Here is a 230,686-nt window from a genome sequence, read left to right as displayed (position 1 = left end):
TCTAGAACCATGGAAACAACGCTAAACTTGTTACAAGACAATCCATCAAAAAAAACATATTTGTATTGGTTAATAGCTTTGGCTATAGGAACTATATTGATTATTTCTTTTTTTACAGACCAAATGTTAACCTTAATTAAAGTAGCTACCGTTATTGGTTTTTTAACCACTCCCTTTTTTGCTGTTTTAAACTACACACTAATCACTAGCAAACATACACCTAAGACACATCAACCTAGTTTAGGCTTAAAAATTCTTTCATGGATTGGAATTGCATTTTTAACAGGTTTTAGTATCTGGTATGTATCTACACTTTTTATGTAATAATTAAATAGTCCGTCATTCAATCCCAAATGCGTTTTGTATCTTTGCTAGCCTAAATAGAAAGCATATGAGTACGGAAACATCTACATTTAAATCTGTATTACCAAGCAAAGAAAATACAACTACAAACCCTGGTACTATTCCTGTTGGAAAGAAAAAACCAGATTGGTTACGTGTAAAATTACCCGTGGGTAAAAAATACACAGAATTAAGAGGTTTGGTAGACAAATACAAGTTAAACACCATTTGTGCTAGTGGAAGTTGTCCTAACATGGGAGAATGTTGGGGAGACGGTACTGCAACCTTTATGATTTTAGGAAACATTTGTACTCGTTCTTGTGGTTTTTGTGGTGTAAAAACCGGAAAGCCAGAAACGGTTGAATGGGATGAACCTGAAAAAGTAGCTCGTTCTATTAAAATTATGAAAATTGAACACGCAGTTTTAACATCTGTAGATAGAGATGATTTAAAAGATGGAGGTTCTATTATTTGGGCAGAAACTATTGCTGCTGTACGTAGAGCAAATCCTAACACAACTATGGAAACTTTAATTCCAGATTTTCAAGGAAACACAACCAATATTGATCGATTGATTAAAGCAGGTCCAGAAGTTATTTCTCACAACTTAGAAACCGTTAGACGTTTAACTCGTGAAGTGCGTATACAAGCTCAATACGATAGAAGTTTAGAAGTATTAAGATATATTAAAGCACAAGGACAACGTAGAACCAAATCTGGTATTATGCTTGGTTTAGGAGAAACTAAAGAAGAAGTCTTTGAAAGCTTAAGAGACTTAGCCAATGCAAATGTAGATGTTGTTACTTTAGGGCAATACTTACAGCCTAGTAAAAAACACTTACCTGTAAAAGAATTTATAACTCCTGAATTATTTAAAGAGTACGAGGTATATGCAAAATCATTAGGTTTTATTCATGTAGAAAGCTCTGCTTTGGTAAGATCATCTTATCATGCAAAAAAACACGTAAATTAAATCTTTTGGCATAGAACTTGTAATTACTATTATAAGTTAGAAAATAAAATTTTTCGATTTAGTATAGTTTAGTTTAGTTAGTTTGAAAAAACACTTTAGGAGTAGTTACCTAAAGTGTTTTTTTATGCAGTTTGTTTCACATTTTAAAAGTGATGATAAACCCGAAAAAATATCTAATTTATGCGTTTGGCACAGTACTTGTAATTACTATTATAAGTTAGAAAATAAATTTTTCGATTTAGTATAGTTTAGTTTAGTTAGTTTGAAAAAACACTTTAGGAGTAGTTACCTAAAGTGTTTTTTTATGCAATTTGTTTCACATTTTAAAAGTGATGATAACTAGAAAAATATTATTTCTTTTTTCTCAATAAAAAACATCTATTTTATATGTTTGGCACAGAACTTGTAATTACTATTATAAGTTAGAAAATAAAATTTTTCGATTTAGTATAGTTTAGTTTAGTTAGTTTGAAAAAACACTTTAGGAGTAGTTACCTAAAGTGTTTTTTTATGCAGTTTGTTTCCACATCTTAAAAGTGATCATAACAAGAAAAATATTATTTCTTTTTTCTCAATAAAAAACATCTAATTTATACGTTTGGCACAGTACTTGTACTTAATACTATAAGTTAGAAATAAAATTTTTCGATTTAGTATAGTTTAGTTAGTTAAAAAAACGCTTCAGGAGTAGTTACCTGAAGCGTTTTTTTTTATGAAAATTTTACTGATTTTGATGGATTTATTTTTGTGATAATAATGGATGGAATCAACATCATTAACAAACAGAGCAACAACGTACCTACATTTAGCAATACTATTTGATAAACCGTAATATAAACAGGTGCTACATGTACATAATAGTTTTGAGGGTCTAGTGTAATCCATTCAAACTGATATTGTAAAAACAATAACAACAAACCAATTACGTTTCCTATTAACAAGCCCCTACCTATAATGTAAGAAGCATTGTATAAAAATATTTTTCTTACAGACCAACTGTTAGCTCCTAGTGTTTTTAAGACCCCTATTAGCTGTGTTCTTTCTAAAATTAAGACCAACAAGGCAGTTATCATATTAATTCCCGCAACCACAACCATAATAATAATAATGATGGCTATATTTCCGTCAAACAGCTGTAACCATTCAAAGATTTGAGGATACTGTTCAAATAAATTTCTACTATCTAGCGTAGCATCAATGGTTTGATATATTTCTTTAGAAGTAGTATCAATTTGATTAAAATCATCAATAAAAACTTCAAAACCACCTACCTGATTGGCATTCCATTTATTTAATCGTTGTACTTGTTTAATATCTCCTATTAATAAGCTTTTGTCAAATTCTTCAAAACCAGAATCGTAAACACCTACCACATTAAAAACTCTTCTACTAGGTAGTGTATTGGAATTTTCTTTCACAAAAAAAGTATCAAAAGTATCTCCTACCTTTAATTGCATTCTGTCAGATATTAACTGAGAAATTAAAACATCACTAGAGGTTTTATCATTATAAACAGGAACCGTACCCGATACCAAATATTCTTTAAAAAAAGACCAATCGTAATCTGTTCCTACTCCTTTTAATACAATTCCCTCAAAATCAGATTCTGTTCTAATAATTCCAGGTCGTGTTGCAAATACCTGAATGTGTTTTACTCCATTAACTGCTGTAAATTCTGGATAAAAATCTTGAACACTAGAAATAGGTTGCTGGGTAGTTTTAGATTGATTGTTGTCAAAATTACTAATCACCACATGACCGTTGAATCCAGCTACCTTTTCTCTAATTTTTCTTTGCAAACCAATACCTGTAGCAATAGATACCAACATCATTACCAAACCTAACGCAATTGCTGATATGGCAATTTTTATGATTGGAGAGGATATACTATTTTTATATTCTTTAGATTTGGTTAATCTTGTAGCTATAAATAATTCGAAATTCAATGCTTATGCCCTTTAAATTGGTAGTCAAAAATACATTTTTAATTCTTGTATTTTTCTCATTTACACTTTTATCCTCTTGTAGTGCTCAAAATAAAACTAGCATTGCCCCTATTGTTGAAGCTGCGAACCATACAGAAAGTTACTTGCCAAGTTTAAAAGGGAAAAAAATTGGAATTGTTGCCAATCAAACTTCGGTTATTTTTCATAAAAATGGACACACCCATTTGGTAGATTCTTTGTTAAAAAGAAATATTAATATTCAGAAAGTATTTTCTCCAGAACATGGATTTAGAGGAAAAGCAGATGCTGCAGAGCATGTTGCTAACGGAATAGACACCAAAACAAACTTGCCTATTATTTCTTTGTACGGAAATCATAAAAAACCAACAGCTGCAGATTTAAAAAATATTGATATCGTAATTTTTGATATTCAAGATGTAGGAGTTCGTTTTTACACCTATATATCAACACTACATTACGTATTAGAAGCTTGTGCAGAAAATAACATTCCTGTATTCGTTTTAGACAGACCGAATCCTAATGCCCATTATATTGATGGTCCTATGTTAAATCCAAAACACAGTTCTTTTGTAGGAAAACACCCTGTTCCTTTGGTCTACGGAATGACCATTGGAGAGTATGCAAAAATGATTAATGGAGAACAATGGTTAAAAAATGGAATTCAATGTGATTTAACCGTAATTCCGTTAAAAAACTATACACATCAAAGCAAGTATCATTTAGCGATTAGACCCTCTCCTAACTTACCTAATGACCAAGCCATTAATTTATATCCTAGTTTAGGTTTTTTTGAGGGAACTCCTATTAATGCTGGTAGAGGAACCGAATTTCAATTTCAGAGATATGGGAGTTCTCTATTTCCAAAAGCTGATTTTACTTATATTCCTAAAGCCAATTTTGGAAGTAAATATCCTAAAGATCAAAATAAAACTTGTTATGGTGTAGATTTAAGTTTAGAATTCCATCAAAACAAAGTAAATATAAAGTGGTTGGTAGATGCATATAACAAATACCCTAAAAAAGAAGATTTTTTTGGTAAAACATTCACCATTCACGCAGGAGATACTCTTTTAGAGCAACAGTTAAAAAACGGACTAACTGCTAAAGAAATAGAAAACAGTTGGAAAAAAGATCTTGAAGCTTTTAAGCTAATTAGACAAAAATATTTAATGTATAACTAAACCAACTTAATAACAAAACCTTTATGCGTTAGCTTTAAGTGTTTAATCACCTGAAGTTTACCTTCTACTTTAAGGTTTAGTTTTTTTATCTGAGGAAAATCTGTTAAAAAAGAAATGATTTTATTTTTTAGATAAACATCTTCTATTTCAAAAAAAGTAATGTCTTTTAAATTTGACTTTATCAGTTCTATGTCTAAACCTCTCATCAAATCAAAAGAAAACTCGGCAACTGTATCTTTACAACTCACACTAAAATTCTTGGCAAAAAATTCTTTTTCTGCCACTTCATCAGCATAACAAAAGCCAAAAAACTTAGAAGCTCTAAGGATTCGTTTTTTATCTGTATTTTCTGAACTTTTCACTAGTAGACTCATTATTCATAGGAACAGCTAACTTTAAAGCATCAATAATATTAGAAGCTGCAGGACATATTTCTGCATTCTTCATTGTTAAATCTGTAAGCTGTGTAAACTTTTTTCTATTGGTATGAGGATATTCTGCGCAAGCTTTAGGTCTAGCTTCATAAATCATACATGTATTATCATTCTCATCTAAAAAAGTACAAGGAGCAGATTTTAATACGTAGCAATCGTCTTCGTCACGCTCTAAATACGTGTCCATAAACTTTTGCTCTTTTATTCTTAAAAACTTTGCTGCTCTTTCTATGTCTTTATGAAAAAACATAGGACTTGTAGTTTTACAACAATTAGCACATGTTAAACAATCTGTTTTTTCAAATTCTTTGTCGTGCAAATCTTGAACAATGTAATCTATATTCTTAGGAGCTCTTTTTTTTAAGCGCTTAAAATAAGCCGTGTTTTCCTTTTTAGCTTTAAAAGCCTTATTTGCTAAGCCCTTAATTATTTCTTCCATCTTATTACTCATAGCGCAAAAATACATTTTTGAAAAACACAAACTAGCTTAAAACCCAAATATTAGTAGCTACCTATAAAAAAATCATTTGTTACATGCTATTAAACATATGTGTCTTTAGCAAGAACGCTCTTAAGCTAGTTTTGACAGTAACTAAATTAATATATTATGATAAAAAGAATACTTTTAGCAGCTACACTTGTTACAAACATATGTGCTGCACAAATTTTTGATTTTAACACTGATGGTGACTTTGAAGGATTTACAGGAACTGTAAATTGTACTGCTGTTGTAGCTAATGGTTACTTATCTATTACTCCTACAGGAGATGGAACTAGTATAGCTAAAGTTACTAACCCTACTCTTGGTGTTGATGCAAACACAAAAAAATACATTCATTTTTTCTACAAAAACTTATCAACCACCTCTGGTGCAGGAGACAATAGTATTGATGATGGAAATGACCAGTTAAGATTTGAAGCTAGTAATGATAGTGGTGTTGAGGGTCAGACTTTTGGTGGAAACAACAATGCTATCAATCTAAACTCTAGTGACTTTGAAATTAAAACGGTGAATCTTACTACTTCTAATTGGTGGCAAGGTACCATTGGTGCTTTTCATTTATATCCAAGAAGAAGCAATTCAGGTTCAGATTTAGATGAAATTCAAATCACTAGAATAGAGTTTAGTGATAGCGCTACTCCTACTCCTTTACCTGGTCCTGCATTTGCAGAAGATTTTGAATCTGGAACTCCCTCTGGACTAGCTGCTCAAAACAATGCAAATGATGCTAATTTATTGGTTGAAGTTGTTGCAATACCAGGAGGTACAACTGGAAATTCAACTAGTAATGTGTTAAAAGTAACAGAAAGTGGAACTACAGAAAACTACCATTACCCTATCTTATCTTTAGGAACAGCTTTAAACCCTTCTAACGGTAATTATATTTCCTTATTATTTTTACCTGGAGAAACAGGAGCAGGAACATTTACACTTAGACTTAGAGCAGGAAGCACTGTTGTTGCAAATATAGATTATAACTACGAAACTACAGATACCACAACCTGGGTTGCAGCAGAATGGGATTTATCTAGTTACATTAGTACAAATAACATAAACCGTATTGATTTTTGGTACGATAACGGAGGAAGAAGTAAGGCTAGCCCATTAGTAAGATATATTGATGAAATAAAGCAAACAGTTGCTCCAACATTACTTACTTTAAATAGTTCATCTCCATCTTTTAAAAACGTAGGAGTGTATCCAAACCCTACAACTGGAATTATTAATATTTCTGATATTAGTAACATTCAAGGAAATATTTATATAGTAAATGTTTTAGGACAAATTGTAAAAACAGTAAAAGCAGCTAACACCATTACTATTTCTGACTTACCACAAGGAATTTATTTCTTACAAACAGGAAATCAATTAATTAAAAAAATAATTAAAAAATAAGTACTCTTTTTTAACTTATTTACAACAGCCGTTAAATTCATTTTTAACGGCTGTTTTTATATGTATTAACGATTTGTTACTAATGTTTCGCGATTTACCCCCCTAAATCATACATCAACATTATAATTTTACAGAATTAACTAATTATAAAAACATACAGTATGATTAAAAATTTACTTTTAGCCGTAACCCTTGTTTCTACAGTATTTACATATGGACAATACTCACAGGACTTTGAAACAACCACATTAACTCCTACTACAAGAACTGGGGATGCTGCACAAGCAACAGGTGTAAAAACAGCAAATCCAGTAAAAGCAGGATTAAACACAAGTGATAACTCATTTGAAATTACACTAACAGATACAGCACCATCATGGAGATGGCTTGCTGCAAATAATCCAGGAGGAACTTATGGGTCTGCTGCTGGAACTTTTATCAAATTTAAATTTTTATCCGTAAATGAGACTTCTGTAACTATACAATTAGAACCTTGGTTAGGAGGTACTAACTACCTTACTGAAGAACAAACGTTTACTGGATTAACTTTAAACACTTGGTATGAAGTAGAGTTTGACTTATCAAATGCAGTAGCAAAATCGGATGGAACAACCCTAGCAGGAGCTGAACCAGGTTATATGGGAAGACTTGACTTTAAATTTAACGCAACAGGTACTTATGATGGTGATGTTTATTACATTGATGATATTGAACAAGGTGTTGCAGAAACATTATCTAGCGCTTCTCCATCTTTTAAAAATGTAGGAGTTTACCCAAACCCTACAACAGGAATTATTAATATTTCTGATATCAGTAATATACCAGGAGATATTTCTATTTCTAATGTTTTAGGACAAGTTGTTAAAACAGTAAAAGCAGCTAACACCATTACTATTTCTGACTTACCACAAGGAATTTATTTCTTACAAACAGGAAATCAATTAATCAAAAAAGTAATTAAAAAATAAGTGCTCTTTTTTAACTTATTTACAACAGCCGTTAAATTCATTTTTAACGGCTGTTTTGTTTTCATACCCAAATGACAATTATCATTTTTAGCTACTTGGATTGCTTCTACATTTGTAAGATAACATCCAATTTTTTAAATAATGGAAAAGCACACCTTTCACATCCCTGTAATGGGAATAGGTTATACAGTAGACAGTCCTTTAAAAGTTGCTGCTTACGGAATAAACTCAGTAATTTCTTTAGTAGATGATATTTTATTAGAGAAACTTAGAAAATACTATTCAGACTTAAATAATATTAAATACATAGAAATTAGTGACAAAACTATTGATTATAGAGCTTTAAGAGTTACGGCTTATTTAAATATGATGAATAGTTTAATTCAAGAAAAAATACATAAGCTTAAAAGCACTAGTACCTTAAAATGTCATTCTCTAAGAGATTATATTAAACACTTACCTTATAATTCAGAACTTAAATTTAGATTACAAAACAGTACAGATCTTAACGAAGTAAGAGAACTAATTCAACAAAATTTAGTTCAAGGAACCATCGATGTAAATATTATGACGAAGGTTGACAAAACAAATTACTACAACAAAGAAGCATTACCTGTTGAGTATAACGATGCACACGCTGCTTTAAGAGGTTACGCAAAATCAGACTTAGCATCTTCTATAGTATTTTCTGCAGGTATGAATCCTAGATTGTACAATTATCTAGAATCTTTTGATGATTTTTATCCAAATGAAAATGGAATCATTAAAAAGAAAATTATTTTAAAAGTAAGTGATTATCGTTCTGCCATTATTCAAGGAAAATACTTAGCTAAAAAAGGCTTATGGGTTTCAGAATACAGAATAGAATCTGGTTTAAACTGTGGAGGGCATGCGTTTGCTACCGATGGTTTTTTAATGGGACCTGTGTTAGAAGAGTTTAAAACTAACAAAGAAGACCTTTACAACACTACTTACGAATTATTCTCTAAAGCTATTATTGCTAAAGAAAGAATTGTAGCCAATACAAAACCAAAACTTAAAATTACGGCACAAGGTGGTGTAGGTACTTCAGAAGAACATCAATTTTTATTAGAACATTATCAATTAGACTCTGTAGGTTGGGGAACTCCATTTTTATTAGTTCCAGAAGCTACTACTGTTGATGAACATACGCTATCGCAACTAGCAAATGCTAAAGAAAAAGATTTATACCTAAGTAATATTTCTCCTTTGGGAATTCGTTTTAACAACTTAAGAGGAAATACTAAGGACGATAAAAAAATAGAAAATATTCAAAAAAAGAGGCCTGGTAGTGCATGTCCTAAAAGACATGTAGCACTAAATACCGAGTTTAAAAAAGAAGGATTGTGTATTGCTTCTAGAGAATATCAATATTTAAAAATTCAGCAATTAGAAGAAAACGAATCCTTAACAGATACCCAACGTTCTAAAGAAATAAACAAGGTTACAGAAAAATCGTGTATTTGTGTAGGATTAGGAACTACCGCTCTTTTAAAATACAACATCAACACCAAAACAGAAGGTACAGGAGTATCTGTTTGCCCTGGTCCTAACCTAGCTTATTTTGATGAAAAAGTTAGTTTATCTAGCATGATGGATCATATTTATGGTAAAATAAACATTCTAAAAAACAATCACAGACCTCACATGTTTGTGAAAGAGTTAGGTATGTATGTAGACTATTTAAAAGAACAAATAACCGATATATCAGAAACTATCACCAAGCAACAAGAAAAATCATTAAACCGATTCTCTAACAATTTATTACAAGGAATTACTTATTACCAAAATCTATTTAAAACTAAGTGGAATATTGTTGTAGAACAAAATCAAGCCATTTTAGATGAATTGACGTTAAAACATCATCAAGTTTTACAATTACAAACAAAACTACAAGAAAAAAATAAAGAACTATGGACATTAACCTTATAAACAAATACAACGTTCCTGGACCTAGATATACTAGTTATCCTACCGTTCCGCATTGGAATGTAGAAGATTTTAGATTAAGCACTTGGAAAAGTAAACTTGTGGAGACTTTTAATAAAACAAACAAAACAGAAGGAATCAGTTTATACATTCACCTTCCGTTTTGCGAAAGTATGTGTACTTTTTGTGGTTGCAACAAGCGTATTACCAAAAGACACGATGTAGAATCTCCATACATAAAAGCAGTACTTAAAGAATGGTCTTTGTACTTAAATTTGTTTGATGAAAAACCAATCATCAAACAACTACATATTGGTGGAGGAACACCAACTTTTTTTAGTCCAGAAAATTTAGATTACTTGTTAACTTGTATCATCAATACTTCTCATTTAGCAGAAGACTACGAATTTAGTTTTGAAGGACATCCTAACAACACCACTAAAGAACATTTACAAACATTGTATAATTTAGGTTTTAGAAGAGTTTCTTTTGGAGTGCAAGATTATAATGAAACCATCCAGAAAGCCATTCACAGAATTCAGCCTTTTGAAAAAGTTAAAAAGGTAACTGAGTTGGCTAGAGAAATTGGATATACATCTATTGGTCATGATATTATTTACGGATTGCCTTTTCAAACTATAGATAATGTGGAGTATACCATTGAAAAAACAAAAGAATTAGCTCCTGATAGAATTGCATTTTACAGCTATGCACATGTGCCATGGTTAAAAGGAAATGGTCAAAGAGGATATTCTGAAGAAAACTTACCCGATGGTAAAGACAAACTAATGATGTATGAAATTGGAAAATCTAGATTGTTAGATTTTGGATACAACAACATTGGAATGGATCATTTTTCTTTGGCAGGTGACACATTGTATCAAGCACTAGAAAACAAAACTCTACATAGAAACTTTATGGGTTATACCCATGCTAAAACCGATGTAATGATTGGTTTAGGAACCTCCTCTATTGGAGATAGTTGGAATGCATTTTATCAGAATGTAAAAAACATAGAAGAATATCAATCTTTGGTAAACAACCAAATATTTCCAATATCTAAAGGTCATATTTTAACCAATGAAGATTTAATTATTAGACAGCATATTTTAAATTTAATGTGCCATTACGAAACCAAATGGGATGATGAAACTTTACACAGTAAGGCCTTAGAAAAAGCTCCTTTAAAAATGTTTCCGTTAGTAAAAGACGGCTTAGTTACCGTTTCCGAGTCACAAATAAAAGTAACTGCCAAAGGAAAACCTTTTATAAGAAATATATGCATGGCTATAGATCAATATCTAAATCCTAACGCACAAATGCAGTTTTCTAAAACGGTATAATCAAATTCACAAAAAAGCCTTTCTAATTTCTTAGAAAGGCTTTTTTATGATAAGTTAAGTAGTTTTATGTAAAAGGAGTAACGGATCTAGAGCTTAACTCTTTTTACTATTGAAATAGAATCTAGCTTTTTTTAACCAATACCTATTTAATGACACCCGACAGGTACTAAATGTATATGCAAGCTTAAATCTGATGGAGATACAAATGCTATTCCCAAACCTAAACCTCTTAAAATAAACAATCCTCCTACCACTAGTAACATAACCGGAACTGCTTTTCTAAAAACAGTTCTAAACTTAGCCGTGCTTAATATTTTTGCTCCCATTAAAACCATCATTAACGGGACCGTTCCCAACCCAAACACAAGCATATAAATGCTTCCAGACCATAAATTTTGAGTAGCAATAGCACCTATTAAGGCTATATACACCGTACCACAAGGTAACAATCCGTTTAAAGCTCCTAAACTAAAAAAATTAGCTACACTGCTAGATTTTGCTATTTTTTGATACCCTTCTCTAATCAGCCCAACAACTTTTGAAGATGTTTTTTGTTCTAATGCATTTAAAATTCTTTTCTGAAATAAAGCTATTATAATTAATACAGCACCTGCTAACACAGATAAAAACTGCTGTAAACCTGCTAGAACAAAAGCTCTACCAAACAAACCAAAAATAGCTCCTATAACAGCATACGTAACTAGCCTACCTAAGTGATACGCTAGTATTTTTTGCCATTTCTGACTAGTACTCCCTTTATGTACAGGTAATGCAAACGCAATAGGTCCGCACATACCAACACAGTGCAGACTACTTAACAAACCAAATATAAAGGCAGATATAAACATTAATAATAAATAGATTCTTTTTTATAAAATACTTCTGATGGATTTTGAGCATAAGACCAAGTCATCATTACATTCCATCTTCCTTTTACCAACTCTTTAGCTGTAAACACAATACGATTATCTTTAGAGTCAATCGTTTTACTAAAGTCTAATTTTTCATTAGAAGGTCTGTAAAACTGAATTTTTCCATATATTACATCCTTATTCTGATTGGGAATAGTAATCACAAATTCATCTTCAATTTTATCAAACTGAACTTTTCCCTCCAGTTCATCTGCATTTTTAGAATTATCAATCGTTTTCTGGAACTCTAACTCGTCTTGATAATATGCATCAGACACCAAATCAAAACCGTAAGCGGGTTCTGTAAAAGTCTTCACCACAAAAAACAATATAAAGACTATAAAAGCTACAAAAGCTAGTACAATACTTGTTCCCCAATTTATTTTCATTTTTAAATTCTTTAGTTATTTGTAATACGTTGGTTTTACTTTACCAACCATTTTTAGGACTTAAAAAATGTGTTTTGGTAGAGGTAATTTCTTCACCATTTTTATAAATACCAATTTTAATCGTCTCGTTACTATCTTCTAAATCAGCTTTAGGAATTTCTACAAACACAGTCCCTTCAAAAATAGCTTGTGTTTTTAATAGAATATGATCGGTACCTACCAATTCTATTTTCCCTTTAGGATGTGATAGTAATTTAAAGGATAATGAATCTACATCTAAACTAGTTTTATTAACCAATTTATAGGTATAAACATTACTAATTGATTTGTTTTCTTTAACCTGATACAATTCCCCAGGAACTCTAAAAAAGTTAGCCTGCACACTACTTCTTACAGTTAACAAACTAATTAACACAATTACTAAAATGGTTAAAATAGCCGTATAGGCTTTCATTCTTAAATTAAAAACAAAAGGTTCGTTTTTTTCTATATTTTCCTCAGAAGCATAACGAATTAATCCTTTAGGCTGATTGGTTTTTACCATCATAAAATCACAGGCATCCATACAAGCAGTACAGTTTACACATTCTAACTGTGTACCATTTCTAATATCTATACCTGTAGGACAAACCTCAACACATTGATCGCAATCTATACAATCTCCTTTTCCTTCTTCAGCTCTGTTTTCATTTTTTCTAAATTTAGCTCTTCCTTTTGTTGCCTCTCCTCTAATATAATCATAAGCAACAATAATAGATTTGTTATCTAACAATACCCCTTGTAATCTTCCGTAAGGACAAGCTATAATACAAACCTGCTCTCTAAACCAAGAAAATATAAAGTAGAAAACACCTGTAAAAATCCAAATACTTATAAATCCTCCTATGTGTTCTGATATAGGTTCTGTTATAATTTTTAATAATTTATCACTGCTTATAACATAGGCTAAAAACACATTTGAAATAATAAAAGAAATTAGTAAGTACAAAATGTGTTTACTAACTCTTTTTCTAATTTTATCAGCATTCCATTCTTGTTTTGCCAATCGTTTTTGAGCTCCCTTATCTCCTTCTATCCAATAATCTATTTTTCTAAAAACCATTTCTAAAAAAATGGTTTGCGGACAAACCCATCCACAAAACACCCGTCCATAGATTACGGTAAAAAGAGTAATAAATACCACTCCTATTAACATAGAAATTACCAACAGATAAAAATCTTGTGGCCAGAAAGGAAAACCTAAAATATTGAATTTTCTTTCTATTACATTAAACAGAAATAATTGATTTCCATTAATTTTTATAAAGGGAGCCGATAACAAAATAGTCAACAGAAATACACTAAGCCAAGTTCTATAATTATAAAACTTCCCCTTTGGCTTCTTCGGATAGATCCATGAACGTTTTCCTTGTTCATCAATCGTAGAAATGGAATCTCTAAAAACTTCTTTGTTATCTACTCCCATACTAAAACAACTATTATTTTTCTTTATATAAATCTCCTTGTGCCTCTTTTGGAGCCTCTGGAGTAGTACCTTGTAAGTTAATTACATAAGCTGCCAACTGTTGTAATTTTTGTGGACTAAAACTATTTTTCCACGCAATCATACCTTTCCCCGGTCTACCACCTTCTGCAATTGTATTGTATACATTTTCTATACCTCCACCTAAAATCCAATATTCATCTGTTAAGTTCGGTCCAATTTTACCACCACCATCTACAGCGTGACAAACAGCACAGTTCTTTTTAAACAACTTTTTACCTTCTGCATTGTCTCCTCCAGTGGCTAGTGCAGATAAATCTACTTTTTCTTGAGTAGCTTCATAAGCAGCAATTTGTTTTTTTGCCATGGCAACTTCTTGTAAATACTCATCTGTTTGAGTATCTCCATCTAACACATGGTAATAAGTTAAATACCCAATAGCAAATACAATACTCATGTAAAAACCATACAGCCACCATGGTGGTAAATTGTTATCTAATTCTTTAATACCATCATAATCATGATCTAACACAATAGTACTTTCTTCTTCAATTGGTTTAGCACCTCCTAAGTTTTTTACAATACTTTTCCAGCTTGTCCAATCTATTTTATTAGCTTCCTGTGCTTCAAAAAACTGTTTTTTCTCTTCTTCTGATGATAAAGACAAATACAGATTGTTCATTTTAGTGATTACATATTTTACACTAAATAACACTCCTACAAAAAGTAAGTATAAGGTTATTTTTAGTGCTAATAACGAGTAATAACCGTTTCCTGAGGGCATCATCCATTCTAATCCTAGTAGTACAATAAGACTCAGGATGACAAAGCCTATTATTTGTTTATTTTTGTTCATAGTGCTGTCTTTTATTCAAATGGTAAGTTGCTAACTTTTTTTAAATACTCTTTTTTGGCTTTAAATACCCAGAAAAACAAAAGGGTAAAGAATACAAAAAAGATAGATAATGAAATCATTGGATATATTTCTATACCATCAATGGTTACCATGTGATTTTTGATAAATTTTAACATCTTATTTTGTTTTTATATCAGTTCCTAATCTTTGTAAGTATGCAATTAACGCTACTATTTCTCTTTCCTGAATTGGCACAAATTCTTTTCCTGCCGCTTTTGCATCAGCTTTAGCGCTTTCGTAACTATCTACAAAAGATGGATCTTGTGTTAAGTTCTCTGCAATTATATCTGCTTGTGCATCCATACTTTTTTGCGCATTGGCAATTTCGTATTCAGAATAAGGCACTCCTAGTGTTACCATTACTTTTAACTTTTTCTCAGTATCACTCTTATCTAACTTGTTTTTTAACAACCAAGCATAAGGTGGCATTATAGAACCTGGCGAAGTACTTTGAGGATCTAACATATGGTTAAAGTGCCAACTGTCAGAATATTTCATACCTACTCTATGTAAATCTGGACCTGTTCTTTTAGATCCCCATAAGAATGGATGATCATAAACAAATTCTCCTGCTTTAGAATATTCACCATAACGTTCTACTTCTGAACGGAACGGACGAACCATTTGTGAGTGACATCCTACACAACCTTCACGTATATATAAATCTCTACCTTCTAATTCTAAAGGAGTATAAGGTTTTACACTACTAATGGTTGGAATGTTAGACTCTACCATTAATGTTGGTATAATTTGTACAATACCTCCAATTAAAATAGCTACAGTGGCTAAAATGGTTAACTGTACAGGTTTTCTTTCTAATTTTTGGTGCCAAGTTTCTCCTAGCAATCTTCCTTTGGTAATTCTTTGTAATGGAGCAGCCTCTGTAAAGTCATCTTCTACTTCAGATCCTTTTTTGATAGTTGCAATTAAGTTAAATAACATTACTATAGCTCCAACAATATACATGGTACCTCCAATAGCACGCATCCAATACATTGGAATAATTTGAGTAACTGTTTCTAAAAAGTTACCATATAATAAAGTTCCATCAGGATTAAATTGTTTCCACATAGATGCTTGTACAAATCCTGCAACATACATAGGGAAAGCATATAATATAATTCCTAAAGTACCCAACCAAAAGTGTAGGTTGGCCATTTTAATAGAATGTAATTTTGTTTTAAATAATACGGGAACTAACCAGTAAATCATCCCAAAAGTTAAGAACCCGTTCCAAGCTAAAGCTCCAACGTGTACGTGAGCAATAATCCAGTCAGAAAAGTGAGCTATGGCATTAATACTTTTTAAAGATAGCATAGGCCCTTCAAAGGTTGCCATACCATATCCAGTAATAGCAACTACCATAAATTTTAAAACAGGATCTGTTCTTACTTTATCCCAAGCACCTCTTAAGGTTAACAATCCGTTGATCATACCTCCCCAAGATGGAGCTAATAACATTACAGAAAAAGCAACTCCTAAATTCTGAGCCCAATCTGGTAAGGCTGTATATAATAAGTGGTGAGGTCCTGCCCAGATGTAAATAAATATTAAAGACCAAAAGTGAACAATAGACAATCTGTATGAGTATACAGGTCTGTTAGCTGCTTTAGGTACAAAATAATACATTAACCCTAAAAATGGAGTTGTTAAGAAAAAGGCAACCGCATTGTGACCATACCACCATTGTACTAATGCATCTTGTACACCAGCGTATACAGAATAACTTTTAGTAAAAGTAACAGGCAATGCCAAACTATTAAAAATATGTAATACTGCTACAGTAACAAACGTTCCTAAATAGAACCAAATTGCTACATATAAGTGACGTTCTCTTCTTTTTAAAATGGTACCAATCATGTTAATACCAAATACTACCCAAATTAATGCAATAGCAATATCTATTGGCCACTCTAGTTCTGCATACTCTTTACTTGTAGATAAACCTAAAGGTAAAGTAATAGCTGCTGCTACAATAATAGCTTGCCATCCCCAAAAGTTAATCTTACTTAGTAAATCGCTATACATTCTAGCTTTTAACAAACGTTGTAACGAGTAATACACCCCTGCAAAAATGGCATTTCCTACAAAGGCAAAAATTACAGCATTTGTGTGTAAGGGTCTTAATCTACCAAAACTTAACCAAGAGATTCCTTGTGTAAGCTCTGGAAAAATAAACATAAAAGCTAATAAAAGTCCCACAGACATTCCTATGAGCCCCCAAAACATTGTTGCGTAAATAAATTTCTTTACGACTTTGTTGTCATAATAAAATTGCTCTTTTTCCATAAATTAGTTATTCAATTATTGTTTTAGTTGGAATTCTACTCTTTCTTACGAGCAACAACGTCATTAAACAAAATTCTCATTGCAGGTGTTTCGCTATCTTCAAACTGTCCGTTTTTAACAGCCAAGAAAAAAACTCCTAAAAAAACAATGGCAACAAAAAGACTAACAATGATTAAAATGTATATGACTCCCATAATACTTAAGTTTAGAGCAAAAGTATCGCGATAGGTTTCAGCAAAAAATGACTATTATCATGGTTTAAGAATTTTTAACAGAGTGTTTAACTTTATTTCTTTATCTAAAACAGTAGTCTTTAACACCTAAAAACACAACAATTATGAGTATCTAACAAAAGAAAACTAGCTACTATAAATATTCATTAAATTATTCCTAAGAAAAATATTAAATACATATATTTAGGCTAATTTTAACATTTTTAAAATAAAAAATAAGCTGCATGATGATCATTCATAAAATAAAAAGAGTTGCTAGTATTCTGTTGATTTTTTTAATTGTTTTAAGTACAAATCTTGTTGATAAAGAAAACTTTAACAAACTTAAAAAATCAGTAACCACAATTTATGAAGATAGAATTGTTGCTAGTGATTTACTTTTTGAAATAGCAATGTTAATTCATGAAAAAGAAGTAGCATTGGTTGCTGCTGATTCTCTTTTTTTTGATACTAGAAATCAAGAAGTAAATCTTAAAATAAAAGAGTACATTTTAAACTACGAGTTAACCAAACTAACAGATAAAGAACATACTATATTTAATAATTTTAAGGATGAATATCTGCATCTGCAAAAATTAGAAGAACAACAGGCTTCTTCTCAAGTTTCTAAAAAAGACGAGTTACTAAAGAGTGTTAAAGTTATTACGCTAAAATTGCAGCATTTATCTAAAATTCAACTTAACGAAGGAAAGCAGCAAGTTTTTATGAGTAATGCTACTATGAAATCTATTAATTTGTTTACACAAGTTGAAATTATATTCTTAATTGTAATGGCTATTTTAATCCAAATAATTATTTTTTCTGATCCTAAAAAAAAGAAAAAGCAGTAATTTAAGATACCTTTCTACCCATTACATTGGTAGCAACCGTAACAAAAACTACAATTGTTATAGAACTTAAAGGCATTAATATGGCTGCTATTAACGGTGTTAACACTCCAGAAATGGCAAAATACAAACCAACAACATTGTAAAGTATTGATAATAAAAAACTAACTCTTACAACTTGTAAACTTTGCTTACACAGTTTCATAAAATTAGGTAGTTGAGAGAGTTTTTTAGCATCAATAATAGCATCACTAGCAGGAGAAAATACATTTACATCTTCTGCTACTGCAATACCTACTTGCGCTTGTAGTAAGGCTCCTGCATCGTTTAACCCATCACCCACCATTAATACTGATTCTCCTTGTTGTTGACATTGTTTTACATGTGCTAACTTATCATGTGGAGATTGATGAAAATAATATTGAGTTTCTGTAGGTAATTGTTCTTTTAAATAAGGCAAAGCAGCATCATTATCTCCAGATAATATATTTATTTGATACTTTTTAGAAAGTATGGTTAACATGTCTAAAATATTCGTACGGTACTGGTTACCAAACTTAAAATATCCTTTTACATTATTGTTTATAGACACATATACCCTGCTTTCGGTTTCATGATCTGCCAAGGTAGATCCAATATAATTGGCAGATCCTATTTTTACAAGCAGCTCATCAAAAGTAGCTTGTAGTCCATTTCCTTCTAGTTCTTTAAAATTATGTAGCGGTACAATTTCTGCTTTTAATTTTTTGAATAAGGTCCTACTTAGCGGATGGTTTGAATTTCTAACCAACGATTTAACCATAGACAATTCAGCACAAGATAACTCCTCTCCACTATAGGTGAAATCTTGTTTATTTCTTGTAGTTAATGTTCCTGTTTTATCAAAAAACAAGGTTTGTACATGCGCTATGCTTTCTATAACCGAAGCATCTTTTAAATAGAAGCCTTGCTTTCCTAGAATACGTAAAATATTTCCCATTGCAAAGGGTGCCGACAAAGCCAAGGCACACGGACAAGCTACAATTAATATAGACGAAACTACATTGATGATTTGTGAAGCATCTACAAAAAACCAAAAAAGTGCAGAAGCAAAAGTAACCAACAGCAAACCCCATGTAAAATACTGACTTACTTTGTCTGTTATATTGGTTAAGGTAGAAGAGGAATGATAAGAATTTTGACTCCACAACTTGGTTAAATAACTCTGGTCTACTGTTTTGGTTACTTCTAACGTAATGGATTCCCCTTGTTGCTTACCTCCTGCAAATACTTTATCTCCTGATTGTTTTGAAATTAAATTAGACTCCCCAGTTACAAAACTATAATCCAACAAAGGTTTCCCCTTTAAAATAATCCCATCGGTAGGAATAATTTCTTCGTTTCTAATTAATAAAATATCATTTACTTTAATTTCGTTTACAGGAACTACTATCTCATCACCATTTACTAAAGTGGTAATGGCAATTGGGAAATACGATTTAAAATCTCTTTCAAAAGATAAAAAATCGTAGGTCTTTTTCTGAAATAACTTTCCTAATAACAAAAAGAAAATCAATCCTGCCAAGCTATCAAAATACCCCTGCCCTGTTTGGGTAAAATATTCATAACAGCTTCTACCAAACAACACCACAATTCCTATACTAATAGGTACATCAATATTTAATATTTTTTTTCGCAATCCTTTGTAGGCCGATATAAAATAATCGTTTCCTGCATAAAAAACTACAGGCAAAGAAAATAACAACATTAAAAAAGAAAACAAAGGTTGGTAATGTGTTAACCAAGCATCGGGTTTTCCAAAATAATCTGGAAACGATAAAAACATAGTATTTCCAAAGGCAAAACCTGCTACAGCTAATTTATAAGTACTTGTTTTACTGCTTTGTTTATTTTTTTCTCCATCTTCTAAACTTATATAAGGATCGTAACCAATAGTAGCTAACAACTCTACCAATTGCTGTAAGTTGAGTTGATTATTATAAGTTACCTGCACTGTTTTTTTAGAAAAGTGTACTCTAGAATTTACAATTCCACCATGTAGTTTCTGTAAATTTTCTAAAACCCAAACACAAGAACTACAATGTATTTGTGGAATGTACAAGGTAACTATTTCTATACCCTCTTCTTTAAAATCTAAAAGCTTATCTACAATAGTTGGATTGCTTAAAAAACTATACTTGCCTTTAATAGCATCCGGAGAAATTCCTGGAGATGTTTCTAAATGGTAATAATCAGAAAGGTCGTGATCACTAAAAATTTGATACACCGTTTTACAACCATTACAACAAAAGGTTTTATCATCAAACAAAACAATAGCTTCTATGGCTTCATCACCACAGTGATAACATGTATTTTCTTCCTTCAATTCTTTGTTTTTTAATCTTTGCAAACTTCTACAAATATCCTGTTTTTTTAAATGATTAATATCATATTAAACAAATCTAACACCTTCGTTTATTATCTTAATTTTAGTACATTTGTTAGTATTAATTCCCCTTTGTTATGATGAGTAGATGTGAACAATGCCTTATTAAAGAATTTAACAACTTAAACGCTTTATCTAAAGAAGAACTAAAAAAAATATCTGACTCAAAAGATATACACACTTTTAAAAAAGGAGAAGTAATCTTTAGCGAAGGTAAATTTGTTACAGGTGTTTACTGTATTAAAGAAGGAGTTTGTAAATCTTCTCAACTAAACGCAAACGGTAAAGAGCAAATTGTAAAGTTTACCAAAAAGGGAGATTTAATAGGATACCATTCTGCTATTACCAACGAAGCAAACACTATTACAGTTACAGCTTTAAACGATGTTTCTGCTTGTTTTATTCCTCAAGAATTAATTAAAAAACCGTTGGACGAAAACGCTAAGTTTTCTACAGCTATGTTTAAAACCGTTTGTAGCGATTTAAAAGAAGCCAACAATGCAATTACCAACATATCTACCAATACTGTACACCAACGTATGGCAGACTTAATTATTTTCTTAAAAGATACTTATGGAAGTACCGAAGCTGGAGTTATTAAAATTCAGTTAAGTAGAAAAGAAATTGCAAGTGCTGTAGGAACTGCTACAGAATCTGCTATTCGAATTCTATCAGGATTTAAAAAAGATGGATTGATTGATTTAACAGGAAAATCTATTACCATTCTTAACGAAATTGAACTTAAAAGATTGGCAGAAGGTCTATAAAAACGGCTTCTATTTTTATTGTTTTTCTTGTATTGATTTTAATCAATATCCCTTGTCGATTGGCTCAACCCAATTACCTTATTGAAGTCTTAATTTTGAGTAATTATTAATCGTAAAAACTCATAAAAGATGAACTCAATAGACAAAACAAAACCATTTGCAAAGTTAGGATACACACATTTAGAAACAGCTGAAATTGTTTCTAGTCTTAACAAATTACTAGCCTCTTATCACGTACATTATCAAAAATTAAGAAACTTCCACTGGAGTGTTGTAGGTCCAGATTTTTTTGACATTCACGAAAAATTTGAAGAACAATACAATGTGGTAAAATTAAATATTGATGAAGTTGCAGAACGTATTAGAGTGTTTGGAAAAAAACCAACAGGTACATTAAAAGAATATTTAGAAGAATCTGAAATTAAAGAAGTTTTAGTTCCACAAACTGGCACTGAAATGGTTAGAGAAATTTTAAATGATTTTGAAATTTTATTAAACCAAATGAACCAAGTAATTGATGCTGCCGAAAACATTAATGACAGAGGTACAGATGATATGATTAGTGGATTTATTTTTAACATGGAAAAAACACACTGGATGTTAACTTCTTTTCTTAAAGATGAAAAAAGTGTTTTATCGTAAACACTTTTATGTACTAATCTAAAAACCAATCAGCATGGCAATTCTCGGAAGCATTATAAAAACAACTATTGATACCTTAGACACTTTAAGTTTTGACACTAAGAATGCCTATGAACATCAAGAAGAACAACTTAGAAAGTTATTAACCAACGCACAAGACACTTCTTTTGGAAAGTATTACAACTTTTTAAAAATTTTGGATAGTGACAATATTATAGAAACCTACCAACAAACCGTTCCTATTTTTGATTACAAAACCATCAATCAACAATGGTGGAAACAACAACAAATAAACCCAAGTATTACTTGGCCAGGAAAACCTAATTTTTTTGCAAAAAGTAGCGGTACAACAGGTAAAAAAAGTAAACGTATACCGGTTACTAATGACTATATAGCTTCTGTAAGAAGTGTAGGAACTTCTATGATTAAAGATTTGGCTAATTTTGATTTACCTACAGATGTTTTTGAAAAAGAAATTTTTATGTTGAGTAGTTCTGCCAAACTAAAAACTCATAAAAACGGATTTAAAGAGGGAGAAATTAGCGGTATTAACGTTAGTAACTTTCCTGAATGGTATGATGTTTTTTACAGACCGGGAAAAGAAATTGCTACCATTGATGATTGGGAAATGCGTAAAGAGAGAATTGCTATAGAAGCACCCAATTGGGATATTGGTGCCATTGCTGGAATTCCCTCTTGGATATTAGAAGTATTAAAGGCTATTATAGAAAAAAACAATCTAAATACCATTCACGATATTTGGCCAAACTTTAGTGTGTATTCTACCGGTGGAGTTGCCTTTGAAACCTACAGAGCTTCTTTTGAAAAAATTTGTGGAAAAGAAATTTTTGTACTAGATACCTATTTAGCTTCCGAAGGTTTTTTTGCCTACACCGCCAGACCCAATACCATGAGTATGAAATTGGCATTGCATCATGATTTGTTTTTTGAATTTATCCCTTTTGATAAGGACGGATTTGATGAAACCGGAAATTTGTTAAAAAAACCAAAAGTTGTACATATTGGACAGATAGAAAAAGGGAAGGAATATGCTTTACTAGTTAGTACTTGTGCAGGTACATGGAGATATATGGTAGGTGATACCATTGAATTTACAGACCTTGAGCATCAGGAAATAAAAATTACAGGAAGAACCAAGTTCTTTTTAAATGTAGTAGGTTCTCAATTAAGCGAAGAAAAATTAGACAAAGCTATTTTAGAAGCTTCTAAAAACTTTGATGTGGAAATAAATGAATATACTGTTGGAGCTCTTAAAAAAGAAGAAGACTATTACCATCAATGGATTTTAGTTACCAATCAGCAATTAGATGCTACAGCTTGTAAAGACTTTTTAGATGATGCTTTACAACAAGCCAATAAAAACTACAAAGTAGCCAGAAGTAAAGCCTTAAAAGGAATTGAGGTACGAGTAATTACCAAAGAAAAATACCACGACTATTTAAAGGCTCAAAAGAAAAATGGAGGACAAATAAAAACTCCAAAAGTTATGAAAGAGGAAAAAATAGTGACTTATTTAGAATTTCTAGATCAATAAAACAACACCCTCTAAAATAAAAAAGAGCAAAGCTGTACAACTACAACTTTGCTCTTTTTCTATGTTTGTAAATTTACTCTACAATTACTTTTTTCACCTTTCTATCTCCATTAGCAATTATTTCAACTAAATAAATTCCCTTAGCAAAGGTACTTGTATTAATTACCGTTGATGTTTTATTAGTTTCCTCTGTAAAAACAGCATTTCCTTGAGATGTATACAATGTAACTAATGTTGCTCCATTTTCTGATGCCGGTACCTCTAAATGTAAATATCCGGCCTGTAAAGGACTTTGTAACACATCAAAATTAATTGATGGATCTAATGTTTTTAAATCCGTTGATACAGCCTGAGCTAAACTAGAACCTACATTAACAAACCTCCATTGAGTGTAGTGCCAAGTTAAACTAGTCTCAACTTGTTGCAGTCCAAAATCATTTCCTGTGCTTGCATCTAAATCATCGTCTCCTATAGGTCTAATATATCTAGCCGTCCATCTATTTTGTAAATAAAAATAACCATCAGAAGCTGTTACTTTTTTCCACTGTGTTTGCCATTGTGCATTTATTCCTGTGGTAGATTGAATAACACTTGCATTTAAATCTGTAGTAGCAGGTCTTAAAAATTTTCCTGTTTGTTTATTTTTTAAATGAAAGTAAGTTCCATCTACATCAATAGCTTCCCATTGAGTCCAATTTCCAGTCCAACTTGTAGGAGCTTGTGCAACAATTCCATTAGCTACATCTGTTTGTGGTCTAATAATTTTTCCTGATCCTCTGTTCTGAATGTGAAATGTTGTGCTAGGAGCATCTACCAATTTCCAAGTACGTACCCAATCATATTGTGTAGTTCTTTCTGCCCAAGTACCACTTGCTACTTTACCTCCTCCTGCTGGCACAGGATTCCAATCGTACGTTTCCATAGCCATGGTAATAAACATATCTAAATCATAAGGTCTTGGTGGTGTAATAGAATATTGATATACCCCATCTAAGTAAAAATGTACTTTGGTTGGAGATTCTACATAACATCCATAAATAAAATAACGGCTGTGGTTTTTTTCTGCCGTAATTACAGATCCTTGTATCTGCACTGTTTCATCAGGCCCACAATCTGTTTTAAAATTAAACATATTACTATGCATAATACTATCCCAACCTTGAGCATAAGACTGAGTTAAAGGCCCTGTTTGTCCAATACATTCTTGTATATCTAATTCTAAGTTTTTACCACAAGTTATTCTAGGCTTTAACCAAAATGTTGATGACATTTCTGTAGCGTTGGCTTTCATTTTGGCTTCAAAATAATGCCCTGCTCCTGCAGAATTTAAAGAACGGATAATACCTCCACGATACAACCATGTTTTCCCATTTACTACTTTAGGAGTATTGTACTTAAGAACGGTACATCTTAAATTTCCTCCAGACACAACAACAGCATCTTCTTCAAACAATCCTGGTTCTCTTCCTATCCAAGACCATCCATTACCTGTTGGGTTTTTATGCCATTTGTTCGTATCAAACACAGTTCCATTGTTAAATTCATCGGACATGTTTTCTACCTTTTGCCAAGCTTTACCAACTGGCTTAGGGTCATTATTAAATGTAGGGGCATTTTGAGCATTTACTACAAACGAACAAAATAAAATTAGCAACAACAGAACGTTGTTTGCCTTAAACGTAAAATTTTTCATTTAAAATTGTTTTTGATTAGTATTAAGTTACCTCTCAAAATTGCAACTAAAAGCTACTTAAATTATTATGTTACAACCTAATCAATACCATATATGTTTAACAAACGATATGTAGTAGTAATACAATTATTTAACTACTAGTCTAAAACTATACTAAAGGCTATAATCCCTAAAAACCTACCTTGTCTACTTAACAAAAGTTAGTCTTATAAAAATACAGAACAATAACTATCTACTCAATACCAATCAACTTAAAAAAGGATTTTTGCATTTTAACCATATGTAATACTTGTTACCAAATGTGTTTTTAAATTAATTCTAAAACAAATTGATATTTTTTGACTAAAATGATTGTGAACAGCCTTTGATTGCCCAAAAAACATAAAATAAACATGCGTATTCTTAGGTGATATGTTAATTAACAGCTGTTTAATCACAAGCGTATCTTTTGTTAGGTTTGTGATTAATTTTAGTATTTTTATAACTTCAGATTTATAATCTTCAATCCTCCTTTAGAGGTTTACTTTATAATAAATAGTATTAGTAACTAATCAACAAGAATGAACTTAGCCAAATGGTTTCAACTTATTAAGCCTAACCTTAAACTTTACCAAGGTGGTTTTTTTGAGTTTCCTTTTTTAGCAAATACCCCCGAACTTATGATAGAGAGTACCATAAATACTCCGGGAAGTAGACATATAAAAAAGGATCAAGCTGTTTTTAGAAACAACCCATTTACAAAAGGAGAGTTTTTTTATAGAAAGATTGAAGAAGGTTTATGGCTAACAATTACCAATGTAAAATTTAAGCATAACACGGTTATAAAATCTGTTTACGATAAAAATATACCTAGTAATCATTACACAATTACTTTTACTCTTTTTGAAAGTGAAGTAAAACTACAGAACACATTTATAGATAAAGCACCTTTTCAAAATAAATTTTGGGGGTTTAAAAAACCTGGTACAGATGTAGGTGCTTGTTTTTACAAAGGAACTAAATCTAAATTTTTTATTTACTACATAAGCCCAGAGTGGATTAAAAAAAACGTGCCTTTAGATAAGTTAGATGATAGTATTCCTTTTAAAAAATTTCTAGATTCTAATAAAGGTTTTATTTCTTATCAAGATATTGTTCCTAATGCAGAAGGATTATCTTACGAAATTTTGCACACCGTTAAAACTTTTAATGAAGATGTTTTTAACGAAACACTTTTAAAATCCCAGGCTTTTAGTTTGATTTCTTCATTTTTAAAAAATGTTTTTAGAGATGTACGAAAAGAAAATTATCAAGAAAAAGGAAAAGCAGATTATAAGAAAATTTCTGAATGTGAGCGTATCATTTCAACCAACTTAAGCGCTCCTTTTGTAGGTATAGAAACCATTGCCAAAAAATTAAACTTATCACCTTCTAAATTAAAAACCGATTTTAAATCCGTTTACGGAACTTCTATATTGCAATACCATATCCAAAAAAAAATGGAATTGGCCATGCAATTAATACTTAATACTGATTTACAAATTAAATACATAGCTCAAGAAGTAGGTTACGAAAGCCAAAGTAAATTTAGTATTGCTTTTAAAAACAAACACGGAAAACTTCCGTCTGAAATACGTGTTAACAGCTCTATAGATTAACTGAATACTTCTAGTTTTTACTCCAAAAGAAAAACTAAAAAATACCCGATTGGGCTATTGATTTGTCTTAACAGGCTACTCAAATACTTTTCTGTATAATAAATTTGTTAAGAACAAATGGTTATAGATAAGTAGTTGAGTTAACATACATTAAACATTCTAGTCTTTATATAATTGATTCTGAAAATAAAAAAGAATCATTTATTCTTCCCCTAAAAGACAAAATAATAAACTCAATGTAACTTATCTAATTAGACTATTTATAAAACAACTTTTTAAATAGACAAATTATTTTATGAATACAGCTACAACTTCTTCCGTAACCTATGTACATCTTACAATTTTTAATAGTGATGGAATTACATATTTAGTAACTTCAGCATCAACCGTAAAAATAATTCCAAACAAAAACAGATTCTATACTGGTGCTGTAATAATTCCTACAACTGTTACATATAAAGGCATTGATTATATTGTTACCAAAATTGGAGTCTCTGCTTTTGCAAATAACTACGATCTTAACAGCATTACCATTCCAAGCACCATAACGTCTATAGAAGAAAATGCATTTGCTAATAACTTTAATTTAGTTGAGGTTATTTGTAATAGTACAACACCATTACTTATTACAAAAACTGTTTTTGAGAACATTTCAAAAAACTGCAAATTAATAGTGCCTACAGCAAGTTTATCTGTTTATAAAACTGCTGATATTTGGAATAGTTTTCAATACATTACGAATGTTCTACCGTTTACAGTAGCGGGTATTAGCTATGAAAAAACATCAGAAACAACAGTAAAGGTTATTAAAAATTTACAAAGTAATTATACTGGATCTATAACAATTCCAGCAACTGTACATTACAACAACACAAACTATAATGTTACCGAAGTTAGTGCAACAGCCTTTCTACGTAATAAAGAGATAACAGCAATTTATATTGGCAGTAACATTACTGCTATTGAAGCATTTACTTTTAGTGAAAACAAAAGTTTAACATCAGTAAGCATAGCTAATTCTGTAACAACCATTGGTGATTATGCTTTTCAAAACTGTACTAGCTTAACCACAGTAACATTACCAAAATCTATAATTTCCATAGGAAACTCTGCATTTGAAAATTGCACAAATTTATCATCTATAATAATACCTAATTCTGTAACCTCTATTGGTGATTATGCTTTTAGCAAATCTGGATTAACTAGTTTTAGATTTCCTAGTTCTATGACTACCATCAATATTGCTTTGCTAAATACATGTGAAAAATTAGCCACTGTAACCATACCAAGCACTATTACTACTATAAAAGATTATTCTTTAGCATGGTGCCCAAATTTAACCTCAGTAATTTGTAATATTAAATCTCCATTAGTTCTAGATACCAATGTGTTTTCTGGAACAGATACTAACTCTTGTGCTTTAAAAGTACCTAAAACAAGTTTAAACCACTATAAAACAGCAAAAGTTTGGAACAAATTTGGTATTGTAACCAATGTTTTACCGTTTACAGTAGCAGGTATAACTTATGAACCTATTTCTGATACAGCTGTAAAAGTGGTTAAAAACCTAACTAATAATTATGTGGGTTTTGTTAGCATTCCTAAAACAGTTATTTATAATAACATAACATATAGTGTTACCGTAATAGGAACCTCTGCTTTTGCCAATAACAATGGTTTGGAAAAAATTACAATTCCAGAGTCTATTACTTTTATTGAAGAACATGCTTTTTCTAACAACAGTAATTTATCTCAACTTATTTGTAACATCAAAACACCCTTGGTTCTTGATACTTCTATTTTTAATGGTACTATTTTATCATCTTGCAAATTAGTGGTTCCTAGTACAAGTTTAGCTTTATATAATACAGTAAGCATTTGGAAAAACTTTAACACAATAACTGATTTATTTCCTTTTACTATAGCAAACATAGCTTATGAACCAACCTCTGCTACAACTGTACAGGTTATTAAAAACACAGAAAATTACTATAAAGGTTCTATAACTATTCCTGAAACCGTTACATATAACAATACAATTTATAGTGTTACAGAAATTAGTGAAACTGCTTTTAAAAACAATAAAAATATTACAGCAATTAGTCTTGGTGACAATATTACAAGTATTAAAGCATTTACATTTTATAACTGTAAAAACTTGTCATTTATAACCATGTCTAATTCGGTTACTACCATTGGTAAATCGGCTTTTAGTGCTTCTGGTTTAACAAGTTTTACATTCCCTAGTGCTGTTACTACAATTGAAACTTATTTATTTATTAGTTGTGAGAAATTATGCAGGGTTACTATTCCTAGTAATATTACTGCAATAAAAGAGTATTCTTTTGGTTGGTGTCCAAAGTTAACAACTCTATTTTGTGATGTTGAAGTGCCTTTACCCCTTAATTCTAACGTGTTCTCTGGGACAAATACAGATTCTTGTGCCTTAAAAGTACCTGCTGAGAGCTTAGATAAATATAAAAAAGCTGATGTATGGAAAAATTTTAGTCACATAGCACCTAGTACACAAGTTTATACACCCAAATTTGTAACTAAAAACAACATGTCTGTCTATCCAGATTTTATACAAGACAATTTATTTATAGACTTTAACGACTCTAATGAAGCTACTGTAGAAATCTTTAATGCCAACGGGCAAGTATTGTTTCAAAAAACCAAGACTTGTTCAGAGAATAGTATCAATACGAGTAATTTACCAATAGGAATGTATTGGGTTAAACTTACATCTAACAAAGGAATAATTACTAAGAAAATTATAAAAAAGTAATCACCATTCATTCAAAAGGTTTTACATATAAATAACGCTAAAAAAAGAGAAACTATGATTAAAAATTCATTCTTGAAATTCATTTTTATGAATATAAACACAGCATCTTCCAAGAGACATGTAAAATCTAACTCTTTTTATATTGAAGGTATCACTTATCAAAAAACCTCATCATCTGCTGTAAAAGTAATTGCAAATAAAAAAGGGGCTTACGCTGGTGCAATAGCAATCCCATCAACAGTAACCTATAAAGGAACCAACTATATTGTCAATAAAATTGGAGCTTTTGCTTTTGCAAATAATTACAATTTAAATAGTGTGACCATTCCTAATTCTGTATGTGCTATAGAAGAAAAAGCTTTTGCCAACAATTATAGTTTGGTTCAGGTAGTTTCTAACACTACAACACCACTAGCTATTAATAAAACTGTTTTTGGTTATGCTACAGAAAACTGTAAATTAATTGTACCTACAGCAAATTTAGCTGCTTATAAAACTGCACATATATGGAAAACTTTTAGTTCTATAACCGATACATTTCCTTTTACTGTAGCAGGTATTACTTATGAAATAACATCAGAAACAACAGTAAAGGTTATTTTAAACATAACAAATGGTTATTCTGGAACAGTTACTATTCCGGCAACCGTGGCTTACAATAATGTAAGTTATAGGGTTACAGAAATTAGTGACAGAGCATTTTCTTACAACGAAAAATTAACATCTATTCTTATTGGTAGTAATATTACAACTCTTGTAAGTTCCGTTTTTGATAGTTGTTCTAACCTAGCTTCTGTAATTATTCCTAGTTCTGTTACCACTATTGGAGAATCTGCTTTTGAAGACTGTAGTAGTTTAACTTATATATCTATTCCTAATTCTGTTACCGCTATTGGAGAGTCTGCTTTTGCAGGTTCTGGGTTAACCTATTTTAGATTTCCAAAAGCAATAACAACCATTAAATATGCTTTATTTTATAGATGCGAAGATTTAATCTTTTTTACAATTCCTAGTTCTATTACACATATAGAAGATTTTTCTTTTGCTCAGTGTCCAAAACTAAAAACCATAATTTGCCATATTAAAACTCCATTAACACTACCCACAAATGTGTTTTGCGGAGAAACAAATACCGCATCATGTGTATTAGAGGTTCCAGAACATAGTTTAGAGGTTTATAAAACTTCTGATGTATGGAATACTTTTGGATCTATTATAGCTAGTTAATAGCTATAAATTTAATCATGATACATTTTAGACAGGGCTTCATCATCTTTCTCCACTTTTTCATCCAAATAATTTTTAACAGAATCTAAAGGCAAGTAATATTTATTCATGTTGATTAAGTATTTGCTAGAAAACACATCACTTAAAAGAATATAACGTTTGGTTTTAAGCAGGGAGTTTTTAAACCCCTTTTTTAAGGCTATATAATCTGCCTTATGCTCTACTTTCTTTTTAAAAGAACCACTTGTTACATATCGTAAACCATACCAAAGCATTCCAAAATTAGAATGTTGCTCATAATCTACTACATGTCCCAATTCATGTGCAAACCATCCTTTTAATACATCTTTAGGCACCTCACTTAACTTAATATCTGTATCCTTTAAAAATTCTCCTATTACAATTCTGTATTCTTTTGTTCCTTTACATAAATTCTTAAAAGTAATAATAGGTTGTGCTTTCATGGTGGTAGCTCCTATTCTTTTCTGAATGACCGTTATTTTGTAAGCATGTAAATCATCGTACTTTTTATAAACTTCTAAAAAGCTATTCTTAACATGATCTTCTGTGATATTGATAAATTGTACATTCATTTTATTTTCCTTTTCGTTTTGACTATATGCAGTAGTTGTTAGCAAACAAACCGTAAAAACAATTAGCATTAATACCATTGCTAGTAAGGCTCTTTTGTAATGCATTGCTATTCTCATATACGTAAAACTTACTCTTTGGGTTGTAAAAAGGTTTCTTTTTTAAGGTTTTTAACTGCAATAGATATAATAGCGGCAATAGGCAACACCACAATCATTCCTGTAATTCCCCATAATCGTTCTCCAATAATCAATACAATAATAGCTAACAAAGGATTTAAATTTATTTTATTCCCTATAATCTTTGGAGTGATAAAATTTCCTTCTACAAACTGAATAACTCCAAATAAAATGGATATGGATATTAATTGTGGAACCGATTGATTGATAACGAAAGAAACAAACATTACTAAAACAGCTCCAATGGTAATTCCTATGTAGGGAATAATGGTTAAAAAAGCAACTAAGAATCCTAACGCAATAGCATATGGCACTTTAATAAAAAATAACCCTACCGAATTGGCTACTCCCAAAATAAGCATTACTAAAAACAAACCTTTTAAATAGTTCTGAATTAAAATGGTGGTTTCTTTAAACAAAGGTTTTGGTTTTATTTGCATAGGTTTTAAAAAACCTCTTACAGAATCTTTAATGGTATCTTTATACAGTAAGATTAAAAAAATATACAGAGGAATAAAGGTTACATAAGCAATTAAGGTTCCTAAATTTCCAAAAACCGATGCTACTAGAGACGAAGCTGAAGAGATTAGTTGTTCTTTATGATCTTCCGTTGCTTCTATAAAATCTATATTTCCTACTCCTAGTACTTTTTCTAAGAATTTTTCTAATTTAGAAATTAGCAATACAATTTTATCGCCTATATCTGGATAGCTATTATAAAAATCTGATACCTGAGAAGTAATTAAATAAATAATAAGATAAACAAGTGTAAAAAGCACTCCTGTAACAATAGTAACCGCAGCAAAGTTAGATTTTACAACTCTTTTAACTCTGGTTAATACAGAGCATAAGGCCAAGCTAATTAAAATAGCTATAGACAGCGGGGCTAAAATAAACTTACACTTTACAACTGCAAATACTAATAAGGTAATAGCTAGTAACGAATAAGTAACGTATTGCAGATATGTAAGTTTTAAGATTTTCATTACCTTATTTTTTGAATTATTTTTTGGACTTCTTTAAAAATGGATGCAAAACTTTTTAGTTTGTGTAAGGAACTGTGTAACTGATTAAATTTTTGACTAAGTATAGCTACAAAAGGTTTGGTAAAACCTAGTCTATTTAAAACTCCTTCGGACAAAACAACTTCTGCTATGTTAAAAGGTTTTTGTAAATGATGAGCTACTATTTTTTCTTGCAGTTCAATCTCTCTTAAGAGTAACTGCTTGTGTAGGTAAAAGTTTGAATTCTTCATACTATTTTGGTTTTTAAGATGGAACATGATTGTTGATATAGTTTTTAAACATCCAGTTTTTAATAGCTGTTTTAAACGTATAGGCCAAAATTAAAATGATCAAAAACAAAGAAGAAACAATGGTAAAACCTAAATAAATACTATTAAAAAGATGATTTAAGTACAACGACGTACCTATACCCATAAACATTAAGAATGTAAAAAGAAAAAGGGTTGCAAAAATTCTAAATAATATTTTAGCTCTTATTTCTCCTATTTTTTCAATAGCTTCAAAATGGTATAACTTTTTTTGTAACTCTAGGTATTTTATTAAATCATCTTTCATAGTTGTATTTTTTTTAGTGGTTTAACAAGGCATTGCCTTTTTTAAATCTTTTTCTAAGCTTGTAATTTTGGCTTTAATTTCTTTAATTTTTTCAGAAGCAATATCTTCTCCTTTTTCTATTAAATCCATTACTTCGCCTTTAAGCTCTAAAATTTTATTTTTAATATCTTCTCTAGTTTCTTCTCCTTTTTTGGGAGCAAATAAAACTCCTGCGGCTGCACCTACTACGGCTCCAGCAAATAATGATAATACTACTTTTCCTGTTGTGTTCATGTTTTTAATTTTTATTGATTAATATTTGTGATTATTTCTTTTATTTTTTGGGCATCAAAATCCAAAGTTCTAATTGGGAATGGAATTCCAATATCGTTTTTATCAAAAGCTTGTTTTAAAGCAATAATTGCATCGTTTCTAGCTTTTAAAAATCCTGGCTGATCGTTAGCATCTATCCAGAAATACAACGTAAAGTTGATAGAACTTCCTCCGTATTCATTAAAAAATACGTTTACCTCTTTAGACTTACTTACAAAGCTTAGTGTGCTAATGGCTTCTTCTCCTATTTTTTTTACAAACTCTAGGTCCGAACCATAGCCTACACCACAATTAATTTCTACCCTTCTTTTAGGTAAAGATGTATAGTTTCTAATTTTGTTTTGAAACACATCTTTATTAGGAATAATTACTTCCTGACCATTAAAGGAATGCATAACAATGTTTCTTAAATTAATATGTTGTACTACTCCCATTTCATCAGCTGTTTCTATAACATCACCTATTCTAAAAGGTTTTCTAACCGCCATAAAAACTCCCGATATAAAATTGGTTGCAGAATCTTGAAAGGCAAAACTTAATGCCAAACCAATTACCCCAGCACCTGCTAATAAAGAGGTTACAGCTTTGTCTAATTTTAACACACTAAGGGCTACAAAAAAACCTAAAGACATTACAATTAAAAAAGAGATGGTTCCCAACAGCTTGGTTAATGCTTGATTGTTGGTAAACTTTTTAGTTCCTTTTTCTGCCAACATCCTAACCAATCTAGATAGAAAATAAAATCCTATCACAAGTACTATACACAGTACAATATTGGGTAACATTGCTATAAGTGCTTCTGCCCAGCCAATTAATTTTTCTTTGACTATTTCGTACGATTTGTTAATGTTAAAATATTCCATGTTGATTATTTTATTTTAATATTGCTTGTATAGTGGTTCCTTTGGTAGGCATATGCATTGGATCTACTAAAAAGACCTGACCTCCGTACACATAAGTAATAATGGCCGCTAAATTGATTAAAGACATATTCTGATTGTTTTTTTCACTATCAATCATAGTGGTTTTGTTTACTGTATCGTACACTCCGTACACTCCATTTTTAGAAGAAACATACAATCTTGAAATTTTACTTTCAAAAGCCAAAGGAATAATTTGCTCTAACCTATTGGTCGTTAAATCCTCATCAAAAACAACTTGTTTAATCTTAAGAGAATCTTCTATTAACTGAGCGTTGGTTGCTTTGTTAAAAAGCGGTAACAAATAATAATTAGAAGTAATGTGCACACAAGCATCTAAACCTGTTTGAATTAAAAAGATTTCTAAATTATTGTCATTAGAAAAAATAATTAAGGTTTTAGGATTCTCAAATTCATCAAAATCCCACAAACAATCATCATTTAATATTTGTTCTAATCTTCCTATTACATTCTGAGCTTCGGAATGATTTATTCCCTTTGCTATTAATTTTTGCTCTACCCTAGTAATTAAAAGATTTAAATTATTTTTTGAAACGTTTACCCCTGTATGAATAGGACAGTAAATAGAAACACAATTAAAGTCTGTGGTGTTAGCCAAAGCTTTAAAGTCTTCTTTAGATAAGTGCGTTTTAAATTTAATCATTGCCTTTAATAGTATCTTTAATTTTGTTATTACAAATCTCGACACATATTACCTTTATTCTATTGATTGGCATTGATTAGGCTAGTTGATTTTAATCAACTTTTAAAAATACACAAAACAACAAAGCCCGCTAATTAGCGGGCTTTGTTGTTTATAATAAGCTATTTAAGCTACCATATTAAATCCATTTTCTGAAGTTTTTTTCTATCTATTAGAATAATCTTTTTTCCTTCGGTTTTAATAATCTTACTATTTTTAAATTCGGTTAACGTTCTTGTTAAACTTTCTTTAGTTGTTCCGGTTAATTTGGCTAAGTCGGTTCTTAACAAAGTAATTTCATCTTCTTCTGCCAACAACTCTTGTAATTTTTTAGAAACTCTTTTTCTAACAGAACTATAAGCCATTAACATTAGGTCTTGTTCTTTAGAGCTTAAGGTTTCAGAAATCATTTTCATAAATTGTTGAGCCACTTCTCTGTTTTCGTACACCAGTGTTAAAAAATCTTCCTTAGAAATTTTAGTCAACTCTGTAGCTTCTAAAGATTCTGCAATTTCATCGTAGGTTCTTTCTTCAAAAATGGGTTGAAAACCAAAAAACTGACCTTCGTTATATACAGAGGTAATGTATTCTTTACCATCATCACTATATCGGTAGGTTTTTACGCTCCCTTTTTCTATATAATAAACAAAGTGCACATGTTCTCCTTCTTTATAAATATATTCTTTAGGTGAAAAACTAAACACGTACGATTTTTCTTTTACATCTTTTAAAGAAACTACTTTTTTAGCTTCTTCTAAAAATTCGTGAACTCCATCGCTACCTGCACTGTATTGCTTTTTTAATAAATCGTTCTTTTTTAAACGACTTTCTATAGCAGTAATTAATTCGGTACTTTCAAAAGGTTTAAACAAATAATCATCTGCCCCTAAGTTCATTCCTTTACGCAAATCTTCTTTTTCAGATTTTGCCGTTAAAAAAATAAAAGGAATGGTAGCTGTTTCTGGGTTCTGACTTAAAATGTATAAAACTCCGTAACCATCCAATTCCGGCATCATTACATCACAAATAATAAGGTCTGGAGCAAACGTTTTTGTTTTTTCTACTCCTACCATTCCATTTTCTGCAACCTCAACCTCATAACCTGTCAATTCTATTAATTCTGAGATATTTTCTCTCATAATTAAATCATCCTCTATCAATAGTATTTTTTTCATAACCTTATTTTATACCAAATTTTTAATATCTCTACGCTCTTGATTATTTTTCTTTCTAGGAAATAAAATTTTAAATACAGTACCTACATTTTCTTTACTTTCAAAATCTATAGTCCCGTTCATTAACAACACATATTTCTTAACAATATTTAGGCCTAAACCTGTTCCTTGTAAATTGGTTACGTTTTTGGCTCTAAAAAAACGTCTAAAAAGGTTGTCTTGATCTTCATCTGGAATTCCCATTCCCTCATCTCTTACAGATATGTGAATATTTTCATCATCTAAAAAAGCAATAATGTATATATTTTTCCCAGGTGGGGTATATTTTACAGCATTGGAAAGTAGGTTGGTAATAATATGTCTTAAAATATTTTTATCTAAATAAGCCTCTTCTTCTTCCGATTTAAATGCAAAATGAATGGTTTGATTTTCTTTTTTTAAAGAACTAAATTCTTCTTTAAACTTTAACAACGTCTTTTTTAAATTAAAACGCTCTTCGTGATATTCAATTTTTCCTTCTTCTAATTGTCCAAGTGATAAAAACTGATTTAAAGTAGAGGTTAATGTTTTTATAGAAGTCTTAATTTTAGAAACATGTGACTCTACTTTTGTTTGATGAATAAACTGACTCCATAATTTTTCATCTGTTTTTAAATAGCGTTCTACTAAATCTACAGACGATAAAATTCCCGCCAAAGGAGTTCTAAATTCGTGAGAAGCTATAGATATAAATCTAGATTTCATATCGTTTAATTCTTGTTCACGCTCTAGTTTTTCTAAAATAACCTCTTTGGTTTTTTTCTGATGTTCTAATTCTTTTTCTAGTTTTTTACGTTTGGTTACATCATTTATAAGACATATAGTATACACACTGTTGTCTTCATCAGATATAAAATTCTGATTGCAATCTATTTCTAAAGTTACTAGCTGATTGTCTTCTAAAAAAAAGACCATCTCAAATTTTCCGTAGTTTTTTGTTTGCTGATTTAAGCAGTTCTTAAAATATATTTCAAAATCATCTTTATTGTTTTTAGGAAGTAAATCACTTAACAAAACTCCTTCTAGTTCCTTAGGCTCTTTTTGCAAAAGATTTAAACTGGCTTTATTAAACTCTAGCACCTCTCCTTCTTGAGTCATTAATATAACCCCATGAAAAAGGTTGTTTAGTATAGAGGTAAACTTTTCACTGTAAATATGATTCTCACTCATATAATAGGTTTATTAATCTTGTTTATCCAAATATAGCTAATAAACACTAAGGTTTATCTACTAAAAAATTAAAATTGATGAAGATCAATTTAGACATCAACCTTCATCAATTTAAACAAGACACTTCTGCTCTAACTTTGCAGTATACAAACGTAAAAACAAAATATCATGAAAAAATTAATCCCCAACAAAAAACAATTCTTAACACTTGTATGTGTATTAGGATTAGGAGTTTTTAGCGCAAACGCACAAATTATAGCCAACAATGCCATTGGTATTAGAGCTGGTGATAATGACGGATTTGGTTCAGAAATTTCTTATCAAAGAGCATTAGGAAACGCTACACGTTTAGAATTGGATTTAGGATGGAGAGACACTAATAATTTTGATGCCATGAAAGTATCTGCTTTACACCAATGGGTATATCCTATAGAAAACAGATTTAATTGGTATGTAGGTGCCGGTGGGGGTATTGGATTTTTTGACAATAACAATAGCAACAACGATGATGAGGTTTTTGTAGTAGCAAGTGGTGATATTGGTATTGAATACAACTTTAAAATTCCATTGTTAATATCATTAGACTTAAGACCAGAGGTAAGTTTTAACAACAACTATTCTGACGGATTAGACTTAGATGCTGCCTTAGGATTAAGATACCAATTTTAGAAAAAACCTTATTTATAAACCCAAAACTGAATAGAAATGAAAAAGTCAATTTTAATACTATCTCTACTTACTACTACACTAATGTTAGGACAAGAAAGCTTGTATAAAAAATCTAGTGTGGGTATTAAAGGGGGATACAATTTAGCAAGTGCACAAATTAATGGAGACAACAGTGTAGATCAAAGGCATGGTTTTCATGTAGGATTTTACAACGAGGTCTTTTTACATCAACATTTTGCCATACAAACGGAGCTATTGTACTCTCAGCAAGGATACGAGATTAACAACGATAGCGGAACCTTTACTCAAAAATTAGATTATATAAATCTGCCAATTTTGTTTAAAGGATACTTAACAGACAATTTTTACGTGGAAGCTGGACCCCAGTTTGGAGTATCTGTAAACCACACCGAAGAATTAGATGCCAACTTTGATGTTTTTGACACAACTAACGAAGTAACTCCCAACGATTTTGATTATGGAGCCAACGTAGGTACAGGTTTTAAAACAGATTCTGGTTTAAACCTAGGAGTTAGATATTACTTTGGACTGAACAAAGTGTATGATGAAGAAAATCAAAAAAATAGAGTCTTACAAGTATCTTTAGGATTCGACTTTTAAAATAAACACACATTAAAAAAGAATAGTAACCATAAAAATAAATCAAAATGAAAAAGTTATTTACAATAAGTACCATAGTATTAGCAGTAGTTGCCTTAACAGTAAGCTGTAAAAAATCGCCAAAAGAAAAAGTAGAAGATGGATTTGAAGAAGTTGGAGACGGAATTAAAGACGGAGCTAACGAAGCTGGAGATCACATTAAAGAAGGATATGAAGAAGTGAAGGATGAAGTAGACGATGCTACAGATGCAAAGTAACCCCAGCTTTGTCCACATATGGAGCTATCATTAATTTGATAGCTCTTTTTTTGTTTATTTATTTTTTAGTTTTGAGACACAAAAACTGTATAGAGAATGTGTTTATTTTATCGATAAACAATACTGTCATTTATCAATAAAATTTAGGTTTTATATAAAATCTTACATTTATCTACGTAGATTTATGTAAAAATTGACTTCAAGAATTATCTATTAAAAAAAAGCTACTCTAAGAAGTAAAAATAATGTGAAAATGAAAATTTATATTACAATTATAGCTTTAGTTCTATTTAGCTGTTCTAAAAACGATGACTTCAATCAAAATGGAGGATGTAGATTAATTTTTAGTGATGGAGTTTTTGTAAACGGATCTGTTTCTATAAAACCAACAACTTCTCTAGGTCTTACTCCTGCAAACACTAAACAAGATACAATTGTATATAAAAGTCATTATTTTTATAACAAACACAATCAGCTAGAAAAAAGAGTTAACTATACACTAACTACAAATTATGGAGTTACAATTCTAGACTACGACTCAACTGATAGTTTGAGTTACGATCATCAAGGTAGAATTGACAAATTATATTCAAAAAACACTCACTATTATTCTTATGAATATTTAAACTCTAGTAATAAACCTAATAAAATTTACCATTACTATGGATTGGATAAAAAACTTTCTAGCACAGAGAATATTACTTATGATGATCTAAACCGTATTAAGACAGTAAAAATTAACTATACTCCTACTAAAAACAGCAGTTACTTTATATCTAAAACAGAAACTGAATATAAATACCAAAATCATAATTTGGTTGAAATTGAAACAATTCAATCTGTAATAGATACAGAAGAAAACCCTACAACTAAAATTCATAAGATTCAAAAATTTAAAAATTACGACACTTATAAAAATCCCTTAAAAAACTTACCTTTTATTAATGTAAGAGGAATTTCAGAATCTGAAAATAATTATACAAAATACACTACAGAAACTATTACATCTCGTGAAAACTTACCCGATACAAATAGTAGTTCTGGCGACCAATTTACTGATGAAAATTTAAAATACCTTGAAACATCTAAGTTTGAGTGTGATTAAACGTTCCATTTTAGGATCCAAACAAACCATCAATAATTTTAAATTTAACAAGTAGTCCAAAATTAATTATTTCCGTACTTTCGCAGTTCAATAGAAATAAACAAAAATGAGTATCCAAAACCATTTAGAAATAGCTGTTAAAAAAGCATTTGTAGAAATTTTTAAAACCGAAATTCCAACAGTAGAATTCCAAGCAACCCGCAAAGAGTTTGATGGAGATATTACCATTGTGGTTTTTGCTTTTTTAAGATTTGTAAAAGGAAATCCGGTTCAAATTGGAACTCAAATAGGAGAATACCTAAAGACTAATGTTGATTTGGTAACCGATTTTAATGTGGTCAAAGGATTCTTAAATGTTTCTATCAATCCTAGTTTTTTCTTAGATAGTTTTTACACTATTTATAAAACCGAAAACTATGGAACTCTTACTCCTGCTCCATCAGACAAAGCAGTTATGGTAGAATATTCTTCTCCTAACACCAACAAACCTTTGCATTTAGGGCATGTACGTAACAACTTGTTAGGTTTTTCTGTAGCAGAAATTATTGCAGCAAGTGGTAAAAAAGTATACAAAACTCAAATTATAAACGACCGTGGTATTCATATTTGTAAAAGTATGTTGGCATGGCAAAAATTTGGGAATGGAGAAACTCCAGAAAACACAGGTTTAAAAGGTGACAAATTAGTAGGTAACTACTATGTTGCTTTTGACAAAGCTTATAAAGAAGAAATCAGCGCTTTAATGGCTGAAGGAAAAACCGAAGAAGAAGCTAAAAAACAAGCTCCTATTTTGGTAGAAGCACAACAGATGCTATTGAAATGGGAAGCTGGAGATAAAGAAGTGGTAGACCTTTGGAAAACCATGAACCAATGGGTATATGATGGTTTTGCAGTTTCTTACAAAAATTTAGGAGTTACTTTTGATAAAAATTATTACGAAAGTGAAACCTATCTTTTAGGTAAAGATTGTGTGCAAGATGGTTTAGACAAAGGAGTTTTCTACAAAAAAGAAGACGGTTCTGTTTGGATAGATTTAACAGATGAAGGTTTAGACGAAAAACTAGTGTTACGTGGAGATGGAACTTCGGTTTACATTACACAAGATTTAGGAACTGCTATTCAGCGTTTTCAAGAATTTGACATCAACGCATTAACTTATACAGTAGGTAATGAACAAGATTATCACTTTAAAGTATTGTTCTTAATCTTAAAAAAATTAGGATTTTCTTGGGCAGAAAACATGTATCATCTTTCTTATGGAATGGTAGATTTACCTACAGGTAAAATGAAATCTAGAGAAGGAACTGTAGTAGATGCCGATGATTTAATGGAAGAAATGGTGAATACTGCTCGTGAAATTTCTCAAGAATTAGGAAAACTAGAAGGTTATTCTGATGAGAAAAAAGAGGAATTGTACAAAACCATAGGAATGGGAGCTTTAAAATACTACATTTTAAAAGTAGATCCTAAAAAGCGTATTTTGTTTGACCCTAAAGAATCTATAGATTTTAACGGAAACACAGGACCTTTTATTCAGTACACCTACGCACGTATTCAGTCTATTCTTAGAAAAGCAGATTTTGACTACACAGCCAAACAAAACGTAGAAATTTCTGACAAAGAATTAGCCGTTATTAAAACACTACAACAATATGTAGAAACAGTTCAACAAGCAGCTAACAATCACAGCCCAGCTTTAATTGCTAACTACACCTATGATTTGGTAAAGGAATACAACTCATTTTACCAAAGCTCTTACATTTTAGGTTGCGAAGATGAAGCTGTAAAAATATTTAGAACTCAATTATCTGCTAAGGTAGGAGATACAATAAAATCGGCCTTTAACTTATTAGGAATTGATGTTCCTGAAAGAATGTAATTCTGAATGACAATTCCTCAAAAGAACATAACTATATCACTCCTCAAAGCAACTTTAAAAATTTGCATTGCTGGAGTGTTTATAGGTTTATTACACAAATACGATGGAATTGTAGCCATTATTCTAGTTTTAAAGGTAATACATTCTATGTATAGCTTAGGATTTAAAAACAAACAGAAATTCTGGATGGTTCCTATAGGAATGATTTTAACCGGAGTTTTAGGGATCGCTGCAGAATCTTGGGGTATTTACAATGGATACTGGGAATATCACAATGTTTCTACGCAAATGCCTTTGTGGCTACCTTTTGCATGGATGCTAGCTTTTAGTTATGTATACAAGCTAGAAAAAGAATTGTTTAGCCAGTTAAACAAGCCATCACTACAAACCAAAGCTTTAATTACTTTTTTATTGGCTTTAATTTTTCCTGCTTTTGGAGAAATCATCACTATTAATTTAGGTGTTTGGACCTACTCTTGGCCTTATCAGTTTTTAGGGGTTCCTTTATACGCACTTATCTGTTTGGTAATTTTTCATATGTGTGTAAACACTTTAATTTATGTATTAACCAACAAGCTACAGATAAAAGATCCTGTTTTTAGTAAATAAACAAGGACTCTTTTTCTTCTATTTTTTCCCTTCATCTATATTTTGTAATAAAAATTTAAATTTTTATTACAAACAAAAACTACAATAAAACACTATAAATCAGAAGCAATATGTTTACAAATTAATTCGTAAACATTGTAATAACATACTCATAACACTGTATTTCTAGGGTATTGCATTTTAGCAATGTCTTAGGTATATAAAAGAAAAAGTATGATTCCATCTGAAATAGAAAACAGTATTCTACACTACCTAACAGGCAATGCTACTAAACAAGAATTGGCTTTGTTAGAACGTTGGATAAAAATAGACAACCATAATAAAGAACTTTTTAACGACTACCTAAAGGTCTATTACCTTACAAATACTTTACTTACTAAAACCACTCCTAAAAATTTTAAAGCTAAAGAACTAGCTAGAATTCAAAAAGCAAAAAACAATAAACAAAGGTCAATTGTTTACCTCTCTTTAAAATACGCAGCTATATTAATTCTTTTTGTAGGTTCTAGTTATTTTCTTTACAACAGAAACATTGTAAAAGACACGTTTAGTGCAAGTTCAAATCAAATTACACTGCAATTAGCAAATGGACAAGTTGAAATCATCAACGAAAAAAGCTCAAAAGAAATAGTAGATATCCACGGAAACAAAATAGGAATTCAAGAAGAAAACAGAATTGTTTACCATACAAAGTCTACTTCTAAAACTCCAGTCTATAATCAACTAAGTGTGCCTTACGGTAAACAGTTTGAATTAGTCTTATCTGACGGAACTACTATTACAATTAACGCTGGTACAACCATAGAATATCCTACCCAGTTTGCCTCTAATCAAAAAAGAGAAGTTAGTATACAAGGAGAAGCTTTTTTTAAGGTAGCAAAAGATTCTCTAAGGCCTTTTATTGTAAAAGCAAATGATTTAAAAGTCCGTGTTTTAGGAACTCAATTTAATGTATCGGCATATCCTGAGGAGCCTAATATAGCAACAGTATTGGTAGAAGGACTGGTGGGACTATATAACAATAACTATTACAACAGTACCACTGCTACTCTACTAACACCAGGTTTTAAAGGTCTTTACAACGAAAAAGAAGGTTCTATTTCTAAAGAAAAAGTAGATACTAGAATTTATACGGGTTGGAGAACAGGACAACTTATATTTAGAAACATCCCTTTTAAAAATATTATAAAAAGATTAGAACGCAGCTACAATATTCAAATAATCAACCACAACAAACAACTAAATCATGAATACTTTAATGCTGCTTTTAACAGTAAAAAAGAAGATATCTACAAGGTATTAAACACCTTTCAAAAAAGTTACAACTTTGAATATACTACAAACAAAAATCAAATTATTATCCACTAAAAACAAAAAATAACATGACATAATAGAACAAAAAAAAACGGGAGATGCGCTAACATCTCCCATTAAGGAAAGTGATATAAAAATTACCACTAAAAATCTCAATCAAAAATATGAAAATTTTCACACAAATCAAGAGTATGGCTTTGTGCGCTCTAAAATTTAATTTAAAAATTAAATTAACCACCTTTTTTTTAGTTGTTAGCCTATTTACACTACACGCTAACAACATCAATCAAAACATTAAAATCACCTTAAATTTAAATAAGGTAACTATTGAAAAAGTTTTAGATGAAATAGAATCTAAAACAGAATACCAATTTCTATACAACACCAAAGATGTAGATATAGATAAAATTGTTAGCATCAACGTAATCAATGAAAAAGTAGAAACCGTACTAAATCAATTGTTTAAAAACACAAACAAAATTTACGAAATTGTTGACACCCACATTGTTCTTAAAACAGCTCCTATAAAACCGCTTAACTCCAAAACGGTACAACAACAAGCCATAGAAATTACTGGAGTGGTGCAAGATTCTCAGGGAATGTTATTACCTGGAGCAAATGTGTTAATAAAAGGAACAAACAAAGGAGTGCTTACTAATTTTGATGGTATTTTTAAAATTACCGTGCCTAACAAACAAACTATTTTGGTGATTTCTTATGTTGGAATGCTTCCTCAAGAAATAACAATTAACAACCAAACAGATTTAGATATTATTTTAGAACGCTCTGTAGAAAACATGAACGAAGTAGTAATTACTGCTTTGGGTATGAAGAGAGAAAAAAAGGCTCTAGGATATTCGGTAGGTGAATTAAATACAGAAAAATTAAACCTTGTTCCTCAAGAAAACGTATTGGGAGGTATGTCTGCTAAAATTTCTGGTTTAGACATCCGTAGAGGAGGAAACGATTTAAATAGCGAAACATATGTATACATTAGAGGAAAAACTTCTTTAACTGGAAACGATCAACCTTTAGTAGTTATTGATGGTTCTCCAATTGGAGACACTAATGTTTTGGGAGATATTAGCGCTATGGATATTGAAAACATATCTGTATTAAAAGGAGCTAGTGCAGCAGCATTATATGGTTCTAGAGCTGGTAACGGGGTTATTCTTGTTACTACAAAATCTGGAAAACACGTTAAAAAAGGAATTGGAGTTTCTTTTAACACCACCACAACTTTTAACACTCCTTACAAATATATTGACTTGCAAAATAGATTTACAAATGGACAAAAAGGACAATTTGACGAAGCTACTTGGCAACATTGGTATGGAGCCGAAGAAGGAACTCCTGCTGTGCAATGGAATAGCAATGGGCAAGAAACTCCTTTAGAATTTTATGACAATAGCTTAGAAGATTATTTTAAAACAGGAATAACCACTATTAATGATGTTAGTGTTTCTGGTGCTTCTGAAAAAGGAGAAATTCGTCTATCTCTTTCTCATTTAAAAGGAGAGGGTTTTTCCCCAGGTACAGAACTAAACAAAATAGGGGTTAACCTTGCCACTAGTTATCATATAACAGACAAAGTTAAAGTGTCTACTAACATCAATTTATCAAATCCAAAATCAAACAACTTTCCTGTAAAGTCTATTGGTAATAACGATCAGTATTTTGACATTTACAACATTGCTCCTCACATTAATATTAACGATTTAAATGGAGATTACTGGACCGTTAAAAACTCGCAACAAAATAAAATTACAGAAGGATACAACAATCCTTGGTTTTCTGCTAACGAAAGAAAAAACACTTTTGATAAAACCAGAGGTTTTGGAAACGTAAAATTAGACTGGGAAATTACTCCTGATTTTAATGCAATGGCTAGAGTTTCTCATAGTAGCACAACAAACAAAACAGAAATTATAAAACCTTGGTCTTACGATGGATTTGGAAGTAGCAAACCTTTTGGTTCTTATAATGTTAGTAATACTATTTCTAGAGAATCTAATATTGATGCCCTTTTTTCATACAAAAAAGATGTTGGAGATTTTAACATAGCTCCTTCTGTAGGTGCCAACATTATGCATCAAAACGGTTACTCTATAAACAGTGGCGGAGACAATTTGGTGCTTCCTGGTTTGTATACATTGTCAAACGTATCTAGAGGTGGTTTAAACTATGCTAGTGCTAGCTATAAAAAAGCGATTTACAGTGTATATGGTATGGTATCTCTTAGTTTTAAAGACTATGCTTTTGTAGATATTACTGCTCGTAACGATTGGTCTAGTACTCTGCCTAAAGAAAACCGTTCTTATTTTTACCCTTCTGTTTCTACTAGTGTATTAGTTTCAGAATTTGTAAACATGCCAAATTGGGTATCTCTTTTTAAATTAAGATCTAGTTGGGCACAAGTAGGTAAAGACACTTCTCCTTACATGATTAGCCCTACCCTATCTCAAGGTTATTGGGGAGATGATTTTACTTATTCATTACCTAGTAGTATGCCTAATACAAACCTAAAACCTGAAATTGCTACTTCTTATGAAATTGGTACAGACGTAAAACTTTTTCACGGTCGTTTAGGCTTTGATGCTACTTACTACAAAACTCAAAACAAAAACCAAATTTTAAATGTATCTGTATCTCCTCTTACAGGTTATACAAGTACTACAATTAATGCAGGTAATGTCGAAAATTATGGTATAGAATTAGGAATGAATGTAATTCCTGTAAAATTCAAAGATTTTGAATGGAACATGAATCTTAACTTTACCAAACAACAAAGTAAACTGGTAGAATTGGTAGATGGTATTGATAGAGTTTCTTTTGGAGGAGGTACGGATATGGGTGCATTTACAAGAGTAGGTGGTACTATTGGAGATCTGTACTCTCCTTACATTAAAAAAGTAGAAGAAGGAGAATACAAAGGTTGGAATATTTTAGATGCTAACGGTAGATGGGAGGTAGATAGAAGCAAAGAAAATCAAATTAAAGTAGGAAACTTTAATAACGATTTTGCTATGGGACTTAACACCTCTGTTAGTTATAAAAATTTCACAATCTCTGCTAGTTTTGACTGGAGACAAGGAGGTAATTTCTTTTCTGAATCTATGAAAAGAATGGCTAGATCTGGAAAAATAGAAAATTGGAAAAATGGAATCAGTTCTAGTACATTTTCTGGTGTATTAAACGCTAATTCTTATAATGGTGATAGAGAAGCACTTGCCGAAGCCATTAAATCAAACCCTGCTTATAGAGATAACGATGTATGGGTTGGGGGTAGAAATCAAGAACTAGGTGGTTTTGAGTACAACGGAAATTACAATGGTGCCTTTTTTCCTGGAGTTATAGACAACGGAGATGGTACATATACCGAAAACTTTGGAGGTGCTGGTACTAAATTCTTTGATGCATACAGAGTGGTAGAATCTAGTGGGAGTTTTTGGAGAACCGGATATGCTTTTATGTATGATGCTTCTTTTGTAAAAATGAGAGACATTACTCTTACTTATAAATTCCCGAGAAATATTACCGAATATATCTCAGCTCAAAATATATCTTTCTCTGTATACGCTAAAAACATCATGTTATGGACAAAGGCAGGAATTGGAATAGATCCTGAATTGGCTTACGATGGTGGTAATCAAGGTTTCGAAAAATGGAATCTTGCTCCTTGGACATTACCAATGGGATTCAGACTTAATGTTACTTTTTAAATAAAAAACAAGATGACACAAATAAAAAATAAAATAATCACACTATATGTAGCTTTAGCAACACTTTTGTTTTCTGCTTGTAGTGAATCTTTAGACGAAATAAACACGAGTCCTAATACACTTAGTGACACAGAGGTTGATATTAAATTTGTACTAACAGGTGTGCTAACAAAATCGGCACAAATAAGGAGTAGAATTGCCTTTGAAGGAGGAGAATTATCTGCTGCTACTCAATACTTACAAAGAGATTTTACCAGTTACGAAGAAAACAATTATCAATGGGGAGCTAGTGATTTTAGTATTTATTACGAACCTTTAAAAGACAGTCAATACATTTTTGAACGTGCTGAAAAAGAAAAAAAGGACGAAACAAAAAACTATTATCAAGCTGTGGCTTTGATTATGAAATCTTATGAATTTGGTTTTCTTACCTCTGCTTTTGGAGACATTCCTTTTAGCAAAGCTTTACAAGGTGAAAAAGGAGGAAATGAATTTTTTAAACCAGTGTACGATTCTCAAAAAGATGTTTTTATAGGTATTCTAAACGATCTAAAAACAGCCAACACTTTGTTAAAAAACACTGGAGTTATTACAGAAGCAATAGATGCTGATGTTGTATATAATGGTGATGGTCAAAAATGGAGAAAACTAGCCAACTCATTACGTCTTAGATTTTACATGAGGTTGTCTGAAAAGAACAATTCTAATATTGATGTATCTGCAGAAATAGCTACAATTGTAAACAATGCTAGTGAATTTCCTATTTTACAAAACAATAATGACAATGCCATGATTGCGTATATTGGAACAGATAGCGATAACAGTTGGTCTGGTGGGGCTTTAAATTACAGTAATCGTTCTGAATTTTACAGAAGAAAACCGTCGGCAACTATTGTAAAAGATCTTACAGAATTAAAAGATCCTCGTTTAACCAAATGGATAAAACCTGTAGATGTACAACTAGCACAAGGAGCTACCAATCAAGTAGTAGAAGAAGCTGGTAAAATAATACGCTATGTAAATATAGACATCAATGCTATTAACACAGATGCAGATAAAGAAAATGATATCAATACCGATTTATTTGTAGGGCTTCCTGTTGCTTTAAGTGCACCAAACGACTTTAATTTAGGAGGTACTATTAGTGATTATAAAAATGATATTTCCAACCTTGATACCACTATTTACCTAAATGCAGCTGCAAATCCTCATGCTTCTTATTTAACAGATATGTATGCAGAAAACAACCATCCTTTGGTTAAAGCTACTTTAATGAATGTTGCTGAAGTTCAATTTATTTTAGCAGAAGCAAGTGCTCGTGGATGGATTACAAACAATGCTTATGATTATTACAAAAATGGAATTAAAATGTCTTTTGAACAGTATGAAATTACCAATGGTGATGACAATTCCATATACGATAAAGCAAACAATACTTTAATTTCTTTTGATGAAAATGAATACATAGCCAATGTTAAAAATATTTTTGACAATGCAAGTAATAAGCTAGAACCTATTATACATCAAAAATGGATTGCTTTGTGGCTTACTAGTGAATCTTGGTTTGATTGGAGAAGAACGGGTTTCCCTGATTTAAATAGCAATATTATATCAGGAAGTAACGGAAACAATACTCCTGTAAGATTCTGGTACACGGATCCTTATAACGAAGATAATATGCTTAAAGCAATTGAAAAATTACAACCTGCCACCAATAATCAATGGTCTAAAATGTGGCTATTACAATAAATTACAAACTAAAAACAGGAGTACATTACTCCTGTTTTTTTAACTTTTATCCAAAAAAAATGAAGAAATTAATACTTTTTTGCAGCTGCATTATTGTGTTCTCTGCCTGTAATCAAACTTCTCAAGAACAGCAGCACAAAGAACATGCACACAATCACAGTCACTACCAAGCAGATGTACCTGCTCATAAATTAATTTTTCCATCAACCACACCAGATAGAATTATTGTTAATTTAACAGAAGATTCAGCACATAGTTTTGCTGTAAATTGGAGAACAAATCAAGAAATAGATACGGCTTATATAGAAATAGCAAAAGAAACACATGGTCCAGATTTTTTACTAAACAACCATGTAAAACGCATTAGAGCAACAACTCAATTTATAAAAACTGAAAATACTAGAGATCAAGAACCTTTGGTACACGCAGCTTATCATTCGGTAATTGCAACTAATTTAGAACCAGAAACCACTTATGTGTATCGTGTTGGGAGTGGTGCTAAAAATAGTGATACTTGGAGCGAATGGTTTCAAATAAACACACCTGCCAAAGACACAAACAAAGCTTTTAGTTTTATTTATTTTGGAGATGCTCAAAACGATGTAAAATCTATGTGGTCTAGGGTAATTCGTAAGTCTTATAAAATGATGCCTACGGTAGATTTTATGCTACACGCAGGAGATTTAATCAATCATAGCGAATCGGACAAAGAATGGGGAGAGTGGTTTTATGCAGGAAGTTTTATTCATGCCACTGTACCTAGTGTAATGACTCCTGGAAATCATGAATATGACAAGGGTAGCAATCGTAAAAATTTATCTGCCTTATGGAAACCTCAATTTACATTACCCGAAAATGGTCCTTTGGAAGAGTTAAAAGAAACGTGTTACGCCATCAATTATCAAAACATGAAGTTAATTTCTATTGATGCACAAAGTTTTATCAACAGTCAAAACTCAAGAAATGCTCAAACAAAATGGTTAGATTCTGTTTTAACCCACAATCACAAAAAATGGACAACTATTACCATGCACTACCCTATTTATTCAACCAAAAAAGGGCGAGATAACAAAGAGTTGCGTGAAATGATACAACCTTTGATACAAAAACATGGAGTAGATTTAATTTTACAAGGTCACGATCATACTTATGCTAGAGGTTATGCTTCTAATCAAGGTTTGGGAAAAACAGTTGTAGAAAATGCAGGAGCAATATATGCAGTATCTGTAAGTGGACCTAAAATGTACGAGTCTCAGAATCAGGAATGGATGGTAAAACGTGGGGAATACACACAACTATTTCAAATAATTACCATAGAAAACAATACGTTAAACTATAATTCTTACACACCAAAAGGTACTATTTATGATAGTTTTAGTTTGGTAAAAGATAAACATGGAAAAAAGACCATAACCAACAATAAACCAGAAATTGGAGTAAGACACCGAAAAGACTTTGTTTCTAAAAAATAAAAGTTTGTTTTGTTTATTTCAATTTTAACCGAATTGAAATTGTTATGAAGACCGTCTATTTAGACGGTTTTCTTGTTTAGTTATCTATGTTATTTTCTGCTTGTTTTATTTTTATGTCCGTTCTTTCTCTAAGAATAGTAAATGCATTTGTAATGTGTGCTTCTACTGCTTTTTTTGATATTGATAAATATTCTGAAATTTCTATATTGGTTAAACCTTCTTCTTTGCTTAACAAAAAAACCTGTTTGCATTTAGTAGGTAAAAGCTCAATTTCACTTTTAATCAATGCTAATTTCTCATTCAATAAATTAGTTTCTTCGGGTTCTGTAAAAGAGTTTAACGTATCATAAAAAATTTGATCTAAAACTATAGAAGATTGTTTTTTTCTATAACTATTTACAAAATCATTGTAGACAGATTTGTACAAAAAGCTTTTTACAGATTCTTTTATGTTTAATTTCTTTCTAGTTTCCCAAACGCGCATAAAAACATTCTGAACAATATCTTCTGCCAAGGCAGAATCGTTGGTAAGACTATAGGCATATCCAAAAAGTTTTTGATAATAAATATCTATTAAAGACATGTAGGCTTTTTCATCTCCTTTGATGAGATTTTTAAGTAAAATCGTAATATCCTTTTCTGCATTAGTCATTTATAAAACCCTAGTTTGAACTATAAATTTCAGCTATTATAGTTCAATACAACTAAAAACGGAATTACCTTATTATTAAAAAATTTATATCAATAGGTAAAGTTATCAGTAGATTTTAGCAAAAGACTTGACCTACTTAATACTTCTAAACATATAAATCCAAATAAGTCTAGACAATCTAATATTTAAAAAAGTTAACAATAACATTACCAGCACTATAACAGGTATAATTCTTAAATCCAAAGACTTTTCAAAAAAAGGAGAAGCTATAAAATAAGTTATTAAACCTTCGGCAACTCCTAACCCATAGCTAACATACATCGCTCCAATAAAAAAACCAGGTTCTTTCATAAATTTATAATCACAAACACTACATTCCGTATTCATTTTAGGAGCACCAATACTCAAAAAAATACTTTTGTCTTTAAATACTTTTCCTTCCCCACATTTAGGACATTTGTTACCAAGTAACTGTTTTAGTAATTTTAGCATTTTTGTTGGATGTTTACAAATTATAAATTGCTTGTAAAATTATAGATTAAGCAGTTTAAAAATTATTAGTATCTTCTCCCATTATAGCACAATTAAGACATTCTAAATACATGAAAAAAGTTCCTGTATATACATTACAAAATTTTACAACTACTACCCACAAGAATAGTTTGTATATAAATACGTTTAAAAATCATTTAATAGCACATAGTTTTATAGAGCAATCGCATCGTCATAACTTTTATTTGATGGTTTTATTTACCAACGGAACGGGTACGCACCAAATAGATACAAATACTTTTGATATTAAAAGAGGGAGTTTATATGTGCTAAAACCCGGACAAGCACACGGTTGGGAATTGTCTAACGATATTGATGGCTATATTCTTTTTTATACGGATGAAATGTACAATTTACATTTTGGTAATAAAAAAATAGAAGAATATCCATTTTACGAGGCTACTAAAAACATATCAGAAATTATTTTTAACGAAAAAGAACTAGCTGGTATTGAACCTTATTTTAAATTATTAATTCAAGAAAATCAGCAACTTAAATCTAGAAAAACAGAAAAACTATTAAATCTTATTGATATAATTCACATAGAGATTTCAAGAAAATACTTATCAGAAAACACCTATTCATATCAAACCTATAATCATAAAATACAGATATTTAACAAACTTTTGGAACAGCATTATATAGTACATAAATCGCCATCTTTTTATGCTGCAGAAATGAACATTACGTTAAAACATTTAAATAGAATTTGTAAAGATCTTTTAAACAAAACAGTTACAGAACTCATTTCCCAGAAAATTGTTTTAGAAAGCAAAAGAATGCTCACTTTTAGCTCGGCTTCTATCAATCAAATTGCCACATCATTGGGCTACGAAGACTATTCTTACTTTACTAGATTGTTTAAAAAACATACCAAATATACTCCTAGCAAATACAGAGCATCCTTAAAAAACAAGCTGTAAAAGCAATTAGAAGTGTAACAATCTAATATCATATTTTAAACAAAGTTAGCAAACCTTGTTAATCAGCTTAAAATCGATTATTGAAGCTATGTAATATAGTTTTGAATTCTTACATTTGCATACATTATAAATTTCAATCACTAGATTAAAAAATATACACATGAAATACGACGTTATTGTTATCGGAAGTGGACCTGGAGGATATGTTACCGCTATTAGAGCTTCACAATTAGGGTTTAAGACTGCTGTTGTAGAAAGAGAATCTTTAGGAGGTATCTGTTTAAACTGGGGATGTATTCCTACCAAAGCTTTATTAAAAAGTGCACAAGTGTACGATTATTTAAAGCATGTTGATGATTACGGTTTAAAAGCGGAAGCAATAGACAAAGACTTTGAAGCAGTAATTAAGCGTTCTCGTGGTGTTGCCGAAGGAATGAGTAAAGGAATTGAGTTCTTAATGAAAAAGAACAAAATTGATGTTATTAAAGGTTCTGGGAAAATTAAAGCTGGTAAAAAAGTAGATGTTACTGATGCTGATGGTAAAGTAACAGAATATGATGCTGACCATATTATTATAGCAACAGGTGCTCGTTCTAGAGAATTACCAAACTTACCACAAGATGGTAAAAAAGTAATTGGATACCGTCAGGCAATGACTTTACCTGAGCAACCAAAGAAAATGATTGTAGTAGGTTCTGGTGCTATTGGTGTTGAATTTGCTCACTTTTACAACTCAATGGGTACAGAGGTAACTATTGTAGAATTTATGCCTAACGTAGTTCCTGTAGAAGATGAAGAAGTTTCTAAAGCTTTTGGAAACGCTTTAAAGAAAGCTGGAATTAAAGTAATGTTAAATTCTGCTGTAGAATCTGTAGATACTTCTGGTGATGGAGTTGTTGCTACGGTTAAAACTAAAAAAGGAGAAGAAAAATTAGAAGCTGATATTTTATTATCTGCTGTTGGTATTAAAACTAACATAGAGAATATTGGTTTAGAAGAAGTTGGAATTGTTGTAGATAGAGATAAAATTATTGTAAACGATTTTTACCAAACAAACATTCCTGGTTACTACGCTATTGGAGATGTAGTTCCTGGTCAAGCTTTAGCACACGTTGCTTCTGCAGAAGGAATTACTTGTGTGGAGAAAATTGCAGGTTTACATACAGAACCTATTGATTACGGAAACATTCCTGGATGTACATATGCTTACCCAGAAATTGCATCTGTTGGTTTAACAGAAAAAGCAGCTAAAGAAGCAGGTTACGAATTAAAAATTGGAAAATTCCCTTTTTCTGCTTCAGGTAAAGCATCTGCTGCTGGAACTAAAGAAGGATTTGTAAAAGTAATTTTTGATGCTAAATACGGAGAATGGTTAGGATGTCATATGATTGGTACAGGTGTTACCGATATGATTGCTGAAGCTGTTTTAGGTCGTAAATTAGAAACTACAGGACACGAAGTATTAAAAACCGTTCACCCTCACCCTACCATGTCTGAGGCGGTAATGGAAGCTGTTGCAGCTGCTTATGATGAAGTAATTCACCTATAAGTATTAAACATAATTTACTAAAAAAGAGAAAACATTACGTTTTCTCTTTTTTTTTTCGGTTTTTTTAAAAACAAAATAAACTATATTTGATTTTTGGGGTCTAAGATTAGACTAGTTAACGCTATAAAAAAATCATGAAAAAAATTTTATTCATAAGCATCACTTTATGCTTAGTTTCGTTTACCATTATAAAGTCTACTGACTTTTTAGATAAAGTTCAAAAAAAGTTAGAGAACTACACAAAACAACATCCCGAAAAAATTTACATACAAACGGATAAACCCTTTTATTCTACCGATGAAGACTTGTGGTTTTCTGCCTATTTAGTTAACGGAATCACACATCAAAAAACAAATAAGAGTAAAGTTGTTCATGTAGAATTAATCAACGCTAAAGATAGTATTGTTTCTAAAAGAAGATTATTTTTTACAAACACCATTGCTTCTGGAGATTTTAAAATTAACAAAAACTGGAAACCAGGTACTTATTTATTAAGAGCCTACACTAAATACATGCAAAATGAAAGTAGTGATTACTTTTTTCAGAAAGAAATTCCTATTTATGCCATAGCAGAACTAGATAGTATTGCCACAACAGAAACAATAACAACACCTACTACAGAAGTAGCTACCAAAACAAAAAAAGCTAAGGCAACAAGACCTAACTTAAAGTTTTATCCTGAAGGAGGAAACCTAATTGCAGAAACAGCTAACAGAGTTGCCTTTGAAATAAAAGACAAGAGATATAGTGAAATTAATTTAGCAGGAGTGATTAAAGATCAAAACCACAATGAGGTTTTAGATTTTAAAACCTTAGAACTAGGTTTAGGTAGTTTTATATTTATTCCAGAAGCAGATAAAACTTATTATGCAAGTATTAATGTAAACGGAAAAGAAGAAAAATATCCGTTACCAAAAGCATTAGCAAAAGGATATTCTTTAGGAATCACAAACAACGGACAACACATAATTATCCAAAGTTCATCTACTACAGAAAAAGGGTTAAAAGGATCTTATTTGGTAGCACACCAAAGAGGACACTTACTTTATAAAAAGTTTCAGAACGAAGAAACAACAAACGACTTAATTAAAATCTCCACCAAAGAATTGGCAGATGGAGTTGTTAATGTTACTTTATTTGATAAACAAGGAAATCCTGTAGCCGAAAGATTGGTATTTGTAGACAATCCTAAAAACAACCTAAAATTAGATATTGTAACTCCTACAAACGCTTTAGAGTCTCGTAAAAAAATAACTTTAAAAATTGATGTAAAAAGCAATAAAGAACAAAGTGTAAATAGTTCTTTATCTATGGCTGTAAGAGATTTAAAAGCCTATCCATACAACACAAGATCTGGTAATATTAAATCTTGGTTATTGTTAAACTCAGACTTAAGAGGAACAGTTAAAAACCCTGGTTATTTCTTTGAAAAAGAAGACGACTTAAAAAGAAGATACTTGTTAGACTTAGTAATGATGACTCATGGTTGGAGACGTTTTACATGGACAGACATGTTAAATAATCAATCTAAAGAGCAAACTATTAAACCAGAAGTTGGACTCTTTATATCTGGAACAACCAAACAATTAAAAAAGCCTTACAATTCTTTTTCGGCTCCTACTCGATTGACCTTTTTTGGAAAAAACGTTTTTCAAGAACCTATTACACAATCAGACACTTTAGGTAAATTTAAATTTGGTCCTTATGTGTTTTTTGATTCTATGCCTGTAATTATAGAATCTAGACTTGATGATTTTAAATCAACTAGAAGAAAAGCAAGAAACGTAGTAATTTTAGTAGATAAAGATAGAAGTACTCCTAAAGTAGAAAAAAACGTATTCTTTAATAAAATAGAAGAAGAAAATAGTGATTTACAAGTCGCTAACTTTATAAAAGTAACCAAGTATATCAAAGAAGAAAAATTTAGATACAGTAAAGAAGTTGAAAAACTAAACGAAATTACTTTGGTAGCCAAACGTAAAACAGAGCTTGAAAAACGTCAAGAAGAAATGAGTAACCTTACCGATTATGGAGAACCTATGAACGGACAACGCTTAGATCTTTTAAACGATTTTACAGCTCCTGGTACTTATACAGCCTTTGACATTGTTGGTCAAATGAATGGAGTCTTTATAACTGGAGACAGTATTTTTATTAGAAGAAATAATAACCCTGCTAAAATTGTATTAGACAATTTAGAAGTGGATGCTAGTTTTTTACAATCTATAAATGGTGATGAAATTTCTTTTATAGATGTATTACAAGGATCTGATGCAGCTACCTTTTCTAATGCTGCCAATGGAGTAATTGCCTTGTATTCTAACACAGGTAATGTGGGTAGTAGAAATATTAAAAGAAAACCTGGTATTATAGATTTTCAGGCAGAAGGTTTTTATACAGCTAGAAAATTTTACGCACCAGATCACGTAAATGATTTTGAATTATTAAACAAATCTGACTTAAGAACTACATTACACTGGGAACCTATTATACAAACAACAACTAATGGTGGTGCAGAAGTTTCTTTCTACACTAGCGATATTAGAAGTGACTATATTATAGAAATAGAAGGTATTTCTGATAACGGTACTCCAATTCACGGTATTAAAACTTTTCATGTAGAATAACAACAAGCTACTAATAAAAAAGGGAACCATTAACGGTTCCCTTTTTTTGTGATTCTTTTCTTTTATTCAGTATAGATCATTAGAATAGATAGTAAAAACTATGCGCAGCGCTAAAACAAGAAATTAAAAAGCTATAGAGCATTTTTTTAAAATCGTTCTATGAGCCATATTTAAATACATAAATTTGTGTTTTTAAATTTAAAACTAGAGATATGTCTCAAGCAAAAGAAGGAAGTACAGTAAAGGTACACTACACAGGTAAATTAAATAACGAACAAGTATTTGATAGTTCTAGAGAAAGAGAACCTTTAGAATTTACAGTAGGTGCCGGACAAATGATTCAAGGTTTTGACCAAGCAGTTAATGGAATGTCTGTTGGAGACAACAAACAAGTTACTATTGTGGCAGAAGAAGCTTATGGAGCTAGAAATGAAGATGCTGTATTTAAATTACCAAAAACTCAATTACCAGCAGAATTAGAACCTCAAGTTGGAATGCAATTAGAGGCTAATCGCGAAGATGGTCAAAAACAAATGTTATTGATTGTTGGTGTTGAAGAAGAAGAAGTTGTATTAGATGCAAACCACCCATTGGCTGGTCAAGATTTAATCTTTGATATTGAATTAGTTGAAGTTAACTAAACTTTAATTTTTTTCTAAATTACCAAACACCTTTTATACTCTAAAAGGTGTTTTTTTATCTTTAGTACTTTCATCTGTAAGTCAAGTTAATTTTTAAAACATGAATCACCAAAAAGCAATAAAAACCATTTATTTTAGCTTGTTAGGAAATATTCTTTTAGCAATTATTAAAGGAGCTGCTGGAATTATTGGTAATTCCTATGCTTTGGTTGCTGATGCTATTGAATCTACCTCAGATGTATTTTCATCTTTATTAGTCTTATTTGGTTTAAAATATGCTAAAAAACCTGCCGATGAAAATCATCCTTATGGACACGGAAAAATAGAGCCATTAATTACTTTTATTGTGGTAGTCCTTTTGGTTTCTTCGGCCATAATAATTGCTTACAAAAGTATCATCAACATACAAACTCCCCATAAAACTCCTAAAACATGGACTTTATATGTTTTAGGTATTATTATTTTATGGAAAGAAATTTCTTATAGAATTGTATTACGTAACAGCCACAAAACCAATAGTTCTTCTTTAAAAGCAGATGCTTGGCACCACCGTAGTGATGCTTTAACTTCTGTAGCTGCATTTATTGGTATATTAATTGCCATCTATTTTGGAAAGGGATTTGAAAATGCTGATGATTGGGCTGCTTTGATTGCTTCTTTTATTATTATATACAATGCTTATCAAATTTTTAGACCTGCTTTGGGAGAAATTATGGATGAACATAGATATGATGATTTAATTGAAAATATTAGAATTATTTCTAACAAAGTTCCTGGAATTATGGGTACCGAAAAATGTTTTATTAGAAAAGCAGGAATGCATTATCATGTAGACTTACACGCTAGAGTAAACGGAACAAAATCGGTAACAGAAGGCCACCAAATATCCCACTTATTAAAAGATACCTTACATGAAGAAATCCCTAATTTGGGAAATATTTTAATTCACATAGAACCTTATTATCCAAAAACAGAATTATGAGAACAACATTAATTGCGATCACACTTTTTTCTTTTGCCATGATAGGATGTAAAACATCTACAAAAGAAAACCCTCATCATCTTCAGACTCCTATAGCCGATGAAAACTCAACTAAAAAAACATTAGATTGGGACGGAACCTATGCAGGAACAATTCCTTGTGCAGATTGTAGCGGAATTAAAACCAAAATTACACTTCATCAAGATTTAACCTACACAAAGTCTATTAAATATTTAGGTAAAGAAAATACAGCTACAAGTACTAATGGAACATTTACTTGGAATGATTTAGAAAACACCATTACCATTAAAGAAACTTCTTATATGGTTGGTAAAAACACACTAATTCAGCTAAATAAAGAAAAGGAAAACATTAAAGGAGCTTTGGCTACTCAGTATGTATTGCAAAAAATTGCTGTAGATACCAATCTTACAGATGTAAAATGGCAGTTGATAGAATTGGCAGGACAAAAAGTAAATCAAACAGATAAAAACATTCCTTTTTTAAGCTTAAACAGTACAGAAAACACCCTTACAGGATTCTCGGGATGCAATAATTTTTCAGGTGATTTTACGCTTAAATTAGGAAATAGAGTAAACTTTTCTAAAATAGCAGCTACTAGAAAATATTGTGAAAACACTCCGTATGAAGCAGAATTTTTAAAAGTTCTAGGAACTATTGACAACTACACTATAAATAACAATACACTATCTTTAAACAAAGCTAGAATGGCACCGTTGGCTAAATTTAAAATTATACCTTAATAATTACATACATTTACTACAAACACCACTTACTTCTACATCTACTTGTTGAATTTGAACATTAGGTATTTGAATTTGAATGGTGTTTGTGGTATTTACACAAGACACTTCTAAGCACTCTACACATTTAAAATGTACATGTTTATGATTGTGACACTCCGAAGTACAATACTCTTTACACATAGCATAATATACCTCATCACTACTTACAGAGGCTTTATGAATAATTCCACCATCCAACAAAGCGTGTAAAGTTCTATAAAGTGTTACTCTATCAAAATGTTTTAATTTTTTTTGCAATTCGCTATAAGGAATTGCAGAATTAAACGCTGCAACAACAGTTAACAACTCCAAACGCTTAGGAGTTGCTTTTAAATTTCTATCTCTTAATAATTCTATAAACTTTGTTTCTACATTCATTTGTTTAAAAATTTACTTTGACCCCTAACACAATACTTCTTCCTAAATCGTCAGAAAAATATCTTAGTCTATTTAAATAATCTCGGTAGGTAACATTAAAAGCATTATCTACTTTTACATAGGAGTTCACTTTTGTTTTTGAAATATAAAACTCACTTGTTAAATTAATATTTACCAACTGATAAGCATCTGGCGGTGTTAAAATATCTTGACTTTCTAACAAATGATTTTGTTTAAACACGTATTTGTATTGAACTTCTAAAACTGAGTTTCTAAAAAAACCGTCTTTAAATCCTTTAAACTCGGCATTTAACAAGGCATTATTAGTAGGCATATATACCAACGGTGTAGATTCCGACAAATTATCTCCTCTAATAAAACTATACTTAGCTCCTACTTTAAATTCATCTGTAAAAAGATAATTAGTTCCAAAATCAACACCTAAAATTCTAGCATTGTCTTGTTGATATTCAAAAACGGGAAACGTTCCTCTAATATTAGTAATAAATTCATTACTAGGTTGTAAGTAAATATAGTTATCTATATACTGTGCATATACTAAGCTTTCAAAAAACCATTTAAAATCTATATTTCCCTCTAAACCTAACGTAGCTTTTAAGCCAGTTTCTTTTTTAAAATTGGGGTTCCCAATTTCAAAACCACTAACTCCTTGATGCAATCCATAAGAATACAATTCATTAATATCTGGATTTCTAGACGTTAGTCCCAAATTAAAAGACAAAAATAGATTCTGAGTTGCATGATAATCTACTCCTGTAGCCAAACTATAGTTCTGAAAATAGTTGTCATACTTTTCAATATCTTTATTCACTTTATTGATATAGGCTACATTTTGATACGTAAAATTGTATCGTCCTCCAAACTCAAACTTCCATTTGTCCCTATCCAAATCAAACAAAGCAAAACCTCCTATTTGATGAGATAAATAATCTGGAATTAAAGGTAAAATACCTGTTTCAGAATCATTGGTATTGTCAGTAAACGTGTATTGAATTCCTTTTTTAATCTCTAATTTGTTTTTATATTCTTTTTGATGTGTGGCTTCTAAAAAATGAGTTTGCTGCAACAAACCTAATGCTGCAGTATCAGTCCTACCAGATCTTCGTATATCATACTCTTCTCTTTGGTCTATTTGTCCGGCATAATTAAATGCATATAGCTCATCAGCACTTATCTTAACTTCATTTTCCCATTTTAGCAAGTGATGATGTACTTCTTGCTTTGGAGCATCAATACCATAAGAAAAATTAGCTTCTGTATATTGAGGTTGCTCCGCATACAAAACAGATTTTGCATATTCAGACAATTCTCCATTTTCAGATTCAGAACTAAGTGTTACATGTGAACCTCTTAACACCCCCAGTGTGGTATTAAAGGTACTTGCATATACTTTTGATATCCAAGTGTCTAAAACTTTTTTTTCTAATTGAATAGCTAAGTTGGCTTCTGTAAACCCTGTATTATTTAAATAATAATCAGATGTTTTTCTATCTCCATACTTTTTTAAAGTTCCAGTAACTCTCCAAGCAATTTGCTGATTATTTTGTTCTAAACTTACATTTACATTGTGTCCATTCCCATTAGTTTCCGTAAAATAAAGTAGATTTCCGTGCAAATGAGGATCTTTTTGAATGTCTTTTGGAATTACATTTATAACCGCTCCCAAACTACTTCCTTGATACTCTAAAGCACCTACTCCTTTGGTTACCTGAATAGTACCTGCCATTAAAGGATCTATTTCCGGAGCATGATCATTACCCCATTGCTGTCCACTTTGTACCACACCATTGTTTAACAACATTACTCGGCTACCATAAAGTCCATGCACTACTGGCTTAGCAATACTATTTCCGTTTTTAACCGTACTTACACCAGTTAAATTCTCTAGTTGATTCGCTAAATTTTTATTGGTGTTTTTTTGAATGTTTTTTAGCTTAACTACCTGTGTGCTTTGAGTTGATTTTTTAGGATGTTTGTTTAGTAAATGAACACCATCTAGCATGTTAACCAAATGAGGCATTTCTACATCTACTTTTAGATTACTAGTTACTACAACCGATTTTTCTTTGTCTTCACATCCTATATGACGGACAATAATGTGATAATTTCCTTCACAAATATTTTTAATTTCATAAAATCCATCTTGATTGCTAATGGCTCCTTTTCCCGTCTCTTTTATAAATACAGAAGCTCCAACAATGGGTGATTTGTTGGAGGCATTTTTTACAATTCCAGAAATAGTATAACTGCAATTTTGCGCAAAAAAGCTATACTGAATAAACAGTATAGCTATTGTTAAATAATGTGTAAACTTCAATGTGTGTTTTCTTATTTATTTATTCCTAACTTAAAAGTGATATCTACATCATTTTCACCACCTGCATTGGTTATATCTCCACTAGCAACACCTTGAGCAAATTTATTTGGCTCATGACGTAAAACAATATTAATAGCTCCACCTTCTTGGTAAGAATCTGATGTTTTAAAAGTAGTTTCAAGACCAATTGGATTTCCATTTTCATCTTCATCTGCATAAGTAATTGTCAATCCGCTAATACTGTGAATGTAGAAAAACTGGTGATTCTTACCTTCTTCTTTAATTTCAGCATCAATATCATCTCCGTGTTCATGATCGTGCTCTTCACCTTCTTCTTCATGCTCCTCTTCCTCTTCATCATGATGGTCGTCTTCTTCACCATTTAAAGAGATTACAGCATTGTATGTTTTACCCGATTCTAAACTTCCTTCTGTTTTTTCACTTTCATCAATTACACCATCTCCATTTTCATCATGCCAGTGAAAAACAACAGCATCTCCTCCATCTTTAGGTGTTAAAGTTAAGGTTACGTTTTCTATTAACTCTGATTCATTAGGTACTATTGGATCGTCTTTTTTACAAGAAATAATACTACCTGCTATGACTAACGCTGTTAAAATTGCTTTAAAATTCATTGTTGTTTTTATTTATGATATCTCACTTTATTGACTGCAAATATATAAATCTTTTTTAATAACGCAACAATGTTGCATTTAAATTTTGTATTAAAAAATTGATATCTTCACAAAAAAATTAAAATGTATACAAAACTCTTGTCTATAGCAATTATTACTTGCTTAGCAACCTCTTGCAAAACAAATAAAACAATAACTAAACCGGCATCAACTTCTTTTTATATTGGAACGGTCACCAACAAAGGTTTTTCTACCAGTCAAGGAATTTATCAATCTAGTATTAGTACAGAAGGAAAATTGAGCTCTATAGAATTACTGGCTGATACAGACAACCCTTCTTACTTAGCTAAAACAAGCAATCAAGATTATTTGATTAGTACAAATTCTGGTGGAAAAATTGGATTGAGCAGTTTTAAAATTGGAGAAAATCAATTAACAGCCATCAATACCTCAGAAACAGGAAAATCTCCTTGTTACGTTTCTACCCAAAATGGTTATGTATTAAATGCTAATTATGGAGATGGAACTATAGATCTACATACCATTGATAAAAACGGAAAATTAAGTAGCATTTTAGATACTCAAAAACACACTTATTCAACTCCCAGTAGTCACAAAAGACAAAAGAAAGCATTTGCTCATTCTTGTTATTTTGAACCGAACTCAAACAATATTATTGCCATTGATTTAGGTGCGAATAAAATTTTATTTTCCAGCATAAACAAACAAACCAACAAATTTGTACCCAATGCATTTAACGAATTAGAACTCCCTAAAAATAGCGGACCTAGATTGTTAAGCTACCACCCTACACTTCCTGTTTTTTATGTAGTAAACGAACTTAACGCAACCGTTTCTGTGATTGCAAAAAACATTCAAGAAAACACCTATAGTATTCTAGAAACAGTACCTACCTTACCTGCTGGTTTTGATGTAAACACCAATACAGCTGCACATATAGAAATTACCAAAGACGGAAAATTCTTATACATGAGCAACAGAGGACACGATAGTATTTCTGTTTTTAGTGTTGCCCAAAATGGAACTTTAACTTTTGTAGAAAGAGTTTCGGTACAGGGTAAACACCCTAGAAATTTTTCTTTAAGTACAGACAATCAATTTTTAGTTGTTGCTAATAGAGATACAAATAATATTTGCTCTTTTAAAAGAGATGTAAAATCTGGAAAATTAACTTTTGTAGATGAAATAGAAGCACTTAGAGCTACTTGTATTTTATTCTAAAACTTAAAAAAGGGAGCTAATTAACTCCCTTTTTTTATTTATCAGCAAATTTTAATTCACTCATATTGGTATCTTTATGCTTATTCTTTGCATAGGCAAAACCATCTTTCCACCACTCTGTCATTAACACCTTATCAAAAATTAAAGAATTGGTTGTTAAAATGGTAGGAGTATAATACAAATTTAATTGTACATCTCCATAATGCGATGCCAATTTACCAATAGAAACGTTGTGGTTCCTTACTTGTTCCAACGTAAAATCTAACACATCAGAAATTAGCGAAAATGGATTCTTTGCAGGAATATTGGCTATTAACTTTGTTTCTGTATCCAGAATAATCACATCTATTTCTGTAGCTCCACGATTGATAGCTTCCTTAATAGGCACCAAAGATCCAAAACCTCCATCAGCATACTGACAGTTGTCTTTTTCGTACAAACTCATAAAAGGAACGTAGTTACAAGAAGCCCAAATCCAGTCGCAAAATTGTTTTCTGTCAAAATCTTTAATAGATTTGTATTCTACTTTTCCCAATGTTAAATTAGAAACTGTAACCACAATATCTTTATGTGTTGCCTTTAACTCTTTAAAAAAAGCCTCATCAATGGTTTTGTGTAACAATTTTCTAAGATTGGTACTTTCTCCAAATGTTTTTTGTTTTCTAATTAAATTCCACAATACCTTAAAGTGATTGATAGAAACGGTTTTAGCTCCTCTACTTCCTTTTACGACAAAGGGATTCACACTAAAAATAGTAGATTGATTTACATTGGTGTACAACTCTTTTAGCATTTCTATTCTGCCCAAAGCCAAATGAGAAATTAGCAAGCTTCCTGTAGAAGTTCCTACCAAAATATCGTATTCCTTTTTTAGTTTGGTGATTAAATACTCTGCCACCCCTCCTGCAAATGCTCCTTTACTACCACCTCCAGAAATTACCAATGCTCGCATATATGTTTTTGATATTTTAGACTTATTTTAGTCAACTAAATATACATATTTAATTGTTAACTATTCCGATGAAAAAAAATCATTACTTCCTATATTTTATCATAGCTACACTCCTATTTTCTTGTGAACAAGGACCTACTATTTTTGATGTGGTTGATTGCAATTCTAACACAGAATTCCATCATACGAAAAGCATTAGAGATGTAAAAAATGGATTTGAAATTAGCATTGGAGAAAACTGGAAAAGAGAATTGTATTTTGATGATTATCAATCTAGAATTTACGCAGCGGATACTACTCGTAGTTTTTCGGCATCTTTTCTTATTGATATTACCCGATTTAAAGGAAAAATAATTATAGAAGAGGCTTTTAAAAACAAAATTTCCCAACAAATACTAGCTAAACCTAGAACCTATATAATCAAAGACAAACTCATCACTTTTAAAAACAAACCCGCATATGCTGTGTATAGCTTTCAAAAAAACGCTACCAACGCAAGCTACACTATTCAATGTTACGTAGCCGATAAAGAACATTATTATTTGCTTTCATCACAAATAAATGGAAGTCAAAATTTAGCACAAAACAGCTGTGAAATTGTAAGTATTTTTAATTCCTTAAAAATGCTTCCTTAAACAAGTAAAAGCAAATCGGTTTTATTTTACAAAAGTTTATGCTTGTTCTAAACACTTAGCTATTTTTGCCAAAAATTGTACACAGCATGCAACACATTTTAGATAGATTTATTAGCTATATAACGGTAGATACACAATCTGACCCAAACAACCCTGCTTTTCCTAGTACAGAAAAACAATGGGTATTAGCTCGTATGCTAGAAAAAGAATTAAAAGCCATTGGTTTAAGCAATGTACAATTGGATCAAAATTGTTACTTAACAGCTACTTTGCCTAGCAATGTAAGTCACAACGTTCCTGTAATTGGTTTTGTTGCTCATATAGATACCAGTCCAGATTTTAGCGGAAAAAACGTACATCCACAAATTCATAAAAATTACGATGGTGGAAATATTGTTTTAAATGCTGAACAAAATATTGTTTTAGATGCTACTTATTTTGATGACATTCAGCAATACAAAGGGCAAACCATTATTACTACTGATGGAACCACGCTTTTAGGTGCCGATGACAAAGCGGGGATTACAGAAATTGTAACTGCTATGGAATATTTAATCAATCATCCAGAAATTAAACACGGAACCATTCGTATTTGTTTTACTCCTGATGAAGAAGTAGGTAAAGGAGCTCATAAATTTGATGTAACAGCTTATGGAGCAGAATGGGCTTACACCATGGATGGTAGCCAAGTTGGAGAATTGGAATACGAAAATTTTAACGCTGCAAGTGCAGTAGTTACCGTTCAAGGAAAAAACGTACACCCTGGCTACGCAAAAAATAAAATGGTGAATGCTATTTTGATAGCTCAACAATTCATCAATGGATTGCCTGCTAACGAGGTTCCAGAAAAAACCACTGATTACGAAGGTTTTTATCATTTACACGACATTAACGGTGATGTGGAAAAAACAACCTTAGAATATATTGTTAGAGATCACGATTTAGAAAAGTTTGAAGCTCGTAAAGAAACCATGAAGTCTTTAGTATCTTCGCTAAATCAAAAAATAGGTGATGATATTTTTTCTATTGAATTAAAGGATCAATATTTTAACATGAAAGAGAAAATAGCTCCTGTAATGCATATTGTAGATATTGCAGCAGAAGCTATGGAAAAAGAAAATATAGAACCTATATACAAAGCCATTCGTGGCGGTACAGATGGTTCTCAACTATCGTTTATGGGGTTGCCTTGTCCTAATATTTTTGCAGGTGGGCACAACTTTCACGGTAAATATGAATACGTACCTTTGGAATCTATAGAAAAAGCAACCAAAGTAATTGTAAATATTGCTGAAATTACAGCTAACAAGTATAAACAAGTTTAAACGAATCTGTAAATTCATTTAAGACAAGAAGTTCTCGACTCCGCTCGAACACCGTAGGTTATCGAGCGGAGTCGAAATGTAGTTACCAGACAATGGTCATTAAGAGAATAATAATAAAAAGTAGATTTAAAAATAAAAATAATGGATAATCAATTTTTAATTTCATTAACAGAAAAATACGGAGCACCGTTGTATGTATACAATGCAGATATTATAGAACGTCAATACAAACGTATGATGAATGCTTTTTCCTCTGTAAAAAATGTAAAATTAAACTACGCAGTAAAATCTAACACCAACTTAAATGTTTTAAAGTTTTTAAAAAATTTAGGATCTGGAGGAGACTGTGTATCTGTTCAAGAAATTAAATTGTGTTTAGCTGCTGGTTTTAACGTAAAAGACATTTCTTATACTCCTAATGGAGTTTCTTTTGCAGAAATTACAGAAGCTCATCATTTAGGAGTAAAAATTACTTTAGACAACTTATCTAGTTTAGATAAATTTGGAAAAGCATTTCCTAAAGCTCCTGTTTCTTTGCGTATCAATCCGCATATTATGGCGGGTGGAAACGCTAAAATTTCTGTAGGACATGTAGATTCTAAATTTGGTATTTCTCATACTCAAATTGAGGAAATCAAAAAAATAGTAACAGCCAACGGAACTCCTGTAAACGGTGTACACATGCATACAGGTTCTGATATTAAAGATCCTAGTGCATTTGTAGAAGCTATGGAAGTATTGTTAGGAATTGCAAGACAATTTGATACGATTGAATTCATCGACTTAGGAAGTGGTTTTAAAGTACCTTATAAAGATGGAGACCATGCAACCAACTTAGAAGAATTAGGACCTATATTAGGAGCTAGTTTTAATGCTTTTTGTGATGAGTACGGTAAAGAATTAAAGTTGATTTTTGAACCAGGTAAATTCTTAGTAAGTGAGTCTGGTAAATTCTTAGCCAAAGTAAATGTCATCAAACAAACACCTAATATTAATTTTGTTGGGGTAGATAGTGGATTGAATCATTTAATGAGACCTATGATGTATGATGCTTATCACAGAGTACATAACATTTCTAATCCTGATGGTGAAAAACAAACCTACAACATAGTAGGATACATTTGTGAAACCGATACGTTTGCAGAAACTAGAGAACTAGGAAAAGTAAGCGAAGGAGATATTATTTGTATGGACAATGCCGGAGCGTATTGTTTTTCTATGGCCTCTAACTACAACTCTCGCTTTAAACCTGCCGAAGTTTTAGTCATAAAAGGACAAGATTATTTAATTAGAGAAAGAGAAACCTTTGAAGATATTCTAAAAAATCAAATTGAAATTGATTTATAGTAATGCGATAAAATAAAAAACGCTAACCATATGGTTAGCGTTTTTTGGTTTTGATGATGACAATCTTTCAACTATTTTCTTTCCCTAATTAAATTTCCCATCTGACAAAAACATTAAATAATATATATTTTCATAAAATCCAATAATAAGAACAATTGACCGTTTTTTAAAAAAGCATTCCTTAATTGGAATTTTCATTGAAAACATAACATCTTCCAAAATTCTATTTTAAATCCCTATAACCGTGAAAAATGAAATTCTAAAATATCTTTCAAAATATACTAAAATCACTCATGAATTAGAAAGTGCTATTGTAAACAGCACTTTTATTGAACACTTTAAAAAAGGTACGATTCTACTTAAAGAAGGTGATGTTTGTATTGAATGCTATTTTATTTTAAAAGGATGTATAAGAAGTTATATTGTTGAAAACGGAGAAGAAAAAACTATTGAATTTTATACCGAGGAATATGCCGTTACACCTTCTAATTATGGAACATCTAGTCCCTCTAATTATTACTTAGAATGTATTGAAAATGTGATAGTTAGTGTGGGTAACCCTAAATTAGAAAAAGAAACATTTCAAAAGTACCCAGAATTAGAATCTTTATCTAGAGTTATTGGCGAGGTCATAATGGCTAAAAATCAAGACTCCTTTGCTAAATTTAAAACTTCCAATCCTGAGGAAAGATACTTAGATCTGTTAAAAAATAGATCAGATTTAATTCAACGAGTCCCTCAGCACCAAATAGCTAGTTATTTAGGTATTAAACCCGAATCGTTAAGTAGAATTAGAAAAAGAATACTTACCAAAAAATAATTTCTTAACTATAGTCAATGAAATCTAAATTAGATCCAGGCTACTTTTGTAGCATATGGAAAATAAACGAAATTCGAGAATTGCAGGAACTCTAATCCTTTTGGGAATAATTACTGGTATTTTAAGTATTATTCCTTCAATTGATAATGAAAAATATCTTGAAATTGTTTATCTAAACAAAAATACCGTTTTAATTGGAGCTCTTTTTCAATTTCTTTTAATACCAATTTATATTAGTTTCTCTTTAATATTGTTTCCAATATTAAAACAGTATAGTAGTTTTCTTTCTATTGGATTTGTTGGATTTCGATTTATGGCGGGAGTATTTCAATTAATAGGAATAATACTATTGCCAACATATATCCTTTTGAGTGAAAAATACTTAACAGAGATAAGCAGTGATTTAAAATTTTATGAAACAATTGGTCAAATATTAAAAAACACTAGAGATTTAGTAAACCATTTAGGTGTGATTATAGCAACAGGATTAGGAAACTTACTTTTTTACGCTATACTTTATAAACAAAAAAACATCCCAACTTGGATTTCAATATGGGGAATAGCAGGAAACATATTAATTATGACTGCTGGTTTTTTATTTTTTTTTCAATTACTTACTGTTATTTCAACCGAATATATAATTATAACAACTCCGCTTTTATTACAAGAAGTAATTTTGGCTATTTGGTTAATTAAAAAAGGAATCACAAACCCTAAAAAAACATATTCAATCAAATTTAACACGAATAAACAATTCCAAATATAATTCAACCAAAAAAATCAAATCCCAGTATTATGAAAAACCCTCTCTTAACAATAGCTATCCTATTTTCAATTCTTGCAGTTAATGGACAAAATAAAGATGAAATACCCCCCTATTCATTCGAAAATAAAAATGAACTAAAAATTAATGTTTATTTCACAGCATTTGGATTATTTGAAACAACTTATGAAAGAAATTTAAATAGAAAGTCATCATTAGGAATAACAGGATTGTACTCTTTCAGTAAAAAATATGATGAGGATGTAAATTTTCAAATCTCTCCTTTTTACAGAAGATATTTTGGTAAAAAATATGCTTCGGGTTTCTTTATTGAAGGATTTGGAACACTAGGTTCAATAGATGGAAAACAACTAACAGATGTCAATGGAAATATTACTTTAAATGAAGGTCCTGATGTTATTGACTTATCACTAGGTTTAAGTATTGGATACAAATGGGTTACCAAAAAAGGAATTATTTTTGAAGCTTTATTTGGTATGGGAGGTAATTTATTTAACGCTAATAAAACAGACCATAATATAATCAATCGTCGTGCAATAAGTATAGGTTATCGATTTTAATCTAAAAAAGCCTTTTAACACCTTATTAACAAAGTAGTATCATTTATTAATTTGATTATTCTATTTTTATCCTGCAAAAAAACAACTACATGAAAAAATTTTTAATACTCTTACTCCTTATCGTAAGTAACACCTATGCTCAAGAAAAATTCACCATTACAGGAGTTGTAAAAGATGCAGGTTCTGGAGAAACTTTAATTGGTGTCAGTATCATCGAAAAAAGTTCATCGCAAGGAACCGTAACCAACGAATATGGTTTTTATTCTTTTACCCTTCCTAAAGGAGAACATACTATTGATATTTCTTATTTAGGATATAACAATTTTACCAAGAAAATTAACTTAACTAAAAACACAACACTTAACATAGATCTAAAAGAAAACTTAGAGAGTTTAGATGAAGTAGTCATTTCTACCTACACCGAAAAAGTAAGCATTAAGAAAGCTGAAATGAGTGTCAATAAAATGAAGGTACAAACGGTAAAACAAATTCCGGCTGTACTAGGAGAGGTAGATGTTATTAAATCTATTACCACACTACCTGGTGTTACTACTGCTGGAGAAGGACAATCTGGATTTAATGTACGTGGTGGTGCTGCCGATCAAAACTTAGTGTTATTAGATGAAGCAACCATATACAATACCTCTCACCTATTCGGTTTGTTTTCTGTAATTAATGCCGATGCTATTAAAGACTTAAAACTATACAAAGGAGGAGTTCCCGCTAAGTTTGGAGGTAGAATTTCTTCGGTTTTAGACATTCACCAAAAAGATGGAAATAAATACGATTTTCACGGAAATGGTGGAATTGGATTGATTTCATCTAGATTAACTTTAGAAGGACCTATTGTTAAAAAGAAAGCTTCTTTCTTTTTAAGTGGTCGTAGGTCTTATGCTGATTTATTTATTCCATTGGCTATGCCAGATACTGATAATACAGCTTATTTTTATGATTTAAATACCAAAATTAACTGGGAAATAGACAATCATAACAAATTGTATTTATCTGGTTATTTTGGAAGAGATGTATTTTCTTTTGCGGAATCATTCATTAACACCTATGGAAATGCAGTTGGAAACCTTCGTTGGAATCACGTTTTTAACAGTCAATTATTTTCTAACTTATCTTTAATTTACAGCAATTATTACTACGGATTAGAATTAGATTTTGTTGGATTTAAATGGAATTCAGGTTTACAAAACTTAAATCTTCAGTACGATTTTACCAAATACTACAACGACAATGTTTCGGTGAATTTTGGAATAAACAGTACCTTTCATCAGTTTAATCCAGGTAAAATAGAGCCTAACAATGAGGATAGCGGAATTATAGAAGACCAACTATCTAAAAAACACGCTATAGAATCTGGTTTGTATATAGATGTAGAGCAAAAAATATCGGATCGAATTGATTTACGCTATGGACTTAGACTTTCTGCTTTTGCAAGAATGGGAGAAAAAGAAAAATACATTTACAATGAAAACGGTCCTGTATTGTATGACGAAGACTTAAAAATCTACGAAAAGGCAACTCCAATTGATACCGTTGCTATCAATGTATCAAAAATTCAAAAAACATTTTTAAATTTAGAACCCCGTTTTTCTATTGCTTATGCCCTAACCGATGATAGTTCTATCAAAGGTAGCTATCAAAGAATGGCTCAGTATTTACATTTAATCTCTAACACACAATCTCCATCACCTTTAGATATTTGGACACCAAGTGGAGATTATATCAAACCTCAAATTTCTGATCAAATTGCTGTTGGATACAACAAAGATTTTAATGGTAAGTATAGCTTAACAGCAGAAGTTTTTGGAAAAACAGTACAAAACAGATTGGACTATGTTGATGGTGCCGATTTAATAGCACAAGAAGCCATAGAAACCGTATTGCTATCTGGAAAAGCTAGGGCTTACGGTTTAGAATTAATGTTTAAAAAAGAACTAGGTAAATTTAACGGATGGATTAGTTATACATTGTCTAAATCGGAACAAAAAACTGCAGGTAGAACCCCTACCGAAATTGGGATCAATAATGGTAATTGGTACAACACAGGTTATGATAAAACTCACGATGTTACAATTCTAGCTAATTACAAAGCTAGTAAGAGATGGAATTTTAATTCTAATTTTACCTTACAAACAGGGCAACCTGTTACCTACCCTACAGGGAATTATTCCTACAGAGGAGTTAGTGTTCCTAACTATGGAAAAAGAAATACATTTAGACTTCCTGCCTATCACAGGTTAGATGTAGCAGCAACATACAAACCTAAACGCTATCAGAATAAGAAATTCAAAGGAGAATGGGTTTTTAGTGTTTACAATATTTACAACAGACAAAACTGGTCTTCGGTATTGTTTGGACAAGATGTAGAAACAGGACAAAACAAAACAGAAAGGTTATCTATTTTTGGTGTTTTGCCTTCTATCACTTTTAATTTTAAATTTTAACAACATGAAAAAATACATATACCTTTTAGTTGCCTTATTTTCATTAATCTCATGTGTTGATGAAGTTACTATTGATGAATTAAACAAAGTAGAAACTCGTTTGGTTATAGAAGCTCACATGGATATTGATAAAAACAATGGAGCTCCTACTACAACTCAAACTATTAAATTAACCAACACAAGTAGTTTTTACAATCAAAATTACCCAACTGTTAGCGGAGCCACCATTAGCATGACTAACCAAACCAATACTTCTGTAGCAACATTTACAGAGACTACAGAAGCTGGAATTTATGAAGCAACAGATTTTGTAACTCCAAGTATTGGAGATATCTACACACTTACCATTACTGTAAATGGAGAAGTGTATACAGCTCAAGATACCTACACAAGTATTATAGATATTAATGAAATTACCCAAGAAACGGTAACACTTACAGAAGAGGTAATCCAAGTAAACATTAATATAGACAATCAAATTGGAGTTGATAATTATTATTTATTTCAAGTAGAAACTCCTTATAGAAATATTCCAGAATATGGGAATCTTGATGATAAACTAATTAGTGAAAAACCTGGAGAAAACAATTATGACTTTGTAATCTTAGATGATGAACTAAAAAAAGACATGGATATAGATATTACCATCTATGGAATTAGTAATCAATACAATAATTATCTAAGTAAACTATTGGCATTGGCTCAAGAATCTGGCGGTCCATTTGCTACAGCACCAGCTACAATAAGAGGTAATATTTTAAACACCACCAATCAAGATAATTACGCTTTAGGATTCTTTTCGTTAAATCAGTTTGTAAAAAAAACCTATAAAATTAAATAGAAAACCTCTATTTTCTATAACATTAGACCAAGACTTTTTCATTGTAAATCCCTACTTTTAGTAAAAATTTTACAATGAAAAAGTCTTTTCTGCTTTTGGTACTTCTATGCCTTGTTGTTACTGGTTTTACAACAAGCTGTAGCAAGCCTAAAAATACTAAAAACAACCCAAAATTTAACTACAGCACTTATATCTACAATCATACTTCGGGTATCAATTCAGTTAAAAACCCTATTAGTATCTATCTTGCTAAAGAATCGTCTATTTCTAAGAACAATATAAAAAAGGCTTTTTCCATCACTCCAAAAGCCAAAGGAACTGTAGAAATTATCAATGCAAAACAAATTGTATTTACCCCTACAGAAGCTTTAGAGAATAATACAATTTATACGATTCGTTTAAATTTAGCTCTTTTGTTTCCTGATGAGCAACTTGCTAATATCAATTACAATTTTAAGTACAAAACCAAAAAACAAAATTTTGAAGTTCACACCCAAGCCATTCAATCTTATAACCGAGACTGGCAATATGTTTTAGGAAACATCACCACAAATGATGTAACCTCTTTAGAAAAAGTAAAACAAATTTTAACGGCTACACAAAATACAGAAAACAGAAAAGTAAAGTTTGATGTAGTTACTATAGACACCAACGTTTTTTTATTTAAGATAGATAGTATTTATAGAGATTTAGAAGACTCTAAACTATCCTTAACATACAACGGAGCTCCTATAGGTGTTGACAAACAACAGCAAAGAGAAATTCACATACACGGAAAAAACAACTTTAAAGTGGTGGATGTAAAGGTAATTAATGATGCTGAACAAAGAGTTGAAATTAATTTTAGCGACCCTGTAGATAAAAACCAATATTTAAACGGCTTGATTTCTATTCAGTCAAGCGGAAAATTAAAATTTGTTAAAAGTGGAAATGTGGTTAAAGTCTATCCGGACAAAACTTTAAAAGGAGAATTAACCATTGGAATTAGAAAAGGGATTAAAAATGCTTATGGATACAAGTTTAAAGAAGCCCTATACAAAACTCTTTCTTTTGATGAACCCAAACCCAATGTTAGATTTTCTAAATCTGGAAACATACTTCCTAACTCAGAAAACTTAAACATTCAATTTGAAGCCATCAATCTAAAAGCGGTAGAAGTTAAAATTTACAAAGTTTTTACATCTAATATTCTTCAATTCCTACAACAAAACAACCTACAAGGAAATCAAAACTTTAAAATGGTAGGAAGACCCATTTTAAGAAAAATAATTCCTTTGCAACCCAAAAACAGTTCCGCATACGCTAAATGGCAAACCTACGGATTGGCTTTAGACAAGCTTATCAGCATAGATAAAGGAGCTATTTACAAAGTAGAATTATCTTACAAAAGAAGTTATGCAACTTATCAATGTAAAGGAGAAACAAACAGCAATACAACACCTGTAGAGAGGATCAATTTTAATGAAGAAGAACTAGAAACAAGCAATTGGGACAATAACGAATATTACAACAACTACGAGTATTACAATTGGAGAGAAAGAGACGATCCTTGTACAGATTCTTATTATGCCAATAAATCTATTTACAAAAACGTAATAGCTACTGATATTGGAATTACCGTAAAAAAAGGAAACAACAACTCTTATTTTATAGCCACTAACAACATGGTTAGCTCTGAACCTATGTCTGATGTTGCAATTACATTTTACAACTTTCAGCAACAAGCCATTTACAGCACCCAAACAAATGAGGAAGGAATTGCTATTAGCCATTTAGAAAACACTCCTTTTATTATTACAGCTCAAAAAAACGGACAAACCACTTACTTAAAAGTAAACGATGGAAATGTATTGTCTATGAGTAATTTTAATACCAACGGAGTAAAACCTACCAAAGGAATTCAAGGTTTTATATATACAGAAAGAGGAGTTTGGAGACCTGGAGACACCATTTTTGTTGGCTTTATGTTAAACGATCTTAAAAACAAAATTCCCGCAGGACATCCGGTAACTTTAGAACTTAAAAATCCTAACGGAGTTTTAAAACACAGAAAAGTAAATACACAAGGAACCAACAATTTATATACCTATGCGGTTCCAACTCAAAGCAGCTACGAAACTGGAAATTGGAACCTAAGCATTGCTGTAGGTGGTGCTGTGTTTAACAAGACTTTAAAAGTAGAAACCATCAAACCCAATCGTCTTAAAATCAACATTAAAACCGATGCAGAAATTTTAAGCAATAACAACCAAATAAACATTGCTGCCAAATGGTTACACGGAGCCATTGCCAAGGAATTAAAAGTAGAAACTGATTTGACCTTAAAAAGTCAAAACACAGAATTTGAGCACTATCCTGCTTATGTTTTTAACGATCCTAGCAAACATTTTGAAACCGCACAGACCAATGTTTTAAAAAGTAAATTAGATGCACAAGGAACAACACAATTCACCTTAAAACCTAAAACCAACAGCAATGCTCCGGGAATGTTAAAAGCTTATTTAACCACTAGAGTTTATGAAAACGGGGGAGATTTTAGCACTGATGTGTACACACAAACCTATTCACCATTTACCATATACACAGGAATTAAAAGACCCGTGGGAGACAAAGCTAGAAATATGCTGCTTACAGACAAACAACATTTGTTTGAATTGGTAAGTGTAAATACTCAAGGAAAACCGGTAGCCAACCAAAGCTTAGAAATAAACATTTACAAAATGAAAAACAGTTGGTGGTACAACAATAACAACAACTATTCTCAGTTCAATTCTGCTTCATACCAATCTGCTGTATTTCATCAAACAGTCACCACCAATACCCAAGGAAAAGCGAACTTTAAGTTTGAAGTTAAGTATCCTGAATGGGGGCGTTATTTTGTAAAAGTAACCAACAAAAAATCTGGACACAGTACCGGAGAAAGTGTATTTATTGATTGGCCAGGATGGGCTGGAAAAGCAAAAAAAGGAAATCAGAAAGAAGCGGCCATGCTTGTTTTTACTACAGATAAAGAAACCTATCAAATAGGAGAAACGGTAAGCGTAAACTTCCCTTCATCGGAACAAGGAAATGCATTAATTACTTTAGAAAACAATACTGAGGTTCTTAAACATTACCGAATTCAAACTCAGAAAGAAAGCACCAACTTTACTTTTACGGTAGATCAAAGCATGACTCCTAACGTATACATTAACATACATACTTTACAAGCTCATAACAATACTAAAAACGATTTGCCCATAAGAATGTATGGGTTAAAAAACATTACTGTAGAAAATGCTTCTTCTCACCTATTCCCTATTCTTAAAGTGGCCAAAGAAGTAGAACCTGAAAAGGAGTTTGAAGTAAAAATCTCAGAAAAAAACGGGAAACCCTTTACCTACACGATTGCTGTGGTAGATGAAGGTTTGTTAGATTTAACAAGGTTTAAAACTCCTAACCCATGGAATACCTTTTATGCCAAACAAGCTTTAGGAATTAAAACTTGGGATATGTACGATGATGTAATTGGTGCATTTGGAGGAAAATTAAATCAGGTATTTAGTATTGGTGGAGATCAAGATTTGGGAGCTGCCAAAACTCAAAAAGCCAATAGGTTTAAACCTGTAGTTATTTTTAAAGGTCCTTTTACCTTAGACAAAAACAAAACCGCTACACATAAAATAACGCTTCCTAAATACATTGGAGCTGTTAAAGCAATGCTGGTAGCACATCAACCTAAAAACGAAGCTTATGGAAAAACAGAGCAAAGTATTTTGGTTAAAAAACCATTAATGCTATTAGCCAGTGCTCCTAGAAAAGTAAGTCAGAACGAACAAATTAAAATTCCAATTACGGTTTTTAATTCTTTAAACGGAACACAAAATGTAAAAGTTGAAATTAAAACCAATGAGATTTTTAGCATAGTAGGAGCCAAAACACAACAAGTTACTTTTAAAGAACCGGGTGATGAGATTGCTTATTTTAATATAAAGGCCTTAACTTCTGGATTAGGAAAAATTAGCATTAAAGCAAGTAATAAAAATCACACCACTAGTTACGATATTGAGTTAGATGCTTACAACCCAATCAATATAATTACCAAAAGTGAACAATTTATTATAGAAGCCAATGCTAAAAAAGAATTGGTGGTTGATGGATTTGGAATAGAAAACAGCAATACAGGAACTATTGAAGTTTCTACTTTTCCACACATAAATTTTACGGATAGATTAAAATATTTAATCAAATACCCTCACGGATGTTTAGAACAAACAATCTCGGCTATTTTTCCGCAATTGTACATCAATGAATTATTTGAAACCTCTTTAATAGAAAAAAATAAAATAGCCGATCATATCAATCGTGGAATCCAGAAACTAAACAATTTTCAATTAACTAATGGAGGATTTAGTTATTGGCCAGGAAATCAGAAAGCAAATGAATGGGCTACCACCTATACCGGTCATTTTTTACTAGAAGCAGAACAACACGGATTTTCTTTGCCTTATAATTTTAAAAACAATTGGATTGCTTATCAAAAGGAGACCGCAAGAAATTGGCGAAAAACAAAAAACAACACCTATGTAGAACAAGCTTACCGTTTGTACACCTTAGCACTGGCTCAACAACCAGAAATGTCTATGATGAACCGTTTAAGAGAAGATGCCAAACTTTCTAACATTGCCAAATTAAGATTGGCTTTGGCTTATGCAACTATAGGACAAAGTAAGGCTGCCTTGGAATTAACACAAAGTGCTTCATTAATTGATTACACCAAAGTGTATCAACTAAACCATGGTTCTACATTGGCCAACAAAGCCATTGCTTTAGAAACCTACCGAGTTTTAAACCACTCCACAAAGGCTAGAGAATTGTTAAACGATATTGCCAAAGAATTAAACGCAAATACCTATTTAAACACCAAAACAACTGCTATGAGCTTATTAGCCGTGGCTAATTATTACAAAAATGTAGCAAACAAAGGTTTGGATGTACAAGTAAAAGTAAACAAGCAAAAGCTAAATATAGCATCTAAAAAATCTATACAAGCTAACAATGTTGAATTTACTAAGGGAGCCAATAAAATTCTTGTAGACAATAAAAACAAACAACCTTTGTATGTAAAATTAACCTATGCAGGAATTCCAGAAATAAATACCGAAGAAAACATTTCTAAAAATATAGTTACCAATATAAAATATGTAGATGCCAACGGTAAACGAATCGATGTAAAAAATCTACCACAAGGAACTAATTTTACCGCAGAAATAGAAATTAAAAACACCTATAACAAAGCAATAAAAGATGTGGCCATGACCTATCAAATTCCATCCGGTTGGGAGTTGTTAAACACACGCTACGCAACAGGAGAAACCAACACCAACAGTACTATTACTTATACAGATATTAGAGACAATGCCATTCACTATTATTTTGATTTAAAAGCCAATCAAAAAATAAATTTAAAAGTAAGAATAAACACCACCTACTTAGGTTCTTATTATTTACCAGGAACACATGTAGAGGCTATGTATGATGATAATTTTATGAGTCATACCAAAGGAATGTGGATTGATGTAACTCCTTAATTTTAATTATTTAAACACTATAATTTTACCTACTAAAAAAGGCTGTTTACACAGCCTTTTTTAGTAGGTATAGTAAAAGAGATTTTATTAGTTTTTAAGTATTTTTTTAACCGTTGTTCCTTCTGTTGATTTTATAATAAAAGAATACATTCCAGATTTTAAATTAGAAATATCTATACGGTTCTCTTTTGCAGATAAAGATTTATGTATCAACTCTCTACCACTTACATCATAAACCGAAACTGTAACATTCGTTAAGCTTTTTAAATTAACTTCTACACTTCCTAGTGTTGGGTTTGGAAAAATTGTAATATCAGTATCTATATTAAAATTTGCAGTATTTAAAACCGTACAGTTACTTACAGGGGAACCTGATAAAAAATTACTTTGTGATCCTGACAAATTAAAACTATGAAAAGTTCCATGGTATCCATGAGACGTTGCATCTAACAAACTTGATATCCCAACATTATTCCCATATGCATCACCTTGATTAAATTTGTAATAAGCTAATAAACCTGTTTCATTCCCAACCAATTCACATTCTTTATTAGAATTAATTTCTGCAGATGTTCTGGCAACATTCCAAATGCGTAAATCATCTAAATCTCCAAAAAATCCAGTATTGTTATATAATGTTCTTAGTCCCAACAATAAATCTCCAGAACCTTGATATGGACTTGTTGAATTTTGTCCTACCAAAACTCCATCTTGGTATACAGATCTTACATAAGTAGCAGGATCATATACACATGCCCAATGATGCCAATTAGCATCACTATTGTAATTAGATATAAATAAATCATTTCCAAAAAAAGAAAAATGAAACAAACCATTTCTAAAACCAATTTGTAATTGTTGACTATATGCTTCAACTCCTTGACTTAGTACATAACCCGCTTGATAAGGATTGTTAATTTTAGCATAAAACTCAATGGTAATAGGAGAATTAGCAAGATTAATACCTTGAATCTTTACATAGTCATTATGATTTCCAAAATTTAAATGTGTAGCGGACTCTACAACATTGACTTTTTGTGCTACAGAAACTAAATGATTCTTTTGTGCGTATATAGTATTAAGGCATAGGAAAGCCCATAAAAAAAAGTAGTTTTTTAGTTTCATAAGTGTAAATTGTTATTAATATTTAATTAGCTAGCAAAGCTATTATACTATAAAAAATACCAATCACCCATTAAGACAAATCAATCGCCCAATCGGACATTTTAAAGTTTTTTTATTAAAAAACGAACAAAAAACAGCAACTAGATAAACTTTATGTTTACTTTATCTATTTAAACAAAAAACACTTCTAAATTAGCTAAGAAACATAGATGAATGTAACTTCTTAAATTTGAAAACAAAAATTACATCTTATTGTTTAAAACACAAACTAAAACTTAGTATAGGTTTTATGTTGTGTTTTTGGTATTTCTTGTTTTTACCCACTCACCTATTTAAGGAAGATTATTCTACCGTTATTTTTTCTAAAAACCATCAATTACTAGGAGCTACTATTGCTAGTGATGAACAATGGAGATTCCCTCCTTCGGATTCCATTCCGACAAAATTTAAGCAGTGCATACGCTATTATGAAGATGAATATTTTTACAATCATCCTGGTTTTAATCCTGTAGCTATAGGAAAAGCCATTATTACCAATTACAAAACAGGAAAAAACAAAAGAGGTGCTAGTACACTTACACAACAAGTCATACGTTTAAGCAGAAATAAAAAAAGAACTTATACAGAAAAATTTATTGAACTTATTTGGGCTACAAGATTAGAATTCTCCAAATCTAAAGATGAAATTTTAAAACTCTATGCCAATCACGCTCCTTATGGAGGAAATGTAGTGGGCTTAGAAATGGCTTCTTGGCGATATTTTGGAACTTCTCCCGAAAAGTTATCTTGGGCAGAAAGTGCTACTTTGGCAGTATTACCTAATGCTCCGGGGTTAATTTTTCCTGGAAAAAACAAACACTTATTACAAAAGAAAAGAGATTTTTTGTTATTAAAATTAAAACAAAAAGGAATTATTGATGAAACAACGTATCAGTTATCCATACAAGAAAACATTCCTAAAAAACCTGTTGCTATTCCTCAAGAAAACATTCATTTAATTTCACACATCAATCAAACCAACAATGGAGAAAGAATAGAAACAAGCATAGACGATGACATTCAACAACAAGCCCTTAAAAGTGTTGCTAAATTTCATCAACAATATGCTAAAAACAATATTTACAACCTAGCGGTTTTGGTGATTGATATTGACACTAAAAAAGTAGTTTCTTATGTAGGAAATAGTCCTACCACTACAAAAAACGAAAAGTTTGTAGACATGATTCAGGCACAAAGAAGTACAGGTAGCACTCTAAAACCTATACTATATATGGGCATGTTAAATAGCGGAGAAATATTACCCAATATGCTAGTACCAGATGTGCCTACTCAAATACAAGAATACAAACCACAGAACTATAATTTTACCTACTCTGGAGCTATTTCTGCTAAAAAAGCACTTGCCAAATCGTTAAATATCCCAGCGGTTAGAATGTTAAGAACCTATGGCCTGCATAAGTTTAAAAGTGATTTAAATTATTTAGGATTAAATGGAGTGCACAAACCTGTAGATCATTATGGGTTGACTTTAATTTTAGGTGGAGCAGAAAGTTCTTTATGGGAACTGACCAATATGTATTCCAATTTGGCAAGCACACTAAATCATTACAACACCAACAACGGAAGTTATTTTAGCAAAGAACATCAAGAGGCTAGTTTTTACAAAAACAGCATTTTAGACTTGGGAGAAAAATCCATTGCTAAAAATATTTTTGATGCAGGGAGTATTTATTTAGGTCTTGAGGCTATTACAGAATTAACTAGACCCGAAAATGACAAAGAATGGAAACATTACAATTCTTCTCATAAAATATCTTGGAAAACAGGAACCAGCTTTGGAAACAAAGATGCTTGGAGTATTGGAGTGACTAAAAAATATGCCATAGGTGTTTGGGTTGGAAATGCCGATGGGGAAGGAATTGCAAACATGACAGGGGTCAATTTTGCTGCACCAGTTATGTTTGATGTTTTGGAAAGTTTACCTGAAAATGATTGGTTTGACAAACCTATAGATGAACTTCAAGAAATAGAGGTTTGCAGCCTTAGCGGTCACAAAGCAAATCCGTTATGCCCAACCACTAAAGAATGGATTCCATTAACAAATAACACCACGTTGCTTTGTCCTTATCATCAAAAAATATATATAGACAAAAAGCAAAAACATCGTGTGTTTAAAAATTGTGCCGATGGAAATACTATTTTCCCTGCCACTTGGTTTGTACTTCCCCCCAACCAAGCTTGGTACTACAAAAAACAAAATGCCAATTATCAAGATATTCCTCCTATTAAAAAAAGTTGTTTGGACGTGAACAATTCAGTTATGGACTTTATAAGTCCAAATGAAAACACTAATTTTATCCTGACAAAAGATTTTGATGAACAAATAAATCCTATTGTCATCAAAGTAAGTCATCAAAGAAGCGATGAACAACTGTTTTGGTACTTAGATCATACCTATGTAAAAACAACAACGCATCATCATGAAATTGCGATTACTCCAACCATTGGAAAACATCAAATTACGGTGATTGATCAAAACGGAAATCAAATTAAAAGAAACATCAACCTAGAATAATTCCATGGATTTTACAAAAACTACTGAGCAAGATTCTCTATACAATCATTTAGAAAACATGTCTGCTTTACAATTAATTCAGAACATTAATAACGAAGATCAAAAAGTAGCGTTTGCGGTAGAAAAAGCAACGCCACAAATTGAAGCTTTGGTCAATACCATTGTAGAAAAACTAAAAAATGGAGGTAGATTGTTTTATATGGGAGCAGGAACTAGTGGTCGTTTGGGTATTTTAGATGCATCAGAATGCCCTCCTACTTTTGGAGTTCCTCATGAGTTGGTGGTAGGAATTATTGCTGGAGGAGATACTGCTATTAGAAAAGCGGTAGAAAATGCAGAGGACAACACCCAACAAGGTTGGATAGATTTGCAAAAACACAACATTTGTAGTAATGATGTAGTGATAGGAATTGCAGCATCGGGAACCACTCCTTATGTAATAGCTGCTTTGGAAACTTGTAACCAAAACAACATTGTTACAGGATGCATTACCATGAATTTAAACAGTCCTTTACACAAAGTAGCCAACTACCCTGTGGTGGTAACTGTAGGTCCTGAATTTGTAACAGGAAGTTCTAGAATGAAAGCCGGTACGGCTCAAAAAATGGTATTAAACACCATTAGTACTAGTGTGATGATTTTACTAGGAAAAGTAAAAGGAAACAAAATGGTAGACATGCAATTGTCTAATGATAAGTTGGTAGACCGAGGTACTAAAATGATTCTAAAAGAAATTGATATTGACTACAACACTGCCAAAGCATTACTTTTAAAATACGGAAGTGTTAGAAACGCAATTAACAACTACAAATAATGGAAACTCCAGACCCTAAAAAACATTTAAGAAGAGGTATTAACATAATGGGAGCTAGCTTATCTCTCCTTATTCTTAGTCCTATCGTAATTACTATTGGTTTTAAAGCACAACAAAAAGGAGACATTAGTTTTATACTTTATATAGGAATTATTTTAGCTATTGGTACCATTGTTTTGTTTGCCATGGGAATCCGATCTTTGCTAAAATATTTGTTTAGAGATTAGAGTCTAAAAATCATTTCTACAACATATTTAACTTTTTGTACTTAGTGTTATTCTTTAATAACACTACTATTGAGGTATGCTTATAACTATAAAAACTACCTTTATGAAATTAGTTAACTACATTACTTTTCTTATAATTCTATGTACCACCCAAATTACGTGGGCTAAAGATATTTTAGTATCATCGGAAACAGGAACAGAAAACACGCGACAAAAATTTATAAATGCGTACAATAAAGCGCAATCGGGTGATGTAATTGTGGTAGATCTAGATATTTTAATTCAAGACAATGAAGCTCCTATTGTCATATCTAAAAACAACATTACACTTAAAGGAAAAGACAAGGGAATTGGAAAATATAAACTTTTAAGAAACAATCAGAAAAACTTTATTTTAAAAGTAACAGGAAGTAACATAACCATTCAGAATCTTTTGTTTTTAAACGGACTACAGCAATTGTACTTTGTAAACAATAAGCAAATTACCAACCAAATTAAAGTGATGGATTGTTACTTTAAAAATGGAAAATATACTGGAATTAACTTTAAAGGAAGTTATCAAAACGTAGCTATTACTCGTACTATTTTTGAAAACACAAAGTTCAGTATACAAACCATGGACTGCCCTATTTTAGAAAACTTTATCGTAGATGATTGTAAATTCTTTAAAGGAGATCATCAAATTAGTTTAGACAATCCACATGCAGAAATTATTCGTCATAAAAACATTCAAATTAAAAACACCTATTTTGGTTTATGCGATCGATTTAATTTAGCGTTGGCCAATACCCAAAACGTACTTATAAAAAAATGTACGTTTTTAGGAGGAACAGGACCTTACTCTCAAGCTTTGCATTTTGAAGATAGAACCAAAGACGTATTGGTAATCAATAATAGTATTAAATGCTTGGCAGATGTAGCCATTCTTTTATATGCAACCGATAAAATTGGTCACGGAACAGGTAGACGTTTAACCGAAGAAGAAAAACAAGCATCGGGTTCTGGAAACATTACTTTAGATAACAATGTTATTCAATCTGGAAAGGCTGATTCAGCAATATCTGTAGGTTACGGTCAGGGATTTATAAAAATAAAAGGAAATAATATCATCAAGTCTGAAAGTATTGGAATAAAAAGCTTTAAGTCTGCTAAAACAATGACCTTTTTAATTGACAAAAAAACCTTAATTAATGGAAAGAGATATAGTGATATTCAAAAAATTACAGATCTAAAAACCAAAGAAAACTTCATTCGACTGAAATAAACTTACTTATCTGCACATACTTTTTTAGGAGTGGTTGGATTGACTCCAAAACTATCACAAGGCAAACAAACATTTAAATGATGTAGCAAATAACCAATAGTTGCAAAATGATGAATCGCATGACTATGTGACTGTGCTAATATAGCTCCTAAAGTTGTTTTTACAGTACAGCATCCACTTCCTAAATCATCAACAACACTCACAACTATTTCTAAATCAGAATGTTCTATGTTTTTTAGTTTACCTATAATTGTGTTAAAATAAGTAATTCCGTAAGCTGTATACGTTTCTACATTTGTATTTCTTTCTCTTTTGGTAAAATCAATAACTTGAGATTCAAAACCTAAAAAAACACAATGAAACATGTCTAAAATATGTCTAGAATGTGCTCCTATACTTGAGTGATATGGAGCAATGCTTTTGTTAGTGTATGTATCATCGCAAATATTTTCTAATAAGTATTTTCCTTTTTCTAAGTTTTTAATAACATCCTCTATCATATAGTTCTATTTGCTTTTAATTCTCTTTCGTAGGTCGTTTAAATATAAAAAAAATTACAGTGCCATATGTTACTAACCTTAAATCAACATTAATTAATATTATTAAAACAAGAATAACTACCTCTATTTAACAATAAACTAATGTTAATCAACCTAAATTAACAAATCCTTAAAAATCAAGGAGTTCATAAAAAAAGAGTGTTTTGTATTATAAATATTATTAATTTTGATTCCTATAAATAAAATTGAATTATGGCTGTATCTAAAAAATTTTTAAAATCTAAACCAGTATGTAAGGTAACTTTTGCTTACACTGCACCAGAAGTAAAAGAATTATCATTAGTAGGTGATTTTAATGAGTGGGATGCTACTGCAACTCCTCTAAAGAAATTGAAAAACGGAACTTTTAAAGTTGTAGTTGATTTGGATATTGACAAATCTTACGAATATAAGTTTATTGCTGATGGTGAATATGTAAACGATAGCGAACCTGAAGCATTAGTTTTTAATGAATTTGCAAATGCAGAAAACTCTTTACTTGAGTTATAAAAATATTAAAATTAAGTTCTAAAGCCTTTAACAGTTGTTAAAGGCTTTTTTTATATATTTAATCTTCAAAAAAACAACATATCATATGGCAAACGTAACCCTAAAATCTAACCCTTTTACAACTGTTGGTGACTTACCTAAGGTAGGAAGTAAAGCTCCTTCTTTTACATTAACAAATACAGATTTGGCTGAAGTTTCTTTAGCAGATTTAGCTGGAAGTAACTTAGTATTAAACATTTTTCCTAGTGTAGATACAGGTACTTGTGCAACTTCTGTAAGAACTTTTAATCAAAAAGTAGGATCTTTAGACAACACTAAAGTGTTATGTATTTCTAAAGATTTACCATTTGCTCACAAACGTTTTTGTGGTGCAGAAGGAATAGAAAATGTATTAAGTTTATCGGATATTAGCGGAGACTTTGGTAAAGACTATCAAGTTGCTTTTGCTAACGGACCTTTAAAAGGATTATTATCTAGATCTATTGTAGTTATTAATACTGCTGGTGAAGTAATTTATACGGAACAAGTAAGTGAAACTACAAATGAACCAGATTACGAATCGGCATTAGCTGCTTTATAAAAATCTCAAGGGCTTGCAACTGCAAGCCCTTTTTTAAGTATTTATGAAAACGGAACAAAAAAACATCGTAATAGATAGATTACATAGCTTGCGTTATGCTTTTAAAGGCTTTATTTATTTATTAAGAACAGAAAATGCTATTAAAGTTCACGCTTGTAGTACAGTGCTATTAACTTCACTTGGAATATTTGTACAATTAAATATTACAGAATGGATGTTTCAATTTTTAGCCTTAGGCCTTGTAATTAGTGTAGAAGCCCTAAACACTTCTATTGAAAAAATAGCCGATTTTGTACAACCTAATTTTGATAAAAAAATTGGAACTATTAAAGATATTAGTGCAGGAGCTGTTCTCTTTTCTGGATTATTTGGAGCCATTATTATTGGCCTAATTTATATCCCTAAAATTATACAATACTACTCTTAGTATTTCCCTATCTTTGCTAACCTGTATTTAAAATTTAAATATGCCAAAGAAAACCAACACAAAAACAAATAAACCCAACCAACGAAAAGAAAAAATACAAGAGTTTGTAAACAACAGACAAACCCAAACCGTTGTTGGATTGTTTATTGCTCTTTTTGGTGTTTTTTTATTTACCTCTTTTGTTTCTTTCTTTTTTTCATGGAAACAAGACCAAAGCACCTTATCTCAATTAGGTGACAAAACCGTTGTGGCTCAAAACCTATTAGGAAAAGTGGGTGCCAACCTAAGTCATTTCTTTATTTATGATGGTTTTGGAATTGCTGCTATGCTAATTCCAATCTTATTGTTTTTTACAGGAGTTTATATTCTATTAAAAATTCCGATTAGAAAAATTGCAAGATCTTGGAACTGGGGTATTTTAGGTTTGATATGGACAGCTACTACTTTTGGTTTTTTTGCAGATAAAAATGCTTTAGTAGCAGGAGTTGTTGGTGTAGAATTAAACAGCTATTTAATTCCTTATTTAGCTCCTTTTGGGTTGTTAATTATTTTAATTTTTGGATATGCAACCTACTTTGTGATTCGATTTAAAATAACCCCCGAAAAAATTAAAAGTTGGTTCCCTAAAAAAGAGGATCTTCAAAATATAAAGTCCGACTTAGCTGTTGAAGATGAAACTCCAATAACACAGAAAAAACAAACTACAGAAACCGTTTCTCCTATTCAAGAAAAAGAGGAAACCAATTCTGACAAAAAACCAACCGTTGTTAAAGACAATATTATTTCTTTAGATGAATTTGAAGAAACTGAAAAACCATTGTCTTCTTTTGAATTGAATGTAAAAGATGTAACACCTACCATTCAAAACCATTCAAGCATCAAAAAAGAGGAACCTAAAAAAGAGGCTAAAAAGTCAGAAGAAATCAAAATTGATATTGAAGCTTCTAAAAAAGAAGAAACATCAACCAGTAACTTATCTGATAAATTGGTTAAAGATTTTGGAGAATTTGATCCTACCCTAGATTTAGGAAACTATAAATTCCCAACATTAAACCTTTTACGTGAATTTGACGAAAGTATTTCTGTAGATTCCGAAGAACTAGAAGCTAATAAAAATAGAATTGTAGATACGCTTAGCAATTACAAAATTGGAATTGCACAAATTAAAGCTACCGTTGGACCTACAATTACCTTGTATGAAATTGTACCCGATGCTGGGATTAGAATTTCTAAAATTAAAAACTTAGAAGACGATATTGCTTTGTCTTTATCAGCTTTAGGAATCCGTATTATTGCTCCAATTCCAGGAAAAGGAACCATTGGTATAGAAGTTCCTAATAAAAAATCTAACATTGTTTCTATGAACTCTGCGATTGCTTCTAATAAATTTCAGCAATCTAAAATGGAATTACCTATTGCCTTAGGTAAAACCATTTCTAACGAAACTTTTGTTTTTGATTTGGCCAAAGCTCCTCACATGCTAATGGCAGGTGCTACAGGACAAGGAAAATCTGTAGGTTTAAATGCTGTATTAACATCATTATTATACAAAAAACACCCTGCAGAAGTTAAGTTTGTTTTGGTAGATCCTAAAAAAGTAGAATTAACTTTATTTAACAAAATAGAACGTCATTATTTAGCAAAATTGCCAGATTCTGAAGATGCTATTATTACCGATACCACCAAAGTTGTACACACTTTAAATTCTTTGTGTATAGAAATGGACAATCGTTACGATATGCTTAAAAACGCAATGGTTCGTAACATTAAAGAATACAACGATAAATTTAAAGCTAGAAAATTAAATCCTAACGACGGACATAAATTCTTACCTTATATTGTTTTGGTAATTGATGAATTTGCCGATTTAATTATGACAGCGGGTAAAGAAGTAGAAACACCTATTGCTCGTTTGGCTCAGTTGGCTCGTGCCATTGGTATTCACTTAATTGTGGCTACACAACGTCCATCTGTAAACGTAATTACAGGTATTATTAAAGCCAATTTCCCTACACGTGTTGCCTTTAGAGTCACATCTAAAATAGATTCTAGAACCATTTTAGATGCTCCAGGTGCCGATCAGTTAATTGGTCGTGGAGATTTATTATACTCTAGTGGTAACGATTTAATTCGTGTACAATGTGCTTTTGTAGATACTCCTGAAGTTGAAAAAATTACCGATTTTATTGGTTCACAAAGAGCTTATCCAGAAGCTTATCAGTTGCCTGAATTTGTAGGAGAAGAAGGAAATGGTACAGAACTTGATATTGACATTAGCGAAAGAGACAAATTATTTGGTCAAGCTGCAGAAACCATTGTCATTGCACAACAAGGATCCGCATCTTTATTACAACGTAAATTAAAATTAGGGTATAACAGAGCAGGTAGATTGATCGATCAATTAGAAGCTGCTGGAATTGTAGGTCCTTTTGAAGGAAGCAAAGCCAGACAAGTTTTAATTACCGATTTAACAGCCTTAGAGCAGTTATTAGCCAACGAAAAAAACAACTAGAATGAAATTTAAAATTATGATTGCCTTAGCAGTATTTGTAAATGCTGTAGGATTTAGTCAAAACTCACCACAAGCAGAAGCTATTTTAAACAAAGTATCTAAGACTTTAGAACAACAAAAAAACATAACTATTGAATTTACCCATACTTTAGAAAACAAAGTGGTAAATATCAAACAAGCTAGTCAAGGTTCTGCTATTATAGAGGGAGATAAATACGTGTTAAACTATTTAAACAACATCATTTTATTTGACGAACAAAAAAGTTATGTAATTTCTCCTGAAAACGAAGAAATCAACATTACAGATGCTAATGATATTGATGACGAAAGCTTAACTCCTTCAAAATTATTATCATTTTACAAAAAAGGATATACCTATCAACTAGCAAAAAAATCTGGAGACATTCAATTTATCAAATTAATTCCTACAAAAGAATCTGAAGAGGTTTCTCATATCATGTTAGGAGTTAACACCGCTAAAAACCAAATTAGCTCTTTAACAGAAGTAGGAACCAATGGAACCAACACTAGTTTTGATATTACGAGTTACAAAACAAATCAAACCTTAGCTCCTACTACTTTTGTTTTTAACAAAGCAAAATATGTAGCTTTAGATTATTACATAAACGAATAAGCACCTAGTTGAAAACTTTAGACAAATACCTTATTAAGAACTTTTTAGTTCCTTTTACAGCCTCTTTTCTAATTGTAATGTTTGTATTGGTCATGCAACTATTATGGTTAGTGTTTGATGACATTGCTGGAAAAGGAATTGATATTTCTATTATTTTTAAATTTTTATGGTACACCTGTCTATTGGTTACCGCACAAGCATTGCCTATATCGGTTTTACTGTCTTCTATCATGACCATGGGAAACCTTGGAGAAAATTACGAATTGGCAGCTATTAAATCTTCAGGAGTCTCTTTTTATAGATTTTTAAGGCCTTTAATTGTTACAGCAGGAATTATTAGTTTGATTAATTTTTTAATGATTAATTACACCTTTCCTTATGCTAGTTTAAAACAAAAAAACTTACTCTTAAATATTAAAAAAACACAGCCTACACTAGCTTTGGTTGCGGGTAGTTTTAATGATGAAATTCCAGGCTACAGTATTAAATTTGCTGAAAAATATGGTGAAGAAAACAACTTGTTAAAAGATGTTATTATTATAGACACCAAAGGACTAAAAGAAGATCAAACAGTAATTACTGCCAAAAGAGGAAAAATTACGACCGAAGAAGGTAGTAAATACATGACCTTAATTTTAGAAGATGGTTATTATTTTGAAGACCATACTGCCGATAAAAAAAAGAAAGAAGACAAACTAAGAATGCCGGCTTCTATGGCAAAGTTTGAAAAATACACGGTTAACATAGATATATCTGATTTAACAAGTAGTGATTTAGAAGAGGAAAAATACAAACATCACTACACCATGAAAAATCTGGTGCAATTACAGAACAGTTCTGATAGTTTAAAGGTTTCTTACGACAAATACTTAGACATTAAGTTTAAAACTATGCAAAGTAGTATAGGTACAGAAAGTTTATCAGACTCTATCACTCCTGGTATTAAAGAATTAAAACCAAATATTCTAGATAATTTTGAACTACAAAGTCAACTATCCATATTAACCCAATCTTTAAGTAGCGTTACCAATAAAATTAGAAATGTTAAGGCTTATAAAGATTATTATAAAAGAAAACGAAAAGATTTAAACAATCACGATTACCAGTATCATTTAATTTTAACAAGTTCCTTTTCATGCCTGTTGCTATTCTTTGTAGGAGCATCCTTAGGATCTATTATTAGAAAAGGAGGATTTGGTTTACCCATGATTGTAGCTATTATTATATATGTAACCTATCACTTTACAAATACCTTTGGTAAAAACCTGGCAGAAGAAAGTAGTTTATCTGCATTTTTAGGAGGTTGGTTGGGTACTTTAATTATGTTGCCGCTTGCAATTATATTTACGATAAGCGCTTCAAAAGATATGGGATTCATTAAATTTGGTGTAATTTTACTACCGTTTAAAAAACTATTCAATAGACTTAAAAAAAGAGATGAATAATACAGAAAACACTTCTAAAATAAAGTTAGACAGCATTCAAGCAGCCATAGAAGATATCAGAAATGGTAAAATGGTAATTGTTGTAGATGATGAAGACAGAGAGAATGAGGGAGACTTTATAGCAGCCGCTGAAAAAGTAACTCCAGAAATGATTAATTTTATGGCTCAACACGGTCGTGGATTAATTTGTGCTCCATTAATCGAAGAAAGGTGTGAAGAATTAGGGTTAAACATGATGGTGGACAACAACACTGTTTTACACAATACTCAATTTACCGTATCTGTAGATTTAATTGGAAACGGATGTACTACTGGAATTTCTGCACATGATAGGTCTAAAACTATTTACGCATTAACTCAACAAGCTACAAAACCTCAAGATTTAGGTAGACCTGGACATATTTTTCCGTTAAAAGCTAAAGAAGGTGGTGTTTTAAGAAGAACTGGACATACAGAAGCTAGTGTAGATTTAGCTAGATTGGCAGGATTAAAACCTGCTGGAATTTTAGTTGAAATCTTAAACGAAGACGGTAGCATGGCTCGTTTGCCTCAATTAAAAGAGGTCGCTGATAAATTTGACTTAAAATTAATCTCTATAGAAGATTTAGTTTCATACCGTATGCAACACGATTCTTTAATTGATAAAATTGAAGATTTTGACATTGAAACTCGTTTTGGAAAATTTAGATTAAGAGCTTACAACCAAACGACCAATAACCAAATTCACTTAGTACTAACTAAAGGATCTTGGACTAAGGATGAAGCTGTTCTTTGTAAAGTAACACCCAATGCTTTTGGTAACGATGTTTTAAACACCTTAACCAAAGGACCTGAAGATAAATTAGCTAGAATTTTTGATAAAATTAATCAAGAAGGAAAAGGAGCTGTAGTATTTATCAATCAAGAACAGAAAACCTTTAATTTAAAAAAGCGTTTGATTGACTTTAAAAATGCTCAAAAAGGAATCGCAACCAAAGAAGAAACTTCTTCTCCAATGGATGAAAAAGATTTTGGTATTGGAGCGCAAATTCTACACAATATAGATATTACCAAACTAAAATTATTAACCAACTCACCCGCACAAAAAAAACGTGTAGGTATTACCGGTTATGGTTTAGAAGTTATAGACAGAATAAGCTATTAACAATAAAAGCTGAGCAAATTTGCTCAGCTTTTTTGTTTCCCCAAATTTGTATTTGGTTCCAACTTAAGTACTTCTCCTTTTTCAAACCAGAAAGCTTTTTTACCACCTCTCAAGAAAACATCGTCTCCTTTAACGCGTAACCAGCTTCCCTCTTTGAGTCCTAATACTTTTGTGTTTTCTATACACTGAAATTCTTTGATTCTAACCGCTCTAGTTTCACCTTTATGCTTAGATTTTTTACTAGGTTCTAAATAATGAACATTAAAATTAAAAGGTACTATTCCTAAAGTTTTATAACTAGGTGGCAATACAATAGGCATATCGTTAGTGGTTTGCATACTCAATCCAACAATATTGGTTCCTGCACTTGTCCCCAAGTAAGGAGTTCCTTTATTAATAGCTTCTTTTAAAACTTCCCACAAACCAGAACAATACAATTTAGAAACTAATAAAAATGTGTTTCCTCCTCCTACAAAAATCCCTTTGGCATTTTTAATAGCTGCTCTAGAATCCTCAAATTCATGTAAACCTTTTATTTCAATTCCTAAACTACCAAAAGCTTGCTGCACCAAATCAGTATAATCATCTAAAGAAATTCCACTGGGTTGCGCATAAGGAATAAAAAGCACCTCTTCTATATCTTTATAAAGCTTGTCAATCGTAGGTAATAAATACGCTAAATATTCGGATCCATGTACACTTCCTGAACTTGCTAGTACTAAATTTCTCATTAACATAGGTTTATTTAAATATAAGTAAATATTCATAAACAAAGAAAATACAATACCGGAATATCTAATTTTTATTAAATAGCTAATGTGCTATTAAAAACAATAGGGTATTGTAAAAATAAACGATTGCTAATTACATAATCCCCTAAAAACAAGCAATCTAACAAAACAGGCATCGTTAGATAAAACATATGTATCAACCTTAAAATCATTTGTAACTACGCGCTTCTTATATTATGTCGAATTTTACTTTAAATATTATAAAGATTTAATTCCATAAAAATGAAGTTTATAAAATACATTACAATCTTAACCTTGCTAGTTACAAGTTATGTAAATAGCACTAACAAGCCAGAAACTACAAAACCTAATGTAATTCTTATTATAACCGATGATCAAGGTTATGGTGATGTTGGAGTCTTAGGAAATCAACTTATACAAACTCCTAATATTGACTCTTTCCACAAAGAAAGTTATCACTTAACTAATTTTCACGTAGGTCCAACTTGTGCTCCTACCCGATCTGCATTAATGACCGGACGTTACGCGAACAGTGTAGGTGTTTGGCATACCGTAGGTGGATGGTCTTTACTAAGAGAAGGAGAAAAAACGCTAGCAGATATGTTTGCAGACAGTGGTTACAAAACAGGTGGTTTTGGTAAGTGGCACTTAGGAGATAATTATGATTTTAGACCTGAAAATAGAGGTTTTCAAGAAACGGTAATGCACGGTGGTGGTGGTGTTCATCAAACTCCTGACTTTTGGAATAATGATTATTTTGATGATACTTATTACAAAAATGGGGAACCTAAAAAATATAAAGGATATTGTACTGATATCTTTTTTAACGAAGCTTTACGCTTTATTAAAAAGAACAAAGATCAACCTTTCTTTTGCTACTTAGCACCTAATGCACCACACGGACCTTACAACGTACCTGTTGAATACTACAACAAATACAAAAATATTAGTGCTGACAAATTAACAGAAAAGCAAAAACGCTTTTACGGAATGATTACCAATATTGATGACAATTTTGGAAAATTAAGAGATGCTTTAACAGAATTAAAAATTGCAGACAATACCATTTTAATTTTTATGACAGACAATGGTACCTCAGCAGGATATAGTAGAGATGGTAAAAAAGGATACAATGCAGGAATGAGAGGAACCAAAGGAAGTCCTTACGAAGGTGGACACCGTGTACCTTTCTTTATACATTGGAAAAACGGAAAATTATCTAAATCTAAAGACATCAATCAACTAACAGCTCAAATAGACATTATGCCTACTTTGGCTGATTTGTGCAACATTGATTTGCCTAAAAATCACAAAAAAATTGACGGTAAAAGTATTGTACCTTTCTTTAAAAGACCTTCTAAAAAAGACAATAGAATGGTTATTACTGATTCTCAACGTATTCAACGTCCAGAAAAATGGAGGGGTTCTGCTGTGATGCAAAACAAATGGAGATTGGTAAATGGTAAAGAATTGTACAACATAGAAAAAGATCAAGGTCAAAAACAAAACATTGCCGCTAAAAACCCTAAAAAGGTAAAAGAAATGCGTGCTTTTTATGAAAAATGGTGGCAACAAGTTGCTGTAGATTTTGACAAAGAAGTATACATAAAAGTAGGTTCTAAAAACGAAAACCCAGTAACCTTAACTGCTCACGATGTGCATGCACCTAACGGAAACCAACCATGGAATCAAAACTATATTAGAGAAGGAAGCAAAGGATATGGATACTGGACAATTGACGTTGTTGCAGAAGGAGATTATCTTATTTCATTAAAAAGATATCCAACAGAATCTAACTTAGGAATTAATGATACTGTTGAGGGAACAACCACCCAACAAAACCCTGGTTTAGAATACGATATTCCTGCTGGAGTAAACATGAACTATAAAAAAGCATTCATTAGCATTGGGAAAAACGCAACACAACAAACCAGAGTTGCAGAAGATGATTTATCTGCAAAATTTAAAGTTCACCTAAACAAAGGGCAACAACAATTTAAAGCAAGTTTTCAAAACAACAAAGGAGAAGACAACGTTGCATACTATGTATACATAGAAAAACTATAGTTTCAATTTTAAACCAAACGTATGTTTCAATTTATCCAAAGAATCAGTTTAGCATTCATTCTTTTCATTCTCATAAGTTCTTGTAGCACACAAGAAAAAAACACTTCTGTTAAAGATCTCAATTTTAATAGCGATTGGTTGTTCTTAAAAGACAGTATTAATGGAGAAAAAGCAGATTTAAATGATACGGATTGGAGAAAATTGGACTTACCTCATGATTGGGCTATAGAAGGTCCTTTTAGCAACGAACACAATGCTAGAACAGGTGGATTGCCTGTAACAGGTACGGCTTGGTACAGAAAACATTTTACCGTTGACAAACAATACAGCAACAAAGTAATTTCTGTTGAGTTTGATGGGGCTATGAACAATGCCAAAGTATGGCTTAACGGAAACTATATTGGTGAGAGACCTTATGGATATATTGGTTTTGAATTTGATTTAACTCCCTATATTAAATATGGACAAAACAATGTTATTTCCGTGCAATTATCTCCTAAAGATCTATCTGCCAGATGGTATCCTGGAGCAGGAATTTATCGTAATGTTCGTTTAAAAATTAACAACGGAGTACACATTCCGCAATGGGGAACTTATGTAACAACTCCTAAAATATCTAAAGAAAAAGCAGAAGTACATCTTCAAACCAAAATATTAAACACTCAAAATAAAACTTCATCTATAGTGTTGCAAACCTCACTTTTAAATCCAAAAGGAGCACTTGTAAACACTTCAGAAAAGTTAATTACCATCAATAAAAAAACATCACACACTGCAACAATTGTAGCAACTGTTGAGCAACCTGAATTGTGGAATTTAAACAGTCCCAATTTATACAAAGCTATTAGCAAAGTATTGGTAGATGGTGTTATTGTAGATGAATTTGAAACAACTTTTGGAATTCGTAGCATTAAAGTTGATAGAAATGATGGATTTACCTTAAACGGAAAAAAAATAAAATTTCAAGGAGTTTGTTTGCATCACGATCAAGGTCCTTTAGGAACCGCTATTAATTTTAGAGCCAAGCAAAGACAACTAGAAATTATGAAATCTATGGGAGTTAATGCCCTTAGAACAAGTCACAACCCTCCTTCTCCAGAAATTTTAAAAGTTTGTGATGAATTAGGAATTGTAGTTATTGTAGAAGCTTTTGACGAATGGAAATTAGGGAAAGTAGAAAACGGATATCACTTATATTTTGACAAATGGCACGAAAAAGATTTACGTGACATGATCAAAAGAGATCGTAACCACCCTTCTGTAATTATGTGGAGTATTGGAAACGAAATTTTAGAACAATCTAGAAAAGAGGGTTGGAAAATCACCAAAAAACTAAACGACATTTGTCACGATGAAGACAATACAAGACCTACAACTATTGGGTTTAACTACTTTCCTGCTCCATTTAAAAACAAATTAGCCAATTATGTTGATGTCGTAGGAATGAATTATTGGCCAGAAGAATATAGTAATATTTTAAGAGACCATCCTGATATGATTGTGTACGGTTCAGAAACCTCTTCTATGACTAGTAGTAGAGGGGTATACCACCTTCCTATTGATTATAATGAACAACACAAAACCAATCACGTGTCTAGTTACGATGTTATTGTGGGCCCACCTTGGGCTTATGCTCCTGATGTTGAATTTGATGCTTTAGCAAAAGAACCTCGTGCTTTGGGTGAATTTATTTGGACCGGTTTTGATTATTTAGGAGAACCTACTCCTTATGGAGGGAGAGACAATTCTACCAATGGATATTGGAATGACGATTGGCCATCACGTTCCGCATATTTTGCTCCTGTAGACTTATGTGGATTTCCTAAAGACAGATATTATTTATACCAAAGTCAGTGGACTACAACACCTATGGTACACGTATTACCACATTGGAATTGGAAAGGACAAGAAGGAAAAAACATTCCTGTAATTGCCTACACCAATTGTGATGAAGTAGAATTGTTTGTAAACGGTAAATCTTTTGGTAAAAGAGTTAAAGGAAAAGATGTTACAGAAATTCCATCAGAATATCACGGGTTTAAAAAAGGAATGTACAAGTCTAAATATAGATTAAGCTGGAATGTTCCTTACCAACCAGGAAGCTTAAAAGTAGTAGCCTATAAAAACGGAAAACAAGTAGCTAGCAAAGAAATTAAAACAGCTGGGCAGCCCGCAAAAATTAAATTAATTGCAGATAGAGATCAAATCAAAGCCAACGGAGTAGACTTGTCTTATGTTACGGTAAGAGTAGAAGATAAAGATGGAAATTTATGTCCTAATGCAAACAACACAATCAATTTTAGTGTAGAAGGAGCAGGTACATTGGCAGCTGTTGGAAATGGAGATCAAACTTCTTTGGCTTCTTTTCAAGCAAATCATCGTAAAGCTTTTAACGGACAATGTTTGGCTATTTTAAAATCATCAAAAACAGCAGGAAAAATAACAATTACCGCAACGGCTAAAAACCTGAACAGTGATACTTTAAAAATTACAAGTAAAAACTAATGAAAAAACTACTGCTTTTAATCGCTTTTATTGGATGCAACTTGTTTGCACAAGAAACCTATCAACCTGAATGGGAAAGTTTAAAAAAACACAAGGCTGTACCCGATTGGTTTGCTGATGCTAAACTGGGAATTTACTTTCACTGGGGAGTTTATTCTGTTCCTGCACACGGAGGAGAATGGTACGGACGTTGGATGTATACACCTGATAGAATTGGTTGGGGAAGCACAATTTACAAACAACACAAAAAGGATTATGGAGAAAATTTTGAGTATCATGATTTTATTCCAATGTGGAAAGCTCCAAAATTTGATGCCAAAGAGTGGGTAGATCTATTCCAAGGAATGGGAGCTAAATTTATTGGTTCTATTGCAGAACACCACGATGGATTTTCTTTATGGGACAGTAAGGTAAACGAATGGAATTCTGTAAATATGGGACCCGATGTAAACGTGGTAAAGGCCATTGCAGAAGAAACGCAAAAAAGAGATTTAAAGTTTATGGCTACTTTTCATCATGGTTTTCACAACTTGTTTTTCCCAAAACAAGAAGGTTCCGTGTTACGTCCTGCTAGTAGACATTTGTTGAGTTATGAAAATGTAGAAACACCACAAGAAGAAGGTTTAAAAAAACTATATGGAGATTTATCTTACGAAGCCGAAAACAACATTTGGTTAGCTAAATTAAATGAGGTAGTAGATGAGTTTGTACCCGATTATATTTGGATGGATTTTGGACAACGTTATATTGATGAAGCTCACAGAAAACAATTCTTAGCTCACTATTTTAACAAAGCACAACAAAACAACAAAGAAGTTGTGGTAAATACCAAAGGAGACTTCTTCCCTACTGAACTATCCGTAGTAAATGTAGAAAGAGCTACCATGGAAGATATTACTCCAGAAGTTTGGATTACCGATTTTATTTTGGGAAGTTCTTGGTGCTATGATAAAACAAAGCGTACCGCTATAGACCCTAAAAAAGCCATTAGAATGTTGGCCGAAGTGGTGAGTAAAAACGGAGTAATGTTGTTGTCTGCTGGTCCTATGGCCGATGGAACCATGCCTATAGAACAAGTACAAGCCATGGAAAAAATTGGAGCTTGGATGAAACTGTATGGTGAAGCTATTTACAAGACTAGACCTTTTATTAGCTACGGTCAAGGGGTTACTGTTTTAAAAAGAGATGAAAGTGATGCTTGGAACGCTTACGGAGCCATAAAAAAAGGATTAGGAAATTTAAACAGTAAAGACATTAGATATACAACCAAAGGAAAAACGGTATATGCTTTACAATTAGGTTGGGATGCTAAAGATGGAGAACGTACCTTATCTGTTTTTACTAAAAAAAATCAAGTAAAGGTAAAATCTGTCTCTGTCTTAGGAAGCTCAGAAAAAATAAAATGGAAACAATCGAAAAAGGGTTTAACTGTTCATCAACCTCACAAAAAACCACTAGAAGCAGAGGCTGCTCTAGTTTATAAAATCACCTTAAAATAAATTAATCACAAAAAATGAAAAATACATTTAAAATAATTGCTGTATGCTGTAGCCTATTTTTTATGGCTGCCAAAGCGCAAGAACGTCCTAATATTGTTTTTGTTCTTACAGATGATCAATCTTACAACTTATTAGGTTGTACAGGAAACGAAATTGTAGAAACACCTAATATCGACAAGTTAGCCAAAGAAGGAGTAATGTTTACCAACGCACACGTATCTAGTGCTATTTGCACCCCTAGTAGAGTTTCTATTTTGTTAGGACAATACGAACGTAAACACGGTGTCAACTTTAATTCAGGAACTGCTGTATCAGACAAAGCTTGGGAAAAATCATATCCAATGGTTATGCGTAATGCAGGATACTATACTGGTTGGATAGGTAAAAATCACGCTCCTGTTGGAGAAGGAGGTTACGATAGTGGACTTATGGAAAAAAGTTTTGATTATTGGTATGCTGGTCACGGTCACTTAGGATTCTATCCTAAAGATAGACACAAAATTTTTAACGATGCCATTGCCAACACGCAACCAGAGGTAATTAACGAAGGTGTAGATGATTTTTTAGATCCTAATGCTCGTAAATTAAAAGGTGCTATAAAATTCTTAGAATCAAGACCTTTAGACAAACCTTTTATGTTATCTATCAATTTTAATTTACCTCATAGTGCCAGTACTAAAACTATGAAACTAAAACCTACGGATGATGCTTTATATAGAACTAAATATAGAGATATAGAAATTCCTTTACCTGAGAACTATATTGCTAAAAAAGATATTAAAACTCCTAAGCTACCTGCTGATTTATTAAGAGCAGAAGACAGACAAGATGGATACAATTACTCTGATACTCCAAAAGACGTAAAAGAAAGATATATTCGTCAATTAGAAGCTATGACGGGTATTGATCGTTTGGTTGGAAACTTAAGAAAAAAATTAAAAGACTTAAAAATCAATAAAAAAACCATCATTATTTTTACTTCTGATCACGGTTTATTTATGGGAGAACAAGGTTTAGGTGGAAAAGCTTTGTGTTATGAAAAAACAACACACGTACCTATTATTGTATTAGATCCTAAAGCAAAAAGAAAAACAAGAGGAATGAGAAGTGATGCTTTGGTACAAACAATAGACATTGCTCCTACGATGTTGGCTATGGCAGGAATAGAAATTCCTAAAGAAATGCAAGGAAAAGATATTTCTAACTTAATTAAAGGAGGAAACAAAGAAGTAAGAGACTATACCTACACAGAAAATTTATGGTCTACTCACTTTGGAAATCCTAAATGTGAAGCTGTACAAGATAAAGAATGGAAATACATTCGTTATTACAAAAACACCACTCGTTCTGCTACTCAAGAAATTAAAACAGCTAAAGCAATGGGAATTCCTGTAAACAAAATGTTATATGCAGTACACGATCCAGATATTGCTTACTACAGACATTTGGCAGAATCTTCTTTAGAAGGAGAACAACCTGTGTATGAGGAATTGTACAATTTAAAAAACGATCCTAACGAATTACACAATTTAATCAATAACCCAAAACATACAGCAGTTCTTCATAAATTAAAAGCAGCTTGGAAAAGACAAATTACCTATGCTAGAGGTAAAGGAACTCCTGCTGTATATAGATATACAAACGACAGTCATCCAGATGGAGGACATTAAGAACCGTTATTAAAAACATTTTCAACATCATTACCCCTATATTAACACATATGTATTCTTTTATGTCTATATATATTGATAATGTATTGAAAGTGTTTTTATATTTTTGATAACATCAAATATTTATTAAAGCTATGTTTATAAAACAAATTCTATTTATCTCCTTAAGTTTAGCTTTGGCTAGCTGTGGTGGTAAAGACAACAAAAAGAAAGAACAAAAAGGAAAACCTAATATTGTTTTTATTTTTACAGATGATCAAACCTATTCTTCTATTCACGCATTAGGGAATAATGAAATTATTACTCCTAACATGGATAAGTTAGTACACAACGGAACGACACTTACACATGCCTACAATATGGGATCTTGGAGTGGTGCCGTTTGTTTGGCTTCTAGAGCTATGATGAATACAGGTAGATTTGTTTGGAATGCTAAAAAATTTACAGGAAAATTTAAAAAAGACGGCAATGTTAACAAAACCTGGGCTAAGTTATTAGAGTCTGGAGGGTACGAAACTTACATGACAGGAAAATGGCATGTACATGTAGATCCTAAATTAGTTTTTAACCATGTAAAGCACGAACGTCCAGGAATGCCTTTAGACAATTGGGACTGGAAAACAATGAATAAAAAATTTGATTCTATTTCAAAAATAAAAGGTGCCAATCCTGATGATATTATGCCTATTGGATACAATAGACCACAAAATGAAAACGATCATTCTTGGGATCCTACCGATTCTAAATTTGGAGGTTTTTGGCAAGGTGGTAAACATTGGAGCGAAGTTTTAAAAGATGACGCTATTTCTTTTATTGATGAAGCAAAAACAAAAGACAATCCATTTTTTATGTATTTGGCTTTTAATGCTCCTCACGATCCTAGACAAGCTCCACAAGAATATCAAGACTTATACGATGTGAATAAAATTTCAGTTCCAGAAAGTTTTATTCCTGAATATCCTTACCGTAAATCTATTGGTAACGATAACAATTTAAGAGACGAAGCTTTGGCTCCATTTCCTAGAACAGAATATGCCATTAAAACTCACACCAAAGAATACTACGCAAGTATTACACATGCCGATGCACAAATTGGATTGATTTTAGAAGCTTTAGAAAAATCAGGAAAACTAGACAATACCTACATTATTTTTACAGCCGATCACGGATTGGCAATGGGTAGACACGGTTTACTAGGAAAACAAAACTTATTTGACCACAGTATAAGACCTCCTATGGTTGTTTTAGGACCAGACATTCCTAAAGACAAAAGAGTAAATACAGAAGTTTATTTACAAGATGCAATGGCTACAGCGCTAGATATTGCAGAAGTAGAAAAACCTAACTACATAGAATTCAATAGCTTTTTAGACATTGCTAGAGGAACTAAAAAAGAAAGCAACTACAAAGAAATTTATGGAGCCTATTTAGATGTACAAAGAATGATTCGTAAAGATGGATACAAATTATTAGTATATCCTAAAATTGAAAAAGTACTGCTGTTTGATATGAATAACGATCCGGAAGAAATGCAAGACCTTGCTAGTAATCCTGAACAAAAAGAAAGAGTACAGCAATTATTTAAAGATTTGTTACAACTACAAAAAGACATGAACGATCCTTTGGATATTTCAGCTATTTATCACAAGCTTTAAATAATGTTAACAATCTTAAAAACTCCCTAAGTAAATAACTTAGGGAGTTTCTTTTACTGCTAAGCTCATCTATTAGACATTTGGTCTACATATATAAACAACAGTTTCAACGCTTACTACAATTAAGACTTATTTTAGCAATTCAATTATATCTTCAAAATCAATGAACAGATTTTTAACCTTACTATTCGTTTGTGCTGCAACATTTGTAACCAAAGCACAACAAAATGATTGGGAAAACCCACATGTAAATCAAATTAACAAATTACCTGCTCGTAGTACGTTTTATGTATACGACAATGAACAACAGGCTTTACAAGCAAATAGAGAAGCTTCTAGTTTGTACAAATCATTAAACGGAAGCTGGAAATTTAATTGGGTGGCTAAACCTGCAGATGCTATTAAAGGTTTTGAAAAAACAGATTTTAACACCCAAAATTGGAAAACTATTGATGTACCCTCTAACTGGGAAATGAGAGGATATGGAACTCCTATTTACACCAATGCTACTTATCCTTTTTTTAGTGATTATCCAAACATCAATCACAACGACAATCCAATAGGTCATTATGTAAAAAACTTTAAGCTAGAAGATTCTTGGCTAGAAAAAGACATTATTCTACATTTTGGAGGAGTATCCTCTGCTTTTTATGTATGGGTAAATGGTGAATTTGTGGGATATAGTGAAGACACTCGTTTGCCTTCTGAATTTAACATTACAGAACATCTTAAAAAAGGAAACAACAAAATTGCCGTAAAAGTATACCGTTGGTCTGATGGTAGCTATTTAGAAGCACAAGATCATTGGAGACTAAGTGGTATTGAGCGTGAAGTATATGTACAAGCAGTTCCTAAAGTTAGATTGTCTGACTTTACCGTTCGTACAGATTTTGACAACAATTATCAAGATGCTTTGTTACAAGTTAGACCTACATTTGTTGCAAACACCAAAGATAAATACTTAAAAAAAGTAGGTCATTTTGGATCAAAACCGTTAAAAACAAAATATGATAACTGGACCTTAACTACAACTCTAGTAGATGCAAAAGGTAAAACAGTAGATACTCAAAACATGAAATTGGGTAAGTATTTTACAGAAAATCATCCACAAAGAGATCAAGTTTATTTTGGAATGATAGAATCTAAAATTAAACAACCTAAACAATGGTCTTCAGACGATCCTTACTTATATACTTTATTGTTTACCGTAAAAGATGAACAAGGAAATACCACTCAATATTCTAGTACCAAAGTTGGTTTTAGAGAAGTAAAAATAGATGCTAAAGGACGATTTTTAGTCAACGGAAATTCTGTAAAAATGATTGGAGTTAACAGACACGATCATCATATGACTAACGGAAAAGCCTTGTCTAGAAAAGACATGGAGGCTGATGTTAAATTATTAAAGCAATTTAACTTTAATGCCGTTAGAACATCTCACTATCCTAACGACCCTTATTTTTACAATTTGTGTGATGAGTATGGAATTTACGTAATGGACGAAGCCAATTTAGAAACACATGGTGTTAGAGGTTTAATTACCAATGATGCTGAATGGGGATCAGCTTATTTAGAAAGAGCGATTCGAATGGTAAAAAGAGACAAAAATCACCCAAGTGTGGTAATGTGGTCTTTAGGAAACGAATCTGGAACAGGTCCTAACCACGCTGCTATGGCAGGTTGGATTAAAGACTTTGATCCTACTCGTTATGTTCACTACGAAGGAGCACAAGGAGTTCCAACACATCCTGATTACAAAAAGAACAAGTATAGACATGGATTTGGAAATCCTACCGATCCTAAATGGGTAGATATGATTAGTAGAATGTACCCATCTCCTACGCACTTACAAAGTTTAATAGACCATACAGCTCCTATAGACAATCGTCCTGTTATTATGTGTGAATATGCACATGCTATGGGGAACTCTTTAGGAAATATGAAAGAATATTGGGATGTTATATACAAAAATGACAGAGCTATTGGAGGATATATTTGGGATTGGATTGACCAAGGTATTTTAACCAAAGACAAAAACGGAAAAGAATACTTAGCTTATGGTGGAGATTTTGGAGATACTCCAAATGATGGAAGTTTTTGTATAAATGGAATTATTGCTGCGGACAGAACTCCAAAACCTGAAATTTATGAATGTAAAAAAGTAAATCAGCCTGTAGTCATTACTGCTGTAAATGCTATAAAAGGAGATTTTAAGATTCTAAACCGTCACCATGCTATTGATTTATCTAAATACCAATTAACTTGGGAATTGTTGAAAAACGGAAAAATCATCAAAACGGGTACTTTAGAAAGTTTAACCACTGCTCCTACTCAATCAGAGAATATCCACATCAACCTTAAAAAGCCAAAAGCAAATGCAGGTGATGAATTTTTCATCAACATTAAAGGTCATTTAAAAGAAGATACTCTTTGGGAACAAAAAGGATATACGGTTTTTACAGAACAATTTCAGTTAGACTATACCAGCAAAACGGTAAAAAATATTAAAGTATCTTCAAAAGAACTAAACGTTTCTCAAGACGATCATCAGATTAAAATTACCGCTAAAAACAATGCTGTTATTGTTAATAAAACAACAGGACTGATCCAAAGTTATACAGCAAATGGAACTTCTTTATTAGCATCGCCATTAGCTTTAAACTTTTGGAGAGCGCAAACAGAAAATGATCAGGCTTACAGACGTGCTAAAAAACAACAAAATGAGTTGGATTGGATGCAAGCAGGACAACGTATGACAGTTCACAATACCATTGTAAACAGTACCAAAGGGAAAGTAATTGTAGAAGTTAGCGGAAGCATTGCCAATCCTAAAACCGATGTAAATTTAACCTATACCATCCTAGCCAACGGATATGTTAAGGTAGATTATAAAGTAGTGATTGATAAAAATGCTCCTAACGTACCAAGAATAGGAATGTCTTTTGATATGGCTAAAAAATATGAACAAGTAGCATATTATGGTAAAGGGCCTCAAGCTAATTATGCAGACAGAAATACAGGTGCCTTTGTAGGTTTGTACAAAGCCAATGCTAACAACATGAACTACGAATACATTTATCCAGAAGAAAACGGAAATCGTATGGATACCCGTTGGTTTGCATTAAGTAACAAAGCCAATAAAGGAATTTTAGTAACAGGTGCGCAGCCTATCAACTTTAGTGTATCTCCTTACAGTTTAGAAAACTTAGAAAAGGCAAAACATACCTACGAGCTAAAACAAAGAGACGTATTTACAGTAAATGTAGATTTAAAACAAATGGGTGTAGGTGGAGACAACACTTGGTCTGCTATTGCAGAACCACACAAAGAGTATTTAATTACACCTGGAACTTATGAGTATAGTTTTTACTTAACTCCAGTAACCAATAAACAAGAAAAAGTAAAATTCTAAACTTGTAGTTTACAACACAAGCAAACCTCCTAAAACAATATAGTTTTAGGAGGTTTTTCTTTTATTTGGGAGCATACGAATCATTTGAAATACACAATAAATCAACCGTCCCCCAAGTTGCTAGAGGTTTTAATTAATTTTAATCTATAAATCAAAGACACCTATTTTTTTATGAAAAAATTAATAACATTCGCATTATCGTTATGTACTATTACTAGTTTATTTGCAGATCCTCCTACTCCTAAAAAAGGATTTCGTTGGGTATTAAACGAAGAGTTTTCTGATGAGTTTAACGGTAATCAATTAGACAAATCCAAATGGAACGACACCTTTAAAGGTTGGAAAGGAAGAAAGCCTGCCATGTTTCATCCTAGTACAATTTCTGTAAACAATGGAACCATGCAAATTAAAAATGCAGTGTTGGCAAAAGAAACTGACGGATATACCATTGCTGGAGGTGCAGTACAAAGTAAAAAAGAAACCGCTCATTTTGGATATTACGAAGTAAACTTTAAAGCTTCTAAAATTAACATGTCTACCACCTTTTGGATGTCTAACAGCAAACAACCCGTAGATTTTGTTACTAAAAAAAGTAACGGACAAAATTGTGCAAAAGATAAATACAGCCAAGAACTAGATATTATAGAAAGTATTGGAGGTACTTTTAACAGAACCGACAAGTTTAGAACGCAAATGAACTTTAACACCCATTACCGATATATAGATTGTGAAGGTGGTAGAGAAAAATTCTATTCGGCAGGAAACAATGCTATTGAAGGAAATGGACATAAAAGCAATGCAAAATTAGATACAGAATCTTGGGAAGCTTTCCATACCTATGGAGCTTATTGGAAAAATGCCAATGAAGTTTCTTTTTATGCAGACAATCGTTTTGTGGGAGACGTAAAAGTAAGTACAGAAGTTGTTGACAAACCTTTTGATAGAACTATGAAAATTAACATGGTTACAGAAACTTACAATTGGGTAAAGCCTGTGCCTACCGTAGAAGAGTTAAATAACGATGCGATTAACACTTCTTACTACGACTGGATTCGTGCCTACAAACTAGTTCCTATCCATCAGAGTGAACCCTCTAGCGGGACTCCTATTTATACTGAAGAGATTCAATTGACAGAAACTCCAAAAGTGTTGGGTAGAAAAAAAATAGAAATTTCTTTTACTTACAAAGCCAATCAAAACAAAAAAGCTGTTTTAAAGGTAATGGACAACCAAAACAAACTAGTCTCACAAAGTACAGTTAAATTATTAGCAGGATTTGGACATCAAACACAAGAGTTAAAATTGAAAGATAAAGTTTCTAAAAAAGGAAGTTATACCTATCAAATAGAATGGCTTACAAAATAAAACTAGCTATTTTTCATCTCAAAACAGTCCAATAAACCTTTACTCATAACTGCTATGAATGGTCTTCGAGCGGAGTCGAGAAGTAAAACACAAAACAATCCTAAACACCAGTAATTATATCTTTTACAATGGAATTTCTTAGACAGGAAAAGAACTAAAAGAAAACTATGATTCAATGTTCTCGACTCTACTTCGGTGTAACTCAGTACAAGCTAATCGAACACCCTAAAATAAGGGTTGGAAACACATATACTAGCTACAAACAATCTGTGGAAAAAAGCACATAAGGATTTAAAAAACAGACAACAAAAACCTTTGCTAATAACTGCTATAAATGGTCTTCGAGCGCAGTCGAGAAGTAGAATACAAAACAATCCTAAACACCAATATTTATATCTTTTACAATGGAATTTCTTAGACAGGAAAAGAACTAAAAAAAAGCTATGATTCAATGTTCTCGACTCTACTTAGAGTGTAACTCAGTACAAGCTAATTGAACACCCTAAAACAAGGATTGGAAATACATATACTAGCTACAAATAATCTGTAAAAAAAAGCACCTAAGGATTAAAAAAACAGACAACAAAAACCTTTACTCATAACTGCTATGAATGGTCTTCGAGCGCAGTCGAGAAGTAGAATACAAAACAATCCTAAACACCAATATTTATATCTTTTACAATGGAATTTCTTAGACAGGAAAAGAACTAAAAAAAAGCTATGATTCAATGTTCTCGACTCTACTTAGAGTGTAACTCAGTACAAGCTAATTGAACACCCTAAAACAAGGATTGGAAACACTTAAACTAGCTACAAACAATCTGTGGAAAAAAGCACTAGCAGCAAAAAATAAAAGTACCTCAGCTCTTAGGCAAAAGCACCTGTGCTTTTCAATAAAACCTCAGCAGCTCTTAACAAAAAGTACAGGTGCTTTTTTAAGGAACACATAAGGATTAAAAAAACAGCAAAAAAAAACGACAACCTTAGTTATCGTTTTTTGTATTATTTCTTTTTAGCTTTTATAATAAAATAAATTCCAATTAAGATTAAAGGAATACTTAACCATTGTCCAGTATTTAATGCCCAACTAGCTCGTTCATCTACCTGAGCTTCTTTAAAGAATTCGACAACAAATCTAACAGACCATAGTAAAGTAAAGAAAACACCAAATATCAAACCTAATTTTTCTTTGGCATTGGTTTTCCAGAACATATAAAAGATAATTGCAAACACTATTAAATACCCAAACGATTCGTACAATTGTGTAGGATGTCTTGGAAAATCTTCTCCCAAAGCTTTAAAAATAAATCCATAATCGGTTCCTGTTGGATGTCCAATAATTTCAGAATTCATTAAGTTCCCTAAACGAACAAAAACTCCTCCACTAGCAATGGTTAAACTCACTCTGTCTAACACATATAACAAAGGTTTTTGTAATATTTTTTTAGAGAAATACCACAAAGAAGCAATAATACCAATGGCTGCACCATGACTTGCCAATCCTGCAAAACCTGTAAATCTAAACGTAGGTTGAAATTTAAAAGGCAACAATATTTCTTCAGGATGTTGACTAAAATAAGCCCAATCGTAAAAGAAAACATGTCCTAGTCTTGCTCCTAAAATAGTTGCAAACACAACATACATTAATAATTTATCTAGTTTTTCTAATTCAATTTTTTCATGAATAAATATTTTCTTCATGATTTGATATCCCAATGCAAAGGCGATCACAAACATTAAACTGTAATATCTAATCACAAAAAAACCTAGGTCCAAACCAAGTGATGGATCCCAAGTAACGGCTAATAAATTCATAGTTCTTTTTTATTTTGTTTTTCTGGTACTGGGTCAAAACCACTTCCTCCCCACGGATGACAGCTAGCAATACGCTTTATAGCCAACCATCCTCCATAAATAATGCCATGCTTTTGCAAAGCTTCTATACTATAACTAGAACAGGTTGGTTGATACCTACAAGTAGCTGGTGTAAAAGGAGAAATAGCTCCTTGATAAAAACGAATCAATAGAATAAATGGAAATACAATTATTTTTTTTACACGATTCATAATGTTTTAATCTACAATAAAAGCAGTTCCGTCTTTTCCGTCTTTTAACTGAATTCCTAAGGCTTTTAATTCATCACGAATTTGATCAGACAAAGCCCAGTCTTTATTATCTCTAGCTTGCTTACGCATTCCTATTAACATATTTACAACTCCCTCTAACTTATCAGTCCCCTCTGCTACAGTTTCGGTTACCAAACCTAATACATCATACACAAAAGCATGTAAAGTGTTTGTCAACAAATCTAAATCTGTTTGCGTTAAACTTGCTTTTCCTTCTTTTAACAAGTTGATTTGTTTAACTGCTTCAAATAAGTTGGCTATTAATACAGGAGTATTAAAGTCATCATTCATCGCATCGTAACAATCTTGAATCCACTTGGACACTGCAAATGTTGATGATTTTCCAGCCTGAATATTACTTAAGTTTTTAACAGCTTCTACCAATTTATTATATCCTTTTTCTGAGGCCTCTAAAGCTTCTGAAGAAAAATCTAAAACACTGCGGTAATGTGCTTGCATCATAAAGAAACGAACTACCGAAGGTGTAAATGGTTTTGATAAAATATTGTTTTCACCTGAAAATATCTCATTTGGTAAGATGTTATTTCCTGTAGATTTAGACATTTTCTGACCATTTAAAGTCAACATATTTGCGTGCATCCAATAATTAACAGGATCATGACCATTACAAACCTCAGCTTGTGCTATTTCACATTCGTGATGTGGAAACTTTAAATCCATTCCTCCTCCATGAATGTCAAATTTATCTCCTAAATATTTTGTACTCATGGCCGTACACTCTAAGTGCCAACCCGGAAAACCAATTCCCCATGGAGAGGGCCAACGCATAATATGTTGTGGACTTGCTTTTTTCCACAAAGCAAAATCTTGAGGGTTTCTCTTTTCTGTTTGACCATCTAACACACGTGTATTATGAATTGCATCTTCTATATTTCTTCCCGATAAGACTCCATAGGTTTTGTCTTGATTGTATTTTAATACATCAAAATAAACAGAACCATTTACCTCATAAGCCAATCCTTTGTCTAAAATATCTTTAATAAGTTCAATCTGCTCAATAATATGCCCTGTAGCTGTTGGTTCTATACTAGGAGGCAAATTATTTAATTTTTCTAAAATAGTATGAAAGTCTAAGGTATAACGTTGCACCACTTCCATGGGTTCTATTTTTTCTATTCTTGCTTTTTTAGCAATTTTATCTTCACCTTCATCTGCATCATCTTCCATATGACCTGCATCTGTAATGTTACGTACATAGCGTACTTTATACTCTAAATGTTGTAAGTAACGAAACACCATATCAAAACTCATAAACGTTCTAACATTTCCCAAATGTACATTGCTATACACGGTAGGTCCACAAACATACATACCCACGTTACCAGGTGTAACGGTAGTAAATAGTTCTTTCGTTTTTGTGATTGAATTGTATATTTTTAAAGGCTGATCTTGAAATAAGCTCATGAAGTTTTATTTATTTTTAAAGCGTAAAGATAAACTTTCTACTTGTATTACAATAACAAGAAAAGCCCAATTAAGATTTTCTTAATTGGGCTTTTTGTATGTATATAAGTTTTTGTTAATTACTTAACAATCTCTAATAATTCAACTTCAAATACTAATGGCATATAAGGTTTAATTGGTCCATTTCCACCTTGAGGTGCGTTAGCTCCATAAGCTAATTCTTGAGGCACATAAAACTTGTACTTAGAACCAACAGACATTAATTGAACACCTTCTGTCCATCCTGGAATTACTCTGTTTAAAGGAAATTCAGCTGGAGTTCCTCTATCTACAGAACTATCAAAAACTTCTCCACTAGGTGTAGTTCCGTGGTAGTGTACTTTTACTGTGTTGGTCGCTAATGGCTTTTCACCAGAACCTTCTTTTAATACTTCGTATTGCAATCCACTTTCTGTAACTACAACTCCTTCTCTCTTTTTATTTTCTGCTAAAAATGCTTCTCCTTCTGATTTTGCAGAGGCACCTTTTGTTTCAGCTATTTTTTTAGTGTAAGCAATTAAAATTGGAGCAATATCTTTTTGAGCTATTAATGCTTTAGCAGTATCTTGAGATTCTGTTAATGCTTGGTTAAAAACATTTAAATCTAAATCTTTAAAATCTTCACTTACTTTAAAGTTTCCATTAATATATGCACCTAAAGCATAACTTACAGAATCCATTTCTGTTGCTAACGATGTTTTTTTTGGTGCTTGTTGGTTACAAGATACCATTCCTGTTACTGCTAATCCTAAAGCTAGTCCTTTAATGATGTTCATGTCTTACTTATTTATTTTTAAAAGTTTAATATTTACTACAATAGGAGTTTGACTTCCTATTTTATTTTTATCACCACTTAATCCGTGGGCTACAAATGAACTAAAAATAAATTTAATTTCCTCATCTTCTTGCATTAATTTAAGCCCCTCTGCAATTCCTTTAATCAAATTAGACTTATCTAATTGCTTGGTTAGAATTTCCTCTGGATAAACTAACTTATTATTTAAGAAATAAACCGTTTTAGAATAGGTAACTATCGAGTTTTCTCTAATTACTTTTTTGGGTTTTGTTGATGGTTTTACCACCGCATAAGCAAAACCAAATGGAGAATATTGATAATTTAAAAGCGAATCTTTCTGAATATACTCTTTGATTAATTGCTCTTGAATACTATTGATTTGTTTGTTGTACAAAACAGAATATTCCACTTTTTCCGAAGTCCTTTTGTTAATAGGTCTTCTGGGTTTAGATTCTGTACATGAAACAAAAAATACACCCAAAACAATTAGCCAATTATAGTTCATAAGAAACCAGTAATTCTTGTTTATAATTAGGTACTAACAATCTAAATTTCTGAACCGTTTCTTCTAAAGATGTGGTAGATCTTGCTCCCGCTGCGTTGTCATGCCCTCCTCCATCAAAATAGTTTCTTGCAAATTTATTAACAGAGAATTTTCCTTTGGAGCGAAAAGATATTTTTACAATTCCTTGATCTGTATCTTCTATAAAAATAGCCGCCAAAACAATTCCTTTTAAAGACAGTGCGTAGTTTACAACTCCTTCGGTATCTCCTTTGGTATAATTGTACTTTTTTAAATCTTCTTGTGTTAAAGTTATATAAGCTGTTTTACAATCTTCTATCACCTTTAAATTGGTTAAAGATTTTCCTAACAACTGCAACCTGCTATAAGAGTTATTGGCATATACCTGATTGTGAATGTCTGAGTTTTTAGCTCCTTTATCAATTAAATTGGCTATAATTCTATGTGTAGTACTAGTGGTAGATGGAAAACGGAAAGATCCCGTATCTGTCATAATACCTGTATAAATACTTGTAGCAATAGCTTCATCTATTAAATCTGTTTGTCCTAAAGCATCTATATAATGATACACCATTTGGCAAGTAGAACAAATTGACGTATCTGAATATGTAACCATGGCAATATCATCAGGTTGTTGATGATGATCTATCATGATAAAATCCCCTTTAAAGGCTTCTAAACCTTTTTGCATATCATCTCCTACTCTATGCAATGCATTAAAATCTAGTAAAAAAACAACATCAGCTTCATCTAAGGCTCTTTTAGATTGTATGTTTTGAAGATCGTATCTGTATCCTTGATCTGCTCCTGGAATCCAAGAAATAAAATCAGGGATTCCGTTGGGTAAAACAATCTGAACTTGATGTCCTAACTTTTTATAAAAACCTGCCAAAGCAGTGGTAGATCCAACAGCATCTCCATCAGGATTTTTGTGAGCTACAAAAACTATTTTCTTTGGGGTCTTAAAATACGTTTTTAAAACGTTAATGTCCTTTATATTCATAAGGTGCTAAAATACAATTTAAAATATATTCTGTATATGTTCCCTTATTTTTTTAGCTATTACTACGATCAATTATGGTAAAGCGTATAATATGCCTCTACATTGTCTAGGTAAACACCATCAAAATTACGTTCTAATATTTTAGATAAATAAGAGTTTTTAGCTTGATAAATTATTTGTTTCCACTCTGGATTCCAAAACGCAACCCAATATTCATCTTCATAGCCTTCGTATTGTTTTTTAAACCAAGAAGGTTGTTTTTTAGTCCACTCTTTTTTCCAATAATATCTGTAATTCTCTACAGCACCAATATTCATATAAGCAATTACTTTGCGTTGAGTTCCATCTTTTTTAACTTTTAAATACGCAACATCGCTTTGAGTTAAAGGAACATCATTGTAAAATAAATCAATCAATAACAAATCGTAATTGGTTGTAGATAATGCTTGTAAATAGGCTTGTTTGGTGTTATAGGCTTCTGGATTTATTAAATACAAATAATTTTTAACGTCGGACAATTTTTTAATATCCTTAACTGTATTTATCGTTTCCGGAATGTCTTTGTAATACAGATTGTTTTGGGTACGAATAAATGGAATATATCCTTTGTTTAGGTTTAACTGCTTTGCCTTTAACAAATCGGCATCTTTCCCTACATATTCTGAGGACAATACTATTTTTTCTTTAGGCAATTTAGAGAGCAACAATTGTCTGTAGTTATCTTTTACTATTGTTTTATGATAATGTAAGGCTTCTACACCTACACCATCTATTGCATTTACGTAAGAAGTATCTAACCCGTTAGACCTTTCTATATTTTGGTATAGAAGTTCTAATCCGTTTTGAGGAATAATGCTAAAATTAGTATTATAGTCCTTTGCTTTTTTAGAGATCTCTATTACCATTTGCTGCATTTTTTGAGAAGCAACAACTGTTTTTTTAGTAGTACTACAGCCTACTAAAACAACCAATAGCAACAAGTGCTTAAAATATGTGTTTAAAACCAACATTGAATGTATTTGAATAAAAATTGTCTTGTGAAAAATATTCTCCAGAGAAATAGAAAAAAGTATAATCTCTAAATTTATATGTTAACTCTCCGTAGAATCTACCAAAGGTATTGTAATATGTATCTGTAAAATAAGAGGGTTCTATCATCCCTGAAAACCTATTAAAATAATCGTTTTCTGGCACTAGGTATTGATACCTTAGACCTCCTCCGTAATAAGCTCTACTTTTTAATGCAAAATAAGGTAAACCCCCAGGTAAATTTGCATTACTAGCACTGTAAGCTGTTTCTGCAAATGGAGATAAAGTACTTTTTTTACTAAGGCTAAATAATCTATAATAACGAACAACAGTGGCTATTTGATTGTTACCATCACTATACAAATCTCCTTCTACGGTAAGCCTAAATTCATTTTTTTTATGATGAAAATATTCGGAATACCAACTAAGCTTAGTGTCGTAAATACCTAATGTGTAAGCCACACTTGTTAAAGGAACATCGTGGGTAAATTGTAAGTTAGAAAACATGGTTTCTGCCTTGTAAGAAACTCCCCCCATAAGGTTGTACAAGTTTTTATTTCCTTTAACACTTACATCCATTCCCGCTCCTAGCTGATAGTTCCAATTGTCTACAACCTTATCGTTTATATAAGCGTATTTTAAACCAAAATAGGTATGTTGAATGTTTTCTCTTCTGAAACGATTTAACCTGTTTAAGTTTTTAACCTTATAAATATTAGGATTGTGCAAAGTAACTCTGTGCTTGTGTTCATTTTTAGCTACCACAACTCCAGATAAATTATTTACAATGGCATTTACACTTGTTTTATCTAAAGAAATAACGGATTCCCACTCAGCATAATTATGTTCTCTAAAAACAATAGAAGCTTTTACGCTTTCTAATACCTTAGGGTAAAACAACTCTTCTTGATTGGCTAATAAATAAGTTTGAATACTTGTTTTCTGAGCTAAAACTTGCTCATTTAGCAAGGCTTGTTTTTCTGCTTTTAAAGTACCCTCCGGCATTGTATTAACCACTTGCCAAGCTTCTTTAAATAGATTGTCTTCTAAATAAATATCTGCTACATAATTGGCCAATTTAGCATTGTCTTCTGTGTGATGCTCTTCAAAATTTAAATAAGCCTGCTCTGCTTGTTTTAATGCATTATTAGTATCTGCATTGGAAAAACTATTTTTTCTTAAAGCAACAATTTCTGCTAGTAAATTAGTTTGTGCATGGTTTTGTAAAGCCAAATGTTCTTGATAAGCAGTTTTAATCGCTTGTTTGTCTTGCATTTTATACATCCAATCAAACTTATCTAACAGTTTTATACTGTCTGAACAAGTACTCCAAGAAAGTGCTTTTTTATAATTTTCTTTACCCGCATATAGCCAAGTAATTTCATCAGAATGCTTTACATATAGCTCATCTTTACAAACATCTTTAGTTGCTACTTCTTTTAAGGCTTGTTCTGGATTGTTGTATAATAAATCTTTAAAATATCTATCATAGTACAATGTTTTAACAGCTGTAGTATCACCTAAAGCAGTATACCAACTGTACTTTGTATCATCGTCTATTATTCCGTTATTACAACCACTGCAAGCAATGGCTTTTTTGTATTGTTTTCTTTCTGAAAAGAACCATGCAAAGTTTGAAGATTCTTCTTTTAAAAGTGGATTGCTACACACCTCATCCATGTTTAATTCTTTGGCAAAATCATCAGGATAATAGCTTACTAAAAACATCAAGTAGTTTGCTCTATTTTGATGAGAAGGCTCTAGTTTTTGAATGATTTTATACATCCTTTTGATTTCGCTATAAAATCTAGGCTCGTAATTATTAGCAATAAACTCTTTGTAATGTGCTGTGTTTTTTGGTTCTAACAACATGTATTTGTACAACCATAAATTATAAACATCGGTACTAGGTAATGCTAAGTATTGTTTTAAAGTTTTAGAATAATCAAAATTATCTTTGGTTTTGTAGCGGTTGCTATAATCGTACAAGAATTTCCAAGTGGCATCGTTTCTATTTTGCCAAGACATGTATTTGGCATAAATTCTAAATACGTTGTCTTTAATAGTTGGCCTTTCACTAATATAAGCTTCCAAAGCATTGGTAGCCTCTCTTAGTCTGTTTTGTTTAATTAAATTTTTAATTTTACCATTTAACAGCTCAAAAAGTTCATATTCTAAATCTCTTGTTTTTAGCTGAACTAGTTGTGATTTTAGATGATTTACATTCATTAAAACTATAGACTTCTCTTTCATTAAAAAGGAATACAAGTAACCATCTAAATACTTGGTTTTGGTATAGATAACATCGTTTACAATTAAGGATTTTTCGTATTCTCTAGCAAAATTTTTCCCAATAAATACAGACCAGTAAGAATCCTTTGTGTTTTTGTTAGACACCAATGTTAATTCATCTTCTGTAATTTTATATTCTGGATAAGTTGTTTTCCAATTCTTTACAATAGGCACAGCATCTTTTACTGTTTTGTAGCGCTGTAATGGGTATGTTTTTTTAATGGGTGTTACAACATCTTCTATAAAAAGAGTTAGCAAACCTTTTTTATCGGGTCTTGAGGGAGTTGACCTCCAACCTAAACTATTTTTATTTCTAAACTCAAACTCTCCCCTACTTTCTAAATTGTTTTCATTTGGAATTTGATAGATATCATCTGGGTGAATAAAGTGTGTCCAAATACCTGTATATAAAAACAATGAATAATAAGAGAACTTAATTTTATCATTAGGTTCATAACCATCTGATATTCTGGGGTAATCAAACAAGTTTTTGTTATAAGGATCTACATCAAACTCTCTACCACCACCATCGTGTTTTTCTCCCAAATACAAACTACACATATATTTTACAGAAGGCATTCCTTTTCGCAAAGCTTGAATACCAATACTATCAATATAATTAGTAGGAGGCACATAAGAAACAGGTAGTTTACCAAAATTTTCTGTCTTCCATTTTTTAGACACACTTTGCAATGCCATGGCCATGTAATCTGGTCTTTTGTTCCATTCCTCATTTAACAAAGAAACGTGGTTGTAACCATGTAAACCGAGCTCGTGCCCGTCTTTTACCACACTTTTAGAAATTGTTGATACAATACTTTTTTTACCAACATAGGTAGAGTCTTGCACTTGTTCCCATTCGCTATAAGAAAAAGGAGGTACGGTGTTTAAACTATAGTCGTATATGGATAATGCTGTGTATTTAATATCTAAAGAGTCTGCATATTTAGCCATATCTGGCCACCAAATTTGCCTAACAAATTCAGCATTAGATAAATTAAATTCTGTTTTTATAGGTTCTGGTTTACTAGGATATACGGGTGATGGAAAATCATCTAAAAAAATAGTACTAACATTAGCTATAGGATAAGGAATTCCTTCCATGGCTTTTAATACAGGCATAAATAACAAACCTCTATCATCTTTTTCGTATTGATAATAACTATTTACATAAATGGTTTTTCCTAAACCTACATAGTTTTCTATAATTACAGGATACAACGGATTGTTTACTGCCGATGCGTATACATTTACATCCTCATTAAAATTATGACTTCCTAAGCCTCCATGTACATAGGTGGGTTTGTATGTTTTTTTAGGATAACCTGGAATTAAAACTTCGTTAAAAGAAAATCCGCTAGAGGTAAAATCTAAACCAAAATCGGCATCTAATTTAAGTCCTAATAAATACGATAATCTTTGATCTTTGGTTGCATTAGGAATACACAACGTACCTCCTTTTTTAACGTATTCTACAATTTTTTTAATCGTTTTTTGATGCAATGTATCTGAACCCGTAAGTACTAACAAAGAAGTGTTATCGTTAATTTTATCTAAATAATCTAGATCTACATTCTCAATGGTTTTAAAAGAAAATTTGGTATAATCACACAGGTGCCTCATGTTATCTTCTATAACCAAAGACATGCTATCTTTTGGATTGGTTACAAACAAAACTTGATGGTCTTGCTTAGGAGTAACAATCTTCCTTTTTATTATTTTTTCTTTACCACACGATATAAGAAAAATAAATCCTATTAAAAGACTTATATATTTATTCATTTACTGAAACATTAAATCTATTACATTACTAGAGTTAGAAATATTTTCTATTTCATATACCGATATATTATTCTCTTTGTAATACACCTTTACTGTTCTACCTCTTTTTCTTAGTATGTTTAACACACTGTCTATAGCAGTATTTTCACGGCTATTTTCTTTAATCTCTTTTATATTACTTATACGATCATCAGAATTATTTTTCCCATAATCATCGTATTTAAACACATATATACTGTTAGGCAATACATATTCAGGATGTTTTTTTAAAACTTTCTGCTTTGTTTTATACTTGTTATATATGGAATCTTTTTCTGCATAATTGTGAGTAAACTCATTATAGTTCATCAAAAAATGACTATCACTATTTAAGATAAAGTGCTCACTATCATTCACCAACATATAAGAATAAGGCAAGTTATTCATCAATATTTTATTGTAAGCTTCTAAAACGGTATTGGCATAATTATCTGGCTTTACAATGTTGTGAATTTTATCTTTTTGATAATTAAAACACAAACCTAGAAACACACTAATACACAACAAACTAGCAACAGTACTGGTTCTTAACTTTTGTAAAAACGTAAATCCTAATACATTACTGTATACAGCGTATAGAGCAGATACTACCGTTGCAGGCATAAAAATTCTAACAATAATTGTTAAGACATCTTTATCTATAAAATAAGTATTGACTTTAAACAGCAAAAACACAAAAACCATAAAAGAATTAAAAACCAATACTTTTGTGTCTACATTTTTCTTTTTAAAGGTGATGAATAATAAAGCATTAAAAAACAAACCTATGTACAGATACCAGTTTATGTAATCGCTCCAATTGTATTTAATGGTTTCCGGATAGGTGTAGGTGTTTACGGCAATTAAATTGGTTCTTATATAGGCCATAAAATAGTTCCAATCTGCTACTAAATAAATATATATGAAACCTATTGTTAGCGATAAAGCATAGGCTCCTAAAAACCTTAAAGTTCCTTTTTTACTCTTTTTAAATAAAGCTAACGATACAAAAAACACAGGTAATATAACAATGTAAACATGTAGGTTTATAAAAAATAAGGTTAAAAAAATGACAGGCATTCTAAACCAAAACAATCTGTGATATACCAACTCTTTTTTTTGCTCCATAGCAAACACCATTAAAGGTAACGCAAAACTTAAACTTAAATAAATAGAGTTGTGAGCCGTTAAATATCCGGTATGTATAGGTGCATATAAAAACAAGCCTACTAATGATAGCATAGCTAATGTTGCCAAAATATGTGACCTGTTGGTTACTCTATATGTAAACCAACAAATAACAACAGCCAAAATAATTAACTCTACCACTCCAAAAGTTTTTAAAGCTAGCTCGTTAGTTAATCCTGTAAGTTTTGCATAAATAGAAATAAATGGAAAATCTCCCATTTCTACCATTCCTTCTACAAACCATTTTTGACTGTTAAAAAGTCTAATCTTCAGTAAATCATCATTCCATAAAAAGGTAGATGTAAACAAATCGTTACTTAAAAAATAGAACAAGACCCCACTTACTAATAAGATATTAATAAGGAACATGTACTCTCCTTTTATGATCTGAATTTTCTTTTTGGGCTTGACTTCATAAGTTCCCAAATATTTTTTTTCTAAAAGATTTACCCAGTACAATAACAAAACATTAGATCGTTCGCTAATGGCAAAAATATCTCTAAACTTAATTCCCAAAATATGTGCTACTACTAGCAACACAATAATTAACAACACAGTAAACAAGTCATAAAAACCTAGTTGATGTAGTATAAACACACTCACAAACATAAAGGTTCCATACTTAAGCCATTTTCTAACAAAAAAATTAATTCTGTCATCGGGCAAAGGGTATCTAAATACTTTTTTTCCTATAAATAAGAAAAAAAGCACTAATAAAAGGACTCTTAAAGGACCTATATATAGCATACTTTATTTTAAATTATTTGATAAATTAATATCCGTTACCACAACAGATAACTGATTTAAATTATATTTTCTATAAATTTTTTGAACTACGCTTTTTTGGCTTGCGTATTCTATTACATACCCTTTTAACTTGTAATGTTTTATGGTATTTATGAAACTTGTTTTTTTAAGCACAGCTTCTTGCTTGTTTCTTATTTTATATGTTTTTAACTGAAAATCGTAATCTGTAAAAACAGACTCTACCAATATTCCTTTTATGACTGTATGTGTTTTTTCTAACAAAAACAACCCTCCATTTTGGATTAAATCTTTATCCGAAAATTTATGATTAATTTCTTCTATTAACTGGATCAAACTAGACTGTAAAACCTTGTATGGACCATGAATTGATGCATTGTCTAAATTGTCTAACAAAAGCCCATCAAAGCCTTTGCTATAAATAGTTGCTATTTCATCTATAAGAATAGCTCTTGCCTTAGCTTTAGAAATATTGATATAGGCACTATTCCAATTGCTGTTTTCTGACAACAAATAAGGACTTAACTTTTGATACAAACCTGTATTATGTTTGCTTACTTCTGTTAGGCTGATGTAAGCATATACTTTTTTGTTGTTTTTCTTTAGTAACTCTACCTCGGCATGATTGTAAAAAGCAGATTCTAAAAATACCGTATTAAACCCTTGTATTTGAGATGTAGGCACCTTTGCATAACACACAAAAAAATCGGGTTTGTTAGCCCCAAAAATAGACGAAAACATCATCAACATTACTATTATATTTAATTTACTATAACACGGCATAATAGTCTATTCTTGAAAAGATTTTATAATTATAATAAAGACTTCCTAGTAAGAAAAATAACATACCTGCTAACATTCCATACACACTGTACTCATAACTAATCATTCTGCTGCAAAGTGCTCCTACTACAAAATCTATAATTACTGCTAAGATTATAATTTTAACAGCATTTTTAGGTTGATTCAATCGGAACATATACAATACATTTAGCATCCCCCACGACAAACAAAAATAACCTACACTACCATACATAAGTACTTTGTTACTAATTTCCGGAAAACTTTCTCCAAAGGCACTTTTATACCCCCAGTCGTAATACATAAAACTGTAGACCAATAAAAAAGCCACTAAAGAGGTTCCTAAAAACACAAGTAAGTTTCTTAAATACAAATAAGCAAACTCCCTTTTAAAAACAGTTAAGCTATAAAAATCTAATTTTTGTAAGACAACAGACAACTGTTTAGAAAAAACATGCATACTATATTCTAAAACTCCAGCTACTAAAAAGAAAATAATAATAGACAAATCCATTCCTATTTCATAATCCTTTTCATAGTATACTATATAAGGAATAACCGTATTATCTCTATCTGCAGACCAAGCTAAAAAGCGATCCATAAAAATTAAGATGTACAAAAAAACACCATACAAAAAATACAAGTTATTGTTGTAAATTATAACTCCATATCTAATAAACTTTTTGGCATCTTTTTTCTTTTGACTTTCAACACCTTTAAAAGACCATTTATACACTAAAAAAGATTCTAAAATAACAATAGAGATTCCTATCCAATGGGTAATAAAAACATGAATATTTGTATAAAAGTGCAAGCATAAAGCAATACTTGTAGCTACTGATATAGAAAACAAAATAGTCCATCTTTTTTCTATAGGGTACATTAAGGCTAAACTCAACAAAAGAATACTTATTAGAAATGTATAAATACTAAAAATAAGCATCATTATGTACGGATATAGATGAAGAAAAAAGTTGACTATATTCATAAACAACAATACAAAGACCACAAATCTAGCGGCTTTAAAAAACAGCCTATTCATGGCTATGTACGATTTTACTCTTTGCAAGGAACTCCAATAATAAGAGCCTACTCTACCTATAACCTGTATAAATCCTCCTGTTAAAATTAAAGCCCAAATTACAGCCAAAACAACGGCTGTACTTTGCAAATCGTTAAAACCAACATTTACCCAAATAGCATAACCAAAATAGACCACACAAAAAATTTGAAGAAACACAGGCAACACACTAAACAATCCTTTTATGTAGAACTTTGTTCCCTCTTTAACTTTATTAAAACCCTCATATGACGATACATATACGTCTAAATTAGAAGGATTCATTTCTTCATCTGTATATTCCTCTTTTAATAATTCGTTATAAATAAGTGTAGCCATTGTTGCCAAAGATTCTTGTTGGTAATCTTCTACCACATCAATTTCTCTAATCCCCATAGATTCTAACACAGCCATAACAGCATTAGCCCCAACAGGCATACCTATTAAGTTCTTTATTTCTAGTATTAAATCTGAAACTTTCTCAGGAATTGGATTCAAAATTATAATGATTTATATAGTTCTGAGTATGCATCTTTTACTACTTTAATTGTAAAATTGTTTACTACTTTTTCTCTACTTTTTCTAGCCATTTCTTTTCTTAACTCGTCATCTTTTAACAAAAGAATTACCTTTTCTGCTATTCCTTTATAATCTTTGGGCTTACAAACAAAACCATCTACACCGTGTTCTATAGCCTCTTTAACACCACCAACATCTGTAGAAACCACAGGTACTCCACAACTCATAGATTCTATAATGGTGTATGGAAAACCTTCTGAAATAGAAGTTAAAATAGAAATATCTCCCTCCACAAAAATAGAAGGAGGATCTGTGTTTAAACCTGCTAAAATAAAACAGTCTTCTAAACCTAATTCCTTTATTAAATTTTCACATTTTACGGTATACTCTGGAACAGCATCATTATTACCATATACAATGTATTTTAAGTTTGGGATTTCTTTTTTAACCTCCGCACAAGATCTTATCATGGTTAAAATGTCTTTTAACTCAAAAATTCTAGCAGCAGCTACTACCACTTTGGTATCTTTATGTTTGTTGGGTTTTGGTTTTGGCACAAATCGTTCTTCATCTACACCATTGTAGATTACTTTAAATTTTTTAGGATCGGCCCCGTACATTTCTGCCCACTTTAAATTGTAGGTATTTACAGATACAATTACATCGCAACTATTATAAGCTAGTCTTGTTATTATTTTGGAGAAATTGATCAAAAATAATTTCAAAAAATAAGACATAGGAGAACTACTTAAGTTGATAAGTCTCTCTCTCATAAACACTCCATGCTCTGTTAATACTACAGGAGTATTGTGTTTGTGTTTGGCAATAATTACGGGTAAAAAAGGAAATCCAGATATGGTAACATGATTGATATCTGTTTTATCTAAATCTATAGTAATTGGCAATAAAAAACGATAAATCCACCTTAAAGAGGTTACAATGTCTGATATTTTTACTTTAGAAATATAGGTATCATCCTCAGATATATTACTTACTACACCTTTGTAATGATCCCAGACTTCAATACTATACATACTCTCTTTGTAATCGTATTTTGTAAAATAGGTATACAATTGAACTAACAATTCTAAGAGATATTCAGCATCATCTTCTTTAGAAAAAATAGCTTTTATAAACTGATCAAAAAGAGGAATAAATTGATTGCGAATTACACTAGACTTGGTTCTTTCTTTTTTTAAGACCCTATCAAAATACTTTTCATTGTATCTTAACAGTTCAATGGGCTCTTCTACAGACCATAAAGGTACTTGTTTTACAGAAACCACATTCTTAGGTAGTTCATAAATAGGGGCAACAACATCTGCTGTAAAAGAAAACACACTAAAATCAACATCGCTTATTTCAGTACAAATAGAGTGACACCAGGTAGAAACCCCTCCTCCCATAAAAGGATAATTCCCTTCACCAATTAACGTTACTGATTTAGCCATCCTGTAGGGTTCTTTGTTTTGGGATTAACCACAAATATAACAATTAACAAACCGTAGAACAACCATAAATTTGTCAAATATCAATATTCTAATTACTTGATTAAACATTGGTTTATATTTTATGAAAAAAGTATATTAGCTTCTTAAACCAAAGAATGTCAACAATGACTAACAACAGAACCTTTACAATGATTAAACCTGATGCAATTGCTCAGGGTAACACTGGGGCTATTATTCAGAAAATAACCAATTCTGGCTTTAAAATAGTAGCTTTAAAATTAACCAAACTATCTCCTGAAAAAGCTGCTGAATTTTATGCAATCCATAAAGACAAAAAGTTTTTTCAAGAATTAATAGACTTTATGATTAGCGGTCCAATTATCGCGGCCATTTTAGAGAAAAAAAATGCTGTAGAAGATTTTAGAGCTTTAATTGGTGCTACGGTTGATCCTGCCGAAGGAACCATTAGAAACTTATATGCTACTTCAATTTCTAACAATGCTATACACGGTTCTGACAGCGATGAAAATGCAGTTATAGAAAGTACTTTCCATTTTAACGAAAATGAAATTATTCAATACTAACAACACATCCTTTTTTTAGACACTCTAAACAAAAACATTCAACCTTTGTTTCTCTAAAAAGAGTATTTGTTATCCTATAAAACACTGTTTACTATTTACTTTGTAACACAACAAACAAATAGTAAACATGTTATTTTTTCTTAAACATTTAAAGTTCCCTTTATTTCTTTTCTGCATGATGATTGTATCATGTAGTAAAAAGAACACTTCTGACATCAACTTTATTCCCCCTCCTAGTACAGAAGAAAATCAACCTGATGAAACAGAAGAAGACACAGCTCCTTCTCCAGATCAGCCTTATTTTTTAAGCACCGAAAATCCTACACCTACTGACAAAACATGGGTAAAAGTAGAAACACTTTCTGACGAATTTAACAGCACTACTTTTGATGATGATAAATGGCACAGAAACCCAGCTACCGATGGATTTAGTTGGTACGGTAGACCTCCTGCTTTATTTGAAGCTGAAAATGTGAGCGTAAGTGATGGAAATTTAAATGTAACCACTGTAAAATATGACACACCAAAAAACGTAAGAAATATAAATTGGACTCACGGAGGAGCAATTATTAGATCTAAAACAACTGCAAAACATGGATTGTATTACGAATGTAGAATGAAAGCAAACAAAACTGTTATGTCTTCTACCTTTTGGATTGCATTTAAACAAAACTGCGACAATGGTCCTATTAGAAAACTAGAACTAGATATTCAAGAATGTGTAGGTCGTGTACATAGCAATACCCATTCTTGGGCTAGCGGCTGGGATAAAATTTACCACTCAAATACAATTAGACACAACAGAAGTTGTGACATAGGTGAAGAAACCAGAGCATCTGGAAGTATTAAATTAACAGAAACAAACAATAGTAGATTTTTTGTATATGGATGTTGGTGGAAATCTCCCACTGAAATTTTATTCTATCTAGACGGTAAACACGTTTATTCTATTACTCCCACAACAGATTTTGATTTAGAAGGTTACATTACCATGGCTATAGAAACTTACGATTGGAACCCAATTGACCCAGAGGGAAGTATTTTTGAAACGGGCTCTTTTGATGATTTAACCACCAAATACGATTGGGTTAGAACTTGGAAGTTAGAAGATAAATAACACACTCTTTTTATCCCCAGTACTCCAAAGGTAATTCTATGTTTTCAATCTATTTTTTGAAACATAGAATTGCCTTTTCAAAACAAATTATTGATATTAAAATTGTTACAGACACAATATACCTAAAGCTATTTTCTAATAAAATTAAAAACCTTTTACCTTATTCAGAAATTAAAAAAGATGTAATTAGTATAATTAACAGCTTATTTTAATGATCATCATTAACTACAACCTAACAGAAATATTCCCAATTAATTATCTGTTTTAAGAGCTACATTAAGCGACTTAGCCTTAAAAAGAATATTTTTTAAGTTTAATACCACTCATAAAGTTTCTGCACAAGGTAATTTAGTACTAATAATTAGTAAAGAACATTTTGGAAGAAAATACAGTTATTTTATAAGTTACCTAGAGTATAAAACGTAACAACTCCTGAACATATTATTACAATACAGACAGTTACACCTTAAACAACAAAAAAAGACTACTAAAAAGTTTAATTTCTAAGAATCCAAAACAAAACTTTTTTTTCTTAAAATGCACTAATTTAAATATTAGTGCATTCTTTGTTTATACCTATTTAAAAACGACATTTCTATCCTTTTTTTTTATTAAATTACAATTGCTATTAAAAACAAAAATACCCCCCTACTAAAAATGAGAAAATTTACTGTAAAACAAGTTACCCTATTTATATTCTCAATATGCCTCATTCTATGCATGACGGTTAACTTATACATTATAAACCAAACAAAATCGGTTATATCTAATTTTACACAAGTGGACCTAAAGCAAAATCAGCTTAGAAAAATAAACAAACTCTTAACTTTAAACACAGGACTTACATATAATCTTCAAAACTATATTAAAACCTCTAATAATGCTTGGTTAGAAAGCTACACCAGTAATAGAGCTTCTTTTAACAATACATTTGGTCAAATTACAGACATCAGCCCTCTTCAAGATAGTATTGCAACTATTATTCTTAATTTAGAAAAGAAAGCACTTCTAAAAAACAATTTAAACAAAAAACAAGAAGCATTAGCTATTCTAGAAAGTGATTCTTACATAAATTATAAAAAAACATTTTTTGATCAAATTGAAGAAACTCAAATTAACAACAACATTGCCACAGACCAGCTAATTAACACCAACAGTCAAACACTTAATACTGCCAAGAAAAAGATTACGTTTTTTATATACACAAGATATTTTATTCTAATTATTTTATTGACTTTAGGCTATTATATATATGTATCATTTCACAAAATAAAAAAGCTAAATGCTGAAATTTTAATTTCTGAAAACAAACACAGAAATACAATTTTAAATTTACTAGAAGGGTTTTACACAGCAACCATTGACGGAGAAATTCTAAGTTACAATCATGAGTTTGAAAACATTCTAGGCTTAACTCCACATAAAAATTACTCAAAACTATTCATCTCAGATTTTTGGGGTAATGATGAAGAAAGAAGCAAACTAACCCATCATTTAAAAGAGTACGGCTATATTAAAAACTACGTTATTACAGCAAAAAAAATAAATGGAGAGCCACTTACTGTAATGATTAATGCACAAACCTTTCAGGACGATACGGAATCTCCTTTAAGAATTGAAGGAACACTTCTTGACATTACCCCACAAAAAGAAGCAGAAATTAAACTTAAAGAAAGTCAAGAAGGTTACAAAAAGCTAATGGACTCTTCTATACAAGGTTTAATTAGAATAAAATTTAAAGAAACGTTTAAAATAGGATTTTCAAGAGAAGAGAAATTTCAATTTATTAAAGACAACTCTTACATTGCTGAGTGTAACGACATTCTAGCTCAATTTTACGGATTTAACAATGCCAATGAATTACTAAACAAACCCCTAACCTATATTTGGGATGATGAAGAAACAATGACATACATGATTGATCTTTATATTAGTAATAATTACGAATGGAAAAACTTAAGAACCGAAGAAGCTACAGCAGCTGGAGAGGTTAAATACTTTTTAAACAATTTAATTAGCCTATACAAAAACGAAACAGAAATAGAAGGATGCTGGGTGTCTACAACAGATATTACAGAACAAGTAGTTGCTGAGGAAAAAATAAAAATTAGCGAAGAAAGAAATAACCTAGCCCTTACCGTTAACAACGATGGTTATTTTGACTGGGACATTCCAACAGGCAAAGTTTATTTTGATGCTCGTTACTACACCATGGCCGGATACGAGCCTAATGAGTTTAGCGGAAGCTTTAAAGAGTGGGAAAAAAGAGTTCACAGAGACGATTTTTTAAACGTACAAACCAAAACAGAAGATTTTCTAGCCGGTAAAACAGATTCTTATGATGAAGAATTTAGATTCCTACAAAAAAACGGGGAATGGATGTGGGTTCGCTCTAGAATTAAAATTTTTGAGCATGACGAAAGCGGAAAAGCGATAAGGCTTATTGGTACACATACCGATATTACCAATCAAAAAATAGCAGAAAATGCGTTAAAAGATAATGAGCAAAAATTTAAAAGCTTAATTAAACACGCACCCGATGCTATCTATTTACATGATATTGAAGGAAATATACTAGACACCAATATAAAAGCTACTAGAGATCTTAATTATAGCATTGATGAGATTAAAAAGTTAACAATCTTTGATGTTGATAAAAATATTGCATCCAAAGATGAAATTTACAAAGCTTGGAATAGTATTAGCCCAGAAACATCAACCAGCTTTGTTGCGCAACACCAAAGAAAAGACGGAACTGTTTTTCCTGTAGAAGTTAAACTTAGTGTCTTTTATGATAAAGGAAAAAAACTATTTTTAGCTTTTGTTAGAGATATTAGTGACCGAAAAAAAATAGAAGAAGAAAAAAACAAGCTAACTCAGGCCATTGACCAAAGCCCAATCTGTATCATTATTACAAATACAGATGGAATTATAGAATATGTAAATCCATTTTTCGAAAAAACAACAGGTTACTCTATACAAGAAACCATAGGTAAAAGTCCTAAAATTTTAAACTCGGGTTACCACAGTAAAGAGTACTATAAAGAAATGTGGAGTAAATTACTAAGCGGAGAAAGCTGGTATGGTGAGTTTAGAAACAAAAAGAAAAACGGTGATTTGTATTGGGAAAACGTAAACATAGCTCCAGTTAAAAACTCCGAAAATAAAATAACTCACTTTATTGCTTTAAAAGAAGATATAACCGAAAAGAAAAAAATATTAAGTGATTTAGAAGAAGCTAAAAACAAAGCTGAAGAAGCAGACAGATTAAAAACTGCTTTCTTAGCTTCTATGAGTCATGAAATTAGAACACCTTTAAACTCTATTGTTGGATTTTCTACCATTATTGCAGAAGAAACAAAAAGTGAAGATTTTAAAGAATTTTCTGGAATTATTCACGACCAGAGTGAAGTCTTACTTAGACTTATTGATGATTTAATCGATTTTGCAAGAATAGAATCTGAAACTATTGAGATTAAGCCTACTTTATTTGACTTAAACTCTTTGCTAAAAAGTTTACATACCATTTTTGAACATAAATGTTGTGAAGATGTAACCTTAATTATGGATCCTCAATATTCTAAAATCCTAATCTCATCAGATAAAAACAGATTAAAACAGATTTTTATAAATCTTATTACCAATGCTTTAAAATTCACCAACAAAGGATCAATCACCTTTGGTTACTATGTAGACAACAACTCTAATGTTACCTGTTTTGTAAAAGACACAGGTATAGGTATACCTAAAAACCAACACGATAAAGTTTTTGAAAGATTCACAAAACTAAATGAATTTGCACAAGGTACAGGACTTGGACTTTCTATTATCAAAAAGATTATCAATTTAATGGATGGAACCATTGAACTTGAATCTGAAGCTAATAAAGGGGCTACATTTAAATTTCATATTCCTTTTGAAATAAAAGAAGTGGACGACAGCCAAGTGGATGAGATCCCTTTAAAAATTGTTTCTAAAAACAAATCAAACTTTACCATTCTAGTAGCAGAAGACAATGAAAGTAACTTCTTTTATATTGAACAAATATTAAAAAACGAAGACTACAATATTATTAGAGCACGTAACGGACAATTAGCTGTTGATATTTGTGAGAACAACAAAGACATAGATTTGATTTTAATGGATATTAAAATGCCTGTTTTAGATGGTTGGGATGCTTGTGTACAAATAAAGAAAACAAACCCGTTAATCCCTGTTATTGCACAAACAGCACATGCGCTTACAGACGATATTGAAAAAGCCAATAAATTAAATTTTGATGGATATATACCTAAACCTTTAGACAAAGAATTACTGCTAAAGCTTATTAATAAGTTTAGAAAATAATATGCTACTTACAGAAACAAAAAAAGCCATCTACAATAGATGGCTCTTTTTGTTTTGAATATTGAACGAATTAATTCGCTATATCACTAATAAACTTAATCCTCATTAAACGTAATTCTTCATCGTCATAATCACCATCAAATTCATCTAAAGCATCTTTAATACTATCTGTTTCAGCCTCCATAAAATAATCATGAAGTTCTTCTTGCTGATCCTCGTCTAAGATATCTTCTAAGTAATAATCTATATTTAATTTGGTTCCAGAATACACAATAGATTCAATTTCTTTAATCAAATCATTCATCTCTAAACCTTTTGCACTAGCAATATCTTCTAAAGGTAATTTTCTATCTGTATTCTGAATAATATATAGTTTTAACCCTGATTTTTCTCCAGTAGTTTTCACCACCAAATCATCTGGCTTTTCTATATTATTCTCTTTAACATATTTATCAATTAAATCAACAAACTCTTTACCAAACTTTTTAGCTTTCCCATCTCCTACTCCATGAATATTAGATAACTCTTCTATAGTGGTTGGATATTTTAAAGTCATATCTTCCAAAGAAGGATCTTGAAAAATAGCATAAGGAGGAATTCCTTTCTTTTTTCCTACCGATTTTCTTAACGACTTTAATAAACCCATTAATTGAGCATCGGTGGTAACGGCTGCTTTGTTTTTCGCATTGGCTATAATCACAGCTCTATCATCTTCATCTACATAAATATGATCTTCTGTCATTAAAAAAGAAGTTGGATTTTCTAAAAAGTCCAATCCTTTAGGAGTTAATTTTACCACTCCGTATTGTTCTATTTCTTTGCGTAAAAAACCACCTACTAAAGTTTGACGAATTAAAGCTGTCCAATATTGATTGTCTTTGTCTTTACCTATTCCAAAGAAATCTCTTTCGTTGGTTTTATGAGATATTAACATGGCATTGGCCTTCCCTAATAAGGTAGCCACAATATCTTTGGTTTTGTACTTTTCTTTAGAACCACTAATCACCTTTAACAAGGCTACAACACTATCTTTAGCTTCTGTCTGCTTCTTAGGATTTTTAGTATTATCATCCATTTTGGCACCCAATCCGTTTACAGGATCAAACTCTTCTCCAAAATAATGTAACAAATACTGTCTTCTACTAATAGAAGTTTCAGCATAACCCACAACTTCTTGCAACAATGCATGTCCTAATTCTTGCTCTGCAATAGGTTTGTTGGCCATAAATTTCTCTAACTTTTCTATGTCTTTATAAGCATAAAAAGCCAAACAAATTCCTTCACCATCATCACGACCAGCTCTACCTGTTTCTTGATAATAACTTTCTAAACTTTTAGGAATATCGTGGTGAATTACAAAACGTACATCCGGTTTATCAATCCCCATTCCAAAAGCAATGGTAGCCACAATTACATCTACATCTTCCATTAGAAACATGTCTTGATGTTTAGCTCTTGTTTTGGCATCTAAACCTGCATGATAAGGCAAAGCCGAAATTCCGTTTACCTGAAGCGTTTGTGCAAGTTCTTCAACTTTTTTTCTACTCAAACAATAAATCACACCCGACTTTCCTGAGTGTTGTTTTATAAATCGAATAATATCACTAGCAACTTCTTTGGTTTTAGGTCGTACTTCATAAAACAAATTCGGTCTATTAAAAGATGCTTTAAAAGTATTGGCATTGTTCATAGCCAATGTTTTAATAATATCTTCTTGTACCTTAGGAGTTGCCGTGGCGGTTAAACCAATAATAGGCACATCTCCAATACGTTGAATAATTCTTCTTAAGTTTCTGTACTCTGGCCTAAAATCGTGTCCCCACTCTGAAATACAATGTGCTTCATCAATCGCAAAAAAAGAGATATCCTGTTCTTTTAAAAAGTCAACATATTCATCTTTGGTTAAAGACTCTGGTGCTACATACAATAACTTTGTAACTCCATTTGCTATATCCGTTTTTACTCTATTAATTTCCGTTTTATTTAACGACGAATTTAAAACATGAGCAACTCCATAGTCATCAGATATACCACGAATGGCATCTACCTGATTTTTCATTAACGCAATTAACGGCGAAACCACAATAGCAGTTCCACTTTGCATTAATGCTGGAAGTTGATAACAAAGTGATTTTCCACCACCTGTAGGCATGATTACGAACGTATCATTCCCTTCTACAATGCTTCTTACGACACCCTCCTGTAAACCCTTAAATTTGTTGAAGCCAAAATACTTTTTTAGCGGCCCGTACAAATCAATTTTATCTTGATTCATAATAATAGTATGCTAATTTTAAATACATTTGCAATTAAAGATATAACTTTTTTCAGTAAAAATTACAGCCTTGAATAACGATATACTTTCTATTGCCAAGAAAACTATTGAACTAGAAAGCAATGCTATTGCTAATTTAACCAATTTAATTGATTCTAATTTTGAAAATGCCATAAAATGTATTCTTAAAAGTACAGGACGGTTAATTATAACCGGTATTGGTAAAAGCGCAGCCATTGCTACCAAAATTGTAGCCACTTTAAATTCTACAGGTACTCCTTCTATTTTTATGCATGCAGCCGATGCTATACATGGAGATTTAGGAATTATACAGGATAACGATGTGGTAATTTGTATTTCTAAAAGTGGAAACACTCCAGAAATTAAAGTGTTAATTCCACTTATTAAAAGAAACAACAATCCTATTATAGCTATTACGGGAAATAAAGATTCTTTTTTAGGAACCCAAGCAACTTATACCTTAAACACTTTTGTAGAAAAAGAAGCGTGTCCTAATAACTTAGCACCTACCACAAGTACCACGGCTCAGTTAGTCATGGGAGATGCTATTGCGGTTACTTTGTTAGAATTAAATCAATTTACAAGTAAAGATTTTGCCAAATACCACCCGGGAGGTGCTTTGGGTAAAAAATTATATTTACGTGTAAGCGATTTGGTAGAGAAAAATGAAGCTCCACAAGTTGCTATCAACACCAGTGTAAAAGATGCTTTGTTAGAAATTTCTAACAAACGTTTGGGAGCAACTGCTGTTTTAGACAATAATCAATTGGTTGGAATTATAACCGATGGAGATATTAGACGAATGTTGAACAAAAGTGATGACTTTTTATTACTTACGTCAAAAGATATTATGTCTACAACTCCTAAAACAATAAACATTGATGCCATGGCTATTGAAGCAATGGACACGATGGAAACTAATAATATTTCTCAACTAATTGTGATTGATGAACACAACAATTACAAAGGAATTATTCATATTCACGATTTAATTAAAGAAGGTATTTTCTAAACTATGGAAGAGAAAAATGAAATGTCTTTTTTGGACCATGTAGAAGAGTTAAGATGGCACTTGGTAAGATCTACCATATGTGTATTAATCTTTACTATTATCTTATTTGTATTTCAAAAGCAAGTATACAATCAGTTTTTATTAGCCCACTTACAACCCGATTTTATTACTTATCAATGGTTTTGTGATTTATTTACAAAAATGGGATTGGAAAGCAGTTTTTGTAATATTAGCTTTAATGCTAAGCTACAAAGTTTAGCACCTACCAATCAGTTAATGAATGCCTTGTGGTCTAGTTTTATACTGGGTCTTATTTTGTCTTTCCCTTATATTATTTGGGAAATGATGCGTTTTATTATGCCTGGTTTAACTCCCAAAGAACGACAAAAAAGTAAAGGTTTTATTGTAATTGCAACGCTGTTATTAATCATAGGATTGTCTTTTAGCTATTTTATTATAGCTCCCATGTCTGTCTATTTCTTTTACAATTACCAGATTACAGATTTAATTGTAAACAACTTTCAATTTGACAGTTATATAGGTTTAATTACAAACACTTTACTAGGTGTTTCTGTGGTATTTGAATTGCCTTTGGTTGTGTATTTTTTAACAAAATTTGGGTTGATTACTCCAGAGTTTTTAAAAACTTACAGAAAACACGCTTTGGTACTGGTTTTGATAGTTTCTGCTATTATTACCCCCCCAGATGTTGCGAGTCAGATTATTGTAGCTATCCCTATCTTAATTCTTTACGAAATTAGTATTTGGGTATCTAAAGTAATTGTTAAAAAACAAGATAAACTCTAGTTTATGATTTTAAGAGCTGATAATATTCAGAAATTATACGGAAGTAGAAAAGTTGTAAAAGGAATTTCACTACAAGTAGAACAAGGTGAAATTATTGGATTGTTAGGACCTAATGGTGCTGGTAAGACCACTTCTTTTTACATGATTGTAGGAATGGTAAAACCTAACGAAGGTCATATTTACTTAGACGACAAAGAAATTACCGATTATGCTATGTATAAACGTGCACAACATGGTATTGGTTATTTAGCTCAGGAAGCTTCTGTATTTAGAAAATTAACAGTAGAAGAAAACATCCTTTCTGTTTTACAGTTTACAGATAGAACCAAAGCACAGCAAAAACAAAAACTAGAAGAATTAATAGAAGAATTTAGTTTAGGACACGTAAGAACTAACAGAGGAGATTTATTGTCTGGAGGAGAAAGACGTAGAACCGAAATAGCTAGATGTTTAGCATCGGATCCTAAATTTATTTTGTTAGATGAACCTTTTGCTGGGGTAGATCCTATTGCGGTAGAAGATATTCAATCTATTGTAGCTACTTTAAAAGACAAAAACATTGGTATTTTAATTACCGATCACGATGTACAGGCAACTTTAGCCATTACAGACAAAACCTACTTAATGTACCAAGGAAGTATTCTAAAAAGTGGAACTCCGCAAGAACTAGCCGATGACGAAATGGTTCGTAGAGTTTACTTAGGAGAAAGTTTTGTATTAAAAGAAAATAGATTTAAGAAGAAGTAAAAATTACTTCTTCTTATTATTTAGGGTGGATAGTAACAAGTACATTAAAATAATTGCGGGAATTGCAGCTAACTTAATTACAACTATCAAAACTATAGATAATAGTAAGAATATATACTTTAGCTTATTTTCTGCAAAAGCAAAGGTTTTAAACTTTAAAGCAAACAATTCAATATTTGCATTTAGCATATAACAACTCAATACCGTTACCAATAACAATACATACTGATTATCTACAATATAACTAATGTATTGATATTCTGGATACACATGCATTAGAGGTAAAGAAAGAATAAACAAGGTATTAGCAGGTGTTGGTAAACCTACAAAGTTTTCAGTCTGATTTTCATCAATATTAAAGTTAGCCAATCGGTAACAAGAAGCTAGCGTTATTGAGAAACCTACCATCGCTAAAAAAGGAAAATTTTCAAAGCCATCTATATAAGTTAATGGCTCACTATTCCCCGATTTTAATAACATTTGCACCATTACAATTCCAGGTACTACTCCACTCGTAACCATATCTGCCAAAGAATCTAATTGTTTTCCTAATTCACTTTGAACATGTAACAAACGAGCAGCAAATCCATCAAAAAAATCAAAAAGAATTCCCAACATTACAAACAAAACAGCAGACTGAATTTGATTGTTAACTGCATATACTACTGCCAAACATCCTGATAATAAATTTAACAAGGTTAACAGATTGGGAATAAACTTAAAAATTTTCATATTATATTCACTTTTTATACAACTGCAAATCTAAACATAGTTTTGTGTAACTAAATAAAATAAGTTAATTTAAATTTGTCTTCTATTCTTAAAGTTGAAACAATATATTTGTATACTTTTAAGTTATTATTGAAACTAAACCTCTTTTGAAGAAATATTACATACTAACCCTAGTACTAATTACAACCTTAACAACTCAAGCTCAGTTGGTTCGTAGCTATTCCAATGAATTTTTAAACATTGGTGTTGGTGCTAAAGCCATGGCTATGGGAAAATCTGTATCTTCTTTTGTTACTGGAGTAGAAGCTGGTTATTGGAACCCTGCAGGAATTATTACGGTACAAGATTTTGAATTTGCAGCCATGCACAATTCACTTTTTAATGGAATTGGTAGTTATGATTATTTTGGTGCAGCTTTGCCTGTAGAAAGAGATGAAGTAGCTATAAGTATTTCTATTATAAGACTAGGAGTTGATAACATTTTAAACACAACCAATTTAATAGATAGCAACGGAAACATAAACTATAACAATGTTTCTGCTTTTTCTAGTGCGGATGTTGCTGCTATTTTTAGTTTGGCAAAAGCTTTTCCTAAATTGCATTTAAACGTTGGAGTAAACGGAAAAATAATCCGAAGAAATATTGGTGGTTTTGCACAAGCAAATGGTTTTGGTTTTGACATTGGTGCTCAATACCAATGGAAAGCAATTAAATTAGGAGCTGTCATACGTGATGTAACCACTACTTTTACAGCATGGACTGTTGATGATGCTATTTTTGATGCTATTGCAAATGCACAAACTCAAGAAGCTGGACAAAATCAAATCGCTCCAGATAAATATGAATTAACACTTCCTAAATTTCAGATAGGAGCTTCTTATTCAGGACAACTAAATGAAAAATATTCTTTATTAGCTTCTATTGATTTGATTGGTAGATTTATAGAAACAAACGATTTATTTTCATCTAAATACGCTAGTTTTTCTCCTAACTTAGGATTGGAATTAGGGTATAAAAACAGAACCTATTTTAGAGCTGGTTTAGGTAATATTCAAAGAGAAATAGATTTTGACTATTCAGAAACTGTGACTTTAGAACCTAGTTTGGGAATGGGAATTATATTTAAAAAAATTCACCTAGATTATGCGTTAACAAACGTTGGAGCTAGTTCTGGAGTTAACTACTCTAACATCTTTTCTATAAAAATAGAACTTAACGAAATGAGATAATGAAATCATTATACATCCTATTCTTTTTTACACTTTCTTTATTTGCACAAAAAAAAACTCAACTATCTCCTAAGGCAGAAATCAGCATTTTAACCTGTGCTCCTGGTCAGAATGAATTGTATTCATCATTTGGACACAGTGCTATTAGAGTAAAAGATACTGCCAACAATTTAGATAGAGTTTACAACTACGGAACTTTTGATTTTAACACTCCTAATTTTTATTTAAAATTTTGTCAAGGGAAGTTGTTATATCAACTAAGTAGTTATGAATTTAAATACTTTCCTTATACCTATTACAAAGAAAATAGATGGGTAAAAGCACAAACCTTAAACTTAACAAAAGAGCAAAACCAGAAAGTATTTGACTATTTGGAATGGAATGCTTTGCCAGAAAACAAAGATTATCAGTATGACTTTTTCTACGATAATTGTGCTACCAAAATGCACGAAGTTATAGAAAAAAGTATTGGTAAAGTGGATTTTGATTATACAGACTTCCCTAAAGATTTAACCCATAGAGAACTTATTCATTTATACTTGGTACCAAACTCTTGGGCTAAGTTTGGTATTGATTTGGCTTTAGGCTCTGTAATAGACAAAAAAGCGAGTTTAAAGCAATATATGTTTTTACCGGATTATGTTTACAGCGGGTTTAAAAACAGTCGTTTAAATGGATCTAAACTTATTGAAAAAGAAAATTATGTTTTGCCAGATTACAATCTAAAAAGCAGCAAAACAAACTTTTTTGTAAGTCCGTTATTTATAGCTTTACTCCTTTTTAGTTTTACTTTGTTTAGTCTTGTAAAAAAGAAAAAAGCTTGGATTTCTACACTAAGCCTTTTATATGGAATTCTTGGATTGGTTGTGTTTAGCTTATGGTTTTTAACAGAGCACAGCACTACTAAAATGAATATGAATATTTTATGGGCTAGTCCGTTATTATTTCTATTTCCTTTTATTAAAAACAGCTTAAAAACAATAGTAAGCTATATGGGAATCCTACAATTTATAGCTTTCTTAATTATTGGATTCGTTGGTTTTCAACAATTCAATACAAGCATTTATATATTAGCAATCACCATTGCTAGCATCTATATAAACCAAATTTTACTGACCTTTAAAGTATAAAACGGTGTTAATGGTTTTAATTACAATTTTAAAATCTAAATACAAACTTCTAGTTTTAATATAATACAAGTCGTATCTCAATTTTTTTTGTTGCTCTTCTATAGTAGCTGCATAAGGATACATAACTTGTGCCCAACCTGTTAATCCTGGTTTAATTACGTTTCTAATTCCGTATAAAGGAATTTCTTTTTCCAATTCTTTAACAAACTCAGGTCTTTCTGGTCTTGGTCCAATTAAACTCATTTCTCCTTTTAAAATATTCCAAAACTGAGGAATTTCATCTAGCCTGGTTTTTCTTAAAAACTTACCAAAGCGAGTAATTCTACTATCATTTTTAACAGCCCATTGTGCTCCATTTTTTTCAGCACCATTTACCATACTTCTCAACTTCACAATTTTAAATATTTTTCCTTTTCTACCCACTCGTTCTTGTGCGTAAAAAAGAGGTCCTCTATTACCTGCTAAATTTCCTAATAAAACCAAGGGTAAAAACAATAGTAACGAGGCTAAACCAATAATTCCTGCAACTATATCTATAAGTCTTAAAACCGCTAAATAAAGTCGATTCTCATGGTTTTCACTAAAATTAAAATATTTATAAAAGTATTGAGTTAAGTTGTTTTCTGGCACACACTGTGTAATTCTTTCTATGTAATCCTCATAATTAACAATATTAATTCCTTGCTCAAAAACACGTGCTAATTTCTGATTTAAAATACCAATACTTTCTTCAGAAAACCCGGTTAATGATATTACTAATTCTTTCACATCATTATTTTCTATCACTCTGTTTAAATCCGTAGTTTCAACATCTAAAAAACTATTATTGTTCTCAAGTGGTTCTTCTGATATATAGCCAACAATAGCATTATCTCTAGCATAAGTTCCTGCATGAAAATACATATCAGTTAAAACTTCTTTATTCCCTCCAACCAATAATATATGCTTGTAAAACTGTCTTTTAGAAATTGTGAAAATGTAAATATTTCTCCATAAAAAAACAGATAGAAAAATGGTAGCATAAAAAATTAGAATATCTATTCTATTAGAAGGAAGAACTGGAGTTAATATTGGAGTATATAAATATAATAAAGAGCACACACAGGTAGTTATAAACAAATTTCTAACGGTCTGAAACCTACTTGCAGAATCCCTTAAACTGTACATTTGAAAAACCTGTGCACAGACCAAATAATACACCATTAAAACAATGGTGTTTATAGATATTGGAGCATGTAATAAGTTTAAATATTTAAAATTTAAGAATAAACTAGAAAGCATCAACCCCACTCCAATAAACAGAACATCTATAATTCTAAGTAAGACAATTCTTTCTGATAAATACAATTTTGTTTTTAAAGCCATACTTAACTAAATATTATCGGGTAAATATAAGGAATTACTTATGCATTAATTTATAATAAACATTATATAAAACATAATAAAAAGAGCTTAAAACACTTTTCTTTTCTACCTTTCTAAACAACAACCAGTTCCATTTTAACATTTCTGTTTTTTTGGCAGACAAAGAAGCTTCTCGAATTCTATACGTTGCTAAAACCTCATCTAACCCAAATGCATATGGAGTTCTCTTTAAAATTTTTAACCATAAAGCATAATCTTGTCTCTTCCTAATAAGAGGCATGTATACTTTACCCAAAATTTCAGTACTGTAAATAGCTGTTAAGCAACCTATTTTATTGGATGTTAACATATCTGCATAACTAACTCTTTTAAAAATAGACACCTCATCATTTAACAACATTCCTATTTCCGACATTCTTTGGTAAGAAGTATAACTAATGGCATACTTATTCCTTTCCATAAAAGCAATCTGTTTCTCTAGTTTTGTAGGCAACCAAAGATCATCACTGTCCAAAAAAGCTATATAAATCCCCTTGGCATTTTTTATAGAATTATTTCTTGCTACAGCAGCTCCGCCGTTTTGAATCGTAAATAACTGAATTCTTGAATCTTGTTCTATAAAATTCTTAATAATTTTTGTAGAACTATCTGTAGAACCATCATCGGTAATTAGCAACTCCCAATTTTGATACGTTTGCTTTAAAACACTGTTTATGGTCTCTGAAATAAAATTTTCAGAATTATAACTAGGTGTAATAATAGAAACTAAAGGCTGATTTGTCATACTTATAATTTGGAAATAAAACTCTTGAATTTTCCTTTTGTTGATAGTAGGGTTTGATTGGAATGAATTTCGAAATTCACATCATTTTTAAAATATTTTCTGATTTCTTTTTCCAAATAAATTAAATCCTGAGCTTCTAATTGCTGTTCTATAGTAAAAATTAAAAATCCTTTTTTAGATTGATGAACCTGATAATTTAATTTAAGTCCATAAGTTTTTACTAAATTTTTAAAAATATAATAAAAATACAAACTAGGATATATTTCTTGTTTTCCGTATACGTTAGAACCTACTCTACCCGTAACTTCTTTTAAAACTTTATGAGCTCTTCCACAGTTACATTGATAATCATCCTTTTCCAAAGAAATATAATCTCCTAATTTATATCTAATAATGGGAAAAGATTTCATTTGTAGATTGGTTACTACAATTTCATGATTGATTTCTTCAACCAAAACACCTTCCATGTTTAAATGCATGTTTCCTTCCGGACATTCAAAAGCAATAATTCCAGATTCCGTAGCTCCATATTCACTAACCATAGGAACTCCAAAAGCTTTTTTTACTTCTTCTTGATACTTCTCAAAAATCTTTTCACTAGTTCCTTTTACTAATTTGATATGTTTCGGTTTTGCCAAATTTCTTTCATTCACCAACTTGGCAGTTTGGTAAATCATAGATGAATATCCGTGTAAATAAGTGGCTGTACCCAATTTATTCACAAAGGCTTCAAACGAATTTTTATCATAACTAAAAATTCTAAATCTGTTTTGTAACACATCTAAGATTTTCGTTTTTAGTTTTTGTTTCCAACTAAAATTAAATCCCCAGAAATAACCGTTTTTATCCCAAGGCTGTACATCATACCAACTATAACCTCTAAAAATGGAAGCTCTATTAAAAGAATCTGTAGCTTCTTCTCTCTGAAAAACTAGAGATTCTCCTGAGCTACCTGAAGTTGTTGCTTTTAAAGTCTTGTACGTGTTTTGAGTATGAATTTCATGATTGAATTGCAACAAATCTTGCTTCTCAATGGTAGGAATTTTACTAAGGTCTGACAGAGATTGTATATCCTTTAACAAAATATTATGATCATCAAACAACCTTTTATAAAAATCTGAATTTTCATAAGCAAAACTCAACAATTCTTTTAATTTTTCTAGTTGATAAACTTCTAACTCTTCAATAGACCAGTTCTCAGAAGTTTTTAAAAAATCAAACCATTTTTGGATGGATGGATTTCTTAATTGTTGCCCCATATTAAAGATGAACTTACTCAACATGTCCTAGCACTTTTTTCCATTCCTGACTCACAAAAGACCAATCTAATTGTGCTGCTTTTGCTCTTCCATTTTTAGACAATAAATTGGCTTTACTGCTATCCTCTAATAAAGAAACAATTCCATCATACATTTCGGTTACCGAGTTTGGATTGACAAGTATTCCATCACTACCATCTTCCATTAAATAAGGAATCCCCCCCACATTGGTAGACACAATAGGCATACCTAAAGCCATAGCTTCTATTAAACTTACGGGAGTATTGTCAACATTGGTTGTGTTGATGAAAATATCATAGTCTACAGACAATTGATGCCATTCTTCTTTAGGTAAAACTCCTGTGATTTTCACTTTTTCTTCTAAGTTATTCTGTTTAATTGCTTCTAAAACCGTAGCTAACGTTCCGTCTCTATCAGGTCCTACCATGCACAATTCAGCACTAGGCTCTGTTTCTAAAAGTTTTTTAAAAACCTCTATGGCCATTGTAGGATTGTAAATATTAGCAAAAGCTCTTACATATAAAAGCTTAGGTGCTAAAACACTCCTTTCCTTATAAAAATAGCAATCAATTGCTATTGAATTTGGAATTAAAATAGAAGGGTATCCTTTTTTTTGAAAAGCCTTCTTTAAATAATTAGAAGGAGCTACATTTTTATAGGAGTTATTAAAAATCAAATTCGATAAAAAAACAGAGTTTTCAATTCTTTGAGGCAAATTTCCTCCATGTAAAATGGGAATGTATTTTAGTTGATAGCATCGTGCTAATTGAGCACATAAAAAACTAAAATAAAAAGCATTTGTGCTAAAAGTATCAATCAAAACATAATCTATCTTATTCCTATATTTTACAATATGAAACAACATATCTAACAACCTTAACAATTGATTTTCTTTAGAAGATGCCGTATAAACTGTATAACCCTCTTTGATCAAGTTGCTTTTTAATGTTGCGTAAGCGCTATGGTACTTTGATGATCTAGACAAATCATTTCCTAAATACAAAATTCTCATAGCCTCCTTTTTTGATCACTTTTTACAATATTAATCAAGCTTAGCCCATAGATAAACCCTGGAAAAGCTACACGCATGGCGGAATGGTTGATGGTTAAAAACCATATTGTAGCAAAGGCTACTACAAAACCTTTAAAGTAAAGAGGTTGTTCAAAAAAATTCATTGTTGATGCAAAAAAAAGTAACAGCAAAGCAAACAATCCTATTAGCCCGTGCTCTTCTAACATTCTACTCAATTCATTATGAGAAGCTGCAGTTACATGTCCTTCTTCTTCAAGTCTCTCATACTTACCTGAACCTACACCAATTCCAAAAACTGGGTTTTCCATAAATGTTTCCAGTTGGTTCTCAAAAATCTTTACTCTCCCCGAGGATATATCTTCTTTTTGTTCACCTTTTGTATTTTGTCCTAAATATCTATTTTCTAACATTCCTCCTGTTATATTAGTACTATAGATCCATACAGACACCAAAAAAAACAACATCATTCCCATATACTTTAATATAGATGATATTTTACCTCTTGAATATAAATAGAATATAGAAAGTAATAAAAAAGCAATAAAACCAGTTAAAATCCCCCCTCTAGAAAAAGTTAACAAACCTCTATAAATTAAATAGAAAAGCAACAAAACATCAATTGCTAAATAACCAGATACTTTTTCCTTTACCAATAATAAAGTAGCCATTAAAAAAATTCCAAACCCTAATGCAGTAGCTACTTGATTAGGTCCAAAACCACCAGAAGTACTATAATTAGCTGAAGAACCAAACGTAATTTCTTTCAAACTTGGAGTTCTAAAATATAACAACACCAACATAGATAAAACAGGAAGCAGTGAAAAAAATAATATTTCTTTAAAGCGTTCATACTCTACATCTCGTTTGTAAAAATACATTGCTGCAACTCCCAAAGTAATAGGACCACTTAAATTAAAAACTACTGCTTTTCTAATAGAAGATCCTGCAGGAATGTTAGAAAAAGCGACACCCACTAACAACAATAAAATATACATTAAAAAAACAACGGGAACACCTTTGTGTTTTTCTTCTATCATAAGACCTAAAAAGAGAAGTAACATAGTGACATACTTACCCATTTCCCAAAAAACAGCCCCTCCCGTCATTCTCATTAACACCTCTGCACTCACAAAATAAGCTGCCCACAAAAACGATTGATTGTTCTTATTTTTAGTAGCATAAATATCAAACAAAGCATATACTAACACTCCCATAGCAACAAGCTTAGGAACTATAGAAATAGTTAAGAAAAAACCTGCAAGTAAATGGATTCCTACAAGTAAGGTTCTATTTTTTATCATTGATTGTACAAGCTTAATAGATTTGTAAAGTAAGAACTTTTTGAGTAATTCTCATCAACATGATGTTGGAATTTCTGCCCCATTTCTTTTCTAAAGTTATTATTTATAATATACTTTTCTAAAGCTAAAGACAGACTTTTACTATTTTTCTTTTCAACAACCAACCCATTATCTCCAACTACATTTTTACACTCTCCCACATTTGTTACTACCACAGGCAAGCCTGCTAAACCATACTCTAATAAAGAAACTGGAAGCCCTTCGGAATAAGAAGATAATACAGCTATATCTGATTGAGAAAGTACATAGGAAGTATCTAATACTGTACCGTATAAATAAACTTTTTTTTCAAGATCATTCTCTTTAATATACTTTATTAACTCATCACTCACTACATCATTATAAATTTTACCTACAATATGTAATGACCAATTTTGATATTTATCTTGTATCAAATTAAAAGCTCTAATTAAATTAAAATGATCTTTTTCTTTTCTAATTGCTGCTAGAATAATTATTTTGTTACTTTTTTTGAGTTTTAATTCAGTCTTTTTTTCTTTACTTACAGAAGGGAAATTAGCTATAAATACAGATTTTTTTAGTTTTAAAACTGATTTAGTCCAAATATCTAAATCTTTAGATACATTAACTATATTGTCATAGAAATTTAAAATAAATTTTAATAAAATAAACTTACCTCCCTTTTTCAATTCTGTATTTATACCTGTATGATTATGCCATATATATTTTGGTTTTACACAAAACAACTTTAGCATAAAGCAAAAAAAGACCGAAGTACTATGCACGTGTACTATATTAATAGTATTTTTTTTAACGTATTTTTTTAGTCTAAAAAAAGCCTTAATATCTAAACTTCTTTTTTTTGCTAGATAAATACACTTTACTTTTTTATCAATTTTTTTTGCTAATTCTCCATTACACCTTGTTACACATATGTGTGAGTCTATTCCTCTTTCAACTAATTCATTTGCGATAGTAACTGCCATCATTTCAGCTCCTCCCACAGCCAAAGAATCTATAACTTGTATAACGTTTAAAGTTTTAGACATTCAATAATTCTTTTAGTTCATTTTCAAACTTTTCTAGTGTAAACTCTCTAGACCAATCTTTTGCTTTTTGAGTATGATCTGCATACATGTCTTTCTTTTTGATGTAATTATCAATAGCCATTACAACTTCATCAATATTAGAGTTTACAATATGCCCTCTAGTATTGTTCCCCAACATGTAGGGAATACAAGAAACTTTACTTGATATTGGCAGACATTCCCAAAACATGGCTTCTGCAACTACCTTAGGCCAACCCTCTGATTTTGATATAAAAATAAGGAAATGAGATTGCTGAAAAGCTGATTTTACTACATCTTTAGTAACATTGCCATGTAGTATAACTTTATCTTCTAAATTGTTTGCTTTTATATAGGTTTCTAGCTCCACTCTTTTTACACCATCTCCATATATGTTTAACACAACATTATAGCCTTTTTGTATTAATTTATGAGTTGCTTTCACACTAATCAAAGGTTGTTTACCTGGAGTTAATCCTCCAACAAAAATCAAATTAATTTGTTTACTTAAGTCTTTCTGTGGTGTGTCTATTATTTCATATTTATGGTAACTAGCCGTAAAAAATGAAATTATATTTTTAGATTGATTGGGCCAATTTCCATAAACCAAGACTTTAATGTTTTTTGTCAAAAAAGTATTACTCAATAACCATTTTTGAATTTTATAGGTACTAGGTTGTTTGCTATTAGGATCCCAATTCCCTGCATATTTAGCTGTTTTGTCTTTTGATGGCAATAAAATTTGCACTAAACACCCCAACAAACCAATATTACCAGGACAACGCAAATGAATGTGATCTGCTTGTTTCATTACTTTATAAATTATCCAACATATTTTAGGGATAACAAACAAAGACTTTATTAGGTTCTTAAAAGTGGTAATATCAAAATTAGGGATTGGAACTACTTTTATTTTATTATGACAATATAAAACTTCTATATCACTAATTTTTTCTTCTGAAATTGGAGCAACAATTAAAACTTCATCCACATAACTTAACCACAAATTCATTTCACGAACATAAGGTTCATAAGCATAAATTTGTCCATCTTTAATCTTATGGACAGCATGTGTTATAATTCCGAATTTCATTTATTTAAAATTATTTATAATTATTCTACAGTGATTTTCGATCTGACTCTCAAAACTAAACTTTGATGTAAAAACATCAACAGCCCCTTGCGAATAATTATCCCAGTTTGATATTATTAACTTGACTTTACTGCTTAAAGACTTTTTTTGCTTGTGAGAAAAAAACTCTCCATTTAAATTTTCAACTATAATATCTTTAGCACCTTCTGTAGGCGTTGAAATTATAGGAGTCCCCTCTCTTAAAGCCTCTATATTTACCCATCCAAAAGCTTCACTAAAACTGGCAGATATACCTATTAAAGTTTTTGAAAAAAAACTAGCTATTAAATCATTTGGAACATTTCCATGAAAAACAACATTACTACACAAATTTAACTCTGAGACTAAATTTCTAAGGTCATTTTCTAGAGGACCAGTCCCTATTATGTTTAGTTTTATCGATGGATATACTGATAGTAATTGTTTAAACTGTACAATTAATCCTTGATGGCCTTTTGATTTATTAAGTCTACCAACTATTGTTATTGATTGATCTCTTTCATTTTTAGATAAAAGCCTTAAATTAGATTTATTGGTTAGATTATGTAAAACCTTAATTTTATATTCTTGTAATTTAAATGATTTTATAATATCATTTCTAGTACCATTAGAATTTGTATAGACATTTGTTAACAATCTATAAATGTACCTTTTTCTTACATTTAAAAGTTTAGACTTTAGTTTGTTTCTTGAGTCTAAATTAATTTGATTATTTGTTGTACGAATCCAAGCAACTCTGTTTTTAACTTTTTTTAAATAACTTACAATTGTCATTACATTAACAGACCCAAAAACTGAAATACAGCATATAGGTTTATGTTGTTTTATAAGCTTGTTTAAAAATATAAAATCTTTAAGTTTAGTTGGTCTATAACTTGGCCATGTATAATGGAGTCTGTTCTTAGTATTTTCAGGAAGATCTTTAACACAATGATCATATATATATACTATTTTAAATTTATTTTTTAAAAATGCATACCCTAATTCATTATAATAATTAAAAACCTTATTATCTCCTATAGACACTGAAATAAAAATACACTCCATCTTACATTTTTAGTTTTGGTTTGTTAAAAATTAAAGAAAATAAGCCAACACACCTACCTATAGCTTCTGTAAAAGCTTCTTTTCTTTTTTGTGTTGTAATTACATTTACAAATCTTAAACCGGTTAAGACAACTGCTATTGAGTTCCATTTAAAACGTGCTTTTAAACTAGGATTTGCATACTTAATTCTCCAAACATACCAACCATTTCTGGTTACCATTTTACCATATTTAAATTGATTGGGTCTACCTGCAGCATCATGATGGTGTTCTAAAAGCACGCTGGTAGCCAATACATTTTTACCATATTCTAAAGCTCTTATAGAAAAATCTGCATCTTCATACAATCCATAACCTTCAAAATAGGTAGAAAACTTAATACTGTCAACCACTTTTTTTCTAAAAGACATAGACATTCCTATCAATAGATCTACAGGATAACTTTTTCCTGTTAAAGGATAACCACAAGACAATCCGTTAGAAAATTCAGGCATTACTCCTGGTAATTGACTGCTCCCTATTTTTAAATAGTTTCTAAGTACATGTCTTTGACCTAATTTCACATGAAATCCATCAATGCTTATGTATTTTTTAGGATTGTAATAATCTAATGTATTTTGTTTCCATTTATTTTCATTTGTAGCAATACCTCCAACCCCTGTAATATTATCATCAGATTCAAAAACAGTTTTCAAATTTTTAAAATAATCTTTGTCTAATACCGTATCATCATCTAAAAAACAAACAATATCAGTATCTTGTTTTAAACTATCTATTCCAAAATTGCGTTGTTTTGTCAATCCTCTTTGATTAGGCTTAACTTTATAATATGTTAAATTTTTAAAACTATTTTTAGTTAGTATTTCTTTTGTTAACTCATCTGTGGAACCATCTATGACTAAAATTTCATCAGGATACAGGTTTTGTACCTCCACTGTTTTTAATAATTTTAATAGCGAAATAGAACGTTTGTAGGTGCATATAATTAAACTAATTTTCATTTTTAATCATTTTAGTAGCCCAATAAACACTTTGTTTCCACTTTAAATTCATTGTTTTTATATATAAAAATGGATTTTTAATAGACTGTTTCTTATAAAACTTTATAAAAAGTAAGGTTTTGTATCCTTTTAATTGCTCTGGTGTTAAATGTTTTAAATTATAAGCCATCACTGTTGGTGATGGTTTGGGTTGAATTGCATCATTTTGCCACATAGGAGAGAACTTAGCTCTAAAACCTCCTATAGGAGCCTTAAGGTGGAGCATTTTAACATACGGAAGGTATATAATATCACATCCTTTATTTTTTAACTGCATACCAAAATCTGTATCTTCACCATATCCAAATTCATGTTCGGGTTTAAAACTACAATTTTTCAAATAATCACTTTCAACTAAAGAAGCATTGGTTCCAAAACCACCCCATTGAAATGGTATCTGGTTATTTTCAACCTCCCCTTTTTGCAAGCAACTCATGGTTAAACTAGAAATTCCAAATTTCTGTATGTAATCAAAAGATTTACTTAACAAATCATTTTCAAATCGAACATCATCATCTGCAAAGAAAACCCAGTCCGAAGTTACTCTAGACAAAGCTATATTTCTGGCGTTACACGCTCCCAATTGGTGTATAAAAGTATGATCTATTTTAAAAGGCCAATCATTTTTCAAATAATCTAATTCTGATACTGAACCTTCTTCTGCATTTTGTTCTACAATTATTATTCTATTAGGAAGCAATGTTTGTTTGGACAAATCTAATAAGACATTATACAAATGTTCTTTACGTCCTAATGTTGGTATTAAGACATCTATGGTTCGATTTTTCAATTGTTTACCTATAGCGTTTACTTTTATATTACTTACATCAATCTTAGTCTGTTTTTTACTTTTATAAAAAAGTGCACTTATAAAAGGGAGAATACTTAGTTTTTTATCAAAAATTAACTCATTAAAAAACAATAAAAACAACCAAATAAATTTATAATGTTGTCTTACAAACTTATACAATATATATTTAGATGCTGTTGGGGCATTGTTTGATAAAACCTTTTTTAATAGTTTGGGTTCAGAATAACACAACAATCCTTTAGGCATTGCTAATTTTGCGAAAGAATTTAAAAAGTAATCTAAATCTTTATGTGGTTTTACAACTCTTTTTAGCAATATAGATGCATGAATAACTCCTACAACACTGCTCATTTGCCATGTAGGATACCTCACTCCTTTATTTACATTTACAAATGAAGAACGTTCTACATAGCCTATTTTGTTTGATAGAAAATTAAAAGAAGAAGGATTGTAAGAAAGCATCATTCTGTGGTGATGAAAATATTCATCATAATCTTTTAGATTTAAACTCTCTTTAAAAGATTGATGACACCAAAATATCATCTTTTCAGGAAACTGCTCAGCTATTTTAAACAAAACATTAGCGATGCTTGCTTTTGAATTAAAAGAAACTGGTTTATTATTGTGAGTAACAACTTCTGTTACCTGATTATTTTTATGATATACAACGACCATTTTAACTAATTATTTTTTTATAAAAAGTAACATTTTCAACCGCCTTTTTATCAATATCAAATACTTGTTCTACCCTTTTTCTAGCTGCTTTACCAATAGTATCTTTTAACGTATTGTTTTCTAAAATTTTCACAATTTTTGATGCATATTCAGAATGATCAGAAGGGTGTACTAAAAATCCACTTTCTCCATCTATAATTAGTTCTTGCGACCAACCTATATTACTATTTACTACTGCTTTTTGCATAGCCATAGACTCTATGGTCACCATTCCTAAGGTTTCGGCATAGGTTGGAAATACACACACATGAGCCTTTTTAATATAATCTTGAACAGCATCATATGGAACTTTACCTAGATATACTACTTTTACTTTCGTAGAAAAACTATTTAATTGTTCTTTCATCAATTCCCAAGTAGACGGTGAATTAGATTTAATATCACGAGCATCATCTCCTATTAACACCAAATGTGCTTGCGGATATTGTTTTACAACCTCTGCCATAATTGCCGGTAATTCTAACACACCTTTCTTACGAATTATTGTTCCAAAGTATAGAATTAATCCATTACTATATTGATCTGTTGGGTATTTCTCAAAACGATTCAACTCAACCCCATTATGAATCGTTTTTATTTCTTTGTTTTTTATCTTAAACAAATCTTTAGACACTTTTCCAGCATATGTTGTTGGTGCTATAAATGCATTTGCCTTAGCTATTGCTAATTTTTCAAACCAAAAATTTTTTAATTTCTGTTTGCGTTTTTCTAAATAACAAAAATAAGCATCACTCCCATGTAGTCTGATTACTAATGGAATTTTAAAGGACATAAAAGCGGTAATTCCTGTCCAATCAGGAGCTTCTATGATCTCAATTTTTTCTGATGCTGTTATATTATTTATATAATTTTGGATATGTTTTCTGTAGAAATACCATTTTCCAAAAGTGTATTTTTCATTTTTTATCAAATGAATAGTTACACCATTGTCATTAAAAATTTCATTGTTTTTTTGAGCATATACAAAGACAGTTATTTGGTGCTGTTCTTTACCCAGTGCTTGTACCAAGTTCTTTATACTGGAACCAATACCCGCAGAATGGCCTGTTTTTATATGTGGATATTCTGGTGTTAAGAAAGCAATATGCATATTAATTTAAAATTTTATGAATGGCTTCCCATATTTTTTCTGAGGATTGTGAGGGAGTTTTACCTGCTACTATTTCAAACCATTTTTTTCCTTCGGTAACATTAGAAAGAGTACCGTTTAAAATAGACTTTACAATGATTTCTAGTTCATTTTTATGGGTACAAAAAACGGCTGCATTGCTACTAGGCATACTTCTAAAATGTACATATTTATAATTCTGACCAATATCACGAATTCCTTTTTTTAATTGTGGTTGTTCATAATTATAATAAATACAAGGCTTATTATGTGCTACAAAATCAAACACGGTAGAGGAACATACATTAGTTACAAACTCACTATGTTCGCATACATTATATAATAATTTAAAATCTTCTTTAGTAGGCAATATTTGATTCCAATTAGCACCTACTTGTTTCCATATAGGATCTATTACATGAATAACATCCTTATTTTCATTAATAACCTTGTTATATCTTGTCGTAAAATCTACAGGGCATTTTCTGTAAATAATTCCTAAGTTCTCTCCTTTTTTATTTAAATCTCTAACTACATTGGCTAAATCTTCTAAGTAGTATTGATCTAAAGGTGAAGTAGTTTCATCATCCCCTGAAAAACAGATGTATTTTTTATGTATATCTAAATTATATTGTTCACAAAACTCTTGACGAGATTGTGCTAAAGTTTTGTTAAAATGGGGTTCAAACTGAGGACTTCCCGTTACAAACACTTGATTTTCTTGAACAAAAGGATAGTATTTAAGTAATTCTTTTTTCATTAAATCACTCCAAACACAATAATAATCTGTATTTACCACTTGCATAGCTTTGGGTACATTGTCCCAAGAATAGACAAAAGTTACCACAGGAATTCCTAAATCTTTTGCAGCCAACAATGCACTTATAGATTGTGATGCACGTTGTGTTGTACAAAAAATTAAATCTGGTCTATGCTGTTCTAATTGTTCTTTGCAATATTTATATTTTAATGTAGATCTTTCTAAGGCATCAATCTTTTTTCTAATGCGATGTAACCCTTTTTCTGAGTTATTTAACCCTATTAAAACTTTAACAAAGCTACTTTTTAAAACATTTGTAAAACCATTAAAAGATAATGGAAATTTATAGGTTGGATAAACAGAGTCCTTAAATTTTTTTTCTGATATGTTTAACTCTATTCTCTTACGAGCTCGTAAATATAAAGGTGTTAATTTATGAGTTAATTGTTTCTCTATCTTAACTTCTTGATAACCTAATTCATCATGAATAGAGAACAAGGTATTGTTCCAATAAGTAATATTAAAACCTTGTTGTTCTCCAATGTTTTTAAAATTAGTGAATGCAAAGTTGCGAAGGCCAACTCCATCAGGAAAAAAAACAAATACTTTTTTACTCATTGGTAACTTAATTCTTTTATTTAAAACTTGTGTTTATTATGTATAACTAAAAATAATTTAGCTTTTAAAAGGACAAACTTCCATTAATCCTTTTTTCAAACTTTCTATTTTGTTCTTTTGTGGCAATACTGGATTTTTTTCAAACAACTCCTCTAATTCTTCCAAAGTAAATGGAGCAGTTCTTATTGTGGGTTTGTAAAAATTAATAGCTACTGACTCCATGTAGTCTTGATATTTGATAGCATCTCCAAAAACCTTATCAGAAAATTGTTGCCATACTGCCGGAATTCCATATGCGTGAGCAATGATGATTCCGTGTAAAGATGAAGATATTATTTTTTCGCAACTATAAATCTCATCCGTCTTAGCTTCAACATTATTCGTCATTAAATCAATAATACACACATTTTCATCATTCTTATACCAATTTTTAACAATAGTCATATCATTATAATGTGGAATAATTCCATACTTATATTTTTTCTCTACTTTAGGAGAATAATAATTGGGTAATAAAAGTGCAGGATCTCCGTAAACTTCTGGAACCTTATATCCTTGATCCAATAAATGGGCTCTTGTCTGTGGACCTCTAACAGCTAAGAATTTAGCATTTGGTATTGCATATTGTTTTGCAATAATACCACTTCCCCAAACAATACAATTGTTAGTAATATGTGTTAAAATACTTCCTACTGTTACATAAATAGGACAAAACCAATTTAAGATTGAAAAATTTTTTGGCTTTACCCAAACGACTTCTTTTTTAGCAATTTTCTCTACAAGATATCTCCCAACTAAATCTCCATAGTTTTCAAAAGATTTACCTTGTATTTTAATTTCATTCCACCAAAAAAGACGTATTTTATTTGAAAACAGCATAAACTACTATTTTTTGTTTTTTAATTTTGTTCTCTGCGGAACCTCAATAGGTAAAATATCTTGACTTTTATAAGCTAATGCATCGTGCACAGCTTTTAAATCTCTAGTTAACTTACGTAAGCCCATTGGCTCTAACGATGCTGCATGGTCTGTCCCTTTCCAAGTTCTATCTAACGTGTAATGACGCTCTATAATAGGTGCTCCCAAAGTGTATGCAGCAACATCAACCGCTATCCCTAAATGATGACCTGAAAAACCAATGTGTTTTACCAAATCTTCATATTTTTCTTTAAGCTTTAAAATATCTAGCAAACATACATCTTTAAAAGGTACTGGGTATCCTGATGTACAATTGTACAGAACAACATCTTTATTTCTTTTGTGATTTACAAAAAACTGAATTAATGTATCAATTTCATCTTTTGTAGTCATTCCTGTAGATACATGAATCTCTCCTGAGTAATTTTCACAAATCCAACCTAGCATTTCATAATTGTTATTGCATGCTGATGGAATTTTAATAAATGTTGGGTTTAAAGAAGCAATTTCTTTTGCAGAAGTTACATCCCAAACAGACGTTGAATAAACAACCCCTATTTCCTCACAATATTCTTTCAACTCAGCGTGTTGTTCTACAGAAAACTCTAAAAACTCTCTGTGTAATCCATAAGTTTCTCCATAAGAATTTGATGGATTTGGATGTGGTTGGTTATATTGTTCTTCCGTAAGTAACTCTTTATTATTACGCTTTTGAAACTTTACAGCATCTACATCACAAAATATTTTAGCTACTTTTATTAATTCTTTTGCAATGGACATATCTCCTTTATGGTTACATCCTATTTCAGCAATCACAAATGGTTGTTCAAACTTTTGAGTCATGTTATTAGTTTTTTCAAAAATATTCTTTTCTTACCTGAGCGCAAACCCTTTTATTAGAAAATAACAGAAACTTATTGTCAGGATTACTTTTAGAATATTTTAAATATTTATTTGATAGTATTACTTTTTTTAAAAACGCTTGTTGTAATTTAAGATAAACTCACAGGCTTCTCTAATAGCACCGCTCCCAGAGTTTTTAGTAAGAACTGTGTCTGCGTTTTGTTTTACAATATTGGTTGCATTGTAAGGAGCTATAGACCAACCAACGCTACATATATTTGCTAGGTCATTAACATCATCTCCTACATAAGCTATATTACCTAAAGTTATTTGTTTTTCTTGTCTTATTTGTTGTAATAAAGCAAACTTATCTTTTACACCTAAATACACTTGATCTATTTGTAATTTTTTCATTCGTGCTGCTACCAATTCCGATTTTTCAGAAGTCATTACTAAAACTTCTATGCCAAGACCACGTAATATTTCTAAGCCCATACCATCTCTCATATCAAAGCTTTTGGTATGCTCTCCATCTTTTGTAAAACTGACAGTTCCGTCTGTAAATACTCCGTCTACATCTAAGACTACGTGTGTAATTTTATTTGTGTTTTTTTGCTTTTTAAGTCTGTTTATTAATAACTCTTCTACAATTAACCAATCAGTCATTGAATCTATTTCAACCAAAGAATCTTCTGGCATGTAAACCAATTTAATTTTACCACTTACCCTATTTTTTGAATTTATAAAAGCAGTTTTAGTTGTACAATAAACAGCTCCATTCTCTATTAATAAGCCCTCAAAATCTTGTCTTCTTGGTCTATTAAACACATCATAATTTTGTGGTGTTCCGTTTGTATTCCATGTAAAACGATGTGTGTTAACAACGGTTAAAGAGGCATCATATTTTTTTTCTACAATTGAATTTAAGCAATCATTAATAGACTCCGAAGTTGTTAACGGAGAGGTTGCTTGTAGTAAGCATAAGATATCATACTTATAATTTACTAACTCACTAAACTCTAAAAGCACACTTTCTGTAGAAGCTGTGTCGTTTGCATTTTCATCATTTCTAAGAATTGCTTTTACTTTAGGTGTCCATGTATATTCTTTTTCTATAAATTCTATAATGGTTAGATCGTCTGTAAAAACAATTACTTCGTCTAAATTAGAAAAAATAGCTTCTTTTAAAACCCACGTAAACAAAGGTCTTCCAACCATTTTACGTTTGTTTTTACCGATGATACTTTTAGAGCCTTTGCGTAAAGGTATGATTGCTGTTTTTTTCATTATTTTATTTTCTAATAATACTTAATTTCAGAGAATACAGATATTTGTTCGTCAAATCAATTACATTACTTTTAGGAATTAATTGTAAATATTGATAGCATGAACTCCCATATTTTTTTTCTCTATTTAAACTCGTCATTAGCTTTATTTCATGTTCTATAATACTTTTCTTAATACTCGCTTTGCGTTTACTAAAAAAAACATCATCATATACATCTTTTAAGATATTTAAATTAACCTTAGTTATATCACTTATATTTTTTCTAAGTTTTGATGAAACACCAATATCTGTTCTATATATGGCTGTATACTCATTAAGATATTTAATTTTAGAACCATCATTAATAATTAATAAATATAAAGGCCAATCTCCATATGGGTATTTAAGAAACCATTCTGGTATGGTTAAATTTCTTATTTTATTTCTAAAAAGAACTGTTACAGATGCTATATAATTTCCTTTTATTAAATCTTTAAAGTCAGAGGTTTCTGGTTTCTCATCTTTAGACTCTATCAAATTACCATCGCTAAAGAGGTTTTTTTTATTTGTAAAAACAATTGAATGATCTTTATTTTCCTCTAAAAATTTTACTTGTTTTTGAAGTTTGTATTCATCAATCCAATAATCATCACCATCACAAATTGCAATATATTCGCCATCACATTCTTTAACGGTTCTAACGAAATTATGAATTAATCCAATATTATTCTTAGATTTAAGAAGTTTAATTTTATGTGGATATTTATTTTTTAGTGTTTTAATTATTCTTAAAGTATTATCAGTACTACAATCCTCTCCTATTACTAGATTAAAAGGAAAAGATGTTTTCTGATTTAGCACAGATAAAATTGTTTGTTCTATATATTGTTCCTGATTGTAAACTAACATAAAAACACTAACTGTATTTAATTGGTCTTTTACCATAATTAGTGACACATTAATTTTACTTTTTCTACTATTTTATCAAGAACTTTTTTTCTTTCTTTTTTTGCCAATTCAGGGTTTTGAGAACTTATATGATTGTATACATCAATACATTTATTCATTCTGCAAACAAATTCTTCTGAACTCATATTGTCTATATAATCAAATAATTCTTTAGGTGAATTAAATTTAGAATAGTCTATAAAACTATTTTCAGGAAATAAACTATAAGCATTTGTATGTTTCCCATAATAAATTGGGAGGCAATAATTAGATATACTGTCCCATATCTTTTCTGTCATATAATTATGAGTAGCCGTATTTTCAAAACAAAAATTAAAATTATAATTTTTTAATAATTCTGGTTTTCTCACGCCCCAAGCACCATCCCTAGAATCTTCTTTAGAGATTCCAGAAGGCCATCCTTTTCCAAACACATCAATACTTCCCAATTTAGCTCCTTCTAATGCTATTTTAGAACGTAATGCTATTAAGTCTATATTTTCTCCATTTCTTATGAATGGAGCAGCATTTATTCCTTTATAGTAAGACATTAATGCTATTGTTTTTTTAGAATTAAACTTAAAATCATTATCTAATGGTTTTAAGCTCTTATTTATTAAATAACAATGAATGGAAATACTGTTTATGAATATGTCTTGGGTATACAAATTCATAATATTACAATCTACCAACCCCAATAACTTAGTTTTAGATGTAAACACTTTGCAAAATCTAGGCTCTGTAGTCCAGATTAATAGTTTTTTTCCAAACAAAGCTTTAAAAAAATATTTTTTAAAATGTTTTGTATTTTGAGACACTATTACATCCGCTTCTTTAAGAGAAGAAGTCATCATTATCCCTTTTTCCTTTAAATAATCTAGATCACCTTCTACAAAATCATCAAAAGGCGTATATTTTAGAGAAGATGCTCTATATAATTTTATGTTCATAAATTAAAATTACTTGTTGCTGAATGTTTTTAAAATCATAATCAATTTTTGGAAAGCTATCTGTATTCTTAAATTTCACTTCTATTATTGTCTTTTCTAAAATACTTTTAATTTCAGAAATATTTTCACAATCTTCTATTAAACAACCATTTTTTCCATGATTAATTACTTCTTCTGTAACACCTCCTGGGTTTGATTGTATGGGGAACGCTCCCAAGCAAAGAGCTTCTAATAAAGTATTTGGCATTCCATCTGAATTACTATTACCAACATATATTAATGCTTTACCCATTAATTGCAATACTTCATCATGAGAAATTTTTCCAATAACATTAAAATTCTCCCAATGATTTAATACTGATGATTCTAGGTATTGAAAAGCTTCAGGATCCGTTCCAAAAACAACAATCTGAAAATCTATAAGTTGATTTTTTAGTCTTTCTAACGCTTTAAAAACGGGTATAGCCCTACCTGAACGACCTTGAAAACCTTTAATTAAAATTGTTTTTCTACTAGGTATGGGTTCTCTATAAGTTTCCATTTTTGCTATATCAAATCCACCACCACCAGGGAACACTCCCAAAAACTCACCTTTAAAACCGTATTCTTTTGCTATGTTATAATCACGCTTGCAATCGGTAAACAAATAATTAATACGTGGCAAAATACGTTTGATATCTTTTAAATATTCTGGGAAATTTTGGAAATAAAACAAGTCGCTTCCCCATGAAGAATAAATCCATTTTTGATGAACGTACTTTTCCATCACATCAATAATAGGTGCGCATGAAACATATAAGGCAAAACTATGCACAATATCAGGTTTTACTTCATTTAAATAGCGTTCAAACTCAACGGCTGTATCTTTTTCATTTTTTTTTTGAATAAAATCATATATGCCTGGGAACCTCTTTTTCACAAAGTTTCTCTTTGGATAATTCCATTTAAGCTTCCAATCTATTTTTTGATGAATCCAATTAATCTTCTCTACATAAGCACTCATCCCAGTTATATCAAACCAGAACACTTCATAACCACTATCTTTTAATTGATTAGCCCAACGAAAAAAATGTAATGTGGGCATAGAAACCATTAATATTTTTTTATTTGCTTTCAAGTGGAATTATTTTTAAAGTTATTTTTTCCAAATCCCAATCTATTTCATAACGGTATAAAGACAAACGCTGACTAGAGATTAATTGATCTAAAACCTTATTGTTAATAGCCTCTAAACTATAAAACTGTACATACTTCTTTTTTAATATCCTTTTTATTGAATTTTTTATTAGATGTGTTTTTTCATCTTTTTCTATATGTATTTCTAATGGTTTATTTAATTGTGGTAATACTCCTATTACAAAAGCATCAACGTCCTCTTTTTTATTAGAAATAGAAAAAGTATCTAATGGATCCTTTATTAGCTCTATTTGTTTTTGCGTAGGTAAACTACCCCAATTATATTTTAAATTGGCTTTTGTTACATCTAAATCTTGATGATGTAACATATAATGATGGTTTATTTTTTCTAAACCACTATGAAAAGGTTCTTTACTCTTTTTTGATCTATAGGTCTTAGGGTGGTAAATATGCTTGACCAATATTTCATTATCATAATAACGAATACTATAACCTGCATTCTTTAACCTTAAATGAACATCTGTGTCTTCTGCACCCCAACCATGATAAAATTCATCATATCCATTTATATCTTTTAAAACATCTGTCTTATAAATATTGGTTCCTGTTCCTTTCTCGTCTCCAAAATAATCAATCTTATACTCTATAAATTCTTTATTTGTTTGAGATTCTTCTTTATTTAAAAACCCATATCTAAAATAAACAGCATCAAACTTTTTAGCAAGTTCGACTCCTTTGTTTAAAAAATTAGGATGATATAATAAATCTATATCTCCCATTACAAAAAATTCTGTATGGCATTTTTTTAAAGCTATATTTATAGCTCTGCTTTTATTCCATAACTGATTTTGAGTAGGTACCTGAATTAGCTCAATAAATGAATATTTAGATACTAATTTTTTTAGTAATGATTGATATTGCTGATGACTTCCATAATCAACTAGATATACTATAAAATTCTTTATAGTTTGATTTGCCAAAGAGTTTAAGCATTTCTCAACACTTATGATATCTCTATTTCTATATGTTAAAGCTATTGTGATCATGTAGTAAAATTTCTGTATTGATGTTCACTCAAACCTTTATTTCTAAATATCATTTTTTTTATGATTCTGAAATAAAATATTTTCTGAATGATGAATTCCGATATAAAATATTCTACACTATTGTTTTTCAATTTAGTTAAAGTTGAATAATCTTCATTAATTTTATTAGAATTCATTTTTAACTTTTTATACTCTTCTAATATAAAATTGTCTAATTTATTACCTATATGATATGCATAATTATCATAAGTTGATAATCTATAACCTCCTTTCTTTAGCACCGGTTGATCTGTATATTTAAACTCACTATCCCCTCCTAATTTATATATAGAATTTTTCCTCGGTAATTTTTCAAAAACCTCTTTTTTGTAAGTCGCTACAAAGTGCGAACACCCAAGAACAGCTATTGTTCCATTTTTTGCTTGTATAGTACCTATAACATCTTTCCATTTTTCATCTAACCATGGCCACCCTATACTATTAGCAAAACGTGTTAATGCCTTAGAATTTTTAACGGGTCTAAAATATAATCTTTTAGAGAACATATAGCGTAACCAGATATTAGATGTTAAACTTAAATGTTTTCTAAAAACGGGTACAGGACAAACAGCTCCTGCTTTTGGAAATGCTTCAAATACATTAACAACTGCATCTTCCCAACCATTACAAAACAATACATCTGCATCGGTTATGGTAATTAACCTTTCTTCCGCAGTTCTTAATACTTTTAATATACTATTAATCTTTCCTATGGATTCTTTTTCAATAATTAATTCATCTATATAGTCTTCTACCTGTAACTTTAACAATTTCTGATTTACTGAGTTACATGAACCATTACTTATAACTGAAACTTTTAATATACTAGTACTTGTTTTAAGTATTGAAAACAAACATATTTCAAATATTTTATAAGCTTCTTTATAATACTCCTCTTCATTTGGTATATACAATGGAATAATTACTCGATGCGACGATTCACTCGTCTCTATTAAAACATCTTTAGATATATTTTCTCCTTTACGCATCAATTTCGTGTTTTAATTGATTTTATAATATCTCTAAAAAAATGAATAATATAAAAAAAATAAAACACAGAAATATGTATATATAATGCCTTTAATAAAAAAAAAACATTCTTTTTATTATTAATGTATGTTTTGTTTAACATATTTAACAATAAAACATTTTGTGCTTTAGAAAAGAAAACATTTTTCTTTTTTAACAAATAATAATAATACTTAAATCTTGCATTATTTTTATCTTCTTGATTGTTTTGTTGTCCACTAATACTAATATCTGAAATCCTAACATAAACAATGGCATTGGTTATTGAATACACATTTTTAAAATTAGAGAATTCTAAAACTGCCAAAATATCTGAATACCAAGCTAAAGGAAATTCTTTAAATTTAACTTTACTAATTTGCTCTTTCTTAAAAATATATTCACTCAAGGAACTTCTACTACTTCGAAATATAAAATCTGTAGATTTCTCTATAACAGGATGTTGATACAGAATAGAAGTAATATCATTTTTTTCATTTATCTTATTAGTAGCATATCTAACTACATTAATATTTTGTTTTTCTATTTCTTTAATATTCTTATAAAACTCAGCAACTACATTTTCTCCTAAAATATCATCATCTCCAAGTATCATTATCCATTCTTCATCCTCAATTAAATCGATACAACGATCCCATTGCTTTACTAAAGATGAGCCACCTAAATTCGCTGGAAATTTTTTGTACTTAAAATTTAACTCATTTTTATATTTATCTAATAATTCTTTAGGGCATTCGGGGCTAGCATCATTACCTATATAAACTGTAAAAATTTTATTTTTTTGATTTACTAAAGACTGTATTGTTTCTTCAAAAAAAGTCAATTTAAAATATGGTATTACTATTGCTAACATTTATTTAATTTTTAATTTATTAAATATTGCTGTTATAAAGTATTTTTTATCAATTGATTTTATTTGTTGCGTATTTGTAGCGCTATAATTATCAATAAATTCTGTAATTGAATTTGAAGCTAAAAAATTTAATCTATTCCATATAGAAGGACTTAATGGGTGAATGTTTTTAAACTCTATATAATTATCACTGTTAATTGATTTCCATAAATTAAAATATTTTTCTGTATCAAAATCATCTCTATGCCCCCAATTATTTATTTTTTGTAAAATTTCATTGTCTGCTCTAGCCCATGATTGATGTATTACAGAAATATTAGGATTTATGTTTCTAACTTTTGGGCCACTAAAACGAGCCCAATTATTTTTATTTTGATTTGTAATAAATGGAAATGTTTCTCCATTATCAATATATAAATATCCATCAGGTAATTCTTTATATAATGTTATCCATTTCCCTCGAAAACAAATTGGAGTAATTTTGGGAAACAAGCATAAAAACCAATATTTATTTAAATATTTTGCAACTTTTTTAAAATCATAAATATATTCATCAACATCTAATTGAATCTTCCACCCGTAACCTAATTTTTTTAAGATTTTATTTCTTTCAATTGTTTCATTCTCCATTGGAGAAAAATTAGAATTGTAAAACGAATCTCTATAAATTTCTATCTTATTTTTGAAATCATTTTTTTTAACTTCTTCAAAAAAAGAATCGGGTATTACAAAAGTATTACCACTCCAGGTTTTATAATCTTTATCAATAGCAATAATGATTTTATCCACATAGTCATATATTAACTTAACTGATGTATGAAACATTGCATAATCATATGATACTAAATAGCTAACTTTAATCATTTATTTCCCATTTTGTGTTTAAAAAAAATTTCGAATGTCTTGGTAATGCTTTTGTCCTTTTGACTAACTCTCCTTCTTCTAAGACAAATGAAAAAACATTCTTCATAGTATATAATGTAGTAATTTGAAATTGTCCAATCCATAAATTGAAGCTATAAATATCTGGGATAAAAAATAACTTATCCGTTGTAAATTTTACTTCAATTTTTCCGCTTTCATACACTGGTTCAAAAACTATCTCACCGTCTTCATGTGATATATGAGCTATAAACTCTTCATTTTTATTAAGTATATCCAAAGAAATACAAAGTCCCTCCGTTATTGAATTTATTAATAAAGTAAATTTGAATGTAATTTTATCTCCAATAAATAAAGAACATCCAGTTGTTAGCTGCTTATCTCCTTTATTTATTATTATTTTCTCAACTGATACTTTATCTGAAAAGGCTTTTATTTTAGCTCCTTCTTGTAGTTCTTTTGAAAACATATCGGAATAAAAACTCACACCTTCATGTACATCACCATTAAAAACTACCTCTCCATTGTTTAATACGACACTCTTTGTACACAAACTTTTTACAGCAGCCATATTATGACTCACAAACAATACGGTTCTCCCGTCACTGTCAGAAATGTCTTGCATCTTTCCAATGGCTTTTTTCTGGAACTCAGCATCTCCAACTGCTAATACTTCATCTACGATTAAAATATCAGGTTCTAAAAAAGCTGCTACGGCAAAAGCCAAACGAACAGTCATACCACTTGAATAACGTTTGGTTGGAGTATCAATATACCTTTGACAACCAGAAAAAGCAATAATTTCATCAATTTTAACATTGATTTCTTTTTTGGTCATTCCTAAAATGGCACCATTTAAGTACACATTTTCACGTCCTGTCATTTCTGGATGAAATCCAGTTCCTACCTCTAACAACGAGGCTATTCTACCTTTAGTTTTTATGCTCCCTGTAGTAGGTCCTGTTACTTTTGATAAAATTTTTAACAAAGTAGATTTTCCAGCACCGTTCTTTCCTATAATTCCTAAGACTTCACCTCTTTTTACCTCAAAAGAAATATCTTTTAAGGCCCATACATATTCAGACTCTCCTTTGGTAGAACGATCATTGGTTTCTCCTATCTTTAAATAGGGATCTTCTTTCCCTCTAATTTGATGCCACCATCTGTTTAAATCGTGACTTATGGTTCCTGTACCCAAAGTACCTAACCTATATTGTTTAGATATGTTTTCAACTTTTAGAATGATGTCTGTTGACTGATCTCCGTTAACGGTTATCTGTTGACTGTTCTCCGTTATAGGTTGTTGGTTTCCTGTTTTTTTTTCCATTACTTTAGCTTTTCCAGTTATTTTCAACATAGCTTATAAACGTATATAATTTTGCCCCAAGTACATCATATTCTTTAATCAAAACACTGATCTCTTTTATATCATACAATTCCTCAATCATTTCTAATTGAGATTTACATTCTAATAAAGATGCATGTCCATAAATTAAAAACTTTATAAAATCAGCTTTGTATTTTCTTCTTCCATATCCTTCTGCAATATTATCTTTAATACTTTTAGAAGATCGTCTAAGCTGACTTCCTTGCTCATATACCTCATATTTGGGTAGCTCTAAAGTTATGTTATGAACTTTTATAGCCAACTCAAAAGCAATATTATAAACTTCTAAATCTTTATAACTCTTCATTGTAATTAATTTTAAACACAAAACGGTTAACCTAAAACCGATAACTGATTATATCGTATCTATAAACGTTTTTTCTGTTCTATTAAAAATCACAATTCCTAAAAAGAAAACAACCAAACTAGTTGCAACAGTATAAAGAACACCAAAATAACTCACAGTTCCTTCCCCTAATAAAACATACCTACTAAATTCTATGATGTGTGCCATAGGATTGTAATCTACCGCCCATTCATAACCTCTTTCTTTAAATTCTTTGTAAGGTAAATTTACTAAGGACACATACATTAACAACTGTACACCAAAAGAAACTAAAAAGGTTAAATCTCTATATTTAGTTACCATAGAAGAAATAATCATCCCTAAGCCCAATCCTAACATAGCCATACATAAAATTACCAAAGGAAAGGTTAGTATATAAATAGTAGGTCTGATCAAACTACCACTTGCAACGTAAAAGATATAAAAAGCGATTAAAATCCCTATTTGAATTCCAAACTTCATTAAGTTGGATAAAACCACTGACATAGGCATAATAATTCTTGGGAAATAAACCTTTCCAAAAATGGCTTGGTTCTTTTTAAAGGTATCGGCTGTAGCTGTTAAACATTCTCTAAAATAATTCCAGCTAGTTACTCCTGCTAAATTGAATAAGAATGGGGGAATTCCACCCGTATCTATTTTAGCTATGGTATTAAAAATTAACGTGAAAATTACCGAAGTAAACAAAGGCTGAATTAAATACCACAAAGGACCTAAAATAGTTTGCTTGTATACCGTAACAACATCTCTCTTAACAAATAGAAACAGTAAATCTCTGTAACGCCAAACTTCTTTTAAGTTAAGGTCAAACAGATTGTTTTTGGGGGTTATTTCGTATAACCAATCTTTATTCTTATCCAATTTATTCTATTTTACTTTATAAAACTCTCAATTCCCAATTCATAACTTTTTAAACCAAAACCTAAAATTACTCCTTTGCATACGGGAGATAAAAAAGATTTATGTCTAAAAGCTTCTCTTTGGTGTGTGTTAGAAATATGAACTTCTACCACAGGTGTTGTTACACCACTAACCGCATCGGCAATGGCTACAGAAGTATGGGTATAAGCTCCCGCATTCATCACAATTCCATCGTAAGAAAAACCTACTTCGTGAATTTTATCTACTATAGCTCCTTCACTATTCGACTGGAAATACGTTAACTCAACATCCGAATACTTTATTTTTAAATTTTCAAAATATTGCTCAAAAGTTTCAGTTCCGTAAATTTCCGGTTCTCGTTTCCCTAACAAGTTTAAGTTAGGTCCGTTTAAAATTAATAGTTTCATTAGAATAGCATATGGATAATGCCAAAAGTAAGAAAAAACAGGGGCATTCTATCAAACATCCCATAATATCCATGTAAATAAATTGATATTTTTTAGAGCCATCAACCAAACTTCTTCTACACTAACTCCAAGCACCTTATTTCAATCAAACTTCCTAACAAAGACCATAATAACAAGTTTTAGTACTTTTCAACAAAACTATAAAGCTCTAACAATCAACAATAAGCATTTTTTTTATTTTTAGGTCTATTTTTTAAGTGTGAATACTTAAAAGACTGATTGTTATTTTGTTGATAACTTTTTAATATATGCATTTACAACACACAGATAACTTATGTTAGTAAAATAGCAATCCCCAATAAAATAAGGGGCTAGAATGAAAATAGAGTTCAAAAAAAGAGTACACAATTGAACAATAGAATAACAAAAAAAAAAGTCAATAACTTGTACATTGATTTTTGAGTCTAAAAAAACATCTTTTTTAACTTTATAAATGTCAACACCTATTGTGGAGACCACTCAAAAGAGTGAAATTCATAAACTTTATGTAATATGGTAAGAATTAAACCCTTACAAAAGACCAACCCGCAAGACCTGACCGCGGAAAAAAAATTTTATGCACAAGCAGTAGCAACAGGAACTACTGATTTAGAACGATTGGCTTATTTAGTCTCTAACCAAAGTACGGTAAGAGAAGCCGACTGTTATGCTGTAATACTTTCTTTGGTTCACAACATTGTGGACGAATTAGAACAAGGAAAAATTGTAAAACTAAACAAGCTAGGCTCCTTTCAAGTAGGTATACGTTCCTTTCCGTCTGAAACGGAAAAAGAAGTGACAGCAAGTACCGTTAAATCGGCTCATTTAAATTTTAGGCCCGATGTAAAACTACGCAACATGTTAAAAAATGTAAGTTTTACCTTAAAATAGGACTAGCACCCTTTTTTTATAGCGTTTTGGCTTTATAGCACTAAAAAACCTCGATTGTTACAGCAGTCGGGGATTTTTTTTATCCTTAACCACATTAAAATCCACCGCTTGAGCAACCAAAAAGAAACGTTGCTTTTAAACAACTTCAATGCTCAAACACTCCAACTGCACCTTTGCTCTTTCACAAAAGTAACGTTGCAAAAAATAAATTCAACGGTGCGGTTGTAAAAACAATCAAAAAAGTGGATAATCACCTTGTTTATAGACCTAAAAAAAACTCAATAAAAGCTGGACTAGCACCCTTTTTCTATTGAGTTTAGACTTTTTAGCAACTAAAAAACCTCGATTCGTTACAGCGAATCTACCCTAAAATTAAACTATAAATATAATTTGTGCAATTTTATTTAGGGTTCATTGATTGAATTTGTGATTATTGGTCTAAAAACACACCTTACAAAACAAACAAATACAACCTATACCTCACTACTACCAACATGGATGAACCTAGCAATATTTGCGATTTAGCAGCCAACATCTGAGTTTATATTTCTTATTTTTACCCACCTATGAACTGGAACCATTACATTAAAGATTTTACTCAATACCTGCTTATAGAAAAAGGTTTAGCAGAAAACACCATTGTAAACTACAAAAGAGACTGTAAAAAGTTAGCTGATTTTCTTAAAGAAACAGACCTTAGTCCTGTAAACATACTTGCTCCTGACATACAAAACTTTCTATATAACTACTCCAAAACACACAAAGCAAGATCACAAGCTAGATTAATCTCAGGACTATCTTCTTTTTTTGACTATTTACTAATTGAAAAGTACCGAGATCACAATCCTATGGAACTCATAGAATCTCCCAAAATAGGCTTAAAATTACCCGATACTTTATCCGAAGAAGAAATCAACAATCTTATTGATGCCATCGATCTATCGCATCCGCAAGGAGAACGAAACAGAGCTATTTTAGAAACCCTATACGGATGTGGTTTGCGTGTAAGCGAACTCATCAACCTAAAAATTTCTGATTTGTACTTTGACGAAGGATTTATTAAAGTTACCGGAAAAGGAAACAAACAACGTTTAGTTCCCACCAACCTATTTACAGAAAACATCCTTACAAACTATATAAATACCGAAAGAAATGTAAACCCTCCTAACAAAGGACAGGAAGACATTTTGTTTTTAAACAGAAGAGGAAATCAACTCACACGAGTCATGATTTTTACCATCATAAAGCAACTCGCAGAAAAAATAAACCTTAAAAAGAAAATTAGTCCACACACGTTTAGACATTCTTTTGCTACACATTTATTAAATGGTGGTGCCGATTTAACAGTGATTCAAGCCTTATTAGGGCATGAAAGTATTACCACTACAGAAATCTACTTACACATAGACAAAACCAAGCTTACCGAAGTTGTGAATAAATACCATCCTAGGGCTAAGAATAGTGAGTAGTGATATTAAAAAAAGCCGATTTTAGAAATTTCTAAAATCGGCTTTATATTCATTAGTTATAAACAATACAACGATTGTTGATAAGTTTATTTGGCCACATTTACAGCTCTCGTTTCACGAATTACAGTAATTTTCACCTGACCTGGATAAGTCATTTCTGTTTGTATTTTTTGAGAAATGTTAAATGACAATTCAGCTGCCTGCTCATCACTTACTTTTCCACTTTCTACCAAGACACGTAATTCACGTCCTGCCTGAATGGCATAGGCTTTTTGTACTCCATTAAATCCAAAAGCTAAATCTTCTAAATCTTTTAATCTCTGAATATAAGAGTCTAAGACTTGACGTCTTGCTCCTGGTCTTGCTCCTGAAATAGCATCACACACCTGAACAATAGGGGCAATCATGGTTTTCATTTCAATTTCGTCGTGGTGTGCTCCAATGGCATTACACACATCTGGTTTTTCACCATATTTCTCAGCCCACTGCATTCCTAAAATTGCGTGTGGTAATTCACTTTCTGTATCTGGCACCTTACCAATATCGTGTAATAAACCAGCTCTTTTAGCTGCTTTTACATTCAATCCTAATTCAGCAGCCATCAATCCACACAAGTTTGCAACTTCTCTAGAGTGCTGTAACAAGTTTTGTCCATAAGAAGAACGGAACTTCATACGTCCCACAGTTTTAATCAACTCAGGGTGTAATCCGTGAATTCCTAAATCTATAACGGTACGCTTACCAACCTCAATAATTTCTTGTGTAATTTGTTTCTCGGTCTTTTCAACCACCTCTTCAATTCTAGCAGGGTGAATACGACCATCTGTTACTAATTTATGTAAAGACAAACGAGCAATTTCTCTACGCACAGGATCAAAACAAGATAAAATAATCGCTTCTGGTGTATCATCTACAATAATCTCTACACCTGTAGCTGCTTCTATCGCTCTAATGTTTCTACCTTCACGACCAATAATACGTCCTTTTACATCGTCAGATTCAATGTTAAATACAGATACACAGTTTTCTATAGATTGTTCTACTCCAACTCTCTGAATGGTATTTAAAATAACTTTACGTGCATCTTGTTCAGCAGTTAATTTTGCTTCTTCAATGGTATCACGTATATAAGCCATTGCATCTGTCTTAGCTTCGGCTTTTAAAGAGTCTACTAATTGAATTTTAGCATCTTCTGCAGACAATCCTGAAACAGATTCTAAAATATCAACTTGTTTCTTGTGAAGTTTATCAACCTCAATTTGTTTTTTCTCTAAAATCTCTAATCTGTAGTTGTAATCCGCCTCTTTTTCTTCAATAGTTTTGTTTAATCTCTTATTCTTATCTATCTCTTTATTTAAAGTAGACTCTTTGTCCTTAACACGCTTTTCAGCATCAGATATTTTTTTATCTCTTGACAAAATCACTTTTTCGTGCTCTGCCTTTAGTTCGATAAACTTCTCCTTTGCTTGAAGAATTTTATCTTTTTTAACAGTCTCTGCTGTTAATTTAGCTTCTTTTATTAATGAAGCCGATTCTTTTTCTGCATTTTTAAGAATTTGAGAAGCCTTAAACTTCTCTAGCATTTTTGCTAAAAGATATCCTAATAATAGACCTCCAATTGCAATTAGTATTATAGCTGTACTATTCATTTGTTTTAGTAAAATTTGATATATATAAAAAAACCTACTGAGGTTAGTTTTATAAACTCCAAAAGACATTTTTTAGAACTAACTATGTGATCAAGTATCTGTTCTAGACAGCACGCTTTAACACAATAGACTCATCCTTTTTAAAGATATAGTGTTGAGTTTATCAAACGAAAACCAAAGTAGGCAGTGTTTTTATTTTATGTAAAGAACTTTATTTGTTTAAATACGATTCTAATTTACTATTTATTTTTGAAATTTTAGTAATATTTGCTTCATTTTCTTCTTCTTTCATCACTTTGTTCACCTCTATGACCGATGCAAACTGCAATGCACACATAGCTAATACGTCTTGTTTATCGTTAACTGCATAATTACTTTCGTAATCAGAAATTAACTTATTAATCTTGCTTGCTGCCGCTCTTACCCCTTGTTCTTCTACTGTAGAAGAAACAGATATTGGGTAATTTCTACCTCCAATTGCAACATTAATTTTATAACTATCAGCCATTTTCAAAAGAACTTATGTATTTAATTCTTGAATACATTTATCTATTTCAGCAACTAAAAAATCAATTTTAGCTTTCGTATCTTTCTTATATCCTTCACTGCCTCCTAATGTTTTAGCTATTTTTAATACGTGAAGTTCTTCTTTGTAAAATGCTATTTCGTCTTGAAGACCTCTTTGACTTTGTTGCAATTCAAAATTGCTATTAGACAAAATTTCGTTTTCTTTTTGTAAAAACTCGTAGCGTTCCAGAAGCTGTTCAATATTAGCCTCTAAACTGGCTATAATTTCTTGTTGACTTCTCATATTATCATTGCTAAAACAATACTTACAAAAATAGCATTGTTATTGTGAATTCCAACTTTTTAAAGACTTAATTGCAAAATTCGTTGTTTGTTTTGTTTCTCAGAGTTTTATGGGTCTTTTTTAAGATATTCCTTTATTTTTGTGAGTTCATAAAATCTATCTTTTTGAAAAAAATAAGCTACATTCTACTATTCTTAGGTATTTCTTTATCTTTTGGGCAACAAAAGTACCCACAAAACGACTTTAGAAATCCATTAGACATTCCTATTATTTTGGCAGGTACTTTTGGAGAATTAAGAACCAATCACTTCCACTCTGGTATTGATATTAAAACACAGGCTGTAGAGGGTAAAAAAGTGCACACAGCTAAAGAAGGGTATGTTTCTAGAATTAAAGTTTCGCTGTGGGGCTACGGAAAAGCATTGTATGTAACCCACCCTAATGGCTACACCACTGTGTACGGTCATTTAAAAAAATTTAGTCCCAAAATAGAAGCTTATGTAAAGGCTCAGCAATACAAAAAAGAATCTTTTGAAATTCAACTATTCCCAAGTAAAACAGCACTTCCTATTGCTAAAGATGAAGTGATAGCCTACTCTGGAAACACAGGGGGTTCTACCGCTCCACATTTACATTTTGAAATTAGAGATACCCGAACCAAAAAAATCATCAACCCTTTACTTTTTGGCTACCAAGTTACCGATAATATTCCTCCAATTTTTAGAGGGTTAAGAGCGACTCCTTTTGGAGAAAAATCGGCTATCAATCAAATACCTGTAGCACAAGAAGTGCAAATCAAAAAAATTAACAACAATTTATATGTAGCCGATGAAATTAATGCCATTGGAAAAATTGGCCTTTCTGTAAGAACCCACGACTTATTAAATCACGCTCCTTTTAATAAAAATGGTGTTTACAGTATAGAAATGCATGTAAACGACACTTTGATTTATTATCACAACTTAGAAACCTTTGCTTTTGATGAGAGTAAATACATCAACCTCTTAATTGATTATCCTTACTACAAACAGAAATATAGAAAGTTCCAAAAAACTTATATTGAAAAAGCAAACAAGCTATCTATTTACAAACAGGCTATTAAAAAAGGCTATTTAACCGTTCAAGAAAACGATTATTTTAGAATTGAAATTATTGCCAAAGACATTGCCAACAACCAAACCATTCTTAGAATTCCTATAAAAGGAAACAAGTCTATCATTCCCATTGTTCAAGAAAACACAAAAACACCCTACTTTGTACCCCAAAACAAATACACGGTTTTTAAACAAGGTTTGTCCGAAATTCGTTTTCCTACAAACACTTTTTATCAAGACACGTACATAGACTACAAGTATAAAGGTGATCAAATAACAGTTCACAAACCTGAATTACCGCTTGATAAAAACTATACCTTAACCTATTTTACAGATAGTTTAAGTGCTCATCAAAAAAAGCATGTCTATTTTGCTCAAAAAAGCGGGAAATATTACAACTATGTAACTACCTATAAAAAGGAAAACAAAATATACGCCAATACCAAATACTTAGGAGATTTCTATTTAAAATACGACAGCATTGCTCCTAAAATATACAAACCTAGTTTCTACAACCATCAAAACATTAGCAAACACAAATCTTTGTACATTCATATAAAAGATAACGAAACAGGAATTAAAAACTATTATGCTACCGTAGATGATCAATGGATTTTAATGGAGTATGAACCTAAAAAAAATAGACTTACTTTTGATCTAAATGATTTAGAATCTACGGGTAAAAAACATATATTTAAACTAAAGATTGAAGATTTGCTAGGCAATACGCAAACTTTTGAAGCTAACTTTACCAAATAAACCTATCTGTTTGAAAAATATACTCACGCTCCTTACTATATTCATTAGTTCTGTAACTATTGCACAAACAGGTTTTGTAACAGGTACCATTACCAATCAAAACAAAGAACCTTTAAGTGGAGCTAGCATTACGTATGGAAACAAGGGAACTATTAGTAATGATGATGGTACCTATACCATTGAAATTATAGCTTACGAAAAAACAGTCGTAAAATTCTCGCACATAGGTTATGGATCCGTCATAAAAACCTTTAAAGGCTATAAAAACAAAACCATTAACTACTCTCCTACCCTAAAAGAACAGTCTCAAGAAATTGAAGAAGTAACCCTCAAAAGTTATGAAGCTGCGCAACAAGGAGTCATCAAACTAAAAGCCAAAAAGTTTAAGCGTGTGCCCGGAGCCAATGCTGGAATAGAAAATTTATTAATGACTCAACCAGGAGTTAACAATAGTAATGAACTAAGCACACAATACAGCGTTCGTGGAGGTAGTTTTGATGAAAACCTAGTTTATGTAAACGGAATAGAAATTTACAGACCCTTTTTAGTAAGGTCGGGGCAACAAGAAGGATTGAGTTTTTTAAATTCAGACATGACAGAAAATATCAACTTTTCTGCAGGAGGGTTTGAGTCTAAGTATGGAGACAGGTTATCCTCCGTACTAAATATTCACTATAAAAAACCTACTAAAGAACTTTCTACCGTTAACCTAAACTTACTAGGAGCAAGTTATACCTATGAGAATATTTACTTAAACAACAAGCTTTCTACCTTAATTGGAGCTAGATATAGAAACAATCAATTATTGGTAAATAGTAAGGATACAGAGACTAACTTTAAACCTGTTTTTGTAGACATACAAACTTATTTATCCTACCAAATCAACCCTAAAAGCAGTTTAGATTTTTTAGGAAACATTGCTATTAACAATTACAATTTTACACCTATTTCTAGAGTTACTCAGTTTGGTGGATTGATAAAACCACAAGAACTAGTTGTTTTTTACGAAGGAAACGAACAAGATAACTTTGAAACCTATTTTGGAGCTTTTAGCTACAAATACGAGTTCAATAAAAACACAAACATCAACCTAACCGCTTCTTTGTTCAACACACAAGAACAAGAACATTACGATATTTCTGGAGCTTACAGAATTTCAGAAATAGATCCTACAAGCGGAGAACCATTATTTACCACAGGAGTAGGTTCTCAATTAGACCACGCAAGAAACGATTTAGACATTTTAATTCAAAACCTGAAAGCTACTTTTCAGCACACTATAAACGAACACAAACTAGAAGCGGGTTTAAAATTTCAACAAGAAAACATTAGAGACCGAATTAGCGAATGGACGACTATAGACGACAACGGAATCACACTAAGAAATCCAAATGAGAATATAGAAAACAACCAACCCAATACTCCATTTACAGCACCCATTACTCCTTTTTACAGCGTAAGAGCACAAAACAATGCCGATATTTTTCGTTTTTCTGGATACGCACAATGGAATAAAAAATGGTGGATTGGAAATCATATTCTATGGCATCATGCAGGAATTAGAACACAACTTTGGTATGTAAAAGACAACGTTACTGGCATTCAATCAGACCTTAAACAAACCATCAGTCCACGGTTTAGACTTTCTTTAAAACCCGATTGGAATCATACCGACATGGTATTTAGACTTTCTGCAGGATACTACCACCAACCACCGTCTTACAAAGAACTAAGAAATCCTCAAGGAGTACTTCAGTTTAATGTAGATGCGCAAGAATCTATTCATTATGTGTTTTCTAACGAATATAGTTTTACCAAATGGAAACGTCCGTTTAAAATGACTTCTGAGGTTTATTTCAAACAATTAAACAACATTAATGCTTATACCCTAGACAATGTTAGAATTCGCTACGATGCCAACAACAACACCCAAGGATACGCTGCGGGGCTAGATTTAAGGTTGAGCGGAGAATTTGTTCCAGGTAAAGAAAGCTGGATTAGTTTAGGATTCTTAAAAACCGAAGAAAACACCAATAACAGAGGTTATATTGCCAGACCTACCGATCAGCGTTTTAAGTTTGCCATGCTATTTCAAGACTATGTGCCCAGCAATCCCAACTTTAAAGCCTATTTAAATCTAGTCTTAAATTCTAGCTTACCGGGTGGATCTCCTACCAATGCCAGTGCCGATCCTAATAGCCAAGTAGACCGATACAACTTTCAAACAAGACTAAGACCTTACCGAAGAGCCGACATTGGAGTGGCTTATATTATTGTAGACGAAAATAAAAGATACGAAACCGGTTTTTTAAAGCATTTTAAAGAACTAGATTTTGGTTTGGAGTTGTTTAACATTTTTGACATTAACAACACCACCACCAATACTTGGATTTACGATGTAGCTAGTCAACAATACAACGGAGTTCCCAATGTATTAACGGGTAGAATTTTAAACTTTAAGGTAGGAATGGAATTTTAATTTCTTAATTAGGGTGTTCCCCTTTGGGTCGTGCTTTCCCTACTCGCTTTTTATTTTTATCATCATAAACAAAAACACTTTTTTCTTGAAAACAAAAGGGTCTTACAAAAAAGCTTTTTTGAATACATAAAAAATAAAAGAGCTCAAACAGGCCGGTCAATCACTAACACAATAATTTGTAACAATGAAAATAATACCAAGTGTTATTATTTAACCTATATATTATAAGTAGAGCTTAATCTAATTCTTGTATTTTCCATATAGATTTAGCAGACTTACTTAATTCTTTTTGTCTTGCAATAAGTTTTCTCTCGGACCAAGTTTCATAATTTTCAGGAATAATTTTAGTTAAATTACAATTAGATTTTTCTAATATTTCTTTTTTAAATTCATAATTTGATGTTCCTGCTTTTTGATTTAATCTTTTTTCTAATAACGTTAAATTTCCTAAACGATATATGGAACGTGTAATTTCCTCATTACTAAAACTCCCCCAATTTTCATCAGCACTTTCAGGAAGAATATGCTCTATTGTATATAAATCACTTTCAGGATTTATTTCATTTTGAAATGAAAAATTTTCTATTTTGGAAAAAATATACTTAACAATTTTATGATTCCTTGATGTTCTTTTGAATTGTTTATTAGAAAAAGCATTCTCAAAATTATGATCATTTACATAAATTGATGACAGTTGTAATAGATCTAATGTTTTATTTAAAGTAATATTATTAGCCATCTTATTATAAACTTCTTCTTGATCATTTGGGTTTAATCCTCCAATAATATTATATCTAAAAGAAATAATTACAGAAACCTTAACAAGCTTCAAAAATTCTCGAGAATCTAAATTCTTATATCCAGCAATCAACAAAGAATTAGTTTGTTTTATTTGGAATAAATTTAATTCATTCAGCTGTTTTTTTATTTCTTGATTATCTATCCAATACTCACTTTCTGGATCTTGAATAGCCACGAATAGATCGGCAGTGTCATCGAGATCTCTTATTAACTTGAATGTATCTTCTTTTGTTTTAATTGTATTCCGAATAGTTTTAAACAATTGATTTTTTCTAACAGTTTTATTTTTACTATTCCAATAATAACGTAAATAATCTTCAAATTTTTTATTTCCTAATTTACCAATAATTCGACTCCATAAACTTTCTAATTCTTCTATCTCAGAACCATGAGGATTACTTTCATCAATTACTGAGAACAAATAGTTTTTAAGTAAATCAGAAGACGAAAGTTGTACTCCTCTTGCATTTAGTGTTTCAAAAACTTTAAAAGCATTTAATTGATCTGTTACAGTAATTACTGTAAAAAATAATTTATCAACTATTGTCTCAACAAACTCAGCAACATCTTGTCCACTAGTAAATAATTTCGAAGCTTTATTGTGAAACCATAAAAAACATTCACGCATATTTTTTTCAGAAGAATTCGTATTCCTCAATGGTAAATCTTTTAACAACACCATATTATTCCTATAATACTCATCACCATTTCTGTTTAATTTAAGCTTATTATCTGATATTAGTGTGATTGTATTTAAACTTCCGATGTAATTATTTCGATAGGTTTCAATTCTTAATTTATTATCATCAACTTCAATTTCATTTTCAACAAACTCATTTAAAACTTTTAAAATGGAAAGCATTAAAATACTTAAAGTTGTCAGTCTTTGTTGACCATCAATAACAGTATGTAATTTATTATCAGATGTTTGTAGAACTAGATACCCCATGTAATGTTCATTTTCTTCATCACTAATAATTAATGAAATATCTTGCCACAGGTCATCCCATTGCTGAGATCCCCAACTATAATCTCTTTGAAATTTAGGAATTTCATATTTTAGTCCGCTTCCCATAAGCTTTCTATATGTGTCATTTGAAGTTCCTTGAATTCCTTTCATGTTTTAATTTTTATCGTTATTATGATATTTTTATTATATGTAAAAATATAAACAAATCTTTAATTGATCATAACAATCTTTTTTTATAGTAAAATATAGTTTACCTACTCTACAATAGCATCTTGAATGAGTTGCTGAATATCCGTTCTAATATCATTAGTCCCCAAAGCATTATTAGCCATAGTAGGATAAGTTCTGTTCGATAAAAATACATAAATCAACTCTGTTTTAGGATCTGCCCAAGCAAAGGTTCCTGTAAAACCACTATGTCCAAAACTTTCCATAGACGTGCAATTACACGTACTTTTAACAGCAGCATCACCAGATGGTTTGTCTAAAACCAAACCTCTTCTATTGTCTCTACTTTTAAAATAAGCCTTGTTAAACATATCAAAAGTGTTCTCTCTAAAGTACTTTTCACCTCCATAAGCCCCTTTGTTTAAATACAACTGCATCATTTTAGCAACATCATTGGCATTTCCAAACAATCCTGCATTTCCAGAAACCCCTCCAAACATGGCTGCTGCCATATCATGCACCGTTCCTTGTAATTTTTGATATCTGTAATAAGTATCCAATTCAGAAGGAACAATGCTGTCTTTTGCATACATTTCTAAAGGATTGTACATTAATGTAGAGGCTCCTAGTTTTTTTGTAAACTGATTGTTAAGCAACACATCCATAGGTTGTTGATAATGGTTTTCTAACACTTTTTTAAATAAAAAAAAAGGCAAACCACTGTATTTATAATCTCTGGTTTTACGCAAAGGAGCCACTTTTATTTCCTGATAAATACTATCAATATACTCGTTTTTTAAATACAAGTTTTCAGCAACTTTTAAATCAAAACCTATTTCAGCCTTGTTTTTATACCAAACATCCATGGGCTTTTTAGAAACACTATCTAAGGTTTTTACATAAAAAGGAATCCACGCTTGTAAACCCGATTGATGCGCAAACATATCTATCACCAACAGTTTTTCCAAGGGAGTATTTTTATACATAGGTAACAAATCTCCCAAAGTCTGATCTAACCTATACACTCCCTTTTCCAGAGCTTTTACATACAAAGGAAACGCACCTAATATTTTGGTTAAAGAAGCCAAATCGTACATAGAAGTATTGTTTACTTTTTGTACTGCATCATAGGTAAAGTATCCATACGATTTTTCAAAAACCACCTTTCCTTTTCTAGCCACCAATACTTGCAAACCAGGACTCATTTTTTCTTTAATTACAAGTTGGGCTACAGAATCTATTTTTTTTAGTTGATAAGAATCCATTCCTTCTTCTTCGGGAAAACCATATTGCAAACGTTGCAGTGCTTGAGTAGTAATACCACTTCCTTCCTTAAATCTTTGAGATACCGAAACTGGCAATTTTCCTGTAAAAGGTAACGCTCCAAATAATTGTTGTGCAGCTACCGATTGAAATACTGAATTGTTTTGATATGCGACAACTAAGTTAGAAACGCCATCAAATCCGTTTAATTTTAACAAAGAATATGGGCTTGTAAACACTGTTAATATCACCTTTTTGTAAGATGCCATTTTCTGAATTAATGCAACTTCGGTACTAGATAATTTATAAGATTTCCAAGGATGTTCATCAGATTTATGAACCCCAATAACAATGGTATTGTAATTTTTTAATTTGCTTTTATAGTTTGCAACCGTTAGTTGGTTTATTTCATCAACAGCGGTATATTTTTTAAGAGTTTGCACAAAAGTTCCAGAAACATCATCTCCTAAAGAAACAGATGCAACTTTAAGCGTATCTAATCTTTTTAAAGGAAGTAAATTATTCTCGTTCTTTACTAAGGTAACCGCATTTTCGGCAACTTTTTTAAACAACAAATCGTCTTCTATCGTGTGAATTCTTTGTTGAACATCAATTTTGTTTAATACCTTTTTGTGCTGTAAACCCACACAATATTTAGCCATTAACACTTTAACCACAGAACTATCTAACCTAGCCTCTGTTAGTACATTTTTAAGAATGGCATTCTTAATTGTTTTAACTCCTTTTTCTACATCCACCGGAATTAACAACATATCGTTTCCAGCTTTTAAAGCTTCCAAAGCCACACTATCTGCAGCTGTATAATTAGCCACTCCTTTCATGTTTAAAGCATCAGTAAACACCAATCCTTTAAAACCAATTTTATTCTTTAACAGTCCTGTAACTACTTTTTTAGAAATAGAAGTAGGTCTTCCTTTTTCTGTTTTTAAAGCAGGTACATCCAAATGAGCCACCATAACACTGGCTAAATTAGATTTGACTAATTGTTTGTAGGGATACAGTTCTAAACTATCCAACCTTCCCATCGTAAAGTTTACAACAGGTAATGTTTTATGAGAATCTGAGGCCGTATCTCCATGTCCAGGAAAATGTTTGGCATTGGCCAATACCCCAACACTCTGCATTCCTTGTACAAAAGCTATTGATTTTTGAGTTACATTTTTTTTATTTTCTCCAAAAGATCTATTTCCTATAATAGGATTTAAAGGATTGGTATTAATGTCTACTACGGGAGCAAAATTAATATGAATTCCAACCTCTTTACAATGCTTTCCTATTTGTTGTCCAACACGATAAATCAATGAATCGTTTTGAATCGCTCCTAGAGTCATGTTCCAAGGATAAGCAAAGGACGGTTTGATACGCATAGACAAGCCCCATTCACCATCAAAACCAATAAGTAAAGGAATTTTACTATTCGCCTGATACTCATTGTACAAATCAATTTGTTTTTCAGGAGTTCCTTGCATAAAAATCAAACCCCCAACGTGTTGATTTTGAATCAAACTATTGATTTCCTGTTTGTGTTTGTCATCTTTATTAGAATAGGCTTGTACCATAAACAACTGCCCTATTTTTTCCTCTAAAGACATGTTTTTAAGTATACTGTCTACCCAAACTTTTTGAGCCAAACTATCTTTAGCCACCAAAGGTTGCGCACCTAATTCTACTTGTTGTGAAAAACAATTAGAAAAAACAAAAAAAACAACTACCTGAAAAATATACTTCATAAACAACTCTAAATACTAATTAAAACAACGTGCATGCCAACTATCTTTAGCAGGAACTTCCCACTGAGTTTCTACACCCTTTTTAGTATTTACCATGTTGTTAAAAACAACCGTATTTGGAGTTACTTTGTTTTCTTTTGCCAAAGCAGCAAAATGATTCATTGGAGCAATTACAATTTCCTCACTTTCTTTATAAGCCACAGCTAGTTTGTTTAGCATATCTACCTGAAACTGTACTTGTATTTGTTGTACTAGTTTTACAGAAGCATCTATAGAACATCCCGAAACTTCTACAAAACTTTGGTCTACAGCAATAATTAAAAACTGATCGTAAAGAATGGTAAAACTACCCTTTACGTTTTCTCCGTGTCTAGTCCACTGTTCTACAAAATCAGTAGCCATTTTGCCAACTTGTTCTTGCTCTTGTGCTGTAAACTTTCTGTTAGATTGATATATCCAAACTCTTGCTGTATCTGGTAATGTATGATAAGGTACGTACATAATTATTTTAATTTGTTGTTCAATGTTTTCAATCGAATACTAGTTAACACCTTTTTGGTGTATAATGGAAAATCTGCATTCATAATCCAGTTGTAATAACCCGGATTTTCTGCTAACACCTCTAAAACGGTTCTGTTTTTATATTTTCCAAACGTAAAAACTTCTTCATCTTTGTCGTTAAACTGAATAAAACCTGCAAAATCTGCTCTTTTTTTATGAGACGAATACGCACTTAAATCAGCAACATTCGTTCCAATATCGTCGTACTTCTCTATTTGAGCTAATAATATTTCATAAGTTGCATTGGTATCTGCCTCTGCAGAGTGTGCCCCCTCTAAATCTTTATCGCAATAAAATTTGTATCCAGCGGTTAAAGTTCTTTGTTCTTTCTTGTGAAAAATAGTTTGAACATCAACAAACTTTACATTGTCTAAATCAAAATCTACCCCAACTCTTAACATTTCTTCAGCCAAGAGAGGCACATCAAATCTGTTAGAATTAAATCCTGCCAAATCACAACCTTTAATCAACTCATGAACCTGAGGAGCTAATTGTTTAAAAGTAGGTTCTGTAGCTACTTTCTCATTTGTAATTCCGTGAATTTCTGAAGATGCTGCTGGAATTTCCATTTCTGGATTTACCAACCAAGTTTTACTTTCTTTATTACCGTTAGGAAATACTTTTAAAATTGATATTTCTACGATTCTATCTTTAGCTATATTGATTCCTGTTGTTTCTAAATCGAAAAAGGCAATAGGTCTTGTTAATTCTAATTTCATGGAGTTTGTATATAAGAGTAAATTTAAAAAAATCGATACAATCCTTTAAAGATATCCATATTAAATACCACAACTTATCAACTAAAATGATGAACCTCCTATTATGAATTATAAAAATTAAAATAAACTTACTTTAAAGTGCGTTACATTAACTTAAAAAACACAGACTACAGAGCTCTCTAAGAAAATGAGAACAAAAACACACAGAGCTGTTATAAAACATAAAACAGACCAAACAAACTATTCAACGACACTTTAATACTATTAATCGAAGTTTGAAACATTACTATCTATTTCCTTTTTAAATTTAGAGTATAACATTTTTCTTTTAAGCTTTTAGCAGTTTAAAATTTGATTACAAACACAACATATAAAAGTTTAGGTTCATAGCAAATTTTCCCAAAACATTATACTGTAACAAAATTTAAACAATACCGGACCCACAACAGATGGTAATAAAAGTTAAAAAAAGCCCCTAACATAGCAAGGGGCTTTTTTTATATCTATATGTGAAGGTTTTTAAATATTCGCTTCACCTAATTCTTTTAACTTTTCGGTATTTTCAGTCAACTTTAATTCATCAATAATTTTGTGAATGTCTCCATTTACAATATTTCCTAAATCATAAAGTGTCAATCCAATTCTGTGCTCTGTTACACGTCCTTGTGGGTAGTTATAAGTTCTAATTTTAGCAGATCTATCTCCACTAGCCACTAAAGAATTTCTTTTTGCAGAATCTGCAGCCAATTTTTTCTCTAATTCTTGCTCATACAAACGAGAACGTAAAACCTTCATGGCTTTGTCTTTGTTTTTATGTTGAGATTTTTGATCCTGACATTGTGCTACCAATCCTGTTGGAACGTGTGTTAAACGTACTGCTGAATAGGTTGTGTTTACCGATTGACCTCCTGGTCCCGAAGAACAAAAGTAATCAACACGGATATCACTCTGTTTCATATCAATATCAAACTCTTCAGCCTCTGGCAATACCATTACTGTTGCTGCAGACGTATGTACACGTCCTTGCGTTTCTGTTTGTGGTACACGTTGTACACGGTGCACTCCTGACTCAAACTTTAAATCCCCATAAACATCATCTCCAGAAACACTAAAAATAATTTCTTTAAATCCTCCAGAGGTTCCATCAGCAATATCTTCTACTTCACATTTCCAACCTCTACTACTAGCGTACTTGGTATACATTCTATACAAATCTCCAGCAAAAATACTAGCTTCATCACCACCAGTACCTGCTCTAATTTCTACGATTACGTTCTTAGCATCTTCTGGATCTTTAGGAATCAACATAAATTTAATTTCCTCTTCTAACTGAGGAAGTCTTTCGTTACCTTCTTCCAATTCCATTTTAGCCATCTCCACCATCTCAGCATCAGATCCGTCTGAAATAATTTCTTTAGCTTCCTCTATATTCCCTAAGATTGTTTGATACTCGTTACCTTTTTCAACAACCTTATTTAAATCTTTATATTCCTTATTAAGTTTAGCATAACGTTTTTGATCTGTAATAACATCTGGTTGGATGATTAAATCTGAAACTTCATCAAAACGCTGCTTTACTATTCTTAATTTATCTAACATGTTCTATTTTTTGTAGTACGCAAAATTACAATTTAAAATTGAATTGTAGAATTAATATTCACACAGCAAAAAAGTACTTTTTAAACACAAAAAAACCCCAAAGCAAAAGCTTTGAGGTTTTAGTCGCACTAAATAAACTAAGATGTTGAGTTTATCGTAACCTATCTACAGATTTTACGAGATCTTCATCTTTCTTAATTGCTTTGTTTGCCATGACTAGCAAAACAATAATAGCAATTGGAAAATAAATCCCAATACCTTTCTCAGAAATATTCATTTCTCCAGGTAATGTTAGAGATACGTACATCAATACACTCAATAAATAGAAGTTGATCAGAATGTTTAACCTACCTACAACAAATTGATTTTGTCTTTTTTTATAACTAAAAATTGCGACTATAGACAAAATTGCTGAGAGTATAAAAAACACTCCTACTGATTTTAAAAGAACTGAGCTATTTGTAAAAGTATCCGCTAAAAATAGCTCAACCCCCTGACTAAGCGTAAAAAAAGAAAATAAATTAGTCAACACACCTGCAATTATAAATGCAGCAAATAAATAAACTGTTTGAATTCTTTGAATCATGCTTTTCTAAATAACTGACACAAATTTACATATTCTTTTTATTTATTAAAGACTTTGCCACATTAAAAAAAAAACTATATTTGTTTTAGCTAAGTAAGCTATTACAGTACAAATACTTATATACTGTAATTAATTTTCAAAAAAAATCAAATATCAAATTGCAATCGTATAATTGTTAAAACATCTATACCCTAATTGCGTTTTTTTATTATCATCATACATACTATAAATGTTCGAAATTTCTCAATTAAAAGCAAAAACACTTGCGGATTTGCATGAAATTGCAAAGACAATTGGATTAAAAAAAACAAGTCAATTAAAAAAAATGGACTTGATTTATAAAATTTTAGATGAACAAGCCGCTATCGCTGCTAACACACCTGAAGCTCCAAAAAACACAGAAAAAGAAGTTGTAAAATCTGAACCTAAGAGAAAACCTCGTGTTGCAAAAACTGTAGACAGTAACGACAAAGCTCCTAAAGCTCCACGAAAACAACCTCAGAAACAACCGCAACAAGAAACAGTAGCAATTCCTAATATTGAAGATGCTATCACAGAAGAGGTCCCTAAAAAACCTAAGGTAGTTAATGAAAAACCTTCAACTCCTACTCCTAGAAAAAAGGTACACCCTAAGCCTAAAAACAAAGAAGTTACCACAGAGAATAATGAGAGTGCCAAAACAAGCACTCCTCAACAAAATAATAACAACCCAAACAACAACACTCCCAACCCTAGAAAAAATAATCCTAGAAACAACAAGAACAACAAAGGAAAGAGTCCTAAAGATCCTAACTATGAGTTTGATGGAATTATTGAAAGTGAAGGAGTTTTAGAAATGATGCCTGATGGGTATGGATTTTTAAGATCCTCAGATTATAATTATTTATCTTCTCCTGATGATGTCTATGTATCTCAATCTCAAATTAAATTATTTGGTTTAAAAACAGGAGATACGGTTAAAGGAATTGTAAGACCTCCTAAAGAAGGAGAAAAATATTTCCCATTAATTAGAGTTTCTAAAATTAATGGATTAAACCCTAAAGAAGTTAGAGACCGTGTTTCTTTTGAACACCTTACTCCTCTTTTCCCTGAAGAAAAATTCAACTTATCTGGAGGTAGAAGTTCTTTATCTACAAGAATTATAGATTTATTTGCTCCTATTGGTAAAGGGCAACGTGGTATGATTGTAGCACAACCTAAAACAGGTAAAACTATGTTATTAAAAGACATAGCCAATGCCATTGCAACCAATCACCCAGAAGTATATCAGTTAGTTTTATTAATTGATGAAAGGCCTGAAGAAGTTACAGACATGCAACGTAACGTTAAAGGAGAGGTAGTTGCCTCTACTTTTGACGAACCTGCAGACAAACACGTAAAAGTTGCTAATATTGTTTTAGAAAAAGCAAAGCGTTTGGTAGAATGTGGTCACGATGTTGTAATCTTATTAGACTCTATTACACGTTTGGCAAGAGCATACAATACCGTAGCTCCTGCATCTGGAAAAATATTATCTGGAGGTATTGATGCCAATGCATTACACAAGCCTAAACGTTTCTTTGGAGCGGCTCGTAATATAGAAGGTGGTGGCTCTTTAACCATTATTGCTACTGCGTTAACAGAAACAGGTTCTAAAATGGACGAAGTTATCTTTGAAGAATTTAAAGGAACAGGTAACATGGAACTTCAATTAGATAGAAATATTTCTAACAGACGTTTATACCCTGCTATGGACTTAATCAAATCTAGTACTCGTAGAGATGATTTATTACTAGACGAAAAAACTGTACAACGTATGTGGGTACTAAGAAAATACCTAGCAGACATGAACCCTGTAGAAGCTATGGAATTTATAAAAGATAGGATAAAAGGAACCAAAAATAATGATGAGTTCTTAATCTCTATGAACGGATAAACTTACAACAACACAATTATAAAAAGGCTTGAAAGTAACTACTTTCAAGCCTTTTTATTTTACTCAACATCTACTAAACAAGACATATGTTCTACAAATTAGCGTATTCGTAATAAAAAACAACAATCATTAACAATACTTTAGCAGTTCATTAAACATTAACTATTAAATACTAAACACTATGAAAAAAATTACGTTATTATTATCTTTTTTATTAACAACATTGTTTGTAAATGCACAAACTGTTACAATTACTTCAATCAACGGTACAGATGCCGATACTTATATATCAGCAAATTCTCCTTTTGCAGGTAACACTGTTTTAACTGTAGTTCTTACCTACCAAAACGCCACAGGAGACTTGACCCTTAGATTACTTGACGGTTGGTCACCTATAGCAAATACTGCAGAAACCAAAACAACGATTAAGGGTGATCCAGCTGACAATACTCTAACATTTACTCTAACTATACCTGAAGTTTCTCCAGCAATCACAACAGCTAGAATACAAGCTTTTGGTAGTGGTGGCCAAACAAAAATCATTGGAATCCAAGAGTCTGATGTAGAAGTATCCGCTAATGTTACCATTACGTCAATCAATAACTCTACACCAACAGAATACCATACATCAACTAGTGGTGAACTAACAGAAGGAGAAACCCTTACTATTGGTGTAGATTTTACAGCTTTGAAAAAAGATCCTACAAGAGATAATCTTGACGTAAGAGTACGCTTTATCAAAAACAACTACACAGAAATACCTGAAGGAGTGATCGGAACAACAATTGTAACTAATAGTGATTCAGAACAGTCTACTACGGTAAGTGTAACTGTTCCTAATATATCTGAAAACCTTACCGGTGTAAGAATACAAGTACTTGGATATGGATTTAGCGCAGGTAGTGACATTACAATAAACAGTTATGTAACAGAATTATTCAACATAGATGCTTCAACATTATCTACTAATAAACTTACTTTAGAAGGAGTTAGCGTAAATGGAAACGCAATATCTCTAGGATCACAGCACAAAAGTGACAATTACACAATATTCAACATCTTAGGAAAATCTGTAAAAACAGGTAATATTGATTCACAAATTAATATCTCAGAATTATCTAGTGGTGTTTATTTTTTAATAACAGACAAGGGTAGTTTAAAGTTTGTAAAATAATATTTACTAAATTTCTTCACCTCTTTTTCTTCACCTCTTTAAAAAGGCTGTCAATTTTAAAATTGACAGCCTTTTTTGTTTTTAATTAAGTATTCTTACCAAACAAACAAAACCCTTCAACTAATACGTAATCAATCTAAATAAGCTAATCATTTAACATACAGTATTTTAATTGAAACCAATCTAATAACTTCATACTTAGATATTTTGAACCCCAAAAAAATAGAGGGTAAATTTTACCATATTAACAACAAAACACACCAGTAAATAAATTATTCACAACAAAACAACAATATTCAATTAACAAAGTTATGTAACTACTCTGATAGTTTGATATTCATTAATATTTACGTAATTTTGTCGCCTATATTTTTAAAATATGATACAGAAACAAGGACTATACTTACCAGAATTTGAACATGAAAACTGTGGTGCAGGTTTTATTTGTAACCTTAAAGGTGAAAAAACCAACCAAATTATTCATGATGCATTAGAGATTTTAGTGAAACTAGAACACCGTGGAGGTGTTAGTGCCGACGGGAAAACCGGAGATGGTGCTGGATTATTAATTGACATCCCTCACGATTATTTTAAAAGAGTTTGTGATTTTGAAATTCCTGAGCAACGCAAGTATGCTGTTGGAATGGTGTTTTTACCAAAAAACACGAATCAACACAAATTTTGTAAAGATGTTTTCGAAAAAGAAATTGCAAACCAAGGATTAACCGTTTTAGGTTGGAGAGAAGTTCCTGTGGACTCTTCTCAACTAGGGGAAATCGCTTTGGCATCTGAACCAAATATTGAGCAGTTATTTATTGCTCAAGGTGATTTAGAAGAAAATATTTTTAGAGCTAAGTTATATGCTGCACGTAAAATTACGGAGCACGCTATTCGTAACTCTAAAATGTCTGAAGCTAGTTACTTTTACTTACCTTCTTTATCTAATACTACACTTATTTACAAGGGTATTATTATGCCAGAAGATATTGGACCTTACTATACAGATTTACAACAACCTGATTTAGTAACTAGATTAGCATTAGTACACCAACGTTTTTCTACCAACACAATGCCTGCTTGGGAGTTAGCACAACCCTTTAGATTCTTATGTCAGAATGGGGAAATTAACACCTTAAGAGGAAACGTTTCTAGAATGCGTGTACGTGAAGAGATCATGAAGTCTGATGTTTTTGATGCAGCAACCATGGAAAAATTATTCCCAATAATTTTACCAGGAAAATCAGATTCTGCTTCTATGGATATGTCTGTTGAGTTGTTAACACTTACAGGTCGTTCTTTACCAGAAGTAATGATGATGACGATTCCTGAAGCTTGGGAAAAACACGCTACTATGTCTGAAGACAGAAAAGCGTTTTACGAATACAACTCTTGTATTATGGAACCTTGGGATGGTCCTGCCTCAGTTCCTTTTACAGATGGAGATTATGTAGGAGCTTTATTAGACCGTAACGGTTTAAGACCTTCTCGTTACACAGTTACTAAGAGTGGTAAATTAATCATGTCATCAGAAGTTGGTGTGGTAGAGATTGCTCCAGAAGATATTGTTAGCCATGGTCGTTTAGAGCCAGGTAAAATGTTCTTAGTAGACATGAACAAAGGAAAAATCATTGAAGACGAAGAGATTAAGAACAAAATTTGTTCTGAAAGACCTTACAAAGAATGGTTAAACAAAAATAGCTTACGATTAAAAGACGTTCCTAACGATAATAAAAATTGTCCAATCGAAACATTGGATTTAAAAACTCGTCAACGTTTATACAACTATACTATTGAAGATATTCAAGAAGTAATTGTTCCAATGGCACAAGAAGGTAAAGAAGCCTTAGGTTCTATGGGTATTGATACTCCTGTTGCTGTTTTATCAGACAGACCTCAATTAGTACCTAACTACTTTAAGCAATTATTTGCTCAGGTTACCAACCCACCTTTGGATGGTATTCGTGAAGAAGTAGTTACTGATATTAGTTTAGCTTTAGGTAATGACAAAAACATTTTTGACATTACTGCTGAACAATGTCACAAATTAAGAATTCAAAATCCTGTGATCTCTAATAATGATTTAGAGAAAATTAGAAATATAAACATCGATGGTTTCAAAGCTGAAACAATTGAAATGTTATATGACAAGGTAAAAGGGATGAATGGTTTAGAAGATGGTTTAGAAGAAATCATCACTAAAATTACCAAAGCTGTAGACAACGGAGTAAACATTATCATTTTATCTGATAGAGGTGCTTCTAAAGAAAAAGCTCCAATTCCATCATTATTAGCCTGTTCTTATGTACACCATCAAATGAACCGTTTACGTAAGCGTTCTTATTTTGATATTGTAATAGAATCTGCTGAGCCTCGTGAACCACATCATTTTGCTACCTTATTCGGATACGGTGCTTCTGCTGTAAACCCTTATATGGTAAACGAAATTATCCGTTTACAAGTAAAAGAAGGATTTATTGAGTTAGATGAGCAAAAAGCTGTAGATAACTTTAACAAAGCTATTGGTAAAGGAATCTTAAAAGTAATGAACAAGATTGGTATTTCTACGTTACACTCGTACCGTGGGTCTCAAATCTTCGAAATTGTAGGTTTCAACTCAGAATTCGTAAACAAATATTTCCCTTACACTGCTTCTAGAATAGAAGGTATTGGATTGTACGAAATTGAAAAAGAAATTAACGAAAGATATAAATACGCATATCCAGATACATACATCGACAAACGTTTAGGTTTAAACATTGGTGGTGATTATAGATGGAGACGTAATGGTGAACGTCATATTTTTAACCCTACAACCGTTGCTAAATTGCAACAAGCTGTACGTTTAAATGACCAAGCTTCTTACGACGTATATAAAAACGCAATTAACGAACAAGCAAAAGGATTGTTAACTATCCGTGGATTGTTTGAATTTACAAACTATGATCCAATTCCAGTTGAAGAAGTGGAACCATGGACAGAAATTGTAAAACGTTTTAAAACTGGTGCCATGTCTTATGGTTCTATTTCTCGTGAAGCTCACGAGAACTTAGCCATCGCAATGAACCGTTTAGGTGCAAAATCTAACTCAGGTGAAGGTGGTGAAGACAGAAGACGTTTCCAACCAGATGCAAACGGAGACAACAAAAACTCTGCTATTAAACAAGTAGCTTCAGGACGTTTTGGAGTAACATCTCACTACTTAAGTTCTGCTAAAGAGATTCAAATTAAAATGGCTCAGGGTGCGAAGCCAGGAGAGGGTGGTCAATTACCAGGTACAAAAGTTTTACCTTGGATTGCTGATGCTCGTAACTCAACTCCTTTTGTAGGATTGATTTCTCCTCCTCCACACCACGATATTTATTCAATTGAGGATTTAGCTCAGTTAATTTACGATTTAAAGAATGCGAACCGTGAGGCACGTATCAACGTAAAATTAGTATCAGAAGTAGGAGTTGGAACCATTGCTGCCGGAGTTGCAAAAGCAAAAGCAGATGTCGTTTTAATTTCTGGATATGATGGTGGTACTGGAGCTTCTCCTTTAACCTCATTAAAGCACGCTGGTTTACCTTGGGAACTTGGTTTGGCAGAAGCACAACAAACATTGGTATTAAACAACTTACGATCTCGTATTGTTGTTGAATGTGATGGTCAGTTAAAAACTGGACGTGATGTTGCTATTGCTGCATTATTAGGTGCTGAAGAATTTGGATTTGCAACAGCTCCATTAGTAGCTTCTGGATGTATTATGATGCGTAAGTGTCACTTAAACACATGTCCAGTAGGTATTGCTACTCAAGATAAAGAATTACGTAAGAACTTTAAGGGTACTCCTGAACACGTAATTAACTTCTTCTACTACGTAGCAAATGAATTAAGAGAAATTATGGCTCAATTAGGATTCCGTACAATGGATGAAATGGTGGGTCAAACTCAAAAGATTAATGCTAACAACGCAATTGATCATTATAAGGCTAAAGGATTAGATTTATCTGCCATCTTGCACCAGCCTGCTGGTTACAGTGACTTACCTGTTAAGAACATTGAAAAACAAGATCACAATTTAGAAAATGTACTTGACTTTACCATTTTAAAAGATGCTCACGCAGCTATCTTTAGAAAAGAAGTAACTACATTAAACTATCCTATTGGTAACACAAACCGTTCTGTTGGTGCAATTGTATCTAACGAAATTTCTAAAATTTATGGTCACTTAGGATTACCTGAAGACACATTAAACTTAAACTTTACAGGTTCTGCTGGACAAAGTTTAGGAGTATTTGGTGCACATGGTATTACTTATACTGTAGAAGGAAATACAAACGATTACTTAGGTAAAGGTTTGTCTGGAGGTAAAATTATTGTGAAGAAACCAGCTAAAGCTGATTTTGTAGCAGAAGACAACATTATTGTTGGTAACGTTTGTTTATTTGGAGCAGTAAACGGTCAGGCATACATTAACGGTATTGCAGGTGAACGTTTTGCAGTTCGTAACTCTGGAGCAACTACAGTTGTAGAAGGTCTTGGAGATCACGGTTGTGAATACATGACAGGTGGTGTAGTTGTTGTATTAGGAGACACAGGTAGAAACTTTGCAGCAGGTATGTCTGGAGGTTATGCTTATGTATTAAACACTACAGGACAGTTTACAAACGGATTGTGTAACGAAGAAACAATTGACTTTGATCCAATTACTGCAGAAGATGCAGCTGAATTAAAAGGATTAATTGAAAGACACGTTGCTTATACAGACAGTAACAGAGGTAAAGAAGTATTAGCTGACTGGGAAAATAGCTTAGCTAAATTTGTAAAAGTAATGCCTAAAGAATACAAAGTAGCTTTAGAACGTATTGCTAACGAAGAACCAATGTTTGAAGAATTAACAGTATCATAATATGGGAAAAGTAACTGGATTTAAAGAATTCGAAAGAAAAGACGAATCGTACAAAGCTGTTGAAGAGCGTGTACATAATTATAATGAATTTACAGTCCCATTAAGTGAGGCTGAAATTACAGAGCAAGGTTCACGTTGTATGGACTGTGGTATTCCTTTCTGTCACAGTGGTTGTCCATTAGGAAATTTAATTCCTGATTTTAACCACATGGTGCACCAAGGGGAATGGCAAAAGGCTTCTTTAATTTTACATTCTACAAACAACTTTCCTGAGTTTACTGGACGTTTATGTCCAGCACCTTGTGAAAAAGCGTGTGTATTAGGTATTATAGAAGATCCTATTTCTATTGAAAATATTGAAAAGAATATTGTAGAGCGTGCCTTTAAAGAAGGATGGATTAAACCACAACCACCTAAAAACAGAACAGGTAAAACTGTAGCTGTTGTAGGTTCTGGACCTGCTGGATTAGCTGCTGCTCAACAATTAAACAGAGCTGGACACTTAGTTACTGTTTTTGAAAGAGATGATGAAGTTGGAGGATTGTTACGTTACGGTATTCCTAACTTTAAAATGGAAAAAGGAATTATAGACCGTCGTGTAGCTATTTTAGAAGCAGAAGGTATTGTTTTTAAGAAAAATGCGAACGTTGGTGTAAATGTTTCTATTGAAGAATTAAAAGCTTTTGATGCTATTACCTTATGTGGTGGAGCAACTCAAAGACGTTCTTTACCAACTCCTGGTATTGATGCAGATGGTGTTGTGCAAGCAATGGATTTCTTAACACAACAAACTAAAGTTGTTTTTGGAAAAGAAGTAAAAGATCAAGTATTAGCAACGGGTAAAGATGTCATCGTTATTGGTGGTGGAGATACAGGTTCTGACTGTGTAGGTACTTCTAACCGTCAAGGAGCTAAATCTGTGGCTAACTTTGAAATTATGCCTAAGCCTCCTGGACATAGATCACCATCTACTCCATGGCCTTATTGGCCTTTACAGTTAAAAACATCTACTTCTCACAAAGAAGGGTGTGATCGTAACTGGTTGATCAACACAAAAGAATTTATCAAAGATAAAAACGGAAAATTAACAGCTTTAAAAACTGTTAATGTGGAGTGGAAAATGGTTCCTGGACAAAGACCTCAATTAATTGAGATTGAAGGTTCTGAAAAAGTTTGGCCTTGTGATTTAGCATTATTAGCCTTAGGATTTACAGGTCCTGAAGCAACAATTGCTGAACAATTAGGAATTGAGACTGATGCTCGTTCTAATTACAAAGCTGAATACGGAAGCTACCAAACAAACATTCCAAATGTATTTGCTGCTGGAGATATGCGTAGAGGACAGTCATTAATCGTTTGGGCAATTTCTGAAGGTCGTGAAGCTGCTCGTCAAGTAGATATTTTCTTAATGGGTAAATCTGATTTACCTTCTAAAGATATTGCTGGAGATTTAGTAGGTGTTCAATAACATACTACTTATTTATAAAAAGAAAAACCTCGCTATTAGCGAGGTTTTTCTTTTTAAATACATCTGTTACTTCTTTAACTAATAATTATATTAGCTATATGGATACAGCTAACATCAAACAATTAAAAACAGAACTTAATCATTTAGACAGAAATGAATTAATTGAAATTGTTCTAAGGTTGTCTAAATTTAAAAAGGAGAATAAAGAACTCTTAACCTATTTATTGTTTGAAACGCAAAACGAAGAAGAATATATTCATGAAATTAAATTAGAGGTTGATGAACTATTTAAGAGTATGAATACCACATCTTATTTCTATATGAAAAAGACCATCAGAAAAATTTTAAAACTGATAAAAACCTACATAAGATATTCTAACGTTAAAGAAACTGAAGTAGAATTGTTATTGTATTTCTGTAAAAAACTAACAACACTTAGACCTTCTATCACCAAAAATCAGCAATTATTAAATCTATTTCACAGAGAATTAAAGTTGATTGAAAAGAAAATGACAACTCTACATGAGGATTTACAGTTTGATTATAAGACTAGGTTAGAAAATTTAAAATCATAAAAAAACCACGCTGTAGATAGCGTGGTTTTTTCTTCTTTACTTATTCTTCTTTTTGCCAAACTCTAATGTAGTCTATTTCATATACTGCTGGTAAATCTTCTTCGGTAGGTAGCCCTAACCATGGAAACGTTTCTGAATCTACCCATATTTTATAATCCACATCTGTGACCCATCTTTCTAAATCGGTACCATTATTAGTAACCAACGCTTTCGTTAGATTTCCTTGTTCATGTAAAACACCATCAATATAAATTTTAATAGCATCGGCAGACCATTCAAAACCATACACATGAAAATCATCGGCTGTATTATGGGCTACTTGTATATTGGTTGTATAAGCAGGTCCTAATCCGTCTGGTAAGTAGTATTTGTTATTAGGATCCCAACTAATGGCATTGTATTTTAATCGCTTTCGCCACGCATCTACAGTTTTATGACCTCCAAAGGTTTCAAACATGTCTAGTTCCGACTTATTTCCAGTAGTCCAAAATGAGCTAGTTACAGGAGCTTTAGCAGATTTGCTTTTAATCTCCATATAACCGTATTTAAAATATCTTTTTCCCACCAAAGCTGCGGTAGTTATGTTTTCATACTTGTATTCTACTCCTCCAACGGTTTGAGTTTTTTCGGTATTAAAGTCAAAATCGGGTTCCCATTTAGAAACCAACTTTAAAATTCCGTTTTCTATGTTAATATTTTGGGTAGAAAATTGAGAAGGTGCTCTTCCTATAAAGTTGGATACATACACTCCTCCCTTACCTTGAATATGCCATCTATCTTCATCTAAATCTGTAGCATTAAACTCATCACTTATTTCTTCATTCAACACCCAATTTCCCGTATTCTTAAGATCCGATTGAGGTAATATAACTTCTTCTACAGGTTCTGGTTCTTTTTCCTCAGGCAACTCTTTAATAATGTCTAATAGAGGATCATCTTCAACATCATTACCCGTACAAGAACTAGCTATTAATAAAAAAGATAAGAAAACAATTTTTTTAAAAGCAAATGAAAGATAGCTCATATTTGATAATTTTTTAATATTATCACAAAACTACCTGATATTAACCATTATAATAAGCACTATTTTATCAAATCGATAATAAAGAATGACTTATACGTAATTATAAGTACTAAAAAAGCCTCATATAATTATGAGGCTTTGATTTAGATCCATTGTTTAGGATTCATTAATACGGTGATTAACTTTTCTTCCCAACTATCTTTTTCTGGTTCATGACAATAATGCCATTGCACATGTGGCGGTAAACTCATTAAGATAGATTCTATTCGACCATTGGTTTTTAAACCAAAAAGCGTTCCTCTATCGTGTACTAAATTAAACTCCACATAACGACCTCTACGAACTTCTTGCCAATCGCGCTGTGTTTTAGTATATTCTAATTCTTTGCGTTTTTCTACAATAGGTACATAACTTTCTAAAAAGCTGTTTCCTACTTCTGTTACAAAATCATACCATTGATCTAATGACATTTGCTCTGTAGGTTTGCAATAATCAAAAAACAAACCACCAATTCCACGAGCTTCGTTTCTGTGAGCGTTCCAAAAGTAATCGTCACATTTCTTTTTATACAAAGGATAAAATTCTGAATTGTGTTTGTCACAAGCTGTTTTACATACGGTGTGGAAATGAATTGCATCCTCATCAAACAAATAATAAGGAGTTAAATCTTGACCTCCACCAAACCATTGTGTAACCACATTTCCTTGCTCATCATACATTTCAAAATACCTCCAATTTGCATGTACGGTTGGCACCATTGGATTTGTAGGATGAATCACTAAACTCAATCCGCAAGCATAAAAATTACCTGCCTCTACTCCAAATTGTTTGCGCAAAGCCATAGGTAATTCTCCGTGTACAGAAGAAATATTTACTCCTCCTTTCTCAAACACTTTACCGTTCGATATCACACGAGTTCTACCTCCACCTCCTTCGGGTCTATCCCATAAGTCTTCAACAAATGTAGCTTCACCATCCACAGCTTGTAAACCTGTACAAATAGTATCTTGTAATTGTTGTATGTATTTGTAAAATTGATCTTTCATTTATTTTGAGTATCGAGTAGTGAGTAGCAAGTAACAAGACTTTTTACTCAGATTCTTACTAGATACCTGGTACTTGATACCAGATACTAAATACTGTATTCTTTAACCGCATCAATAAACGCTCCGGCATTCTCTAAACCAATGTTTGGTAAAATACCGTGTCCTAGATTTACAATGTATTTATCTTTTCCAAAAGCATCAATCATTGTTTTTACTTGCTTTTTAATTTCTGCAGGTGGTGAGAACAAACGAGTAGGATCAAAATTACCTTGTAAAGTAACTTTATCACCCGCTAATTTTCTTGCCCATTCTGGGGTAATTGTCCAATCTACTCCTAAAGCAGCAGCATTAGATTTAGACATTTCTTCTAAAGCAAACCAACATCCTTTTCCAAAAGCAATTACAGGAGCATCGTCTTTTAAAGCTTCTATAATTTGATTGATGTATTGCCAAGAAAATTCTTGATAATCTACCGGAGATAACATTCCTCCCCAAGAATCAAAAACTTGAACAGCGTTTACTCCTGCCTCTACTTTTTTCTTTAAGTAAGCAATCGTTGTATCTGTAATTTTTTGTAACAAAGCATGAGCTGCTAAAGGTTGTGTAAAACAAAACTCTTTGGCTTTGTCAAAATTCTTTGACCCTTGTCCTTGAATACAGTAACATAAAATTGTCCATGGAGAACCTGCAAATCCAATTAATGGAATTTCATCGTTCAACATTTCTTTAGTCAACTTAATAGCATCCATTACATAGCCTAAAGTCTCATCAATATCTGGAACTATTACATTCTCCACATCTTGCATGGTACGAATAGGATTTGGCAACCAAGGTCCAATTCCGTTTTTCATTTCCACTTCAATATTCATTGCTTGTGGAATGACCAAAATATCTGAAAACAAAATAGCAGCATCCATTCCGTATCTACGAATAGGTTGTACTGTAATTTCCGCCGCTAATTCTGGTGTTTGACAACGTGTAAAGAAATCGTATTTCTTTTTTATTTCTTGAAACTCTGGTAAATATCTTCCCGCTTGTCTCATCATCCAAACTGGAGGTCTTTCTACTGTTTCGCCTTTTAAGGCTCTAAGGTATAGGTCGTTTTTCATTTTAGTTTATTTGGGTATCAAGTAGCAGGTAACAGGTATCAAGTACTTGAGATTTTATTTTTAAGGTGTCTATTAAAATTGAAAAGCATTTTTTGAATCTTTATTATTTTACTATTCGATTTTTCAAAATCTTCTTTTGATAAAACACCTATTTCTAATGCGATTATTAACTGAGTTTCTACTTCATAAGCCGAACCAATAGCAATGGTAATAAATCTAGAGAATTCTTTTGTACTACTTCTCCCCGCACCTTCTGCAATATTAGAAGGAATAGAAACAGTTGCTCTGTTCAATTGAGAAGTAATACCATACTGTTCGGATTTAGGAAAAGATTGGGTCATCTTATAAATAAACACACTAAAATCTTTAGCCTCAATCCAAACATTCAATTCTTTAAAATTATGCATAAAATACTTGCTACTTGCTACTTGCTACCTGAGACATAGAAACATCAATCGCCACTTCTAACTTTTTTAGCTCTCTTACAGTTAATGACGATGATAAAAACCATGCTTCAAATTGAGAAGGTGGTAAAAACACACCATTTTCAATCATAGCCCAGAAAAACTTTGCATACTTTGACGTATCCGATTTTTGTGCATCTGCAAAATTTGTTACTTCTTCCGCTCCAAAAAATGGATTGATCATAGAACCAAATTTGTTTACTGTTAAGTTTACTCCGTATTTTTTAGCAGAGGTCAATAAATAGTTTTCTATTTTTTCTGCTACCAGGTTGAATTTTTTATAGGGATTTTGTTTTTCTAATTCTGTTAACGTAGAAATTCCAGCAGCCATAGCTATTGGATTACCAGACAAGGTTCCAGCCTGATACATTCCTCCTAAAGGAGCAACGTTTTCCATAATTTCGTTACTAGCTCCATAAGCTCCTACAGGAAAACCTCCTCCAATTACTTTTCCTAAACAAGTAATATCTGCTTGTATTCCTACTAATTCTTGAGCTCCTCCAAATTGAGAACGAAAACCTGTCATTACCTCATCACAGATTAATAACACTCCTCTTTCTTTGGTTAATTTTCTTAGTCCTTTGATAAAATCATCACTAGGTTTTACAACTCCCATATTACCTGTAACAGGTTCTAAAATAACTGCTGCTACATCGTTATATTTATCTAAATGAGCTTTTACACTTTCTAAATTATTGTATTCTGCTATTAAGGTGTTTTCCACCGCTTGCGATGGAACTCCTTTAGATCCTGGTAAACTTAAGGTAGCCAAACCAGAACCTGCCGCTACCAACATCGCATCCATATGCCCGTGATAACAACCCGAAAATTTTACAATTTTATCAAAACCAGTATGGGCTCTTGCCAAACGAATAGCGCTTAACACAGCTTCTGTACCTGAATTTACAAAACGAACTTTATCCATTCCTGGAAAAGCATCGCATACAATTTTGGCTAATTTAATTTCAGCATGTGTAGAGGCTCCAAAAGAATATCCTTTTTTTAAAGCTCTAGAAATTGCTTTCTCTACCTTTTTGTTTCTGTGCCCTAATATCATAGGACCATAAGACAGTACCAAATCAATATATCTGTTTCCATCTACATCTTTAATATAGGCTCCTTTTGCTTTGTCTATAAACAACGGATTTCCACCTACAGATGCAAATGCTCTTACAGGAGAGTTTACCGCTCCTACTAAGTTTTCACATCCTTTTTTGTATAAAATTTCTGAATTTTTAAATTCCATTTTTTTGTATTTATATCAGGTACTAAATTTTCTTATTTTTTTAAAAGCACTTTAGCTACTTCTTTGGCAAAATAGGTAATGATAATATCTGCTCCTGCTCTTTTCATAGACAATAAAGACTCCATCATTACTCTTTCTCCATCAATCCAACCTTTTTCTGCTGCTGCTTTTACCATGGCATATTCTCCACTTACATTGTAACAAGCAATAGGTCTATCAAAATCTTCTTTTAAATCTCTAATAATATCTAAATAAGATAAAGCTGGTTTTACCATTAAAATATCTGCTCCTTCTTCATCATCAAAAGAAGCTTCTCTGTGCCCTTCTAATCTGTTTGATGGATCCATTTGGTAGGTTCTTCTGTCTCCAAATGTAGGTGCTGAGTCTGCTGCATCTCTAAAAGGTCCATAAAATGCGGATGCATATTTTACAGAATACCCCATAATTGGGATGTTTGGAAAACCACTAGCATCCAATGCTTCTCTCATGGTTGCAATAGTTCCATCCATCATTCCTGATGGTGCTACCATGTCTACCCCTGCTTTGGCATGAGAAATGGTTTGCTTTGCTAAGTTGATTAAAGTTGCATCGTTATCTACATCATTATCATGAATAATTCCACAATGACCGTGACTTGTATATTCACAAAAACAAACATCTGTAATTACATACAAACTAGGATAGTTCTTTTTAATAAAACGAACTGCTTGTTGCATAATTCCATTGTCGTTCCATGTTTCTGTACCTTCCTCATCTTTTTCTGATGGAATTCCAAATAATAAAACGGCAGGAATGTTTAAAGCAACTACCTCATCCAATTCCTTAGAAATTCTATCTAACGAAAAACGAAAGATTCCTGGCATAGAAACAATTTCTTTTTCTATGTTTTCTCCTTCTTCAATAAACAAAGGATAGATTAAATCATCAACGGTAAGGTTGTTTTCTTTAACCAATCTTCTAATTCCTTCGGATTTTCTTAATCGTCTTGTTCTATTCATTTCTTAGTAGTTAGTACATAGTAGTTAGTACAAAGACTATCGTGCTACGCAATTTATTACTCTTAGTACTCTGTACTTAATATTTTGTACTATATTATTTCTTTTACTTTTGCAATTACTGATTCTACCGTAGTTTCATCAGCTATATAAACTTCTTCAAAACTATTTAATGCTTCTGTTGCTGTGGTTACTCCAATACAAACTACTGGAGCAAGCGTTGCTTTGTTTTTTTGTAAATAGCTCTTAATTCCTGAAGGGCTATAAAACAAAATAGCATCAAAGGGTTTGTTTATTTTTTGAGGAACTAAAGTAGTTGTATATACTTTATATTCGGTAACCAACACTCCGTTTTCTGCCATGATACTTGGCAAATCATCATTTTTTAAATTTCCACAAAACCAACTTATTTCTTTTAACAAATGAGTTTCTTCTGAAAATTTATGAGCTAGTACTTGAGCCAATTCTGCTGCATTATTTGCAACTACTGCTACCTTAATTCCATATTTTTCTAACAAAGATTGTGTTTTTGTACCTACACAATACACTGTTTTAAACCAATTGGCTTTATTTTGATGAATTTTAAATACGGAGCGCACACTGTTTGCACTCGTAAACACTGCGTTTTCTATCTTTTCTGTAATTTTAAAACCTTCTCCAAAAGAAATATCAATCATAGACACTTCTTCAACCTCATAGCTAGCTAACAGTTCTCGTTGGATATCGGTTAATATTTTAGTAGATAGAATTTTCACTTATTTCTTAATTACTTTTTTTATTTCTACCATTAGTGCTTTACCTCCATTGGCTAAAATTTCATTCGCACAGTCTACTCCTAAATCTTCAGCATTTTTAATGTTGGCAATTCTAAATACTCCTTTTTGATCTTTACCATCAATAGAACTTAATAAACCTTTAAAAGCAACTTTGTCTTCTATAATTTCTGCATATCCCCCAATTGGAGCTGTACATCCACCTTCTAAAGTACGCATAAAATCACGCTCTATACCTACGCACAAAGCTGTTTCTTTATGGTGTAATTTATCACAAGCCTCTAAAACTTCCGGATTAGATTCTAAAGCAGTAATCATAATAGCTCCTTGAGCTGGTGCAGGAATCATCCAATCTAGTACTATATGATTTTCTGGTAATAAATTAATACGCTCTAAGCCTGCTTGGGCAAAAATAGCTCCATTCCAATTTTGATCTTGTAGCTTTTTTAAACGCGTATTTACGTTTCCTCTTAAATCTGTTAAAGTATGTGTTGGATATTTGTGTAACCACTGTGCTGTTCTACGTAAACTTCCCGTAGCAATAGTAGCACCATTGGCTACTAAGTCCTCTTCTGTTCCTTTATAAACAACCACATCATTAACAGAGGCTCTTTCTAAAACAGCTGCTTGTACAATAGTTTCTGGTAATTGAGTAGGTACATCTTTTAAAGAATGAACAGCAATGTCTATTTGACCACGTAACATGGCAACATCTAACGTTTTTGTAAACACTCCCATACTACCTATTTGATGTAATGGAATGTCTAAAATTTCATCTCCTATAGATGATAGTTCTATAACCTCTGTTTGATATCCTAATGTTTCTAATTGACCTTGTACTAAGTGAGCTTGCCATAAGGCTAGTTCGCTATTTCTAGTACCTATTCTAATGATTTTACTCATGTAGCTTTTATAAAGTAGCGTTAAATATTTTACTTACAATTTCTATACTCTGGTCTACAGAAGTATTTTCATCTTTAAGATGCTTTACAAATTGTGTTGTAATTTTTTGAATAATTCTTGATGTAATTTGCTCTGCGTGTTCGGTATTAAACCCTTCAATCTTTTTTTGATGAAAATTAATTTCATCTTCTTGAATAGATTGTAACGATATTTTTAACGCGTTTACTGCCGGAGTAAATTTTCTATGATCTAACCAATACGCAAACTCTTGTTTGTGTTTGTTGATAATTTCTTGTGCTTTTGGAATTTCTGCTTGTCTTCTTTCTAAGGTTTTATCCGTAATTTTAGACAACTCATCAACATTGATTAAAGTAATGTTTTCAAAAGACTTTACCTCTTTAGCCACATTTTCTGGCATCGATAAATCTAAGACTAATAACTTTTTATTGTGATGAATGTGTTTAGCTGTAATAGTTGGCAATTCTGCACCAGTAGATACAATTAGAATATCGGCATCTTCTATTTCAACATCTAAATTCTCAAAAGTATTGATTGCTACATTCTGATGAGCTTCTGCAAACTCCATTGCTTTAGAGTGCGTTCTGTTAATTAAATGAATATTGGTATTCTCTGTATATTCAATTAAGTTTTTACAAGCATTTTTACCAATTTCTCCTAAACCATAAACCAATACACGTTTAGAATTGTAATTATCTACATTCTCTATAATATATTGAGTAGCTGCATAAGCAACAGATGTAGTACCAGAACTTAACTCTGTATTATTTTTAACATCTTTACTTGCTTGTAACACAGAATTCATCAATCTTTCTAAATAGGTATTGATGGCTCCATATTTTTGAGCTAATTGATATGCTTGTTTTAACTGACCAACTATTTCGTAATCCCCTAAAATTTGGCTTTCTAAACCTGTACCAATATTAAACAAATGTTGAATTGCTTCAGATCCTTTGTAAATATTAGAAAACCTAACAAATTCTTCTACCGTTCCATTAGAGTGTTCACAAAGCAAACTAATCAATTCAAACGGATGTTTAGCAAACCCCGTAATTTCAGTTCTGTTACAGGTAGAAACTACCATTACTCCATCAATCCCTTTAGATTTTGCATCTTTTAGCAAAGAGATTTGCTTTTGTTTTGACAAGCTAAATGCACTACGTGTTTCCACATCTGCTTTTTTATAACTTACTCCTACGTTGTAGAGCTTCGTTCCTATTTGTTTGTTATTCATATGTTCGCATACCATAAGTATCGACAAAAGTACTCTCAATATTTTTTTAATAATATCGATTAAAGGACTATAAACAACCCTTTAAGGTTTTTAGCCTAATTTAAAACAATTATAGATAACCTAAAACACAAGACAACACAGGCCATATATGATAAAAATCATAGAATAATGGATTCTTAAAACAACGTTAAAAAAAATATTTTAAACATCATTTTCTTGTCTTTTTAATGTAGTTTTGTAAAAGTATTGATAAAAAACCGCGATAAAAAATGCAACTTTTTGATCCTAAAAAATACCAAAACATCGATAGAAGTACTCCAATACTTATTGATGAAAACAACCTGTTTTCTTTGCTAACTTTAAGCAACAAGACATCTGATAATCAATACCATATATTTAAAACCCAACACAACTACATTCAGTTATTTTTTAATTTAAGAGAAACATCAACTGTTGCATTTAATATGGAGCATTGTGCCATCAATTTAAAAAATAATGAATCTGGTATGGTTTATTTTAACGAAGAACAAACCAATATTCTATTTAATCTTGCTCCAGATTCAGAAATTATAGCCATGTTAATTCCTGTTCAATATTTTCACTCTTTATTTACTACCGAGGAAAATTACTTGCTAAACTTTGACAACTTTGTTATTGGAAAACCTATTATAGAAACCAAAGCAACTACACCTGCACAACAAGTAGTGTTGCATCAAATTTCTAACAAACCCGATAACTCTCCGCTAAACAATTTGTTTTTAAAAGCAAAAGCATACGAATTATTTAGCTTGTACTTTAGCAATACAGAAGATAGCAGTAGCGATAATTGTCCGTTTATATCTAACGAGGACACTATGACTCAATTAAAAAAAGCAAAAGATATTATTATAGAAAACATGGCCGATCCTCCTTCTTTGGATGAACTGGCTAAAACAGTTGGTTTAAATATTAAAAAACTAAAACAAGGATTTAAAGAAGTGTACGGAACCCCTGTTTTTACTTTTTTACTGAATTACAAATTAGAATTTTCTAAAAAGCTGTTGTTAGAAAACAAACTAAATGTTAATGAAATTGGAAACAGAGTTGGTTACAGCACCTCTAGTCATTTTATAGCTGCTTTTAAAAGAAAATTTGGTATTACACCTAAACAGTTTACCAAACAAAACAATGCTTAATGGAACAACTAAGTCACACTAAAGTTCTAAATACAAAACAGACTTTTCCCATAGTGGTTATTGGTGAAGAGCTAAGAACCCCCCAAAACGTTGGTATGAGCATGAGAACTTCTGAAGCTTTTGGAATTGATGCTTTTTACCTAAACAGCAATTCTCCAGACACCTCTAACAGATTGGTACAAAGAACTGCTAGAAACACAGACAAGACATTAACTATTATTAGTTATGATAACATTCTTACTCTTATTACTAAATTAAAGCAAGAAGGTTATACAATTATTGCTTTAGAAATAACAGACCACAGCAAAAACATACAAGATTATAATTTTACCACTCACGCTAAAATAGCCCTACTTATTGGTTCCGAAAGGTTTGGAATTCAAGAAGAAGCCTTAAAAATGTGTGATGATAGCATACACATTCCCATGTTTGGTTTAAACTCTTCTATGAATGTGGTAAACAGCTTAAGCGTTAGCTTATACGAAATAACAAAACAATTAAATAACCAATAAGTCCTCTTAACATGAAAGGAATATTATTAGTAAACTTAGGATCTCCCAAAAGCACGTCGGTTAAAGATGTTCGTGATTATTTGGATGAATTTTTAATGGACAGCAGAGTTATTGATACTCCATACATAGGAAGATGCTTGTTAGTTAAAGGAATTATATTAAACACCAGACCTAAACAATCTGCCAAAGCTTACAGTAAAGTATGGACAGATGAAGGATCTCCATTAATTGTTATTTCTGAAAAATTTACAAAAAAAGTAAAAACCAAAGTAGCGGCTCCCGTTGCCTTGGCCATGAGATATGGAACACCATCTATAGAAACAGGAATTACAGAACTAGCCAACCAAGGAGTTGATGATATTTTAATAGTTCCTATGTATCCACAATTTGCCATGGCAACTACAGAAACTATTGTAGTACTTGCAGAACAAATTATAAGAGATAAGTTTCCACATATAAAACTAACCGATTTTCCTGCTTTTTACAACAAGCAAGAATATATTGATGTACTTTCTAAAAGTATTCAAGAAGGATTAGACCAAGAAGATTTTGATCACTTATTATTTTCTTATCACGGAGTTCCAGAAAGACATATCAAAAATTCTGATGTTACAGGAAATCATTGTAAACTAAACGGAGAATGCTGTAATACAAAATCTGATGCACATGAGTTTTGTTACAGACATCAATGCTACGAAACTACCAAACAAGTAGTTCATAAACTAGGATTACAACCTGGTTTTTACAGCACTTCTTTTCAGTCTAGATTAGGAAAAGATCCTTGGCTACAACCTTATACAGATGCTACTATTAATGATAGAGCTCAGAACGGAATTAAAAAACTAGCTGTAGTTACTCCTGCTTTTGTTGCCGATTGTTTAGAAACTATTGAAGAAATAGGAATGGAAGCCAAAGAAGAATTTGAAGAAAACACAGGAGAAGTGTTTAAAACAATTCCTTGCCTAAACGATAGAGAAGACTGGGTAGATGTTATGAGTACTTGGCTAAACAACTGGTTAAACAAATAAGTATGGAATATTTATACATAAAATCCTTACACATTATTTTTGTGGTTACTTGGTTTGCTGGGTTATTCTACATGGTTCGTCTTTTTATTTATCATAAAGAAGCAGACGATAAAGAAGAGAACGTTAGATATATTCTACAACAACAATACAAGCTAATGGAAAAAAGGCTTTGGTACATAATTACCTGGCCGTCTGCTATTATTACAGCTATTACTGCTAGTTGTTTGCTGTATCTATCTCCAGGATTTTTAACACAAAGTTGGATGTGGGTAAAACTATCTTTTGTAGCAGCTTTGTTTATTTATCAATTTATTTGTCACAAAATATTTAAACAACTACAAAATAATGTCTGCAAATATTCTACTATGCAATTGCGTTTATGGAACGAAGTTGCAACCATTATTCTATTTGCTGTTGTTTTTTTAGTTGTCTTAAAAAACTCCATTACTTGGATTTGGGGAGTTATAGGAATCTTTCTAGTTTCTATCATACTTATGCTAATGGTTAAAGTTTACAAAAAGCTAAGAGCCAAAAGCAGCTGGGATGAAAACGATAACAATTAAAATAAAAAAGACGATGTAAAAACATCGTCTTTTTTATTTTAAATAGATTACCTCTCCTCTACCATCAGAAGAGTTACTACCAATTACAAAGTTGGTTGAATTTGGTAATATTTTAAATAGAACATTGTGAAACCTATGTGTTCCTATTTGATTGATAATATTTTGAAATGACATAGATTTTTCTTCAAACCAAATTTCTTCAATTTCCAATTCCCTAATATATTCTTCTAACTTAATAAGTTCTGATACAGGGATTCTTTTAATCTTTTTATTTAACTGTAAATCTATATTGATATCTCTATCTCCAACAAATAAAACATTAGTGGTATCTTCTATTAATATGGTAGCGTTAGACAATTGAAAATATTTAATCCAGAACCACATTTTAACCCCTAAACGCATTACTAAAAAATCTAGCCCCGTAAGCTTAAAGTGTTTTTTGTAAAAAATATTCATAGCTCCGTAAAAATGCCTTAAATACTTTACATCTTTTCTGGTACATTCTCCTTTATAGTGAATAACTACAGACTTTCCATAATAATAATTAGTATAACCTTGTTGAGTTAGTTTGTAGCTTAAATCTATATCCTCACCATACATAAAGTAGTCTTCGTCAAAACCTCCAACTTCTAAATACCTATTGCGTTTCATCAACATAAAAGCACCTACAAGCACCTCTATTTTTCCAATTCCATCTTTTGTTAAATAACTTGAATAATAGCCATACTTATTAGAACCTATCATTCTTCCAATAGAATTTTTAGGTGTAGGTAGTCCTCTTTTACTTTCTGGTAAAAAAACCCCAGTACCATCAATTAATCTAACGGTTAACGCTCCTAGATCACTCTGCTCATCTGCAAAAGGTAATATTTCTTTAAAAAGACATTCTCCAACAACAGTATCTGGATTTAATATTAATACATACTCTCCTTTAGCAATGGCAACTCCTTGGTTATTTGCTTTAGAAAACCCTACATTTTCGGTATTTTCTATTAAAATAGTTTGAGGAAAAACTTCTTTTACCATCTGACAACTATCATCCTTAGACACATTGTCTACTACAATTACCTCAGCATCTATATGCTCTATAGCTTTATATACACTCAGCAAACACTGGTGCAAAAAATAACGAACATTATAATTTACAATAACTACCGATACTTTCATATATACTACAGGGAATCTCTTTATATTATCAAGACCGAAGATATAAAATATATCTAGCAATATACTTACAAGAAAACATTTGTTTACTCCTACAAATACCAGTAATTCATCAAAAAAAGGTAGCCAAAAAACTTTTTTAGCAAATTATTTATTTCTCATAAAAAATAAAATTTCCTTAAATAGCCTTAATATGTAAGTAAAACCACCTGTTTTGTTAACGTTGTATTAAAATATATCAAATAAAAAACTGTTATAAACCATAAAAAAATAATATTATAGTTATCCTTACACTAATAAAAAGAATGTAATTTAACCTTATTAAAACAAAATGAATGGATAAGAAGAACATCTTGCCTATCTTCTCTTCATATCATATGGAGTCTACTTTTTATGATGAAGTGTTTAAAGGTAAAAATGAGATTAGGGATACTTACAAAAAATTATTCCAATTATTTAATGAGTATCAGGTTGATGATTTTGAATTGTTAAATGAAAAAGCTAAAGTTTCTTTTTTAAACCAAGGAATTACATTCCAAGTTTATGATAAGACAACTACTGAAAAAGTATTTCCGTTTGATTTATTTCCAAAAATCATAACCGCTGATGAATGGGAACATGTAGAAACGGGTGCATTACAAAGAAGTAAAGCGTTAAACTTATTTTTACACGATCTTTATCACAAACAACAAATTATTAAAGACGGTATCGTTCCTATTGATTTGATTAATAGTTCTGAGAATTATTTAAAACAAATGCAAGGCATAGAGCCTCCTGGCGGAATATACAATCATATTTCTGGAACGGATGTCATCAAACACTCCGATGGAGAATACTATGTATTAGAAGATAATATTAGATGTCCTTCTGGAGTAAGTTATGTGGTTAGTAATAGAGTAGCTATTAAAAGGGCTTTGTTTGGTGTTTTTAATAATTACCCTACTCATTCTGTTTCTAATTATTCAGAGAATTTACTAGACATTATGCAATCTGTAAAACCTGCAGGGGTAGATATTCCTGTATGTGTGGTAATTACTCCTGGTGTATTTAATTCCGCTTATTACGAACATTCTTTCTTGGCAAAATCTATGGGGATAGAATTGGTAGAAGGTAGAGATCTATTTGTAGAAAACGACTTTGTTTACATGAAAACCATTTATGGTCCTGTAAGAGTAGATGTTGTTTATAGAAGAATTGATGATGCCTTTTTAGATCCTAAAGCATTTAAACCCGATTCTCTGTTAGGAGTTCCTGGTATTTTTGAAGCCTATAGAAAAGGAAATGTAACCTTAGTAAACGCTCCTGGAACAGGGGTTGCTGATGATAAGGCTATTTACACCTATATGCCACAAATTATTAAGTACTATTTAGATGAAGAACCTATCTTAAACAACGTACACACCTATCACTGTAGCAGACCTAAAGAACTAGATTATGTATTAAATAATATTGATAAGCTGGTTATAAAACCTGTAGATGAATCTGGTGGATATGGTATTTCTATTGGAAACAAACTAACCAAAGCAGAAATAGAAAAAGTTAAATCGGTCATTAAGGCCACTCCTCGTAAATATATTGCACAGCCAATTATGGCTTTATCTACACATGCTACCTACATAGAAGAAGAAAAATCTTTTGAACCTAGACACATAGACTTAAGAACTTTTACCTTGTTAGGAAAAGACAAAAGTTTTGTATTAAAAGGAGGATTAACTCGTGTAGCTTTAAAAAGAGGAAATTTAGTAGTAAACTCATCACAAGGTGGTGGATCTAAGGATACTTGGGTTTTAAAAAAGTAAGCAAATGTTAGCAAGAGTAGCCGATAACTTATTCTGGATGGGAAGATACCTTGAAAGAACAGAACACATAGCCAGATTTGTAAATGTTAATTATTTTTCATCTTTAGATGCTCCAAATGAAACATCGCAATCTAGACAATTTGTATTAAATTCCATTTTAAGAATGGTAGATGACGAACCTGAAGAGGGAGAGTTTTTAGATGAAAGAACTGTATTGTATGATGTGGTTTTAAATCCTAAAAAAATGTTTTCTATTAAAAGCTGCTTTAGAATGGCTCGTGAAAACGCTTCGGGAGCTAGAGATTTAATTTCTAGTGAATTGTTTGAATCTATCAATAAATTACATCACTACATAAGCAACTATCCTGTAGAATTATTTTTAGAAAGAGGTTTAGATGAATTTACTTCTAATATTTCTAAAGCAATTTCTACCATTAAAGGAAAAATTGTAACCACCATGATGCATAATGAAGTGTATTCTATTATTATGTTGGGAATTCAATTAGAAAGAGCTACAGATGTTATTAGAATTATTGACACCAAACATCAAGATGCCATAAAAACAAAGCACGAATTAGGTTACAGAACCAGTTACGAGTGGACCACCTTGTTAAAATGTCTTCAATCATTTGATATGATGAAACGTTTCTACAAAAAAGTACCTACAAGTAAAGACACCTTAAACTTTTTAATTTTAAACCCTGAGTGTCCAAAATCTGTAATGAGCTGTTTAAACAGTGCTAAAGAAAATATTGACAAACTAAGTAAAAAGAAAGAACTAAAATCTTCTTTCTTTATTGGTAAGATTACCGCAGAATACAAATACAAATCTATTGATGAAATAGAAACTAGTTTTAACGATTATATTCAGAAAGTAATTAGTGAACTAGCAGGAATTTGTACCTCTATAGAAGATGAACTTTTTAACCACTAATTTTTAATTAATGAAATTAGAACATCAAAAAGCTAAAGATTCTGAAACTGAGACTGAAGAAAAACAGCAAGAAGCACAACAGCAACAATAAAAAAACCCCGTTACTAAGTAACGGGATTTTTTTATTGTTGAAACTCAAACAATTGAGATTTTTTATTCTTTCCTATAAAAGTCAATCGTTGTTTTAACTCATTAGGCATAGATTTGTAATGAGAATTTCTAGACAACAAATAAAAACTTGTTTGACTATTCATAACCGAATCTAACTCACTGCTATTTTCTATAGTTTTAATCTTCCCCTTGGTATAAAACTGAGAAGAATAAGATTTAAACTCCCATGCATAAATAGTAGCAGTTTCTTTATCAATGGTGTTTAATAAATGCTTATCTGTATTTTGCCAATTGGTATCTGTATATACAGTATTTACTCCTATAAATCCAAAAACCAACGCTACAGGAACTACAGATGCTGCAATAAACCATCCTTTGTGTTTTTTAAAACTTTCAAAATAATGAATCACTAACAATCCTAGCGGAATGGTACAAGGCAACGTATAGGTGTGAATTAAACTTTTAGAAACCGTAAAAAAGAAAGGAGTCCACAACATCCATAACCACAAAAATGTAACCCACGGATTTTTAACTACCTCATTTTTTTTCTTTATTACTTTCGTAATCACAAACTGAATCCAAGGCAAAGAAAACAGGATTAAGAACAACCAAATCATTCCCATGGGCTGCTGTTTGGCAAAACCATATTTATCTCCTTTCCAACCCGATTCAAAAAAACGCTTGTAATGTTCACCTACAAAAAAGTAATCTATAAACCCTGGAGTTCTTACCTCTGCTAAATAATACCAAGCAAAAGAAATAACAAAAGCCAATAACAAGCCCGGAATCCACAAAGCTTTCTTAAAAAACTCTAGTAATTTCCCTTTATACATACAAGCCCAAATAAATAAAGGCGGAACTGTTAGTACTAAAGAAATAGGACCTTTAGACAACATTCCTATAGCAACTCCCAACCATGTAATTAGTTTCCATAAGATTTTGCGTTCTTCTGTTTGAATAGATTTCCAAAAACCTATCATAATAAACGTAATCCCCACCAATAAAGAAGAATCTGTAGAAACCACACCACTGTGAATGTAATATTCTGGAATGGTTAACAAAATCAATGCTCCTAAATAACCTTGCTCTTTGGTAAATTTTAAAGCTTTTGCTACAAATACAATTAATAAAATATGAATTAAAAAAGAAGGAAATCTTGCCGCAAACTCATTTACACCAAACAGATGAAAACTTAAAGCCGAAATCCATGTAGACATAGGCGGTTTGGCCCAAAACGGAACTCCGTAATCTATTTGTGGAGTTACCCAGTTTCCTGTTTCGTACATTATTCTTGCAATTTCTGCATATCTAGCTTCGGTTTTATCTAACAACGGAAGCCAAGCATCTACCAAAATTCGCAATAAAGCCAAAGTAAAAACAGCTAGTACTAAGGCATTTTTTTTAATAAAAGTAAACATGTTGATTATGTATTTTTATACGCTTTGTTAATTTTTAATAAATCGAACCAAAGTTTAAAGAAGTAACTCATCTTTACTTTAGAATCTCCTTTATCTACCCATTTGTTTAAAGAAATTTCTTTCATTTTAGCAATTGCCTCTTTTCTACCATACACCTCTATAATTCTAAAAAAGATTTCTACATCAAACAACCATTTAGAAATAAAAGGTCTATCAAACACTTTTGTACTTAACTCTTTGGTAAAAACTTTAATACCACATTGGGTGTCATACACTCCTAAATCTAAAATATTAGATATAAAAGTGGCTATAATTCTTCCTGTAAAAAACCTAAAATAACTACGTTCTATTCTAGAACCTAATTTTTTAATTCTAGAACCAAAAACAAAAGTTAATTTACCTTTTAACTTCTTACTTATTCGGTAACATTCTTTTAACGGAGTCGCTAAATCTGCATCCAAATAAGCAATCTTATCGTACTCTAAATTTTTAGCACAATAATTCATTCCCATTAGGGTAGCTCCTGCTTTTCCTTGATTTTCTACGCAATCAAAAACAAAAATTTGTGTAGGCTTTTTTGATTGATACTCTTGTAAAATTTCTAAAGTATCATCGGTAGAACCATCGTTTACAAAACAGATAGCAACATCAGGATGATTGTTTAAAAAAGAAAAAAACTTTTTTTCACGAAGGGATTTAGCCTCATTATACGAGGGAACTACAATAACTAAATCAAAAGATTTTGAAGATGTTGACATAGGTTGATTTAACAAATGACCACAGAACATATTTCTGCTTAACATTTTTTTAACACAGTTGTAAAAATAGGATTATTTACCAATATAGGAAATGAATACGGCTTGATATTCTAAAGCTATCTGACGATATAAATTTCATCAATAAAAGGATTGTTAAAAGTTATAAACATTCCATACAAATACCTGTAAAAAAGATTTATTTTAGCGACTCATAAATTCTAAAACTATAGAAATATGTCAGATACTATTGAAAGAATTAAATGCTTGATTATTGGATCAGGTCCTGCAGGATATACTGCAGCTATATATGCATCTAGAGCAGATTTAAAACCTGTGATGTATACAGGAATGCAAATGGGTGGTCAGTTAACTACAACTACAGAAGTAGATAACTTTCCAGGATACCCTAACGGTACAGATGGTACTGCAATGATGGAAGATTTAAAAAATCAGGCAGAACGTTTTGGAACCGAAGTTCGTTTTGGTTTGGCAACTGCTGTTAATTTTAGCGATGAAGTTGGTGGAATACACAAAATTACCATTGATGGAACGAAAGAAATAGAAGCTGAAACTGTAATTATTACTACAGGAGCTACTGCAAAATATTTAGGTTTAGAAAGTGAAGAACGTTTAAAAGGAGGAGGAGTTTCTGCTTGTGCTACTTGTGATGGTTTCTTTTACCGTAAACAAGATGTAATTGTAGTTGGTGCTGGAGATACTGCTGCAGAAGAAGCTACTTACTTGGCTAATATTTGTAACAAAGTTACCATGTTGGTTCGTAAAGATCACATGAGAGCTTCTAAAGCCATGGTTCACAGAGTAAATACAACTAAAAACATAGAAGTTTTATACAACTCAGAATTAGACGAAGTTCTAGGAGATAACGTAGTAGAAGGTGTAAGAGTGGTAAATAACCAAACACAAAACAAGCACGAAATTGCAGTAACAGGTGTATTTATTGCCATTGGTCACACTCCTAACACAGACATCTTTAAAGGTCAATTAGACATGGACGACACAGGATACTTAGTAACCAAAGGAAAGTCTACCAAAACCAACAAACCTGGAGTATTTGCTGCTGGTGATGTTCAAGATCACGAATACAGACAAGCAGTTACTGCTGCTGGTACCGGATGTATGGCTGCCTTAGATGCTGAAAGATATTTAGGAAGTTTAGAATAAGCTTACCTAACAAACAACACCAAAAGGCTACACAATTGTGTAGCCTTTTTTATTTGACAATAATCAACATCCAAATTCCTGTTTTTTAACAAGATTATGCTTAATTTAATACTTCAAAACAAGTAAATATGAGTTTAAACCTAGCTGTCTTAATTGACGGAGATAATATACCCTCTGCTCCCATTAAAGAAATGATGGAAGAAATGGCCAAATACGGAAATCCCACCATTAAAAGAATTTATGGGGATTGGACCCGACCTAATTTAGGAGGTTGGAAAGAAGTTTTATTAGAAAACGCAATTACTCCTATTCAACAATACGCTTACACCTCTGGAAAAAACGCCACAGATTCTGCCATGATTATTGATGCTATGGATATTTTATACTCAGAAAAAGTAGATGGCTTTTGTTTGGTTTCTAGTGATAGTGATTTTACCAAATTAGCAACTCGATTAAGAGAAGCCGCTATGTTAGTCATTGGAATTGGAGAAAAAAAGACTCCTACTCCATTTATTGTAGCCTGTGATAAATTTATTTATCTAGAAGTTTTAAGAAAAGATAAAAAAGGAAACAACAATACCAAGAGTGCCAAAGAAGAACACGAAGTAATTACTCCTAAAATTATTAGATTGATAAAAAGTACCATTTCTGATGTTTCTGATGATGATGGATGGGCATTTTTAGGAGATGTAGGAAGTTTAATTCAGAAAAAAAGACCCAGTTTTGATGCTAGAAATTATGGTTTTGACAAACTTACTCCCCTTATAAACTCTATTGGCGAATTTGAAATTGATCAGAGAGAAAATGCAAACAGCAGACACAAATTAATTTTTGTAAAAAATAAATAAGCATTGCTAAAAACAAGTACATTTGCGCGGTTATAATGAATTTGAATCATGTTAAAAATTAAAAGGTTCCCTGCCGAATGGGAACCACAAAGTTTTATACAATTTACATTCCCACATCCACAAAGTGATTGGGCATATATGTACAATGAAGTAGTTACCTGTTTTGTAAACATCATAGAGACTACGGCAAGTTTTCAGCCTGTTTTAGTGGGATGTCACAATGTTTCAGAAGTTGAATCTTATTTTAAAAAAGATACCAAACACACTATTCATTTTGTAACAATTAAATCTAATGATACTTGGGCTAGAGATCATGCAGCTATTACTATTCTAGAAGATGAACAACCTGTTTTATTAGATTTTATTTTTAACGGATGGGGACAAAAATTTGATGCCGAATTAGACAATATTATTACCCAACAATTGTCTAAAAATGTATTCCACAAACTACCTATTGCATCTTTAAATTTTGTTTTAGAAGGTGGAGCTATAGAGTCTGACGGAGAAGGAACTATACTAACCACTAGTGAATGTTTATTATCACCTTACAGAAACCCAAACTTAAACAAATCTGAAATTGAAGTTTATTTAAAAGATACATTGGGAGTACAAAAAATCTTGTGGTTAGATCACGGATATTTAGCAGGTGATGATACCGATTCTCACATAGACACCTTAGCTAGACTATGTAACCCAACCACTATTGCTTACGTAAAATGTAATGATGTTCATGATGAGCATTATGAAGTTTTACAAAAAATGGAAGCTCAATTACAAACATTTACCAACGCTAAAAATCAACCTTATCAATTGGTTGCTTTGCCTTGGCCAGCTGTTTGTTTAGACAAAGATGGAGACAGAATTCCTGCAACCTATGCCAATTTTTTAATGGTAAATGATGGAGTTTTAGTTCCTACTTATAATGTGCCTCAAGACAAAGAAGCTTTAGAAATTATTAAAACCCTTTTTCCGAATAGAAAAATTGTTGGATTAGATTGTAGCGCTTTAATAGAACAGCACGGATCATTACATTGTATTACTATGCAATATCCTAAACAAGTAACATTCGCTATTTCTTAAAATTATATTTTTAGTACATAACTTATTATAATGAGTAAATTAAACGTTGGAATTGTACAACAAACTTGTACAACAAACAAACAAGAAAACATAGATAAAACCATTGCTGGAATTCAACAATGTGTAAACAATGGTGCCGAATTAGTTGTTTTACAAGAACTACATACGGGAATCTATTTTTGTCAGGCAGAAGAGGTAGATATGTTTGAATGGGCGGAACCTTTTCCGGGTCCTTCTTACAATCAATTTTCTGCAATTGCCAAAGAGTTAAACATTGTACTAGTAACTTCTTTATTTGAAAAAAGAGCACCAGGAATTTACCACAATACAGCTGTTGTTTTTGAAAAAGATGGAACAGAAGCAGGTCGTTACAGAAAAATGCACATTCCCGATGATCCTGCTTATTACGAAAAATTCTATTTTACTCCCGGAGATTTAGGTTTCCAACCTATACAGACTTCTGTAGGTAAGTTAGGAGTTTTAATTTGTTGGGATCAATGGTATCCGGAAGCAGCAAGACTAATGGCTATGGCCGGTGCAGAAGTATTAATTTACCCAACTGCAATTGGTTACGAAAGTACGGATAGTGAAGAAGAAAAAGCTCGTCAAAGAGATGCTTGGATGATTTCTCAAAGAGGTCATTCTGTAGCCAATGGATTGCCCGTAATTTCGGTAAACCGTGTTGGTTTTGAAAAAGATTGGACAGGTGTTACCAACGGTATAGAATTTTGGGGAACTAGTTTTGTAACAGGGCCACAAGGAGAAATTTTGTGGGAAGGAAATCAAAAAGATGAAATGAATAAAGTAATTACTGTAGACAAGCAAAAGACTGAAGACGTAAGAAGAATTTGGCCGTTTTTTAGAGATCGAAGAATTGATGCTTATGGTGATATTACTAAAAGATATATTGATTAATTCACATTGTCATACTAAGCTTGTCGAAATGTAGAATTCAATTGTTAAAATTTATTATAAAAATTAGTCTTCAACACTTCGACTAACTCAGTACAAGCAAACTCAGACGAATACAAAACTAGTCTTCGACAAGCTCAGACTGACTGTAAGAATAAAAACAACTTTCTTAATAAAAGAAGGTCACACTGAGCTTGTCGAAGTGTGAGTTTCCTCCACCAACTTAATTAACCTAAAAAGGATTCTATACTTCAACTCAGTACAAGCAAACTCAGACGAACACAAAACCAGTCTTCGACAAGCTCAGACTGACTGTAAGAATAAAAACAACTTTCTTAATAAAAGAAGGTCACACTGAGCTTGTCGAAGTGTAGATTTTATTTATTACTTTAATTGAATGTTTTATTATGTATACATCCTAAAATGTTCTGATGACAGCTTTTACACTGGAATTACCAATAACATTTCAAGACGACTTGAAGAACATCAATCTGCAAAATGTTATAATAGCTACACCTCTAAAAGACTACCGATCAAATTAGTTTGGGTGCAAGAATTCACCAATCCAGAATTAGCAATCGCTAAAGAAAAACAACTTAAGGGATGGAGCAGACGTAAAAAGCAAGCTTTGATAGATGAAGATTATGATCAATTAATCCTATTCTCTCAAAATAGTCCTCGACAAGCTCGGATGGACAACACAGACAACAACCAGTCTTCGACAAGCTCAGACTGACTGTATGAATTAAAATACACTTTGCTAATCTAAAGGAGCCTGTCGAAATGTGGTTCATGAAAAAAACTACACTTCTCCATTAAAAAAATTCAACTAAAAACACTGACAAACTCTATTTAAATAAGAGCTTCACACTTTTTTAATCCTTTATCTTTACAGACTTAAAACTGAATTTTCTTATGAGAAAAGAAATCATTGCAAAAGGATATTACAACCTAATTCTAAACTCAATCATAATAGGTGTTTTGGCCACATTAGCAGGAAGTACATTAAAAAACAGCACTGCTTTTTTTCAAGAATTAATATTTCATAAAGTAAACAACTTCCCTGTTTTTTATATTTTTCTACCTTCTGTAGGAATTACGTTGATCTACTTTACGCGTAAATTTTTATTTAAAGGCAAAAACAACAAAGGAATTACCGAGGTTTTTAATACACTTGAAAACAGAAAAGAAGAACTTCCTTTTTACAAAATTCCATCACACTACCTAAATGGATTTTTAACCGTAGTTTTTGGAGGTTCTACAGGTGTGGAAGTTTCTACCGTAGTAGCTACTGCTGCCATTGGAAATTCCATCTATAAAAAAGACAAAGTTGCCAAAACTTATAAGACCGAATTAATTTGTGCGGGTGTAGCAGCAGGCGTAACTACTTTATTTGGGAGTCCCATTGCTGGGCTTTTATTTGCTATAGAAGTTATTTCTAGAAAAGTAACTCAAACCCTATTTTTAAGTTGTGCTATTTCTGTAGCCATTGCTCAAACTTTTATCTATTTTTTTGATGCTAACAAATTATTTAATTTAGAAGTATTCCAATGGAATTACCAAGCAATCCCTTACATGATCCTCTTAAGTTTACTTGCTGGAGTTACGGCCGTGTTTTTTACCAAAAGTGTTATTTTTATCAAAACAAAGTTTGCTAAAATTACAAATAACTTTATCCGTGTAAACACGGGAGCTTTATTAGTAGGATTATCTATATTTATTTTTCCTGCTCTGTATGGAGATAGTTATCATTCCATTCCTGAATTTATAGCACTTAGTAATTTAAAAACAATTACATTCGGTTTTATTATATCACTCTTTTTTATTGTGGTTTTAAAACCCATTGTAGCTTCTCTTACTTTAGGTGCAGGTGGAGATGGTGGTGTTTTTGCTCCAAGTATTGTCACCGGAGCAATCTTAGGTATTTTAGTAGCTATGTTTTGCAATCATTACTTTAACACTCAATTAATTGTCTTAAATTTTGCTTTAATTGGAGCAGCAGCTATGTTAAGTGCGGCCATACACGCACCATTAACGGCTTTATTTTTAACTTGTAATATTGTAGACAACGGATTTGCATTATTCTTTCCATTATTAATAGGAGTTTTTATTGCAAAATACATGGCTAAATACCTGTGTAAATACACGGTTTATTCATATCAAAAAGGGAACAAAAAACTATCCATCCAACTAAAGTAGCTACTCTCTGATTGTCAGTAAAATAGACCTTGTTTTTTAATGAAAAAAAAATGATTATTTTTAAACGTAATTTGAAAAAAAAATTACATTTGCCGAAATATTAAATCAATTTAAAAAACAATTAAAATGTCTAAAGTTTTAATCATTGGTGCTGGTGGAGTTGGTAGCGTTGTTGCACAAAAGTGTGCTGCTTCTCCAGAAGTTTTTTCAGAAATTATGTTAGCAAGCAGAACAAAATCTAAATGTGATGCCATTGCTGCTTTAATTAAAGACAGAACGATACAAACCGCACAAGTGGATGCTGATAGCGTACCAGAATTGGTTGCGTTATTTAATGAGTTTAAACCTGAGTTGGTAATCAACGTTGCGTTGCCATACCAGGATTTAACCATCATGGATGCTTGTTTAGAAACAGGTGTTAACTATTTAGATACTGCAAATTATGAGCCTAAAGATGAAGCTAAATTTGAATATAGCTGGCAGTGGGCTTATCAAGATAAATTTAAAGAAAAAGGATTAACCGCTATTTTAGGTTGTGGTTTTGATCCGGGTGTAACTAGTATTTATACTGCTTATGCTGCCAAACATCACTTTGATGAAATTCACTATTTAGATATAGTTGATTGTAACGCTGGTGACCATGGAAAAGCATTTGCTACCAACTTTAACCCCGAAATTAACATCCGTGAGGTAACTCAAAAAGGACGTTACTGGGAAAATGGACAATGGGTAGAAACAGAGCCACACGAAATTAAACAAGCTTTAAATTATCCAAACATTGGACCTAAAAACTCTTATGTAATTTATCATGAGGAATTGGAATCATTGGTTAAAAACTATCCAACCTTAAAACGTGCTCGTTTCTGGATGACTTTTGGAGATGAATATTTAACACACTTACGTGTAATTCAAAACATTGGTATGGCTAGTATTGAGCCTATTATGTACAAAGGTATAGAGATTGTTCCTTTACAATTTTTAAAAGAAACTTTACCTAAACCAGAAGAATTGGCTGATGGTTATACAGGTGAAACTTCTATTGGATGTAGAATTAAAGGAATTAAAGACGGACAGGAGAAAACATATTACGTTTGGAACAACTGTAAACACCAAGATGCTTTTGATGATGTTTCTTCTCAAGGAGTATCGTACACGACAGGAGTACCTGCCATGTTAGGAGCTATGATGTTCTTAACTGGTAAATGGAAAAAACCTGGAGTTTACAATGTAGAGGAATTTAATCCAGATCCTTTTATGGAATTAATTGGTCAATACGGATTGCCTTGGCAAGAAGAAATTAACGGAGATTTAGAAGTATTATAACTTAACCCATTAATAGGTAAAACTATTCATACAACTAGGTAGTAAGTATTTCTTTTAGGAGAACTATTTACTACCTTTTCTTTTGATAAAAAATGATAGACTACAATCAAATACCAACATCTGCTTTTGTATTAGATGAGCAATTGTTAAGAAACAACTTGTCTTTAATTAAAGAAATACAAGATCAGGCGGGAATAGAAATTATTGTTGCTTTTAAAGGCTTTGCTATGTGGGGAGCTTTTCCTATTGTTCGCGAATATATAAAAGGTGCTACGGCAAGTTCTTTATACGAAGCTCGTTTGTGTTTTGAGGAAATGAAAACTAAAGCTCATGTATATGCGGCAGTTTATGTTCCTAATGAATTTGAGGAATTGATGAGTTATAGCTCTCATATTGTTTTTAACTCCGTAGCTCAGTTTGAAAAATATTATCCACAAACCTTAACAGCAAATCATAAAATTTCTTGTGGAATTAGAATTAATCCAGAACAAAGCGATGTGGAAGTAGATTTATACAACCCTAGCTCTCCAAAATCTAGATTGGGAGTTTTAAAAGAATTTATGCCTGAGGCTTTGCCTAAGGGTGTAGAAGGATTGCACTTTCACGTATTGTGCGAATCGGATTCTTATAGCTTAGAAAAAACCTTAATAGCTTTAGAGGAACGTTTTGGTGAATACCTACATCAAATTAAATGGATTAATATGGGAGGTGGTCATTTAATGACTCGTAAAGGATACGATACAAAACATTTAATCAACCTATTAAAAGCTTTTAAAGAGAAATACAACATTCATATCTTATTAGAGCCCGGAAGTGCTTTTGCTTGGGAAACAGGAGTCTTAACCGCTCAGGTTTTAGACATTGTAGAAAGCAGAGGTGTTAAAACAGCCATGTTAGATGTTTCTTTTACAGCACATATGCCTGATACTTTGGAAATGCCTTACAGACCAAAAATTGTAGGAGCATCAGATCCAGATGAAAACAGCAAATTTGTGTACCGTTTAGGAGGAACTAGTTGTTTGGCGGGTGATTTTATGGAAGAATATGCCTTTGAAAAGGAGCTAAACATAGGCGATCAGATTGTATTTAAAGATATGATTCATTACACTATGGTTAAAACTTCTATGTTTAACGGAGTAAAACATCCTGACATTTGCATATGGACCAAAGAACAAACCCTTAAAACACTACGTAAGTTTGACTATAATGACTACAAAATAAGATTATCCTAATAACAAAATGATACTCAGATAATTATATTTTAAAATAAATATACTTTTATAGTGTTGTATAGCTAATTTATACTACCTTGCGGTCTTTAAAATATACAATTTATTATTATGACTAACGGTACAGTAAAATTTTTCAACGATTCAAAAGGTTACGGATTTATTACTCCAGAAGATGGAAGTAGAGACGTTTTTGTTCACATTAACGGATTAACTGATGAAATTGCAGAAGGAGACAAAGTTTCTTATGACGTTGAAGAAGGACGTAAAGGGTTAAACGCAGTAAACGTACAAGTTATCTAATTTGATTCCTTTACTATAAAGTTTAATAAAAAGCCTATCATTTATTTGATAGGCTTTTTGATTTTTATAGCTATTTACTTTTAATTTATAGTTTTTAAACTATACTAGCTCTTTTAACTGAGCAATCCAAGTTGTGATTCTTTCTTCATTTAAATCCGATTCATTATCATTATCTAAAGCCAAACCATAAAAGTAATCTTCATCATCTGGAATAATTGCTTTAGACTCTGTATGTCTATAATCTTTAACAGGCCACTTTCCTATAACCTCTCCTCCATTCTCTAAAATTACCTCAGCCAACATTCCTACTCCATCAATAAAATACTCTGCATAACCAATTTGATCTCCTAAACCATAAATAGCTACTTTTTTATTGGTAAAGTCTATCGTTTTAAATTCCTCAAAAAAATCTTCCCAATCGCTTTGTAAATCTCCATCATACCAAGTAGACAATCCCAAAATAATAAAATCATACTTTTCAAAATCTTTTGTAGAAGCTTCTGATATTTCTTTTACTTCTACATTCTCAAAAGCATCCACAATATCATAAGTAATCTCTTCTGTTATTCCTGTGTCAGAACCAAAAAACAATCCTATAGCTTTATCCATATCTTTCCTTTATTAAGTTTTATAACACAAAGTTAATTATTTTTATTTATTTAGAATAAATAAAAATAACATTAAACCCATAATAAATCAACATAAAAGTAAAAACTTAAACTATTGTTTACAGAAACAATCAACTTCTAAAATATTCATAATATAAACTTAAATTTTGATGCTATTTTGACAAAAATGAAATAATAAAAGATAAAACGGTATTTTATTATTCAAATGTTTTGTAAATTTGAAATATAGAAATCAACTAATAATTATTTATATGGAAACTTTAGATATCAAACAAGGTTTAGACAAAAGTGCCGTCAGTGTAAAAGAATTTGTTTACAAAAACATTACTCCTTATTATGGAACTGATGCGTTTTTAGTTGGACCCAGTCAGAAAACACAAAAACTTTGGGAAGTATGTAAAATTGCGACCAAAGAGGAGAGAGAAAATAATGGAGTTAAATCTGTAGACACAGAAACTGTATCTGGTATTGCTGAATTTAAAGCAGGATATATAGATAAAGAAAATGAAGTAATTGTTGGACTACAAACCGATGAATTACTAAAAAGAGCTATGAAACCTTTTGGAGGTTACAAAGTAGTGCAAAAAGCTTTAAAAGAGCACGGCTTAGTACCTAGCGAACAGGTAAACACGTTATTTAGTAAATATGTAAAAACACATAATGATGGGGTTTTTGATGCTTACAACGCTGAAATTAAAAAGTTTAGATCTTTAGGATTTTTAACAGGTTTGCCAGATAATTATGCTCGTGGTAGAGTTATTGGTGATTACCGTAGAGTGGCCTTGTTTGGAATTGATAAATTGATTCAAGACAAAAAAACAGATTTAGAAAACATTACAGGTCCTATGTGTGATGCTACCATTCGTTTAAGAGAAGAAGTAGCCTCTCAAATTAAAGCTTTAAAGGACATGATTGTAATGGGAAACCATTATGATCTAGATTTGAGCAGACCCGCAGAAAACGCAAGAGAAGCTGTACAATGGACATATATGGCATACCTAGCCGCTGTTAAAGAGCAAGATGGGGCTGCCATGTCTTTAGGAAACGTATCTACCTTTTTAGATATTTATATAGAAGAAGACCTAAACAACGGAGTCATCACAGAGGTAGAAGCTCAAGAATATATTGATCAGTTTGTGATGAAATTAAGAATGGTTCGTCACTTACGTATGGCTGCTTATGATGAAATTTTTGCTGGAGACCCTACTTGGGTAACCGAAGCTATTGGAGGTATGTTAAACGATGGTAGAACTAAAGTAACCAAAACAGCTTTCCGTTTCTTACACACTTTATACAACCTAGGACCTTCTCCAGAACCAAACATTACTGTTTTATGGTCTCCTTTATTACCAGAAAATTTTAGAAAATATTGTGCTAAAGTCTCTATAGACACTTCATCTATTCAGTTTGAAAACGATGATTTAATGCGTACTTCTAGAGGATCTGACGATTATGGAATTGCTTGTTGTGTATCTTACCAAGAAATAGGAAAACAAATTCAGTTTTTTGGAGCACGTACCAACTTGGCTAAAACTTTATTGTTAGCTATTAACGGAGGTAAATGCGAAATTACTGGAACACAAATGGTAAATGGTATTGAACCTTGTGATTGCGAATATTTAGATTTTGATAAAGTAATGGCTAATTTTAAAATTGCCATGAAACAAGTAGCAGGTGTTTATAATGATGCTATGAACATTATTCATTACATGCACGATAAATACTATTATGAAAAAGCACAAATGGCTTTGATAGACACCAACCCACACATTAATATTGCTTATGGTATTGCAGGTTTATCTATTGTTGCCGATTCGCTATCTGCTATTAAATATGCAAAAGTAAAACCAATCAGAAATGAAGAAGGACTAACTGTTGAATTTAAAATTGAAGGAGATTTTCCAAAATTTGGGAATGATGATGACAGAGTTGATGTTTTAGCTCACAATGCGGTACAAGATTTTAACAACGAATTAAAAAAATTGCCTGTTTATAAAAATGCAGAACCAACCATGTCTGTTTTAACCATTACCTCTAATGTGGTTTATGGTAAAAAAACAGGAGCAACTCCAGATGGTAGAGACAAAGGAATTCCTTTTGCACCAGGTGCCAATCCAATGCACGGACGTGATACAAACGGAGCAATAGCTTCTTTAAATTCTGTTGCTAAAATTGATTATAAAGATTCTCAAGATGGAATTTCTAACACCTTCTCTATTGTTCCTAAATCATTAGGTGCAAACAAAGAAGATCAGATAGATAATTTAGTAGCTACCTTAACAGGTTACTTTCAACACGGAGCACAACACTTAAATGTGAATGTTCTAGATAAAGAAACTTTGATAGATGCTATGGAGCACCCAGAAAATCACCCGCAATTAACCATTCGTGTGTCTGGATATGCTGTTAACTTTATCAGATTAACAAGAGAGCAACAATTAGAAGTAATTACGCGTTCTTTCCACGAATCTATGTAAACTACCTATATTTTATTTATATCTAACTATTAGGTGTTCAAAAAATAAAATTGACTCTTTATTAGAGCCTACTTTTTAAGAAAAAAGTGCCATATGTATTTTTTGAACACCTTTTTTACAAACTAAATCCCTACTACTATTAAAACATCAAACCATACATTAAGTGTTCATTCTATTGAATCTTTTGGTACTCATGATGGTCCTGGAATTAGAATGGTTGTTTTTTTACAAGGATGTAAACTAAAATGCTTGTACTGTCACAACCCTGATACTATTGATACCCACGGCGGACAAGAATACGAAATAGAAGAACTGGTACAAAGAGCCATTAAAATGAAATCTTACTTTGGAGACAAAGGAGGGGTGACTGTTTCTGGAGGAGAACCAATGTTACAAGCTAAAAACCTAATCACCTTTTTTAAAAGATTAAAAGAAGAAGGTATACACACCAATATAGATACTAATGGTAGAGTTTTAAATCATCCTGTAATGGAATTGTTAGATGATTATACAGATCTAGTCATGCTAGATATTAAACATGTAACAGAAGAAGGTTATCAATACATCACAGGAGAAAAAAACAAAGAAACCGCTTTTAATTTTGCCAAACACAGAGAAACTTCTGGTAAAAAAATGTGGTTGAGATATGTATTAATTCCAGAAATAACAAACAAACCAGAACTGCTACATGCTTTAGGTGATTATTTTAAAACATATAAAACTATTGAAAAAATAGAACTACAGCCTTATCATAAATTAGGAATTCATAAATGGGAAGCTCTAGGTTGGAAATATGAACTAGAACATGCTAGAGAAAATACAGATGAGGAATTACAAAATGCTGCTGCTATTTTAAGTAACTACTTTAAAAAAGTTAAAATTAATTAACAAAGAAATTATGGGTATTCAAAAAATAAAAAACCGTTGGCTAATAGCTGTTTCTTCTATTGGGATACACCTATCCATAGGTTCTGTATACGCTTACTCTGTTATGACCAATCCTGTAAAAGATATTTTTGGAGTTGAAGGAAGTGTTATTAAATGGGCTTTTAAAATTACTATTTTAATATTAGGATTATCTGCTGCCTTTTTAGGAAAATGGGTAGAAAAAGTAGGTCCAAAAACTAGTGGAACAACGGCAGGTATTTTTTACGGTGTAGGGATTTTAGGAGCAGGATTATCCGTTCAACTAGAGTCACTACCTTTATTTTTTATCAGCTATGGTGTTATTGGAGGAATTGGATTAGGCTTAGGATACATTACACCTGTAAGCACACTTGTTAAATGGTTTCCAGATAAGAGAGGATTAGCCACAGGTATGGCAATTATGGGTTTTGGCTTTGCTGCTTTAATCTTTGGACCTATTATGGCCAAACTATTTGAATCTGTAGGTGTAGCCTCTACTTTTTATATTTTAGGAACAATTTATACCATTCTAATAGTATCATCTGCAACATATCTTGAAAAACCACCTGTTGGATATACTCTAGTTGGGTATAAAGAAAGTAGTCATAATCAAATAAAAACAGATATGGCAAACTTAACAGTTCGTGAAGCTGTTAAAACATCTAGATTTTATTATATATGGATCATGATGTTTATAAACACCTCTTGTGGTATTGCTTTAATTGCAGCTGCAAGCCCTATGCTTCAACAAAAATTAAGCTATACTCCTATGGAAGCTGCCGCTATTGTTGGTTTTATTGGTGTGTTTAACGGTCTAGGGAGACTTTTATGGTCTACATTATCCGACTATGTGGGAAGAATTAATGTTTACATCATCTTTTTTGTTTTTCAAATAGCTGCTTTTTACTTTTTACCTTTCATAAGCTCAGAATCTATGTTTTTAATTATTTTATTTACCATTATTACCATGTATGGTGGAGGTCACGCAACCCTACCCGCTTTTGTGGGAGATTTATTTGGAACCAAAGAACTAGGTGCTAATTATGGACTAATTTTAGCTTCTTGGGGATTTGCTGGTCTTATTGGTCCTACCATCTATGATGTAGTACTGGCTAAAACAGACTCTTTAGAAATTACCTTATGGGTATTCTCTTTATTATTTATAGTAGCCTTAGTCATTTCTATTTTGATGAAATTACAAATAACAAAAGCATACAAAATACAGAAGTTAGTAGTCGCTTCTGCATAATTTTCTTTATTTTTTTGTAGAAAAGGGCTGTTCAGTTATGGGCAGCCTTTTTTGTGTGTATTTATAAAATAATTAATTAACTTATTCTCGCTATAAAACTATCCCCTATATACTATGACTAAGATTAATTTTAAAAATTTTATTAAACAACTGATTGCAAAAGACTTTTTAGGAAAAGATTCCTACCGAGGTGTAAGTTTAACCTATGCTTGGCTAGCTAATCAACTAGGACACTTTACTTTAGGATTATTCCCTAGTATTGTTTTAAGTGTAATTTTTAAAGATACCCCACCAATTGTATTTAGTAAATGGGTGGCTATATCTTGGTTTAGCTTTGAAGTTTTAAACCTTACTATGCCTTTATTTGCTTCTAAAAAAGATAGAATTTTTAAACCTCACTGGAAGAATCTAATCTACGATACGATTACAGATATTCTGTATTTTGTATTAGGAGCCATGTTTTCTGCTTTATTAGTATCAGAACCTACTCCTTTCTTAATATGGACAAATATTGGTTTAGTTGCTTTACTTCTATATCCATTTATAGATTGGTATACCATGAGAATTTATCAGCAATATGCTTATTTTCCTTTTCAATTTAGATTGTCTCAATGGAAAGGTGAATTTTTAGATGAATTTGAAAAAATAATAGTAAATAAGTATGTAGCTAAAGGTCGAAAGAAAAACACCAGAGGAAATCATCTTTTAATTTACGGAAGTGTACACGAAGGTAAATGTAATTTAGGTGTTGCCATTGCTAATGAATTAGCTCTATGCAAACAAACTTGTACTTATATTACTGCTACTAAATTATACAGTCACTTCTTTGAAACTCATCAAGATCCAGAAACACTTTGGAACTGGCAAACATCTAAGTTTTTAGTTATTGATGACATTAATCCTGATAAACTTAAATTAACAAAGCCTAGTGATTTTCTAAATTATGTAGATACTTTTACTCCTATGAACGAAGAAAATAGAACCATACTTAGAGAAAAAAATATTATTTGGGTGTTGGGGGTAAATGAACTTGACCAAAAGGAAGAATGGACAAGTATGCTTTCTACTATTGGGGTAGAACTAGATAATATTAATATTGTAAACTTATCTTATTAAGAGATTATAAGATGCTATTTTGATAGGCAAAACCAATTAAGTGAGGTAAACTCTTTACACCAAAACGTTTGTACATTGGAATAATTCTTTTCTCAATAGCTGATTGAGAAACCCCTAATTCTTCTGCTATTTCTTTAAAAGCGTATCCTTTTGCTGCCAAAGCCAAAGCTTCTTTCTCTTTTCTAGAAATAGCATAATGATTAAATAATTCTTTATTTAAGGCTTCTTCAAACTCAGCCACATTAGGTCCGTACGCTGCATACTGCATTACGTTTCCTAATCTTAAGGTTTTTATGACCTCTGAGTAACCAATAATTTCTTCAATCATTCCGTTACTAGCCTTGTGTACTCCTACTCTTGAAAATAAAGGAACAATAGAACCGTCTTTGTGTATTTTTTCTAATTCTAACGTAAAACTATATTGCTCTAAGTCTTCTGTAATGCTTTTTAAAAACATCATTGCCTTGTCATTTAACTCTCCAGAAAACTTTAAAAAACGAGGGGTTGTAATACTTACAATGGTTAGCATTGTAATTTCATCATCCTTATACCCTAATGTATCTTCCCACCCTTCGGCATACACCATTTTTCCTTCTTTAAAAGAATAAATATACACGGCTTGATTTGGAAAACTTGGTAAAGTACTTTTATAATACTTATACAAATCGTCTGATTGGTCTACTGGTGTGTCTGTTACTAGACTTTTGGAATAATTCCCTATATTCTGAATATCTATTTTCATTAATATTTTAAAAACTGTGTATAAACGCAGTTGTGAGTATTTAATGTCAAACTTATCTTTGTAAGTGTAAGATAGTTAAAATCTTAATCATTTGTAAAGAAAAAACTTTAAAAAGTTTTTATTTAATATCGAAAAAGTTGGGGAAAATTTGCTGTGAAAAAGAAAACTTTTAATCCAATTTAAAAAAAGTATTAGTTAACTCTAATACTTTTTTTATACTTAAAAATCAACTAATTACAACTTAATTACGGTAAACTCCATAGCTAACGGCTTTAAGGCTACTAGTAGGGAATCAATTAAATTTCCACCATACTCTTCATAATAATCAGAGAAGTTTTTATGTCTTTCTTCTAAAGATTGATGAGGGAATAATTCATTTTGTAGAATTTCTATTCTAGTAACCAACTCATACATCTTTTTTTTCTCCGCTTTTAATAATCTTTTCTCCAAACGATCCAAGCCTTTTAACTGCTTTGCTTCCTGAGCTTTTACAGCACCTATAAAAGATTTATCAGTCTTACTACTTAGAATTTCTAATTCTTTAAAAGTAGCTTCTAATTGCTTTCTCTTTGCTTTAAAATCAAAATTAATGGTAGAAAGTTCGTTTACCTTTTTTTTGATTAAATCATTTTGAGATAAAAAGAAATCTTTTAATTCCAACCCTAACTTATCTGTTTTTTTCTGTTGTTTGGGACTTACTAATAAAGCCGAATTTCTTAACAATAGAACAGGAAAAGGAACCTTAAAACTTTTAAAGGTAGTTTTTAATTGCATCCAATAAGCCAACTCTCCTCCTCCTCCAACATAACATAAGTTGGGTAAAATTACTTCTTGATACAAAGGTCTTAACAAAGCATTTCCAGAAACAAATTCTAATTTATCTGAATTTTTAAACAGGTCTTCTGCTGTTTTAAACACCAAATTAGTATTTAAAACCTTGTAACCACTTTCTTGTTTAACAATACGTTCTCTAAATCCATCACCTATATAAAATAAATTTATTTCTCTAGGATTTACCTGAATTTTATATCCTTCTTTTTCTATGTTTACATTAGTTTCCGTAACATTTTTAAAACTTACTTGCTCTTCTAATTCTTGTAAAGCATAGGGTTTAAATAAGGTTTTTAATTGTGAATCATCTCCATCAACCACCACTAAACCGTATTTTGAAAATAAAGCATTTACCAAATAACGAGAAGCTTCTGCTAAATTGTTTTGTTCTAAGTAAGCGTTCTTAAAAATAGATCTTAACTCATTTGCATAAGTTCCAGAATTTAACAAACTAGAAAACTCTTGATAAACGTCACTCAAACCACTAGTATCTAACCTACCAACCGCACCAGAAGCTTCTCTTTTCCACGATATTTTAGTAGACTTAAAATTAAAATATTGAATTTCTTCAAAATCGTGATCTTCGGAAGCCATCCAATAAATAGGCACAAAATTGTGTTTAGGATATGCTGCTTTTAATTCTTTACATAAATTAATTACCGATACTATTTTGTACAAAAAATACAAGGGTCCCGAAAACAAATTTAATTGATGCCCTGTAGTAATAGTAAATGTTGTAGGCAACACCAAGTTGTCTATATTTTGTTGCGTTTCTGCTGAAATCTCTAATTTTTGATACTGCTTTTCTATAGCATTTACCAATACTTTTCTAGTAGTACTAGAGTAAAATTGAGATTTCTCTTCTATTTGAGCTTCAAAATTTTCTATGGATGGAAAACGATTATAAAACGGCCTTAAGTTTTCTTTTTGAGCTAAATAATCTAGCATGATATTAGAAAAATATCCAGTGTCTTTATAAGGTATATGTAGGCTTTCCATAAAAATTGATTGATAAAATGAGTCGTAAAAACAACTTAAGATTACGAATTTAAACTTAAAATTTAACTTCTTCTATAGATGTGCTTAAAACGAGTCCATGTTGATTTATTTATTAAAATATACACGTAAAAACAGCTAACATCTAACAAGAAATAAAACAAACTAATTCCACTTGGTGGATTGTGACTTGGTAAAAAAGAAAACACTCCAAAAGCTGTAGATGGCCATTTCCAACATCCAAATGCGGTACCTCCTATTTCTAAAATAGCCACAAGAATGTACATGGCAAAAAAGAATAATCTGTCTTTGGGTCTTTTTAACAACAGTAAAAACACACAAATGGTCATTACAAAGCCAAACACATCTTTAAAGAAAACCAAATAGGTTAAAGACAGTAAAGCTATTACCATAGCAAAAATTTGTTCTACACTTTTACTGTGTTTTTTTACTACAGATGATTTGCTAAACATTAAAATTCTACCATACAAAGCTGCATGTCCTAAAGGCACATATAAAGGAACATTTTCTAATCTATAAGTATACATATCTAATCCTCTAGAGAACAAGTGCTCTCCTAAGAACCCAATAATTACGGCATAAATCATAGATTCTTTAACCCTTGGAGTAGATCTAAAATACATTTTTAGAAATCCACCAAGCATT

Annotated in this window: 189 protein-coding genes and 1 other RNA gene (2 of these 190 only partly in view); 94 read left to right on the top strand and 96 right to left on the bottom strand. The window is 31.4% G+C overall.

The genetic code is table 11. The features are described 5' to 3' along the window. Positions 1-324 carry the 3' portion of an Nramp family divalent metal transporter gene (locus GGR97_RS03145; protein ID WP_167896966.1) on the top strand. It extends 909 nt beyond the left edge of the window, so only the last 324 of its 1,233 coding nucleotides appear in the window; the start codon falls outside the window, past its left edge; its stop codon occupies positions 322-324. A 67-nt stretch (positions 325-391) separates the two neighbouring features. Next, on the top strand, positions 392-1,315 hold the full coding sequence (gene lipA / locus GGR97_RS03140) for a lipoyl synthase (protein ID WP_209272312.1): 924 nt from the start codon (positions 392-394) through the stop codon (positions 1,313-1,315). Between the two features lie 710 nt (positions 1,316-2,025). On the opposite strand, the gene GGR97_RS03135 is transcribed toward lipA, so the two are convergent. Then, complete coding sequence (locus tag GGR97_RS03135; protein WP_167896965.1) at positions 2,026-3,261, bottom strand: ABC transporter permease; 1,236 nt, start codon at positions 3,259-3,261, stop codon at positions 2,026-2,028. Between the two features lie 5 nt (positions 3,262-3,266). Here GGR97_RS03135 and GGR97_RS03130 point away from each other — a divergent pair, with 5 nt between their 5' ends. Further along, positions 3,267-4,463: an exo-beta-N-acetylmuramidase NamZ family protein gene (locus GGR97_RS03130; RefSeq protein ID WP_167896964.1), complete on the top strand. Its 1,197-nt coding sequence runs from the start codon at positions 3,267-3,269 to the stop codon at positions 4,461-4,463. Here the strand turns inward: GGR97_RS03130 and GGR97_RS03125 are convergent. Continuing rightward, positions 4,460-4,825, bottom strand: coding sequence for a hypothetical protein (locus GGR97_RS03125; protein ID WP_167896963.1), 366 nt, complete (start codon positions 4,823-4,825; stop codon positions 4,460-4,462). The genes GGR97_RS03130 and GGR97_RS03125 overlap by 4 nt on opposite strands. Continuing rightward, on the bottom strand, positions 4,800-5,336 hold the full coding sequence (locus GGR97_RS03120; protein ID WP_167897039.1) for a YkgJ family cysteine cluster protein: 537 nt from the start codon (positions 5,334-5,336) through the stop codon (positions 4,800-4,802). Before GGR97_RS03120 ends, GGR97_RS03125 begins: the two co-directional genes overlap by 26 nt. A 168-nt stretch (positions 5,337-5,504) precedes the next feature. On the opposite strand from GGR97_RS03120, the gene GGR97_RS03115 reads away from it, so the two are divergent. The 4 genes from GGR97_RS03115 to hemN all read left to right on the top strand — a co-directional run bounded on the left by GGR97_RS03115 (position 5,505) and on the right by hemN (position 11,055). Beyond that, on the top strand, positions 5,505-6,794 hold the full coding sequence (locus GGR97_RS03115; protein WP_167896962.1) for a T9SS type A sorting domain-containing protein: 1,290 nt from the start codon (positions 5,505-5,507) through the stop codon (positions 6,792-6,794). A 161-nt stretch (positions 6,795-6,955) separates the two neighbouring features. Beyond that, a complete protein-coding gene (locus tag GGR97_RS03110) occupies positions 6,956-7,762 on the top strand; it encodes a T9SS type A sorting domain-containing protein (RefSeq protein WP_167896961.1) in 807 nt (268 codons plus the stop codon). 141 nt (positions 7,763-7,903) lie between these two features. Then, positions 7,904-9,715: a hypothetical protein gene (locus GGR97_RS03105; protein ID WP_167896960.1), complete on the top strand. Its 1,812-nt coding sequence runs from the start codon at positions 7,904-7,906 to the stop codon at positions 9,713-9,715. After that, positions 9,697-11,055, top strand: a complete 1,359-nt coding sequence (gene hemN / locus GGR97_RS03100; protein WP_167896959.1) for an oxygen-independent coproporphyrinogen III oxidase — start codon at positions 9,697-9,699, stop codon at positions 11,053-11,055. The genes GGR97_RS03105 and hemN overlap by 19 nt, the downstream gene beginning before the upstream one ends. Positions 11,056-11,201: 146 nt before the next feature. Here hemN and GGR97_RS03095 read toward each other — a convergent pair whose 3' ends face one another. From GGR97_RS03095 to ccoS, 7 genes are read right to left on the bottom strand one after another with little or no spacing between them, the layout of a single operon-like run. Continuing rightward, a complete protein-coding gene (locus GGR97_RS03095) occupies positions 11,202-11,903 on the bottom strand; it encodes a sulfite exporter TauE/SafE family protein (RefSeq protein ID WP_167896958.1) in 702 nt (233 codons plus the stop codon). Further along, complete coding sequence (locus GGR97_RS03090; protein ID WP_167896957.1) at positions 11,903-12,355, bottom strand: FixH family protein; 453 nt, start codon at positions 12,353-12,355, stop codon at positions 11,903-11,905. Before GGR97_RS03090 ends, GGR97_RS03095 begins: the two co-directional genes overlap by 1 nt. Positions 12,356-12,395: 40 nt before the next feature. Next, a complete protein-coding gene (gene ccoG, locus GGR97_RS03085; protein ID WP_167896956.1) occupies positions 12,396-13,820 on the bottom strand; it encodes a cytochrome c oxidase accessory protein CcoG in 1,425 nt (474 codons plus the stop codon). 13 nt (positions 13,821-13,833) lie between these two features. Then, positions 13,834-14,694 carry a cbb3-type cytochrome c oxidase N-terminal domain-containing protein gene (locus tag GGR97_RS03080; protein ID WP_245229441.1) on the bottom strand — a complete coding sequence of 287 codons (861 nt, stop codon included), beginning with the start codon at positions 14,692-14,694 and terminating at the stop codon, positions 13,834-13,836. A gap of 11 nt (positions 14,695-14,705) precedes the next feature. Further along, the gene (locus GGR97_RS03075) at positions 14,706-14,870 is read right to left on the bottom strand and encodes a CcoQ/FixQ family Cbb3-type cytochrome c oxidase assembly chaperone (protein WP_167896955.1); all 165 of its coding nucleotides are present in this window, start codon (positions 14,868-14,870) and stop codon (positions 14,706-14,708) included. Position 14,871: 1 nt separating this feature from the next. Next, positions 14,872-17,043: a cytochrome-c oxidase, cbb3-type subunit I gene (gene ccoN / locus GGR97_RS03070; protein ID WP_167896954.1), complete on the bottom strand. Its 2,172-nt coding sequence runs from the start codon at positions 17,041-17,043 to the stop codon at positions 14,872-14,874. 35 nt (positions 17,044-17,078) lie between these two features. Beyond that, positions 17,079-17,237 carry a cbb3-type cytochrome oxidase assembly protein CcoS gene (gene ccoS, locus GGR97_RS03065; protein ID WP_167896953.1) on the bottom strand — a complete coding sequence of 53 codons (159 nt, stop codon included), beginning with the start codon at positions 17,235-17,237 and terminating at the stop codon, positions 17,079-17,081. Between the two features lie 263 nt (positions 17,238-17,500). Here ccoS and GGR97_RS03060 point away from each other — a divergent pair, with 263 nt between their 5' ends. Then, positions 17,501-18,106 carry an MCP four helix bundle domain-containing protein gene (locus GGR97_RS03060; RefSeq protein ID WP_167896952.1) on the top strand — a complete coding sequence of 202 codons (606 nt, stop codon included), beginning with the start codon at positions 17,501-17,503 and terminating at the stop codon, positions 18,104-18,106. A gap of 1 nt (position 18,107) precedes the next feature. Here the strand turns inward: GGR97_RS03060 and GGR97_RS03055 are convergent, their stop codons facing one another. Continuing rightward, positions 18,108-20,468 (bottom strand): heavy metal translocating P-type ATPase, encoded by a 2,361-nt coding sequence (locus GGR97_RS03055; protein ID WP_167896951.1) that lies wholly within the window; start codon positions 20,466-20,468, stop codon positions 18,108-18,110. A gap of 137 nt (positions 20,469-20,605) precedes the next feature. Between GGR97_RS03055 and GGR97_RS03050 the strand changes: the two genes are divergently transcribed. The 3 genes from GGR97_RS03050 to GGR97_RS03040 all read left to right on the top strand — a co-directional run bounded on the left by GGR97_RS03050 (position 20,606) and on the right by GGR97_RS03040 (position 23,492). Continuing rightward, the gene (locus GGR97_RS03050; protein ID WP_245229440.1) at positions 20,606-21,295 is read left to right on the top strand and encodes a Crp/Fnr family transcriptional regulator; all 690 of its coding nucleotides are present in this window, start codon (positions 20,606-20,608) and stop codon (positions 21,293-21,295) included. A gap of 129 nt (positions 21,296-21,424) precedes the next feature. Next, positions 21,425-21,937, top strand: coding sequence for a Dps family protein (locus tag GGR97_RS03045; protein ID WP_167896950.1), 513 nt, complete (start codon positions 21,425-21,427; stop codon positions 21,935-21,937). 34 nt (positions 21,938-21,971) lie between these two features. After that, positions 21,972-23,492: a GH3 family domain-containing protein gene (locus GGR97_RS03040; RefSeq protein WP_167896949.1), complete on the top strand. Its 1,521-nt coding sequence runs from the start codon at positions 21,972-21,974 to the stop codon at positions 23,490-23,492. A 73-nt stretch (positions 23,493-23,565) separates the two neighbouring features. Here the strand turns inward: GGR97_RS03040 and GGR97_RS03035 are convergent, their stop codons facing one another. Further along, the gene (locus tag GGR97_RS03035; protein WP_167896948.1) at positions 23,566-25,185 is read right to left on the bottom strand and encodes a T9SS type A sorting domain-containing protein; all 1,620 of its coding nucleotides are present in this window, start codon (positions 25,183-25,185) and stop codon (positions 23,566-23,568) included. Between the two features lie 560 nt (positions 25,186-25,745). On the opposite strand from GGR97_RS03035, the gene GGR97_RS03030 reads away from it, so the two are divergent. The 3 genes from GGR97_RS03030 to GGR97_RS03020 all read left to right on the top strand — a co-directional run bounded on the left by GGR97_RS03030 (position 25,746) and on the right by GGR97_RS03020 (position 30,837). Further along, positions 25,746-26,822: a helix-turn-helix domain-containing protein gene (locus tag GGR97_RS03030; protein ID WP_167896947.1), complete on the top strand. Its 1,077-nt coding sequence runs from the start codon at positions 25,746-25,748 to the stop codon at positions 26,820-26,822. A gap of 295 nt (positions 26,823-27,117) precedes the next feature. Continuing rightward, the gene (locus GGR97_RS03025; RefSeq protein ID WP_167896946.1) at positions 27,118-29,610 is read left to right on the top strand and encodes a leucine-rich repeat protein; all 2,493 of its coding nucleotides are present in this window, start codon (positions 27,118-27,120) and stop codon (positions 29,608-29,610) included. A gap of 87 nt (positions 29,611-29,697) precedes the next feature. After that, entirely contained in the window at positions 29,698-30,837 is a 1,140-nt protein-coding gene (locus GGR97_RS03020; protein ID WP_167896945.1) for a leucine-rich repeat domain-containing protein, read from the top strand. Between the two features lie 11 nt (positions 30,838-30,848). Here the strand turns inward: GGR97_RS03020 and GGR97_RS03015 are convergent, their stop codons facing one another. The 9 genes from GGR97_RS03015 to GGR97_RS02975 form a co-directional block, all read right to left on the bottom strand. Further along, positions 30,849-31,547 (bottom strand): hypothetical protein, encoded by a 699-nt coding sequence (locus GGR97_RS03015; protein WP_209272311.1) that lies wholly within the window; start codon positions 31,545-31,547, stop codon positions 30,849-30,851. Positions 31,548-31,558: 11 nt separating this feature from the next. Then, positions 31,559-32,593 carry an AI-2E family transporter gene (locus GGR97_RS03010; protein ID WP_167896944.1) on the bottom strand — a complete coding sequence of 345 codons (1,035 nt, stop codon included), beginning with the start codon at positions 32,591-32,593 and terminating at the stop codon, positions 31,559-31,561. Continuing rightward, positions 32,593-32,862 (bottom strand): hypothetical protein, encoded by a 270-nt coding sequence (locus GGR97_RS03005; RefSeq protein WP_167896943.1) that lies wholly within the window; start codon positions 32,860-32,862, stop codon positions 32,593-32,595. Before GGR97_RS03005 ends, GGR97_RS03010 begins: the two co-directional genes overlap by 1 nt. 13 nt (positions 32,863-32,875) lie before the next feature. Next, on the bottom strand, positions 32,876-33,187 hold the full coding sequence (locus tag GGR97_RS03000) for a hypothetical protein (protein ID WP_167896942.1): 312 nt from the start codon (positions 33,185-33,187) through the stop codon (positions 32,876-32,878). A gap of 21 nt (positions 33,188-33,208) precedes the next feature. Further along, on the bottom strand, positions 33,209-33,460 hold the full coding sequence (locus GGR97_RS02995; protein WP_167896941.1) for a YtxH domain-containing protein: 252 nt from the start codon (positions 33,458-33,460) through the stop codon (positions 33,209-33,211). A gap of 11 nt (positions 33,461-33,471) precedes the next feature. Next, on the bottom strand, positions 33,472-34,362 hold the full coding sequence (locus GGR97_RS02990; RefSeq protein ID WP_167896940.1) for a mechanosensitive ion channel family protein: 891 nt from the start codon (positions 34,360-34,362) through the stop codon (positions 33,472-33,474). A 10-nt stretch (positions 34,363-34,372) separates the two neighbouring features. Next, the gene (locus GGR97_RS02985) at positions 34,373-35,083 is read right to left on the bottom strand and encodes a hypothetical protein (protein ID WP_167896939.1); all 711 of its coding nucleotides are present in this window, start codon (positions 35,081-35,083) and stop codon (positions 34,373-34,375) included. A 170-nt stretch (positions 35,084-35,253) separates the two neighbouring features. Continuing rightward, positions 35,254-36,297, bottom strand: coding sequence for a response regulator (locus GGR97_RS02980; RefSeq protein WP_167896938.1), 1,044 nt, complete (start codon positions 36,295-36,297; stop codon positions 35,254-35,256). Between the two features lie 9 nt (positions 36,298-36,306). Beyond that, entirely contained in the window at positions 36,307-37,506 is a 1,200-nt protein-coding gene (locus tag GGR97_RS02975) for a PAS domain-containing sensor histidine kinase (RefSeq protein WP_167896937.1), read from the bottom strand. Between the two features lie 168 nt (positions 37,507-37,674). Here GGR97_RS02975 and GGR97_RS02970 point away from each other — a divergent pair, with 168 nt between their 5' ends. The 10 genes from GGR97_RS02970 (at position 37,675) to GGR97_RS02925 (ending at position 50,903) form a co-directional block, all read left to right on the top strand. Beyond that, positions 37,675-38,175 carry a hypothetical protein gene (locus GGR97_RS02970; protein ID WP_209272310.1) on the top strand — a complete coding sequence of 167 codons (501 nt, stop codon included), beginning with the start codon at positions 37,675-37,677 and terminating at the stop codon, positions 38,173-38,175. 36 nt (positions 38,176-38,211) lie between these two features. Further along, a complete protein-coding gene (locus GGR97_RS02965) occupies positions 38,212-38,796 on the top strand; it encodes a porin family protein (protein ID WP_167896936.1) in 585 nt (194 codons plus the stop codon). Between the two features lie 47 nt (positions 38,797-38,843). Next, positions 38,844-39,053, top strand: coding sequence for a hypothetical protein (locus GGR97_RS02960; RefSeq protein WP_167896935.1), 210 nt, complete (start codon positions 38,844-38,846; stop codon positions 39,051-39,053). 253 nt (positions 39,054-39,306) lie between these two features. Next, positions 39,307-40,158 (top strand): hypothetical protein, encoded by an 852-nt coding sequence (locus GGR97_RS02955; RefSeq protein ID WP_167896934.1) that lies wholly within the window; start codon positions 39,307-39,309, stop codon positions 40,156-40,158. A gap of 106 nt (positions 40,159-40,264) precedes the next feature. Continuing rightward, positions 40,265-42,037, top strand: coding sequence for an arginine--tRNA ligase (argS, locus tag GGR97_RS02950; protein WP_167896933.1), 1,773 nt, complete (start codon positions 40,265-40,267; stop codon positions 42,035-42,037). Positions 42,038-42,043: 6 nt separating this feature from the next. Next, entirely contained in the window at positions 42,044-42,646 is a 603-nt protein-coding gene (locus tag GGR97_RS02945) for a hypothetical protein (RefSeq protein ID WP_167896932.1), read from the top strand. A gap of 213 nt (positions 42,647-42,859) precedes the next feature. Next, positions 42,860-44,014, top strand: coding sequence for a FecR family protein (locus GGR97_RS02940; RefSeq protein WP_167896931.1), 1,155 nt, complete (start codon positions 42,860-42,862; stop codon positions 44,012-44,014). 110 nt (positions 44,015-44,124) lie between these two features. Continuing rightward, entirely contained in the window at positions 44,125-47,682 is a 3,558-nt protein-coding gene (locus GGR97_RS02935) for a SusC/RagA family TonB-linked outer membrane protein (RefSeq protein WP_167896930.1), read from the top strand. Between the two features lie 12 nt (positions 47,683-47,694). Beyond that, positions 47,695-49,431: a SusD/RagB family nutrient-binding outer membrane lipoprotein gene (locus GGR97_RS02930; RefSeq protein WP_167896929.1), complete on the top strand. Its 1,737-nt coding sequence runs from the start codon at positions 47,695-47,697 to the stop codon at positions 49,429-49,431. Between the two features lie 59 nt (positions 49,432-49,490). Further along, complete coding sequence (locus tag GGR97_RS02925; protein WP_167896928.1) at positions 49,491-50,903, top strand: purple acid phosphatase family protein; 1,413 nt, start codon at positions 49,491-49,493, stop codon at positions 50,901-50,903. Between the two features lie 76 nt (positions 50,904-50,979). Here the strand turns inward: GGR97_RS02925 and GGR97_RS02920 are convergent, their stop codons facing one another. Both GGR97_RS02920 and GGR97_RS02915 read right to left on the bottom strand, forming a co-directional pair. Further along, on the bottom strand, positions 50,980-51,555 hold the full coding sequence (locus GGR97_RS02920) for an RNA polymerase sigma factor (protein ID WP_167896927.1): 576 nt from the start codon (positions 51,553-51,555) through the stop codon (positions 50,980-50,982). A 132-nt stretch (positions 51,556-51,687) separates the two neighbouring features. After that, a complete protein-coding gene (locus tag GGR97_RS02915) occupies positions 51,688-52,047 on the bottom strand; it encodes a nuclear pore complex Nup192/Nup205 family protein (protein ID WP_167896926.1) in 360 nt (119 codons plus the stop codon). Positions 52,048-52,157: 110 nt separating this feature from the next. Here GGR97_RS02915 and GGR97_RS02910 point away from each other — a divergent pair, with 110 nt between their 5' ends. From GGR97_RS02910 to GGR97_RS02885, 6 genes are all read left to right on the top strand, one after another. Further along, positions 52,158-53,030 carry an AraC family transcriptional regulator gene (locus GGR97_RS02910; RefSeq protein WP_167896925.1) on the top strand — a complete coding sequence of 291 codons (873 nt, stop codon included), beginning with the start codon at positions 52,158-52,160 and terminating at the stop codon, positions 53,028-53,030. Between the two features lie 160 nt (positions 53,031-53,190). After that, positions 53,191-54,579: a dihydrolipoyl dehydrogenase gene (gene lpdA / locus GGR97_RS02905; protein WP_167896924.1), complete on the top strand. Its 1,389-nt coding sequence runs from the start codon at positions 53,191-53,193 to the stop codon at positions 54,577-54,579. 134 nt (positions 54,580-54,713) lie between these two features. Beyond that, positions 54,714-57,206, top strand: coding sequence for a hypothetical protein (locus tag GGR97_RS02900; RefSeq protein ID WP_167896923.1), 2,493 nt, complete (start codon positions 54,714-54,716; stop codon positions 57,204-57,206). Between the two features lie 212 nt (positions 57,207-57,418). Next, positions 57,419-57,847 (top strand): FKBP-type peptidyl-prolyl cis-trans isomerase, encoded by a 429-nt coding sequence (locus GGR97_RS02895; RefSeq protein ID WP_167896922.1) that lies wholly within the window; start codon positions 57,419-57,421, stop codon positions 57,845-57,847. 100 nt (positions 57,848-57,947) lie between these two features. Continuing rightward, positions 57,948-58,829, top strand: a complete 882-nt coding sequence (locus tag GGR97_RS02890) for a cation diffusion facilitator family transporter (RefSeq protein WP_167896921.1) — start codon at positions 57,948-57,950, stop codon at positions 58,827-58,829. Continuing rightward, complete coding sequence (locus tag GGR97_RS02885) at positions 58,826-59,593, top strand: copper resistance protein NlpE N-terminal domain-containing protein (protein ID WP_167896920.1); 768 nt, start codon at positions 58,826-58,828, stop codon at positions 59,591-59,593. The genes GGR97_RS02890 and GGR97_RS02885 overlap by 4 nt, the downstream gene beginning before the upstream one ends. Before the next feature lie 3 nt (positions 59,594-59,596). Here GGR97_RS02885 and GGR97_RS02880 read toward each other — a convergent pair whose 3' ends face one another. The 3 genes from GGR97_RS02880 to GGR97_RS02870 are packed head-to-tail and all read right to left on the bottom strand — an operon-like array spanning position 59,597 to position 62,986. Next, complete coding sequence (locus GGR97_RS02880; RefSeq protein ID WP_167896919.1) at positions 59,597-60,013, bottom strand: Fur family transcriptional regulator; 417 nt, start codon at positions 60,011-60,013, stop codon at positions 59,597-59,599. Positions 60,014-60,017: 4 nt separating this feature from the next. Further along, complete coding sequence (locus GGR97_RS02875; RefSeq protein WP_167896918.1) at positions 60,018-62,351, bottom strand: TonB-dependent receptor; 2,334 nt, start codon at positions 62,349-62,351, stop codon at positions 60,018-60,020. Between the two features lie 11 nt (positions 62,352-62,362). Next, positions 62,363-62,986: a hypothetical protein gene (locus GGR97_RS02870; RefSeq protein ID WP_167896917.1), complete on the bottom strand. Its 624-nt coding sequence runs from the start codon at positions 62,984-62,986 to the stop codon at positions 62,363-62,365. Positions 62,987-63,109: 123 nt separating this feature from the next. On the opposite strand from GGR97_RS02870, the gene GGR97_RS02865 reads away from it, so the two are divergent. After that, on the top strand, positions 63,110-64,228 hold the full coding sequence (locus GGR97_RS02865) for a lactonase family protein (protein WP_167896916.1): 1,119 nt from the start codon (positions 63,110-63,112) through the stop codon (positions 64,226-64,228). A 34-nt stretch (positions 64,229-64,262) separates the two neighbouring features. Here the strand turns inward: GGR97_RS02865 and GGR97_RS02860 are convergent, their stop codons facing one another. After that, the gene (locus GGR97_RS02860; protein ID WP_167896915.1) at positions 64,263-65,180 is read right to left on the bottom strand and encodes a patatin-like phospholipase family protein; all 918 of its coding nucleotides are present in this window, start codon (positions 65,178-65,180) and stop codon (positions 64,263-64,265) included. A gap of 68 nt (positions 65,181-65,248) precedes the next feature. On the opposite strand from GGR97_RS02860, the gene GGR97_RS02855 reads away from it, so the two are divergent. The 9 genes from GGR97_RS02855 (at position 65,249) to GGR97_RS02815 (ending at position 79,518) form a co-directional block, all read left to right on the top strand. After that, positions 65,249-65,815 carry a hypothetical protein gene (locus GGR97_RS02855; protein WP_167896914.1) on the top strand — a complete coding sequence of 189 codons (567 nt, stop codon included), beginning with the start codon at positions 65,249-65,251 and terminating at the stop codon, positions 65,813-65,815. Positions 65,816-65,901: 86 nt separating this feature from the next. After that, entirely contained in the window at positions 65,902-67,140 is a 1,239-nt protein-coding gene (pepT, locus tag GGR97_RS02850) for a peptidase T (RefSeq protein ID WP_167896913.1), read from the top strand. Positions 67,141-67,281: 141 nt separating this feature from the next. After that, positions 67,282-68,487: a diaminopimelate decarboxylase gene (gene lysA, locus GGR97_RS02845; protein ID WP_167896912.1), complete on the top strand. Its 1,206-nt coding sequence runs from the start codon at positions 67,282-67,284 to the stop codon at positions 68,485-68,487. Positions 68,488-68,731: 244 nt separating this feature from the next. Further along, positions 68,732-69,307 carry a Crp/Fnr family transcriptional regulator gene (locus tag GGR97_RS02840; protein WP_167896911.1) on the top strand — a complete coding sequence of 192 codons (576 nt, stop codon included), beginning with the start codon at positions 68,732-68,734 and terminating at the stop codon, positions 69,305-69,307. 55 nt (positions 69,308-69,362) lie between these two features. Next, complete coding sequence (locus tag GGR97_RS02835) at positions 69,363-70,073, top strand: DUF4386 domain-containing protein (protein ID WP_167896910.1); 711 nt, start codon at positions 69,363-69,365, stop codon at positions 70,071-70,073. A gap of 29 nt (positions 70,074-70,102) precedes the next feature. Further along, positions 70,103-70,651, top strand: coding sequence for a DUF3575 domain-containing protein (locus GGR97_RS02830; RefSeq protein WP_167896909.1), 549 nt, complete (start codon positions 70,103-70,105; stop codon positions 70,649-70,651). 89 nt (positions 70,652-70,740) lie between these two features. After that, entirely contained in the window at positions 70,741-73,107 is a 2,367-nt protein-coding gene (locus GGR97_RS02825; protein WP_167896908.1) for a TonB-dependent receptor, read from the top strand. Positions 73,108-73,111: 4 nt separating this feature from the next. Beyond that, positions 73,112-73,948, top strand: coding sequence for a DUF4249 domain-containing protein (locus tag GGR97_RS02820; RefSeq protein ID WP_167896907.1), 837 nt, complete (start codon positions 73,112-73,114; stop codon positions 73,946-73,948). A gap of 74 nt (positions 73,949-74,022) precedes the next feature. Then, positions 74,023-79,518 carry an alpha-2-macroglobulin family protein gene (locus GGR97_RS02815; RefSeq protein ID WP_167896906.1) on the top strand — a complete coding sequence of 1,832 codons (5,496 nt, stop codon included), beginning with the start codon at positions 74,023-74,025 and terminating at the stop codon, positions 79,516-79,518. An 87-nt stretch (positions 79,519-79,605) separates the two neighbouring features. Here GGR97_RS02815 and GGR97_RS02810 read toward each other — a convergent pair whose 3' ends face one another. Next, positions 79,606-80,643: a LamG domain-containing protein gene (locus GGR97_RS02810; RefSeq protein WP_167896905.1), complete on the bottom strand. Its 1,038-nt coding sequence runs from the start codon at positions 80,641-80,643 to the stop codon at positions 79,606-79,608. A gap of 229 nt (positions 80,644-80,872) precedes the next feature. Here GGR97_RS02810 and pbpC point away from each other — a divergent pair, with 229 nt between their 5' ends. The 4 genes from pbpC to GGR97_RS02790 all read left to right on the top strand — a co-directional run bounded on the left by pbpC (position 80,873) and on the right by GGR97_RS02790 (position 85,523). After that, complete coding sequence (gene pbpC / locus GGR97_RS02805; RefSeq protein ID WP_317165736.1) at positions 80,873-83,218, top strand: penicillin-binding protein 1C; 2,346 nt, start codon at positions 80,873-80,875, stop codon at positions 83,216-83,218. Between the two features lie 4 nt (positions 83,219-83,222). Further along, positions 83,223-84,032 carry an N-acetylmuramic acid 6-phosphate etherase gene (gene murQ / locus GGR97_RS02800; RefSeq protein ID WP_167896904.1) on the top strand — a complete coding sequence of 270 codons (810 nt, stop codon included), beginning with the start codon at positions 83,223-83,225 and terminating at the stop codon, positions 84,030-84,032. After that, positions 84,032-84,259 carry a DUF6095 family protein gene (locus tag GGR97_RS02795; protein ID WP_167896903.1) on the top strand — a complete coding sequence of 76 codons (228 nt, stop codon included), beginning with the start codon at positions 84,032-84,034 and terminating at the stop codon, positions 84,257-84,259. The genes murQ and GGR97_RS02795 overlap by 1 nt, the downstream gene beginning before the upstream one ends. Before the next feature lie 103 nt (positions 84,260-84,362). Then, on the top strand, positions 84,363-85,523 hold the full coding sequence (locus GGR97_RS02790; RefSeq protein WP_167896902.1) for a right-handed parallel beta-helix repeat-containing protein: 1,161 nt from the start codon (positions 84,363-84,365) through the stop codon (positions 85,521-85,523). A 2-nt stretch (positions 85,524-85,525) separates the two neighbouring features. On the opposite strand, the gene GGR97_RS02785 is transcribed toward GGR97_RS02790, so the two are convergent. Next, positions 85,526-86,023: a DinB family protein gene (locus tag GGR97_RS02785; protein WP_167896901.1), complete on the bottom strand. Its 498-nt coding sequence runs from the start codon at positions 86,021-86,023 to the stop codon at positions 85,526-85,528. A 252-nt stretch (positions 86,024-86,275) separates the two neighbouring features. Between GGR97_RS02785 and GGR97_RS02780 the strand changes: the two genes are divergently transcribed. The 7 genes from GGR97_RS02780 (at position 86,276) to ribB (ending at position 93,314) form a co-directional block, all read left to right on the top strand. Continuing rightward, a complete protein-coding gene (locus tag GGR97_RS02780) occupies positions 86,276-86,572 on the top strand; it encodes an isoamylase early set domain-containing protein (RefSeq protein ID WP_167896900.1) in 297 nt (98 codons plus the stop codon). Positions 86,573-86,657: 85 nt separating this feature from the next. After that, positions 86,658-87,152, top strand: a complete 495-nt coding sequence (tpx, locus tag GGR97_RS02775; RefSeq protein ID WP_167896899.1) for a thiol peroxidase — start codon at positions 86,658-86,660, stop codon at positions 87,150-87,152. A 43-nt stretch (positions 87,153-87,195) separates the two neighbouring features. Continuing rightward, positions 87,196-87,579, top strand: a complete 384-nt coding sequence (locus GGR97_RS02770) for a diacylglycerol kinase (protein ID WP_167896898.1) — start codon at positions 87,196-87,198, stop codon at positions 87,577-87,579. A gap of 40 nt (positions 87,580-87,619) precedes the next feature. Then, entirely contained in the window at positions 87,620-90,091 is a 2,472-nt protein-coding gene (locus GGR97_RS02765; RefSeq protein ID WP_167896897.1) for an FtsK/SpoIIIE family DNA translocase, read from the top strand. 1 nt (position 90,092) lies between these two features. After that, entirely contained in the window at positions 90,093-90,725 is a 633-nt protein-coding gene (locus tag GGR97_RS02760; protein ID WP_167896896.1) for a LolA family protein, read from the top strand. 8 nt (positions 90,726-90,733) lie between these two features. Next, complete coding sequence (locus tag GGR97_RS02755) at positions 90,734-92,170, top strand: LptF/LptG family permease (RefSeq protein WP_167896895.1); 1,437 nt, start codon at positions 90,734-90,736, stop codon at positions 92,168-92,170. Continuing rightward, positions 92,163-93,314, top strand: a complete 1,152-nt coding sequence (gene ribB, locus GGR97_RS02750) for a 3,4-dihydroxy-2-butanone-4-phosphate synthase (RefSeq protein ID WP_167896894.1) — start codon at positions 92,163-92,165, stop codon at positions 93,312-93,314. Before GGR97_RS02755 ends, ribB begins: the two co-directional genes overlap by 8 nt. 23 nt (positions 93,315-93,337) lie before the next feature. Here the strand turns inward: ribB and pepE are convergent, their stop codons facing one another. After that, a complete protein-coding gene (pepE, locus tag GGR97_RS02745) occupies positions 93,338-94,045 on the bottom strand; it encodes a dipeptidase PepE (RefSeq protein ID WP_167896893.1) in 708 nt (235 codons plus the stop codon). 282 nt (positions 94,046-94,327) lie between these two features. On the opposite strand from pepE, the gene GGR97_RS02740 reads away from it, so the two are divergent. The 7 genes from GGR97_RS02740 to GGR97_RS02710 all read left to right on the top strand — a co-directional run bounded on the left by GGR97_RS02740 (position 94,328) and on the right by GGR97_RS02710 (position 108,239). Beyond that, complete coding sequence (locus GGR97_RS02740) at positions 94,328-96,133, top strand: arylsulfatase (RefSeq protein ID WP_167896892.1); 1,806 nt, start codon at positions 94,328-94,330, stop codon at positions 96,131-96,133. 21 nt (positions 96,134-96,154) lie between these two features. After that, on the top strand, positions 96,155-98,638 hold the full coding sequence (galB, locus tag GGR97_RS02735; protein ID WP_167896891.1) for a beta-galactosidase GalB: 2,484 nt from the start codon (positions 96,155-96,157) through the stop codon (positions 98,636-98,638). Then, positions 98,638-100,137: an alpha-L-fucosidase gene (locus GGR97_RS02730; protein ID WP_167896890.1), complete on the top strand. Its 1,500-nt coding sequence runs from the start codon at positions 98,638-98,640 to the stop codon at positions 100,135-100,137. Before galB ends, GGR97_RS02730 begins: the two co-directional genes overlap by 1 nt. 14 nt (positions 100,138-100,151) lie before the next feature. Further along, the gene (locus tag GGR97_RS02725; protein WP_167896889.1) at positions 100,152-101,807 is read left to right on the top strand and encodes a sulfatase-like hydrolase/transferase; all 1,656 of its coding nucleotides are present in this window, start codon (positions 100,152-100,154) and stop codon (positions 101,805-101,807) included. 134 nt (positions 101,808-101,941) lie between these two features. Then, positions 101,942-103,462 carry a sulfatase-like hydrolase/transferase gene (locus GGR97_RS02720; protein ID WP_167896888.1) on the top strand — a complete coding sequence of 507 codons (1,521 nt, stop codon included), beginning with the start codon at positions 101,942-101,944 and terminating at the stop codon, positions 103,460-103,462. A 163-nt stretch (positions 103,463-103,625) separates the two neighbouring features. After that, on the top strand, positions 103,626-106,874 hold the full coding sequence (locus GGR97_RS02715) for a glycoside hydrolase family 2 TIM barrel-domain containing protein (protein ID WP_167896887.1): 3,249 nt from the start codon (positions 103,626-103,628) through the stop codon (positions 106,872-106,874). Between the two features lie 171 nt (positions 106,875-107,045). Then, the gene (locus GGR97_RS02710; protein WP_167896886.1) at positions 107,046-108,239 is read left to right on the top strand and encodes a LamG domain-containing protein; all 1,194 of its coding nucleotides are present in this window, start codon (positions 107,046-107,048) and stop codon (positions 108,237-108,239) included. A 1,002-nt stretch (positions 108,240-109,241) separates the two neighbouring features. On the opposite strand, the gene lgt is transcribed toward GGR97_RS02710, so the two are convergent. The 12 genes from lgt to pelF form a co-directional block, all read right to left on the bottom strand. Then, on the bottom strand, positions 109,242-110,054 hold the full coding sequence (gene lgt, locus GGR97_RS02705) for a prolipoprotein diacylglyceryl transferase (RefSeq protein WP_167896885.1): 813 nt from the start codon (positions 110,052-110,054) through the stop codon (positions 109,242-109,244). Next, a complete protein-coding gene (gene yidD, locus GGR97_RS02700) occupies positions 110,051-110,305 on the bottom strand; it encodes a membrane protein insertion efficiency factor YidD (RefSeq protein WP_167896884.1) in 255 nt (84 codons plus the stop codon). The genes lgt and yidD overlap by 4 nt, the downstream gene beginning before the upstream one ends. Before the next feature lie 6 nt (positions 110,306-110,311). Continuing rightward, on the bottom strand, positions 110,312-111,790 hold the full coding sequence (gene cysS / locus GGR97_RS02695; protein ID WP_167896883.1) for a cysteine--tRNA ligase: 1,479 nt from the start codon (positions 111,788-111,790) through the stop codon (positions 110,312-110,314). Positions 111,791-111,909: 119 nt separating this feature from the next. Continuing rightward, positions 111,910-112,605, bottom strand: a complete 696-nt coding sequence (locus tag GGR97_RS02690; RefSeq protein WP_167896882.1) for an FKBP-type peptidyl-prolyl cis-trans isomerase — start codon at positions 112,603-112,605, stop codon at positions 111,910-111,912. A gap of 3 nt (positions 112,606-112,608) precedes the next feature. Beyond that, positions 112,609-113,130: an FKBP-type peptidyl-prolyl cis-trans isomerase gene (locus GGR97_RS02685; protein WP_167896881.1), complete on the bottom strand. Its 522-nt coding sequence runs from the start codon at positions 113,128-113,130 to the stop codon at positions 112,609-112,611. Next, a complete protein-coding gene (locus GGR97_RS02680) occupies positions 113,120-114,151 on the bottom strand; it encodes a DHH family phosphoesterase (RefSeq protein WP_167896880.1) in 1,032 nt (343 codons plus the stop codon). The genes GGR97_RS02685 and GGR97_RS02680 overlap by 11 nt, the downstream gene beginning before the upstream one ends. A 68-nt stretch (positions 114,152-114,219) precedes the next feature. Continuing rightward, entirely contained in the window at positions 114,220-115,056 is an 837-nt protein-coding gene (locus GGR97_RS02675; protein WP_167896879.1) for an endo alpha-1,4 polygalactosaminidase, read from the bottom strand. A gap of 79 nt (positions 115,057-115,135) precedes the next feature. After that, positions 115,136-119,254 carry a DUF2194 domain-containing protein gene (locus tag GGR97_RS02670; RefSeq protein WP_167896878.1) on the bottom strand — a complete coding sequence of 1,373 codons (4,119 nt, stop codon included), beginning with the start codon at positions 119,252-119,254 and terminating at the stop codon, positions 115,136-115,138. Continuing rightward, entirely contained in the window at positions 119,255-121,207 is a 1,953-nt protein-coding gene (locus GGR97_RS02665) for an LTA synthase family protein (protein WP_167896877.1), read from the bottom strand. A gap of 3 nt (positions 121,208-121,210) precedes the next feature. Beyond that, entirely contained in the window at positions 121,211-122,008 is a 798-nt protein-coding gene (locus GGR97_RS02660) for an endo alpha-1,4 polygalactosaminidase (protein ID WP_167896876.1), read from the bottom strand. Further along, positions 121,995-123,584, bottom strand: a complete 1,590-nt coding sequence (locus GGR97_RS02655) for a hypothetical protein (RefSeq protein ID WP_167896875.1) — start codon at positions 123,582-123,584, stop codon at positions 121,995-121,997. The genes GGR97_RS02660 and GGR97_RS02655 overlap by 14 nt, the downstream gene beginning before the upstream one ends. Positions 123,585-123,586: 2 nt before the next feature. Continuing rightward, positions 123,587-125,056 (bottom strand): GT4 family glycosyltransferase PelF, encoded by a 1,470-nt coding sequence (gene pelF, locus GGR97_RS02650; protein WP_167896874.1) that lies wholly within the window; start codon positions 125,054-125,056, stop codon positions 123,587-123,589. Positions 125,057-125,220: 164 nt separating this feature from the next. On the opposite strand from pelF, the gene ndk reads away from it, so the two are divergent. The 3 genes from ndk to GGR97_RS02635 all read left to right on the top strand — a co-directional run bounded on the left by ndk (position 125,221) and on the right by GGR97_RS02635 (position 131,104). Then, positions 125,221-125,640 carry a nucleoside-diphosphate kinase gene (gene ndk, locus GGR97_RS02645; RefSeq protein ID WP_167897034.1) on the top strand — a complete coding sequence of 140 codons (420 nt, stop codon included), beginning with the start codon at positions 125,221-125,223 and terminating at the stop codon, positions 125,638-125,640. A 175-nt stretch (positions 125,641-125,815) separates the two neighbouring features. Then, positions 125,816-126,757 carry a LamG domain-containing protein gene (locus tag GGR97_RS02640; protein WP_209272309.1) on the top strand — a complete coding sequence of 314 codons (942 nt, stop codon included), beginning with the start codon at positions 125,816-125,818 and terminating at the stop codon, positions 126,755-126,757. Between the two features lie 657 nt (positions 126,758-127,414). Beyond that, positions 127,415-131,104 (top strand): PAS domain S-box protein, encoded by a 3,690-nt coding sequence (locus GGR97_RS02635; RefSeq protein ID WP_167896873.1) that lies wholly within the window; start codon positions 127,415-127,417, stop codon positions 131,102-131,104. Positions 131,105-131,174: 70 nt separating this feature from the next. Here the strand turns inward: GGR97_RS02635 and GGR97_RS02630 are convergent, their stop codons facing one another. Further along, positions 131,175-133,379, bottom strand: a complete 2,205-nt coding sequence (locus GGR97_RS02630; RefSeq protein ID WP_209272308.1) for an ATP-dependent DNA helicase RecQ — start codon at positions 133,377-133,379, stop codon at positions 131,175-131,177. Positions 133,380-133,449: 70 nt separating this feature from the next. On the opposite strand from GGR97_RS02630, the gene GGR97_RS02625 reads away from it, so the two are divergent. From GGR97_RS02625 to lptB, 3 genes are read left to right on the top strand one after another with little or no spacing between them, the layout of a single operon-like run. Beyond that, on the top strand, positions 133,450-134,412 hold the full coding sequence (locus GGR97_RS02625) for a KpsF/GutQ family sugar-phosphate isomerase (protein ID WP_167896872.1): 963 nt from the start codon (positions 133,450-133,452) through the stop codon (positions 134,410-134,412). A 3-nt stretch (positions 134,413-134,415) separates the two neighbouring features. Beyond that, positions 134,416-135,219 (top strand): twin-arginine translocase subunit TatC, encoded by an 804-nt coding sequence (tatC, locus tag GGR97_RS02620; protein ID WP_167896871.1) that lies wholly within the window; start codon positions 134,416-134,418, stop codon positions 135,217-135,219. A 3-nt stretch (positions 135,220-135,222) separates the two neighbouring features. Next, the gene (gene lptB / locus GGR97_RS02615) at positions 135,223-135,966 is read left to right on the top strand and encodes an LPS export ABC transporter ATP-binding protein (RefSeq protein WP_167896870.1); all 744 of its coding nucleotides are present in this window, start codon (positions 135,223-135,225) and stop codon (positions 135,964-135,966) included. A gap of 3 nt (positions 135,967-135,969) precedes the next feature. Here lptB and GGR97_RS02610 read toward each other — a convergent pair whose 3' ends face one another. After that, the gene (locus GGR97_RS02610) at positions 135,970-136,698 is read right to left on the bottom strand and encodes a CDP-alcohol phosphatidyltransferase family protein (RefSeq protein ID WP_167896869.1); all 729 of its coding nucleotides are present in this window, start codon (positions 136,696-136,698) and stop codon (positions 135,970-135,972) included. Positions 136,699-136,844: 146 nt separating this feature from the next. On the opposite strand from GGR97_RS02610, the gene GGR97_RS02605 reads away from it, so the two are divergent. Together GGR97_RS02605 and GGR97_RS02600 are read left to right on the top strand one after the other, a co-directional pair. Continuing rightward, positions 136,845-137,927 (top strand): putative type IX sorting system protein PorV2, encoded by a 1,083-nt coding sequence (locus GGR97_RS02605; RefSeq protein WP_167896868.1) that lies wholly within the window; start codon positions 136,845-136,847, stop codon positions 137,925-137,927. Next, positions 137,927-139,057 (top strand): lipoprotein N-acyltransferase Lnb domain-containing protein, encoded by a 1,131-nt coding sequence (locus GGR97_RS02600; RefSeq protein ID WP_167896867.1) that lies wholly within the window; start codon positions 137,927-137,929, stop codon positions 139,055-139,057. The genes GGR97_RS02605 and GGR97_RS02600 overlap by 1 nt, the downstream gene beginning before the upstream one ends. Here the strand turns inward: GGR97_RS02600 and GGR97_RS02595 are convergent. The 26 genes from GGR97_RS02595 to aroQ all read right to left on the bottom strand — a co-directional run bounded on the left by GGR97_RS02595 (position 139,037) and on the right by aroQ (position 166,092). Then, positions 139,037-140,422 (bottom strand): exopolysaccharide biosynthesis polyprenyl glycosylphosphotransferase, encoded by a 1,386-nt coding sequence (locus tag GGR97_RS02595; RefSeq protein WP_167896866.1) that lies wholly within the window; start codon positions 140,420-140,422, stop codon positions 139,037-139,039. The two genes, GGR97_RS02600 and GGR97_RS02595, sit on opposite strands and share 21 nt — an antisense overlap. A 34-nt stretch (positions 140,423-140,456) precedes the next feature. Continuing rightward, positions 140,457-141,206 carry a glycosyltransferase family 2 protein gene (locus tag GGR97_RS02590; protein ID WP_167896865.1) on the bottom strand — a complete coding sequence of 250 codons (750 nt, stop codon included), beginning with the start codon at positions 141,204-141,206 and terminating at the stop codon, positions 140,457-140,459. Between the two features lie 2 nt (positions 141,207-141,208). After that, entirely contained in the window at positions 141,209-142,489 is a 1,281-nt protein-coding gene (locus GGR97_RS02585; protein WP_167896864.1) for a phenylacetate--CoA ligase family protein, read from the bottom strand. Next, positions 142,479-143,498 carry a glycosyltransferase family 4 protein gene (locus tag GGR97_RS02580; protein ID WP_167896863.1) on the bottom strand — a complete coding sequence of 340 codons (1,020 nt, stop codon included), beginning with the start codon at positions 143,496-143,498 and terminating at the stop codon, positions 142,479-142,481. The genes GGR97_RS02585 and GGR97_RS02580 overlap by 11 nt, the downstream gene beginning before the upstream one ends. Further along, positions 143,495-144,820, bottom strand: a complete 1,326-nt coding sequence (locus GGR97_RS02575; protein ID WP_167896862.1) for an O-antigen ligase family protein — start codon at positions 144,818-144,820, stop codon at positions 143,495-143,497. The genes GGR97_RS02580 and GGR97_RS02575 overlap by 4 nt, the downstream gene beginning before the upstream one ends. Then, positions 144,817-145,890, bottom strand: a complete 1,074-nt coding sequence (locus tag GGR97_RS02570; RefSeq protein ID WP_167896861.1) for a glycosyltransferase — start codon at positions 145,888-145,890, stop codon at positions 144,817-144,819. The genes GGR97_RS02575 and GGR97_RS02570 overlap by 4 nt, the downstream gene beginning before the upstream one ends. Next, positions 145,883-147,001 carry a glycosyltransferase family 4 protein gene (locus tag GGR97_RS02565; RefSeq protein WP_167896860.1) on the bottom strand — a complete coding sequence of 373 codons (1,119 nt, stop codon included), beginning with the start codon at positions 146,999-147,001 and terminating at the stop codon, positions 145,883-145,885. Before GGR97_RS02565 ends, GGR97_RS02570 begins: the two co-directional genes overlap by 8 nt. Next, entirely contained in the window at positions 147,002-148,087 is a 1,086-nt protein-coding gene (locus tag GGR97_RS02560; protein ID WP_167896859.1) for a glycosyltransferase, read from the bottom strand. It lies immediately after the preceding gene. Position 148,088: 1 nt separating this feature from the next. Further along, positions 148,089-149,087 carry a glycosyltransferase family 2 protein gene (locus GGR97_RS02555; protein ID WP_167896858.1) on the bottom strand — a complete coding sequence of 333 codons (999 nt, stop codon included), beginning with the start codon at positions 149,085-149,087 and terminating at the stop codon, positions 148,089-148,091. Continuing rightward, positions 149,077-150,612, bottom strand: coding sequence for a glycosyltransferase family 2 protein (locus tag GGR97_RS02550; RefSeq protein WP_167896857.1), 1,536 nt, complete (start codon positions 150,610-150,612; stop codon positions 149,077-149,079). Before GGR97_RS02550 ends, GGR97_RS02555 begins: the two co-directional genes overlap by 11 nt. 1 nt (position 150,613) lies before the next feature. Then, on the bottom strand, positions 150,614-151,762 hold the full coding sequence (locus tag GGR97_RS02545; protein ID WP_167896856.1) for a glycosyltransferase family 4 protein: 1,149 nt from the start codon (positions 151,760-151,762) through the stop codon (positions 150,614-150,616). A 1-nt stretch (position 151,763) separates the two neighbouring features. Then, entirely contained in the window at positions 151,764-153,158 is a 1,395-nt protein-coding gene (locus GGR97_RS02540; protein ID WP_167896855.1) for a CDP-glycerol glycerophosphotransferase family protein, read from the bottom strand. A 57-nt stretch (positions 153,159-153,215) separates the two neighbouring features. Then, positions 153,216-154,037: a polysaccharide pyruvyl transferase family protein gene (locus GGR97_RS02535; protein ID WP_167896854.1), complete on the bottom strand. Its 822-nt coding sequence runs from the start codon at positions 154,035-154,037 to the stop codon at positions 153,216-153,218. A 6-nt stretch (positions 154,038-154,043) separates the two neighbouring features. Next, a complete protein-coding gene (locus tag GGR97_RS02530; protein ID WP_167896853.1) occupies positions 154,044-154,919 on the bottom strand; it encodes an N-acetylneuraminate synthase family protein in 876 nt (291 codons plus the stop codon). A gap of 129 nt (positions 154,920-155,048) precedes the next feature. Continuing rightward, on the bottom strand, positions 155,049-156,206 hold the full coding sequence (locus tag GGR97_RS02525; RefSeq protein ID WP_167896852.1) for an acylneuraminate cytidylyltransferase: 1,158 nt from the start codon (positions 156,204-156,206) through the stop codon (positions 155,049-155,051). Between the two features lie 4 nt (positions 156,207-156,210). Next, positions 156,211-157,131, bottom strand: a complete 921-nt coding sequence (locus GGR97_RS02520; protein WP_167896851.1) for a glycosyltransferase — start codon at positions 157,129-157,131, stop codon at positions 156,211-156,213. A 2-nt stretch (positions 157,132-157,133) separates the two neighbouring features. After that, a complete protein-coding gene (locus GGR97_RS02515; protein WP_167896850.1) occupies positions 157,134-158,084 on the bottom strand; it encodes a glycosyltransferase family 10 domain-containing protein in 951 nt (316 codons plus the stop codon). After that, on the bottom strand, positions 158,065-159,201 hold the full coding sequence (locus GGR97_RS02510; protein ID WP_245229439.1) for a glycosyltransferase family 4 protein: 1,137 nt from the start codon (positions 159,199-159,201) through the stop codon (positions 158,065-158,067). The genes GGR97_RS02515 and GGR97_RS02510 overlap by 20 nt, the downstream gene beginning before the upstream one ends. After that, positions 159,188-160,267 carry a glycosyltransferase family 2 protein gene (locus GGR97_RS02505; RefSeq protein ID WP_167896849.1) on the bottom strand — a complete coding sequence of 360 codons (1,080 nt, stop codon included), beginning with the start codon at positions 160,265-160,267 and terminating at the stop codon, positions 159,188-159,190. Before GGR97_RS02505 ends, GGR97_RS02510 begins: the two co-directional genes overlap by 14 nt. Further along, a complete protein-coding gene (locus GGR97_RS02500) occupies positions 160,264-161,295 on the bottom strand; it encodes a glycosyltransferase family A protein (RefSeq protein WP_167896848.1) in 1,032 nt (343 codons plus the stop codon). Before GGR97_RS02500 ends, GGR97_RS02505 begins: the two co-directional genes overlap by 4 nt. Further along, positions 161,295-162,188: a glycosyltransferase gene (locus tag GGR97_RS02495; protein ID WP_167896847.1), complete on the bottom strand. Its 894-nt coding sequence runs from the start codon at positions 162,186-162,188 to the stop codon at positions 161,295-161,297. The genes GGR97_RS02500 and GGR97_RS02495 overlap by 1 nt, the downstream gene beginning before the upstream one ends. Next, a complete protein-coding gene (locus tag GGR97_RS02490) occupies positions 162,189-163,052 on the bottom strand; it encodes a hypothetical protein (protein WP_167896846.1) in 864 nt (287 codons plus the stop codon). After that, positions 163,045-164,397 carry an ABC transporter ATP-binding protein gene (locus tag GGR97_RS02485; RefSeq protein ID WP_167897031.1) on the bottom strand — a complete coding sequence of 451 codons (1,353 nt, stop codon included), beginning with the start codon at positions 164,395-164,397 and terminating at the stop codon, positions 163,045-163,047. The genes GGR97_RS02490 and GGR97_RS02485 overlap by 8 nt, the downstream gene beginning before the upstream one ends. Positions 164,398-164,401: 4 nt before the next feature. Beyond that, positions 164,402-164,764, bottom strand: a complete 363-nt coding sequence (locus tag GGR97_RS02480; protein WP_167896845.1) for a four helix bundle protein — start codon at positions 164,762-164,764, stop codon at positions 164,402-164,404. Between the two features lie 48 nt (positions 164,765-164,812). Next, positions 164,813-165,664: an ABC transporter permease gene (locus GGR97_RS02475; protein WP_167896844.1), complete on the bottom strand. Its 852-nt coding sequence runs from the start codon at positions 165,662-165,664 to the stop codon at positions 164,813-164,815. 11 nt (positions 165,665-165,675) lie between these two features. Beyond that, the gene (aroQ, locus tag GGR97_RS02470) at positions 165,676-166,092 is read right to left on the bottom strand and encodes a type II 3-dehydroquinate dehydratase (RefSeq protein ID WP_167896843.1); all 417 of its coding nucleotides are present in this window, start codon (positions 166,090-166,092) and stop codon (positions 165,676-165,678) included. Positions 166,093-166,644: 552 nt separating this feature from the next. Between aroQ and GGR97_RS02465 the strand changes: the two genes are divergently transcribed. Together GGR97_RS02465 and xerD are read left to right on the top strand one after the other, a co-directional pair. Next, complete coding sequence (locus tag GGR97_RS02465) at positions 166,645-167,022, top strand: HU family DNA-binding protein (protein WP_167896842.1); 378 nt, start codon at positions 166,645-166,647, stop codon at positions 167,020-167,022. A gap of 566 nt (positions 167,023-167,588) precedes the next feature. Continuing rightward, a complete protein-coding gene (gene xerD, locus GGR97_RS02460; RefSeq protein ID WP_167896841.1) occupies positions 167,589-168,491 on the top strand; it encodes a site-specific tyrosine recombinase XerD in 903 nt (300 codons plus the stop codon). Between the two features lie 86 nt (positions 168,492-168,577). Here xerD and rny read toward each other — a convergent pair whose 3' ends face one another. The 4 genes from rny to GGR97_RS02440 all read right to left on the bottom strand — a co-directional run bounded on the left by rny (position 168,578) and on the right by GGR97_RS02440 (position 170,951). Then, positions 168,578-170,140, bottom strand: coding sequence for a ribonuclease Y (rny, locus tag GGR97_RS02455; protein WP_167896840.1), 1,563 nt, complete (start codon positions 170,138-170,140; stop codon positions 168,578-168,580). Between the two features lie 53 nt (positions 170,141-170,193). Further along, positions 170,194-170,300: non-coding RNA, 6S RNA (gene ssrS / locus GGR97_RS02450), on the bottom strand. Positions 170,301-170,351: 51 nt separating this feature from the next. Further along, positions 170,352-170,648: a cell division protein ZapA gene (locus tag GGR97_RS02445; protein ID WP_167896839.1), complete on the bottom strand. Its 297-nt coding sequence runs from the start codon at positions 170,646-170,648 to the stop codon at positions 170,352-170,354. A gap of 12 nt (positions 170,649-170,660) precedes the next feature. Beyond that, the gene (locus GGR97_RS02440; protein WP_167896838.1) at positions 170,661-170,951 is read right to left on the bottom strand and encodes a hypothetical protein; all 291 of its coding nucleotides are present in this window, start codon (positions 170,949-170,951) and stop codon (positions 170,661-170,663) included. 164 nt (positions 170,952-171,115) lie between these two features. On the opposite strand from GGR97_RS02440, the gene GGR97_RS02435 reads away from it, so the two are divergent. Together GGR97_RS02435 and GGR97_RS02430 are read left to right on the top strand one after the other, a co-directional pair. After that, complete coding sequence (locus tag GGR97_RS02435) at positions 171,116-172,804, top strand: M23 family metallopeptidase (protein WP_167896837.1); 1,689 nt, start codon at positions 171,116-171,118, stop codon at positions 172,802-172,804. 10 nt (positions 172,805-172,814) lie between these two features. Next, complete coding sequence (locus GGR97_RS02430) at positions 172,815-175,283, top strand: TonB-dependent receptor (RefSeq protein ID WP_167896836.1); 2,469 nt, start codon at positions 172,815-172,817, stop codon at positions 175,281-175,283. Between the two features lie 235 nt (positions 175,284-175,518). On the opposite strand, the gene GGR97_RS02425 is transcribed toward GGR97_RS02430, so the two are convergent. From GGR97_RS02425 to GGR97_RS02400, 6 genes are all read right to left on the bottom strand, one after another. Continuing rightward, positions 175,519-177,204, bottom strand: coding sequence for a DUF262 domain-containing protein (locus GGR97_RS02425; RefSeq protein ID WP_167896835.1), 1,686 nt, complete (start codon positions 177,202-177,204; stop codon positions 175,519-175,521). Positions 177,205-177,308: 104 nt separating this feature from the next. Beyond that, the gene (locus GGR97_RS02420; protein WP_167896834.1) at positions 177,309-180,236 is read right to left on the bottom strand and encodes a glycoside hydrolase family 3 N-terminal domain-containing protein; all 2,928 of its coding nucleotides are present in this window, start codon (positions 180,234-180,236) and stop codon (positions 177,309-177,311) included. 15 nt (positions 180,237-180,251) lie between these two features. Further along, positions 180,252-180,737 (bottom strand): ABC transporter ATPase, encoded by a 486-nt coding sequence (locus GGR97_RS02415; RefSeq protein WP_167896833.1) that lies wholly within the window; start codon positions 180,735-180,737, stop codon positions 180,252-180,254. Between the two features lie 2 nt (positions 180,738-180,739). Beyond that, positions 180,740-181,516 (bottom strand): 3'-5' exonuclease, encoded by a 777-nt coding sequence (locus tag GGR97_RS02410; protein ID WP_167896832.1) that lies wholly within the window; start codon positions 181,514-181,516, stop codon positions 180,740-180,742. Between the two features lie 519 nt (positions 181,517-182,035). Further along, positions 182,036-183,115: a peptide chain release factor 1 gene (gene prfA, locus GGR97_RS02405; protein ID WP_167896831.1), complete on the bottom strand. Its 1,080-nt coding sequence runs from the start codon at positions 183,113-183,115 to the stop codon at positions 182,036-182,038. Between the two features lie 151 nt (positions 183,116-183,266). Next, a complete protein-coding gene (locus tag GGR97_RS02400) occupies positions 183,267-183,701 on the bottom strand; it encodes a DUF4293 domain-containing protein (protein ID WP_167896830.1) in 435 nt (144 codons plus the stop codon). 229 nt (positions 183,702-183,930) lie between these two features. Here GGR97_RS02400 and rho point away from each other — a divergent pair, with 229 nt between their 5' ends. From rho to GGR97_RS02375, 5 genes are all read left to right on the top strand, one after another. Next, the gene (gene rho / locus GGR97_RS02395; RefSeq protein ID WP_167896829.1) at positions 183,931-185,616 is read left to right on the top strand and encodes a transcription termination factor Rho; all 1,686 of its coding nucleotides are present in this window, start codon (positions 183,931-183,933) and stop codon (positions 185,614-185,616) included. Positions 185,617-185,797: 181 nt separating this feature from the next. Then, on the top strand, positions 185,798-186,790 hold the full coding sequence (locus GGR97_RS02390; protein ID WP_167896828.1) for a T9SS type A sorting domain-containing protein: 993 nt from the start codon (positions 185,798-185,800) through the stop codon (positions 186,788-186,790). A 379-nt stretch (positions 186,791-187,169) separates the two neighbouring features. Then, the gene (gltB, locus tag GGR97_RS02385; protein WP_209272307.1) at positions 187,170-191,681 is read left to right on the top strand and encodes a glutamate synthase large subunit; all 4,512 of its coding nucleotides are present in this window, start codon (positions 187,170-187,172) and stop codon (positions 191,679-191,681) included. A 1-nt stretch (position 191,682) separates the two neighbouring features. Further along, positions 191,683-193,149, top strand: coding sequence for a glutamate synthase subunit beta (locus GGR97_RS02380; RefSeq protein ID WP_167896827.1), 1,467 nt, complete (start codon positions 191,683-191,685; stop codon positions 193,147-193,149). A gap of 98 nt (positions 193,150-193,247) precedes the next feature. Beyond that, on the top strand, positions 193,248-193,724 hold the full coding sequence (locus GGR97_RS02375; RefSeq protein WP_167896826.1) for a hypothetical protein: 477 nt from the start codon (positions 193,248-193,250) through the stop codon (positions 193,722-193,724). Positions 193,725-193,764: 40 nt separating this feature from the next. Here the strand turns inward: GGR97_RS02375 and GGR97_RS02370 are convergent, their stop codons facing one another. From GGR97_RS02370 to hemA, 9 genes are all read right to left on the bottom strand, one after another. Next, on the bottom strand, positions 193,765-194,748 hold the full coding sequence (locus GGR97_RS02370) for a family 16 glycosylhydrolase (RefSeq protein WP_167896825.1): 984 nt from the start codon (positions 194,746-194,748) through the stop codon (positions 193,765-193,767). 143 nt (positions 194,749-194,891) lie between these two features. Further along, entirely contained in the window at positions 194,892-195,794 is a 903-nt protein-coding gene (gene hemF / locus GGR97_RS02365; protein ID WP_167896824.1) for an oxygen-dependent coproporphyrinogen oxidase, read from the bottom strand. Positions 195,795-195,880: 86 nt separating this feature from the next. Next, entirely contained in the window at positions 195,881-196,903 is a 1,023-nt protein-coding gene (hemE, locus tag GGR97_RS02360; protein WP_167896823.1) for a uroporphyrinogen decarboxylase, read from the bottom strand. A 38-nt stretch (positions 196,904-196,941) separates the two neighbouring features. Next, positions 196,942-197,292, bottom strand: coding sequence for a four helix bundle protein (locus GGR97_RS02355; RefSeq protein WP_245229438.1), 351 nt, complete (start codon positions 197,290-197,292; stop codon positions 196,942-196,944). Positions 197,293-197,320: 28 nt separating this feature from the next. Next, a complete protein-coding gene (gene hemL / locus GGR97_RS02350; RefSeq protein ID WP_167896821.1) occupies positions 197,321-198,613 on the bottom strand; it encodes a glutamate-1-semialdehyde 2,1-aminomutase in 1,293 nt (430 codons plus the stop codon). Between the two features lie 32 nt (positions 198,614-198,645). Next, positions 198,646-199,611 (bottom strand): porphobilinogen synthase, encoded by a 966-nt coding sequence (gene hemB, locus GGR97_RS02345; protein WP_167896820.1) that lies wholly within the window; start codon positions 199,609-199,611, stop codon positions 198,646-198,648. Positions 199,612-199,700: 89 nt separating this feature from the next. Then, a complete protein-coding gene (locus GGR97_RS02340; RefSeq protein ID WP_167896819.1) occupies positions 199,701-200,363 on the bottom strand; it encodes a uroporphyrinogen-III synthase in 663 nt (220 codons plus the stop codon). After that, positions 200,364-201,284, bottom strand: a complete 921-nt coding sequence (gene hemC / locus GGR97_RS02335; RefSeq protein ID WP_167896818.1) for a hydroxymethylbilane synthase — start codon at positions 201,282-201,284, stop codon at positions 200,364-200,366. Between the two features lie 7 nt (positions 201,285-201,291). Beyond that, entirely contained in the window at positions 201,292-202,536 is a 1,245-nt protein-coding gene (gene hemA, locus GGR97_RS02330; protein WP_167896817.1) for a glutamyl-tRNA reductase, read from the bottom strand. Positions 202,537-202,805: 269 nt separating this feature from the next. Between hemA and GGR97_RS02325 the strand changes: the two genes are divergently transcribed. Genes GGR97_RS02325 through GGR97_RS02310 form a run of 4 tightly spaced genes read left to right on the top strand, consistent with a single transcriptional unit; the run spans position 202,806 to position 205,814 of the window. After that, a complete protein-coding gene (locus GGR97_RS02325; RefSeq protein WP_167896816.1) occupies positions 202,806-203,711 on the top strand; it encodes a helix-turn-helix domain-containing protein in 906 nt (301 codons plus the stop codon). Continuing rightward, on the top strand, positions 203,711-204,223 hold the full coding sequence (locus GGR97_RS02320; RefSeq protein WP_167896815.1) for a TrmH family RNA methyltransferase: 513 nt from the start codon (positions 203,711-203,713) through the stop codon (positions 204,221-204,223). The genes GGR97_RS02325 and GGR97_RS02320 overlap by 1 nt, the downstream gene beginning before the upstream one ends. A gap of 11 nt (positions 204,224-204,234) precedes the next feature. Further along, positions 204,235-205,251, top strand: coding sequence for a ferrochelatase (gene hemH / locus GGR97_RS02315; RefSeq protein WP_167896814.1), 1,017 nt, complete (start codon positions 204,235-204,237; stop codon positions 205,249-205,251). Positions 205,252-205,253: 2 nt separating this feature from the next. Continuing rightward, complete coding sequence (locus GGR97_RS02310) at positions 205,254-205,814, top strand: CopD family protein (protein ID WP_167896813.1); 561 nt, start codon at positions 205,254-205,256, stop codon at positions 205,812-205,814. A 33-nt stretch (positions 205,815-205,847) separates the two neighbouring features. Here the strand turns inward: GGR97_RS02310 and GGR97_RS02305 are convergent, their stop codons facing one another. After that, positions 205,848-206,981 carry a glycosyltransferase family 2 protein gene (locus tag GGR97_RS02305; protein WP_167896812.1) on the bottom strand — a complete coding sequence of 378 codons (1,134 nt, stop codon included), beginning with the start codon at positions 206,979-206,981 and terminating at the stop codon, positions 205,848-205,850. Positions 206,982-207,313: 332 nt separating this feature from the next. Here GGR97_RS02305 and GGR97_RS02300 point away from each other — a divergent pair, with 332 nt between their 5' ends. Together GGR97_RS02300 and GGR97_RS02295 are read left to right on the top strand one after the other, a co-directional pair. Continuing rightward, positions 207,314-208,777, top strand: a complete 1,464-nt coding sequence (locus tag GGR97_RS02300) for a circularly permuted type 2 ATP-grasp protein (protein WP_167896811.1) — start codon at positions 207,314-207,316, stop codon at positions 208,775-208,777. 4 nt (positions 208,778-208,781) lie between these two features. After that, entirely contained in the window at positions 208,782-209,711 is a 930-nt protein-coding gene (locus tag GGR97_RS02295) for an alpha-E domain-containing protein (RefSeq protein ID WP_167896810.1), read from the top strand. Positions 209,712-209,833: 122 nt separating this feature from the next. On the opposite strand, the gene GGR97_RS02290 is transcribed toward GGR97_RS02295, so the two are convergent. Together GGR97_RS02290 and GGR97_RS02285 are read right to left on the bottom strand one after the other, a co-directional pair. Next, positions 209,834-211,240, bottom strand: a complete 1,407-nt coding sequence (locus GGR97_RS02290; RefSeq protein ID WP_167896809.1) for an ArnT family glycosyltransferase — start codon at positions 211,238-211,240, stop codon at positions 209,834-209,836. A gap of 5 nt (positions 211,241-211,245) precedes the next feature. Further along, positions 211,246-211,998, bottom strand: coding sequence for a glycosyltransferase (locus GGR97_RS02285; protein ID WP_167896808.1), 753 nt, complete (start codon positions 211,996-211,998; stop codon positions 211,246-211,248). 234 nt (positions 211,999-212,232) lie between these two features. Between GGR97_RS02285 and trxB the strand changes: the two genes are divergently transcribed. From trxB to GGR97_RS02240, 9 genes are all read left to right on the top strand, one after another. Further along, complete coding sequence (gene trxB / locus GGR97_RS02280) at positions 212,233-213,180, top strand: thioredoxin-disulfide reductase (protein WP_167896807.1); 948 nt, start codon at positions 212,233-212,235, stop codon at positions 213,178-213,180. Positions 213,181-213,308: 128 nt separating this feature from the next. Next, positions 213,309-214,028: an NYN domain-containing protein gene (locus tag GGR97_RS02275; RefSeq protein ID WP_167896806.1), complete on the top strand. Its 720-nt coding sequence runs from the start codon at positions 213,309-213,311 to the stop codon at positions 214,026-214,028. 48 nt (positions 214,029-214,076) lie between these two features. After that, on the top strand, positions 214,077-215,108 hold the full coding sequence (locus tag GGR97_RS02270; protein ID WP_167896805.1) for an agmatine deiminase family protein: 1,032 nt from the start codon (positions 214,077-214,079) through the stop codon (positions 215,106-215,108). 30 nt (positions 215,109-215,138) lie between these two features. Further along, a complete protein-coding gene (locus GGR97_RS02265) occupies positions 215,139-216,023 on the top strand; it encodes a carbon-nitrogen hydrolase (RefSeq protein ID WP_167896804.1) in 885 nt (294 codons plus the stop codon). Positions 216,024-216,417: 394 nt separating this feature from the next. Next, positions 216,418-216,756 (top strand): GIY-YIG nuclease family protein, encoded by a 339-nt coding sequence (locus tag GGR97_RS02260; protein ID WP_167896803.1) that lies wholly within the window; start codon positions 216,418-216,420, stop codon positions 216,754-216,756. Positions 216,757-216,935: 179 nt separating this feature from the next. Then, positions 216,936-218,219, top strand: coding sequence for a chloride channel protein (locus tag GGR97_RS02255; protein WP_167896802.1), 1,284 nt, complete (start codon positions 216,936-216,938; stop codon positions 218,217-218,219). Between the two features lie 126 nt (positions 218,220-218,345). Next, positions 218,346-219,542, top strand: coding sequence for a saccharopine dehydrogenase family protein (locus tag GGR97_RS02250; RefSeq protein WP_167896801.1), 1,197 nt, complete (start codon positions 218,346-218,348; stop codon positions 219,540-219,542). A gap of 92 nt (positions 219,543-219,634) precedes the next feature. Beyond that, positions 219,635-220,774 carry a carboxynorspermidine decarboxylase gene (gene nspC / locus GGR97_RS02245; RefSeq protein WP_167896800.1) on the top strand — a complete coding sequence of 380 codons (1,140 nt, stop codon included), beginning with the start codon at positions 219,635-219,637 and terminating at the stop codon, positions 220,772-220,774. 108 nt (positions 220,775-220,882) lie between these two features. Then, positions 220,883-221,074 (top strand): cold-shock protein, encoded by a 192-nt coding sequence (locus tag GGR97_RS02240; protein WP_167896799.1) that lies wholly within the window; start codon positions 220,883-220,885, stop codon positions 221,072-221,074. 99 nt (positions 221,075-221,173) lie between these two features. On the opposite strand, the gene GGR97_RS02235 is transcribed toward GGR97_RS02240, so the two are convergent. Next, positions 221,174-221,683 carry a flavodoxin gene (locus GGR97_RS02235; RefSeq protein ID WP_167896798.1) on the bottom strand — a complete coding sequence of 170 codons (510 nt, stop codon included), beginning with the start codon at positions 221,681-221,683 and terminating at the stop codon, positions 221,174-221,176. Between the two features lie 271 nt (positions 221,684-221,954). Between GGR97_RS02235 and pflB the strand changes: the two genes are divergently transcribed. The 4 genes from pflB to GGR97_RS02215 all read left to right on the top strand — a co-directional run bounded on the left by pflB (position 221,955) and on the right by GGR97_RS02215 (position 227,451). Continuing rightward, entirely contained in the window at positions 221,955-224,180 is a 2,226-nt protein-coding gene (gene pflB, locus GGR97_RS02230) for a formate C-acetyltransferase (RefSeq protein ID WP_167896797.1), read from the top strand. A 126-nt stretch (positions 224,181-224,306) separates the two neighbouring features. Further along, a complete protein-coding gene (pflA, locus tag GGR97_RS02225) occupies positions 224,307-225,068 on the top strand; it encodes a pyruvate formate-lyase-activating protein (RefSeq protein WP_317165737.1) in 762 nt (253 codons plus the stop codon). 10 nt (positions 225,069-225,078) lie between these two features. Continuing rightward, entirely contained in the window at positions 225,079-226,335 is a 1,257-nt protein-coding gene (locus tag GGR97_RS02220; RefSeq protein WP_167896796.1) for an L-lactate MFS transporter, read from the top strand. A gap of 114 nt (positions 226,336-226,449) precedes the next feature. After that, positions 226,450-227,451, top strand: a complete 1,002-nt coding sequence (locus tag GGR97_RS02215) for a P-loop NTPase family protein (RefSeq protein ID WP_167896795.1) — start codon at positions 226,450-226,452, stop codon at positions 227,449-227,451. 4 nt (positions 227,452-227,455) lie between these two features. Here GGR97_RS02215 and GGR97_RS02210 read toward each other — a convergent pair whose 3' ends face one another. The 3 genes from GGR97_RS02210 to GGR97_RS02200 form a co-directional block, all read right to left on the bottom strand. Continuing rightward, on the bottom strand, positions 227,456-228,193 hold the full coding sequence (locus GGR97_RS02210; RefSeq protein ID WP_167896794.1) for a LuxR C-terminal-related transcriptional regulator: 738 nt from the start codon (positions 228,191-228,193) through the stop codon (positions 227,456-227,458). Positions 228,194-228,427: 234 nt separating this feature from the next. Next, complete coding sequence (gene bshC / locus GGR97_RS02205; RefSeq protein WP_167896793.1) at positions 228,428-230,023, bottom strand: bacillithiol biosynthesis cysteine-adding enzyme BshC; 1,596 nt, start codon at positions 230,021-230,023, stop codon at positions 228,428-228,430. A gap of 62 nt (positions 230,024-230,085) precedes the next feature. Further along, positions 230,086-230,686, bottom strand: partial view of a hypothetical protein gene (locus GGR97_RS02200; RefSeq protein ID WP_167896792.1) — the 3' portion only. 161 nt of this gene lie beyond the right edge of the window; the window shows 601 of its 762 coding nt (coding positions 162-762); the start codon falls outside the window, past its right edge; its stop codon occupies positions 230,086-230,088.

This window comes from Wenyingzhuangia aestuarii (genome assembly GCF_011927765.1).
GTDB lineage: Bacteria > Bacteroidota > Bacteroidia > Flavobacteriales > Flavobacteriaceae > Wenyingzhuangia > Wenyingzhuangia aestuarii.
Note: the sequence above shows the minus strand (reverse complement) of the source record. Positions and strands in the feature narration are given on the sequence as shown.

Coding starts and splice junctions, on each gene's coding strand:
- lipA (WP_209272312.1), top strand. CDS start 392: ATGAGTACGGAAACATCTACATTTAAATCTGTATTACCAAGCAAAGAA.
- GGR97_RS03130 (WP_167896964.1), top strand. CDS start 3,267: ATGCCCTTTAAATTGGTAGTCAAAAATACATTTTTAATTCTTGTATTT.
- GGR97_RS03120 (WP_167897039.1), bottom strand. CDS start 5,336: ATGGAAGAAATAATTAAGGGCTTAGCAAATAAGGCTTTTAAAGCTAAA.
- GGR97_RS03115 (WP_167896962.1), top strand. CDS start 5,505: ATGATAAAAAGAATACTTTTAGCAGCTACACTTGTTACAAACATATGT.
- GGR97_RS03110 (WP_167896961.1), top strand. CDS start 6,956: ATGATTAAAAATTTACTTTTAGCCGTAACCCTTGTTTCTACAGTATTT.
- GGR97_RS03105 (WP_167896960.1), top strand. CDS start 7,904: ATGGAAAAGCACACCTTTCACATCCCTGTAATGGGAATAGGTTATACA.
- hemN (WP_167896959.1), top strand. CDS start 9,697: ATGGACATTAACCTTATAAACAAATACAACGTTCCTGGACCTAGATAT.
- GGR97_RS03095 (WP_167896958.1), bottom strand. CDS start 11,903: ATGTTTATATCTGCCTTTATATTTGGTTTGTTAAGTAGTCTGCACTGT.
- GGR97_RS03090 (WP_167896957.1), bottom strand. CDS start 12,355: ATGAAAATAAATTGGGGAACAAGTATTGTACTAGCTTTTGTAGCTTTT.
- ccoG (WP_167896956.1), bottom strand. CDS start 13,820: ATGGGAGTAGATAACAAAGAAGTTTTTAGAGATTCCATTTCTACGATT.
- GGR97_RS03080 (WP_245229441.1), bottom strand. CDS start 14,694: ATGAACAAAAATAAACAAATAATAGGCTTTGTCATCCTGAGTCTTATT.
- GGR97_RS03075 (WP_167896955.1), bottom strand. CDS start 14,870: ATGTTAAAATTTATCAAAAATCACATGGTAACCATTGATGGTATAGAA.
- ccoN (WP_167896954.1), bottom strand. CDS start 17,043: ATGGAAAAAGAGCAATTTTATTATGACAACAAAGTCGTAAAGAAATTT.
- ccoS (WP_167896953.1), bottom strand. CDS start 17,237: ATGGGAGTCATATACATTTTAATCATTGTTAGTCTTTTTGTTGCCATT.
- GGR97_RS03060 (WP_167896952.1), top strand. CDS start 17,501: ATGATGATCATTCATAAAATAAAAAGAGTTGCTAGTATTCTGTTGATT.
- GGR97_RS03050 (WP_245229440.1), top strand. CDS start 20,606: ATGATGAGTAGATGTGAACAATGCCTTATTAAAGAATTTAACAACTTA.
- GGR97_RS03045 (WP_167896950.1), top strand. CDS start 21,425: ATGAACTCAATAGACAAAACAAAACCATTTGCAAAGTTAGGATACACA.
- GGR97_RS03040 (WP_167896949.1), top strand. CDS start 21,972: ATGGCAATTCTCGGAAGCATTATAAAAACAACTATTGATACCTTAGAC.
- GGR97_RS03035 (WP_167896948.1), bottom strand. CDS start 25,185: ATGAAAAATTTTACGTTTAAGGCAAACAACGTTCTGTTGTTGCTAATT.
- GGR97_RS03030 (WP_167896947.1), top strand. CDS start 25,746: ATGAACTTAGCCAAATGGTTTCAACTTATTAAGCCTAACCTTAAACTT.
- GGR97_RS03025 (WP_167896946.1), top strand. CDS start 27,118: ATGAATACAGCTACAACTTCTTCCGTAACCTATGTACATCTTACAATT.
- GGR97_RS03020 (WP_167896945.1), top strand. CDS start 29,698: ATGAATATAAACACAGCATCTTCCAAGAGACATGTAAAATCTAACTCT.
- GGR97_RS03015 (WP_209272311.1), bottom strand. CDS start 31,547: ATGAGAATAGCAATGCATTACAAAAGAGCCTTACTAGCAATGGTATTA.
- GGR97_RS03010 (WP_167896944.1), bottom strand. CDS start 32,593: ATGAAAATCTTAAAACTTACATATCTGCAATACGTTACTTATTCGTTA.
- GGR97_RS03005 (WP_167896943.1), bottom strand. CDS start 32,862: ATGAAGAATTCAAACTTTTACCTACACAAGCAGTTACTCTTAAGAGAG.
- GGR97_RS03000 (WP_167896942.1), bottom strand. CDS start 33,187: ATGAAAGATGATTTAATAAAATACCTAGAGTTACAAAAAAAGTTATAC.
- GGR97_RS02995 (WP_167896941.1), bottom strand. CDS start 33,460: ATGAACACAACAGGAAAAGTAGTATTATCATTATTTGCTGGAGCCGTA.
- GGR97_RS02990 (WP_167896940.1), bottom strand. CDS start 34,362: ATGGAATATTTTAACATTAACAAATCGTACGAAATAGTCAAAGAAAAA.
- GGR97_RS02985 (WP_167896939.1), bottom strand. CDS start 35,083: ATGATTAAATTTAAAACGCACTTATCTAAAGAAGACTTTAAAGCTTTG.
- GGR97_RS02980 (WP_167896938.1), bottom strand. CDS start 36,297: ATGAAAAAAATACTATTGATAGAGGATGATTTAATTATGAGAGAAAAT.
- GGR97_RS02975 (WP_167896937.1), bottom strand. CDS start 37,506: ATGAGTGAGAATCATATTTACAGTGAAAAGTTTACCTCTATACTAAAC.
- GGR97_RS02970 (WP_209272310.1), top strand. CDS start 37,675: ATGAAAAAATTAATCCCCAACAAAAAACAATTCTTAACACTTGTATGT.
- GGR97_RS02965 (WP_167896936.1), top strand. CDS start 38,212: ATGAAAAAGTCAATTTTAATACTATCTCTACTTACTACTACACTAATG.
- GGR97_RS02960 (WP_167896935.1), top strand. CDS start 38,844: ATGAAAAAGTTATTTACAATAAGTACCATAGTATTAGCAGTAGTTGCC.
- GGR97_RS02955 (WP_167896934.1), top strand. CDS start 39,307: ATGAAAATTTATATTACAATTATAGCTTTAGTTCTATTTAGCTGTTCT.
- argS (WP_167896933.1), top strand. CDS start 40,265: ATGAGTATCCAAAACCATTTAGAAATAGCTGTTAAAAAAGCATTTGTA.
- GGR97_RS02945 (WP_167896932.1), top strand. CDS start 42,044: ATGACAATTCCTCAAAAGAACATAACTATATCACTCCTCAAAGCAACT.
- GGR97_RS02940 (WP_167896931.1), top strand. CDS start 42,860: ATGATTCCATCTGAAATAGAAAACAGTATTCTACACTACCTAACAGGC.
- GGR97_RS02935 (WP_167896930.1), top strand. CDS start 44,125: ATGAAAATTTTCACACAAATCAAGAGTATGGCTTTGTGCGCTCTAAAA.
- GGR97_RS02930 (WP_167896929.1), top strand. CDS start 47,695: ATGACACAAATAAAAAATAAAATAATCACACTATATGTAGCTTTAGCA.
- GGR97_RS02925 (WP_167896928.1), top strand. CDS start 49,491: ATGAAGAAATTAATACTTTTTTGCAGCTGCATTATTGTGTTCTCTGCC.
- GGR97_RS02920 (WP_167896927.1), bottom strand. CDS start 51,555: ATGACTAATGCAGAAAAGGATATTACGATTTTACTTAAAAATCTCATC.
- GGR97_RS02915 (WP_167896926.1), bottom strand. CDS start 52,047: ATGCTAAAATTACTAAAACAGTTACTTGGTAACAAATGTCCTAAATGT.
- GGR97_RS02910 (WP_167896925.1), top strand. CDS start 52,158: ATGAAAAAAGTTCCTGTATATACATTACAAAATTTTACAACTACTACC.
- lpdA (WP_167896924.1), top strand. CDS start 53,191: ATGAAATACGACGTTATTGTTATCGGAAGTGGACCTGGAGGATATGTT.
- GGR97_RS02900 (WP_167896923.1), top strand. CDS start 54,714: ATGAAAAAAATTTTATTCATAAGCATCACTTTATGCTTAGTTTCGTTT.
- GGR97_RS02895 (WP_167896922.1), top strand. CDS start 57,419: ATGTCTCAAGCAAAAGAAGGAAGTACAGTAAAGGTACACTACACAGGT.
- GGR97_RS02890 (WP_167896921.1), top strand. CDS start 57,948: ATGAATCACCAAAAAGCAATAAAAACCATTTATTTTAGCTTGTTAGGA.
- GGR97_RS02885 (WP_167896920.1), top strand. CDS start 58,826: ATGAGAACAACATTAATTGCGATCACACTTTTTTCTTTTGCCATGATA.
- GGR97_RS02880 (WP_167896919.1), bottom strand. CDS start 60,013: ATGAATGTAGAAACAAAGTTTATAGAATTATTAAGAGATAGAAATTTA.
- GGR97_RS02870 (WP_167896917.1), bottom strand. CDS start 62,986: ATGAATTTTAAAGCAATTTTAACAGCGTTAGTCATAGCAGGTAGTATT.
- GGR97_RS02865 (WP_167896916.1), top strand. CDS start 63,110: ATGTATACAAAACTCTTGTCTATAGCAATTATTACTTGCTTAGCAACC.
- GGR97_RS02860 (WP_167896915.1), bottom strand. CDS start 65,180: ATGCGAGCATTGGTAATTTCTGGAGGTGGTAGTAAAGGAGCATTTGCA.
- GGR97_RS02855 (WP_167896914.1), top strand. CDS start 65,249: ATGAAAAAAAATCATTACTTCCTATATTTTATCATAGCTACACTCCTA.
- pepT (WP_167896913.1), top strand. CDS start 65,902: ATGCAACACATTTTAGATAGATTTATTAGCTATATAACGGTAGATACA.
- lysA (WP_167896912.1), top strand. CDS start 67,282: ATGGATAATCAATTTTTAATTTCATTAACAGAAAAATACGGAGCACCG.
- GGR97_RS02835 (WP_167896910.1), top strand. CDS start 69,363: ATGGAAAATAAACGAAATTCGAGAATTGCAGGAACTCTAATCCTTTTG.
- GGR97_RS02830 (WP_167896909.1), top strand. CDS start 70,103: ATGAAAAACCCTCTCTTAACAATAGCTATCCTATTTTCAATTCTTGCA.
- GGR97_RS02825 (WP_167896908.1), top strand. CDS start 70,741: ATGAAAAAATTTTTAATACTCTTACTCCTTATCGTAAGTAACACCTAT.
- GGR97_RS02820 (WP_167896907.1), top strand. CDS start 73,112: ATGAAAAAATACATATACCTTTTAGTTGCCTTATTTTCATTAATCTCA.
- GGR97_RS02815 (WP_167896906.1), top strand. CDS start 74,023: ATGAAAAAGTCTTTTCTGCTTTTGGTACTTCTATGCCTTGTTGTTACT.
- GGR97_RS02810 (WP_167896905.1), bottom strand. CDS start 80,643: ATGAAACTAAAAAACTACTTTTTTTTATGGGCTTTCCTATGCCTTAAT.
- murQ (WP_167896904.1), top strand. CDS start 83,223: ATGGATTTTACAAAAACTACTGAGCAAGATTCTCTATACAATCATTTA.
- GGR97_RS02795 (WP_167896903.1), top strand. CDS start 84,032: ATGGAAACTCCAGACCCTAAAAAACATTTAAGAAGAGGTATTAACATA.
- GGR97_RS02790 (WP_167896902.1), top strand. CDS start 84,363: ATGAAATTAGTTAACTACATTACTTTTCTTATAATTCTATGTACCACC.
- GGR97_RS02785 (WP_167896901.1), bottom strand. CDS start 86,023: ATGATAGAGGATGTTATTAAAAACTTAGAAAAAGGAAAATACTTATTA.
- GGR97_RS02780 (WP_167896900.1), top strand. CDS start 86,276: ATGGCTGTATCTAAAAAATTTTTAAAATCTAAACCAGTATGTAAGGTA.
- tpx (WP_167896899.1), top strand. CDS start 86,658: ATGGCAAACGTAACCCTAAAATCTAACCCTTTTACAACTGTTGGTGAC.
- GGR97_RS02770 (WP_167896898.1), top strand. CDS start 87,196: ATGAAAACGGAACAAAAAAACATCGTAATAGATAGATTACATAGCTTG.
- GGR97_RS02765 (WP_167896897.1), top strand. CDS start 87,620: ATGCCAAAGAAAACCAACACAAAAACAAATAAACCCAACCAACGAAAA.
- GGR97_RS02760 (WP_167896896.1), top strand. CDS start 90,093: ATGAAATTTAAAATTATGATTGCCTTAGCAGTATTTGTAAATGCTGTA.
- ribB (WP_167896894.1), top strand. CDS start 92,163: ATGAATAATACAGAAAACACTTCTAAAATAAAGTTAGACAGCATTCAA.
- pepE (WP_167896893.1), bottom strand. CDS start 94,045: ATGAGAAATTTAGTACTAGCAAGTTCAGGAAGTGTACATGGATCCGAA.
- GGR97_RS02740 (WP_167896892.1), top strand. CDS start 94,328: ATGAAGTTTATAAAATACATTACAATCTTAACCTTGCTAGTTACAAGT.
- galB (WP_167896891.1), top strand. CDS start 96,155: ATGTTTCAATTTATCCAAAGAATCAGTTTAGCATTCATTCTTTTCATT.
- GGR97_RS02730 (WP_167896890.1), top strand. CDS start 98,638: ATGAAAAAACTACTGCTTTTAATCGCTTTTATTGGATGCAACTTGTTT.
- GGR97_RS02725 (WP_167896889.1), top strand. CDS start 100,152: ATGAAAAATACATTTAAAATAATTGCTGTATGCTGTAGCCTATTTTTT.
- GGR97_RS02720 (WP_167896888.1), top strand. CDS start 101,942: ATGTTTATAAAACAAATTCTATTTATCTCCTTAAGTTTAGCTTTGGCT.
- GGR97_RS02715 (WP_167896887.1), top strand. CDS start 103,626: ATGAACAGATTTTTAACCTTACTATTCGTTTGTGCTGCAACATTTGTA.
- GGR97_RS02710 (WP_167896886.1), top strand. CDS start 107,046: ATGAAAAAATTAATAACATTCGCATTATCGTTATGTACTATTACTAGT.
- lgt (WP_167896885.1), bottom strand. CDS start 110,054: ATGAATTTATTAGCCGTTACTTGGGATCCATCACTTGGTTTGGACCTA.
- yidD (WP_167896884.1), bottom strand. CDS start 110,305: ATGAATCGTGTAAAAAAAATAATTGTATTTCCATTTATTCTATTGATT.
- cysS (WP_167896883.1), bottom strand. CDS start 111,790: ATGAGCTTATTTCAAGATCAGCCTTTAAAAATATACAATTCAATCACA.
- GGR97_RS02690 (WP_167896882.1), bottom strand. CDS start 112,605: ATGAACATCATTAAAGGACTAGCTTTAGGATTAGCAGTAACAGGAATG.
- GGR97_RS02685 (WP_167896881.1), bottom strand. CDS start 113,130: ATGAACTATAATTGGCTAATTGTTTTGGGTGTATTTTTTGTTTCATGT.
- GGR97_RS02680 (WP_167896880.1), bottom strand. CDS start 114,151: ATGAATATAAAGGACATTAACGTTTTAAAAACGTATTTTAAGACCCCA.
- GGR97_RS02675 (WP_167896879.1), bottom strand. CDS start 115,056: ATGGTAATAGAGATCTCTAAAAAAGCAAAGGACTATAATACTAATTTT.
- GGR97_RS02670 (WP_167896878.1), bottom strand. CDS start 119,254: ATGAATAAATATATAAGTCTTTTAATAGGATTTATTTTTCTTATATCG.
- GGR97_RS02665 (WP_167896877.1), bottom strand. CDS start 121,207: ATGCTATATATAGGTCCTTTAAGAGTCCTTTTATTAGTGCTTTTTTTC.
- GGR97_RS02660 (WP_167896876.1), bottom strand. CDS start 122,008: ATGCCGTGTTATAGTAAATTAAATATAATAGTAATGTTGATGATGTTT.
- pelF (WP_167896874.1), bottom strand. CDS start 125,056: ATGGCTAAATCAGTAACGTTAATTGGTGAAGGGAATTATCCTTTTATG.
- ndk (WP_167897034.1), top strand. CDS start 125,221: ATGACTAACAACAGAACCTTTACAATGATTAAACCTGATGCAATTGCT.
- GGR97_RS02640 (WP_209272309.1), top strand. CDS start 125,816: ATGATGATTGTATCATGTAGTAAAAAGAACACTTCTGACATCAACTTT.
- GGR97_RS02635 (WP_167896873.1), top strand. CDS start 127,415: ATGAGAAAATTTACTGTAAAACAAGTTACCCTATTTATATTCTCAATA.
- GGR97_RS02630 (WP_209272308.1), bottom strand. CDS start 133,379: ATGAATCAAGATAAAATTGATTTGTACGGGCCGCTAAAAAAGTATTTT.
- tatC (WP_167896871.1), top strand. CDS start 134,416: ATGGAAGAGAAAAATGAAATGTCTTTTTTGGACCATGTAGAAGAGTTA.
- lptB (WP_167896870.1), top strand. CDS start 135,223: ATGATTTTAAGAGCTGATAATATTCAGAAATTATACGGAAGTAGAAAA.
- GGR97_RS02610 (WP_167896869.1), bottom strand. CDS start 136,698: ATGAAAATTTTTAAGTTTATTCCCAATCTGTTAACCTTGTTAAATTTA.
- GGR97_RS02600 (WP_167896867.1), top strand. CDS start 137,927: ATGAAATCATTATACATCCTATTCTTTTTTACACTTTCTTTATTTGCA.
- GGR97_RS02595 (WP_167896866.1), bottom strand. CDS start 140,422: ATGGCTTTAAAAACAAAATTGTATTTATCAGAAAGAATTGTCTTACTT.
- GGR97_RS02590 (WP_167896865.1), bottom strand. CDS start 141,206: ATGACAAATCAGCCTTTAGTTTCTATTATTACACCTAGTTATAATTCT.
- GGR97_RS02585 (WP_167896864.1), bottom strand. CDS start 142,489: ATGTTGAGTAAGTTCATCTTTAATATGGGGCAACAATTAAGAAATCCA.
- GGR97_RS02580 (WP_167896863.1), bottom strand. CDS start 143,498: ATGAGAATTTTGTATTTAGGAAATGATTTGTCTAGATCATCAAAGTAC.
- GGR97_RS02575 (WP_167896862.1), bottom strand. CDS start 144,820: ATGATAAAAAATAGAACCTTACTTGTAGGAATCCATTTACTTGCAGGT.
- GGR97_RS02570 (WP_167896861.1), bottom strand. CDS start 145,890: ATGTCTAAAACTTTAAACGTTATACAAGTTATAGATTCTTTGGCTGTG.
- GGR97_RS02565 (WP_167896860.1), bottom strand. CDS start 147,001: ATGAAATTCGGAATTATAACACATGCTGTCCATAAGATTAAAGATGGA.
- GGR97_RS02560 (WP_167896859.1), bottom strand. CDS start 148,087: ATGGAGTGTATTTTTATTTCAGTGTCTATAGGAGATAATAAGGTTTTT.
- GGR97_RS02555 (WP_167896858.1), bottom strand. CDS start 149,087: ATGAAAATTAGTTTAATTATATGCACCTACAAACGTTCTATTTCGCTA.
- GGR97_RS02550 (WP_167896857.1), bottom strand. CDS start 150,612: ATGGTCGTTGTATATCATAAAAATAATCAGGTAACAGAAGTTGTTACT.
- GGR97_RS02545 (WP_167896856.1), bottom strand. CDS start 151,762: ATGCATATTGCTTTCTTAACACCAGAATATCCACATATAAAAACAGGC.
- GGR97_RS02540 (WP_167896855.1), bottom strand. CDS start 153,158: ATGAGTAAAAAAGTATTTGTTTTTTTTCCTGATGGAGTTGGCCTTCGC.
- GGR97_RS02535 (WP_167896854.1), bottom strand. CDS start 154,037: ATGCTGTTTTCAAATAAAATACGTCTTTTTTGGTGGAATGAAATTAAA.
- GGR97_RS02530 (WP_167896853.1), bottom strand. CDS start 154,919: ATGACTCAAAAGTTTGAACAACCATTTGTGATTGCTGAAATAGGATGT.
- GGR97_RS02525 (WP_167896852.1), bottom strand. CDS start 156,206: ATGAAAAAAACAGCAATCATACCTTTACGCAAAGGCTCTAAAAGTATC.
- GGR97_RS02520 (WP_167896851.1), bottom strand. CDS start 157,131: ATGGTAAAAGACCAATTAAATACAGTTAGTGTTTTTATGTTAGTTTAC.
- GGR97_RS02515 (WP_167896850.1), bottom strand. CDS start 158,084: ATGAACATAAAATTATATAGAGCATCTTCTCTAAAATATACGCCTTTT.
- GGR97_RS02505 (WP_167896849.1), bottom strand. CDS start 160,267: ATGATCACAATAGCTTTAACATATAGAAATAGAGATATCATAAGTGTT.
- GGR97_RS02500 (WP_167896848.1), bottom strand. CDS start 161,295: ATGCGTAAAGGAGAAAATATATCTAAAGATGTTTTAATAGAGACGAGT.
- GGR97_RS02495 (WP_167896847.1), bottom strand. CDS start 162,188: ATGTTAGCAATAGTAATACCATATTTTAAATTGACTTTTTTTGAAGAA.
- GGR97_RS02490 (WP_167896846.1), bottom strand. CDS start 163,052: ATGATTAAAGTTAGCTATTTAGTATCATATGATTATGCAATGTTTCAT.
- GGR97_RS02485 (WP_167897031.1), bottom strand. CDS start 164,397: ATGGAAAAAAAAACAGGAAACCAACAACCTATAACGGAGAACAGTCAA.
- GGR97_RS02480 (WP_167896845.1), bottom strand. CDS start 164,764: ATGAAGAGTTATAAAGATTTAGAAGTTTATAATATTGCTTTTGAGTTG.
- aroQ (WP_167896843.1), bottom strand. CDS start 166,092: ATGAAACTATTAATTTTAAACGGACCTAACTTAAACTTGTTAGGGAAA.
- GGR97_RS02465 (WP_167896842.1), top strand. CDS start 166,645: ATGGTAAGAATTAAACCCTTACAAAAGACCAACCCGCAAGACCTGACC.
- xerD (WP_167896841.1), top strand. CDS start 167,589: ATGAACTGGAACCATTACATTAAAGATTTTACTCAATACCTGCTTATA.
- rny (WP_167896840.1), bottom strand. CDS start 170,140: ATGAATAGTACAGCTATAATACTAATTGCAATTGGAGGTCTATTATTA.
- GGR97_RS02445 (WP_167896839.1), bottom strand. CDS start 170,648: ATGGCTGATAGTTATAAAATTAATGTTGCAATTGGAGGTAGAAATTAC.
- GGR97_RS02440 (WP_167896838.1), bottom strand. CDS start 170,951: ATGAGAAGTCAACAAGAAATTATAGCCAGTTTAGAGGCTAATATTGAA.
- GGR97_RS02425 (WP_167896835.1), bottom strand. CDS start 177,204: ATGAAAGGAATTCAAGGAACTTCAAATGACACATATAGAAAGCTTATG.
- GGR97_RS02420 (WP_167896834.1), bottom strand. CDS start 180,236: ATGAAGTATATTTTTCAGGTAGTTGTTTTTTTTGTTTTTTCTAATTGT.
- GGR97_RS02415 (WP_167896833.1), bottom strand. CDS start 180,737: ATGTACGTACCTTATCATACATTACCAGATACAGCAAGAGTTTGGATA.
- GGR97_RS02410 (WP_167896832.1), bottom strand. CDS start 181,516: ATGAAATTAGAATTAACAAGACCTATTGCCTTTTTCGATTTAGAAACA.
- prfA (WP_167896831.1), bottom strand. CDS start 183,115: ATGTTAGATAAATTAAGAATAGTAAAGCAGCGTTTTGATGAAGTTTCA.
- GGR97_RS02400 (WP_167896830.1), bottom strand. CDS start 183,701: ATGATTCAAAGAATTCAAACAGTTTATTTATTTGCTGCATTTATAATT.
- rho (WP_167896829.1), top strand. CDS start 183,931: ATGTTCGAAATTTCTCAATTAAAAGCAAAAACACTTGCGGATTTGCAT.
- GGR97_RS02390 (WP_167896828.1), top strand. CDS start 185,798: ATGAAAAAAATTACGTTATTATTATCTTTTTTATTAACAACATTGTTT.
- gltB (WP_209272307.1), top strand. CDS start 187,170: ATGATACAGAAACAAGGACTATACTTACCAGAATTTGAACATGAAAAC.
- GGR97_RS02380 (WP_167896827.1), top strand. CDS start 191,683: ATGGGAAAAGTAACTGGATTTAAAGAATTCGAAAGAAAAGACGAATCG.
- GGR97_RS02375 (WP_167896826.1), top strand. CDS start 193,248: ATGGATACAGCTAACATCAAACAATTAAAAACAGAACTTAATCATTTA.
- GGR97_RS02370 (WP_167896825.1), bottom strand. CDS start 194,748: ATGAGCTATCTTTCATTTGCTTTTAAAAAAATTGTTTTCTTATCTTTT.
- hemF (WP_167896824.1), bottom strand. CDS start 195,794: ATGAAAGATCAATTTTACAAATACATACAACAATTACAAGATACTATT.
- hemE (WP_167896823.1), bottom strand. CDS start 196,903: ATGAAAAACGACCTATACCTTAGAGCCTTAAAAGGCGAAACAGTAGAA.
- hemL (WP_167896821.1), bottom strand. CDS start 198,613: ATGGAATTTAAAAATTCAGAAATTTTATACAAAAAAGGATGTGAAAAC.
- hemB (WP_167896820.1), bottom strand. CDS start 199,611: ATGAATAGAACAAGACGATTAAGAAAATCCGAAGGAATTAGAAGATTG.
- hemC (WP_167896818.1), bottom strand. CDS start 201,284: ATGAGTAAAATCATTAGAATAGGTACTAGAAATAGCGAACTAGCCTTA.
- hemA (WP_167896817.1), bottom strand. CDS start 202,536: ATGAATAACAAACAAATAGGAACGAAGCTCTACAACGTAGGAGTAAGT.
- GGR97_RS02325 (WP_167896816.1), top strand. CDS start 202,806: ATGCAACTTTTTGATCCTAAAAAATACCAAAACATCGATAGAAGTACT.
- GGR97_RS02320 (WP_167896815.1), top strand. CDS start 203,711: ATGGAACAACTAAGTCACACTAAAGTTCTAAATACAAAACAGACTTTT.
- hemH (WP_167896814.1), top strand. CDS start 204,235: ATGAAAGGAATATTATTAGTAAACTTAGGATCTCCCAAAAGCACGTCG.
- GGR97_RS02310 (WP_167896813.1), top strand. CDS start 205,254: ATGGAATATTTATACATAAAATCCTTACACATTATTTTTGTGGTTACT.
- GGR97_RS02305 (WP_167896812.1), bottom strand. CDS start 206,981: ATGAAAGTATCGGTAGTTATTGTAAATTATAATGTTCGTTATTTTTTG.
- GGR97_RS02300 (WP_167896811.1), top strand. CDS start 207,314: ATGGATAAGAAGAACATCTTGCCTATCTTCTCTTCATATCATATGGAG.
- GGR97_RS02295 (WP_167896810.1), top strand. CDS start 208,782: ATGTTAGCAAGAGTAGCCGATAACTTATTCTGGATGGGAAGATACCTT.
- GGR97_RS02290 (WP_167896809.1), bottom strand. CDS start 211,240: ATGTTTACTTTTATTAAAAAAAATGCCTTAGTACTAGCTGTTTTTACT.
- GGR97_RS02285 (WP_167896808.1), bottom strand. CDS start 211,998: ATGTCAACATCTTCAAAATCTTTTGATTTAGTTATTGTAGTTCCCTCG.
- trxB (WP_167896807.1), top strand. CDS start 212,233: ATGTCAGATACTATTGAAAGAATTAAATGCTTGATTATTGGATCAGGT.
- GGR97_RS02275 (WP_167896806.1), top strand. CDS start 213,309: ATGAGTTTAAACCTAGCTGTCTTAATTGACGGAGATAATATACCCTCT.
- GGR97_RS02270 (WP_167896805.1), top strand. CDS start 214,077: ATGTTAAAAATTAAAAGGTTCCCTGCCGAATGGGAACCACAAAGTTTT.
- GGR97_RS02265 (WP_167896804.1), top strand. CDS start 215,139: ATGAGTAAATTAAACGTTGGAATTGTACAACAAACTTGTACAACAAAC.
- GGR97_RS02260 (WP_167896803.1), top strand. CDS start 216,418: ATGTTTTATTATGTATACATCCTAAAATGTTCTGATGACAGCTTTTAC.
- GGR97_RS02255 (WP_167896802.1), top strand. CDS start 216,936: ATGAGAAAAGAAATCATTGCAAAAGGATATTACAACCTAATTCTAAAC.
- GGR97_RS02250 (WP_167896801.1), top strand. CDS start 218,346: ATGTCTAAAGTTTTAATCATTGGTGCTGGTGGAGTTGGTAGCGTTGTT.
- nspC (WP_167896800.1), top strand. CDS start 219,635: ATGATAGACTACAATCAAATACCAACATCTGCTTTTGTATTAGATGAG.
- GGR97_RS02240 (WP_167896799.1), top strand. CDS start 220,883: ATGACTAACGGTACAGTAAAATTTTTCAACGATTCAAAAGGTTACGGA.
- GGR97_RS02235 (WP_167896798.1), bottom strand. CDS start 221,683: ATGGATAAAGCTATAGGATTGTTTTTTGGTTCTGACACAGGAATAACA.
- pflB (WP_167896797.1), top strand. CDS start 221,955: ATGGAAACTTTAGATATCAAACAAGGTTTAGACAAAAGTGCCGTCAGT.
- GGR97_RS02220 (WP_167896796.1), top strand. CDS start 225,079: ATGGGTATTCAAAAAATAAAAAACCGTTGGCTAATAGCTGTTTCTTCT.
- GGR97_RS02215 (WP_167896795.1), top strand. CDS start 226,450: ATGACTAAGATTAATTTTAAAAATTTTATTAAACAACTGATTGCAAAA.
- GGR97_RS02210 (WP_167896794.1), bottom strand. CDS start 228,193: ATGAAAATAGATATTCAGAATATAGGGAATTATTCCAAAAGTCTAGTA.
- bshC (WP_167896793.1), bottom strand. CDS start 230,023: ATGGAAAGCCTACATATACCTTATAAAGACACTGGATATTTTTCTAAT.